General features: G+C 61.8%; 182 protein-coding genes, 4 tRNA genes and 5 pseudogenes (2 of these 191 running past the window's edge). 83 read left to right on the forward strand and 108 right to left on the reverse strand.

Going from position 1 to position 230686, the window contains the following annotated elements; all coding sequences use genetic code 11:
• Window positions 1-7700 carry the 5' portion of a peroxidase family protein gene (locus AC3IT9_RS19505; RefSeq protein ID WP_489270766.1) on the reverse strand. It extends 3001 nt beyond the left edge of the window, so 7700 of the gene's 10701 nt are visible here — the first part of the coding sequence; the start codon lies at window positions 7698-7700; its stop codon lies beyond the left edge, outside the window.
• Between the two features lie 673 nt (window positions 7701-8373).
• Here AC3IT9_RS19505 and AC3IT9_RS19510 point away from each other — a divergent pair.
• From AC3IT9_RS19510 to AC3IT9_RS19530, 5 genes are all read left to right on the forward strand, one after another.
• Window positions 8374-10110: a type I secretion system permease/ATPase gene (locus AC3IT9_RS19510; protein ID WP_489270768.1), complete on the forward strand. Its 1737-nt coding sequence runs from the start codon at window positions 8374-8376 to the stop codon at window positions 10108-10110.
• A 6-nt stretch (window positions 10111-10116) separates the two neighbouring features.
• Complete coding sequence (locus tag AC3IT9_RS19515; protein ID WP_489270770.1) at window positions 10117-11457, forward strand: HlyD family type I secretion periplasmic adaptor subunit; 1341 nt, start codon at window positions 10117-10119, stop codon at window positions 11455-11457.
• A 1-nt stretch (window position 11458) separates the two neighbouring features.
• Window positions 11459-12787 (forward strand): TolC family outer membrane protein, encoded by a 1329-nt coding sequence (locus AC3IT9_RS19520; RefSeq protein WP_150753032.1) that lies wholly within the window; start codon window positions 11459-11461, stop codon window positions 12785-12787.
• A 248-nt stretch (window positions 12788-13035) separates the two neighbouring features.
• The gene (locus tag AC3IT9_RS19525; RefSeq protein ID WP_489270771.1) at window positions 13036-14166 is read left to right on the forward strand and encodes a carbon-nitrogen hydrolase family protein; all 1131 of its coding nucleotides are present in this window, start codon (window positions 13036-13038) and stop codon (window positions 14164-14166) included.
• 3 nt (window positions 14167-14169) lie between these two features.
• The gene (locus tag AC3IT9_RS19530; protein ID WP_489270773.1) at window positions 14170-15210 is read left to right on the forward strand and encodes an AraC family transcriptional regulator; all 1041 of its coding nucleotides are present in this window, start codon (window positions 14170-14172) and stop codon (window positions 15208-15210) included.
• Between the two features lie 3 nt (window positions 15211-15213).
• On the opposite strand, the gene AC3IT9_RS19535 is transcribed toward AC3IT9_RS19530, so the two are convergent.
• The 12 genes from AC3IT9_RS19535 to AC3IT9_RS19590 form a co-directional block, all read right to left on the reverse strand.
• Window positions 15214-15498 carry a hypothetical protein gene (locus AC3IT9_RS19535; protein WP_489270774.1) on the reverse strand — a complete coding sequence of 95 codons (285 nt, stop codon included), beginning with the start codon at window positions 15496-15498 and terminating at the stop codon, window positions 15214-15216.
• Between the two features lie 55 nt (window positions 15499-15553).
• Entirely contained in the window at window positions 15554-16393 is an 840-nt protein-coding gene (locus AC3IT9_RS19540) for a DUF2242 domain-containing protein (protein WP_489270776.1), read from the reverse strand.
• A 207-nt stretch (window positions 16394-16600) separates the two neighbouring features.
• Complete coding sequence (locus tag AC3IT9_RS19545) at window positions 16601-18472, reverse strand: SurA N-terminal domain-containing protein (protein WP_489270777.1); 1872 nt, start codon at window positions 18470-18472, stop codon at window positions 16601-16603.
• A gap of 232 nt (window positions 18473-18704) precedes the next feature.
• Complete coding sequence (locus AC3IT9_RS19550; RefSeq protein ID WP_002552737.1) at window positions 18705-18977, reverse strand: HU family DNA-binding protein; 273 nt, start codon at window positions 18975-18977, stop codon at window positions 18705-18707.
• Window positions 18978-19126: 149 nt separating this feature from the next.
• The gene (lon, locus tag AC3IT9_RS19555; protein ID WP_008048849.1) at window positions 19127-21523 is read right to left on the reverse strand and encodes an endopeptidase La; all 2397 of its coding nucleotides are present in this window, start codon (window positions 21521-21523) and stop codon (window positions 19127-19129) included.
• Window positions 21524-21772: 249 nt separating this feature from the next.
• A complete protein-coding gene (clpX, locus tag AC3IT9_RS19560; RefSeq protein ID WP_008048848.1) occupies window positions 21773-23056 on the reverse strand; it encodes an ATP-dependent Clp protease ATP-binding subunit ClpX in 1284 nt (427 codons plus the stop codon).
• 112 nt (window positions 23057-23168) lie between these two features.
• Window positions 23169-23804, reverse strand: a complete 636-nt coding sequence (gene clpP / locus AC3IT9_RS19565; RefSeq protein WP_150725877.1) for an ATP-dependent Clp endopeptidase proteolytic subunit ClpP — start codon at window positions 23802-23804, stop codon at window positions 23169-23171.
• 93 nt (window positions 23805-23897) lie between these two features.
• Window positions 23898-25208 (reverse strand): trigger factor, encoded by a 1311-nt coding sequence (gene tig, locus AC3IT9_RS19570; RefSeq protein ID WP_057714092.1) that lies wholly within the window; start codon window positions 25206-25208, stop codon window positions 23898-23900.
• A gap of 386 nt (window positions 25209-25594) precedes the next feature.
• Window positions 25595-25670: transfer RNA gene (locus AC3IT9_RS19575), tRNA-His, on the reverse strand.
• Window positions 25671-25748: 78 nt separating this feature from the next.
• Window positions 25749-25833 (reverse strand) — tRNA-Leu (locus AC3IT9_RS19580).
• 56 nt (window positions 25834-25889) lie between these two features.
• Window positions 25890-25965: transfer RNA gene (locus AC3IT9_RS19585), tRNA-His, on the reverse strand.
• A gap of 32 nt (window positions 25966-25997) precedes the next feature.
• Window positions 25998-26074: transfer RNA gene (locus AC3IT9_RS19590), tRNA-Arg, on the reverse strand.
• A gap of 274 nt (window positions 26075-26348) precedes the next feature.
• Here AC3IT9_RS19590 and folD point away from each other — a divergent pair.
• Both folD and pbpG read left to right on the forward strand, forming a co-directional pair.
• Window positions 26349-27203, forward strand: a complete 855-nt coding sequence (folD, locus tag AC3IT9_RS19595; protein WP_008001570.1) for a bifunctional methylenetetrahydrofolate dehydrogenase/methenyltetrahydrofolate cyclohydrolase FolD — start codon at window positions 26349-26351, stop codon at window positions 27201-27203.
• A gap of 235 nt (window positions 27204-27438) precedes the next feature.
• A complete protein-coding gene (gene pbpG, locus AC3IT9_RS19600; protein WP_150725876.1) occupies window positions 27439-28377 on the forward strand; it encodes a D-alanyl-D-alanine endopeptidase in 939 nt (312 codons plus the stop codon).
• A 58-nt stretch (window positions 28378-28435) separates the two neighbouring features.
• On the opposite strand, the gene AC3IT9_RS19605 is transcribed toward pbpG, so the two are convergent.
• The 3 genes from AC3IT9_RS19605 to AC3IT9_RS19615 form a co-directional block, all read right to left on the reverse strand.
• Window positions 28436-28651, reverse strand: coding sequence for a hypothetical protein (locus tag AC3IT9_RS19605; RefSeq protein WP_150753039.1), 216 nt, complete (start codon window positions 28649-28651; stop codon window positions 28436-28438).
• Window positions 28652-28668: 17 nt separating this feature from the next.
• Window positions 28669-28875: a DUF6021 family protein gene (locus AC3IT9_RS19610; protein WP_057714089.1), complete on the reverse strand. Its 207-nt coding sequence runs from the start codon at window positions 28873-28875 to the stop codon at window positions 28669-28671.
• A 95-nt stretch (window positions 28876-28970) separates the two neighbouring features.
• Complete coding sequence (locus AC3IT9_RS19615) at window positions 28971-29705, reverse strand: C39 family peptidase (RefSeq protein WP_150725875.1); 735 nt, start codon at window positions 29703-29705, stop codon at window positions 28971-28973.
• Window positions 29706-29884: 179 nt separating this feature from the next.
• Here AC3IT9_RS19615 and AC3IT9_RS19620 point away from each other — a divergent pair, with 179 nt between their 5' ends.
• Window positions 29885-30052, forward strand: coding sequence for a hypothetical protein (locus AC3IT9_RS19620; protein ID WP_489270780.1), 168 nt, complete (start codon window positions 29885-29887; stop codon window positions 30050-30052).
• A gap of 78 nt (window positions 30053-30130) precedes the next feature.
• On the opposite strand, the gene AC3IT9_RS19625 is transcribed toward AC3IT9_RS19620, so the two are convergent.
• Both AC3IT9_RS19625 and AC3IT9_RS19630 read right to left on the reverse strand, forming a co-directional pair.
• Entirely contained in the window at window positions 30131-30880 is a 750-nt protein-coding gene (locus tag AC3IT9_RS19625; protein ID WP_150725874.1) for a TerC family protein, read from the reverse strand.
• Between the two features lie 29 nt (window positions 30881-30909).
• Window positions 30910-31152 (reverse strand): hypothetical protein, encoded by a 243-nt coding sequence (locus tag AC3IT9_RS19630; protein WP_102672741.1) that lies wholly within the window; start codon window positions 31150-31152, stop codon window positions 30910-30912.
• A 135-nt stretch (window positions 31153-31287) separates the two neighbouring features.
• On the opposite strand from AC3IT9_RS19630, the gene nhaR reads away from it, so the two are divergent.
• Window positions 31288-32187 carry a transcriptional activator NhaR gene (gene nhaR / locus AC3IT9_RS19635; RefSeq protein ID WP_150725873.1) on the forward strand — a complete coding sequence of 300 codons (900 nt, stop codon included), beginning with the start codon at window positions 31288-31290 and terminating at the stop codon, window positions 32185-32187.
• Here nhaR and AC3IT9_RS19640 read toward each other — a convergent pair.
• Window positions 32174-33334 carry an MFS transporter gene (locus AC3IT9_RS19640; protein WP_489270781.1) on the reverse strand — a complete coding sequence of 387 codons (1161 nt, stop codon included), beginning with the start codon at window positions 33332-33334 and terminating at the stop codon, window positions 32174-32176. The two genes, nhaR and AC3IT9_RS19640, sit on opposite strands and share 14 nt — an antisense overlap.
• 317 nt (window positions 33335-33651) lie before the next feature.
• Here AC3IT9_RS19640 and sstT point away from each other — a divergent pair, with 317 nt between their 5' ends.
• On the forward strand, window positions 33652-34884 hold the full coding sequence (gene sstT, locus AC3IT9_RS19645; protein ID WP_095944359.1) for a serine/threonine transporter SstT: 1233 nt from the start codon (window positions 33652-33654) through the stop codon (window positions 34882-34884).
• A 163-nt stretch (window positions 34885-35047) separates the two neighbouring features.
• On the opposite strand, the gene AC3IT9_RS19650 is transcribed toward sstT, so the two are convergent.
• From AC3IT9_RS19650 to AC3IT9_RS19705, 12 genes are all read right to left on the reverse strand, one after another.
• Entirely contained in the window at window positions 35048-35557 is a 510-nt protein-coding gene (locus AC3IT9_RS19650) for a DUF1993 domain-containing protein (protein ID WP_008048828.1), read from the reverse strand.
• 204 nt (window positions 35558-35761) lie between these two features.
• A complete protein-coding gene (locus AC3IT9_RS19655) occupies window positions 35762-36637 on the reverse strand; it encodes an SDR family oxidoreductase (protein WP_150759499.1) in 876 nt (291 codons plus the stop codon).
• A gap of 162 nt (window positions 36638-36799) precedes the next feature.
• Window positions 36800-37948 (reverse strand): acetyl-CoA C-acetyltransferase, encoded by a 1149-nt coding sequence (locus AC3IT9_RS19660; protein ID WP_423503248.1) that lies wholly within the window; start codon window positions 37946-37948, stop codon window positions 36800-36802.
• A 168-nt stretch (window positions 37949-38116) separates the two neighbouring features.
• Entirely contained in the window at window positions 38117-39172 is a 1056-nt protein-coding gene (locus AC3IT9_RS19665; protein WP_423503246.1) for an acyl-CoA dehydrogenase family protein, read from the reverse strand.
• A 10-nt stretch (window positions 39173-39182) separates the two neighbouring features.
• On the reverse strand, window positions 39183-40349 hold the full coding sequence (locus AC3IT9_RS19670; protein ID WP_150759542.1) for an acyl-CoA dehydrogenase family protein: 1167 nt from the start codon (window positions 40347-40349) through the stop codon (window positions 39183-39185).
• Window positions 40350-40359: 10 nt separating this feature from the next.
• Entirely contained in the window at window positions 40360-41115 is a 756-nt protein-coding gene (locus tag AC3IT9_RS19675; protein WP_489270783.1) for an enoyl-CoA hydratase family protein, read from the reverse strand.
• Between the two features lie 11 nt (window positions 41116-41126).
• Window positions 41127-42194 carry an NAD(P)H-dependent flavin oxidoreductase gene (locus AC3IT9_RS19680; RefSeq protein WP_489270784.1) on the reverse strand — a complete coding sequence of 356 codons (1068 nt, stop codon included), beginning with the start codon at window positions 42192-42194 and terminating at the stop codon, window positions 41127-41129.
• 2 nt (window positions 42195-42196) lie between these two features.
• Window positions 42197-43069 (reverse strand): enoyl-CoA hydratase, encoded by an 873-nt coding sequence (locus AC3IT9_RS19685; protein WP_151214479.1) that lies wholly within the window; start codon window positions 43067-43069, stop codon window positions 42197-42199.
• A gap of 23 nt (window positions 43070-43092) precedes the next feature.
• Window positions 43093-43881, reverse strand: coding sequence for a CoA-transferase subunit beta (locus tag AC3IT9_RS19690; RefSeq protein WP_489270785.1), 789 nt, complete (start codon window positions 43879-43881; stop codon window positions 43093-43095).
• An 11-nt stretch (window positions 43882-43892) separates the two neighbouring features.
• Window positions 43893-44774, reverse strand: a complete 882-nt coding sequence (locus tag AC3IT9_RS19695; protein WP_489270786.1) for a CoA transferase subunit A — start codon at window positions 44772-44774, stop codon at window positions 43893-43895.
• An 11-nt stretch (window positions 44775-44785) separates the two neighbouring features.
• Complete coding sequence (locus AC3IT9_RS19700) at window positions 44786-45682, reverse strand: VOC family protein (protein ID WP_489270787.1); 897 nt, start codon at window positions 45680-45682, stop codon at window positions 44786-44788.
• A 247-nt stretch (window positions 45683-45929) separates the two neighbouring features.
• A complete protein-coding gene (locus AC3IT9_RS19705; protein WP_489270789.1) occupies window positions 45930-46289 on the reverse strand; it encodes a DUF6124 family protein in 360 nt (119 codons plus the stop codon).
• A gap of 390 nt (window positions 46290-46679) precedes the next feature.
• Between AC3IT9_RS19705 and AC3IT9_RS19710 the strand changes: the two are divergent.
• Window positions 46680-46764, forward strand: a pseudogene (locus AC3IT9_RS19710) (outer membrane lipoprotein carrier protein LolA); the annotation flags it as partial.
• Between the two features lie 89 nt (window positions 46765-46853).
• Window positions 46854-46964 (forward strand): annotated as a pseudogene (locus tag AC3IT9_RS19715) (outer membrane lipoprotein carrier protein LolA); the annotation flags it as partial.
• Window positions 46965-46972: 8 nt separating this feature from the next.
• Here AC3IT9_RS19715 and AC3IT9_RS19720 read toward each other — a convergent pair.
• Both AC3IT9_RS19720 and AC3IT9_RS19725 read right to left on the reverse strand, forming a co-directional pair.
• Window positions 46973-48094: an LLM class flavin-dependent oxidoreductase gene (locus AC3IT9_RS19720; protein ID WP_046043082.1), complete on the reverse strand. Its 1122-nt coding sequence runs from the start codon at window positions 48092-48094 to the stop codon at window positions 46973-46975.
• Window positions 48095-48217: 123 nt separating this feature from the next.
• On the reverse strand, window positions 48218-49402 hold the full coding sequence (locus tag AC3IT9_RS19725) for an acyl-CoA dehydrogenase family protein (RefSeq protein WP_489270790.1): 1185 nt from the start codon (window positions 49400-49402) through the stop codon (window positions 48218-48220).
• 790 nt (window positions 49403-50192) lie between these two features.
• Between AC3IT9_RS19725 and AC3IT9_RS19730 the strand changes: the two genes are divergently transcribed.
• The 6 genes from AC3IT9_RS19730 to AC3IT9_RS19755 all read left to right on the forward strand — a co-directional run bounded on the left by AC3IT9_RS19730 (window position 50193) and on the right by AC3IT9_RS19755 (window position 56849).
• A complete protein-coding gene (locus AC3IT9_RS19730; protein WP_057714069.1) occupies window positions 50193-50708 on the forward strand; it encodes a flavin reductase family protein in 516 nt (171 codons plus the stop codon).
• A gap of 9 nt (window positions 50709-50717) precedes the next feature.
• Window positions 50718-52397, forward strand: a complete 1680-nt coding sequence (locus AC3IT9_RS19735; RefSeq protein WP_489270791.1) for an FAD-binding protein — start codon at window positions 50718-50720, stop codon at window positions 52395-52397.
• Entirely contained in the window at window positions 52385-53140 is a 756-nt protein-coding gene (locus tag AC3IT9_RS19740) for a glucose 1-dehydrogenase (RefSeq protein WP_489270792.1), read from the forward strand. Before AC3IT9_RS19735 ends, AC3IT9_RS19740 begins: the two co-directional genes overlap by 13 nt.
• Window positions 53141-53153: 13 nt before the next feature.
• On the forward strand, window positions 53154-54236 hold the full coding sequence (locus AC3IT9_RS19745; protein ID WP_489270793.1) for a 2Fe-2S iron-sulfur cluster-binding protein: 1083 nt from the start codon (window positions 53154-53156) through the stop codon (window positions 54234-54236).
• Window positions 54237-54449: 213 nt separating this feature from the next.
• The gene (locus tag AC3IT9_RS19750) at window positions 54450-55196 is read left to right on the forward strand and encodes an SDR family NAD(P)-dependent oxidoreductase (protein WP_489270794.1); all 747 of its coding nucleotides are present in this window, start codon (window positions 54450-54452) and stop codon (window positions 55194-55196) included.
• A 72-nt stretch (window positions 55197-55268) separates the two neighbouring features.
• Complete coding sequence (locus AC3IT9_RS19755; protein ID WP_489270795.1) at window positions 55269-56849, forward strand: FadD3 family acyl-CoA ligase; 1581 nt, start codon at window positions 55269-55271, stop codon at window positions 56847-56849.
• A 1333-nt stretch (window positions 56850-58182) separates the two neighbouring features.
• Here the strand turns inward: AC3IT9_RS19755 and AC3IT9_RS19760 are convergent.
• Both AC3IT9_RS19760 and AC3IT9_RS19765 read right to left on the reverse strand, forming a co-directional pair.
• Entirely contained in the window at window positions 58183-59061 is an 879-nt protein-coding gene (locus tag AC3IT9_RS19760) for an SDR family NAD(P)-dependent oxidoreductase (protein ID WP_489270796.1), read from the reverse strand.
• A complete protein-coding gene (locus tag AC3IT9_RS19765) occupies window positions 59058-60800 on the reverse strand; it encodes an FAD-binding protein (protein ID WP_489270797.1) in 1743 nt (580 codons plus the stop codon). The genes AC3IT9_RS19760 and AC3IT9_RS19765 overlap by 4 nt, the downstream gene beginning before the upstream one ends.
• A gap of 325 nt (window positions 60801-61125) precedes the next feature.
• Here AC3IT9_RS19765 and AC3IT9_RS19770 point away from each other — a divergent pair, with 325 nt between their 5' ends.
• The 3 genes from AC3IT9_RS19770 (at window position 61126) to surE (ending at window position 65103) form a co-directional block, all read left to right on the forward strand.
• The gene (locus AC3IT9_RS19770; RefSeq protein ID WP_489270798.1) at window positions 61126-62643 is read left to right on the forward strand and encodes a DUF1302 domain-containing protein; all 1518 of its coding nucleotides are present in this window, start codon (window positions 61126-61128) and stop codon (window positions 62641-62643) included.
• Between the two features lie 23 nt (window positions 62644-62666).
• Window positions 62667-64046 carry a DUF1329 domain-containing protein gene (locus AC3IT9_RS19775; RefSeq protein WP_150753067.1) on the forward strand — a complete coding sequence of 460 codons (1380 nt, stop codon included), beginning with the start codon at window positions 62667-62669 and terminating at the stop codon, window positions 64044-64046.
• 79 nt (window positions 64047-64125) lie between these two features.
• Window positions 64126-65103 carry a 5'/3'-nucleotidase SurE gene (surE, locus tag AC3IT9_RS19780; RefSeq protein ID WP_353741255.1) on the forward strand — a complete coding sequence of 326 codons (978 nt, stop codon included), beginning with the start codon at window positions 64126-64128 and terminating at the stop codon, window positions 65101-65103.
• Between the two features lie 364 nt (window positions 65104-65467).
• On the opposite strand, the gene AC3IT9_RS19785 is transcribed toward surE, so the two are convergent.
• The 4 genes from AC3IT9_RS19785 to AC3IT9_RS19800 all read right to left on the reverse strand — a co-directional run bounded on the left by AC3IT9_RS19785 (window position 65468) and on the right by AC3IT9_RS19800 (window position 69062).
• Window positions 65468-65926, reverse strand: coding sequence for an REP-associated tyrosine transposase (locus AC3IT9_RS19785; protein ID WP_150753069.1), 459 nt, complete (start codon window positions 65924-65926; stop codon window positions 65468-65470).
• A 271-nt stretch (window positions 65927-66197) separates the two neighbouring features.
• Window positions 66198-67313, reverse strand: coding sequence for a 3,4-dihydroxy-2-butanone-4-phosphate synthase (locus tag AC3IT9_RS19790; RefSeq protein WP_489270799.1), 1116 nt, complete (start codon window positions 67311-67313; stop codon window positions 66198-66200).
• Complete coding sequence (locus AC3IT9_RS19795; RefSeq protein ID WP_150753071.1) at window positions 67310-68236, reverse strand: alpha/beta hydrolase; 927 nt, start codon at window positions 68234-68236, stop codon at window positions 67310-67312. The genes AC3IT9_RS19790 and AC3IT9_RS19795 overlap by 4 nt, the downstream gene beginning before the upstream one ends.
• On the reverse strand, window positions 68223-69062 hold the full coding sequence (locus tag AC3IT9_RS19800; RefSeq protein ID WP_489270800.1) for an SDR family NAD(P)-dependent oxidoreductase: 840 nt from the start codon (window positions 69060-69062) through the stop codon (window positions 68223-68225). Before AC3IT9_RS19800 ends, AC3IT9_RS19795 begins: the two co-directional genes overlap by 14 nt.
• Window positions 69063-69208: 146 nt before the next feature.
• On the opposite strand from AC3IT9_RS19800, the gene AC3IT9_RS19805 reads away from it, so the two are divergent.
• The 4 genes from AC3IT9_RS19805 (at window position 69209) to AC3IT9_RS19820 (ending at window position 72556) form a co-directional block, all read left to right on the forward strand.
• A complete protein-coding gene (locus tag AC3IT9_RS19805) occupies window positions 69209-70252 on the forward strand; it encodes a 3-ketosteroid-9-alpha-monooxygenase, oxygenase component (protein WP_150725842.1) in 1044 nt (347 codons plus the stop codon).
• 136 nt (window positions 70253-70388) lie between these two features.
• Window positions 70389-71519 carry a helix-turn-helix transcriptional regulator gene (locus AC3IT9_RS19810; protein ID WP_353741257.1) on the forward strand — a complete coding sequence of 377 codons (1131 nt, stop codon included), beginning with the start codon at window positions 70389-70391 and terminating at the stop codon, window positions 71517-71519.
• Window positions 71520-71606: 87 nt separating this feature from the next.
• Window positions 71607-72155 (forward strand): ADP compounds hydrolase NudE, encoded by a 549-nt coding sequence (gene nudE / locus AC3IT9_RS19815; protein ID WP_150759523.1) that lies wholly within the window; start codon window positions 71607-71609, stop codon window positions 72153-72155.
• A gap of 233 nt (window positions 72156-72388) precedes the next feature.
• On the forward strand, window positions 72389-72556 hold the full coding sequence (locus AC3IT9_RS19820) for a hypothetical protein (protein WP_185754840.1): 168 nt from the start codon (window positions 72389-72391) through the stop codon (window positions 72554-72556).
• A 62-nt stretch (window positions 72557-72618) separates the two neighbouring features.
• Here AC3IT9_RS19820 and dmpG read toward each other — a convergent pair whose 3' ends face one another.
• Genes dmpG through AC3IT9_RS19840 form a run of 4 tightly spaced genes read right to left on the reverse strand, consistent with a single transcriptional unit; the run spans window position 72619 to window position 76209 of the window.
• Window positions 72619-73653: a 4-hydroxy-2-oxovalerate aldolase gene (gene dmpG, locus AC3IT9_RS19825; protein ID WP_056722414.1), complete on the reverse strand. Its 1035-nt coding sequence runs from the start codon at window positions 73651-73653 to the stop codon at window positions 72619-72621.
• 13 nt (window positions 73654-73666) lie between these two features.
• Window positions 73667-74575, reverse strand: coding sequence for an acetaldehyde dehydrogenase (acetylating) (locus tag AC3IT9_RS19830; protein ID WP_489270801.1), 909 nt, complete (start codon window positions 74573-74575; stop codon window positions 73667-73669).
• Window positions 74576-74593: 18 nt separating this feature from the next.
• The gene (locus AC3IT9_RS19835; RefSeq protein WP_056722418.1) at window positions 74594-75385 is read right to left on the reverse strand and encodes a fumarylacetoacetate hydrolase family protein; all 792 of its coding nucleotides are present in this window, start codon (window positions 75383-75385) and stop codon (window positions 74594-74596) included.
• On the reverse strand, window positions 75382-76209 hold the full coding sequence (locus tag AC3IT9_RS19840) for an alpha/beta fold hydrolase (RefSeq protein ID WP_489270802.1): 828 nt from the start codon (window positions 76207-76209) through the stop codon (window positions 75382-75384). The genes AC3IT9_RS19835 and AC3IT9_RS19840 overlap by 4 nt, the downstream gene beginning before the upstream one ends.
• 157 nt (window positions 76210-76366) lie before the next feature.
• Between AC3IT9_RS19840 and AC3IT9_RS19845 the strand changes: the two genes are divergently transcribed.
• Window positions 76367-77143, forward strand: a complete 777-nt coding sequence (locus AC3IT9_RS19845; protein ID WP_489270803.1) for an SDR family oxidoreductase — start codon at window positions 76367-76369, stop codon at window positions 77141-77143.
• A 13-nt stretch (window positions 77144-77156) separates the two neighbouring features.
• Window positions 77157-77651 (forward strand): SRPBCC family protein, encoded by a 495-nt coding sequence (locus AC3IT9_RS19850; RefSeq protein ID WP_489270804.1) that lies wholly within the window; start codon window positions 77157-77159, stop codon window positions 77649-77651.
• A 209-nt stretch (window positions 77652-77860) separates the two neighbouring features.
• Here AC3IT9_RS19850 and AC3IT9_RS19855 read toward each other — a convergent pair whose 3' ends face one another.
• From AC3IT9_RS19855 to AC3IT9_RS19885, 7 genes are read right to left on the reverse strand one after another with little or no spacing between them, the layout of a single operon-like run.
• A complete protein-coding gene (locus AC3IT9_RS19855) occupies window positions 77861-78295 on the reverse strand; it encodes a nuclear transport factor 2 family protein (RefSeq protein WP_489270805.1) in 435 nt (144 codons plus the stop codon).
• A complete protein-coding gene (locus AC3IT9_RS19860; RefSeq protein ID WP_489270806.1) occupies window positions 78292-78681 on the reverse strand; it encodes a steroid Delta-isomerase in 390 nt (129 codons plus the stop codon). Before AC3IT9_RS19860 ends, AC3IT9_RS19855 begins: the two co-directional genes overlap by 4 nt.
• Window positions 78682-79884, reverse strand: coding sequence for an acetyl-CoA C-acyltransferase (locus AC3IT9_RS19865; RefSeq protein ID WP_489270807.1), 1203 nt, complete (start codon window positions 79882-79884; stop codon window positions 78682-78684).
• A gap of 29 nt (window positions 79885-79913) precedes the next feature.
• Window positions 79914-80372, reverse strand: a complete 459-nt coding sequence (locus AC3IT9_RS19870) for a MaoC family dehydratase (protein ID WP_489270808.1) — start codon at window positions 80370-80372, stop codon at window positions 79914-79916.
• Between the two features lie 2 nt (window positions 80373-80374).
• Entirely contained in the window at window positions 80375-81157 is a 783-nt protein-coding gene (locus tag AC3IT9_RS19875; protein ID WP_489270809.1) for an SDR family oxidoreductase, read from the reverse strand.
• A 13-nt stretch (window positions 81158-81170) separates the two neighbouring features.
• The gene (locus tag AC3IT9_RS19880) at window positions 81171-82364 is read right to left on the reverse strand and encodes an acyl-CoA dehydrogenase family protein (protein ID WP_489270810.1); all 1194 of its coding nucleotides are present in this window, start codon (window positions 82362-82364) and stop codon (window positions 81171-81173) included.
• Window positions 82361-83533 carry an acyl-CoA dehydrogenase family protein gene (locus tag AC3IT9_RS19885; RefSeq protein ID WP_489270812.1) on the reverse strand — a complete coding sequence of 391 codons (1173 nt, stop codon included), beginning with the start codon at window positions 83531-83533 and terminating at the stop codon, window positions 82361-82363. The genes AC3IT9_RS19880 and AC3IT9_RS19885 overlap by 4 nt, the downstream gene beginning before the upstream one ends.
• A gap of 172 nt (window positions 83534-83705) precedes the next feature.
• Between AC3IT9_RS19885 and AC3IT9_RS19890 the strand changes: the two genes are divergently transcribed.
• Window positions 83706-84350 (forward strand): YceH family protein, encoded by a 645-nt coding sequence (locus AC3IT9_RS19890; protein ID WP_150753083.1) that lies wholly within the window; start codon window positions 83706-83708, stop codon window positions 84348-84350.
• Between the two features lie 391 nt (window positions 84351-84741).
• Here the strand turns inward: AC3IT9_RS19890 and AC3IT9_RS19895 are convergent.
• Window positions 84742-84870: pseudogene (locus AC3IT9_RS19895) on the reverse strand (cupin domain-containing protein); the annotation flags it as partial.
• 9 nt (window positions 84871-84879) lie between these two features.
• Window positions 84880-85698: a shikimate 5-dehydrogenase gene (locus tag AC3IT9_RS19900; protein ID WP_489270813.1), complete on the reverse strand. Its 819-nt coding sequence runs from the start codon at window positions 85696-85698 to the stop codon at window positions 84880-84882.
• Window positions 85699-85944: 246 nt separating this feature from the next.
• Between AC3IT9_RS19900 and AC3IT9_RS19905 the strand changes: the two genes are divergently transcribed.
• The 3 genes from AC3IT9_RS19905 (at window position 85945) to AC3IT9_RS19915 (ending at window position 87057) form a co-directional block, all read left to right on the forward strand.
• Window positions 85945-86319: a hypothetical protein gene (locus AC3IT9_RS19905; protein ID WP_150725825.1), complete on the forward strand. Its 375-nt coding sequence runs from the start codon at window positions 85945-85947 to the stop codon at window positions 86317-86319.
• Between the two features lie 236 nt (window positions 86320-86555).
• The gene (locus tag AC3IT9_RS19910) at window positions 86556-86750 is read left to right on the forward strand and encodes a hypothetical protein (protein WP_008052996.1); all 195 of its coding nucleotides are present in this window, start codon (window positions 86556-86558) and stop codon (window positions 86748-86750) included.
• 115 nt (window positions 86751-86865) lie between these two features.
• Entirely contained in the window at window positions 86866-87057 is a 192-nt protein-coding gene (locus AC3IT9_RS19915) for a hypothetical protein (RefSeq protein ID WP_150753085.1), read from the forward strand.
• On the opposite strand, the gene AC3IT9_RS19920 is transcribed toward AC3IT9_RS19915, so the two are convergent.
• Window positions 87054-88115, reverse strand: a complete 1062-nt coding sequence (locus AC3IT9_RS19920) for an AI-2E family transporter (RefSeq protein ID WP_489270814.1) — start codon at window positions 88113-88115, stop codon at window positions 87054-87056. The genes AC3IT9_RS19915 and AC3IT9_RS19920 overlap by 4 nt on opposite strands.
• Window positions 88116-88279: 164 nt before the next feature.
• Between AC3IT9_RS19920 and trhP the strand changes: the two genes are divergently transcribed.
• Window positions 88280-89605, forward strand: a complete 1326-nt coding sequence (gene trhP / locus AC3IT9_RS19925; protein ID WP_150753087.1) for a prephenate-dependent tRNA uridine(34) hydroxylase TrhP — start codon at window positions 88280-88282, stop codon at window positions 89603-89605.
• A 133-nt stretch (window positions 89606-89738) separates the two neighbouring features.
• Here the strand turns inward: trhP and AC3IT9_RS19930 are convergent, their stop codons facing one another.
• Window positions 89739-90602 (reverse strand): LysR substrate-binding domain-containing protein, encoded by an 864-nt coding sequence (locus tag AC3IT9_RS19930; RefSeq protein ID WP_008053002.1) that lies wholly within the window; start codon window positions 90600-90602, stop codon window positions 89739-89741.
• Between the two features lie 96 nt (window positions 90603-90698).
• Between AC3IT9_RS19930 and AC3IT9_RS19935 the strand changes: the two genes are divergently transcribed.
• Window positions 90699-91610 (forward strand): DMT family transporter, encoded by a 912-nt coding sequence (locus tag AC3IT9_RS19935; protein ID WP_489270815.1) that lies wholly within the window; start codon window positions 90699-90701, stop codon window positions 91608-91610.
• Between the two features lie 156 nt (window positions 91611-91766).
• Here AC3IT9_RS19935 and AC3IT9_RS19940 read toward each other — a convergent pair whose 3' ends face one another.
• A complete protein-coding gene (locus AC3IT9_RS19940) occupies window positions 91767-92477 on the reverse strand; it encodes a FadR/GntR family transcriptional regulator (RefSeq protein ID WP_151215164.1) in 711 nt (236 codons plus the stop codon).
• A 279-nt stretch (window positions 92478-92756) separates the two neighbouring features.
• Here AC3IT9_RS19940 and AC3IT9_RS19945 point away from each other — a divergent pair, with 279 nt between their 5' ends.
• From AC3IT9_RS19945 to ampC, 3 genes are all read left to right on the forward strand, one after another.
• A complete protein-coding gene (locus tag AC3IT9_RS19945; RefSeq protein ID WP_150725819.1) occupies window positions 92757-94103 on the forward strand; it encodes an MFS transporter in 1347 nt (448 codons plus the stop codon).
• Between the two features lie 24 nt (window positions 94104-94127).
• A complete protein-coding gene (gudD, locus tag AC3IT9_RS19950) occupies window positions 94128-95471 on the forward strand; it encodes a glucarate dehydratase (protein ID WP_489270817.1) in 1344 nt (447 codons plus the stop codon).
• A gap of 120 nt (window positions 95472-95591) precedes the next feature.
• A complete protein-coding gene (ampC, locus tag AC3IT9_RS19955; RefSeq protein ID WP_150759537.1) occupies window positions 95592-96731 on the forward strand; it encodes a class C beta-lactamase in 1140 nt (379 codons plus the stop codon).
• Between the two features lie 194 nt (window positions 96732-96925).
• Here the strand turns inward: ampC and AC3IT9_RS19960 are convergent, their stop codons facing one another.
• Complete coding sequence (locus AC3IT9_RS19960) at window positions 96926-97477, reverse strand: DUF4174 domain-containing protein (protein ID WP_150753092.1); 552 nt, start codon at window positions 97475-97477, stop codon at window positions 96926-96928.
• Window positions 97478-97648: 171 nt separating this feature from the next.
• Here AC3IT9_RS19960 and AC3IT9_RS19965 point away from each other — a divergent pair, with 171 nt between their 5' ends.
• Window positions 97649-98017 (forward strand): VOC family protein, encoded by a 369-nt coding sequence (locus tag AC3IT9_RS19965; protein WP_150725815.1) that lies wholly within the window; start codon window positions 97649-97651, stop codon window positions 98015-98017.
• Between the two features lie 20 nt (window positions 98018-98037).
• Here AC3IT9_RS19965 and AC3IT9_RS19970 read toward each other — a convergent pair whose 3' ends face one another.
• Both AC3IT9_RS19970 and AC3IT9_RS19975 read right to left on the reverse strand, forming a co-directional pair.
• Entirely contained in the window at window positions 98038-98823 is a 786-nt protein-coding gene (locus AC3IT9_RS19970; protein ID WP_150725814.1) for a sulfite exporter TauE/SafE family protein, read from the reverse strand.
• A gap of 152 nt (window positions 98824-98975) precedes the next feature.
• Window positions 98976-99725, reverse strand: coding sequence for a hypothetical protein (locus AC3IT9_RS19975; protein WP_489270818.1), 750 nt, complete (start codon window positions 99723-99725; stop codon window positions 98976-98978).
• 207 nt (window positions 99726-99932) lie between these two features.
• Here AC3IT9_RS19975 and AC3IT9_RS19980 point away from each other — a divergent pair, with 207 nt between their 5' ends.
• Together AC3IT9_RS19980 and AC3IT9_RS19985 are read left to right on the forward strand one after the other, a co-directional pair.
• On the forward strand, window positions 99933-100754 hold the full coding sequence (locus AC3IT9_RS19980) for an aldo/keto reductase (protein ID WP_489270819.1): 822 nt from the start codon (window positions 99933-99935) through the stop codon (window positions 100752-100754).
• A 29-nt stretch (window positions 100755-100783) separates the two neighbouring features.
• Window positions 100784-101254 carry a DUF1810 domain-containing protein gene (locus AC3IT9_RS19985; RefSeq protein WP_150753094.1) on the forward strand — a complete coding sequence of 157 codons (471 nt, stop codon included), beginning with the start codon at window positions 100784-100786 and terminating at the stop codon, window positions 101252-101254.
• Here the strand turns inward: AC3IT9_RS19985 and AC3IT9_RS19990 are convergent.
• Window positions 101219-103579: a DNA polymerase II gene (locus tag AC3IT9_RS19990; protein WP_489270820.1), complete on the reverse strand. Its 2361-nt coding sequence runs from the start codon at window positions 103577-103579 to the stop codon at window positions 101219-101221. The genes AC3IT9_RS19985 and AC3IT9_RS19990 overlap by 36 nt on opposite strands.
• Window positions 103580-103925: 346 nt before the next feature.
• Between AC3IT9_RS19990 and AC3IT9_RS19995 the strand changes: the two genes are divergently transcribed.
• A complete protein-coding gene (locus AC3IT9_RS19995) occupies window positions 103926-104366 on the forward strand; it encodes a CBS domain-containing protein (protein WP_007987990.1) in 441 nt (146 codons plus the stop codon).
• A gap of 128 nt (window positions 104367-104494) precedes the next feature.
• Here the strand turns inward: AC3IT9_RS19995 and AC3IT9_RS20000 are convergent, their stop codons facing one another.
• A complete protein-coding gene (locus AC3IT9_RS20000; RefSeq protein ID WP_150753096.1) occupies window positions 104495-105118 on the reverse strand; it encodes a glutathione S-transferase family protein in 624 nt (207 codons plus the stop codon).
• Window positions 105119-105379: 261 nt separating this feature from the next.
• On the opposite strand from AC3IT9_RS20000, the gene AC3IT9_RS20005 reads away from it, so the two are divergent.
• Window positions 105380-105703 carry a hypothetical protein gene (locus AC3IT9_RS20005; RefSeq protein WP_489270821.1) on the forward strand — a complete coding sequence of 108 codons (324 nt, stop codon included), beginning with the start codon at window positions 105380-105382 and terminating at the stop codon, window positions 105701-105703.
• Window positions 105704-105779: 76 nt separating this feature from the next.
• Here the strand turns inward: AC3IT9_RS20005 and AC3IT9_RS20010 are convergent, their stop codons facing one another.
• Window positions 105780-106871 carry a DUF1615 domain-containing protein gene (locus tag AC3IT9_RS20010; protein ID WP_150759600.1) on the reverse strand — a complete coding sequence of 364 codons (1092 nt, stop codon included), beginning with the start codon at window positions 106869-106871 and terminating at the stop codon, window positions 105780-105782.
• Between the two features lie 136 nt (window positions 106872-107007).
• Here AC3IT9_RS20010 and AC3IT9_RS20015 point away from each other — a divergent pair, with 136 nt between their 5' ends.
• Entirely contained in the window at window positions 107008-108543 is a 1536-nt protein-coding gene (locus AC3IT9_RS20015) for an FAD-dependent oxidoreductase (RefSeq protein ID WP_489270822.1), read from the forward strand.
• A gap of 123 nt (window positions 108544-108666) precedes the next feature.
• Here AC3IT9_RS20015 and hemB read toward each other — a convergent pair whose 3' ends face one another.
• Together hemB and AC3IT9_RS20025 are read right to left on the reverse strand one after the other, a co-directional pair.
• Window positions 108667-109641 carry a porphobilinogen synthase gene (gene hemB / locus AC3IT9_RS20020; protein ID WP_150759599.1) on the reverse strand — a complete coding sequence of 325 codons (975 nt, stop codon included), beginning with the start codon at window positions 109639-109641 and terminating at the stop codon, window positions 108667-108669.
• Window positions 109642-109883: 242 nt separating this feature from the next.
• Window positions 109884-110594, reverse strand: a complete 711-nt coding sequence (locus AC3IT9_RS20025) for a glutathione S-transferase family protein (protein ID WP_489270823.1) — start codon at window positions 110592-110594, stop codon at window positions 109884-109886.
• Between the two features lie 368 nt (window positions 110595-110962).
• Between AC3IT9_RS20025 and AC3IT9_RS20030 the strand changes: the two genes are divergently transcribed.
• Window positions 110963-111634 carry a histidine phosphatase family protein gene (locus tag AC3IT9_RS20030; protein WP_150753145.1) on the forward strand — a complete coding sequence of 224 codons (672 nt, stop codon included), beginning with the start codon at window positions 110963-110965 and terminating at the stop codon, window positions 111632-111634.
• A 138-nt stretch (window positions 111635-111772) separates the two neighbouring features.
• On the opposite strand, the gene mnmH is transcribed toward AC3IT9_RS20030, so the two are convergent.
• From mnmH to AC3IT9_RS20055, 5 genes and pseudogenes are all read right to left on the reverse strand, one after another.
• A complete protein-coding gene (mnmH, locus tag AC3IT9_RS20035; RefSeq protein WP_489270824.1) occupies window positions 111773-112876 on the reverse strand; it encodes a tRNA 2-selenouridine(34) synthase MnmH in 1104 nt (367 codons plus the stop codon).
• Complete coding sequence (gene selD, locus AC3IT9_RS20040; RefSeq protein ID WP_489270825.1) at window positions 112876-113910, reverse strand: selenide, water dikinase SelD; 1035 nt, start codon at window positions 113908-113910, stop codon at window positions 112876-112878. Before selD ends, mnmH begins: the two co-directional genes overlap by 1 nt.
• Before the next feature lie 192 nt (window positions 113911-114102).
• A complete protein-coding gene (locus AC3IT9_RS20045) occupies window positions 114103-115059 on the reverse strand; it encodes a quinone oxidoreductase family protein (RefSeq protein ID WP_489270826.1) in 957 nt (318 codons plus the stop codon).
• A gap of 27 nt (window positions 115060-115086) precedes the next feature.
• Window positions 115087-115260 (reverse strand): DUF1427 family protein, encoded by a 174-nt coding sequence (locus AC3IT9_RS20050; protein ID WP_150759595.1) that lies wholly within the window; start codon window positions 115258-115260, stop codon window positions 115087-115089.
• Between the two features lie 106 nt (window positions 115261-115366).
• Window positions 115367-116144, reverse strand: a pseudogene (locus AC3IT9_RS20055) (AraC family transcriptional regulator).
• Window positions 116145-116291: 147 nt separating this feature from the next.
• On the opposite strand from AC3IT9_RS20055, the gene AC3IT9_RS20060 reads away from it, so the two are divergent.
• Window positions 116292-116519: a DUF6555 family protein gene (locus AC3IT9_RS20060; RefSeq protein ID WP_150725797.1), complete on the forward strand. Its 228-nt coding sequence runs from the start codon at window positions 116292-116294 to the stop codon at window positions 116517-116519.
• Between the two features lie 33 nt (window positions 116520-116552).
• Window positions 116553-116831 (forward strand): hypothetical protein, encoded by a 279-nt coding sequence (locus AC3IT9_RS20065; protein ID WP_489270827.1) that lies wholly within the window; start codon window positions 116553-116555, stop codon window positions 116829-116831.
• A gap of 32 nt (window positions 116832-116863) precedes the next feature.
• Here AC3IT9_RS20065 and AC3IT9_RS20070 read toward each other — a convergent pair whose 3' ends face one another.
• The 4 genes and pseudogenes from AC3IT9_RS20070 to AC3IT9_RS20085 form a co-directional block, all read right to left on the reverse strand.
• Window positions 116864-117028, reverse strand: a complete 165-nt coding sequence (locus tag AC3IT9_RS20070) for a metallothionein (protein WP_150753151.1) — start codon at window positions 117026-117028, stop codon at window positions 116864-116866.
• A 186-nt stretch (window positions 117029-117214) separates the two neighbouring features.
• The gene (locus tag AC3IT9_RS20075) at window positions 117215-118036 is read right to left on the reverse strand and encodes a methyl-accepting chemotaxis protein (RefSeq protein WP_489273532.1); all 822 of its coding nucleotides are present in this window, start codon (window positions 118034-118036) and stop codon (window positions 117215-117217) included.
• A 36-nt stretch (window positions 118037-118072) separates the two neighbouring features.
• A pseudogene (locus AC3IT9_RS20080) lies at window positions 118073-118897 on the reverse strand (cache domain-containing protein); the annotation flags it as partial.
• Window positions 118898-119093: 196 nt separating this feature from the next.
• On the reverse strand, window positions 119094-120410 hold the full coding sequence (locus AC3IT9_RS20085) for a Na+/H+ antiporter family protein (protein WP_150725793.1): 1317 nt from the start codon (window positions 120408-120410) through the stop codon (window positions 119094-119096).
• 365 nt (window positions 120411-120775) lie between these two features.
• On the opposite strand from AC3IT9_RS20085, the gene AC3IT9_RS20090 reads away from it, so the two are divergent.
• Window positions 120776-122452, forward strand: coding sequence for an MFS transporter (locus tag AC3IT9_RS20090; protein ID WP_150725792.1), 1677 nt, complete (start codon window positions 120776-120778; stop codon window positions 122450-122452).
• A 120-nt stretch (window positions 122453-122572) separates the two neighbouring features.
• On the opposite strand, the gene AC3IT9_RS20095 is transcribed toward AC3IT9_RS20090, so the two are convergent.
• The 3 genes from AC3IT9_RS20095 to AC3IT9_RS20105 are packed head-to-tail and all read right to left on the reverse strand — an operon-like array spanning window position 122573 to window position 124878.
• Window positions 122573-123889: a sensor histidine kinase gene (locus AC3IT9_RS20095; RefSeq protein ID WP_150759591.1), complete on the reverse strand. Its 1317-nt coding sequence runs from the start codon at window positions 123887-123889 to the stop codon at window positions 122573-122575.
• Entirely contained in the window at window positions 123886-124554 is a 669-nt protein-coding gene (locus AC3IT9_RS20100) for a response regulator transcription factor (RefSeq protein WP_150725790.1), read from the reverse strand. The genes AC3IT9_RS20095 and AC3IT9_RS20100 overlap by 4 nt, the downstream gene beginning before the upstream one ends.
• A 3-nt stretch (window positions 124555-124557) precedes the next feature.
• The gene (locus AC3IT9_RS20105; RefSeq protein WP_150725789.1) at window positions 124558-124878 is read right to left on the reverse strand and encodes a PepSY domain-containing protein; all 321 of its coding nucleotides are present in this window, start codon (window positions 124876-124878) and stop codon (window positions 124558-124560) included.
• Between the two features lie 242 nt (window positions 124879-125120).
• Between AC3IT9_RS20105 and AC3IT9_RS20110 the strand changes: the two genes are divergently transcribed.
• The 4 genes from AC3IT9_RS20110 to codA all read left to right on the forward strand — a co-directional run bounded on the left by AC3IT9_RS20110 (window position 125121) and on the right by codA (window position 129098).
• A complete protein-coding gene (locus AC3IT9_RS20110) occupies window positions 125121-126200 on the forward strand; it encodes a patatin-like phospholipase family protein (RefSeq protein ID WP_489270829.1) in 1080 nt (359 codons plus the stop codon).
• Between the two features lie 74 nt (window positions 126201-126274).
• Complete coding sequence (gene queD / locus AC3IT9_RS20115; protein WP_108230296.1) at window positions 126275-126631, forward strand: 6-carboxytetrahydropterin synthase QueD; 357 nt, start codon at window positions 126275-126277, stop codon at window positions 126629-126631.
• A 209-nt stretch (window positions 126632-126840) separates the two neighbouring features.
• Window positions 126841-127671, forward strand: coding sequence for an alpha/beta fold hydrolase (locus tag AC3IT9_RS20120; protein ID WP_489270831.1), 831 nt, complete (start codon window positions 126841-126843; stop codon window positions 127669-127671).
• 182 nt (window positions 127672-127853) lie between these two features.
• Entirely contained in the window at window positions 127854-129098 is a 1245-nt protein-coding gene (gene codA, locus AC3IT9_RS20125) for a cytosine deaminase (protein ID WP_150725785.1), read from the forward strand.
• A gap of 110 nt (window positions 129099-129208) precedes the next feature.
• Here the strand turns inward: codA and AC3IT9_RS20130 are convergent, their stop codons facing one another.
• Window positions 129209-130201, reverse strand: coding sequence for a diaminopimelate epimerase (locus AC3IT9_RS20130; protein WP_489270833.1), 993 nt, complete (start codon window positions 130199-130201; stop codon window positions 129209-129211).
• 165 nt (window positions 130202-130366) lie between these two features.
• Here AC3IT9_RS20130 and AC3IT9_RS20135 point away from each other — a divergent pair, with 165 nt between their 5' ends.
• On the forward strand, window positions 130367-131518 hold the full coding sequence (locus tag AC3IT9_RS20135) for an MFS transporter (protein ID WP_489270834.1): 1152 nt from the start codon (window positions 130367-130369) through the stop codon (window positions 131516-131518).
• Between the two features lie 115 nt (window positions 131519-131633).
• On the opposite strand, the gene AC3IT9_RS20140 is transcribed toward AC3IT9_RS20135, so the two are convergent.
• The 3 genes from AC3IT9_RS20140 to AC3IT9_RS20150 all read right to left on the reverse strand — a co-directional run bounded on the left by AC3IT9_RS20140 (window position 131634) and on the right by AC3IT9_RS20150 (window position 135680).
• Window positions 131634-134057: a TonB-dependent siderophore receptor gene (locus AC3IT9_RS20140; RefSeq protein WP_489270836.1), complete on the reverse strand. Its 2424-nt coding sequence runs from the start codon at window positions 134055-134057 to the stop codon at window positions 131634-131636.
• Between the two features lie 98 nt (window positions 134058-134155).
• Window positions 134156-135139 carry a FecR family protein gene (locus AC3IT9_RS20145; RefSeq protein WP_489270837.1) on the reverse strand — a complete coding sequence of 328 codons (984 nt, stop codon included), beginning with the start codon at window positions 135137-135139 and terminating at the stop codon, window positions 134156-134158.
• A 40-nt stretch (window positions 135140-135179) separates the two neighbouring features.
• Window positions 135180-135680, reverse strand: coding sequence for a sigma-70 family RNA polymerase sigma factor (locus tag AC3IT9_RS20150; protein ID WP_057713991.1), 501 nt, complete (start codon window positions 135678-135680; stop codon window positions 135180-135182).
• A 232-nt stretch (window positions 135681-135912) separates the two neighbouring features.
• Between AC3IT9_RS20150 and tynA the strand changes: the two genes are divergently transcribed.
• Window positions 135913-138201 (forward strand): primary-amine oxidase, encoded by a 2289-nt coding sequence (gene tynA / locus AC3IT9_RS20155; RefSeq protein WP_489270838.1) that lies wholly within the window; start codon window positions 135913-135915, stop codon window positions 138199-138201.
• Window positions 138202-138338: 137 nt separating this feature from the next.
• Here the strand turns inward: tynA and feaR are convergent, their stop codons facing one another.
• The 3 genes from feaR to paaY all read right to left on the reverse strand — a co-directional run bounded on the left by feaR (window position 138339) and on the right by paaY (window position 141032).
• Window positions 138339-139253, reverse strand: coding sequence for a transcriptional regulator FeaR (feaR, locus tag AC3IT9_RS20160; protein WP_489270839.1), 915 nt, complete (start codon window positions 139251-139253; stop codon window positions 138339-138341).
• A gap of 101 nt (window positions 139254-139354) precedes the next feature.
• Window positions 139355-140278, reverse strand: a complete 924-nt coding sequence (gene paaX, locus AC3IT9_RS20165) for a phenylacetic acid degradation operon negative regulatory protein PaaX (protein ID WP_150725778.1) — start codon at window positions 140276-140278, stop codon at window positions 139355-139357.
• A 157-nt stretch (window positions 140279-140435) separates the two neighbouring features.
• Window positions 140436-141032 (reverse strand): phenylacetic acid degradation protein PaaY, encoded by a 597-nt coding sequence (gene paaY / locus AC3IT9_RS20170; RefSeq protein WP_489270840.1) that lies wholly within the window; start codon window positions 141030-141032, stop codon window positions 140436-140438.
• A 349-nt stretch (window positions 141033-141381) separates the two neighbouring features.
• Between paaY and paaF the strand changes: the two genes are divergently transcribed.
• The 15 genes from paaF to paaZ all read left to right on the forward strand — a co-directional run bounded on the left by paaF (window position 141382) and on the right by paaZ (window position 157773).
• Complete coding sequence (gene paaF / locus AC3IT9_RS20175; protein ID WP_489270841.1) at window positions 141382-142155, forward strand: 2,3-dehydroadipyl-CoA hydratase PaaF; 774 nt, start codon at window positions 141382-141384, stop codon at window positions 142153-142155.
• 51 nt (window positions 142156-142206) lie between these two features.
• The gene (paaG, locus tag AC3IT9_RS20180) at window positions 142207-142998 is read left to right on the forward strand and encodes a 2-(1,2-epoxy-1,2-dihydrophenyl)acetyl-CoA isomerase PaaG (protein ID WP_489270842.1); all 792 of its coding nucleotides are present in this window, start codon (window positions 142207-142209) and stop codon (window positions 142996-142998) included.
• A gap of 3 nt (window positions 142999-143001) precedes the next feature.
• Window positions 143002-144519, forward strand: coding sequence for a 3-hydroxyacyl-CoA dehydrogenase PaaH (paaH, locus tag AC3IT9_RS20185; RefSeq protein WP_489270844.1), 1518 nt, complete (start codon window positions 143002-143004; stop codon window positions 144517-144519).
• Window positions 144512-144961, forward strand: a complete 450-nt coding sequence (gene paaI / locus AC3IT9_RS20190; protein WP_489270845.1) for a hydroxyphenylacetyl-CoA thioesterase PaaI — start codon at window positions 144512-144514, stop codon at window positions 144959-144961. Before paaH ends, paaI begins: the two co-directional genes overlap by 8 nt.
• A complete protein-coding gene (pcaF, locus tag AC3IT9_RS20195) occupies window positions 144954-146165 on the forward strand; it encodes a 3-oxoadipyl-CoA thiolase (protein WP_423503113.1) in 1212 nt (403 codons plus the stop codon). The genes paaI and pcaF overlap by 8 nt, the downstream gene beginning before the upstream one ends.
• A gap of 99 nt (window positions 146166-146264) precedes the next feature.
• Window positions 146265-147590 carry a phenylacetate--CoA ligase PaaK gene (gene paaK, locus AC3IT9_RS20200; RefSeq protein WP_150725772.1) on the forward strand — a complete coding sequence of 442 codons (1326 nt, stop codon included), beginning with the start codon at window positions 146265-146267 and terminating at the stop codon, window positions 147588-147590.
• 940 nt (window positions 147591-148530) lie between these two features.
• Complete coding sequence (gene paaA / locus AC3IT9_RS20205) at window positions 148531-149520, forward strand: 1,2-phenylacetyl-CoA epoxidase subunit PaaA (protein WP_489270846.1); 990 nt, start codon at window positions 148531-148533, stop codon at window positions 149518-149520.
• A 28-nt stretch (window positions 149521-149548) separates the two neighbouring features.
• Window positions 149549-149830, forward strand: coding sequence for a 1,2-phenylacetyl-CoA epoxidase subunit PaaB (paaB, locus tag AC3IT9_RS20210; protein ID WP_007943393.1), 282 nt, complete (start codon window positions 149549-149551; stop codon window positions 149828-149830).
• Window positions 149831-149838: 8 nt separating this feature from the next.
• Window positions 149839-150600, forward strand: a complete 762-nt coding sequence (gene paaC, locus AC3IT9_RS20215; RefSeq protein WP_423503107.1) for a 1,2-phenylacetyl-CoA epoxidase subunit PaaC — start codon at window positions 149839-149841, stop codon at window positions 150598-150600.
• Window positions 150587-151120, forward strand: a complete 534-nt coding sequence (paaD, locus tag AC3IT9_RS20220) for a 1,2-phenylacetyl-CoA epoxidase subunit PaaD (protein ID WP_489270847.1) — start codon at window positions 150587-150589, stop codon at window positions 151118-151120. Before paaC ends, paaD begins: the two co-directional genes overlap by 14 nt.
• A 34-nt stretch (window positions 151121-151154) precedes the next feature.
• Window positions 151155-152231, forward strand: a complete 1077-nt coding sequence (gene paaE / locus AC3IT9_RS20225) for a 1,2-phenylacetyl-CoA epoxidase subunit PaaE (RefSeq protein WP_489270848.1) — start codon at window positions 151155-151157, stop codon at window positions 152229-152231.
• Window positions 152232-152417: 186 nt separating this feature from the next.
• Window positions 152418-152726, forward strand: coding sequence for a DUF485 domain-containing protein (locus tag AC3IT9_RS20230; protein ID WP_046042846.1), 309 nt, complete (start codon window positions 152418-152420; stop codon window positions 152724-152726).
• Window positions 152723-154369 (forward strand): cation acetate symporter, encoded by a 1647-nt coding sequence (locus tag AC3IT9_RS20235; protein WP_150753179.1) that lies wholly within the window; start codon window positions 152723-152725, stop codon window positions 154367-154369. The genes AC3IT9_RS20230 and AC3IT9_RS20235 overlap by 4 nt, the downstream gene beginning before the upstream one ends.
• A gap of 22 nt (window positions 154370-154391) precedes the next feature.
• Window positions 154392-155645 (forward strand): OprD family porin, encoded by a 1254-nt coding sequence (locus AC3IT9_RS20240; protein WP_489270849.1) that lies wholly within the window; start codon window positions 154392-154394, stop codon window positions 155643-155645.
• 58 nt (window positions 155646-155703) lie between these two features.
• Complete coding sequence (paaZ, locus tag AC3IT9_RS20245; RefSeq protein WP_489270850.1) at window positions 155704-157773, forward strand: phenylacetic acid degradation bifunctional protein PaaZ; 2070 nt, start codon at window positions 155704-155706, stop codon at window positions 157771-157773.
• 143 nt (window positions 157774-157916) lie between these two features.
• On the opposite strand, the gene AC3IT9_RS20250 is transcribed toward paaZ, so the two are convergent.
• Genes AC3IT9_RS20250 through AC3IT9_RS20260 form a run of 3 tightly spaced genes read right to left on the reverse strand, consistent with a single transcriptional unit; the run spans window position 157917 to window position 161386 of the window.
• Window positions 157917-158825, reverse strand: coding sequence for a helix-turn-helix domain-containing protein (locus AC3IT9_RS20250; protein ID WP_489270851.1), 909 nt, complete (start codon window positions 158823-158825; stop codon window positions 157917-157919).
• Window positions 158822-160240: an aminotransferase gene (locus AC3IT9_RS20255; RefSeq protein WP_489270852.1), complete on the reverse strand. Its 1419-nt coding sequence runs from the start codon at window positions 160238-160240 to the stop codon at window positions 158822-158824. Before AC3IT9_RS20255 ends, AC3IT9_RS20250 begins: the two co-directional genes overlap by 4 nt.
• Before the next feature lie 39 nt (window positions 160241-160279).
• Entirely contained in the window at window positions 160280-161386 is a 1107-nt protein-coding gene (locus AC3IT9_RS20260) for a polyamine ABC transporter substrate-binding protein (RefSeq protein ID WP_489270853.1), read from the reverse strand.
• Between the two features lie 216 nt (window positions 161387-161602).
• On the opposite strand from AC3IT9_RS20260, the gene AC3IT9_RS20265 reads away from it, so the two are divergent.
• From AC3IT9_RS20265 to AC3IT9_RS20280, 4 genes are all read left to right on the forward strand, one after another.
• Window positions 161603-162385, forward strand: a complete 783-nt coding sequence (locus AC3IT9_RS20265) for an enoyl-CoA hydratase-related protein (RefSeq protein WP_489270854.1) — start codon at window positions 161603-161605, stop codon at window positions 162383-162385.
• Entirely contained in the window at window positions 162382-163563 is a 1182-nt protein-coding gene (locus AC3IT9_RS20270) for an acetyl-CoA C-acyltransferase family protein (RefSeq protein WP_057713967.1), read from the forward strand. Before AC3IT9_RS20265 ends, AC3IT9_RS20270 begins: the two co-directional genes overlap by 4 nt.
• A gap of 320 nt (window positions 163564-163883) precedes the next feature.
• Window positions 163884-165005 (forward strand): HlyD family secretion protein, encoded by a 1122-nt coding sequence (locus tag AC3IT9_RS20275; RefSeq protein ID WP_489270855.1) that lies wholly within the window; start codon window positions 163884-163886, stop codon window positions 165003-165005.
• The gene (locus tag AC3IT9_RS20280; RefSeq protein WP_489270856.1) at window positions 165002-166594 is read left to right on the forward strand and encodes a DHA2 family efflux MFS transporter permease subunit; all 1593 of its coding nucleotides are present in this window, start codon (window positions 165002-165004) and stop codon (window positions 166592-166594) included. Before AC3IT9_RS20275 ends, AC3IT9_RS20280 begins: the two co-directional genes overlap by 4 nt.
• A 12-nt stretch (window positions 166595-166606) precedes the next feature.
• On the opposite strand, the gene AC3IT9_RS20285 is transcribed toward AC3IT9_RS20280, so the two are convergent.
• From AC3IT9_RS20285 to AC3IT9_RS20305, 5 genes are all read right to left on the reverse strand, one after another.
• A complete protein-coding gene (locus tag AC3IT9_RS20285) occupies window positions 166607-167047 on the reverse strand; it encodes a carboxymuconolactone decarboxylase family protein (RefSeq protein ID WP_489270857.1) in 441 nt (146 codons plus the stop codon).
• 237 nt (window positions 167048-167284) lie between these two features.
• Window positions 167285-168727 carry a cyclic nucleotide-binding domain-containing protein gene (locus AC3IT9_RS20290; RefSeq protein ID WP_489270858.1) on the reverse strand — a complete coding sequence of 481 codons (1443 nt, stop codon included), beginning with the start codon at window positions 168725-168727 and terminating at the stop codon, window positions 167285-167287.
• A 220-nt stretch (window positions 168728-168947) separates the two neighbouring features.
• Window positions 168948-169574: an isochorismate family cysteine hydrolase YcaC gene (ycaC, locus tag AC3IT9_RS20295; RefSeq protein WP_151214941.1), complete on the reverse strand. Its 627-nt coding sequence runs from the start codon at window positions 169572-169574 to the stop codon at window positions 168948-168950.
• 56 nt (window positions 169575-169630) lie between these two features.
• A complete protein-coding gene (locus AC3IT9_RS20300; RefSeq protein ID WP_008049795.1) occupies window positions 169631-170314 on the reverse strand; it encodes an isochorismatase family protein in 684 nt (227 codons plus the stop codon).
• 93 nt (window positions 170315-170407) lie between these two features.
• The gene (locus tag AC3IT9_RS20305) at window positions 170408-171274 is read right to left on the reverse strand and encodes a pirin family protein (protein WP_489270859.1); all 867 of its coding nucleotides are present in this window, start codon (window positions 171272-171274) and stop codon (window positions 170408-170410) included.
• Window positions 171275-171378: 104 nt separating this feature from the next.
• On the opposite strand from AC3IT9_RS20305, the gene AC3IT9_RS20310 reads away from it, so the two are divergent.
• Together AC3IT9_RS20310 and dkgB are read left to right on the forward strand one after the other, a co-directional pair.
• Window positions 171379-172287, forward strand: coding sequence for a LysR family transcriptional regulator (locus tag AC3IT9_RS20310; RefSeq protein ID WP_150725748.1), 909 nt, complete (start codon window positions 171379-171381; stop codon window positions 172285-172287).
• A gap of 245 nt (window positions 172288-172532) precedes the next feature.
• Entirely contained in the window at window positions 172533-173336 is an 804-nt protein-coding gene (dkgB, locus tag AC3IT9_RS20315) for a 2,5-didehydrogluconate reductase DkgB (RefSeq protein WP_489270861.1), read from the forward strand.
• Window positions 173337-173339: 3 nt separating this feature from the next.
• On the opposite strand, the gene AC3IT9_RS20320 is transcribed toward dkgB, so the two are convergent.
• The 7 genes from AC3IT9_RS20320 to AC3IT9_RS20350 form a co-directional block, all read right to left on the reverse strand.
• A complete protein-coding gene (locus AC3IT9_RS20320) occupies window positions 173340-176567 on the reverse strand; it encodes a transporter substrate-binding domain-containing protein (RefSeq protein WP_489270862.1) in 3228 nt (1075 codons plus the stop codon).
• A complete protein-coding gene (locus tag AC3IT9_RS20325) occupies window positions 176568-177194 on the reverse strand; it encodes a response regulator transcription factor (protein ID WP_150759347.1) in 627 nt (208 codons plus the stop codon). It lies immediately after the preceding gene.
• 107 nt (window positions 177195-177301) lie between these two features.
• Window positions 177302-177703: a chemotaxis protein CheY gene (locus tag AC3IT9_RS20330; RefSeq protein ID WP_489270863.1), complete on the reverse strand. Its 402-nt coding sequence runs from the start codon at window positions 177701-177703 to the stop codon at window positions 177302-177304.
• A 127-nt stretch (window positions 177704-177830) separates the two neighbouring features.
• Window positions 177831-178547, reverse strand: a complete 717-nt coding sequence (locus tag AC3IT9_RS20335; protein ID WP_150725743.1) for an MgtC/SapB family protein — start codon at window positions 178545-178547, stop codon at window positions 177831-177833.
• A 150-nt stretch (window positions 178548-178697) separates the two neighbouring features.
• On the reverse strand, window positions 178698-181412 hold the full coding sequence (mgtA, locus tag AC3IT9_RS20340) for a magnesium-translocating P-type ATPase (protein ID WP_489270864.1): 2715 nt from the start codon (window positions 181410-181412) through the stop codon (window positions 178698-178700).
• 569 nt (window positions 181413-181981) lie between these two features.
• Window positions 181982-183319 (reverse strand): lysine N(6)-hydroxylase/L-ornithine N(5)-oxygenase family protein, encoded by a 1338-nt coding sequence (locus AC3IT9_RS20345; protein WP_489270865.1) that lies wholly within the window; start codon window positions 183317-183319, stop codon window positions 181982-181984.
• A gap of 133 nt (window positions 183320-183452) precedes the next feature.
• A complete protein-coding gene (locus AC3IT9_RS20350) occupies window positions 183453-183935 on the reverse strand; it encodes a sigma-70 family RNA polymerase sigma factor (protein ID WP_150753194.1) in 483 nt (160 codons plus the stop codon).
• A gap of 373 nt (window positions 183936-184308) precedes the next feature.
• Between AC3IT9_RS20350 and AC3IT9_RS20355 the strand changes: the two genes are divergently transcribed.
• From AC3IT9_RS20355 to AC3IT9_RS20365, 3 genes are read left to right on the forward strand one after another with little or no spacing between them, the layout of a single operon-like run.
• On the forward strand, window positions 184309-185481 hold the full coding sequence (locus tag AC3IT9_RS20355) for an efflux RND transporter periplasmic adaptor subunit (RefSeq protein WP_353741311.1): 1173 nt from the start codon (window positions 184309-184311) through the stop codon (window positions 185479-185481).
• Window positions 185482-187455 (forward strand): MacB family efflux pump subunit, encoded by a 1974-nt coding sequence (locus AC3IT9_RS20360; RefSeq protein ID WP_489270866.1) that lies wholly within the window; start codon window positions 185482-185484, stop codon window positions 187453-187455. It abuts the gene before it with no gap.
• Between the two features lie 7 nt (window positions 187456-187462).
• Window positions 187463-188857, forward strand: coding sequence for an efflux transporter outer membrane subunit (locus AC3IT9_RS20365; RefSeq protein WP_489270867.1), 1395 nt, complete (start codon window positions 187463-187465; stop codon window positions 188855-188857).
• A 263-nt stretch (window positions 188858-189120) separates the two neighbouring features.
• Here the strand turns inward: AC3IT9_RS20365 and pvdP are convergent, their stop codons facing one another.
• A complete protein-coding gene (gene pvdP, locus AC3IT9_RS20370; RefSeq protein ID WP_489270868.1) occupies window positions 189121-190740 on the reverse strand; it encodes a pyoverdine maturation tyrosinase PvdP in 1620 nt (539 codons plus the stop codon).
• A 244-nt stretch (window positions 190741-190984) separates the two neighbouring features.
• On the opposite strand from pvdP, the gene pvdM reads away from it, so the two are divergent.
• From pvdM to AC3IT9_RS20400, 6 genes are all read left to right on the forward strand, one after another.
• Window positions 190985-192334, forward strand: coding sequence for a pyoverdine-tailoring dipeptidase-like protein PvdM (gene pvdM, locus AC3IT9_RS20375; RefSeq protein WP_489270869.1), 1350 nt, complete (start codon window positions 190985-190987; stop codon window positions 192332-192334).
• Window positions 192335-192363: 29 nt separating this feature from the next.
• Window positions 192364-193644 carry a pyoverdine-tailoring periplasmic protein PvdN gene (gene pvdN, locus AC3IT9_RS20380; RefSeq protein ID WP_489270870.1) on the forward strand — a complete coding sequence of 427 codons (1281 nt, stop codon included), beginning with the start codon at window positions 192364-192366 and terminating at the stop codon, window positions 193642-193644.
• Between the two features lie 16 nt (window positions 193645-193660).
• Complete coding sequence (gene pvdO, locus AC3IT9_RS20385; protein WP_489270871.1) at window positions 193661-194533, forward strand: dihydropyoverdine dehydrogenase; 873 nt, start codon at window positions 193661-193663, stop codon at window positions 194531-194533.
• 206 nt (window positions 194534-194739) lie between these two features.
• A complete protein-coding gene (locus AC3IT9_RS20390; RefSeq protein ID WP_489270872.1) occupies window positions 194740-196389 on the forward strand; it encodes a cyclic peptide export ABC transporter in 1650 nt (549 codons plus the stop codon).
• Window positions 196390-196515: 126 nt separating this feature from the next.
• Window positions 196516-198933 carry a TonB-dependent siderophore receptor gene (locus tag AC3IT9_RS20395; protein WP_489270873.1) on the forward strand — a complete coding sequence of 806 codons (2418 nt, stop codon included), beginning with the start codon at window positions 196516-196518 and terminating at the stop codon, window positions 198931-198933.
• A gap of 256 nt (window positions 198934-199189) precedes the next feature.
• Window positions 199190-200755: a sensor domain-containing diguanylate cyclase gene (locus AC3IT9_RS20400; RefSeq protein ID WP_489270874.1), complete on the forward strand. Its 1566-nt coding sequence runs from the start codon at window positions 199190-199192 to the stop codon at window positions 200753-200755.
• 19 nt (window positions 200756-200774) lie between these two features.
• Here the strand turns inward: AC3IT9_RS20400 and AC3IT9_RS20405 are convergent, their stop codons facing one another.
• The 4 genes from AC3IT9_RS20405 to relB form a co-directional block, all read right to left on the reverse strand.
• A complete protein-coding gene (locus tag AC3IT9_RS20405) occupies window positions 200775-201281 on the reverse strand; it encodes a PaaI family thioesterase (RefSeq protein WP_489270875.1) in 507 nt (168 codons plus the stop codon).
• A 66-nt stretch (window positions 201282-201347) separates the two neighbouring features.
• A complete protein-coding gene (locus tag AC3IT9_RS20410; protein ID WP_489270876.1) occupies window positions 201348-201884 on the reverse strand; it encodes a glyoxalase superfamily protein in 537 nt (178 codons plus the stop codon).
• 164 nt (window positions 201885-202048) lie between these two features.
• Window positions 202049-202495, reverse strand: coding sequence for a GNAT family N-acetyltransferase (locus AC3IT9_RS20415; protein ID WP_489270877.1), 447 nt, complete (start codon window positions 202493-202495; stop codon window positions 202049-202051).
• A complete protein-coding gene (relB, locus tag AC3IT9_RS20420; RefSeq protein WP_489270878.1) occupies window positions 202467-202667 on the reverse strand; it encodes a type II toxin-antitoxin system RelB family antitoxin in 201 nt (66 codons plus the stop codon). Before relB ends, AC3IT9_RS20415 begins: the two co-directional genes overlap by 29 nt.
• A 546-nt stretch (window positions 202668-203213) precedes the next feature.
• Here relB and AC3IT9_RS20425 point away from each other — a divergent pair.
• Window positions 203214-203561 carry a DUF6124 family protein gene (locus tag AC3IT9_RS20425; RefSeq protein ID WP_489270879.1) on the forward strand — a complete coding sequence of 116 codons (348 nt, stop codon included), beginning with the start codon at window positions 203214-203216 and terminating at the stop codon, window positions 203559-203561.
• A 213-nt stretch (window positions 203562-203774) separates the two neighbouring features.
• On the opposite strand, the gene AC3IT9_RS20430 is transcribed toward AC3IT9_RS20425, so the two are convergent.
• From AC3IT9_RS20430 to AC3IT9_RS20455, 6 genes are all read right to left on the reverse strand, one after another.
• On the reverse strand, window positions 203775-204740 hold the full coding sequence (locus AC3IT9_RS20430; RefSeq protein ID WP_489270880.1) for an alpha/beta hydrolase: 966 nt from the start codon (window positions 204738-204740) through the stop codon (window positions 203775-203777).
• Between the two features lie 92 nt (window positions 204741-204832).
• Entirely contained in the window at window positions 204833-216631 is an 11799-nt protein-coding gene (locus tag AC3IT9_RS20435) for an amino acid adenylation domain-containing protein (RefSeq protein ID WP_489270881.1), read from the reverse strand.
• Complete coding sequence (locus AC3IT9_RS20440; protein ID WP_489270882.1) at window positions 216628-219726, reverse strand: non-ribosomal peptide synthetase; 3099 nt, start codon at window positions 219724-219726, stop codon at window positions 216628-216630. The genes AC3IT9_RS20435 and AC3IT9_RS20440 overlap by 4 nt, the downstream gene beginning before the upstream one ends.
• A gap of 11 nt (window positions 219727-219737) precedes the next feature.
• Entirely contained in the window at window positions 219738-220796 is a 1059-nt protein-coding gene (locus tag AC3IT9_RS20445; RefSeq protein ID WP_489270883.1) for a TauD/TfdA family dioxygenase, read from the reverse strand.
• 52 nt (window positions 220797-220848) lie between these two features.
• The gene (locus AC3IT9_RS20450; RefSeq protein ID WP_489270884.1) at window positions 220849-230085 is read right to left on the reverse strand and encodes an amino acid adenylation domain-containing protein; all 9237 of its coding nucleotides are present in this window, start codon (window positions 230083-230085) and stop codon (window positions 220849-220851) included.
• 243 nt (window positions 230086-230328) lie between these two features.
• On the reverse strand, window positions 230329-230686 hold the 3' end of the coding sequence (locus AC3IT9_RS20455) for a thioesterase II family protein (RefSeq protein ID WP_489270885.1). 377 nt of this gene lie beyond the right edge of the window; only the last 358 of its 735 coding nucleotides appear in the window; the start codon falls outside the window, past its right edge; it ends in the stop codon at window positions 230329-230331.

Below are 230686 nucleotides of genomic sequence, written 5' to 3' on the forward strand. Positions count from 1 at the left end.
CCCTTCTCGATCCAGTCGTCGCCTTCGTTACCCATGTCCTGTTCATTGGCTTTGCTGCCCAGGATGAAGTCGTTGCCCTGGCCACCAATGGCCTCGGAAGCGTCCTCACCGGTAATGATGAAGTCGTTGCCGAACCCGCCAATGATCAGGTTGACGCCATTACCACCGTGCAGCACGTCGTTGCCGTCGCCACCCTGGAGGTTATCGTCGCCGCCAGTGTCGGTGATGATGTCGTCGCCGGCACCACCGCGCAGCTGGTCGTTGCCGTCACCGCCATCGATGCGATCGTTGCCACCATCACCCCAGACCGTGTCATCGCCTTCACTGGAGATGAGGATGTCTGCGTTGTCTGTGCCACCCAGCACGATGTGCTCGGCACCTGTGTACTTGATGTAGTTGGTGTCCAGCCCCACGGTCAGCGGGTTGTCGCGGAACACCACCTGCTCGCCGTTCGGGCCGAGCGGGTCGGCGGTGAGCAAGCCTTCGTTGAATTGCCTGCCCTGGTCCACTTCCAGATAGAACCCCGGATCCGAGAACACCAGGCCCGGCAAGTGAGTGGCCGAGGTGTTGGCCATGATCAGCTTGGCGAACGAGTTGCTTTCAAGCTCGGCATTCATCGTCAGGCCAGCGGTACGTTCCAGGTAGTAGAAGCGATCGCCGTCCTGCAGTTTTTCCAGCTGGTTCTCGAACACGAAGTTGAAGGTCGAGCCGAGCATGCCGCCGAACGGAGTTTTCTGTTCGGCCAGGCCGCCGATCCACAGGTCGATGGCATCGACGCCCGTGACCGTCACACCCCTCAGGTCGTCGACAGTACCCAGCACGCCGTCGGTGCCAGGCAGCGTTACGTTGGCAAAGGCACCGGTGCTGTTGAGGAAGTCCAGGCGGTCAGCCGGCGCACCCACACCACCGAAGACCAGCGCCAGGGCTGCAGCGCGTTTGCCTTCCAGCGTGGTCGCCGCCGTGATCGTGTCATGCGTGCCATAGGCCGCGATGAAGTTGATCAACGACTCCGGATGTTTGAGGTACTGCACCAGATCGACCCAGCTGGTGTACGGCTTGAGTTGGGTATCACCGGTTTGGCTGTAGATGTCGCGGCGGATCGCATTGAGTGAGGGAATCCCCACGTCGCGGCCACGGGCGATGTTGATCGCCGGCAGGTCGAGCGGCAGGCCGAGCAGGTTATTGCGCAGCGCCTCGGTGACGAACTCGTCGATTTCGTTACCGGCTTGCCGGGTCACCCCACGTATGATCGCACTGGTCGCATCCTCGGGCGATACGCCACTGGCGGCGTACGCCAACGGGTTGAGGAACGCCGCGATCAGGCCCAGCTGCTGAGTAGGATCAGCACTGTTCGGATCGCTCACCACGTTGAAGTCGATATCGAAGCGATCGACGGTCTCGGTCAGCATCGAGTGGCCAAACCGGTACACGGTGTGGGCGAACTCGGCGACGATCGAGGCATCGAGGTCGACGTCATAGACCTGGGTCGGTGCGAAGAACAGATCGATGTTGGGCTGGATGGTCCGCGCAAACTCCTCGAACACCAGGTGCTGATACTGCATCTCGGTGCCGAACTTGGCCGCCTGGAACAGACGCTCGCCATTCCACTGCAGCGCATCGAACTCAGCCTGGGTGGTTGGCAACGCACTCACCGGAGTCAGCAGCCACTCGTTGAGGAAGGCTACGTCGCCCGAATCGAGCACGGTGTCCTTGGTCTGCTGGACCAGGCGGTTGTGTTCGGAGTGGAAGATCGCATGCACCGCGGTCAGGCCGATGTTCTCGTTGACCCGGCCGTCGCCGGCGATGTAGTGAGCGTCGAGCAGTTCGTTGTCATAGGTCAGGTTATTGCCGCCCGGGCCAACGGGCTGCGCATTGCCGACAAGGGTGTCGGCATCCGCCTGCAGAACCCCGCCGGTAACGACCGGCACGGCGTTGTGGGCGATGTCGTTGAGGAAGGCATGGCTGGTGCGCACTGCGTTCACGAGGCTTACCGGATTGGCCGGATCGCCTTCGACAAGCGTAGTGACGTCATCGGCGTTGCCGGCAATGCCGTCCGCCCCGTTGTTGACCCGAATGACAACCTGCGGGAAGCCGTTCGGTCCTTTGATGAAGTTGCCATAGGCGTCAGTCGCCAGCAGCGGGCCGCTGTCGATATCGGCGTCGGTAAGATTGATACCGAGCACGTCGCGCGCCTGTGCCTTGACCACTTTCCAGGTCGCCATGCCACCGATTTCGACGTCGTCGGCAGTACCAAACGTGCCATCCGCCCCCAGGTCTCGGTTAGTGATCAACCGGCCTGTCGCTACGGGGCCGCTGGCGGTAAGTTCATACCCGCGCAGGAATACCTGGTGCGACGGATGCGAGCTATAGGTCTGGTTCTGGTCCACGAACGGCGAGGTGGTGTTGGTGTGCTCATGGATGTCGTCCGCCGTGCCAAGAACGCCATCCGCCCCTGGCTGGTTGGTCGCGCGGGTCAGGACCATGAAGTTCGTCGGGCTACCTGGAACAAACAGCGGATCATCCGGCTGAAGCGGAATGAAGACGGTACCCGAACCACCTTTGGTCACCAGGTCCAGGCCATGATCGAAGAACTGCCCGAAGAAGGTCATCCAGGCGTTGAACGGCGCGGACAATCCCGCGTCCGGCGCGGTGTTCTCGATCAGGAACACATCGCGGTCGTCGGCCGTACCGAACTGTCCATCCAGCCCGGGGCTGGCAACAATCTGTACGCCATCCTTGAGCACGTCGTCATTACCCACCAGGCCGAAGTTGAGCACACCGTCCAGGCCCGGGTCGAAAGCCGTGGCATAGGCCGCCGGGTTGTTCGCCGTCTGGTCGACGATCAGGTTACTGATGGTGCGCGGCTGCGAGTCAGTCACAATGCCGTTGTTCTGCGCATACGACGTTCCCCCTTCCGCCGGATTGAAGACCGGATCGGTCACGCGCGGAAAGAGGTTATCGGCGGCACCGAACTCGGTGTTGTTAATGCCGTTGAGGTTCATCAGGTTGTTGTTCGACCCGTCGACCGTACGCAGGCCCAGCGGCGCGCGGATATTCGGGATCAGCGAGAGGATGTCCTGACCGGCCGCATCAGCCTCGGCAATCTTGATCTGGTCAAGAATGAAGTTGAGGTCGGAGCGGACCATGTGCAGGCCCGCGCCACCCGCGGTGGCATCGACTACAGGTACCTGCGCCGTTGGCGTAACCGGTGCACCGGCAACGATGGCAGCCGTCGGCGTGGAGAACAGGATCTCCGTGGTGCCGTGACCGTCCTGATAGATCGCCTTGACCCGCAACGACAACCCGGCGAGATCAGGAGAGACCTTGAACGCGGTACCATCGGCGCTTTGGAACGCCAGGTCGCCAGCCGGCAACAGGATGATGTCCTCGAATACACCAGTGCCTGGATCGGCCTCGAACTGCCAGATGTAGGACACCGAGGAGTTGGTGATCAACCCCTGCGGATTACCCGCCGCGACGTTGTCGTCATCGGTCACCCCGGCCACGCTGACAGTCAGTATATCGCCCACCGTGATGGCGCCGCCGTTGCCATCCGCGACAGTCGGACTGCCATCCGGTTGAGCATTGAGCCCCGCCACCAGCACTTGCTGGTTATCGGCGAACTGCAGGCGTTCGATATTCAGCAGGGTATCGGTGCCGTCGCGACCCACTACGCTATCGGCCACCGTCCAGACATCGTCCGTCACATCGTCCGTGCCACGGTCGTCGACAGTCACCGCATACTCGGCCTCAAGCCCGGAGAAAATGGCAGTGTCGAAGGCGGCCCCGCCAGTCGAGGTGCCGGGCATGATTTCCCGCACGGCCTGGAGCTGACCAGGGTTGATGGTGCGGTCCAGAATGAACGGGATCATATCGACCATGCTGTCGAACGTGGCGATCTCGGGGCCGACATGGTTGACGTCAGCCGGGTCATAAACGGCAATTCTGACATTGATCCATTTGTCGCCATCAATCAGGTCATCGCCACCGCGGCCCTCGATCAGGTCGCTGCCATCACCGCCGAGGATGATGTTGCCAGTGGCAAAGCCGGTGACCGGCAGACCGGCATCGGCCAGGAACTGGTCCAGTCCGCGGATCAATGCGACATTGGTCAGCGCACTACCCGTGGTACCACCGTGGTTGATGATAGTGTCCGCATTGACATCATCGCCTCTGAGCACATCGCCGAAACTCGAACCGGACAAGCCTTCGACCTCGGCAAAACGGTCGAGAATCGAGGCTGGCGAGGCACCGACCGGATTGAATATGCCGGCATTCTGGTTTGGTGTATTGCCGTGGGGCTGCGCCAGCGCGGCCATGCTCAGGTCGGCGGTCACGCCGATCCGGTCATTCTTGTAGCTGATCCAGTCGAAACCGGACATGCCTTCCATCTTGTCCTGGGCATCGCTGCCGATAAAGATGTCATCGCCACCCTCGCCGATCATTTCGTCGAAACCGCCACCACCAATAAAGATGTCGTTACCGATCACATCGTCATTGAGCAGCGGCGAGAAGTTATCGCCAGGCGCACCGTCCTGGGTGCCCTTCTCGATCCAGTCGTCACCTTCGCCACCGGTAGGTGGCAGGTTGGTCTTGGCACCGAGTATGAAGTCGTCACCCCGGCCGCCGAAGGTCAGGGAGATGTCTTCCGTGGTGATGATGAAGTCCTGGCCGTCGCCACCCAGGATCAGGTTGCCACCAACCAGCATGCTGCCGGCCACGATCACATCGTTACCGTCATTGCCCTCCAGGCGGTTGTCACCGAACGAGTCGCTGATGATGTCATCGCCCGCGCCGCCCAGTACCGCATCGTTACCGGCACCGCCTTCGAGGAGGTCGTTGCCGCCGTCGCCGTAAAGGGTGTCATCGCCTTCACCGGAAATGATGATGTCATTGCCGGCGGTGCCGCCCATGACGATATGGTCTTCACCGGTGTACTTCAGATAATTGGTGTCCGGCCCCACGGTGTCGGGGTTGTCGCGAATCACCAGCGACACGACTTCGACGCCGTTGATCATGATGCCGCCCGTCGGATCGGCGCGGCCGTCCACGCCAAGACCGGTGAACTGAGCGGTCTGATCCACCTCGAGGGTGAACGTCGGCGTCAGGAACACAGTGTTCGACAGGTGGGTAACATCGGTGTTGAGCATGATCAGCTTGGCAAAGGAGTTGTTTTCCAACTCGGTGCCGAAGTCCAGGCCCGCGGTACGCGCCAGGTAGTAGAAGCGGTCGCCGTTCTGCAACGCCTCCATCTGGGTTTCAAACACGAAGTTGAAGGTCGAGCCGAGCATGCCGCCGAACGGCATCTTCTGTTCGGCGAGGCCACCGACCCAGAAGTCGATGTCGTCGACGCCCGTGACCGTCACACCGGTCAGGTCATCTGCAGTACCCAGCACCCCATCCGCGCCGGCCAGCGTTACGTTGGCATAGGCACCGGTACTGTTGAGGAAGTCCAGGCGGTCAGCCGGCGAACCCACGCCACCCAATACCAGCGCCAGGGCTGCAGCGCGTTTGTCTGCCAGCGTGAGCGCCGCCGTGATCGTGCTATGCGTGCCATAGGCCGCGATGAAGTTGACCAGCGACTCAGGATGCTTGAGGCTGTCCGCCAGGTCAGCCCAGCTGATGTACGGCTTGAGTTGGCTGTCGCCGGTGGATGCGTAGAACTCGCGACGCGCTTCATTCAAGGTGGGGATGCCCGTGTCGCGACCACGTGCCAGGTTCAGGGTCGGCAAATCGAGCGGCAGACCGAGCAGGTTGTTGCGCAACGCTTCGGTGACGAACTCATCGAGTTCGTTGCCGACCTGCCGGGTCACACCGCGAATGATCGCCCCTGCCGCCTGGTCCGCAGTCAACCCGCTGTTGGCGAACGCCAGAGGGTTGAGGAAGGCCGCGATCAGACCCAGTTGCGAGTCCGGGTTGGTCGGGTCAGTGAGCAGCGGATTGAACGCGGGATCGAAGCGATCGACAGTTTCGGTCAACATCGAGTGACCGAAGCGGTACACCACGTGGGCGAACTCGGCGAGAATTGCCGGATTGATTGAAGTGTCATACCCGCTGGGTGCAAGAAATTCGTCGATCTGCGGCTGAATGGTCCGCCCGAACTCTTCGAACACCAGGTGTTGGTATTGCATTTCGGTGCCGAACTTGGCGGCCTGGAACAGGCGTTCGCCGTCCCACACCAACGCCGCAATCTCGGCGGGTGTAGTCGGTATCGCGGCCACGTCGTCCACCAGCCACTCATTGAGGAAGGCCAGGTCGCCGGCGGCAATGAGGGTGTCCTTGGTTTGCTGGACCAGGCGGTTGTGCTCGGAGTGGAACACATGGTGCACGGTGGTCAGGCCAATGTTCTCGTTCGCCCGGCCATCGCCGGCAATGTAGTGGGCGTCGAGCAGTTCGTTGTCATAGGTCAGGTTGTTGCCGACCCCGTCAGTTATCTGCGCATTGCCGACAGCGATGTCGGCATCCGCCTGCAGAACCCCGCCGACGACTACCGGCGCGGCATTGTGGGCGATGTCGTCGAGGAAACCATGCCCGGTGCTCACGGCACTGGCCAGACTGATGGGAGCTGCCCGGTTGCCTTCGACCAGTTGCGTGACGTCATCAGCCGTCCCGGCGATGCCGTCGGCACCGTTACTGATGCGAATCACCACCTGCGGCATGCCGTTCGGCCCGCGGATGAAGTTGCCGTACGCATCGGTTGCCAGCAATGGCACGTTGTGTACATCGGCGTCAGTCAGGTTGATGCCGAGAATGTCGCGGGCCTGGGCCTTGACCACTGCCCAGGTCGCCATGCCGCCATTTTCACCGTCGCCATCATCGGCAGTGCCGAACAGGCCGTCGGCACCGAGGTCGCGGTTGGTAATCAAGCGCCCCGTTGCAACAGGATCGCCTGCCGCGTTGAGCACGTACTCGCGCAGGAACACCTGATGCGACGGGTGAGAGCTGTAGGTCTGGCTCTGGTCGACGAACGGTGAGGTGGTATTGGTCTGGCCATCATCGGCCGTGCCGACTACTCCGTCCGCGCCGGCGGTATGCACTGCGCGTGACAGCACCATGAAGTTGGTCGGGCTGCCCGGGACGAACAACGGATCGTCCGCCTGCAGCGGAATGAACACGACATCGGTAGTGCTCTTGGTGACCAGGTCGAGACCGTGGTCGAAGAACTGGCCGAAGAAAGTCATCCACGAGTTGAAGCTGGCGGTCAGGCCGACATCCGGCGACACGTTGGGAAAGAAGAACACATCCTTGTCATCGGCCGTGCCGAACACGCCATCCAGCCCGGGGCTGGTGACTATCTGTACGCCATCCTTGAGTACGTCGTCATTACCCACCGTGCCGAAGTTGAGCACACCGTCCAGGCCCGGGTCGAACGCTGAGGCATAGGCCGCCGGATTGCTGGCGGTCTGGTCGACGACCAGGTTACTGATAATCCGTGGTTGCGGGTCGATCACCGTACCTGTTCCGGCGTATTCCGCCGATAGAAAGGAAGGGTCAAGCAGGCGCGGAAAGTCAGTGTCTGCCGCGCCAAAATCAGTCTGGCCGGTGACCAGGTTGTTGAAGCTGCCATCGACGGTACGCAGGCCGAACGGCACCTGAGTGTTGGGAAGCAAATCAATGAGGCTGGTACCGTCGGCATTCGCTTCAGCGATGAAGATTTGCTTGAGGATGAACTCCAGGTCCGACTTGGTGAAATTGGCCATTTTGGATTGCCCTCGATCTGTCTGGGTAAAGGCGCGGGACGAGAGAATCCTCCCGCGCCAATTCAAGTGCTGGCTTGCGCAGTTTGTTGGTTGTGTTTTTTAGCGAGAGCTCTGGCGTTACCCGGGACCCGGGATACGCGCCTGGAATTCGCGAAATGAATTGCTCGCCGGGCGATCAGGCAGAGCGGATTCGAGCCCTGGGCGGGCCATGGAATCTGGAAGTGAAGGCGAACGTCCTGGACAGCCCCTTCCCTCTGCAAAAGAACGAAATGATCGACATGATTTTGCTCCTCCCGGGAAAATCACCGCGCCTTGCGTTGCCAAAACGATGGCAGGCTTCAGGCGGGCGGCCCCCCCGATAACTAAGACTAAAGTTCCATAGCAAATCTTTGTCAATATTACGTCGTTAAAACAGACGACTGGTGGCAGGCATCCCAACTAGCTGTTTTTAAAAGACATATAGAAAGTTGAGTGCAGGTATAGAGCGAAATGTTATTTCGGACTGTATCGTCGCCACCTACGCTGCTGCATAAGGGAGTAACGCAGCGATTTCGGAAGACTCGCCATCCATAGAGCGACCAGCCTGCGTGTCCATAAGCTGTTTAAGGAACTACATTTATCGTTAGCTGTTGCGCAAAAAGGGCAACCGGCTTTTCGAAGTGGGAGGACCAACATGTCCAGGCAGTCGAGCATCCGTTCCGAACTGGCCGACGCGCTCTTTCGTCTGCGCCGCAGCTTTTACTTGCTGGCAGGGTTCAGCGGCGTCATAAACGTCATGATGTTGACGCCAGCTATTTATATGCTGCAGGTCTATGATCGAGCCCTGGTCAGTCGCAACGTCACGACGCTGGCGATGTTGACGGTCCTGGTGGTGGGTCTGTTCCTGCTGATGTCCACGCTGGAAATGGTCCGCACCCGCGTACTGATCCGGGTCGGCAACTGCCTCGACATGGACCTCAACCGACGCATTTTCACCGCAGCATTCGAGCGCAACCTGAGCCGCGCCGGAGGTAACCCGGCCCAGGCCCTGCAGGACCTCGCCCAGGTTCGTCAGTTCGTCACCGGCAACTCCCTGTTCGCTTTCTTCGATGCACCGTGGACGCCGATCTACCTTCTGGTCGCCTATCTGATTCACCCAATACTCGGACTGATCACGCTGATCGGCTCGCTGATTCTGGTGGTCCTGGCCTGGCTCACCGAGAAGGCGACGCAGAAGCCATTGGCCGAAGCCAACCAGGCCGCCCTCTCCTCAGCCCAATACGCCAACAACAACTTGCGCAATGCCGAGGTCATCGAGGCCATGGGCATGCTGCCGTCGATCAGCAAGCGCTGGTACCAAAGCCATTTGCGTATTCTGGAAATGCAGACCCTGGCCTCCGACCGCGCCGCCATTATCAGCAGCACCGGGCGCTTCGTGCGGATCACTTTGCAGTCTCTGATCCTCGGCGCCGGCGCACTGCTGGCGATCGAAGGCAAGATCACACCGGGGATGATGATTGCCTGCTCGATCCTCACCGGCCGTGCTCTGGGCCCGGTGGAGCAGGTCATCGCGTCGTGGAAGCAACTGCTCGGCTGCCGTTCGGCCTGGGGGCGGCTCAACGAGATGCTGCAAGACTATCCCCGCAGGCCACCGAGCATGTCGCTGCAGCGGCCATTGGGCATGCTGGCCGTGGAGAATGTATATGCCGGTGCCCCCGGTACCAACAACACGATTCTGCGCGGAGTGAGCTTCAGTCTTGTCCCCGGTGAAAGCCTTGGCATTATCGGTCCATCCGCCTCGGGTAAATCCACCCTCGCGCGCCTGCTGGTCGGCGTCTGGCCGGCGCAGGCAGGCAAGGTGCGCCTGGACGGCGCAGACATATTCAACTGGAACAAGGGCGAACTTGGCCCCTGGCTCGGCTACCTGCCACAGGATGTGGAGCTGTTCGAGGGCACCATCGCCGACAACATTGCGCGCTTTGGCGAGGTAGACAGCGAAGCGGTCATCCGCGCCGCCAAGAGCTCTGGAGTGCACGAGATGATCCTGCGTTTTCCGCAGGGTTATGACACCCGCCTGGGCACCGATGGCAGCCCGCTTTCCGGTGGTCAGAAGCAACGCATCGCTTTGGCCCGCGCGCTGTATGGCGACCCCAATCTGATCGTACTGGATGAGCCGAACGCCAACCTCGACGACGTCGGCGAAAAAGCCCTGGTGGATGCGCTGGCCGAACTCAAGGACCGCGGCGCCACCGTCATTCTGATTTCTCACCGTCCCAACGTTCTCTGTGCCGTCGATAAGGTGCTGATGATGCGCGACGGCGGCGTGCAGATGCTCGGCACGCGCGATGAAGTATTCGCAGCGCTGCGCAAGGCCAGTGTGATCCCTGCAGGCGCGTCAACTCCGCTGGCCTCCGTCAAAGCACGGGAGTGACCGATCATGCAAATGAGCCAACATACCGAAATAATTCCCTCCGATCCCAAGAGCCTGATCGATCTGGATGTCCGTAAACCCGCGCGGTTAGGCATTTGGCTGGTGATCGCCGGCTTCGGCGGCTTTCTCCTGTGGTCCTGGTTGGCGCCGCTGGATGCCGGCGTGGTAGCGACAGGTACGGTCAAGGTCACCAGCAATCGCAAAGCCGTGCAGCATCTGAGCGGCGGTACCGTGGACGCCATTCTCGTTCGCGAAGGCGATCTGGTGACAAAAGGCCAGGAGGTGGTCCGTCTCGACTCGTTGCGTGCCCTTGCCGAACAGGGTGCGGTCAGCGCTCAGTACATCGTCAGCAAGACGGTGGAGAACCGACTGGAAGCGGAACGTGACAACCGCGACGTGGTGAAATTCGACCCTGAACTGCTCAAGCGCTTCAAGGATGACCAGCGCCTGGAAGCCGCCATGGACCTGCAACAGCGCCTGCTCGACACCCGGCGCGCCGGTCTCGCTGGCGAAATCAGCATCCTGCAGGAGAACCTGGCGGCGTCGGCCGTGCAGCTCAAGGGCCTGCAGCAGGTCTATAGCGCCCGCGCCTCGCAGATCAGCTTCCTCAACCAGGAACTGCAAGGCACCCGTGTGCTGGCGGCCGAAGGCTATGTGCCGCGCAACCGCCTGCTTGAGCTGGAACGCAGCAATGCCGACCTCTCTGCCGGCCAGGCCGAGAACCTCAACAACATCGCTCGCGTACGCAGCCAGACCACCGAAATCAAGCTGCGCATCCTGCAGCGCCAGCACGATTACCTGAAGGAAGTCGAATCGCAGTTGACCGACACTGCCAAGGAAAACACCACCCTGGCCGACCGCTTACGCGCGCTGGACTATGAAGTAACCCACACGGTGATCCGCTCGCCGATCGACGGCATGGTCCAGGCCCTGAGCATCGCCACCGTCGGCGGGATCATTCAGCCCGGCTTCAAGATCATGGAAATCGTTCCGGTCAACGAACCGTTGCAGGTCGACGCAATGATTCCCGTGCAGGCCATCGACAAGATGTTCCCCGGCCTGCCTGTGGACATTTCCTTTCCGGCCTTCAACCATGCCCAGACGCCAAACATCCCCGGCCGCGTGATGACCATCTCCGCCGACCGCCTGCTCGACGAGGAAAGCAAGGAGCCGTTCTATCTGGCCCAGGTGGAAGTCACCCCCGATGGCATGAGCCTGCTTGGAACCAATCATATTCGCCCTGGAATGCCCGCCAGCGTCACCATCAAGACAGGCGAACGCAATATGTTGAGCTATCTTCTTAAACCAATGCTCGAACGTGTGGACAGCTCATTCAAGGAACAATGAAATGGACCGTCATTGCCTGCTCTTCTGCCTGATGGGGTTGGCCTTGCCGGCCGACGCCATGGACCTCAAGCAAGCCTGGGATCTGTTGCAGTTCCAGGGCCCTATCTACCAGGCCGCCGTGCATGAGAAAGAGGCCGGCGGGGAAAACCGCGCCATCGGCACGGCCGGCCTGCTACCGCAGATCAACGCCTCGGCCTACGACAACAAGGTCAATGGCACACAACGCCAGAGCGGTATCGAAAGGGATCTCGACTACGACTCCAAGGGTGCAAACGTGCGCCTGCGCCAACCACTGTTCAACAAACAGAAAATGGCCGAGTACCGCCAGGGTCAGCAGCGTGCCGACTACAGCAACGCGGTATTCGATGCCAAGAGCCAGGATGCCGCGGTGCGCCTGGCCGAAAGCTATTTCGATGTGCTCCTGGCCAGCGAAACCATCACCCTGGCCAAGTCCAAGCTGAACGCCTTCGAAGAACAACTCGCCTCGGCGAAACGGCGCATGGAATTGGGGGCCGGCACCGTCACCGACATCGACGAGTCGGCCGCTCGCCGCGACCTCGCCGAAGCCGAGCTGATAGAAGCGCAAGACAACCTGGTCAACGCGCGCCGCAAGCTCGAGGAATACATCGGTGAAACCCCCGAGTCGCTGACCACCTTGCGTCCGAGCTTCGATACACCACCGCTGCTGCCGAGCAATCTGCAGGACTGGCTGGTCAAAGCCCAGACCGATAGCCCGCTGCTCCATGCGCGCCGCTATAGCCGCGACCTCGCCGAAGAAGAAGTGAAGCGCGCCAGGGCCGGCCACTGGCCAACCCTGGATTTCGTTGCGGGCTACACCGCGGGTGAGAGCCAATCACTCTCCGAGCTGAATCAACGCAACCGCTACAGTTCGATCGGACTGGAAGTCAATGTCCCGCTGTTCAGTGGTGGCGGCGTCAGCGCGCTGACACGCCAGGCCAGTTCCAATAGCGATAAGGCCACGGACGAACTCGACGCCGCGCGACAGGAAGTCATCACCGGAACCACCCGAGAGTTTCAAGGCATACTGAGCGGCGCCAAACGCATTCGCGCGCTGGAGAAGGCCGTAGCGTCCAACGAACGCTCACTGGCATCGTCACGCAAGGGTTTCAAGGAGGGCGGCACCAGCACCAACTCGGACGTTCTCAATGCCGAAGAACTGCTCTTCGTTGCGCGCCACGACCTGTTCGATGCCAAGTTGCGCTATTTGATGTCGCGCCTGCGCCTGGCCTCCTCGGTGGGCAGCCTGGGCGACGATGATATCGACCAGATCAACGACTACCTCGGCCCGGAACTGCTGGTCACCAAATAACGTTCACTTGCCAGCCGGTCTAGCCAAATGACGGCTGACCGGTGCTCCCCTTCCATGATCCCCACCCCGTCAATTCATCTCTCGTTTAACCCAGTCATTCATTGCTGCATCTCGGCGCAGAACGGCAACCACCAGCGAAAAAAACCGTCACCGCTGAAATTTGCCCACTAAGCCCTTGATTCCCTTTATGCTCGATCCAGTTCCTAATGAAAAGCCACGCCCGGCTCCAGGCTGTAAACTGTTTCCCCATGCGCAAACTTTTGTACCTGACATTTTCCATGGCGTTGCTCGCCGCCCTCACGACCTACGCGATGTGGGCCGCGGACCGGCCGGTGGGTCATTACCTTTCGGACCTGCGGATCAACCTGGCTGTCGACCAGGGTACGCCTGCGGACCGCGGCAATCTGTTGGGCATCCAGCCCGAACTGTTTCCTACCGATTATCAAAGCCCCGAGCGCTTGCACCGCAAGCTCGCGGCCTATCTGCAGGCAGCCCGGGACCAAGGCTTGTTGAACAGCAAGACCGTCGTCGTATTGCCGGAGCACGTCGGTACCTGGCTGATGGTCAGCGGCGAGAAGGATGAGCTGTATCAGGCCAGCACCCTCAAGGAGGCCATGAACTGGCTGGCGGTGAGCAATCCCCTGAAGTTCGCCAAGGCGTTGATCAACGCCGAGGGCGGCAACCGCCTGGACGATGCCCACCTGCGCATGAAAGCCAAGGCGATGGCCAGGGACTACCAGGCATTGTTCGGAGGGCTGGCCAAAGAATTCCACGTGACGCTGGTGGCGGGCTCTATCGTGCTGCCCGAACCAAGCATCATCGACGGCACTTTGAAAATCGGCCGCGGCGCGCTGTACAACAGCAGCGTGGTGTTCAACAGCGAGGGTTTGCCGATCGGCCAGCCCCAGCGTCAGATACACCCGTTCTTCGCTGAACAGAACGGGATCAAGGCGAACGGCGAGCACTCGCTCAACGTCGTTGATACCCCCGCAGGAAGGTTGGGCGTATTGATTGGCCACGACAGCTGGTACCCGGAAAACTACCTCAAGCTCAACGACCAAAGCGTACAACTGGTTGCGGTACCGGCCTTTGTTGCCGGCCGTGGCACCTGGGATCAACCGTGGCTCGGCTACAGGGGTTCGTTGGCGCCGGCATCGGTCAACTTGAAGCCTGGAGAAGTCAGTGAAGGCCAGGCCTGGCAGCGCCTGACCCTCACGACCCGGATGCCGGCCAGTCAAGCCGTCGCTGGCATGAGTGTGTTCCTGCGGGGTCAGTTCTGGGATCAGGCCAGCGCCGGGCATAGCTTTCTCAGCAGCAACGGCCAGCACTTTGCCGACGGCAACGCCCAGGGTGCGCGTTTGCTGAACCTCTGGTTGTAAGCCATGAAACCGCAGCCGATGCGCCTTGGCGATCTGTCAGTGGGCTTTGTTCATAGCCTGGCCGATGCCGTGCGCAGTCATGGCGTCGATCCACAGCCACTGCTCGATCAATACGGCCTTGATGCCGCGCGCCTGAGCGAAGCCGGTGCCCGGCTGTCGATACCGCGCTACATGCGCCTGGGCCACGGCGCCATTCAACTGACCGGCAACCCGGCCCTTGGCTTGCGCATGGGTCAGCTCAGTCGCCTGAGCCAGGCAGGCCTCGCTGGCATCACCGCGGCGCAGGCACCGACGGTACGAGAAGCCGCGCGCTGCCTGATTCGATTCGAAGCCTTGTATGGCTCCAATTATCGGGGTCAATCAAGCTTTCACGAAGACGCCCAGGGCGCCTGGCTGCGCTTCTATTCGATCAGCCCCTATAACGCCTATAACCGCTTTGTGGTGGATTCGATCATCGCCGGCTGGTTGCAGCAATTATCCAGTGTCAGCCCTGCCCCGCTGCGCGCCGAACGCATCGAGATCGAATTCGAGGAGCCCGGTTACCGCGCGGCCTATGACGTGTTGGGTGACTGTCCGATTCAGTTTGGCACAGAGCGCAATCAACTGCGCTTGAGCCTGGCAAGTCTCGCCCAGCGCAACCCCGAGCATTGCCCGAGTACCTGGCGGCATTTGCTGCAACTGTGTGAGCGGGAACTGGAACAACTGACACGCACCCGCAGCCTGCGTGAACGCATCATCGCGCTGCTGGGACCCTTGCTCAATGGTGGCCGGGAGCCCGACCTGCAAGAGGTGGCGGCACGCCTGAAGCTGCCCACCTGGACCTTGCGCCGCAAGCTCGCCGATGAAGGCACACAATTTCGTGCGATTCTCAACGACACCCGCCGCGACCTGGCCATGACTTACATACGCGACACCGAATTGGCGTTCGGAGAGATTGCCTACCTGCTGGGCTTTGCCTCAGCCGAAGCGTTTCAACGCGCTTTCAAACGCTGGAACGGGCAGACACCCGGCGAATTTCGCCGCAGCCATCGCCAATCCGCCTGATGCCTACAACTCGGTAGCGTCTTCCGCCGGCTCCAGTGGGTCCAGTTCGAATGCCTGGTACTCGAGCAGCTCTTCTTGATAATCGTCCATTTTTGAATCCCCAACCCTTATTGAAAAACGTCTGAATAAATGACCAATCCCTTGAGCATAAAGTGCCCGCGTGAAGGAAAAATGACGCGGACACGACACTCTGTCGCTACTGAATAAAACGTAGCAGCTGGTCAGGAATTTATCATTGGTTTTTTCGCGCAAGGCCGCAGAACAGCGGACCTTGTTGATGAGGGTCAATCTTTGCACCCGCTACGGGATCGTTACTCGTTGGCCGATCCCGTAACGCGATCGATCACTGGCCAGAGACAGGAATCGCCTGAATCGGCTCGCTCGGCGGTGGTATGTCCGTCGGGTTTGTCGGAGGCGTAATGGTTTCTGCCGAAGGTGCCGGTTCTGTGTTCTGAACCGGGGTAATCGGCGCCGCTTCAGGAGGCGGGGCAAGCGGCTCGGAGGCCGCTGGAGCCGCTTCAACGGGTGCAGGTGCCACAGGCTCTACCGCGGGAGCTGCTGCCGGGGCAGGTGCCAGCGGTGCCGGTGCCGCCTTGGCTTCAGGCATGCCCAGGTCCGTTTTCGGCTTTTCGGGGATGTGCGCAGCCTTTTTCGCTTCCGGCGGCAGGAACAGCTCGACCAGTGCGAAAAAACGCTCGTAGAACTTGGCAGACGATACGGTTTCGCTGGCGACCTTGACCATCGAGTCATCGGAGGAGCCGATCGGCATCGACACCGAGCCCAACACACCCACACCGAGACTGGCGGAGTTGTTGGTCTTCTTCAGCGCATAACGATCCTGCAGGGCATTGGCGAATACGGTCGCGTGATGCCCTTCGCTGCCGTCATCGGTACACACCACACTGAAGCTGATCTCCATGTGATTCTCGCCGGTCTGCTGAAAGCTCTTGTGACCGCTGACCAGCTTCGGATCGTTGCTGGTGATGATGTATCCCTGGCTGAGCAAGGCGCGACGGGCGGCTTCACAACTCTGGGTATCGGTGACCGGATAGTTGCGGGAAAAGGTACCGGAGTCGTCGAAATTCTCATGCTCATAGATGGCGGTCTTGTTCGATGAACAACCGGCCGCAGCGGCAAGCACGGCTGCCAACCCGACAACCCGCATGGGAAGTGATTTAAACATTGAACATCCTGAGGAAAACGGTTCGGGGCATATTGTGCAACAGATCGATGCTTAGCGGAGCATCGATCATGTCTTAAAACGGTTACAGGCTGATTGACCCCGGTTTTGTGCAAACGTCACCGCGGCAAATGACGTACGGCAAAACAAAAAAAAAGACCCCGGCCTTCCGGCCGGGGTCTTCTGTGCAGCGCTAAACCTGGTCAGGCATCAGTAACGCTTGATCTCCGCCTGGCTTTCCAGCTGCTTGCGGTAGGCCGCGAAGTCTTGCTGGCCGATGCGCGAAGCGAGGTAGCGACGATACTGCGCTTTCTCTTCTTCGGTCGGCGCCGCAGCTTCGTTCACGCCATTGAGGCGCACGATCATCAGGCTGCCATCAGTCAGCGTCACGCTGGTGAAGGTCGGCTTGTCCTTGGCCGCCGGCTTCGCCATGCGGAACAGCGCTTGCAGCACAGCAGGGTCAACCCCTTCCTGAGCGCGGGTCGCCGCTTCGGTGACTTTCCAGGCCTGGCCGTCGACCGCCTGATCCAGCGGGGTCTTGCCGTCGCGCAGGCTGGCAATCAGGGCGTCAGCCTTGGTCTTGGCATCGGCGCTGGCGTGTTCCTTGGCCAACTGCACACGGATCGCGGCAGAGACGCTTTCCAGCGGCAATTGCGAAGGCTTCAGGTGCTCCTTGGCACGCAACACGACCACGGTTTCCGGATCGAGCTCGATGGCGGTGCTGTTTGCGCCCTCATCCAGGACTTCCGGACTGAACGCAGCCGTGATCACGGCACGGTTGGCCGCAATACCCTCACCGCCTTCACGGCCGAACGGCTTGGACGTGTGGACGGTCAGCTTCAGGTCCTGCGCTGGCTGAGCCAGATCGGAGGCTTCGAACGAGGCGTCTTCCAGTTGCTTGGTCGCCTCGACAAAACGCTGTTCGACCTGCTGGGTCTTCAATTCGCGGGTCAGCTTGTCTTTGAGGCTGGCGAATGTCGGTACTTCAGGCGCTTCCACGCCCAACAGCTTGATCAGGTGGAAGCCGAAATCGGTGCGAACCGGCGCGGAAACCTGGTCCTTGGCCAACGAATACAGGGCTTTCTCGAACGCCGGGTCGTAGACGCCAGGACCGGCATAACCCAGGTCACCGCCGTTGTTCGCCGAACCCGGATCCTGGGAGAACTCCTTGGCCAGAGCCTCGAATTTCTCGCCCTTGGCCAGACGGGCCTGGATCTCTTCGATCTTCGCCTTGGCTTGCGCCTCGGTGGTCTTGTCGTTCACTTCGATCAGAATGTGCGCCGCCTGGCGTTGCTCGGACAGGTTCGCGATTTCTTTCTGATAGGCCGCCTGCAGGTCTTCGTCATTGACGCTGACCTGATCGAAGAAGGAAGCCTTCTTCAGTTCGAGGTAATCGATGACCACCTGATCCGGCGTCATGAATTCCTTGGCGTGCTCGTCGTAGTAGGCCTTGACCTCATCGTCGGTCAGCTTCACCGCTGCCGGGTCGGCCTTGATGTTCAGGGAGGCGAAATCGCGGGTCTGTTTTTCCAGACGGGCAAACGCCAGTACCTGTGCATCGGTCACGAAACCGCTACCGGCCACACCGGCACGCAGCTGACCAATCAGCATTTCCTGAGCCAGCATCTGGCGGAATTGCATGCGGCTATAGCCGAGTTGGCGAATCACCTGGTCGAAACGCTCGGAGCTGAACTTGCCATCCACCTGAAATTCAGGCGTTTGCAGGATGACCTGATCCAGAGCCGCTTCGGAAAAAGCGAATTTCGAACTTTCTGCGCCTTGCAGCAGCAGTTTGCGATCGATCAGACCCTTGAGAGCCGACTCGCGCAGCATTTTTTCATCGAGCAAGGAAGCGTCGAAATCCTTGCCGAGCTGTTGCATGAGCTGACGGCGTTGCATATCGACCGCCTGGCTCAGCTCGTTCTGGCTGATTTCTTCGCCATTGACCTTCGCCGCTTCATTCTTGGTCGTCGTGGCCTGAAAAATGGCGTCGAAACCGGTCAAAGCCATCAGTGCAACGATGACCCCGATAATAGTCTTGGCAATCCAGCCTTGTGAATTGTCCCTGATATTCTGCAGCATGCGTCCCCCAGAAACGGTTGAACTTCAAAATTAGGCAACCGTGGAGCGTGGGTAGAATCCGAATAGAAGAAAGGCGCATCCGAGGATGCGCCTTCTCGTAACTGGCGGAGCGGATCGAGGGCTCGAACTGGCGACCCTCGGTGTCTTGAACCGGCGACCTGCAGTCAGGACTGCCGCTCCGCTGCCAAGTCAGGCATGACCCCGACCCGGATGGGTAAAACCTGAATCGAACTTAGTTGACAGCTTCTTTCAGTGCTTTACCGGCTTTGAAACCTGGTTTTTTGGCTGCTGCGATTTCCAGCGTCTTACCGGTCTGTGGGTTACGACCAATGCGAGCTGGACGATCAGTTACGGAGAAAGTACCGAAACCAACCAGAACAACAGAGTCGCCAGCCTTGAGAGCGCCAGTGACGGATTCGATTACAGCGTCCAGCGCACGGCCAGCAGCAGCTTTCGGGATATCAGCGGATGCAGCGATAGCATCAATCAGTTCCGACTTGTTCACTCTAAGTCCCCTTATATCTATTTGAGTATGATTCTAAGTTTTTTTGGTGAAAGCAAAAACGAGTGCTGAATGGCCTACAGACACTTAAGAGCCGCTTTATAACAAGGGCTCTAAAAAGCTGTCAAGAAAGCCCCCCAGGCAAATACGTACTAATGCGTGCTAATTCTTTCCTTAGAATCTGCGTCGCGTTTCTCATCCTTCGCGACTATCTCCGGAGCCACGTCCGGCAAGGGCTCCGGCGCGTATTGCAACGCAATTTGCAGGACCTCGTCAATCCATTTAACCGGTTTAATCTGTAGATCCTGCTTGATATTGTCCGGAATCTCTTTGAGATCGCGCACATTCTCTTCAGGAATGATCACGGTCTTGATTCCGCCACGATGGGCAGCCAGCAGTTTTTCTTTCAAGCCGCCAATGGCCAGTACCTGGCCACGCAAAGTAATTTCGCCGGTCATGGCGACATCCGCGCGAACCGGAATGCCGGTCAATGCCGATACCAAGGCCGTGCACATGCCCACGCCGGCGCTAGGACCGTCCTTTGGAGTCGCCCCTTCCGGCATATGGATGTGCGTGTCACGCTTCTCATGGAAGTCCAGGGGGATCCCCAGGCTCTTCGCCCGACTGCGGACAACGGTCAGGGCCGCGGTGATCGATTCGACCATCACGTCACCCAGGGAACCGGTCTTGATCAACTGGCCTTTACCCGGCACGACAGCGGCTTCGATGGTCAGCAATTCGCCGCCCACTTGGGTCCACGCCAGCCCGGTCACCTGGCCAATCTGATCCTGCTGCTCGGCCAGGCCGTAGCGGAATTTGCGCACGCCCAGGAAGTGTTCCAGCATGTCTGCGGTAACCTTCACCGAGAAGCGTTTTTCCAGCGCATGCTCCTTGACGGCCTTGCGGCAGACCTTGGCAATCTGGCGCTCCAGCCCGCGCACACCGGCTTCACGGGTGTAATAGCGGATGATGTCGCGGATCGCTTCTGCGTCAAACTCCAGCTCGCCTTTCTTCAGGCCGTTGGCCGTGATCTGCTTCGGCGAAAGGTATTTGACGGCGATGTTGATCTTCTCGTCTTCGGTGTAGCCCGGCAGACGGATCACTTCCATCCGGTCCAGCAACGCCGGCGGGATGTTCATCGAGTTAGAGGTGCAAAGGAACATCACATCGGACAGGTCGTAATCGACTTCCAGATAGTGATCGTTAAAGTTGTGGTTCTGCTCGGGATCGAGCACTTCCAGCAACGCCGATGCCGGATCGCCCCGCATGTCGCTGCCCATTTTGTCGATTTCATCGAGCAGGAACAGCGGGTTGCGAACCCCCACTTTTGTCATTTTTTGAATCAATCTTCCTGGCATCGAACCGATGTAAGTACGGCGATGACCACGAATTTCCGCCTCATCACGCACACCGCCGAGGGCCATGCGCACGAATTTGCGGTTGGTGGCGTGAGCAATCGACTCCGCCAGGGACGTTTTACCCACCCCTGGAGGACCGACCAGGCACAACACCGGACCACGAATTTTTTTCACGCGCTTTTGCACGGCGAGGTATTCGAGGATGCGTTCCTTGACCTCTTCGAGGCCATAGTGATCGGCATCCAGAATGTCTTCTGCACGCGCCAGGTCCAGGCGCACCTTGCTCTGGGCCTTCCACGGCACCTGAACCAGCCAGTCGATGTACGAACGCACCACGGTCGCTTCCGCGGACATCGGCGACATCTGCTTGAGCTTGTTCAGCTCGGCCGTCGCCTTGGCCAGCGCGTCTTTCGGCAGACCGGCGGCATCAATACGCTTTTTCAGCTCCTCGACTTCGTTGTGACCTTCGTCGCTGTCGCCGAGCTCTTTCTGAATGGCCTTCATCTGCTCATTCAGGTAGTACTCGCGCTGACTGCGTTCCATTTGTTTTTTGACGCGGCCGCGAATGCGTTTTTCGACTTGCAGCAGATCGATCTCGGCATCCAGCAACGCCAGGACGTGCTCGACCCGGGCCGACAAATCGATGATTTCGAGGATTTCCTGCTTCTGTTCGATTTTCAGCGCCATGTGCGCGGCCATGGTGTCCACCAGGCGGCCTGGCTCATCGATGCTGTTGAGCGACGACAGGACTTCAGCCGGGACTTTCTTGCCCAACTGCACATATTGCTCGAACTGGGACAGCAGGCTGCGAACGAACACTTCCGACTCGCGCTCTGGTGCTTCAACTTCGTCGATCAGGGAGACTTCGGCACGGCAGTGGCCGTCCACTTCGCTGAAGCGCTCAACGGCGCCCCGCTGCTCGCCTTCGACCAGAACCTTGACCGTTCCATCAGGCAGCTTCAGCAGCTGCAGAACGGTGGCAATCGTACCAACGCGGTACAGGGCCTCTTCACCGGGATCGTCGTCAGCCGGGTTTCTCTGGGCCAGCAGAAGAATCTGCTTGTCACCCGTCATCGCAGCTTCGAGGGCTTCGATGGATTTCTCGCGCCCCACGAACAGCGGGATAACCATGTGCGGATAAACCACGACATCACGCAATGGCAGGAGAGGCAATTCGATGGTTGTCTTCATGATTTCGCCTCTACGGCGGCCGCAAGGCCGTAAACAGATGGAAGTAAGCTTGAAACCAAGATGGGGGCTGCCTTGGAAAAAAACAAGCGGATAAAAGGTCCACTTGAAAGATTGCAGCTTACGAAAGCTGCTGCGATGGGTCGGATACGCCTTCAAGGACCGCCATCGCTGGCAAATCAACGCCTGCAGGCCAGGTCCCAAATAGCAAAGGGGCCCGAAGGCCCCTTCTTTATTCAAGCTGCGTGACGCTTAAGCGTCTGGCGCGGCCTTGGCGGTCGGCTCACTGTTTTCATAGATATACAGTGGCTTGGACTTGCCTTCTATCACGCTTTCATCGATCACTACTTTGCTCACCTCCGATTGCGAGGGGATTTCATACATAGTGTCGAGCAATACACCTTCGAGAATCGAACGCAGGCCACGGGCACCGGTTTTACGCTCCAGGGCACGCTTGGCGACCGATTTCAGAGCGTCGGTGCGGAATTCCAGATCCACGCCTTCCATCTCGAACAGCTTGGCATACTGCTTGGTCAGGGCATTTTTCGGCTCGGTGAGGATCTGCATCAACGCAGCCTCGTCAAGCTCGTCCAGCGTGGCAAGTACCGGCAGACGACCGACGAATTCAGGGATCAGACCAAACTTGACCAGATCGTCAGGCTCGACTTCACGCAGGGATTCACCGACTTTCTTGCCTTCTTCCTTGCTGCGCACTTCTGCGTTGAAACCGATGCCACCCTTGGTGGAACGGTTTTGAATGACCTTCTCAAGACCAGAGAACGCACCACCGCAGATGAACAGGATGTTACGGGTGTCGACCTGCAGGAATTCCTGTTGCGGATGCTTGCGACCACCTTGTGGCGGAACGGAAGCGACCGTGCCTTCGATCAACTTGAGCAGGGCCTGCTGCACGCCTTCACCGGAAACGTCCCGGGTAATCGACGGGTTGTCAGACTTGCGCGAAATCTTGTCGATTTCATCGATGTAGACAATGCCCATCTGGGCTTTTTCCACGTCGTAATCGCATTTCTGCAGCAGCTTCTGAATGATGTTCTCGACATCTTCACCCACGTAACCCGCCTCGGTGAGGGTGGTTGCGTCGGCGATGGTGAACGGAACGTTCAGCAAACGGGCCAGTGTTTCGGCAAGCAGGGTCTTACCCGAGCCTGTCGGGCCGATCAGCAAAATGTTGCTCTTGCCGAGTTCGACGTCGTCATTCTTTTTGTCACGCTGGTTCAGGCGCTTGTAGTGGTTGTACACCGCTACGGCCAGAACCTTTTTCGCACGCTCCTGACCAATCACATACTGATCAAGGATGCCGCTGATTTCTTTAGGCGAAGGCAATTTATGCGCGCTGCTTTCGGCCTGTGCTTCCTGCACCTCCTCGCGGATGATGTCGTTGCACAGGTCGACGCACTCGTCGCAGATAAAGACCGAGGGGCCGGCAATCAACTTGCGTACTTCATGCTGGCTTTTGCCACAGAAGGAGCAATAGAGCAGCTTGCCGTTGTCCTCGCCGTTGCGGGTGTCAGTCATTCGTTCGATCCAAATCCGATAGGCTTGCAACACAAGATGAAGGCTATTGCGGGCTTTTTCAAGCCCGCTGGTGATCGGACCCGCCGACCAACCTTATTTTGAGCTGCTTATTTTAAGCAGGGCGCTGGCTGATCACTTCATCGATCAACCCGTACTCACGCGCGGCTTCTGCACTCATGAAATTGTCGCGGTTGGTATCGCGCTCGATTTCTTCAAGAGTACGCCCGCTATGCAGGGCCATCAGCGTGTTGAGACGCTCGCGAATGAAGAGGATTTCCTTGGCATGGATTTCGATATCCGACGCCTGGCCCTGGAAACCGCCCAGTGGCTGGTGAATCATCACACGCGAGTTCGGCAGGCAGTAGCGCTTGCCTTTTGCACCGGCCGTCAGCAGGAACGCACCCATGCTGCACGCCTGACCGATACAGGTGGTCGCCACGTTGGGCTTGATGAACTGCATGGTGTCGTAGATCGACATGCCCGCCGTCACCGAACCGCCCGGGGAGTTGATATAGAGATGGATGTCCTTGTCCGGGTTTTCCGCTTCAAGGAACAGCAGTTGCGCACAGATCAGGTTGGCCATGTAGTCCTCTACCGGACCAACCAGAAAGATCACCCGCTCCTTGAGGAGACGCGAGTAGATGTCGTAGGCGCGCTCGCCACGAGCGGACTGCTCGACAACCATCGGGACCAGGCCGCCTGCGGCCTGGATATCAGAGTTCTGCTGAATATACGAATTACGGAACATGCTCTGCAGTCACTCCCAAATAGTTATGTCTTGAATACGCATAAGCCAGCTCGAAGGCTGGCTTATGGTGTTTGCTTCTTACCGCAAAAACAATCAGTCGGCTTGTGGAGCTTCTACCGGCTTGACCGCTTCTTCGTAAGAGACCGATTTGTCGGTCACGCTAGCTTTCTGCAGAACAGTATCCACAACTTGCTCTTCCAGCACAACCGAGCGAACTTCGTTCAGTTGCTGGTCGTTCTTGTAGTACCAGGACACAACTTGCTCAGGCTCCTGGTAGGCCGAAGCCATTTCCTGAATCATCTCGCGAACGCGGGTTTCGTCAGGCTTGAGGTCGAATTGCTTGACCACTTCAGCCACGATCAGGCCCAGCACTACACGGCGCTTGGCTTGCTCTTCGAACAGCTCGGCCGGCAGTTGGTCAGGCTTGATGTTGCCACCGAACTGCTGAACAGCCTGCACGCGCAGACGGTCAACTTCGTTGGACAGCAGGGCCTTTGGCACTTCGATCGGGTTGGTGGCCAGCAGACCGTCCATTACCTGATTCTTGACCTTGGATTTGATCGCCTGACGCAGTTCACGCTCCATGTTCTTGCGAACTTCGGCGCGGAAGCCTTCCAGACCGGTCTCCTTGATGCCGAATTGAGCGAAGAATTCTTCGGTCAGTTCTGGCAGCTTTGGCTCGGAAACGGTGTTGACGGTCACGGTGAACTCGGCGGTTTTGCCAGCCAGGTCCAGGTTCTGATAGTCCTCTGGGAAAGTCAGGTTCAGAACGCGCTCTTCACCGGCTTTTGCGCCAACCAGGCCATCTTCGAAACCAGGGATCATGCGGCCGGAACCCAGAACCAGCTGAGTACCCTTGGCGGAACCGCCAGCGAACACTTCACCGTCGACTTTGCCGACGAAATCGATGTTCAGCTGGTCTTCGTTTTGAGCGGCGCGATCGGCCACTTCGAAACGGGTGTTCTGCTTGCGCAGGATGTCCAGCATCTTGTCCAGATCGGCATCAGACACGTCAGCGCTCAGACGCTCGACGGTGATACCTTCGAAACCGGCAACGGTGAACTCAGGGAACACTTCGAATACGGCTACGTATTCCAGGTCCTTGCCCGCTTCCAGGGATTTAGGCTCGATCGAAGGCTGGCCAGCCGGGTTCAGCTTCTGCTCAACCACAGCTTCGTAGAAAGAAGACTGGATCACGTCGCCTACAGCTTCCTGGCGAGCGTCAGCACCGAAACGGCGCTTGATTTCGCTCATTGGCACTTTGCCTGGACGGAAGCCAGCAATCTTGGCCTTTTGGGCGGTCTGCTGCAGACGCTTGTTGACCTGGCTCTCGATGCGCTCAGCCGGCACGGTGACGCTCATGCGGCGCTCAAGAGCAGTAGTATTTTCAACAGAAACTTGCATGGATATTCCTCGTTGCACAGACGTTAGCCGGCCGTTTCCGACCCCAGAATCAAGGGCATGCATTCTAGTGGGTCAAACTCAAGAAGTCACCCTACTGAAAACGGGTAAAAACGCAGCAGGCAATTTATAGGTGCGAATGCACGAATGCACCTCGCCCCGATGGCAAATACAACCAATCACGCCAGGGCTCTGCGCCAACCTTTCCATATATAGAGGAGGACGCCAACCATCTCCCTGACGACCGAGCTCGCAAGCGAGGCCGGCGGACAACACAGCATCATCGAGAAACATAAATACGACGAAACGCCCTGCCCTTGCGACCCAAAACCTGCGGCCGCCGAAACAAAAAAGGCGCCAGACTTTTCAATCTGGCGCCTTTCGAAATATGGGGTGGACGATGGGGATCGAACCCACGACAACGGGAGTCACAATCCCGTGCTCTACCAACTGAGCTACGCCCACCATATTGCCTGTTAAAGAAGCCAAACAAACTTCTTTATCAAGCTCCAGCCAGGCCAAGTGCCTGAGTGAAGCTTTAATTGGTGCGGATGAAGAGACTCGAACTCTTACGCCTCGCGGCGCTGGAACCTAAATCCAGTGTGTCTACCAATTCCACCACATCCGCGGGTGAAGCCTTTAAAGCAAAGGCGCCAGACTGTTAATCTGGCGCCTTTCGAAATATGGGGTGGACGATGGGGATCGAACCCACGACAACGGGAGTCACAATCCCGTGCTCTACCAACTGAGCTACGCCCACCATATCGCGTTACTTGTGCCAAAGCTGCCTAATGGCGCACCCGGCAGGACTCGAACCTGCGACCATCCGCTTAGAAGGCGGATGCTCTATCCAGCTGAGCTACGGGCGCCTTGTTAGCTGTAACCTTGGAGGACTACAAACTAAGTGCTTTCCAGTCTTGCAGAATAGTAATCCCGCTCAACCTTCCTAACCAGTGCTAGGCTGTGCCCGACAAGTGCGACGAATAGTATAGAGCCACCCGAAGGTCGTCAAATCCTTTTTAAAAAAAATTCATTTAATTAAAGGAGTTAGGGGAATTTGCAGACCAAGCGCCTTTGCCCTCACCGCATGACATGCGAGAATGCGTTCTCTTTTTTTCCCCTCTCGATGGTTAATCACGCGCAATGACTGCACAACTTATCGACGGCAAATCGATCGCCGCCAGCCTGCGCCAGCAGATCGCCCAACGTGTCACCGAGCGTCGCCAGCAAGGCCTGCGCACGCCCGGCCTTGCGGTGATCCTGGTCGGCAGCGATCCTGCCTCTCAGGTTTATGTCTCGCACAAGCGTAAAGACTGTGAAGAGGTCGGCTTTCTATCCCAAGCCTATGACCTGCCTTCCGAAACCACTCAAGAAGCGCTGACCGAGCTGATCGATCGCCTGAACGACGATCCTGCAATCGACGGCGTCCTGCTTCAGCTTCCGCTTCCCGAACACCTGGACGCCTCCAGGCTGCTGGAGCGCATTCGTCCGGATAAAGACGTCGACGGTTTCCATCCTTATAACGTCGGTCGCCTGGCCCAGCGTATCCCGCTGCTGCGCCCATGCACCCCCAAAGGCATCATGACCCTGCTGGAAAGCACCGGTGTCGACCTTTACGGGATGAATGCCGTGGTTGTCGGCGCGTCCAATATCGTTGGCCGCCCGATGGCCATGGAATTGTTGCTGGCCGGTTGCACCGTGACGGTCACCCACCGCTTTACCAAGGACCTGGCCGGCCATGTCGGCCGTGCGGACCTGGTCGTCGTCGCAGCCGGCAAGCCGGGCCTGGTCAAGGGCGAATGGATCAAGGAAGGCGCGATCGTGATCGATGTCGGCATCAACCGCCAGGACGACGGCAAGCTGGTCGGTGACGTGATCTACGAAACCGCCCTGCCCCGCGCCGGTTGGATCACTCCGGTACCGGGCGGCGTAGGCCCGATGACCCGTGCCTGCCTGCTGGAAAACACCCTGTACGCCGCTGAAACCCTGCACAGCTGAGTTTCAACGCGCACGCTGTCAGCGTGACAAGGAACCCCGCCCTGGCGGGGTTTTTTTTGCCCACGGAAAACACCGACCGCTCGCCGGAAAATGACTTTTTTTTCATGTTTCTCAGGACTTTCACCTGCTACTTGATCAACCATCGACAGTTATTCAGCCATACTCCAGAATGTCGCGCTTTTTGGGAAATAGCCCGTTACAAAACGGCTTATCAATACATTATGAGTCTGCCAGCGTGAAAATCCGTCTTTCCATCCTGAGCCTATTTTTTGCAGTTACAGGGACTTTCATCACGCCAATCGCCAGCGCTGGCGAAACCACCGCAGCGCCTCGAAATACCTCGCAACTCAAGCTCGCTTCCGGCAGCTCTTTACTGCTGGATATGCAGACCAACAAAGTCATCTATGCCAGCAATCCGGACGTCGTCGTCCCCATCGCGTCCGTCAGCAAGCTGATGACCGGCCTGGTCGTGGTTGAAGCCCGGCAAAACATGGATGAATACATCAACATCAACATCAGCGACACACCGGAAATGAAAGGTGTGTACTCCCGGGTCAAGCTCAAGAGCGAACTGCCGCGCCGGGAGATGCTGCTGATTGCCCTGATGTCATCTGAAAACCGAGCCGCTGCAAGCCTGGCCCACCACTATCCGGGTGGCTATGTCGCGTTCATTGCTGCAATGAACGCCAAGGCCCGGGCCTTGGGCATGACCAATACCCATTTCGTCGAGCCGACAGGTCTCTCGCCGCGCAACGTTTCGACCGCTCGCGATTTGAGCAAACTGTTGATCGCCGCGCACAAGTACCCGCTGCTGACCGAGCTGAGTACAACCAAGGAAAAGACCGTTTCGTTTCGCAAACCCAACTACAGCCTGGGTTTCCGTAACACCGACCATTTGGTCCGCAAGCCGGACTGGGACATCCAGCTGACAAAAACCGGTTTCACCAACGAAGCAGGTCACTGCCTGGTGCTGGTGACCCGAATGAGTAACCGCCCGGTGGCCTTGGTGATCCTTGACGCCTATGGCAAGTACACCCATTTTGCCGATGCCACGCGCATGCGTAATTGGGTAGAGAGCGGAAAGAGCGCGGACGTGCCTTCCGTAGCCTTGCAGTACAAGGCAGACAAGAACCTCAAGCAGCGGCAGAGTGGCGTGGTTGAAGCGTCGAAGTAACCCTGCTGCAAACGCATGAAAAAGCCCCGATCATTCGGGGCTTTTTTTCGCCAGACACTCAGTCGTTGGGCAGCGGCATCTGGTCGTCATCCGGAATACCGTCGCCGGCACTTGGATCTCTCCACCCCTTCGGCTTTTCAGTGGGCACTACCGTTGGCCGCGCCAGGGGATCCCTCAACGGGCTGTCGGGATCCATCACCGGATCGGTGCTTTGCTCGGGGGTTGTGGGGACGGTTTCCGGACGTTTGTCGTCGAAACTGGAATCGGTAGACATACGCACCTCCATCGGACCTAAGGCTTCAGGTCACCCAGTGGATCGTAGGGCTTGGCGGGAGCCTTGGGGTTGTCACCCGGCTTCACATCCCGCGGGGCCTTGGCGGGCCCGATCGGGTCGACCTGAGGATCGGCAAGGTCCGGGGAATCGGGATCGAAACCCAGCTCGTTGCCAGACGAATGTTCAGACGAATGCGGACCGACGGGCGTTGTGGAATGAGCCATGGGCGCCTCCTGATCTCGGCCCGAAATAATGCTCCGGGCCCTTAAAGATCAGAGGCTGGCGATGGGCGAAGGTGCCCGGCGGGTGACCAACGGACTTACTGGCTGGCCAAGGCTTTTTTAGCCTTGGCGGCGGCCTGTTCCTGACCGGCCTGAGCCAGATCGCTGGCGGCCTTGAGCCAACGCTGCTGATCGACATGGGCCGGGATTTGCGTCGGATTCTGGATCAGCACAGCCCAACCACCGGCGTCCTTGAACGCCGACTCGAAGGAGCTGAAGCTCATCAGTTCGCGGCGATTCATCCCGGCCCGCAGCAGGACCGTCTGCTTCTGGCGGTTATAGCCGGCAAGAATGGCGTAACGCGGTTCGGCCCACATGGCCGAGCCTTCGGTAAAGCGCACCATCACCGGATAACCGGCGGCGACTTGCGCCAACAGGGCCGACAGGTTGCTGTCGAGGGGATAAACCACCATCCCGTACTCGCGGGCCAGGTTCTGCATGTTCTGTTGCAACTGGGCTTCGCCCCCCGGCAAATGCAAGGGTTTTTCGAGCAACCCCGGGGTGATCACGATACCCTGCTGAGACAGCATGCTGGCCAGCACCTGCGGCCCGCTTTGATACGCATCGCCCCGGTAGAATCGGCCGCTGAGCTCGACACGCTCCGGCAAACGCTTGATCTCGGGCGCAACGCTCCCGGCACAGCCCGCCAGGCTTGCCACGCAACCGGCGATGAGCATGGCCGACAAAATTCGAGAAAATACCCGCACCATCATCTCTCTCTTGTTCAGGTTCAAACGCCAGGCAATCCCATTCCCGGCTTGGTCGTCGATCATAGGGCGCCGCGTCGCTACGGTATAGCTCTAAACGGTAGTTGCGTGCATTCGATAGAGCGAACTGGTTGGTGACTGCCGACTTTCGGTCAATAGCCTGAAATACAGCAACGGCTAGACTGTTCCCTGAAGGAACGACAGCGAAGCACGTGTGCCCACAGAAGGGCAAAGAGGAGGCACAGATGAGCCTGACCATGATCATTGTGATGTTGATTGGCGGTTGGCTGGCGGTAGCCGCCGCCATGTTGTGGGGCGTGCTGCGCATTACTCGTCGCCACCATCACCCTGTCCAGCCGGCTACTGCGCCGGAAGCGGACAAGACGCCGAACCAACACGCCAACGCCCACTGACCAGACCTTTACCCGAGACCAACAAAAACGGCCGCCTGCACTCCTTCGAGTTCAGGCGGCCGTTTCCTTTAGCGTGGGTCAGGCCTCAGTGGCAGCCCTCTTCTGCCTGGACCGGCGGGACATCATGTTCAACACCTCGATCGCAGCCGAGAATGCCATGGCCGCATAGACGTAGCCTTTCGGTACATGGGCGCCGAAGCCTTCGGCGATCAGCGTCATGCCGATCATGATCAGGAAGCCCAGGGCCAGCATCACCACTGTCGGGTTGTCGTTGATGAACTTGGCCAGCGGATCAGCCGCCAGCAACATCACCAGGACCGACACCACCACCGCGATGACCATGATCGGCAAATGCTCGGTCATGCCGACAGCGGTAATGATGCTGTCGATGGAGAACACCATGTCCAGCATCAGGATCTGACCGATCGCGGCAGCGAAGCCCAGGGTCACGGTCGAGGTCGCCGACTTCGGATCTTCCGGTGCCGGGTCCATGCTGTGATGGATCTCGGTGGTTGCCTTCCACAACAGGAACAGGCCACCGGCAATCAGGATCATGTCTTTCCAGGAAAGCGCGTGGCCGAGAATCTCGATCACCGGATTGGTCAACTGGACGATGAACGCGATGGTGCTCAGCAAACCCAGGCGCAGGATCAACGCCATGCCGATACCGATGCGCCGTGCCCGCTGTCGATTGTGCAAGGGCAGCTTGTTGGTCAGGATCGAGATGAAGATCAGGTTATCGATGCCGAGCACGATCTCCATCACAATCAGGGTGGCAAGGGCGACCCAGGCGGTGGGGCTGGCGGCAAGTTGTAAAAGGTAGTCCATGGGTCAGTCCTGACTCGTTGTAATACGGTTTAGATTTCCTGGGAGGAAGATTCGGTTTTTTCCGAGTCTTTTTCCGATGATTCTTTTTTGCTGATCAACCCGCTGGTGGCGTCACTGAGTGCTTGCTCGGCGGCCTTGTGGGTATCGTCAATCGCCTGTTTGGCGCTTTCGGCAGCCTTGCCCATCAATTGTTGCGCGCTTTTCTCGGCCTGGTCGCAACCGGCCAGTACCAGTAAAGACGTAATCAACAGTGCCGTGGCTTTAAGCTTCATGATGCTTTCCTCGATAGAACGAACGGGACCTAAACGATGGCCCGTTGATAGCGATGCATTCTAGGGAAGTGAATACTTCAGGAAAATTCGTATTTTCAGCGGTTATACTTCGATTTTTACGAAGTGTTAGACGCCATGCTCAACTATCGGCAATTGCATTACTTCTGGGTGGTGGCCAAGACCGGCAGCATCGTGCGCGCCTGCGAGCAACTGAATCTCACGCCACAAACCATCAGTGGGCAGATTTCATTGCTGGAACAGACCTTTGGCATCGAGTTGTTTCGGCGAGTCGGACGGCAACTCGAACTGACCGAGGCCGGCCGCCAGGCCCTGCCCTATGCCGAACAAATGTTCCAGCTCGGTGGCGAACTGGAACTGATGCTGCGGGCACAACCCAATGAACAGCAGATCCTGTTTCGCGTTGGTGTGGCCGACGTGGTGCCCAAGTCCATCGTCTATCGCCTGATCGCACCGACCATGGAGCTGAGCGAACCGCTGCGCATCACCTGTCGCGAAGACAAGCTTGAACGTTTGTTGGCCGACCTGGCGATCCAGCGCCTGGACCTGGTGATCTCCGACAGCCCGATGCCGTCGCACCTGGACATCAAGGGCTACAGTCAGAAACTCGGTGAGTGCGGGATCAGCTTCTTCGCTACCCCTGAGCTGGCGGCCCGTTACGGCCGGGACTTCCCGCGCAACCTGCACGGTGCGCCGCTGCTGATTCCCGGGCCGGAAACCGTGGTGCGCAGCCGTTTGCAACGCTGGTTCGCCGAGCAGCAGATCCAGCCGCAGATTGTCGGTGAGTTCGACGACAGCGCCCTGATGCAGGCCTTCGGCCAATCCGGCAGCGGGATCTTCATCGGCCCGAGCGTGATTGCCGATGAAGTGCAACGCCAATATGGCGTGGAAGTGATTGGCCAGACTGACGCGGTGAGCGAGTCGTTCTATGCCATCTCAGTGGAACGCAAGGTCAAGCACCCCGGCATTGTCGCCATTACCGAAGGTGCCCGACGCGAGTTGTTTACAGCGCTGTAACCTCTTCCCGCGGCTTGAACGTCATCAGGGCGATGGCCAGCAGGATCGACGCCAGAATGAAAGCGGCGGCTGCAAAGCCAAGGCCTTGCAGGCCGACGCTGTTGATCACCCGACCACCGATCATCGCGCCCAAGCCAATACCGAGGTTGGCCCCGGCGATGTTCAGCGACGCGGCGAAGGCCGGCGCTTCGGGCGCCGCTTTCATCAGGCGCACATGGCTGACCAGGAACAACGCCGCCTGGGTCACGCCCCAGATGCCCATCGCCGCCGCCAGACCAAGCGGCGAATGGATGTTCGGCACCAGCGCCACCAGGCCGGCAATCATGAACGCACAGAACATCATCGACGCCATCAGCGGATGACGATCCACCGCCCGGCCGCCCAGGGAGTTGCCGATCAACCCGACCGCGCCGAAGCCCATCAGGCACCAGCCGACCACAGTGCCGTTGAAACCGGCCAGGCGCTCAAGGATGTCCGCCAGATAGGTGTACGCGGTGAACATGCCGCTGAACACAATCACTGACAGCAGCACGTGACCGAGCATCAGCGGGCTGCGCAGGATCTTGAACTGCGACCGGAAGCTCACCTGATGCTGGTGCAGGTTGGTCTTGGGCAGATAGATAAACAGCAGCAACGCCTTGGCAAAGGCGATGACCGCCAGAATCGCGAAGGCACTGCGCCAGCCGAACGCATCGGAAATCAGCGTGCCCACGGGAATGCCGAACACCGTGGCGCAGACGATGCCGAAGCCGATCTTGGCAATGGCGCGACCGGCGTAATCCGGCCCGACGATGTCCACCGCCGTTTCGCTGGCCAAGGCCCAGAACACCGGCAGCCCCAGCGCCGGGATCAAACGGGCAAACGCCATCACCCAGATATTCGGCGCCAGCGCCGCGAGCGTGTTGGCCAGGCCAAACATGATCAGCACCGAGATGAACAGCTTGCGGCGCTCGAAGCGGGCGAAATACGCGGTCAGGAACGGGCCGAACGCGGCGACGGTGAAAGCGAACAGGGTCACCAGCAGGCCGGCCTGCGGGATGCTGACCTCCAGATCCCGGGCGATAGCCGGCAACAGGCCAACGATGACGAATTCCGTGGTCAGCACCGTGAAACCGGCGGCAGACAACAGAAGAATGGGCAACAGCATGCAGAACTCCAGAAAACGACGACACCAGCGATAGCCCGAAGGCCCACTGGCAGACATGAAAATGAGGATGGCGAATCTTAACAGAGTGTTTCCGAACGCGGTTGCACGAACCTGCCTATCTCGTTGAATGCCAGGGTGGCAGTTCGTCACAGGTCTGAAAGATCACTCCTACGCTGTGATAAAGTCCGCGCCCTGTAAAACGTACACCCAGTGTTCGTCGGCCATTTTTGGCGTCGATGTCACGATCCTCTTCGGTTTCCTGCGGGCTGCATGCGCGGTGAAACCTTGCACATATAAAAAATCAGAGATGCCGTTTTATGACTGCTTCATCCCCTTCTCTATTGCACCGCCTTAAACGCTTGAGCCTGGTCACACAGATCGTGATCGGCCTGATCGCCGGCATTGCCCTGGCGCTGATTGCCCCCGACATGGCGAAGTCCACGGCGTTCATCGGCAAAGTGTTTGTCTCGGCGCTGAAAGCCGTCGCGCCGATTCTGGTGTTCGTGCTGGTCATGGCGTCGATTGCCAACCACAAGCACGGCCAGGAAACCCACATCCGGCCGATTCTGTTCCTGTATCTGCTGGGCACTTTCGCCGCGGCCGTGGTGGCGGTGGTTGCCAGCATGACGTTCCCGTCGAACCTGGTGCTGTCGACCCAGGACGTCGCGGTCACAGCGCCAGGCGGGATTGGCGAAGTGTTGCAAAGCCTGTTGCTGAGCGTGGTCGATAATCCGGTCAGTGCCCTGATGAACGCCAACTTCATCGGTATCCTGGCCTGGGCCATCGGCATGGGCATCGCCATTCGCCATGCTGGCAACACCACCCGTGAAGTACTGGGCGACCTGTCCAACGGTGTGACCGTGATCGTGCGAGTGGTGATTCGCTTCGCACCGCTAGGCATCTTCGGCCTGGTGGCCTCGACCCTGGCCACTTCCGGTTTCGGCGCCTTGATCGGTTACGCCCACCTGCTGGCCGTGCTGCTGGGCTGCATGCTGTTCGTGGCGCTGGTGATGAACCCGCTCATCGTGTTCTGGAAACTGCGTCGCAACCCGTACCCGCTGGTGCTCACCTGCCTGCGCGAAAGCGGCATCACGGCGTTCTTCACCCGTAGCTCGGCGGCGAACATTCCGGTCAACCTGGAGTTGAGCAAGCGACTGGGCCTGCACGAAGACACCTACTCGGTATCGATCCCGCTGGGCGCGACCATCAACATGGCCGGCGCAGCGATCACCATCACCGTACTGACCCTGGCGGCCGTGCACACGCTGGGCATCGCCGTGGACATTCCGACCGCGATCCTGTTGAGCGTCGTCGCAGCCATCTGCGCCTGCGGCGCCTCGGGTGTGGCCGGTGGTTCGCTGTTGCTGATTCCACTGGCGTGCAGCCTGTTCGGCATCCCGAGCGAAATCGCCATGCAGGTGGTGGCGGTTGGTTTCATCATTGGTGTGTTGCAGGACTCGGCGGAAACCGCGCTGAACTCCTCCACCGACGTGCTGTTCACCGCGGCGGCTTGCCTGGGTGAAGAGCAGAAAGCCGAACGTCTGGCCTGACACCATCCCCTTGTAGGAGCGAGCCTGCTCGCGATGGACGTCAACGATAACGCGTACCGTCTGGATAAACGCGTAGTACTCAGGTTCATCGCGAGCAAGCTCGCTCCTACAAAAAAGCCCGCCAAGGCGCAAACCTTGGCGGGCTTTTTTGTACCTGGACGGTTTAGAACGCGCCCATGTAGTCGCGCTTGCCCACTTCCACGCCGTTGTGGCGCAGCAGTGCGTAAGTGGTGGTGACGTGGAAGAAGAACTGCGGCAGGCCGTAGGTCAGCAGGTAGGACTGGCCGCTGAAGCGCTTCTCTTTAGGCGTGCCCGGACGGGTGACGATCTCGATGCCTTCCTTGCCGTTGATCTGCTCCGGCGTGAACTCGCCGATGTAGGCCAGAACCTTGGCGATCAGTGCTTGCAGCTCGGCGAAGGTGGTTTCAGTGTCGTCGTACTTCGGCAGCTCGACTTCGGCCAGACGCGAAGAAATGCCTTTGGCGAAATCAACGGCGATCTGCACCTGACGCACCAGCGGGAACATGTCCGGGAACAGGCGCGCTTGCAGGAAGGCGTTAGGGTCGATGTTTTTTTCGGTGGCGTGAGCCTCGGCCTTTTTCAGTACATCACTCAGGGCGTTGAGCATTTGCTGGAAAACAGGCACGGAAGCGTCGTACAGGGAAATGGTCATGGCAGGTCTCGTGTGGTGACGGAGGGAAACGTCGGCCACCTGTAGGAGCGAGCCTGCTCGCGATGGACTCAGGCGCAACGCGTTTATCCAGAATCAACGCGTTATCGTTAACGTCCATCGCGAGCAGGCTCGCTCCCACAGGTGATCGGTTTTGGAACGTGGGCCGATTATAGCCATGCACGCCCCTCCCCGGACCGGACTTTTTTAGCTGCCGTAAACCTTCGCCGCCGGAACGGCCTGAGTCATCAGCTGCGCAATCGCCTCGCCCATCTCGCCGACTGCCCAACGGCCCTGGCGATCCAGTTGCGGACCACGGCGCCAGCCGTCGGCGATCGACAACTTGCCGCCCTCGACTTCGAACATCTGCCCGGTCACCTCGGCGGAAGCCTCGGAGCCCAGCCACACCACCAGCGGTGCGACGTTTTCCGGGGCGAAGTAATCGAAGCCTTCTTCAGGCTTTTTCATGGCGTCGGCGAACACTTGCTCGGTCATCCCGGTGCGCGCGGCCGGCGCCAGGGCGTTGGCGGTGATCCCGTAGCGGCGCAGTTCAGCCGCCTGCACCAGCGTCAGCGAGGCAATACCGCCCTTGGCCGCCGCGTAGTTGGACTGGCCAATGGAACCCTGCAAACCGGCGCCGGAGCTGGTGTTGATAATCCGCGCATCGACCTTGGCACCGCCCTTGGCCTGCTCGCGCCAGTACTTCACGGCGTGGCTGGAAATGCAGAAGTGGCCTTTGAGGTGCACGGCTACCACGGCGTCCCAGTCGGCTTCGCTGAGGCTGGCGAACATGCGGTCGCGGCAGATGCCGGCGTTATTGACCACCACGTTCAGGTCGCCGAAGGTTTCGATGGCCTGGCGCACGATCAGCCCCGCCGAGTCATAGCGGGTGATGTCATCGCTGTTGGCCACGGCACTGCCGCCCTGGCCGAGGATTTCGCCGACCACGGCGAGCGCCGCTTCGCGGTTGATGTCGTTGACCACCACTTTCGCGCCTTCGGCAGCGAAGGCCAGCGCGTAGGCACGGCCCAGGCCACCGCCGGCACCGGTGATGATCACCACGCGGTTTTCACAGATTTTCATGTTCTACATCCTTCAAATTCATCACGGGTCGACACAATCCCCTGTAGGAGCGAGCCTGCTCGCGATGGTCGTTAACGAATACGCGGGGTATCTGGATAACCGCGTCGTTCTTGAGTCCATCGCGAGCAGGCTCGCTCCTACAGGATCGGTGTGCATCCTGGTTTACAAACGTTCGATAATCGTCACATTGGCCTGTCCACCGCCTTCGCACATGGTCTGCATGCCGAAGCGTCCGCCGCTGCGTTCCAGTTCATGGAGCAAGGTGCACATCAAGCGGGTACCGGTGGCGCCCAGCGGATGGCCGAGGGCAATCGCGCCGCCATTGACGTTGGTCTGTTCATGGGGATAACCGGTCTCTTTCAACCAAGCCATGGCCACCGAAGCAAAGGCTTCGTTGATCTCCACCCGGTCGATGTCTTCGAGCTTCATACCGGCACGCTTGAGTGCGTAAGCGGTGGCCGGGATCGGCGCGGTGAGCATCCAGATCGGGTCTTCGGCACGCACGCTCAGGTGGTGGATACGCGCGCGAGGTGTCAGGCCGTAACGCTTGAGCGCCGCCTCCGAAACGATCAGCATCGCGCTGGCCGCGTCACAGGTCTGGCTCGACACCGCGGCGGTCACCCGGTCGCAGCCGAACAGGAATTCCAGCTCGGCCATTTTTTCCAGGCTGGTCTGGCGCGGCGTTTCGTCATGCAGCACGCCGGCCAGTGGCACGATCTCGCGGTTGAAGCGGCCCTGCTCGATGGCCTGCAAGGCACGTCGATGGGACTCAAGCGAATAGGCTTCAAGTTGCGCCCGGGACAGGTCCCACTTTTCGGCGATCATCTGCGCCGAACGGAACTGCGTCGGGGGTTGCGCGCCATAGCGCCGCACCCAGCCTTCGGAACCGCTGAATGGATCGGTGAAGCCCAAGGGCTCGGCGGCAATCATCGCCGAGGAAATCGGGATTTTGGTCATGGTCTGCACGCCACCGGCGATGACTACGTCCTGGGTGCCGCTCATCACCGCCTGGGCGGCGAAGTGCACCGCTTGCTGGGACGAACCGCACTGGCGATCGATGGTGGTGCCCGGCACCGCTTGCGACAGGCCGGCCGCCAGCCAACTGGTGCGGGCGATGTCACCGGCCAGCGGACCGATGGTGTCGACACAGCCGAAGATCACGTCGTCGTAATCCTCGTCGGGAATGGCGTTGCGCTCGACCAGCGCGCGCAACACATGGGCGCCCAGGTCGGCGGCGTGAATCTGGCTCAGACCACCCTTGCGCCGCCCGGTGGGCGTGCGCAGGGCGTCGACGATATAGGCTTCAGGCATGGTGTACCTCGGTGAAGAAATTGAAATCTGGTATTGAGAGTGCCGAAAATCCTGTGGGAGCGAGCCTGCTCGCGAAGGCGGTGTATCAGGCAACATGAATAGTGAATGTGCCGGCCTCTTCGCGAGCAGGCTCGCTCCCACAGGGATGTAGTCACCCTTAATGACTGGTTAGAACGTACTACCCGCTCCCAGCGCGAGCTTGCCGTCAAACAGCGCCGCGCGAATCCGCCCTTTGTGATGGCCGCGATCGCCCCAGACCTTGTCCAGGGCCCAGGCGCGTTTCATGAACAGATGCAAGTCGACTTCCCAGGTGTAACCCATGGCGCCGTGGGCCTGGATGGTGTTCTTCGTCGCGAGCATGGCCGCTTCCGCCGTCGCCAGCTTGGCGTGGGACACCAGCACGTCCTGCCCCGGTTGCTGCTCAGCCACCGCATACGCAGCGCGGTACAGCGGACCTTTGGCGAACTCGATCTGCACCGCAACGTTGGCCATCAAGTGCTTGACCGCCTGGAACGAACCCACCGGCTTGCCGAACTGTTTGCGTTCGAAGGTGTAGTCCACCGCCAGGTCGACCATGCGTTTGGCCAGCCCGAGCAATTGCGCGGCACTGGCGAGGGCGCCACGGTTGAAGGCGGCCGTCCACAGGCGTTGGCCCTGCTCGCCGCTGGCGACGCAAGTGGCAGGGGTAGGCGTCCACTCGACCTGGAACAGTTGACGACTCGGGTCGACCGACTCGTTGCGGGTCAGGCGTACGGCATCACGCTCCAGTGCGTGCACTTCATCGCCATTGGCCAGCAACAGCAGATCAGCGACATGGGCATCGCTGACCAGCGGATTACCTGGCTCGGCCACCGCGAGACGTGCACGGCCCTCGGCCACTCGCGACAGCCATTTTTGTTTAAGTGGCGCATGTTGCTCATCGAGGGCTGCGAGCAATGGCACGCCGACCAGCATGGTGTCCACCAGCGGTTCGGGCAGACCGGCGTAACCGCATTCCTGAGCGATCAGCACGAAGTCCAACTCATTCATGCCCATGCCGTCCTGCGCCTCGGGCACTGTCAGGGCGGTCAGGCCGAGTTCTACCAGTTGCGCCCAGAGTTGCTCACTGCGCCCGCTGTCGCTCTGCCACAGTTCGCGGATGCGTTCCGGGGTGACTTCGTTGATCAGGAAGCTGCGGACGTTGTCCTGAAACAGCAATTGGTCGCGGCTGAAACTAAAGTCCATGGTCTATTCCTCAGGCACGCGGCATGCCGAGCATGCGTTCGGCAATGATGTTGCGCTGGATCTCGTTGGTGCCGGCGTAGATCGGCCCGGCCTGGGCAAACAGGAAACCTTCCAGCCAATGGCCGACGTCACCGGCGGCCGGGGCTTGCGGCAGCAGTTCGCCGCGCAGGCCGAGAATGCTCATGGCGGTGTCGTGCATGCGCTGATCGAGTTCCGACCAGAAGATCTTGTTGGTCGACGACTCCGGCCCGATCTTGCCGCCCTGCACCAGTTGCGAGGCGGTCATGTAGGTGCTCAGGGTGTAGGCCTCGGCATCCAGCCAGGCGCGCATCACCGCCTCGCCAATGGCCGGGTCGCGGTCGGCCTGCTCGCGGTGGGCCAGGTACAGTTGCACCAGACGCTTGGCGGTTTCCTGGAAGCGTGCCGGTGAACGCAGCAACAAACCACGCTCGAAACCGGCGGTGGACATCGCCACGTGCCAACCCATGCCTTCGCCACCGAGGGCGTTCTCCACCGGCACCTTGACGTCGTCGAAGAAAATCTCGGCGAAACCCGGCAAGCCGTTGAGCTGCGGAATCGGCCGCACGGTGATGCCCGGCGTGTCCAGCGGCAGCAGGATGAAGGTCAGGCCGTGATGACGCTGGGACTGCGAGTCGGTACGGAAAATACCGAACGCCCAATCGGCCCACACCGCGCGGGTCGACCAGGTTTTCTGGCCATTGATCACGTAGTGGTCGCCCACCCGCTCTGCCTTGGAACGGATCGCCGCCATGTCGGAACCGGCACCCGGCTCGGACCAGGCCTGGGCCCAGATGTCTTCGCCGGTGGCCATGCGCGGCAGGAATCGCGCCTTCTGCTCTGCGCTGCCGTACTCCATCAGGGTCGGGCCGAGCAGGAAGATGCCGTTCTGGTTGACCCGTGCCGGGGCGCCAGAGCGGTAGTATTCCTCTTCGAAAATCAGCCACTCGATCAGGTCGCAGCCGCGTCCGCCGAGTTCGGTCGGCCAGGTGACCATGCCCCAACGGCCTTCATTGAGCTTGGCTTCCCACGCCCGATGCTGGGCAAAGCCAGGCTCGGTGTCGAACGATTGCAGCGGTTCACTCGGTACATTGGCCGCCAGCCAGGTCCGCGCCTCGGCACGAAAGGCCTGCTGGGCCGGGGTATAGGTCAGGTCCATGGATATGCCTTCAGCCGTTGAATCGGGCATCGCGTTTCTCGACGAACGAGTCGCGTGCTTCCTGAGAGTCCAGTGAGCGGTAGGCTTCGAGGGTGAAGCCCTGCTCCCAGCGGTATTTGTCTTCCAGATTGCCGTCTTCGATGCCGCTCAACGCCTCCTTGGCCAGGCTGATCATGCCGGGGCTCTTGGCGGCGATGGTGCGGGCGATCTGCAACGCGGCTTCGCGCAAGTCTTCGCGCTTGACCACCCGCTCCACCGCGCCCAGGCGGTAGGCCTCGGCGGCGTCGATCGCCTCGCCGGTGAAGTACATGTGGCGGACCTTCTGCACCGGGAACAGGCGCTGCAAATGCGCACCGCCGCCCATGGCCCCGCGATCCACTTCCGGCACGCCGAAGGTGGCGCACTCGGCAGCGACGATGATGTCGGCAGCGCCGCAGATACCAATGCCGCCGCCCAGCACAAAGCCGTGCACAGCAACGATCACCGGTTTCGGGTTGCGGTGGATGGCCTTGAAGCTGTCGTAGTTGCCCTTGTTCACCGCGACGATCAGGTTGCCGTCGGCGGCCAGTTCCTTGATATCGACCCCAGCGCAGAAGCCGCGACCTTCGGCACGGATCACGATCACCCGCACGTCGCTGTTGCGGCCCAGGCCCTCGATCTCGCTGGCGATATCGGCCCAGCCCTGGCAGTTGAAAGCGTTGACCGGTGGTCGGTTGAAGACCAGTTCGGCAATGCCGTTATCGATACTCACGCTAAATGGTTTCATGCCTTTCCCCTTCACGACACACGGCGGCACAGCTCGCCCAGGCGCGCTTCGGCGTCGCGGACGATCTGTTCAATCAATTGGGCGCAGCTGGGCAAGCTGTCGATGGATGCGGCGATCTGCCCGGCGGGCAACACGCCCGAGGCCGGTTGCCCGTCGACCATGGCTTTCTGGATCACCATCGGCGCGTTGGCGGCCATGATGCTTTGCGCGGCGGTCAACTCTCCGCTGCCGCGCATCTTCAGCGCGCTGGTCAGCAGTTGCGTCAGGCTCATGCCCGTATGGCGGCGATACGCCAGGCCACTCTGCAACGCCAGCAACAGGCGCTTGAAGCCGCCGCTGTTTTCCAGCTGGTTAAGCAATTCGTTGCGGATCATCCGTTGCGGCATGCCGTCGATGGCGCGGCTGATGATGATCGCCGCCGGGTCCTTGACCGCCAGGTAACGGGCCAGGGTCGCCTGGGGCACCGGGCTGTCGGCGCACATCAAAAAGCGTGTGCCCATGGCGATGCCTTCGGCGCCGTAGGCCAAGGCCGAAACCAGCCCCTTGCCATCCTTGAATCCGCCGGCCGCCACCACGGGCACCGATACGGCATTGACCACCTGATCCAGCAACATCGAGGTCGGTACGGAACCGGTGTGTCCCCCGCCCTCGCCGCCCTGTACGGTCACCGCATCGGCGCCCATTTCCACGGCTTTCTGCGCATGCTTGAGCGCGCCCACCGTGGGAATGCACACCACGCCGGCATCCTTCAAGCGACTGATCATTTGCTTGCCCGGCGAACGGCTGTAGCTGACCGCCCGGACTTTGTGGCGCAACACCAGCTCGACGATCTCGCCGGCATTGGCCTGGTACATATGGAAATTCACGCCGAACGGCTGATCGGTCAGGCGCCGGGTTTCGATAATCGCCGCTTCCATCTGCTGCGGTTCGATGGTCGCCCCGGCGAGGAAACCAAAGCCACCGGCATTGCCCGTGGCCGCCACCAGTTTCGGGTCGGCGACCCAGCCCATGGCGGTCTGGATGATCGGGTAGCGGCAACCGAGCAGTTCAGTCAAACGGGTATTCAACGAGATCGCCATGTTCACGCCTCGCCCGCTTTGCGCTGGGAACTGGCCATGGCCTTGGCGTCGTAGCCGCCGAGGCGGTCGCCGGACACCAGTTCATTGTGGGCATGGGCGAAGTGATGCAAGCCGAACACCATGTCCATGGTCGCGCGCTTGCCCATCAGGTCTTCGGCGTTGTTCACCGCTTGCTTGCTCAGTTGCAGGCCCAGGCGCGGCATCTGTGCAATGCGCCCGGCGATGTCGAGGGTCTGTTGTTCCAGCTCGTCGCGAGCCACCACCCGATTGAGCATGCCCATCTGATAGGCACGCGGCGCTGGCATGCGCTCGCCGAGGAACAGGAATTCCTTGGCGATGCGCGGATTAAGTTCATGCACGTGGGCGAAATACTCGACCCCGGGAATGCCCATGCGCACCACCGGATCGGCGAAATAAGCGTCCTCGCTGGCAACGATCAGGTCGCAGACCCAGGCCAGCATCAAGCCACCGGCAATGCACGCGCCCTGGACCATGGCGATGGTCGGCTTGGGCATCTCGCGCCAGCGGCGGCACATGCCCAGATAGACTTCCTGCTCCCGGGCATAAAGAAACTCGCCGCCCGGTTTGTTCACATGGTCGTACCACAGGCTGGCGCGGTCGAAGGTCTTGTCGACGTCGCGGCCCGGGGTGCCGATGTCATGCCCGGCGGAGAAATGCTTGCCGGCACCACGCAGCACGATGACCTTCACTTCATCGTCATCGCAGGCCCGGCGAAACGCCGCATCCAGCGCATAAGTCATCTGCGAGTTCTGCGCGTTGTGGAACTCGGGGCGGTTCATGGTGACCAGGGCCACCGCGCCACGCACCTCGTACAGCACCACCTCGGCCTGATTGTTATCGTTATGTTCAGCCATCATTTTTCTCCGCAACGCGTTGCTCAGCGTTGGCCTGGCGGGTTGTCTTTGAGTTGCAGGGCGCGCAGGTTGTGCGGGTCCAGACGCTGGATCAGCTGCAACTGCTCGGCCGTCGGTGCCGCGGTGGTCGGACAGTCGTTCGGCACGTGCAATTCGAAGCCGGTGTTGTCCTGGACTTGCGCCGCCGTCACGCCGGGGTGCAGCGAACGGATGCGCATCTGCCGCTGCGGACCCTGGAAATCCAGGACACAGAGGTCGGTGATGATCAGGCGGATATCGATGTCGTCCAGCGACCAGCCCCGCGCCAGGCGAGCCGGGTTGTAGCCGACCGAGGCGACCATATCGACCTCGCCTTCGACGAACACCCGACGGTTATGGCTCGGTACGCAAAACGAGTTGGCATGGCTGATCGAGTTGCCGGGAAAACCGCGCACGCCGAGCATCTGCGCTTTCGGCTTGGCGTAGTCGCCGATGCAGGAAATGTTGGCCTGGCCGTAACGGTCGATCTGGGTCGGGCCGACCAGCGCGTGGCGCTTGCCGCCCCAGACGTTGTCGAAAATCCGCGAGAAACCCATCCAGCTGTCGCGCTTGGGCTCGTAGCCTTTGCGCGCGCCCAAGGGCACCGGCTCGGCGACCATGTAGGCTTCGGAGTCGGTCATCAACAGTTGCGGGTTGCTGGTCAACATGGCCAGCGAAGCGGCCAGACGCGGAATCACGCCGATACCGGAGGCCAATACTTCGCCGTCTTCGCGCCAGGCTTCGGAGGCCGCGCAGATCATCAACTCAGCGAGGCTGAAATCAGTAGTGCTCATCGAAAGGCTCCTTAGAAAATCGGCAACGGCAGTTCACGGATCGCAGCCAGGCCGCCGACCTTTTCCAGATACTGTTCTTGGGTGCAGTCGACGTAGTCGCGCACGTAGCCCTGCCAGCCATCGGCCGCCTGGACCGTGGCGTTGTAGGCCTTGAAGTGCGCGACGTCGAAACCGTACAGCGGCGCGCACGAAGACGGATGCGCCCCGCCCGGCACGTGGGCCACGGCGGTGGTCAGGTTGCGTTCCCAGAACACTTGATGCGCGTGAGCGCTGTCCTGATGGAAATACTCGCTGTCGACCAGCTCATCGCAGGTCACGTAGCTGTGGGTCGCGGCCCGCACGAACAGGTCGTCCATGTAGTGATCGGGTCCGCTGATCTGGCACACGCCGCGTTTGTCGGCGCGGTCGACGTGCACCAGCGCCGCGTCGAGCTTGAGCGCCGGCATGGCAACCCAATCCTTGTCATCGGCATAGGGCGAGGCGATCAACTTGATCTGGCGGTTGTGGCGCAGCACATCAGTGCCCAGGCCCACGGCGGTCGGAATGAACGGCACATTCATCGCCGCCGCCCGCAGGCCGAGCAGCAGCATGCCTTCGTCGATCTCCATCACTTCCAGCGCCGCTTCCTGGCGCGCCTTGCGGAAATACGGCTCCAGCGGAATGAAATCCAGGGAGACGAAGGCGAACACCAGTTTTTTGATCTTGCCCGCAGCGCAGAGCATGCCGACATCGGCACCGCCGTAGGCAACCACGGTCAGGTCCTTGAGGTCCGAGCGCAGAATCTCGCGCACCAGCGCCATCGGCTTGCGCCGAGGGCCCCAACCACCGATACCGATGGTCATGCCGTCACGCAGTTGGCCGACAATTTCGGCGGTGCTCATTTGCTTGTCCATCGTCTTGTTCCTCATTGGCGACCGACACTGAAGTCGTGGCCCCAGTGGCTGACCACGGTGCTTTCGAACGGCGTGTGGCGGTCCCAGTCGACCACCAGGCCATCGCAGCCGTATTCCAGGTCAAACCCGGACGGGGTCTTGATATAGAAAGAAATCATCTGGTCGTTGGTGTGCTGGCCGAGGGTGGCCGACAGCTTCACGCCGTTGGCGTGGACGCGGTCCAGGGCGCGGCCGACTTCGTCCAGCGCGTTGACCTCGACCATCATGTGCACGCAACCGTGGGGCATCGGGCACTCGAAAATCGCCAGCGAGTGATGGCGGCCGTTGTTGCAGTGCAGGAAGTGAATGCGTTTTTGCGGCTCGGCCGGGTCCGGGGTGAAGCGGACTTTCATCAGGTCCGACAGGCCGAAACCCATCACCTGCTCATAGAAATCGCGGCAGCGCTCGAAGGCCGGCGCCGGCAGCACCACGTGGCCCATGCCGAGGTCGTTGGTGACAAAACCTTTGACGCCGACTGGCGAGACGAAACGGGCGAAATCCTGCAACGGGCCCCAGAAAATTTCGTGGCGGTTGCCATCCGGATCACTGAAGTGCGCCAGTTCCTGGACCTTGCGCAACTCCGCTTCGGCGGCGGTGCCACGGGTCACTTGCACGTCGGCCTGTTGCAACTCGCTGACCGCCTGTTCCAGGGCTGCTCTGCCGGCCACTTCCCAGCCGCAGGCACCGAAGCTGTTCTCGGCATTCTTCTGCACCAGGATGCGGTAGTGACGCTCGTCCATTTTCAGGTACAGGTGCTCGTCGTCATCAGATCCGATGACCATCATGCCCAGCACCTGGCTTGCGTAATGGCGCCATTGCGCCAGGTCGCTGGATAACAGGGTGACGTAACCCAGACCACGGATATCCATGGATGCACTCCTCGTTTTTCTCAGGCGGTGCCGCCCTTCGGCGACTGCCGGGGGAGACTTTATGTAGGGCCTATTCAAACGGGTTCGGGGAGGGGCAACATCGTCCAATGGGACTAGCGGATTTGATGGCTTGTGACGCGAAAAACCTGTGGGAGCGAGCCTGCTCGCGAAGGCGGTGTGTCAGGCAACATGGATGTTGAATGTGCCGGCCTCTTCGCGAGCAGGCTCGCTCCCACAAAGGGCGGCTTTATGCAGGTTGTTCGATTTGATCCAGCACGCGGTTTGCGGTGATCTCCGCCAGCATCACGCTGTTGGAAATGCCCAGCAGCGCATTGCGGTCACCGCCCTCCAGATGATCCACCAGTTGATGCACCATCACATCCACCGAGGCCAGCGTCTCGACCAGATAGACCACCAGGGTTTCGGTCGTGGCCCCGGGGTCGACGGTGAACAAGGTGCTGATGGTTCGAGGGGTGGCTTTGATGTCGGCTGTCGAGGGGAAGTGGTAAGCGAGGGCGCGCTCGGCGGCCTCGTGCAGTTTTTTTGAATCGGGTTCGTACGGGGATGCCGGATCGGTGTTCGGCGGATTTGGTGAAGGTTTGACCATAGTTGATTGCTCCATAATGTGGAGCCGTCACCTACTTGCGACTAAACAAGAGGGGTGGCAGCTGTACGCAGGTTAGTCGACCGGCGGAGCACGAAACCGGCGCACCCGAAGGCGCCCTGCGCACAGCTACCATGAAGTGCAGGGCATGAAATGGCCTGACTGTTTGGGATGCAAATGCGCTTCGTGTCACAACGGGCGACTAAACCCGATCACTGATGAGCAGTGACGCGAATCAAGTTACCGAGGGGGTCCAAGGCGCACAAGCCGGCGGATTCTGGCGTACCTGTAGGCAACGACGCAAGGCGTTGTAGCTTTCATCGAGTAACACTGACAGCCGTTAAACAGGCGCTATCTATAGGCCAAAAACCTGTAGGAGCGAGCCTGCTCGCGATGGTCGTCAACGATAACGCTGGAAACCTGACACCCCGCGGCGCTCTCCGGTTCATCGCGAGCAGGCTCGCTCCTACAAGGGGTATGCGGTGTTCAATCTTATTCGGCAGGCATAAAAAAACGGGCCTTGGGGACCCGTTGGAAAGTTGGCCTGACGTCCGTGCCAGGCCTGAAATGCAATCAACTGTAGGAGCGAGCTTGCTCGCGATGGTCGCCAACGATAACGCTGCAAGTCTGACACCACGCGGCGCTCTTCGGTTTATCGCGAGCAAGCTCGCTCCTACAGGGGGGCATCACGCTTTGCGGAAATGCGGAATCACCTTCTCGCCAATGTTCTTCAAAGTCTCCAGCTGCGCCCACTGCGGCACGGTGCCCATCTGGCAGATGAACAGGATTTCATCGGCGCCGGCATCGATCAGGCGCTGCACGTAGCCAATGCAATCCTCGACGGTGCCGTAGGCGTGGTTCGGGTTCATCATGGCCATGGTCGGGTCGGAGAAGTCGACGCTGACTTCTTCCGAGGCGAAGCGCGACTTGATCACGCTCTGGCCGTTGCCATCGACGAAGGTGTCGTCTTTCCACTTCTCCGGGTCCGGACGCTCGCCACCGCCGTACCAGTAGCCCAGGGATTCCATGAAGTAACGCTGGCCACGGATACCGATGCGGCGCGCCTCTTCGTTGTCGTCCAGCACGATGGCCGGGCACAGCGCGGCGATGTGACGGTTAGGACGGAAGCCCACTTGCTTCTTCTCATCGCGGTTGTCGTAGGCCGTGTGATACACCTCGACCTTCTTGGCGATCTCTTCCGGGCCACCGAAGCCCAACACCAGTGCGCCCATGCCGCGACCGCCGGCATTCTTCAGCGATTCAGTGTTGGTGCACGCCAGGTACATCGGCGGGTGCGGATCCTGGTAAGGCTTTGGATGGATCGGGCGCTTGGGGATCTGCACGAAGTCGCCGTTGTGCTCGATCTCGTCCTGCACGAACATTTTCGGGATCAGGTACATCATCTCGTCGATCTGCGGCTGCAAGGTCGCCAGGTCGTAGCCGAAGGTGCCGGCTTCCTGCTGGGTGCCGCCCTTGCCCACGCCAAAGTGCACACGGCCCTTGGACAACAGGTCGAGGGTGGCGATGCGCTCGGCGACTTTCACCGGATGGTTCATCGCCGGCGGCAAGCAGACCACGCCGTGGCCGATGCCGATGCGCTCGGTTTTACCGGCCACGAACGCCAGCATGGTTTCCGGCGCGGACATGTGCGAGTAGTTGCTCAGCGCGGTGTGTTCCACGCACCAGAAGGTGTCGAAGCCGAGCTTGTCGGCGAGTACGGCCTGTTCGACGGTGTCTTCAAAAATCTTGCGGTCGCCTTCGCGGCTGGAGTCCACCGTCTGGGCTTCGTAAATCAGGGAAAATTTCATGGTTGATCCTTGTGCTTATTTGGATGCGCAGTCGGCGCCAGAGACCTACGCCTTGCGCCCATGCTCGGGTATTGGCAGGGCGCTCGAATCACGCAAACGGACTAGCCCGATTCAGTAAAAAAGTCAGAGGAAAAAGTCGCTGCTGTCCTGACCCATGCTGACCCCACCGAGGTTCCAGGCATACTTGGCCGGGCTGTTGGCGACGTGGGCGCGACCGGTGTGAATGTCGCGGAAGGCACGGTTGATCGGATGGCTGCGGAAGATCGTCGAAGCACCGCTGTTGAACATCAGGTCGCCAACGGCCTTGGCGCACTTGTCGGCCACCAGCGCCGAGTCGTAACGCATCTTCACCCGCTCGGGCATGCTCAATGGCTCACCCTTCTGCGCGCGCTCCAGCATCAGGGCGAAGTTGCGATGCAACGCGGTCTTGCACTCGTCGACGCAGACCATGGCATTAGCCAGCGCCGCTTGCGCGGCCGGGTCCTGGACCATCTTGCGACCGTCATTGACCCCGACCCGGGCGCGGTTGTGCTCGACAAACTGATCCACCGCGCCTTGCAGGGCACCGATAGCGGACGACGAAACCGCACGCACGAAAATCTGCCCGAACGGCAGGCGGAACAAGGGTGCAGTGTTCACCTCGTTGCCCGGACTGTTCTGCATGAAACCGTCCAGGGAGCGATGAGTGCGGTACTCGGGAACGAAAGCGTTTTCCACCAGAATGTCGTGGGAACCGGTGGCTTCCAGGCCCATGACGTTCCAGTTGTCGAGAATCTGGTAGTCGCTGCGCGGCACCAGGAACGTCCGATAATCCGGCGCCCCGCCCGCCTCTGCCGGCGGCACCAGCGCACCGAGGAACGCCCAGTCGCAATGCTTGCTGCCGGAAGAAAAACCCCAGCGACCGCTCAACTTGAAGCCACCGTCGACCCGCTCGACCTTGCCCACCGGCATATAGGAAGAGGAGATCAACACGCTGGAGTCGCTACCCCAGACATCCTGGGCCGCGCGGTCGTCGAACAACGCCAGTTGCCAATTGTGGATCGCCACCACCCCCAGTACCCAGGCCGAGGACATGCAGCCTTCGGCAAGGGTCATCTGTACGTCGAAGAAATCCTTGGGCTCCAGTTCATAGCCTTCCCAACGGGACGGTTGCAGGATGCGAAAGAACCCGGCGTCCTGGAAATCCTTCAGGGTTTCTTCAGGCAACTGGCCTGCTTGCGCGGCATTCAGGGCGCGTTCACGCAGGATCGGCACCAACTCGCGGGCACGTTGGCTCAGACGCTGGCGAATCAGGTCTTGGTTGAGCATTTTTATTGTTCTCCTTTGTTCACCCCATCCGCCGGGGCGCGCGTGCAACGGGGCGGGTGTAGCGCCCCTACACTGGCATTCAAGCAATGCGCAACAGAGTGGACATCCCTCAAACGGACCATATGGTTTTGGGGGAACAGGTATCAGGGGGTGTATCTGAAAGAGATGTGTTGGTTGGCAGGCCGCCATCGCAGGCAAGCCAGCTCCCACAGGGATCGGGGACATCTGCAAAACCAGGTCGGCTGGCAGGCCGCCTTCGCGAGCAAGTCGGATCGCCGCACCGTCGCTCCCACAGAAGAGCAAAAGCAGAGCGGCGTACACAGACGCTTCTCACCACTCAACAGGCCGAGCGTTAGCTCGCCTGCAGCTCTTGATCTTGATCCACCCGCCCCCTCGGGAGGCTGAGCGGAGGTGTTCATCCGGGGATTGGCGCGTAGCGCCGTTCGACGCAGTCGAACTCATTGCATGTAGGTCTCGCGAAGCAGACCGGAGGGCAATGCCCCCGGATGAATACCGGAGTGAAGGAACCCCGAGCCTTGGCGAGGGGCCGGACGCTCGGGGCGAGCGCTTTTTTTGCTTACTTTTTTTGAGGCGCTTGTTAAAAAAAGTGAGTCGCCGTCAGGGCGAAACCATTAGCCGCCGTTACCGCAGAAACGGATATGTACTCAATCAACCCGACAGCCTGGTCGGCCCAGAGGCCGCCAAGGCCTAGTCCCCTCGGACGATGCCCCAGACCAGAGCCAGAGCAAGAATCCATCGCACTCCCCAACCAACAAAAAGGCCCAGTGCGATGAACGACGTCAATCTCAAAGCCGACATGCTCCAGGCCATGCGCCGCCTGGCCAAGTCAGTCACCATTATCAGCACCAGCAACGGCACCGAACGCTTCGCCATGGCCGCCACCGCGGTCGACTCCCTGAGCACCGAGCCGCCATCGCTGCTGATCTGCGTCAACAAGACCGCCTCGCCCCACGCCGCACTGGCAACCGGCGCCGACTTCTGCGTCAACATCCTCGGCGTCGAACAACAAGACCTCGCCAACCTGTGCAGCGGCGCAATAAAAGGCGAAGCACGCTTCGACCGTGGCAACTGGCTGACCAGCCCCGGCGGCATTCCTTACCTGGGTGACGCACAGTCGGCGATCCTCTGCCGCCAGGACGGCCACTTCAGCTACGGCACCCACACCGTGTTCATCGGGCGCATCCTGCAGATCCACACCACAGCCGAAATCACCCCACTGGTCTACCTCGACGGCAGCTACACCACCACCGCCAAACCCGCACCTTCTCTCGCTGCTGCTGGCTGAGGCCCGAACATGGACAGCCTGAACCGGTTGACGGCGTTGCGAGTGAACAGCGCCGACCAGTTGCCATGGGATGACCGCTGCGATTTGCTGATCGTCGGGTTTGGCGGTGCCGGCGCCTGTGCCGCCATCGAAGCCAGCGCTCGTGGCCTGTCGGTGCTCGCACTGGATCGCTTCGAAGGCGGCGGCGCCACGGCACTCAGCGGTGGCGTGGTGTATGCCGGCGGCGGTACGCCGTATCAGCACCAGGCTGGCTATGAAGACACCAGCGAAGCCATGTTCAATTACCTGCGTCAGGAAGTCGGGGAGGCCGTCAGCGGCGAAACCCTAAAGCACTTCTGCGACGGCAGCCGCGAGCAACTGGCCTGGCTGGAGCGACAAGGCGCGGCCTTCGAGGCCAGCGTGCCACCGCATAAAACCTCGTACCCGAGCGACCAGTACTACCTCTATTACTCCGGCAACGAGGCCGTGCCGGCCTATGCCGCCAGCGCCAAGCCGGCGCCCCGTGGCCACCGCACCAAAGGTCCGGGCATGTCCGGTGCCAGCCTGTTCGCCCCGCTCAAGGCCAGCGCCTTGCGTCATGGCGCACGCCTGCGCAGCCAGTGCGAAGTACGGCGACTGGTGCTCGACCTTGACGACAAGGTCATCGGCGTCGAAGCCTGGCAGCTGCCGTCGGGTAGCCGCACCGCCAAACAACATGCGCGTCTGTCACGCTGGGCCGCGGCCATTCATATGTACGCCCCGGCGTTGGCCGACCGCTTGCGCGCCCGTCAGCGTCGCATCGAACAGACCAGCGCCATTCGCCAACTGATTCGCGCCGAACAGGCGGTGCTGCTGAGCAGCGGTGGTTTTATCTTCAATCGCGATCTGGTGCGCCAACACGCGTCGCAGTACCTGGCCGGTTTGCCGCTGGGCGCCACCGGGTGCAATGGCAGCGGCATCGCCTTGGGCCAGAGCGCCGGTGGCAGCGTGGCGCGGATGGACAAGGTCAGCGCCTGGCGCTTCATCAACCCGCCACTGGCCTGGGCTCGCGGGCTGATCGTGAATGCTCGCGGACAGCGATACGCCAACGAAGAAATCTACGGCGCGACCCTCGGCCACGCCATGGTCGAAGAACAGGATGGCCGCGCCATTCTGATTCTCAATCGGGCGCTGGTTCGAGAAGCACTCAGTCAGGTCGGCCCCGGCAAAGTCTGGAATTTCCAACGCCTGCCGGTGCTGCTCAATCTGCTGTTCAACGCCAAGCGCAGCAACAGCCTGGCCGGGTTGGCCAAACGCTGCAACCTGCCGCCCGAACTGCTGCGCCAAAGTGTCGAACGCTACTCCCGAGCAGCACGCGGTGAGGTCGCCGACGAGTTTGGCAAATCCGCCGCAATGCTCACCAACCTCGACCAAGGCCCGTGGTACGCCCTCGACCTGTCCTTCGACAGCAAACTCTTCCCCTGCCCGGTCATCACACTCGGCGGACTGAAGGTCTGCGAGGACAGCGGTCGGGTGCTGGACCACGCCGGCCAGCCAATAAACGGTCTCTACAGCGCCGGCCGCAATGCGGTCGGGGTCGCTTCCAACCTGTATGTCTCCGGCCTGTCCCTGGCCGACTGCATTTATTCCGGTCGCCGGGCTGCCGCCCACGTGGCCGACCAATTCGCACTTCAAACCGCACGATCAGGAGAACAACAATGCAACGTGTAGAAGGCAAAGTCTGCATCATCACCGGCGCCGCCAGCGGCATCGGTCGCGAAGACGCCCTGCTGCTGGCCCGCGAAGGCGGCAAAGTGGTACTGACCGACCTCAACGAAGAAGCCGGTCGCCAGGTGGCTGCAGAAATCGGCGCCAACGCGCTGTTCATCCGCCACGATATCGCCAGCGAAAGCGATTGGCAGCACGTCGTTAAAACCACCGTCGAACACTTCGGCCGCCTCGACGTACTGGTCAACAACGCCGCGATCCTGGCGCTGGGCAGCATCGAAGACACCACCCTGGAGCTGTGGCAGAAGGTGCAGAAGATCAACGGCGAAGGCTACTTCCTCGGCTGCAAATACGCGATCCAGGCCATGAAGGAAACCGGCGGCGGTTCGATCATCAACATGTCGTCGGTCGCGGCCTTGGGCGCGATGCCGATGTTCTGCGCTTACTCGGCGTCCAAAGGCGCGGTGGCGGCGATGACCCGTTCCATTGCCTTGCACTGCAAGCAGCAGGGCTACCGCATCCGCTGCAACAGCGTGCACCCGGATGGCGTGAACACGCCGATGACCCAGGCCCTGGCCGGTGGTCAGCCAATCCCGCAGGAAGCCCTCGACCAGGACCCGATGAACCGCATGGCCGCGCCACGGGACATTGCCAACGTGGTGCTGTTCCTCGCCGCCGACGAGTCGCGCTTCGTCAACGGTGCCGAGATCCGCGTCGACAACGCCCAACTGATCAGCGGGCTCTGAGGCCGAGGTGAACATGGGCACGCAACAACAGAACCTGACCCCGGCCGAACACACGACGGGAAGTGTCTCATTGCAAGTGTGCGCGGTGATCGACGAGACCGCCGATGCGCGCTCGCTGGTGCTGGACGTACCGCCAACCCTGCGTGAGCGCTTTCGCTACAAACCGGGCCAGTTCCTGAGTTTTCGCGTGCCCTTGGCCGGCAAACTGTTGACCCGCTGCTATTCCATGGCCAGCTCGCCCCTCGCGGACGCGCTGCCCAAGGTCACGGTGAAACGGGTCGACGGTGGCCGGGTGTCGAACTGGATGAACGAAGTGCAGGTCGGCGACTGGCTGGAAGTGCTGCCACCGGCCGGGCATTTCTGCCTGGACCCGCAGGCGGACACCGAAAAGCCCCTGGTCCTGTTCGGGGGCGGTTCGGGCATCACCCCGGTGTTTTCCATTCTCAAGTCGGTGCTGCACAGCAGTCGGCGGCCGATCAAGTTGATCTACGCCAACCGCGATGAAGCGTCGGTGATTTTCAAGGACGAGCTGTGCCAGTTGATCAAGGCGCATCCTGATCAACTGCACGTGGTGCACGTCCTCGATTCGGTGCAGGGTTTCCTGACGGACCATCAGGTCCGTCATCTGCTGCGCGGATCGGCTGGCGGCGACTACTTCATCTGCGGGCCTGGACCGTTCATGGACACCGTGGAGCGCACGCTGCTGGCACTGGGCGAAGCGGCCGAGCGGATCCATGTCGAACGTTTCGTCTCACCGCCGGACCCCGACGAACTATTGGCCGAAGAAGCCCTCGCCCGCGAGGCAGCGATGGGTTCGCAGTGCGAAGCGCTGATCGTCGAACTCGATGGCCAGCAACACGAAATTGCCTGCCAGCCGGGCGACACCCTGCTGCAAAGTTGCAAGGCCGCCGGCCTGGATGTGCCGTCGTCCTGTGAAGAAGGTTTCTGCGGCGCGTGCATGTGTGTGGTCAAGGAAGGCGAAATCCAATTGGCGCGCAACGACGTGTTGAGCGCAAAAGAACTCGCGGACGGTTGGACACTGGCCTGCCAAAGCCGACCGACGGGTGCCCGGGTACGCCTGAAATTCCCTGACTAATGTTCATTGTGGGAGCGAGCCTGCTCGCGAAGAGGCCGGCACATTCAGCATGGATGTTGACTGACACATCGCATTCGCGAGCAGGCTCGCTCCCACAATTGAATTGTGCCAGACGGGGGGGCTGTTGCTTAGTCTCATTGGACGATCACTCAGGTCCGGTCTGCGGTTAGACTCGGCCACAGCATTAGCCCACAACAATAAAGAGGTGCAGTTATGGCTCGTTTGCAGAATAAGGTCGCGGTGGTCACCGGCGGCGCTTCGGGGATCGGTCTGGCCTGCGTGCGCCGTTTCGCTGCCGAAGGCGCGCAAGTGATCGGGCTGGACATCGGCAGCGCACCGGCAGACTTTCCCGGCCTGTTCATGACCCTGGACGTGCGCGACGAAGCGCAGGTGCAGCAGGTCATGCAAGAAGTCGCCAGCCGCTTCGGGCGCATCGACGTGCTGGTCAACGCCGCCGGCGTCGCCGACCAGGGCAGCGTGACCCAGACCACCACCGCCGCCTGGCAACGGGTGATGGACATCAACCTGACCGGCAGCATGCTCACCAGCAAATACGCGCTGGAATCGATGGTGTCGCAACGCGGCGGCTCGATCATCAACGTCGGTTCGATCTTCGGCCTGCAAGGCTGCGACGGCAACGTGGCCTACAACGTGTCCAAGGGCGGCATCAACCAGCTGACCCGCTCGATGGCCATCGACTACGGCTACGCCAACATTCGCGTCAACGGCCTGTGCCCGGGCCTGATCGAAACGCCGATGACCAGCATGGTCCGCGAAAATGAGGCGGTCCACGCGTTTTTCGCCTCGCAACACATGCTCAGCCGCTCCGGGCAACCGGAAGAAGTGGCCAACGTCGCGCTGTTCCTGGCGTCCGACGAAGCGTCCTTTGTCAGCGGCCAGATGATCGCCGTGGACGGTGGTTTTTCCGCCGGTCGCCGTTTCGCCCCACCCGCGCAGTAATTCGCAATCCGGCCGGGCGCCCTGCCCGGCCTACTCCCTTTTTCGCAACTGTCTTCTAACCGGGGAGGCCCCATGCCGCCTGTCGCCACCGCACTGACCATCGCTCAACTGTTCGCCAACGCAGCCCAGGCCTACGGCGACCGCCCGGCCATCGAGGACGCGGGCCACGTCATCAGCTACCGACAACTGGACCAACTGCGCCGCCAGGCTGCACGCGCGCTACTGGCCATCGACGTACAGGTCGGGGACCGTGTGGCGATCTGGGCGCCCAACGTGTGGGAATGGATTGTCGCCGCCGGCGCCCTGCAAAGTATTGGCGCCGCCCTGGTGCCGCTCAATACCCGGATGAAGGGCAGCGAGGCCGGCTACATCCTGCGCGAAAGCGGCACCTGCGTACTGTTTGCCATCGGTGAATTCCTCGGCGCGGACTACCCCGGCATGCTGGCGTCGGAAGACCTGCCTGAGCTGCGCCACATCGTCAGCGTGCGCGGTGCCAACTCAGGCACCCTGGCCTGGGAACGGTTTATGGACCTGGGGGTCGACGTGCCGCACCTGGCCCTGCGCACCCGCGAACAGAGCGTTGGCCCGCAGGCCTTGTCCGACGTGCTGTTCACCTCGGGCACCACCGGCAAACCCAAAGGCGTGATGACCAGCCACGGCCAGAACCTGCGAATCGTGCGCGACTGGAGCGATATCGTTGGCTTGCGCGAGAGCGATCGCTACCTGATCGTCAATCCGTTCTTCCACTCCTTCGGCTACAAGGCCGGTTGGCTGGCAGCGCTGATGCGTGGCTGCACCCTCCTGCCGCAACAAGTGTTCGACGTGCAGGCCGTGCTCGAATGCGTGCAACGCGAGCGCATCACCGTGTTGCCAGGGCCGCCGACACTGTATCAATCATTGCTTGCCCATCCGCAACGCAGTGAATTCGACCTGAGCTCCTTGCGCGTGGCGGTGACCGGGGCGGCGGCGATCCCCGTGGAGATGATCCACCGCATGCGCGACGAACTCGGCTTCGCCACCATCGTCACCGCGTATGGCCTGACGGAGGTCTGCGGTTTCGCCACGATCTGCCGCGCCGGCGACTCTGCGGAACTGGTCGCCAATACCAGTGGCCGGGCGATGCCGGGGGTAGAAGTACGTTGTGTCGGCAACAGCGGCCGCAGCCAGCCGGCGAACATTCCCGGTGAAGTGCAGATTCGCGGCTACAACCTGATGCAGGGTTATCTCAACAACCCCGAAGCCAGCCAGGAAATTCTCGACGCCGACGGCTGGCTGCACACCGGCGACATCGGCATGCTCGACGAGCAGGGTTATCTGCGCATCACCGACCGCCTCAAGGACATGTTCATCACCGGCGGCTTCAATGTGTACCCGGCGGAGATCGAACAGTGTTTGCTGACCTATCCGGGCGTGGCCCAGGCAGCGGTGATCGGCATTCCCGATGAGCGCATGGGTGAAGTGGCGATGGCGTTCCTGCTGCCCGCACCAGGTGTGGAAATCGAACAGGCGCGGTTCCTCGCCTGGTGCCGCGAGCAGATGGCCAACTACAAGGTTCCGCGCCGGGTGCAGGTGCTGCAGAAGATGCCGATCAATGCGGCGGGCAAAGTGACCAAGAATGTGTTGCGCGAGTGGGCGCTGCAGCCAGCTGACTAAACGCAATCCCTGTAGGAGCGAGCCTGCTCGCGATAGCGGAGTGTCAGCCAACATCAATGCTGGATGTGCCGGCCTCATCGCGAGCAAGCTCGCTCCCACAATGTTCGAAGGTGTTCACAGATTTCGCGTCCGACACAGTTCAACTGTGGGAGCGGGCTTGCCCGCGATGGCGGAGTGTCAGCCAACATCAATGCTGGATGTGCCGGCCTCATCGCGAGCAAGCTCGCTCCCACAGTGCTCGAGGGTGTTCACAGATTTCGCGTCCGACACAGTTCAACTGTGGGAGCGGGCTTGCCCGCGATGGCGGAGTGTCAGCCAACATCAATGCTGGATGTGCCGGCCTCATCGCGAGCAAGCTCGCTCCCACAGTGCTCGAGGGTGTTCACAGATTTCGCGTCCGACACAGTTCAACTGTGGGAGCGGGCTTGCCCGCGATGGCGGAGTGTCAGCCAACATCAATGCTGGATGTGCCGGCCTCATCGCGAGCAAGCTCGCTCCCACAGTGCTCGAGGGTGTCCTCAGACTTCGCGTCCGACACAGTTCAACTGTGGGAGCGGGCTTGCCCGCGATGGCGGAGTGTCAGCCAACATCAATGCTGGATGTGCCGGCCTCATCGCGAGCAAGCTCGCTCCCACAGTGCTCGAGGGTGTTCACAGATTTCGCGTCCGACACAGTTCAACTGTGGGAGCGGGCTTGCCCGCGATGGCGGAGTGTCAGCCAACATCAATGCTGGATGTGCCGGCCTCATCGCGAGCAAGCTCGCTCCCACAGTGCTCGAGGGTGTTCACAGATTTCGCGTCCGACACAGTTCAACTGTGGGAGCGGGCTTGCCCGCGATGGCGGAGTGTCAGCCAACATCAATGCTGGATGTGCCGGCCTCATCGCGAGCAAGCTCGCTCCCACAGTGCTCGAGGGTGTCCTCAGACTTCGCGTCCGACACAGTTCAACTGTGGGAGCGGGCTTGCCCGCGATGGCGGAGTGTCAGCCAACATCAATGCTGGTTGAGCCGGCCTCATCGCGAGCAAGCTCGCTCCCACAGTGCTCGAGGGTGTTCACAGATTTCGCGTCCGACACAGTTCAACTGTGGGAGCGGGCTTGCCCGCGATGGCGGAGTGTCAGCCAACATCAATGCTGGATGTGCCGGCCTCATCGCGAGCAAGCTCGCTCCCACAGTGCTCGAGGGTGTCCTCAGACTTCGCGTCCGACACAGTTCAACTGTGGGAGCGGGCTTGCCCGCGATGGCGGAGTGTCAGCCAACATCAATGCTGGTTGAGCCGGCCTCATCGCGAGCAAGCTCGCTCCCACAGGTTTTGTGTGTGCCGAGATGACGGAGTCAGACCACCCGCGCCGGATGCTGCTGGCGCGGGTCGCCGAGCATGGCGCGATGGGATGGCGGCTGGCGGCCTTCGGCTTCGCAGATGCCGTAGCCAGGGGCGATTTCGGCGGTGATCAGGGTCTGCCCGGACAACGCCATCAACCGTGGATCATTGAGCAAGGCATGAATCACCCGCCCGTTGAACTGTGGGGTTTCGGCGTGCGCCAGGAACGCCTGGTACTGCTCGCCATGCTGCTCGCCGGCAATCTTCGTGCGTTCGGTCAGTTGCGGGCCGAGCCACAGCGATAACGCCGCCACACCCTGCCCTTCGAAATCGATCGCCATGTCCGCCGCCAGCTTGTCGACCCCGGCCTTTTGCGCGCCGTACGCCGGGCCATGCATGTAGCACCCGGCACCGAATGACGAGGTAAAGCAAATCAGCCCCTGGGCACTTTTCAGCAACAACGGTGCCGCGTAGAAGCTGGCGATGTAAGCCGAGCGCAGACCGACGTCGAGAATGCGCACCAGCTCCAGCGGCTTGGCCCAGAACGGTCCTGGTTCGATCAACTGGTCATGGATGAACGCAGCGTTGTTGACCAGCAAATCCAGATGTCCGCACTCTTCTTCTACGCGGGCAAACAGTGCCTGAACCTGCGCGTCATCGGCGTGGTCACAGACCACCGCGATACCGCGCCCACCAGCGGCGGTGATCGCAGCGGCGGTGTCCTCCAGCGAGCCGCGCAAGGCATGCCCGTACAAATTCGATCCGCCCTGCGTCGGGGCGCGGCCAGTGACGTACACGGTCATGCCGGCCGCCCCAAGGGCCAAGGCGATGCCCTGGCCCACTCCGCGACTGGCGCCGGTAACGACAGCGATCTGTTGACGTGGGTGATTCATTCGACACTCCCGAACAAGGTATTCGCCGAAGCGGTTTCGCTCTGGCGCTTGATGTGATTGGCGGCCAGGTAACCGAAGGTCATGGCCGGGCCGATGGTCGAACCGGCGCCCGGATAGGTGCGGCCCATCATCGAGGCGGCGCTGTTGCCGATGGCGTACAGGCCGTTGATCGGTTCTCCATCTTCGTGCAACACGCGAGCGTGCACGTCGGTCAGCAGGCCACCCTTGGTGCCGATGTCGCCGGCGTCGATGCGCACGGCGTAGAACGGCCCCTTGAGCAACGGCGCCAGGCACGGATTGGGTTGCACGTTCGGGTCGCCGTAGTAGCGGTCGAACAGCGATTCGCCCTTGTGGAAATCCTCGTCGACGCCCTGCACGGCCATGCCGTTAAAGCGCTGCACGGTGCGCACCAGTCCGCCAGCGTCGACGCCGATTTTCGCCGCCAGTTCTTCCAGGCTCGACGCCTTTTGGAAGTAGTCGCGCAGGTGCTCGGGCAATTGCCAATCGCGCTGGGCATAGCCCGGCAGCAAGGCGCCGCACGGGTATTTGCGGCGGAACTCGGCGTCGAACACCATCCAGCACGGCACGCTCGCGGCGCCATCGCGGTTGTTGGCGTACATCGCGTAAACGATATCGGTATAGGGCGCAGCTTCGTTGACGAAACGCTCCCCCGCTGCGTTGACCATCACGCACCCCGGCAAAGTGCGTTCAACGAACAGCGCGCGCTGTTTTTCTTCGCCCTTGACGTAAGTGGTCGGCGCCCACCAGCTGTGCTCCATCAACGCGGTCCGCGCACCAATGACCTGACCGGCGCGGATGCCGTCGCCAGTATTGTTGGGCGGCGTGGCACTCCAGTTCGCCCGGGACGGCTGCGGCAGGTACTGCTCGCGCATCGCCTGGTTACGCTCGAAACCACCGGCGGCGATGATCACCCCGTAGCGTGCCTTGACGTTGAGCAACTGACCATTGCGATTGATCCGCGCCCCGCCGACCCGATCGCCGACCAGCAGCAGCTCTTCGAGCGCACAGTTGAGCCACAGCGACTTGCCGCGATCCTGCAACGAACAGCGCAAGGCTCCGATCAAGGCATTGCCCAGGGTCAGGAAACGGTCGCGACGGGACAAACGCCGCCCCTCGCGATCACGCCAGTAGCGCCACATCACCCGCAGGGTCAGGCGTAACCAGCCGGGGCCACGGCACAGCAACACTTGCGCCTCTTTCATGGTCATCGCCATGCGCCCCATCATCAGGGTGCCGGGGGACGGAGCGCGCATGCGCAAGAATTCTTCGCCGAGTTCGGCGGCATCGAACGGTTGCGGATCCATCGAGCGATAGCCCGGTTTGCCGCCCTCGACTTCCGGGTAGTAATCGGCGTAGCGCGGTTGCGCCTCGAAGCGCACGCGGGTGTGTTGTTCCAGGTACTCGACCATCTCCCGGCCGTGTTCGACATAGGCTTCGATGCGCCCATCGTCGATCTCGCCATGGGTCACGGCGCGGATGTAGGCAATCGCTTCGGCTGCCGAATCACTGCCGCCGATCGCATTGATCCGGTGGTTGTTGGGGATCCAGATGCCGCCACCGGACACCGCCGAGGTGCCGCCGTACTCGCCGCTTTTTTCGATCAGCAGCGCATTCAAGCCCAGGTCGTGGGCGCGCAGCGCAGCGGTCATGCCCCCGGCTCCCGAGCCAATCACCAACACATCACAGCACTCGTCCCATTTGATCCCGGCAGCGTTCATGCGATCACCCTTGTTCAGCGCCCATCAGGCAGAAACCGCCACCGCCGGATCTTCGCCCGGTGCAGTCGGTCTCGGGATTGTTCGCCGCACGCGCCGGGTGTTCATCGTCCGATAAGACTAAGGCCAGGCCTGCGGCCACCCCGTACAAATCGCTTAGTCCGCTTGGACGATGTTGCGCGCAAGTCGTGACTCCATAGTCGCCCACAGCACCAATCACCCCCTGAAATGCAGGTCGGGCAGGTCTGACCTGGGCCATGAGGACGACATGATAAAAACAATAATCGCCCCACCAACACAGCACCCTCGCACACAGCTTGTTCTATTGATGCTGGCTGGCGGACTTAGCGCTCACGTTAACGCCATGAGCTTTCAGCCAAGCGAAGACTTGAGCATCGACTGGGACACCACACTGACGTACAGCCTCGCCTGGCGGACCGAGTCTCGCGATCACAAACTGACCGCCAATGCCAACGGCAACGACGGCGACAACGCGTTCGACAAAGGCAGCCTGATCAACAACCGCAGCGGCTTTCTCACCGAAGCCAACATCAAGTGGCAAGACGACTACGGCGTGTTCGTGCGGGCGACGGGCTTCTACGACAACGTCTACGATCAGGACAACGACAACACCACCGGCACTTCCAACTGCTTCGCCGGCGGTCATTGCAGCAAACCCGACCGTTTCTCCCAGGACACCATCGACCAGCACCGCAATGAACTGCGCATGCTCGATTACTACGCCTATGGCACCTGGGACGTGGGCGGCCATGCCTTCAACGCGCGCTTGGGTAACCAGGTGGTGAGCTGGGGTGAGAGCCTGTTCTACCCAGGTATTTCCGCGGCCCAGAGCCCGGTGGACGCGACCAAGGCGACCACTCCGGGCGTCGAGGTCAAGGAAATCCTGCTGCCGGTCGGCCAACTGTTCACCCAGTTCGCCCTGACCGAAAGCCTGGGTATCCAGGCCTACTACCAATACAAGTGGGAGAAAACCGAGTTGTTCGGCGTGGGTAGCTACTTCTCCACCACCGACTTCATCGATGAGGGCGGCTTCAACGATGCCTCCGGTTTCATAACCCGTCTGAAGGACGACAAACCGAGCGACAGCGGCCAGTACGGTCTGGCCTTCACCTACGCCGCCGAGTCGCTGAAAAACACCGAGTTCGGCATCTACTACTCGCGTTATCACGACAAGACCCCGTCGCTGGACTTCGCATCGACCCTGGGCCGCTATCAGGTGCGCTACTTCGACAACATCGACCTGTTCGGCGCGAGTTTCGCCACGGTGCTGGGCGACGTCAGCTGGGCCGGTGAAGTCAGCTACCGCGACGGTACGCCGGTGATGGTCGACAACGGTTTCTCCAGCCCGGTGCGCGGCAAGACCATACAAGCGCAAACGTCGATGATCTACGTGCTCGGCCCGACCGCCTTCGCCGACAACACCAGCCTGACCGGCGAGCTGGTCTACAACACCGTGGTCAGCAACGACGAGTCGCAGCCGGTGACCCTGGCGCCGGGCTTCGCGCTGCCGGGAACCGACAGCCTGGTCTATGACCGCGATGCCTGGGGCTACACGGTGCAGGCGAACTTTGACTACAACAACGTGTTCAACGGATGGGACATGTCGGTGCCTGTCACCTTCAGCGCCGCCGCCCACGGCGACAGCTCGATGGTCGGCTCGATCAACGCCGGCCAGAACGATAACCGCGCCAGCATCGGCAGTTCGTGGCGCTACCTGGGCAACTTCACCGTCGAGGCCCGCTACAACGCCTACCTCGCCAGTGCCAACAACAGCCCGTTGGCCGACCGCGACAACGTCGCGCTCAACTTCAAGTACCGGTTCTGATTCCCCTGTCGGAGGAGCACAGCATGTCCAGATTCACCCAAACCTTACTGAGCACGGCATTGACCGTCGGTCTGCTCGGCAGCGGCCTGGCCTACGCCAAGGTCAGCCCCGAAGAAGCCGCCCGCCTGGGCCAGGACCTGACCCCGATGGGCGCCGAAAAGGCCGGCAACGCCGACGGCAGCATCCCGGCCTGGACCGGCAAATGGCGCGGTCTGCCACCGGGTCTCACGTTCGGTGGTGCAGGTACGCCGTACCCGGACCCCTATGCGTCTGAAAAACCCTTGTTCACCATCACCGCGCAGAACATGGGCCAGTACTCCGCCAACCTCACCGACGGCCAGAAAGCGTTGTTCAAGCGCTACCCGGACTCTTTCAAGATGCCGGTGTACCCGAGCCATCGCGACTTCCGTGTCGATCAGCTCACCGAAGACGGCATCAAGAAAAACGCCCTGAACGCGGAGCTCTCAAACGACGGCAACGACACCAGCAATGCCTTCGGTGCCTCGCCTTTCCCGATTCCGAAGAACGGCAACGAACTGATCCTCAACCACACCATGTCAGGGCGGTCCTTCACCGAAGAGGCCGTCTACCAACAGGCAGTGATCTATCCCGACAAAAATCGGGTGACGGAGAAGGTCGACTACAAGATCTTTTCGGTGTGGGCCGACCCCAAAAAGACCCTGGACACATCCGGTGGCATCCTCACGCACTTTTTGCTCACCACCCTGGAACCCGTGCGCAAGAAGGGTGAGATCGTCGTCGGTCACGAGTTCATCAATGCCACCGCCGAACCTCGGCAAGCCTGGCAATACTCCCCGGGTCAACGCCGCGTGCGCCGCGCGCCGACCGTCGGCTACGACTCGCCTAGCGGTGCGGGCGGCTTCCGGGTCTATGATGAAGATCGCTTGTTCAACGGCGCCCCGGATCGCTACAACTGGTCCATCGTCGGTAAAAAAGAGATCTACATTCCGTACAACAACTACAAGATCGACCAGCCTGACGTGAACATCGAACAGATCCTGTCCACCACCGGTCACATCAACCCGGATATCATGCGCTACGAGAAACACCGCGTGTGGATCGTGCAGGCCACGCTCAAGCCAAACGCACGGCACCTCTATGCCAAGCGTGTGCTCTACCTGGACGAGGACAGCTGGCAGGCCGCCCTGGCAGACAACTACGACAGCCGTGGGCAACTGTGGCGCACCAACATGCAAACCTCGATCTACGCCTATCACATCGAGCGTTTCCACTCCCGTCTGGGCATCTACCACGACCTGATCGCAGGCTCCTACCTGGTTGACCGCATGCTGGTCGATCAGAAACCGGCCAAGCTCAACGCCACCGCCTTCACCGAAGACGAATTCACCCCTGGCAACCTGCGCAAACTCGGCACCCGCTAAACTCACCGCGCCCCGACCGAATCATTCGGTCGGGGCGTTGTGCTTTGTAAAATCCGCTCCTTCCACGGAAGACTCCGCCATGAACAAACTCCTCACCGGCATCATCGCCATGGCCAGCGTTGGCCTGTCGCTGCAAGCCAACGCCCTGAACATCCTGCTGACCAACGACGATGGCTGCCGCGCACCCGGCATCGATGCGATGTACCGCGCCCTGACCGCCGCCGGGCACAAGGTCACGCTGGTCGGCCCGTTGAACGACAGTAGCGGCATCAGTGCTGCCAGCGTGGTCGTACCCGGCCAGGCCCTGGCGGTGACCGAACTGGCGCCAGGCCGGTTTTGTGTCGGGCCGCCAGAGGGCTACACCCCGCCCGCCGGCAAGACCTCCGCTATCGGCACGCCGGTGGATGCAGTCAACGTCGGCCTCGACGTGATCCTCAAGGATTCGCCGCCAGACCTGGTGGTGTCCGGCAGCAACTTTGGTGAAAACGTCGGCCCGCTGACGCAGATGTCCGGCACCCTCAACGCTGCAGTGCGCGCGATGTTCAAAGGGATTCCGGCGGTAGCGGTGTCCACCGGTATCGACATGGACCTGATCATTCGCGATCAGCAGGCGGGCTACCGCAAGACCCTCGGCGCCATGGACGACACGGCGCGCTTTGCCGTGAAAGTCATCGAACAGGCGAGTCTGGCCGGTACAGAAGCTAAACAGGCCTGCGCCAAGAACAAACATCAGTGTGATTTGAACGTGCTCGGCCTGCCGGGTGTCAGCGGCTTGAACCTCAACTACCCGCCCCTGAAACCCGCTGAAGTCAAAGGCGTGAGCTTTGCGCCGATCGGCAACTGGGATCGCGTGAACTTCACCTCACAACGCGGCGCCGACGGCGTGGTCCACGTCAACCTGGCCCCGCCGTCGACACCGACAGAAGTCCAGCAAAAGGCCGATGCCTATCAACTGTGGCAAGGCTACGCCGTGATCACCGTGATCGACGGCAACATGGCCGCGCCGCAGGCGATGCAGGATCAGGCGAAGGAGATGTTGCGCGGGATCAAGCCTTAAGCCAAAGCAGAACCTGAGGGTGTACGCAACATCTGTGAACAACCGAAATCATTGTGGGAGCGGGCTCGCCCGCGAAGAGGCCGGCACATTCGACATCGATGTCGCCTGACAGACCGCCATCGCGAGCAAGCTCGCTCCCACAGGGTTATCTGGTGTGCGCAACATCTGCGGCTATCCAAAAATCATTGTGGGAGCGAGCTTGCTCGCGATGAGGCCGGCACATTCAATATCAATGTCGCCTGACAGACCGCCATCGCGAGCAAGCTCGCTCCCACAGGGTTAGCGGGTGTACGCAATATCTGCGGCTATCCAAAAATCATTGTGGGAGCGAGCTTGCTCGCGATGGTGGCAACGCGGTTACGGATCAAACCCATATCGCGTCCCACAGCGGGTAATCGCCCAGCTTCTCCACCAATCCAGCACGTAACGGGTTGGCGACGACATATCGAGCAAGCTTTACCAGGTCCTCATCACGCCTCAACGCCCGATCATGATAGCCCTGCTGCCAAAGACTGCCTTTACGTCCGACGGACATGTTCACGGCCCGCGTACTCAATGATTTGGTTTTTTGCATCAGCTGACTGAGTGAGCACTGCTGCAGTTCGATCAACCAATGAAAATGATCGGGCATGACGACCCAGGCTAAAGAGTTCGCCCAGTATTGTTCCTGTGCATATTGAAATTGCTTGACGACCAGCCTGCCCAAACCGAAATCCTTGAAAACCGGTTCTCGATCCAGCGTATTGCTCGTCAGCAGGTAAATCCTGTTGGGTTCAGGATAGCGGCCTGTGCGCAGGCGGTGTGAGGCGGGTAAATCCGGCATTCCTTTGCCCTCTCCATGGTGAATTCAGGAGGAAAGCTAGACCGGTGGATGCTTAAGCGTTGGGTCAGCTTTTGACTGGATGTGACCAATCGATAGCCATCGCGAGCAAGCTCGCTCCCACAATGATTTCGGCTGCTCGCAGATATTGCATACACCCATTAACCCTGTGGGAGCGAGCTTGCTCGCGATGAGGCCGGCCCATTCAACATCAATGTCGCCTGACAGACCGCCATCGCGAGCAAGCTCGCTCCCACAGGGTTTTGTGTTGGCTTTAGATAGCCGGTTGAAACGGCACGAACTCCGTCACTTCCAGATCAAACCCGGACACGGCGGTGTACGGCACTGGCGAACTCATCAGGCGCATTTTACGCACATTCTGGTCGCGCAGGATCTGCGCGCCGATGCCCAGGGTCCGTTGCGGAAAATGTGGCGCCCGATGCTTGCCTCCACTGCGCTGACGCAGTTGTTCGAGCACGCCCTCGGCGGATTCCTTTTGCGCCAGCAGCACCAGCACACCGCTACCGGCCGCCGCGATACAGGCCAGCGAACGGTCCAGGGTCCACTGTTGCGGCCCGCCTTCGCTTTCACAGCCCAGCACATCACGCAACGTCTCGATGCTTTGCACCCGCACCAGCACTGGCTGACTGCTGTCGATCCGGCCCTTGACCAGCGCCAGGTGCAGCGAGCCCTGGTAGGTGTCCTGATAGGTGGTCACCTGGAACTCGCCGTGGCGAGTATGCAACGGATATTCGCCGCCGCGTTCGATCGTGCCTTCATGCAGGATGCGATAGTGGATCAGGTCGGCAATGGTGCCGATCCGCAAGCCATGCCGCTGGGCGAAGTCATGCAACTCGGCGCCACGGGCCAGCTCGCCGTCCTCGTTGAGAATGCCCACCAGGGTTGCCGCCGGTTGCAGCCCCGCCAGTCGCGTCAGATCGCAAGCGGCCTCGACATGACCGGCCCGCTGCATCACGCCACCGGGCAAGGCTTGCACCGGGAAGATATGCCCCGGTTGCACCAGGTCCGCCGGTACGCTGGCCGGGTCGACCGCCACCTGGATCGACCGCGCCCGGTCTGCCGCCGAGATACCCGTGGACACCCCGGTAGCGGCTTCGATCGAGCGGGTAAAACCCACGCCATGTTGCGCTCGGGAGTTGGGCACCATCAGGTCCAGGCCCAGCGCGCGGCAGCGCTGCTCGGTCAGGGCCAGGCAAATCAGCCCGCGCGCCTGCACCGCCATGAAGGTGACGGCCTCGGCCCCGGCCTGTTCGGCAGCCATCAGCAACGAGCCTTCGCCGTTGTGTTCGTCGTCGGTGATCACCACCATCCGACCGGCGCCGATGGCCTCGATCAGTTGCGGCACAGTGTTGAAAGCCAGGCCGCTCATTTGAGCGCCCCGCGCAGGTCGGCCGCCGCATCGGACAAGGACTGTGCCGCGCCTTCAACAAACGGCGCCATGCTGATAAAGCCGTGGATCATGCCGTCACAACGCTGGACGCGCACAGGCACTCCGGCCTCGCGCAAGCACTCGGCCATTGCCTCGCCTTCATCGCGCAATGGGTCGAATTCGGCGGTAATCAGGGTCGTTGGCGGCAACCCCGTCAGGCTCTCGGCGCGCAGTGGCGAGGCCAATGGATCATCCGCCTGCCCGACGTCTTGCAAATATTGTTGCCAGAACCAGCGCATCATCCCGGCGGAAAGCAGATAGCTCTCGGCGAAGTCTTCGAAGGACTGACTGTCGCAACCTGCGTCGGTAACGGGATAGAACAGGCACTGATAACTGATCTTCGGCCCCCGGCGCTGTACCGCCAACTGACTAACCGCCAGCGCCAGATTGCCCCCGGCGCTGTCCCCGGCCACGGCCAGCCGGCTGCCATCGACGCGCAGTTCAACCGCGTGCTCGACCAGCCAGCAGGTGGCCGCATAACAATCGAGAGGTGCCGCCGGGAACGGGTGTTCCGGGGCCAGTCGGTAAGCGACCGACACCACCACCGCCTCAGTCTGGCGGGCCAGCGAGCGGCAGAGATTGTCGTGGGTATCGAGATTGCCCATGACGAATCCGCCGCCATGGAAAAACACCAGCAATGGCAGATCAGGTTGTTCCGATGGCCGGTACAGCCGTGCGTCCAGTTCACCGTCCGCGCCGGCCACCCGCAAGTCGCGCACCTCGCTCATCGGTTCGCCAGGGATGGCCGGCAGCAGGTTGTCGGAGAACTGCCGGTATTGAGCGGCATCGACCTGGCTGAAATCGGGCTCCGGAATGTCGCGAAACTGCTGGAGAACCCCAGCGATCTGCTTATCGAGCGGCATGGGCATCGTCCTCTACGTCGGCCATTTGAAACTGCGGATTGGTCTCGCCCAGAATGCTTTGAACCCGACGCTCAAGGGCCGGCTTGAAACCCTTGTGGGGCAGGATCCAGAAGCGTTTTTGCGCGACGGCGGCGAACACTTGCGCGGCCAGCTCCGCCGGGGTCATGCCCTGGCGAACGGTGCTGTCGAGCAGTTGACTGAAGTCGGATCCGGCGGTGCCCACCACCTGGTTCGATGCCATGATTTCACTGGCCACTGGTCCCGGGCACAGCACCGAAACCGACACCGGCGCACCGAGCATGGCGAGTTCGTAATGCAGGGTTTCCGAGAGCGCGACCACGGCCTGCTTGGTCACGTTGTACGGTGCCATCAGCGGACTGCTGACCAGCCCGGCAAGGGACGCGGTGTTGATCACATGGGCCGCCCGGCCCTGGCTGAGCAACAGCGGCACAAAACTGCGAATGCCGTTGATCACGCCGTTGAGGTTGACGTCGAGCATGCGCTGCCATTGTGCCTCGGTGATTTCCCAGCTGAAGCCGGTTTGCATCACTCCGGCGTTGTTGAACAGCAGGTCGACCCCGCCAAAGTGCTCGACAGCCCGGTCACGCAAGCGCTCGACCTGCGTTACATCACCGACATCGGTGACGCAGGCAATCGCCTGCGCACCACGGGCCTGCAATTCGTCGCACAGGGCTTGCAGGCCCGCTGCATCCCGATCCGCCAGCACCAGGCGCATGCCCAGCGTCGCCGCGTGTTCGGCCAGGCCGCGGCCAATACCACCGGCGGCCCCGGTAATCACCGCTACCGGCCCTTGTTCATTACTCATCGCCAACTCCTGCCATGGGTCCAATGTCGCCAGTAGAGCGGGCCAGCCAAAAGCAGCCATCGTCCATTCAGACGATGCCCGCTTTTACAGGGGCGGCAGAATCCGTTACATGCGCCAAACCCGTGATCCCTTGGGAGAATAATAAGATGAGTACCCTGCACCGCATCGAAGCCAAACTGCTGGAAGACCGCTACGCCCGTGGCTGGCATTGCCTGGGCCTGGCCGCGCAATACCGCGACGGCAAGGCCCACCGCCTGGAGGTGTTCGGCACCCGTCTGGTGGCGTTCCAGGGTGAAGACGGCGATCTGCATATTCTTGATGGCTACTGCCCGCACATGGGCGCCGACCTGAGCACCGGTTGCGTCGAAGGCAACTCGATCCGCTGCCCGTTCCACGCCTGGCGCTGGGGCGCCGACGGCGTGTGCGATGACATCCCCTATGCCAAGCGCATCCCGCCACGGGCCAAAATCAAAAGCTGGCCGATCATGGAAGAAAACCAGCTGCTGTTCGTCTGGAACGACCCCGAAGGCAACCCGCCGCTGCCGGAACAACGCATTCCGCGCATCGACGCCTGCTATAACGACGAATGGGCGGCGTGGGAAGTCGCCGAGCTGCAGATTGGCACCAACTGCCGCGAACTGATCGACAACATCGCCGACATGGCGCACTTCGGTACCGTGCACGGCGCGCCGGTCGAAGAGTTCATCAACATTTTCCAGGGCCACCTGGCCACCCAGATCATGCGCGCCCGCAGTGAGCGCCTGTCCGGCGACAGCGTGCTGACCACCGAAGCCACCTATTTCGGCCCGGCCTATCAGATCACCGAAATGAACGGCGCCATGAACGGCCAGCCGATCCATTCGATCCTGCTCAACTGTCACGTACCGATCGACCTCGATAGCTTCACCCTGCGCTACGGCGTACTGGTGAAGAAGATCCCGGGGCTCAGCGAAGAGCAGAACCAGGCGATGGCCAAGGCCTACGTAGCGCAGGCGCAGGCAGCCTTCTACGAAGACGTGGCCATCTGGCACAGCAAGACCCGCGTCGACAACCCGCTGCTGTGTGACGGCGACGGTCCGGTCTATCAGTTGCGCCGTTGGTACGAGCAGTTCTACACCGACGTCCAGGCGCTGTCGGCGGACGTTGCCGAACACAAGAAGTTTGTCGTGCGCGCCAGCGAACGGGTCTGACGCCAGCGGCTTTTCGCCCGCCCCGGGCCTGATCGGCAGCCGCCTGTCAGGCCCTGAGCCCGAGCGTTGCAAGGAGTCGATACCGGCGCTTATTCTCGGCCACCGCCAACGCTAATAATAAAAACGGTTTTTCCCCATGCAGCAGAGCCTCAGCCTCGATACGTTCAGTGATTTGATCGGCAACCTCTATCAGGGGCCGCTGGAAACCATTCCCTGGGCGACTTTTCTCAATCAGCTCAATGTGCATCTGAACAGCAAGTACGTGACCTTCATCCTGCGTCCGCCCAGCGCCCACGTGGACGGCCTGATGGTCAACACCACCGGCACCTCGACCGAGGCGACCGCGTCGTACAACACACATTTTTTCAGCCTCGACCCGTTCGTCGACCTGCCCAACCGCCAGGTCGTGACCCTCGCCGAGTTCGTCTCCAATGACGACTGGCAGAATTCCGAGTTCTACAAGAACTTCCTTGAACCGGTGGACGTGTTCCACATCCTCGGTGCCGACATCAACACCGTCGACGGCGCCCAGTGCCGCATTCGTATCAGTCGCGGACGTGACGACAAGCCTTTCGGCAATGAAGAAAAGGCCATGCTCACGCATTTCATTGCGCACCTGGAACGTTCGATCAAGATCCACATGCAACTCAACCGCATCGAAGCCGAGCGCAATCTGTACGCCGGCGCGGTGAACCAGATGGCGGTCGGCACGATCATCCTCGACGAGTCCGGCAAGGTCCTGCAGACCAACCAGGTCGCCGACCGGCTGATCCAGGAAAAGGACGGCATCAAACTGGTCAACGATGGCCTGCAGGTCGGTACGGCCCGGGACACCCAGGAGTTCCGCCGACTGGTCAAGCAGTCGCTGCTGTCGCAAAAGAGCGGCAACCCGTCAGTGGTCGAGGCTCTGCGCGTACAGCGGCCGTCCGGCAAAGCGGATCTGGGGATCATCGTGCGCTCAGTGCCGCTGAGCGATTGGAGCGAAGGCAAACAGTGCCCCACGGTGGTGATTTTCATCAGCGACCCCGAGCAGCAGTCCACCGCACCCCAGGATATCGTCCGCGCACTGTTCGACTTCACCCCGGCGGAAACCCAGCTGGCGATGTTGCTGGCCAACGGCTTGACCCTCGACGAAGCGTCGGAAGAGCTGGGCATCAGCCGCAACACCTCCCGGGCACACCTGCGCTCGACCTTCTCCAAGACCGGCGTGACCCGCCAGACCATGCTGGTGCGCCTGATCCTGCGCAGCGTGGCGACACTCGGCTAACCCTCATTGCCGCCCTCGTCCGCTCGGACGATGGCGGCTCCCGTTGTACAGCGCACAGTGTCTTTATCCCAAACAGGGGACTGCCCCATGCGCAACTGCCCAACCATCCTCAAGACTGAACTGCTGGCGCAAAGCGGCCACTTTCAGATCGAAGCCCTGCACCTGCAATTCAGCAACGGCCAGCAGCGGGTCTACGAACGCCTGCGCGGCACCGGTTATCGCTCGGTGATGCTGGTGGCGATGCCCGATCCAGAGCATGTGCTGCTGGTGCGCGAATACGCGGTCGGAGTGGAGAAAACCATTCTTGGCCTGCCCAAGGGTGGCGCCGAGCCCGATGAAGACTATTTGCAGGCGGCGCAGCGCGAGCTGAGCGAAGAAGTCGGAATGCGCGCCGCCCGCCTCACCGAACTGGGCGAGCTGACGCTGGCACCGGGGCATTTGTGCCATCGCTACCGGGTGGTACTGGCCGAACAACTGAGCCCCTGCCAACTGCAAGGCGACGAACCCGAACCCCTGGAATGTCTGCGCGTACCTCTGGCGCAGATCCCCGAACTGGTGGCCCGTGGCGAACTGCACGAAGCCCGGGCGATTGCGGCGCTGTTCATGGCCATGGGCGCCCTTGCCCGACGCGGCTGACATCCCCCCAAAAAACCTGTGGACCACCCAAATCACTGTGGGAGCGAGCTTGCTCGCGATGAGGCCGGGACATCCAACATCTGTATCGCCTGACACTCCGTCATCGCGAGCAAGCTCGCTCCCACAGGTTTTGCGCAGGTTCTAATTCACCGAGTAGTCCATTCGGACGAAGCCATTCGCGAATCGCCGCCATAACCTGTCTCTACAACAATAAAACCGTGTCGAGACTCATCATGCGCAAAACTACTTGTGCTCTATTCATCATCCTCTGTGCGGGTGCTTCCACCAGTCTGTGCCAGCTGTTCAAGAACGAAGCCTACCGACCGACCACGGCCTACTTCAGCTGTTCGAGCACGGCGATCAATTGCTATCCGCCCGTGGTGCGCAATCTGCTGCCTTGAGCACGGTTTCCACCGGCCATAAAAAAACCACCGGTTCGGTGGTTTTTTCGTTGCCGTAAAACTCAGGTAGGCAGTACACCCCTGGCCCGCGACAAAGTCAGCGCCAGGTCTTCAATCATGTCTTCCTGACCACCCACCGTGCCGCGTCGGCCCAGCTCCACCAGCAGCTCGCGAGCAGCAATACCGTACTTCTGCTCAGCCCGCTTGGCGAACAGCAGGAACGAGCTGTAGACCCCGGCATAACCCAAAGTCAGGGCATCGCGGTCGAGGCGGATCGGCTGGTCCATCATCGGCACCACGAGGTCTTCGGCCACGTCCATGATCTTGTACAGATCCACGCCACTGTTGACGCCCATGCGCTCCAGCACCGCGACAAACACTTCCAGCGGTGTATTGCCCGCCCCGGCGCCAAGACCTGCAACCGAACCGTCGATGCGCGCAGCACCGGCCTCGATGGCGGCCAGGGAGTTGGCGATGGCCATGCCCATGTTGTGGTGGCCGTGGAAACCGACTTCGGTCCCGGCGTTCAGGCCGGCACGCAGGGCCCCGATCTTTTGCGTCACTTCATCGGGCAGCATGTAGCCGGCCGAGTCGGTGCAGTAGATGCAATTGGCGCCGTAGCTTTCCATCAGGCGCGCCTGCTCCAGCAGCTTCTCCGGGCTGACCATGTGCGCCATCATCAGGAAGCCGACGGTGTCCAGGCCCATCTTCGCTGACATGCCGATGTGCTGGCCGGACACGTCCGCTTCGGTGCAGTGGGTCGCCACACGAATGGTCGACACGCCGTGTTCATGAGCCATCTTCAGATGGTCGAGGGTACCGATCCCCGGCAATAACAGGGCCGAGACCTTGGCCTGTTTCATCTGCGGAATCACCGCGGAGAAATACTCCTCGTCGCTGTGGGCCGGGAAACCGTAGTTCAGCGAAGCACCGCCCAGGCCATCGCCGTGGGTGATTTCGATCAGCGGCACACCGGCCGCATCGAGGCCGGTGGCCACCGAGACCATTTGTTCGATACTGATCTGGTGCTGTTTGGCGTGCATGCCGTCGCGCAGGCTCATGTCGTGCAGACGGACGCTCTTACCTTGCAAATTCATCGGGATTCTCCACTCAACGGGCAGGCAGTTGCAGGGTGCCCTTGTGGGCTTCTTCGGCGAACATCTCGGCGGTGCGCAATCCGGCGGCGGTCATGATGTCGAGGTTGCCGGCGGACTTGGGCAGGAAATCGCCGAGGCCTTCGACCTCGATGAAAATCGACACTTTGCGTCCGTCGAACACCGGCCCGTTGATCAGCTTGTAGCCCGGCACATAACGCTGAACTTCGCGGACCATCTCCAGTACCGAGGTGCGGATCGCATCCTGGATCGGCTCGTCATCGGTCAGGCAGTGGATGGTGTCGCGCATCATCAACGGCGGCTCGGCCGGGTTGATCACGATGATCGCCTTGCCGCGACGGGCGCCGCCGATCTTCTCCACTGCGCCGGCGGTGGTGCGGGTGAATTCGTCGATGTTCTGCCGCGTGCCCGGGCCTACCGAACCGGAGGACACCGTGGCGACGATTTCGCCGTAGCTCACCGGTTGCACCCGCGACACCGCCGCCACCATCGGGATGGTCGCCTGGCCGCCGCAGGTGACCATGTTGACGTTCATCGCCAGGCTCGACGCGTGCTCCTTGAGGTTGACCGGGGGCACGCAGAACGGGCCGATGGCCGCCGGCGTGAGGTCGATCATGATCACGCCGAGCTCGTTGAGCTTGCGGCTGTTTTCCGCGTGCACGTAAGCCGAGGTGGCGTCGAAGGCGATGCGAATATCATCGTCGAGCACGTGGGGCAGCAAGCCGTCGACACCACCGGCGGTGGTTTTGATGCCCATTTCCCGGGCACGTTTCAGGCCTTCGGATTCAGGGTCGACGCCGACCATCCACACCGGCTCGATCCATTGCGATCGGCACATTTTCATCAGCAGATCGGTGCCGATGTTGCCCGGGCCGATAATGGCCGCTCTGAGTTTTTTGCTCATTGGGTCAAACTCCAAAAGTCAGGCGCAGAAAGACACCCGGGCACTGCCCAGGCCATCAATGGTCAGTTCAAAACGGTCGCCGGCACGGGCCGGTTCCAGCGGCACCAGAGAGCCGGACAGAATGATTTCCCCGGCCTTGAACGGAATGCCGAAGGCACCGAGGGTGTTGGCCAGCCAGGCCACGGCGGTCAGCGGATTGCCCTGCACCGCCGAGCCCAGGCCTTCGCTCAGGGGTTCACCGTTCTTGAACACGCGCATACGCAAGTTGGGCAGGTCCAGCTCGCGGGGGTCGACCTTGCTGTCGCCCAGCACGAATACGCCGCAGGAGGCGTTGTCTGCGACCGTGTCCTGGATGCGGATGCGCCAGTCGTGAATCCGCGAGTCGACGATCTCGAAGCACGGCATCACGTATTCGGTGGCGGCCAGCACGTCGGCTTCGGTGATGCCGGGGCCGACCAGATCATGCTTGAGCTTGAAGGCGATCTCGCCCTCGGCCCGGGGCTGGATCAGCTTGTTGGCGGACAGGGAAATTCGTGCATCGTCATCGAACGACATCTGCCGCGTGATGAAGCCGAAATCCGGCTGATGCACGTTGAGCATCTGCTGGACCGCCGCCGAGGTCACGCCGATTTTTTTGCCGACGATCTGGTCACCGGCCGCCACCCGACGCTCAATGGCATACAGGGAAATGTGATAGGCGTCTTCGATGCTGATCGACGGCCAACGCTCGGTCAGCGGCGCCAGGGTGGAGCCGCTGAGCAGCGCCTGATAAAGCTCTTCGCCGAACTCACGGCGCAATTGCACGCTCATCCGCGGGCCTCCTGAAGAAACGCCAGGCACTGGCTATTGAAAAAGTCACGGTGCTCGACCTGGACCCAATGCCCGCACTCGCTGAGCATCACGAAACGGATTTTGCTGCAGTGTTCAAGCATGGTCTGGGCACCGGAAGACGGGCAGAACTTGTCGTTCATGCCCCAGAAACCGAGGATCGGGCACTGCAACTCGCCCAGGCGCGACGTCATGTTCGGCACCTGCATGGTCGACAGCACGCACACCGGTTGCTGTTGCACCACGGCCACGCGCTCGTTGACCGTTTCGTCGCTGATCAGGCTTTCATCGAACAGTTGCAGGGCCAACAGGCGACGCATGCCCGCCGCATTGTTCAGTTCACCTTTGGCGAAAGCCGCACCCATTTTCTGGATGCCTTCCATCTGCAGGTAATACTGTTCCTTTTCCATCAGGCCACCGGGCGCCATCAGCACCAGACGGCTGACACGCTGCGGTTGGTCGAGGGCCAGTTTGATCGCGATCGCGCCGCCCAGGGAGTTGCCGACCAGTACGCAGCGCTGGATGTCCAGGGCGTCGAGCAGACCGCTCAGGGCTGCGACAAAGAAGTCCAGGGTGTAGAGGGTGTCGGGTTTGTCCGAAGCGCCGTAGCCCGGCAGGTCCGGGACGATCACCCGGTAACCGGCCTCGGCAAACACCGGGTAGTTCTGCTTGAAGTTGCTGTGACCGCTGGCACCCGGCCCGCTGCCATGGATGAAAATCACCGGCTCGCCGTTGCCGGTGTCTTTGTAGTGCAGCTGCAAACCATCCGGCAGCGTAACGAAGTGCCCTTGCGCTGAAGCGCCCATAAGGTGTCCTCCCGGCCTGTTGTTGTAGCGGGATTATTCCGAGGGGCCGGGTCGCCAACATCGTCCGACAGGACTACCTAGTCCCTTTGGACGTTGGCCTGTCGGGGTTGCAGACCTAGCATCGACGGCATTCCCGAGCGACAAAAAGAGAATCCCCATGCTTGATCCGATGGACTTTCGCGGCAAAGTGGTACTGGTCACCGGCGGTGGCAAAGGTGTGGGGCGCGGCATCAGCCAGCGCTTCCTCGACTGCGGCGCCGAGGTGGTGATCTGCGGGCGCGAAGCACCACAGACCTTACCTGCCAGCGCCGGGCGCGAGGCGCTGTTCCTGCCCTGTGATCTGCGGGATGTCGAGCAGTCCGGGCGTTTGATCGCACACATCGTCGAGCGCTTCGGCCGCCTCGATGTACTGGTCAACAACGCCGGTGGCTCACCGAATGCCGACGCGGCCACCGCCTCGCCGCGTTTCAGCGAGGCAATCATCCGTTTGAACCTGATCGCGCCACTGAACCTCTGCCAGCAGGCCAACCAGGTGATGCAAGCCCAGGCCGAGGGCGGTGCGATCATCAACATCTGCAGCGTCAGTGCCACCCGCCCTTCCCCCGGCACCGCCGCTTATGGCGCGGCCAAGGCCGGCCTGCTGAACCTGACCACTTCGCTGGCGGTGGAATGGGCGCCGAAGGTGCGGGTCAACGCAGTGACTGCCGGGCTGATTCTCACCGAGCAGGCGGCCATGCATTATGGTGACGACGCGGGCATTGCCCGGGTGGCGGCGACCATCCCGTTGCAACGCCTGGCGACCCCGGAGGACATTGGCGACACCTGCCTGTACCTGGCTTCGAAGCTGGCCCGTTACGTCAGCGGCGCGGATATCGCAGTGCATGGCGCGGGTGAACGCCCGGCGTTTCTCGGCGCGGCCCAATCCCATTCATAAGAGGACTTTCGACATGCCCGTAGCCAGCCACAGTGTATTGCTGAACCTCACGCCACAAGCCGCCTGGGCCAAACTGCGCGACCTGAGCCTCGCCCCGCACTATGTGCCGGGCCTGACCGGTTGCCAGTTTCATCCCGGTGCAACGGAGGGTGTCGGCGCCAGTCGCCGGGTGTTGCGCAAGGGCGGTCAGTATCTGGATGAAAGCGTGGTGCAGTGGCGCGAAGGCACGGGGTTCGTGCTGCGGTTGCACAAGGGTGGCAATGACTCGCCCTTTCCGTTTCGCGAGGCGAGTTTCAGTTATGCCTTGCAAGCCGAAGGCAATGGGACTCGCATCACCCTGCAAATGCGATACAGCCTGCGCGGCGGCAGGCTGTTTGAAAGGTTGCTGGCCAAGGCCTTCAACAAGGTCGTGCAGCAGATTGCCGAGAACCTCAAGGCTTACTACGAAACCGGCCGAACGCAGAATCCGGATATGGCTGTCAGCATATCCAACATCAATGTTGCCTGACACGCCGCCTTCGCGAGCAGGCTCGCTCCTACAAGGGGGGATTGGGTTGTACGCTAATGGCAGGTTCACCACAAAAAAACTGTGGGAGCGAGCTTGCTCGCGAAGGGGCCGGCACATTCAACATCAATGTTGCCTGACATGCCGCCATCGCGAGCAAGCTCGCTCCCACAGGGGGGATGGGGTTGGGCCACCTCTGGAGTGAGCGGCCCTCAGGAACGCGCCACTTCCGAGTGAGCGCGGAAGCAGGTGCTGACAATCTTCCATTGCCCGGCGATACGCTGGTAACGGTCCTGATAGAAGCCACCCAACTGCCGCGTCGCCCCGCTCTCGCCATCCAGGTTGAAATACCACAGGGCCCAACGGCCCTGGGCCTGATCCTCGTTCAGCACCTCGATTTCCGGGTTGGCGCCGTGATGCAGGTCGATCACCCGCTCATGGCAGGCCAGTTCGCGGTACAGCGCGACAAAACTGTCGCGCTCACGAAAGATCCCCAGCGGCCCGTAATCGATCAGCACTTCACCTTCGGCAAAGCAGTCGGCAATCACCTCGACCTGCTTGAGATCGCAGGCGTTGAGGTAGCGATGCTTGAGCTGGCGGATGTCCTCCAGCGCTTCCAGGCGGGCGATTCGCTGCTCCAGATTCATGCTGCACCTCGCGCAGTTACGTTAACTTCACTCCAGTAGGCTTTCATCGAGCGGATCTTGCCGTCGGCATCGAACTCCATCACGTCGATCACATGCAGCGAGCACGGTTGCCCGCCCCACTCCATGTCGACCCGGAACGGCATCGCGCCGCAACCGTTGAGCGTCGCGCGCACCGGGCCGGTCTGGGTTGCCGAGACCTTCATCGCCCCCAGTCCTTCACGGTAAAAGCGCGCGATGGCGTCGATGCCCTGCAACGGCGCCTGGCCGACCGGGTCTTCAACGGTGGCGTCTTTGGCGTAGAGTGCGAGGATGCCCTCGATGTCGCTGGTATCCACCAGCTCCACATAACGTGCCATGGTCGTCTGGATATGTTGTGCGCTGATCATTCAGACCACCTCGAATAGAGCAGCAGCGCCCATGCCGCCACCGATGCACATGCTCACCACTACATAGCGCAAACCGCGACGCTGGCCTTCGACCAACGCGTGGCCGACCATCCGCGCCCCGGACATGCCGAACGGATGGCCGATGGAGATTGCCCCGCCGTTGACGTTCAGGCGCTCGGCCGGAATACCCAGGGTGTCGCGGCAGTACAGCACCTGACAGGCGAACGCTTCGTTCAACTCCCAGAGGCCGATGTGGTCCATGGTCAGGCCGTGGCGCTTGAGCAGTTTGGGGATGGCGTACACCGGGCCGATGCCCATCTCGTCGGAATTGCAGCCGGCGACAGCCATGCCGCGATAGATCCCCAGCGGTTCCAGGCCACGTTTCTCGGCCATTTTCGCGCTCATCAACACCGAGGCCGACGCACCGTCGGACAACTGCGAGGCATTACCCGCGGTGATGAAACGACCCTTGTCGCTCCACTGACCGCCCGGCCACACCGGCTCCAGCGCCTTCAGGCTCTGGAGGGTGGTGTCGATGCGGTTGCACTCGTCGCGCAGCAAGGTGACGGTTTCATAACGGGTTTCGCCGGTGGCCTTGTCGAACAGTGCCTTGCGGCTGGCCAGCGGCGCCAGTTCCCGGTCGAAGCGCCCGGCGCTCTGGGCCTGTGCGGTACGCAACTGGCTCTGGTAGCTGTATTCGTCCTGCTCGTCGCGGGAGATGCCGTAGCGCGCGGAGACGATCTCGGCGGTTTCGATCATCGGGATATAGGCGTGCGGGTCCAGCTCGATCACCGAACCCGATTGATTGCGATACAGGTTCTTATGTTTGTTCTGCACCAGGGAAATCGACTCCAGGCCACCGGCCACGGCGATGTCGATTTCGTCGCACATGATGCCTTTGGCGGCCATGGCGATACTCATCAGGCCCGAAGAGCACTGGCGCTCGACGGCCATCCCGGCAACCGACGTTGGCAAGCCGCCGGCAATCGCGCACAGGCGGCCCAGGTTATAGGACTGCGTGCCCTGCTGCGCCGCGGCGCCGATGATCACGTCGTCCACTTCACCCGGCTCGATGCCGGCACGACGCACGGCTTCGCGCACCACGTGGCCGCCCAGATGCGGCGCTTCGGTGTCATTGAACGCACCGCGAAAGGCTTTGCCGATCGGAGTGCGGGCGGTCGAAACGATGACGGCTTCTTTCATGCTGGATTCCTCGAAAATGCTGTTGAAGGTCAGGCCGGGTAATAGCGGCTGATGGTGTCGACCACGACGCCTGGACGTTCCTCGCCGTCGATTTCGACGCTGACGCGGATGGTCGCCTGCACGCCGCCTTTCACTTCCTCGACCGCGATCAGTTGCGCACTGCCGCGCACCCGGGAGCCGACGCGCACCACCGAGGGGAAGCGCACCCGCTCACAGCCGTAATTGACGCCCATGGCCAAGCCACGGACTTCGACGATCTGCGGCAGGAACAGATTGACCAGCGACAGGCTCAGGTAACCATGGGCAATGCAGGTGCCAAACGGGCCGCTGGCGGCCTTGAGCGGATCGACGTGAATCCACTGGTGATCGCCGGTGGCGTCGGCAAACAGATTGATTCGGGCCTGATCCAGCAGCAGCCATTCGCTGACGCCGAGCTCCTGGCCCACGGCGTCGAACAAGGCCATCGGCGTGTCGAAAATACGTGGCATGGTCACGCCCTCTGGCTGGACACCGACAACACTTCGCCGGTCATGTAGGAGCTGTAGTCGCTGGCCAGGAACATCATCACGTTGGCCACTTCCCAGACTTCGGCGGCGCGGCCGAACGCTTCGTTGGCGGCCAGTTGATCGAGCACCGCCTGGGGCGCGGATTTGCGCAGGAAATCGTGCAGGGCAATGCTCGGGCTGACCGCGTTGATGCGGATGCCGTAGTCGGCGGCCTCGACCGCTGCGCAGCGGGTCAGCGCCATCACGCCAGCCTTGGCGGCGGCGTAGTGCGCCTGTTCTTTCTGCGCGCGCCAACCCAGCACCGAGGCGTTGTTGACGATCACTCCGGCACGTCGCTCCATCATTTTCGGCAGCATGGCGCGGGTCATGCGCATGGTGCCGGTGAGCGTCACGTCGATGACCCGATTCCACTCTTCGTCGGCCATGTCCACCAGCAAGCGCGAGCCGCCAAGCCCGGCGTTGTTGATTAGCACATCGACGCCTTGCAGTTCACGTTCGGCGCAGGCGACCAGCTGCTGCACCTGGGCTTCGTCGGCGACGTTGCAGACCTGGCCGAACACCTGTTGCAGCCCGGTGGTTTCACGAATCTTCAGCACCGCTTCGGCCAACCGGCCTTCATGGATATCGCTGATCATCAGCGCGCGGCAGCCTTCTTCGGCAGCGCGCACGGCGGCGGAAAAACCGATCCCGGCGCCTGCGGCGGCGGTGATCAGTACCGACTTGCCGCGCAGCAGGCCGCGACCTTCAACATATTGAGGTACAGACATGAACTCTCTCCTTTCAGGCGCGCGGACGCGGCTCTTTGGGCATGCCCAAGGCACGCTCGGCGATGATGTTGCGCTGGATTTCGTTGCTGCCGCCGTAGAGGGTGTCGGCGCGGCTGAACAGGTACAGCGACTGCAAACGGGTCAGTTGGTAAGGTCCGGCTTCGAGCAATTCCGCCTCGGCGCCGAGGACGTCCATCGCCAACTTGCCGAGGCTGGCGTGCCAGGTCGACCAGAACAGCTTGTAGATGGTCGCCTCCTTGCGCAGCGAACCGTCCTGGCTACCCGAGAGCATGCGCAGCGAGTTGTAGCGCATGATCCGCAACCCGCTCCAGGCTTCGGCCAGGCGCTGACGCAGGATCGGATCGCGGTCGGCGCCATTGGACTTGGCGATGGCGATGATTTCGTTGAGCTCGTTCTGGAACTGCATCTGCTGGCCGAGGGTCGACACACCCCGCTCGAAACCCAGCAGCGCCATGGCGATCTTCCAGCCTTCGCCCGGCGCGCCGATGATGTTGGTGGCGTCGGTGCGGGCATCGTCGAAGAACACTTCGTTGAATTCCGAGGTGCCGGTGAGCTGCTCGATCGGTCGTACGGTGATTTCCGTCTGGGCCATCGGCACCAGCAGGAACGACAGACCGCGATGGCCGACGCTGCCCGGTTCGGTTCGGGCGATGACAAAGCACCAGTCCGATTCATGGGCCAGGGACGTCCAGACTTTCTGGCCATTGATAATCCAACTGCCGGTGGTTTCATCCAGCGTTGCGCGGGTCTTGACGTTGGCCAGGTCAGAACCGGCGCCCGGCTCTGAATAGCCCTGGCACCAGAACGACGTACCGCTGACGATCCCCGGCAAAAAACGCTGTTGCTGTTCGACCGTGCCGAACGCGGCAATGGTCGGCCCGGCCAGGCCTTCGCCGATATGACCCATGCGGCCGGGGCCGCCGGCGCGGGCGTATTCTTCGTTGAAGATCACCTGCTGGGTGATCGACAGGCCGCGTCCGCCATGCTCCGGCGCCCAGCCGACGCAGGTCCAGCCGCCTTCGGCGAGTTTGCGCTCCCAGGCTTTGCGCTCTTCGGGAAACATGTGTTCGTCGCCCGGACCGCCGCGAAAACGCAGGGCCTCGAACTCTCCGCAGAGGTTGGCGCTCATCCAGTCGGCCACTTCCCGGCGGAAGCGCTCGTCCTGCTCGCTGAAACTGATTTTCATGGCTGCTCTCCCAGAATCACCGAAGCAATGCGCTCGCGATGCCAGGCCGGTAGCCCGAGGAAACTCTCGCTGGCGCGGGCGCGCTTGAAGTAGAGGTGAGGGTCGTATTCCCAGGTGAAACCGACACCGCCATGCAACTGGATCGATTCGGACGCGCAATGGAAATAGGTCTCGGAGCACTGTGCCTTGGCCAGTGCCGCCGCCAGCGGCAGTTCGGCCGCGACCTGGGGATCACCCTGGGGATCGAGGACTTCCTGGGCCACGCACGCGGCGTAGTAACTGGCCGAGCGGGCGCATTCGACTTGCAGCATCATGTCGGCGGCGCGGTGTTTGAGAGCCTGGAAACTGGCGATCGGGCGACCGAACTGCTGGCGCTCCTGCATGTAGGCCACGCTGAGGTCGAGCACCTGCTGCGCGCCGCCGGTCTGCTCAGCGGCCAGGCCGATGCAGGCCAGTTGCAGGACGCGCTCAAGGTGCGACCAGCCGTTCCCGAACTCACCCAGCAGGCAGTCGGTTTCAAGGTACAGGCCCTTGAGCTGGATCCGCGCCTGGCGCCGGGTCTGGTCCATGGTCGGCAGCATTTGCCGTTCGATGCCTGCGCGTACGGCGTTTACGGCAAACAGGCTGATGCCCTTTTCGCCAGTGGTTCCGGGTTGGCGTGCGGCAATGATCAACAGGTCGGCGCCATGGCCGTCGAGCACATGCTTGAGGGTGCCGTCGAGGACGAACCCGTCGCCTTCGGCCACCACCGTTGCCTGGACATCGTCGGCCGACCAGCCGTTGGCACTGCTGAACGCCAGCGTTGCGGTCACGCTGCCGTCGGCAATCGACGGCAACCAGCGCTGCTTCTGTTCATCATTGGCGGCCAGCAACAGCGCGGGCGTGGCCATGCAGGCGGTGGCGAAAAACGGCGAGCACAGCAAACGCCGGCCCATCTGTTCCAGCAGGATCGTCAGCTCGACAAAGCCGAGGCCCAGGCCACCATAGGTTTCGGGGATATGAATGGCCGGCCAGTACATTTCCTGGCACAGACGCTGCCAGAGGGCTTCGTCGAAACCCCGTTCGCTGACCATTGCCGCACGCACGGCGGCGGAATCCGAGACATCGGCGAGGAAACCCTCGGCCGATGCGCGGATCATTTCCTGTTCGTCGCTGAATGCAAACTCCATCGCGGCGCCTTCTGCTCGTTTGGCGGGGCGCGCGTGGCGCAACACCCCTTTGAGCATGAAGTTTGGCGCCAGCAGGACGCGGCAGAATCGTTAGCCTTGCCTAGTCCGAACGGGCGATGTCAAAGTGCGCTTACGCAAGTGAAAAACATGAATCGGCTAAGGATGCAGAACCATGAGCACTGAGCAAGAGACGACTTTCGACGAGCCGCGGCTCAACAGTACGGAAATCCGCATTCTGGGTTCGCTGATCGAGAAACAGGCCACCAGCCCGGAAACCTATCCCCTGACCCTCAATGCCCTGGTGATTGCCTGCAACCAGAAAACCAGCCGCGAGCCGGTGATGAACCTGACACCGGGCCAGGTCGGCCAGAGCCTGCGCGCCCTCGAAGGACGCGGCTTCGCCAGACTGGTGATGGGCAGCCGCGCCGACCGCTGGGAACACAAGGTCGACAAGGCCCTGGAACTGGTGCCGGCGCAGGTCATCCTGTCCGGGCTGATGTTTCTGCGCGGCCCGCAGACCGTCAATGAACTGCTGACCCGCAGCGGCCGCATGCATGAGTTCGAAGATGCCGAACAGGTTGTGCATCAACTTGAACGCCTGATTGCCCGGGGTTTGGCGGTGCTGATTCCGCGTCAGGCTGGCCAGCGCGAAGACCGATACACCCACGCCCTTGGCGACCCGGCGGATATCGAAGCGATCATGGCGGCACGGCAAAACCCAGCCGAACGGAGCAGCGGCGGGGTTTCGGTTGAACGGATCGAAGAACTGGAAACGCGGATTGCGGCGCTGGAAGAGCGGCTGGCTCGACTTGAATAACCTGGATGATTGCCCGACACAAAACCTGTGGGTCCTAGACTGACTGGCATGTGCGATAGACACAAAACCTGTGGGAGCGAGCCTGCTCGCGATGGCGGACTCTCAGTCACATCATTGCCGGATGGGCCGACGCTATCGCGAGCAAGCTCGCTCCCACAGTGGGTCGTGGACTGGCTTGGCATTGGCGCCCGACACAAAACCTGTGGGAGCTTGCTCGCGATGGCGGACGGTCAGTCACATCATTGCCGGATGGGCCGACCACAGTGGGTTGTGGGCTGGCATGGCATTGGTGCCCGACACAAAACCTGTGGGAGCGAGCTTGCTCGCGATGGCGGACTCTCAGTCACATCATTTCCCAAAATGGGTCGTGGACTGACCTGGCATTGGTTACCGCCCCCAGTTGCTGACCGACTCGGGCCAGGCGCTGTTGATAGCACCCGGCGGTTTCACCGCTCGGCGCAAACGCTTCGGGCAGCGGTTCAAGTTCGACTGAATTCAGATTGAGAATAGGGGGATGCATGGACACCTCCTAGCTGCGGGCAAACGCCACTGCCTTCTGGAATTGCTCGTCTGTCGGCCGTACACCGGTATAGAGCACAAATTGCTCCAGTGCCTGGATCGCAATCACTTCCAGCCCGGTGATGACCCGCTTGCCTTCGGCACGAGCACGCACGATCAGCGGTGTTTCCGAGGGAATCGCCACAACATCGAAGACAGTGTCCGCTTTTTCGATCACGTCCGGTTCAAAGGCCAGTTGATCGGCCTCCGGTCCTCCCGTCATGCCGATCGGGGTGACGTTGACCAGCATTTGCGGGCGACGACTCCCCAACTCTGCCTGCCACTCATACCCCAACGACTGCGCCAGCGCCTGCCCGGCGCGCTCATTGCGGGCTACGATCAGGCCGCTTTCATAGCCGCCATCGCGCAAGGCACTCGCCACGGCCTTGGCCATGCCGCCGCTGCCGCGCAAGGCAAAGGTCGAGTCCTTCGGCACCTGGTGTTTTTCCAGCAACTGGGCCACGGCGATGTAATCGGTGTTGTAGGCCTTGAGATGTCCGTCGGTGTTGACGATGGTGTTGATCGATTGAATGGCGGCGGCAGACGCGTCGAGTTCATCCACCAGGGCAATGCAGGCTTCCTTGAACGGCATCGACACGCCACAGCCACGAATCCGCAGGGCGCGAATGCCGGCAACGGCACCCGTCAGGTCCTGGCTGGCAAAGGCCTTGTAGTAAAAGTTCAGGCCAAGCTGTTCATACAGATGATTGTGAAAACGCAGACCAAAGTTCCCGGGGCGTCCTGAAAGGGACATGCACAACTGGGTGTCTTTGTTGGGGTTCATCTGCATGGGAAAGCTCCTTCAAATGCACTTTTCGGATGGACGGGATTAGCCCTCCATCGGGTTCTGATCGATCATATAAGTGTGTTAACGCGGGCTTACACGGGTCGGTAAGAAAGTCGGTACAGACCTTACACAAAATTTACCTCGCGGCCGTGCTGTTTTTCAGAAAAACGCTGTCTTAGAAGTATCCCCGCGACAATCCTTGGGTCTATTGCAGACACAAGCGCCGGGCTGAAGAACCGAGGAACTATCATGATCCGTAAAGTCCCCACAGTAGCCTTGCTGATCGGCGCCCTCGCTATCGCAGGACAGGCGCAAGCCGGTGGTGGTAATGACGCGGCGGTATTTGGAGCGATCGTCGGTACTGCCATCGTCGGCTCGGCTCTGATCAACGCCAACCGCCCGGTTTATGTTGCGCCGCAACCGGTCTACTACCAGCCCGCGCCGGTTTATTACGCACCACCGCCTCCGGTTTACTACCAGCCGGCCCCGGTCTACGTGCAACAACCGATCTACTACCGCCCGGCCCCGGTTTACTACGGCCCACCCCGTGGTTACTACGGTCCACCCCGTGGTTACTACGGCCCGCCACGCGGCTACTACGGCCCTCGCCACGGCCGCTGGTAACGAACTCATCCAGCCCCGCTGAAACAGCGGGGCTTTTTTATGCCCGTTTGTCGATGCAGGTCTGGATAAATCTCGCCAAGGTCGCTATCGGGACAGTGCCCGCGGCAGAAATGGGCAAGATGGACTCGACCCGATTTCTGCCCTGCGGAAAAAAAACGGTCATATTTTTGTCATGACAGTTCCGCAAGCTAAGTGCTGTCCGTCGAAAACAAGTTGATAACAACAAGGACGACCACATGCCAACGCAAAACCCGCACCGCATCGTCGGTCTGTGCACCTCCAGCAAGGTGTACAACGCACTGACCGAACTCAAGCACCTGGAAGGTCATCGCAGCGCCAAGTTTCTCTCGCTGCTGACACAAAGCCTGGTGCGCAAGGGCCTGCTCAACGAGCAGGAAGTGGTTCATATGCTCGACCAGGTGGTCAGCTGACCGACCAACGGTCGTTTGCCCCCTCTGGCATCAATGACCACTATCGAAAGCGTTGATTACCCCTCAAGGCACCCGGACCTTAAAGTAACTCCACAGATTGATGGAGGTACTTGTCATGTCCAAGGTTCAGATCATGTCCGTTATCGGCAGCGCCGTCCCCGCACCGCTCAGAGAGCTGGGCATGCTCGCCTGCTGGTATCTGGTGCAGGACGGGGTGCAGATCAGCGGCCCGCTCACTTCGCTGCCCGCAGCAAAGGAGCTGTCGCAACGCATCGGCACCGGCCAGTCCGGCAGGCTCAACGCCTAAGGCAGCTGCACCCGCGGTTTGGTTTCAATGAAAATGGCCCAGCTCGACATGAACAGGGCCGCGATCAACGGGCCGATGACAAAGCCGTTCAGCCCGAAAATCGCCAGTCCGCCGAGGGTCGAGATCAGGATCATGTAGTCCGGCATCCTGGTGTCCTTGCCCACCAGCAATGGCCGGAGCAGATTGTCCACCAGCCCGATCACCAAGACCCCGAACAATACCAGCACCACGCCCTTCCAGATCGCCCCGGTGAACAGGAAAAACACCGCCACCGGCACCCAGACTATTCCCGTCCCCACCACCGGCAGCAGCGACAGAAACGCCATCAACACCGCCCAGAGCAACACGTTGTGGATGTCCAGAAACCAGAAAATCAGACCGCCCAGCGCGCCTTGGGTGATCGCCACCAGCAGGTTGCCTTTCACCGTGGCCCGCACCACAAGATTGAACTTGAGCTGCAAACGGCGTTTCTGCTGTTCCTGCAACGGCACCGCCTGGCGTACCTTGCGCGCCAGTTCCGCACCGTCGCGCAGGAAGAAGAACAGCAGGTACAGCATGATGAAGATACTGACGATGAACTCGAACGTGCCCTGGCCGAAACTGAACGCATGAGAGGCCAGCACCTGCCCGCCGGTCATTGCGCTCTTGACGATTTTCTCTCGCAGCCCGCTCAACTCGCCCATGCCGAAGCGATCCAGCAGATACTGGAAATACGGCGGCAGGCTGTGCTTGAACTGCGACACATACCCGGCAATGTCGAGTTCGCCGCTCTCGACACTTTTGTAGAGTGCCGCCCCCTCCTGAACCAGCAAGGCGCTGATGATGATCACCGGCAGAATCGCGATCACCAGGCAAATGCTCAATGTGCACAGCGACGTGAGGTTGCGTTGCCAGCCGAACTTCAGTTGCAGTCGGCTCTGCAGTGGCGCAAAGACGATGCCGAGGATTACCGCCCAGAACACCGCGCCGTAAAACGGCAGCAGGATCCAGATGAAGGCAGCGCTCACCAGCACCAGCAAAACCGTCAGCGTTTTGTCTTGCAGGGTCGTTTCGTTCATGTCCGATCCGTGCCAGCCAGTCAGGACGAAAAACTTTCGCCTTGATGTTTAGTCAGCCACGGGTCGCGCGAGTGCCATCGGTTTGTTGATAAGGCATAGATCCAGGTCAATAAACCCTTGGCACAGGGCATTTACCCTGTGCGGCTTTTGCGACCGACACCGCCATGAACCTCACCGCGCCAGAACTGCTCGCCCCCGCCGGCACCCTGAAAAACATGCGTTACGCCTTCGCCTACGGCGCCGATGCCGTGTACGCCGGCCAGCCGCGCTACAGCTTGCGGGTGCGCAACAACGAATTCGACCACGCCAACCTGGCCCTCGGCATTCGCGAGGCCCAGGCTCAGGGCAAGCGCTTCTATGTGGTGGTGAACATCGCGCCGCACAACGCCAAGCTCAAGACCTTCCTCAAGGACCTTGAACCGGTGATCGCCATGGCCCCGGATGCGCTGATCATGTCCGACCCCGGCCTGATCATGCTGGTGCGCCGGCATTACCCGCAGATGCCGGTCCACCTTTCGGTGCAGGCCAATACGGTGAACTGGGCGAGCGTCGAGTTCTGGCAGCAGCAAGGCTTGAGCCGGATCATCCTGTCCCGGGAGCTGTCCCTGGAGGAAATCGCCGAGATCCGCGAGCAAGTGCCCGCCATGGAACTGGAAGTGTTCGTGCACGGCGCGTTGTGCATGGCCTATTCCGGGCGCTGCCTGCTGTCGGGCTACATGAACAAGCGTGACGCCAATCAGGGCAGTTGCACCAATGCCTGTCGCTGGAAGTATTCAGCGCAACCGGCCACGGAAAACCAGCTCGGCGAGATCGTGCAACAGTATCAACCGGAACCCACACTGGGTATCGGCGCGCCCACCGGACAGGTGTTCCTGTTGCAGGAAGCCAATCGTCCCGGCGAACAGATGCCGGCCTTCGAAGACGAACACGGCACTTACATCATGAACGCCAAGGACCTGCGCGCCGTGCAGCACGTCGAACGCCTGACGCACATGGGCGTGCACTCGCTGAAAATCGAAGGCCGGACCAAATCGCACTTTTATTGCGCGCGCACCACCCAGGTTTATCGCCGGGCCATCGACGACGCGGTGGCGGGCCGGGCCTTCGACCGCGGCCTGATGACCGACCTGGAATCCCTCGCCCAGCGCGGCTACACCGAAGGTTTCCTGCGCCGCCATGTGCATGACGAATACCAGAACTACCAGAACGGCAGCTCGGTGTCGGAGCGCCAGCAGTTTGTCGGTGAGTTGACCGGGCAGCGCAGGGATCGCCTGGCCGAGGTCAAGGTGAAGAACCGCTTCGGCCTGGGCGATCACATGGAGCTGATGACACCCAAGGGCAACTTCCACTTCGATCTGCATCAGTTGCAAAACGCCAAGGGTGAAGCGATCGAGGTTGCGCCGGGGGATGGGCATACGGTGTATTTGCCGATACCGGATGCGGTGGATTTGGAGTTTGGGTTGTTGATGCGGGATGTGGGTGTGAACTGAACTTCAAATACACACCTAACCCTGTGGGAGCGAGCCTGCTCGCGATAGCGGCGTATCAGTCAATATGGTTAGCGACTGACACTCCGTCATCGCGAGCAGGCTCGCTCCCACAGGTTCTCCCACAAGTACTGCGTCAGGCAAATTCTTCGCGAAGCATCGCCACAAACGCCTCACGCGCCGGGTGCACCCCGGCGTTTTCGTGCCAGTAAAACAGATTGTCGACGGCGGTCAGTTCGGGGAATTCAAACCCCGCGCACCCCGCGCCTTTGGCGTATTGATCGAACACACCTTTGGGCACCAGCGCCACGCCGGCCCCGGCGCTGACGCAACCGACAATCGCGCCATAACTGGCCAGGCTGACAATCGGCAGCGCCTGGCCCTGTCGCAACAGCCAATGCTCCAGCGCCGCCCGGTATGGACAGCCCTGGGGCCACATGAACACGGTCTGGTCCTGCAAATCGCTGACGTCCCGCAGCGGCCCGAGGGAGGTCGAGGCGATCAGCAGCAGCTCTTCGCGGTACATCGGCGTGCGCTTGAGGTGCGAACGCTCGACATCCACCGCCACGATGGCGCCGTCGAGCTTGTGGTTGAGTGTGTCGTCGAGCAACTGTCCCCAGGAGCCGGTGGTCAGCTCCAGCGCCACCTGCGGGAAACGCTTGTGGAATTTCGCCAGCAGGCGCGGCAATCGCCCGGTGGCCGACGACTCGATGGCCCCGATGCGCAACGGCCCCGAGGGCTCGGCCGAAGGGTCGACCGCACGCTTGGCCTCGGCAGTGAGGGCAAGAATTTTCGAAGCGTAGGCCAGGAAGGTTTGCCCCGACGGGCTGATGCGCAGCCCTCGCCCCTCACGCAGAAACAGCGCGACACCCAGTTCGGCCTCAAGAGCCTTGATCCGGGCCGTGATGTTCGACGGCACGCAATGCAACAGCTCGGCCGCGCGGGCGATGCTGCCGACATCGGCCACGGTCTTGAACATGCGAATCTGTGCCAGCTCCATACATCACCCACAGTGAACAATTAGCGCAGTATAAGTCAGTTGTGGCGAACGATCCGCTTTCTGATACTCGGTGCATCCGCCCACAGGTGCACGACCATGAAGCCGCTCACACCCTCCCCCGTTTCACCCTGGAAAATCATTCTGGCCATGGCGTTTGTCGTGGCGTGCTGGGGCTATTCCCCGACCGGCATCCATATCGGCCTGCAGGCCTACGACCCGGTGCACCTGGCGCTCCTGCGCTTCCTGCTGGCCTCTGTGTTCATGGCCGCGGTCGCAATGTTCAAGGGCATTCGCCTGCCGAACCTGCGAGATTTACCGCTGATGTTCGGCCTGGGCTTCTTCGCGGTAAGCCTGCACCACGTGGCGATCAACTTCGGACAGCAGGGTGTCAGCGCAGGTGCTTCGAGCGTGTTGGCGCAGACCACGCCGCTGTTCAGCACGTTGATTGCACGCTTCGTGTTCAAGGATCAGGTGAGCCTGTGGCGCTGGGGTTGTGTGCTGCTCGGGTTGTTGGGCGTGGTGATTGTGGTGGCGGGCGATCATGGCCTGGGCAGCATTGACGCCCACGGCCTGCTGATCCTGCTGGCGGCGGTGTCCTGGAGTCTCTACTTTGCCCTGCAAAAGCATCACACCGGGCGTTACGACGGGCTGACGCTGGTGTGTTACACGGTGTGGTCCGGGACGGCGCTGTTGCTGGCTTTCTTGCCCGGCCTGCTGGACCAAGTCGCCCTGGCACCGATGCGCGTACAGTTTGCGGTGATTGCCCTGGGGATATTCCCCAGTGCCCTGGCGTACCTGGCCTGGGCCTATGTGCTGGCGCATGTCGATTTGAGCCGGGCGACGATGACGCTGTATCTGACGCCGCCGACGGCGATGGTCATTGCGTCTTATGCGCTTGGCGAGCGGCCGACGTTGATGATCGTGGTCGGCGGGCTGGTGGTGTTGGTGAGTGTGCTGGCGTTGAATCTGGAGCGGCGGGCTGTCGTTGTTCAAGTTGCTCGGGTCTGATCCATGTATTTTGCTGCCTGGACTGACGCCTTCGCGAGCAAGCCCGCTCCCACAGGGTTTTATGGTTGCCGCAGTTATTGAGCACGACCCAAAACCTGTGGGAGCGAGCTTGCTCGCGAAGAACGATGACTCGGTGTCACTGATAAACGGACAACCTCAGCTGGCCGAAAACCGGTCGCGACTGTTGGTCAGGTGCAGCCACATCGCCGCCCGCGCCGCGTCCGGGTCCTGGCGCTTGATGGCGTTGAGAATCGCCTCGTGCTCCAGGTTGGCCAACTGACCGAGCTTGCTCAAGTCCACCGCGCCACGCTCGGCGGCATTGACCCGGGTACGCGGGATCATGGCACTGCCCAGGTGCTGCATGATTTCGGTGAAGCATACGTTGCCGGTGGCTTCGGCGATCAGCAGATGAAAACGCCGGTCCGCTTCGACACAGCTGTCGTTGTTGGCCAGCAGGCTTTGATAGTCGTCCAGGGCTTCACGCATCTGCGCCAGTTGCATTTCGGTGCGGCGAGTTGCCGCCAGCGCCGCCGCCTGGGTTTCCAGGCCCATGCGCAACTCCAGAATGCTGCGCACCCCCAACGCCGTATCGACATTCAGCCGGAGCCCCTGCTCCGGTGCGCGCTCGATCACGAACGTGCCAATGCCGTGCCGGGTCTCCACCAGCCCCGAGGCCTGCAGCTTCGAGATCGCCTCGCGCACCACCGTACGACTGACTCCGTGCTCCTGAACGATGGTGTTTTCCGACGGCAGCTTGTCACCGGGCAACATCTGGCCGAGCAGGATGCGCTGGGTCAGTTTCTCCACCAGGTCATGGGCCAGGTTGTGGCTGCGCTTGCGGGCGGGTACTTCGAGGTCTTCTTGCATGGGGGTGTCCGGAAATCAGGGCTATCGAATCGTAGCACCGCGCCGGGCGGGAATCCTGAAAAATCTCGTCTAGCTTGTATGACAACACTCAACATTCAGCCCATATTGATTCTTTTCAAGGGCCACCACCTACCACAAATAGAATAAAAACAGCTGCAAATGCGCCACTTCATTGGATAAACGTGGTTGCAAGATCAAAAAACCTAGTTGTATGATGTCTATCAACAACGCAACACCCAGCTTCACCCCGCATAAAAATAACGAGTGGGAGAAAACGCAGTGAATACATCCATCTCCGGGATGCACGACGACGCCAATTCAGCGCTGAAGTCCGCCATCGCCAAAGTCAAACGTCACGTCTTGCCGCTGTTCGTCATCATGTTCATCGTCAATTACATTGATCGCGTGAACATCGGTTTCGTCCGCGCCCACATGGAACACGACCTGGGTATAGGCGCGGCCGCCTATGGCCTGGGTGCCGGTCTGTTCTTCATCGGTTATGCACTGTTCGAGGTGCCCTCCAACATCCTTCTGCAGAAAGTCGGCGCACGCATCTGGCTGACGCGGATCATGCTGACCTGGGGCCTGGTCGCCGCGGGCATGGCGTTCATCCAGAACGAAACACACTTCTACATCCTGCGTTTTCTACTGGGCGTGGCCGAAGCCGGGTTCTTTCCCGGGGTGATCTACTACTTCACCCGCTGGTTGCCGGGTGTGGAGCGCGGCAAGGCGATTGCGATTTTCCTCAGCGGCTCGGCGATTGCCTCGCTGATCTCCGGCCCGCTGTCCGGGCTACTCCTGCAAATCAGCGGCCTGGGCATGCATGGCTGGCAGTGGATGTACTTCATCGAGGGCATGTTTTCGGTGGGGTTGTGCGTGTTCGTCTGGTTCTGGCTGGACTCCAGGCCCCACGACGCCAAATGGCTGACCCGCGAAGAGCAGGATGCACTGGTCAAGGCCATCGACGACGAACAACTGGCCCGGGAGGCCGCCACGCCGATCAAGCCGTCGCTGGGCAAGTTGCTCAAGGATCGCCAGATCATCCTGTTCTGCCTGATCTACTTCTTTATCCAGTTGACCATCTACGCCGCGACCTTCTGGCTGCCGAGCATCATCAAGAAGATGGGCGACCTGAGCGATGTCCAGGTCGGGCTGTTCAACTCGATTCCGTGGTTGCTGTCGATTGTCGGCATGTATGCCTTCGCGTCCCTGTCGGGCAAATGGAAACACCAGCAAGCCTGGGTCGCCACCGCCCTGCTGATCGCCGCGGCCGGGATGTTCATGTCCACCACTGGCGGACCGATCTTCGCCTTCGTCGCAATCTGCTTTGCCGCACTGGGCTTCAAATCGGCCTCGTCGCTGTTCTGGCCGATTCCCCAGGCCTACCTGGATGCGCGAATCGCGGCTGGCGTCATCGCGCTGATCAACTCGGTGGGCAACCTCGGCGGCTTCGTTGCGCCGACCACTTTCGGCTTGCTGGAAGAACGCACCGGTTCCATTCAGGGCGGGCTGTACGGCCTGGCCGCGACCTCGATCATCGCCGCCATCATCGTGTTTGCCGCCCGCAACACACCGAAATCCGCACCTGCCGTGGCGCCGGGCAAACCTGCACCCAACCACGCCTGACATCTGCTTTTTAAGGATTGAAAAATGAACGCACAAGACACCACAAAAGCCCCGGTCATCACCAGCATGCAGATTGTTCCGGTGGCCGGCCACGATGGCATGCTGCTCAACCTGAGCGGTGCCCACGGCCCGTTCTTCACCCGCAACATCGTGATCCTGAAGGACAACGCCGGCCACACCGGCGTCGGCGAAGTGCCGGGGGGCGAGCGCATTCGCCAGACCCTCGAAGACGCGCGCAGCCTGGTGGTCGGCAGCCCGATTGGCACATATCAGAAAATCCTCAATCAGGTGCGCCAGACCTTCGCCGACCGCGATGCCGGTGGCCGCGGTTTGCAGACCTTCGACCTGCGCATCACCATTCACGCCGTCACCGGCCTGGAAGCCGCATTGCTCGACTTGCTCGGCCAGCACCTGGATGTGCCGGTGGCCGCCCTGCTCGGTGAAGGCCAGCAGCGCGATGAAGTGAAGATGCTTGGCTATCTGTTTTATGTCGGTGATCGCAACGAGACCGACCTCGCCTACCGCAGCGAACCGGACGCCGACAACGACTGGTTCCGCGTGCGGCACGAGAAAGCCATGAGCGCCGACGCGGTGGTGCGCCTGGCCGAGGCGGCCCACGGGCGTTATGGCTTCAAGGACTTCAAGCTCAAGGGCGGCGTGCTCAGCGGCGACGCCGAAATCGAAGCGGTCACGGCTCTGGCCGAACGCTTCCCCGATGCGCGCATCACCCTCGACCCGAATGGTGCCTGGTCACTGAAAGAAGCCATCCGCCTGTGCCGCGATCAGCACCGCGTGCTGGCCTATGCCGAAGACCCGTGCGGAGCGGAAAACGGTTACTCGGGACGTGAAGTCATGGCCGAGTTCCGCCGGGCCACGGGCCTGAAGACCGCGACCAACATGATCGCCACCGACTGGCGGGAGATGGGCCACGCGATCCAGTTGCAGTCGGTCGACATTCCCCTGGCCGACCCGCACTTCTGGACCATGCAGGGCTCGGTGCGCGTGGCGCAGATGTGCCACGAATGGGGCCTGACCTGGGGTTCGCACTCCAACAACCACTTCGACATCTCCCTGGCGATGTTCACCCATGTCGCGGCGGCCGCGCCGGGCGAGATCACCGCCATCGACACCCACTGGATCTGGCAGGACGGCCAGCGCCTGACCAAGGCCCCACTGCAAATCGTCGATGGCTGCGTGCAGGTGCCACAGAAACCGGGGCTGGGGGTTGAGCTGGACATGGATCAGGTCGCCAAAGCTCATGAACTCTACAAAGGCATGGGCCTTGGGGCCCGGGATGACAGCGTGGCGATGCAGTTTTTGATTCCCGGCTGGAAGTTCGATAACAAGCGGCCTTGTCTGGTGCGTTGAATCGACGGATGCGCACCCTGTAACAATAAACCCGACCCGCCTGTGGGCGGTCGGTTTTAAAAAACAGGGTTTCCTCCCCTAGAATGGCGCGCAACTAAATCAACGACGGACGAAACCAACATGGACAGGCTGAAAACCATCGTCGCTTGCATAGCGATATTCGCCGCGGGCCAGTGCGCGGCACAGGATCAAATCGAGACAGTGGTAAACGCAGCTGTACAACCGGTGATGCAAGCCGAGGGTATTCACGGAATGGCCGTGGCAGTCACCGTTAACGGCCAAGCGCATTACTTCAACTATGGCGTCGCCTCGAAAGAAACCGGCAGCCCCGTTACGCAAGACACCCTGTTCGAAATCGGCTCCGTCAGTAAAACCTTCACCGCCACCCTCGCCGCCTACGCCCAGGCCACGGGCAAGCTGTCGCTGTCGGACATGGCCAGTCATGTCCTGCCGGCCTTGCGCGGCAGTGCGTTCGACCACATCAGCGTGCTGCAACTGGGCACTTACAGCGCCGGTGGCTTGCCGCTGCAATTCCCTGCTGAATCTGATTCGGCCGACAAGATGCTCGGCTACTACAAACAATGGAAACCGCTCTACGCCCCCGGCAGCCACCGACTGTATTCGAACCCCAGCCTCGGCCTGTTCGGCTACCTCGCCGCCCAAAGCATGGGCCAGCCGTTTGATGAGCTGATGGAGAAAACCCTGCTGCCGAAACTGGGCCTCAAGCACACCTATGTGCATGTGCCGCAGGATCAGATGGCGCTGTACGCTCAGGGCTACAACAAGGACGGCAAACCGGTGCGGGTCACTCCAGGTGCGCTGGATTCCGAGGCGTATGGGGTGAAAACCAGCGCTGCAGACTTGCTGGGTTATGTTGGCGCGAACATGAAACCGGCGTCTCTGGAGAAGCCATTGCAGCAAGCCATCGCCTTGACTCATAGCGGTTACTACACCGTTGGCGATATGACTCAGGGTCTGGGTTGGGAGATGTATCGATACCCGATCACACTGGATCGCTTGCTGGAGGGCAACTCCACGCCAATGGCCATGCAAGCCCATGAGGTCCAGTGGTTGAATCCGCCGCAGGCGCAGCCGCAGAACGTGCTGGTCAACAAAACAGGCTCAACGGGTGGTTTTGGTGCTTACGTGGCATACGTGCCATCGAAGGACATCGGCATTGTGATTCTGGCCAACAAGAATTATCCCAATGCGGAGCGGGTGAAGATCGCTCATCAGGTTTTAAGTGCCCTTACCCGATAAGCCTTGTTTGCTTTCCCAGAGAAAAAGGCGACCTCTAGAGGTTAGTACTGATCAGTCAACACACGAAACCTGTGGGAGCGAGCTTGCTCGCGATGGCGTCGTAACAATCAATATAAATGTTGAATATCAGGCCCCCATCGCGAGCAAGCTCGCTCCCACAGGTTAATTGCTCACCACCAGAATTCAGTGTCGTTTCAATCATCCGGCATTTCGGGCGGTTTGGCGGGTTTCGCCGGTTTGCTGTTTTTCCCGGGCTTGGCGCCTTTGGCAGCCGGCTCGGCTTCAGCGACAGGAGCAGCCACAGTCGCGGTAAATTCTTTCTCGGCCGCCGGCAACTGATCGACAGCGCTGAAAATCTCGTCCAGCTTGATGGCGTCCGATTGTTCAAGTTTCTTTTCGCCGTCCTTGCCGACCAGAATCACCTTGGTCTTGGCGCCGGCACCCAGCTTGAGCGAGCGGATCAGCGCCGCCGTGTCTTGTGGCCCGAGGTCCTTGCCGTCGCGCTGGCCCATCAGGTTGAGTACGGTGTAGAGCACCATGTTGCGGTCGGTGAAACCCTTGCGATTGGCCGGCTCATCCAGGGACTTTTTCAGGCTGACCCAGATCGGATCAACCGTGCTCGGAGCGATGACGATCAGTGGCCGGGCCCTGCCCTTGTCCATGTCCAGCGGTGAGTCGCCATCAGCGGCGAACGAGGTGCCGGCAATCGCCAGCAAAGTAGCCAGGGTCAGTGACCTGATGAGCATGCGCATCTCCTTTTGATATCCACGCTCTAATGATTGCGCATCGCGGCGATCGACGTACCGCAAATATTGCTCGCCTTGCCCCAAGCTTAGGTCAGGGCGGTCATTGCGCAACAGGCTGGGCTAATCTGAAGACTCATGACAACCCGCCTGATCCGTCGTGAGGACTGGCCCATGAGCACTCAGTTGAACCACACCATCGTCTGGTGCCGGGACAAGCAGGTTTCGGCGAATTTCCTGGCCAGCCTCCTTGGCCTGCCCGCCCCGCAGCCCTTCGGGCCCATGCTGATCGTCAAACTGGATAACGGCGTGTCACTGGATTTCTACGACAACGACCCGCCGATAGCGTCTCAGCACTACGCATTCTTGCTGGGCGACGAGGATTTCGATGCAGCCTTCGCACGCCTGCAAGCCAACGGTCAGCCGTGGTGGGCCGACCCGGGCAAGCAGCGACTGAGGGAGATCAATGATTTCGCGGGAGGACGGCGGGTGTATTTCGATGACCCGGACGGGCATCTGCTGGAAATATTCACCCGCGAATGAAGCTGGCGTGGCGGCTTGAATCAGAACGCCAGTTTATAGCCGATCAGCAACAGCATGGTCGCCAGGCAAGGGCGCAGCAGTTCGTCGGAGATGCGCCCGGTCAGGTGGCTGCCCAGGTAAATCCCCGGCAACGAGCCCACCAGCAAGTAACCCAGGACATGCCAATCCATGTTGCCCATGCTGGCATGGCCAAGGCCTGCGACCAGGGTCAGCGGCACGGCGTGGGCGATTTCAGTCCCCACCAGGCGGCGGGTCGGCAGCATCGGATAGAGAATGAACAGTGCCACGGTGCCCAGTGCGCCAGCGCCGATGGACGTCAGCGCGACCATGGTGCCAAGGACCAGCCCGGTGATGACCGTCATCACGTTCAAGCGCAATCCGCTGGGGTTGTAGTTGCCGCCCGCACGTTTGTGGGCGAAGTCGAGCAGGCGCTTCTTGAACAGGATCGCCAGTGCCGTGGCAAACAACACAAAACCCAGGGCCTGCTTGATGATCGCGTTCATCGCCTCGGGGGCGCTGTGCAGGGTGCTGAGGAACCACAGCGTCAACACCACCGCAGGCACGCTGCCCAAGGTCAGCCAGCCGGTAATCGCCCAGTCGATGTTGTTGTTCTTGCGGTGAACCAGTACGCCGCTGGATTTGGTGATGGCGGCGTACAGCAGATCGGTACCGACCGCCGTCGCCGGGTTGATGCCGAACCCTAGCAGGATCGGCGTCATGAGCGACCCGCCACCCACGCCAGTCATGCCGACGATGAAGCCGACGACCAGCCCGGCAACGACCAACCCGATGTTCACTAAATCCATGAATACGTCCACAAAGATCGCAAGGGAAATCTGGCCCGCAGCATAGCGATATTTCTTATAACCAGTTATATCGATGCGATCTATCTTTATGCCCTGAAGTGTCATGCCACCCTGTGGGAGCGGGCTTGCTCCCACAGGGTTTCGTGCTGGATTCACTGCACCGGCAGGAAATTCAGGAACAGCAGGCTCTGCGCATAGTTCAGGCCGATGCGCCGGTAGCGTTCGTCGAGCATCTGGGTCAGCAGGTCCAGCCGGGCGACGATCTTGCCGAACTCGACGGCAAAGCTCAGGTTGCTGCCCTCCTCCGAGATTTCGTTGGAGAACAGCAAGGGCTGGCCTTCTTTGTTCTGTCGCTGGCTGAGGATCCAGGTGGCGATCTCGATGTTGCGCGCGGCATTGCTGACGAATACCGGATTGATCGTATCGGTCATGTAGAACTCGAGACGATTGCCATGGGCGGTCACCAGCATGCTGCCGATGGCATAGATAAACGCCCCGACCCGATCGCCGAGAAACTCCGGGCTCATGGCAAAACGCAGGGCTGCGAGATCCTTTTTGCCGCCCAGGGTCGGTAATGGCTCCTGCATCTCAATGGCCATGCGCACTTGCTTGCCGGCGGTACGGGCATCGAGGAAACCGGATTTTTTCAGCTCATCGGGGTTACGCAGGTAGAGCTTGCTCATCAGCAGGTAAAGGCTGTCGAGGTTGTCGCGCATGGTCAGGGTAGCCATACGGTCGACGCTGGTCTGCAGGAACTCCTGGGGTTTGCCTTCGCGCATCTGGTTGATGATGTCGCCGCCCTGCTGCTGGCTGCAACCGGTGACGAAGAACATCGACAGACCTGCAAGCAGCAGGCAATGACGACGGATTTTTGTGGTGATCGCGGGTGAAACTCGAGCCATGGGTTCTTGGACTTGGGCATGGGCCGGCGGTGGGGATCGCCGCAGGCTGCCATGGATAGAGCCGGACATGTCGAAAAAGTGCAGTATCGGCACAGAGCAATCGATCACCGGCAGGCTGCAGCTCAAGAGATCACCGCCTGCAGCGGAACCGATGGACTATTCTGCTGCCCACTGAAACAACCATCGGCATTCATAAAGGAGGTTTGCATGCGCACGCTTGAACTGGCTGGCGCCAGGGTCCCGGTCATCGGCCAGGGGACCTGGCAAATGGGCGAAGACCGTTCACGGCATACGGAAGAAGTCGCGGCACTGCGCCTGGGCATCGAACTGGGCATGAGCCTGATCGACACCGCGGAAATGTACGCCGAAGGCGGCGCCGAGGAAGTGGTCCGCGATGCTATCGCCGGCCAGCGTGACAGCGTCTTTCTGGTCAGCAAGGTGTACCCGCACAATGCCAGCCGCCAGGGCATTCCCCAGGCGTGCGAGCGAAGCCTGCGCAGGCTTGGCACCGATTACATCGATCTGTATCTGCTGCATTGGCGCGGCCAGTATCCACTGGAGGAAACCGTCGAAGCCTTCGAACGCCTGCGCGAAGACGGCAAGATAGGACGTTGGGGTGTGTCCAATTTCGACCTCGACGACTTGCTGGAGCTCGACGCCCCGGCCTGTGCCACCAATCAGGTGCTCTACAACCTGGCACAACGGGGCATAGAATTTGATTTATTACCCTGGAGCCAACAGCAACGGCTGCCGATCATGGCGTACTGCCCGATTGGCCAAGGCGGTAAAATGCTCTTCGACGTCACGCTCAAGCAGGTGGCCGCCCGTCACGACGTCGCACCGGCACAGGTGGCACTGGCATGGATACTGCGTCAGGAAGGAGTGATCGCCATCCCCAAAGCGGTCCAACCCGAGCATGTGCGGCTCAATGCCCAGGCCGCAACATTGCAGCTTGAACCCGGGGATCTGGAGGCGCTGGACCAAGTGTTTCGCGCGCCACAACGCAAACAGCCGTTGGCCATGGTCTGAGCCAACGCAGTCTGTCAGAGAGCTTCACCATGAGAAGCACCGACCACCTGGACCCGTTCAATCTGCAACGCTTTCTCCAGGCTCAGGACCCGGTATTCGACCGGGTTCAAAACGAGCTGAGCAACGGACACAAGCGCAGTCACTGGATGTGGTTCATTTTTCCGCAGTTTGCCGGGCTCGGTGACAGCGAGATGTCGCGCCGCTTTGCCATCCGCTCGCGGGAGGAAGCCCTGGCCTACCTTGAGCACCCGTTGCTGGGCGCCCGGCTACGCACCTGCACCCAGGAAGTGCTGAATATCCGGGAGCGCTCGGTGGCCGGGATTTTCGGCCATCCCGACGACCTGAAGTTTCATTCCTCGATGACCCTGTTTGCCCAGGTCACCGACGCCGACAGCCTTTTCCAGCAAGCCCTGAACCAATACTTCCACGGCATCCTGGATGACTGGACCCTGTCGCTGATGGACTCAAAACAGGCCCAGTTGCCCACCAACCAGGGTTGAGAAATCGTCGTCGACAAACGGCAGTATCGCGTCCGCCACCGGTTGCAGCTGCCGGGTGATGTAGTGGTCGTAGTCGATGGGCGCGCTGCGCACTTCCAGCGGTTCAGGGCCGGCGACGGTGATCACGTAGCTGATCCAGCCGCCGTTCTGGTACTGGCGCGGGCGCCCCTGCCGGTCGTTGTACTCGTCGGCCAGGCGCGCCGCGCGCACATGGGGCGGTACGTTGCGCTGATAGTCGTCGAGGGTGCGGCGCAGGCGTTTGCGGTAGATCAGCCGGTCATCGAATTCACCGGCCAGGGTCTTACGCACGTAGTCACGCACATAATCCTGGTAGGGCTTGCGCAGGAAAATCCGCGAATACAGCTCCTGCTGGAATTGCCGGGCCAGCAGCGACCAGTCGGTGCGCACGGTTTCCAGGCCTTTGTAGACCATTTCGTCGCTGCCGTCGTCACGGGTGACCAGCCCGGCATAGCGCTTTTTACTGCCTTCTTCGGCGCCGCGAATGGTTGGCATCAAAAAGCGCTTGTAGTGGGTTTCGAACTGCAATTCGAGAACGCTCTGCAAGCCGTACTCCTGCTGCACGTGCTCGCGCCACCACTGATTGACGTGCGCCACCAGCGCGTGGCCGATCTGCGCCGCCTCCTGCTGGCCATGGGCGCGACGCAGCCAGACGAAGGTCGAGTCGGTGTCGCCGTAAATCACCGCATGGCCCTGGGCCTCGATCAATTGGCGGGTGCGCAGCATGATCTCGTGCCCGCGCAAGGTGATGGATGACGCCAGGCGCGTGTCGAAGAAGCGACAACCGCTGGAGCCGAGTACGCCGTAGAAGGCGTTCATGATGATTTTCAGCGCCTGGGACAGCGGCGCGTTGTGTTCGCGCTTGGCGGTTTCCCGGCCTTCGGCCACCCGGGCGACGATGGATGGCAGGCAATGCCGGGTGCGAGAAAAACGCGCGCCACGAAACCCCGGCACCGACTCGCTGTCGTCCGGGTGCTTGAGCCCTTCAATCAGCCCCACCGGATCGATCAGGAAGGTGCGGATGATCGACGGATAGAGGCTTTTGTAGTCGAGCACCAGCACCGATTCGTAGAGTCCCGGTTGCGAATCCATGACAAAACCGCCGGGGCTGGCTTGCGGTGGCTTGCCACCGAGGTTCGGCGCAACGAAACCCTGACGGTGCATCAGCGGCATGTACAGGTGCGTGAACGCCGCCACGGAACCGCCCATGCGATCGGCTGGCAAACCGGTAACGCTGGCTCGCTCCAGCAGGAAGGTGAGCAGCTCGGTCCTGGCGAAAATCCGCGTGACCAGTTCGCAGTCCTTGAGGTTGTATTTGGCCAGCGCCGGTTTGTCCTCGGCGAACATGCGATTGATTTCGTCCATGCGCTGGTACGGGTTGTCGATGGACTTACCCTCGCCGAGCAAGGTTTGCGCGACGTTTTCCAGGCTGAACGAGGGGAAACTCCAGGTTGCCGAACGCAGGGCCTCGATACCGTCGATGATCAAGCGACCAGCGGCTGAAGCGAAGTAGTGATTGCCGCTGCCGTGTTCACGCCACTGCATTTCCTCGCCGCCACGCCCCAGTTTCAACGGCACCGCCAGACGTCGGGCGTGTTCGTGCAGCACCCGCAAGTCGAACTGCACGACGTTCCAGCCGATAATCGCGTCGGGGTCGAACCGGGCAAACCAGTCGTTGAGTTTTTTCAGCAGCAGGGTCCGCGAATCGCAGTATTCGAGCTGGAAGTCCACCTGGCTGGCGTCGCCATTGGGCGGACCGAGCATGTACACCTGACGCTCGCCGCAGCCTTCCAGGGCGATGGAATACAACTCGCCCTGGGCCGTGGTCTCGATGTCCAGGGACACCAGTTTCAAGCTCGGCCGGTAGTCCGGATCGGGTTTCATCTGCGCGTCGAGCAGCAGGCCCTCGGCATTCGGCGTGCCACTGAAACGCACCGGTGCGGTGATGAAGCGCTCCATCATGTAGCGTTCCGGCGGGCGCACGTCGGCTTCGAACACCTCGACACCGGCCCGGCGCAGCGCGGTTTCCAGGCGCATCAACTGGCCATGTTGCTGGCAGTAAAGCCCGAGGACCGGGCGATGTTCGAAATCCTGCAGGGCCAGGGGCCTGAGCTCGACGTTCTTCTCGTCATGCAAAACACGTTCGGCGGGCTGACGCTGCGCAGCAGGAATGAATGCCACCGACGGTTGATGAGGCAGGCGGATACGCCGGGGACCGCTGTCGGTCGCCAGCCAGAATTCGACTTCCGTACCGGCCGGGGTGTCGCGCCAATGCCGGGTCAGGACGAAGCCCTGCTGTAGATCCACCACTGCAAACCTCAACGTTGATTCAGAAGAGAATTCTACCCGTCATCGACAGCGATAGCCCGTTTGCCGCAGGTATATCAGGCAGACACCGATCCTGTGGGAGCGGCGGTGCGGCGATCCGACTTGCTCGCGAAAGCGGTGGGCCAGTCAACACCAACGCTGAATGTAATGCCGCTATCGCGAGCAAGCTCGCTCCCACAGGTGGTTCGTTGGCCTGAAATGTGAGGTTTACCCAAGAAAAACCGCCAAATGACGTTTTTTGCGTGTTATCTGCCGCATTCGCCCTTGCCCTGAACGCTCGCGTCTACGATTCTTCAAGAACAACGACAACACCCGAGTAACCACCATGAAAACCGTCGCCCAACTGCTCAAGCTCAAAGATCAGAAAAACCAGGAAGTGCACCAGATCAAACCCGACCACATGGTGCTCGAAGCACTGATGAAGATGGCCGAGAAAAACGTCGGCGCCTTGCTGGTGGTGGAGAATGATGAAGTGCTGGGCATCATCAGCGAACGGGACTATGCGCGAAAACTGGTGCTGCATGGCCGCTCTTCGGTGGGCACGCCGGTGCGCGACATCATGGTATCGCCGGTGATTACCGTTGACACCCATCAAACCGTGGAGACCTGCCTGGGCATCATGTCCGATAGACGCCTGCGTCACTTGCCGGTGGTCGAAGGCGGCAAATTGATCGGCCTGCTGTCGATCGGCGACCTGGTCAAGGAAGCGATTGCCGAACAGGCGGAACTGATCAAGCAGTTGGAGCAGTACATTCGCGGGGAATAAATCCGGACACCTTGCTTTCCTCCTGTGGGAGCGAGCCTGCTCGCGATAGCGGATTAACATTCAACAAAGATGTTGGCTGTTAGTCCGCTATCGCGAGCAGGCTCGCTCCCACATTGGATTTTGGGTGTTCAGACTGGCCAATGCCGGGCGAACACCGGTGCCAGTGCCGGGTGGCGGTCGATGCGCTCCAGCCAGGCGAAAAACCCCGGCCGGGCAATGCGCAAATGTTCCCGACTGCCCGCCCATCGCGAGATCACCGCCGCCAGTACATCCAGGGCACCTGGCTTCTCGCTGCCCAGGTACAACTCGCCCGAGAACTGATCGGCAAACACCTCCCAACTCCAGTGCAGGCGCCGGCGGGCGCCCTCCATGAGGTTCTGCCTGGACGACTCATCCGCCTCGGCCAGCCAGCGCTCGGGGTAATCGATGATGCCGATGGCCGCATAGCAATTGCTGACGATGTACGCCATGCCGCGAATGGCCTGGGCCCGCTCGGCCGGGTCTGGCGGCAACAACCCCGATGCGGGAAAGGACAGACCGAGGTGAATCAGGATCGCCGCGCTCTCGGTCAGGACGCCGCCATCGGGTAGCTGCAAGGTCGGAATCTGTTTGAGCGGATTGAGTTTCTCCAGCGCCTGGGCCGCCTCCGCGGATGCCTCGACATCGATGAAGCGATAAGGAATATCACAGAGTTCAAGGGCGGCTTCGATGGCCGCCGCCCCAGAGTTCTGATAACCGTAGAGCTGGTACATAAACGTCTCCTTGCACACCGCGATCTCTGCAGTGCCTCATCAATCGTCCCGGCAGAGGAACGCGCCAGCTATCCAGTGTAGAAGCCGCCACCCGCCACACCACGGCCATCCGACGATCGCCCCATCACGCTCACAAGGGGTGTGTCGTCGGTCCTATCATTGCCGTCGATGTTCACCATCACGTCAATGAAGTTCTCTTAAAAAATCCCCGGCGTAACATCTGCTCCATACCCACTCATAAGCACCCCGGAGCACACCATCATGAAACGCCAAACCCTCCTCAGCATCGCTTTCTCGGTTTTCGCAGTTAACGCTTTCGCCGCAAACTCTGCTCAACCTGTGGTCGCTGAAGGCGGCTCGGATCGTCTGATTGAAAGCCGTGTGGCCGAGGGTGGTTCCGATCGCCTGATCGAGAATCGTGTGGCTGAAGGTGGTTCCGATCGCCTGATCGAGAATCGTGTGGCTGAAGGTGGTTCGGATCGCCTGCTGGAAAACCGCGTTGCCGAAGGCGGTTCCGACAAGTTGCTGCAAAACCGCGTCGCTGAAGGTGGCTCGGACCGTCTGATCGAAAGCCGTGCTGTCTGAATGCAGTGCTTGACCGCAGGACTCAAGGAAAACCCGGCCTCACCCGCCGGGTTTTTTATGCGTTTTTTCGCCGCGATTAATTTACTGCCCGCGCCATGCAGCGCTGGTAACGTTCATCGACCCGTTTGGCGAACCACGCGGTGGTGAGTTTGCGGGTGATTTTCGGGCTTTGCAGCACGATCCCCGGCAACACTTCACGGGGCAACGGCCGGCCCTCGGCCCGTTCGGCCAGTTCGAAAACCCGTCGATAGAGTTTGCTGTCTTCGAACGCCAGGGTTTTCCCCTCTTCCAGTTGGTCGCGGATCGTCGGATTGCGCATGTCCAGTTGCTTGCCGAGGGTACGCACGGCCAGCTCCGTGGTGCCGGGCATGATCGAACCGTAGCGCACCAGGTCGCCATCCAGCGCCAACGGGATACCGGAAGCCCGGCTCACTGCGTTCTGGAACGCGGCGTTACGGCTGGCGTACCAACCCGCGTTGAAGTCCGCAAAGCGGTACAACGGCTGTGGGTAACTCACCGGATACCCGAGCAGATGCGCGATGCCGAAATACATGCCGCCGCGCCGGGTGAACACTTCATGACGAATCGAGCCCTTCACCGGGTACGGATAACCCTTGGCCTGCTGTTCGGCAAAATCGATGCCGACCTGCATCGGCCCGCCGGTATGCACCGGATTGAAGCCGCCGAACAGTTTTTTTCCCATCGGTACCATGTCGATGAAGTCGTCGAAAATGGCGCTCAGTTCCTTTTCACTGCGCGCGGCATTCAGGCGGTTGCTGTAGCTTTTGCCGTTGGGCGAATCGAGCTTTAACGCACTGCTCACCAGCAGGCCGGGAATGTGTGCCTTGGCGGCGCGACGGTCGATCTCGTCGCGGGCGATCTTGCCCAGGCCCGGTACGCCCGGATTGACCTGAAAGGTCGACTCCTGTTCAGTCACCGCCAACACCGAGCACAGATTTTTCGTGGTCGGCGAGATGTCTTGCGCGGTAAACGCCACCTGGATATCCGTGGCCCAACCTTGGGGATCGGCGGCCTTGGCCGGCAGTAAACGTACAATCTCGGCCTTCACTTCGGCCGGGCTGCGCGCCGCCGGTTCCTGGGTCCGTTGGCTGCCGCAACCGGCCAATACCAGCAACACGGCGACGCTTGTGATCAATCTGATTTGCATGTCGTTCCATCTAATCCGTTTGTCGGGGCCAACCATACGACCAATGGCAGGTCAGCGGCTACGTCCGTGGCAGTCCGACGGTTGCCGCCCTCCCCGACTGGACCATACTTGATTCACACAGCGAGGAGGACAGGTCATGCACCGCAGCGACGTGTTGATCATCGGCGCCGGCCCGACCGGGCTGGTCCTGGCGTTGTGGCTGAGCAAACTGGGCGTGCGCGTGCGGATCGTCGACAAAACCTCCGCCCCTGGCACCACGTCCCGGGCACTGGCCGTCCAGGCACGGACGCTGGAGTTGTATCGCCAGCTCGGGCTGGACGACGCCGTGGTGCAACACGGCCATCAAGTAAAGGCCGGCAACTTCTGGGTCAAGGGTGAGCCCGTGGCGCACCTGCCCCTGTCCCAGATCGGTGAGGGCCTGACGCCCTACTCGTTTCTCGAGATCTTCCCGCAGGACGAACACGAACGGCTGCTGATCGAGCGCCTGGAAGCCTTCGGCATTACGGTGGAGCGCAACACTGAACTGGCAGGCTTCGAGCAAACCGCAGACGGCATCACGGCCACGCTGCACCTGCCCGACGGCCAGCAGGAAATCTGCCAGGCCTGTTACCTGGCCGGATGCGACGGTGCCCGGTCGATTGTACGCAAGATCCTGGATACCGGATTTCCCGGCGGGACCTACCAGCAGATTTTCTACGTCGCCGACGTGCAGGCCAGCGGCCCGACATTCAATGGCGAACTGCATGTGGATCTCGACGAGGCGGACTTCCTCGCCGTGTTCCCGTTGGCCAGCAGTGGTCGCGCGCGCTTGATCGGCACAGTACGCGACGAGCGCGCCGAACATGCCGAGACCCTGCGCTTCGAGGACGTCAGCAGTCGGGCCATCGAACATATGAAGGTGAAGATCGAGCAACTGAACTGGTTCTCGACCTACCGCGTGCATCATCGGGTGGCGGATCACTTCCGCAAGGACCGGGCGTTTTTGCTGGGTGATGCCGCACATGTGCACAGCCCGGCGGGCGGTCAGGGCATGAACACCGGGATTGGCGATGCCATCAACCTGGCCTGGAAACTGGCGGCCGTGTTGAGCGGCGGTGCCGAGGCCAGGCTGCTCGATACCTATGAAACCGAGCGCATCGCGTTTGCGCGCAAACTGGTGGCCACCACCGACCGGGTCTTCACTTTCGTCACCGCCGACGGACCGATTGCCGATTTGCTGCGTACGCGCCTGGCCCCGTTCTTGTTACCGAAAATGACCTCGTTCGAAACCTCCCGCCAGTTCCTGTTTCGCACGGTGTCGCAGATCACCCTGAATTATCGTGGAATGCCGTTGAGCACGGGCGTTGCCGGGCATGTGCATGGCGGTGATCGCCTGCCCTGGGCCCATGACGGTGAGGGGGATAATTTCGAGTCGCTCAAGTGCCTGACCTGGCAGGTGCATATCTATGGCGACACCAGCGACGAGATGATCGCCTGGTGCCACGAGCACCACCTGCCACTGCATGTGTTCGACTGGCGACCGGCGTTCGAAGCGGCGGGCCTGGGGCGCAATGGCTTTTATCTGCTGCGGCCCGATACCTATGTGGCGATTGCCGAAACCTGCTCGGACCCGAAAGTGATCGAACGGTATTTCCGTGATCACGGGATCCGGCCGTTTTTTGGCGCGACCTGAAAACACCACATCCCCCTGTGGGAGCGAGCCTGCTCGCGAAAGCGGAGTGTCAGTCAACATGATTCTGTCTGATCAACCGCTATCGCGAGCAAGCCCGCTCCCACAGGGGGTATGCGGTGGTCCTTAGATCCCGGCCAAGGCCAGATCCATCGCAAAGTATGTAAAGATCAGGTCTGCCCCGGCCCGCTTGATCGCCCCCAGGCTCTCGCGCACCACACGGTCTTCATCGATGGCCCCGGCCTGGGCGGCAAACTTGATCATCGCGTACTCACCACTCACCTGATAGGCCGACAGCGGCAGGCGCGAGGCTTCGCGGATGTCGCGGATGATGTCCAGGTACGCACCGGCCGGTTTGACCATCAGCGCATCGGCGCCTTCCTGTTCGTCGAGCAACGATTCGCGCACCGCTTCACGGCGATTCATCGGGTTCATCTGGTAGCTTTTACGGTCGCCCTTGAGCGCACTGCCGCCCGCCTCGCGGAACGGGCCATAGAGCGCCGAGGCGAATTTGGTCGAATAAGCCATGATCGCCGTCTGGGTAAACCCGGCGGCATCGAGCGCCCGGCGAATCGCCTGGACCTGCCCGTCCATCGCCGCCGAGGGGGCGATCACGTCGGCACCGGCACGGGCCGCCGCGACGGCTTGCCTGCCGAGGTTGATCAGGGTCTGGTCGTTGTCGACTTCATGGTTGTGCAGCACGCCGCAATGGCCGTGGTCGGTGTACTCGCAAAAACAGGTGTCGGACATCACGATCATTTCCGGCACCGCGTCCTTGGCGATGCGCGACATGCGCGAGACCAGGCCGTCATCGCGCCAGGTGTCGCTGCCGCTGCTGTCCAGGTGATGAGACACGCCGAAGGTCATCACCGACTTGATCCCGGCACGGGCGTAGCGCTCGATCTCGCCGGCCAGTTTCGACTCGGGAATGCGCATCACGCCCGGCATGCTTTTGATCGGCACGAAGTCGTCGATTTCTTCTTCGACGAAAATTGGCAACACCAGGTCGTTCAGGCTGAACTCGGTCTCCTGGAACAGGCTGCGCAGGCTCGCATTGCGGCGCAGACGGCGTGGGCGTGCTTCGGGGAACTGACTGGACATGGGTATTCCTGGATTTCAGAGGACGAGACGAATGTCGTAGGGAGACAAAGCTTATGCCCTGCGCGGCGCGGGGCACAAACCCTGGGTAATCAACAAACTCTTGCAGGCTGGGCAACAATCCCTGCAACCAACCTATTACCCTGTGGGAGCGGGCTTGCCCGCGATAGCGGTGGGTCAGTCGATATAAATGCTGACTGACACTACGCCATCGCGGGCAAGCCCGCTCCCACAGGGGATGGAGTTCAACCTGAAACGGGACTTGGAATCTGCAGCCCGCGCACCACCGCCGGCCGCGCCAGGAAACGCTCCAGCACCCGCGTGACGTTAGGGAAGTTCTGGATGCCCACCAGATCGCCAGCCTCATAGAAGCCGATCAGGTTGCGCACCCACGGGAAGGTAGCGATGTCGGCGATGGTGTAGCGCTCGCCCATGATCCAGTCGCGCCCTTGCAGCCTGCCGTCGAGCACTTTAAGCAGGCGTCTGCTTTCCTCGACGTAGCGGTCACGGGGGCGCTTGTCTTCGTAGTCCTTGCCGGCGAATTTGTTGAAAAACCCGAGCTGGCCGAACATAGGGCCGATGCCGCCCATCTGGAACATCAGCCACTGGATCGTTTCGTAGCGCGCTGCCGACTCCTGGGCCAGCAGTTGTCCGCTCTTGTCGGCCAGGTAGATCAGGATCGCCCCGGATTCGAACAGTGCCAGCGGCTTGTCGTCCGGACCGTGGGGGTCGAGGATCGCCGGGATCTTGTTGTTGGGATTGAGGGAAAGAAATTCCGGGGACATCTGATCGTTGGTGTCGAAGCCTACCCGGTGAGGTTCATACGGCAGGCCGATCTCTTCGAGCATGATCGAGACCTTGACGCCGTTGGGGGTTGGCAAGGAGTACAGCTGAATCCACTCCGGGTACTGGGCAGGCCATTTGCGGGTGATGGGGAATGCGGACAGATCGGTCATGGGCGGGATCCACGAAGACATTGAGAGCGACGATCATAATGTAGATATCGGCTCAGCGAGCCCTTGACGCCATTAATCTGGCTGATAGGCAAGATCAAAAGAGATCACGACTGTTTCAACGCCATCCGGTGTAGCGTGTCCACAATAGTGCAACATCCTGTCGATAACCTTCGCTGCAAACCCTTGAAGGTTACCGGTACATTGCCGCGCACTCGGCCGGAATCGAACCAAACGGGTTCAGGGGACTCTGAGCACCACCCCTTTGGAAACGGACCGGCTTCAATGACATGGAAAACACCCGACGCAGGACAATCGTGGTGTAAAGGTTTGTCAGCCTTAACCGAATTGCGCTGAAGACACCTTTACTCATGAATCTGTTCAATTTTGCCAAACGCTTTAAACATCGTGCTTACCTTTTATTGCCCGCCCTCTTGGTGGTCAGCGCGTTGTTCCTGTCGCTGGAATCCGGCCTGAGTCGCGCCCACCCAATGGATGGCACCCAGACGCTGGTTTTCCTGCGCCACGGGGAAAAACCCGACGGTGGTCTGGGCCAGCTCAATTGCCAGGGACTGAACCGCGCCATCGACCTGGCCACGCTACTGCCGGAAAAGTTCGGCAAGGCCAACTATGTGTTCGCGGCGAACCCGACCCGTAACGTCGAGGAAGGCGAGTTCGACAATTCCTACAGTTACATCCGCCCCCTGATGACCATCAGCCCCAGTGCCATCAAGCTGGGCCTGCCGGTGAACATCAATTTTTCCGCCAATGACACCAGTGACCTGGCGAATGAACTGATCCACGACAAGTATCACAACGCGGTCATCTACACGGCCTGGTCCCATGGCTACCTGCCGGAGCTGATCAACAAGGTGGCCGGCGACGCCACCGGCAAGAAAATGACCATCACGGATGACTGGGAGTCCAGCGACTACGATTCGCTGTATGTGCTGACCCTGACATGGCACAACGGCAAGGCCAGTTTGCAGAGCCATGTGTACAAGCAAGGTCTGGATAATGGTGCTGAAACTTGCCCGACCTGAGGTTTTGCGTTACTTGATCGGGCCTCTTCGCGAGCAAGCCCGCTCCCACATTGAATCAGCGCTGGTCGCAAAATTTGTGTTCGCTGGAGATCGAATGTGGGAGCGGGCTTGCTCGCGAAGGGGCCGGAAAAAGTACCCTCAACCCTTCTGATTCACTCGCTCGCGCAGATACTCGAGAACCGCCCCCCGCTCCCCGGCAAACTCGATCCGCGCGTCTTTCTTTTCCCGCTGAAACGCGTACATCGGATCGTAATACTCACTCAGCAGCCCTTCGATCCAGCCCCGGTGCAGATCCACCGCGCCACTGCGGGCTTGCTCGGCCAACGCATCCTCCATCAAGACCAGCATGCGCCGATGACGTTCACCGCCCAGGCGTTTCTGCACATTGTTCAGGCTCGCCAGCAAGCGCTCGGAAAACAACGCAAAACCGTCATCGCCATGCACGTCGATGAATTCGGCGCACAGATCCACCACGTAATCGCGCAGGATCCGCTCGACCCGACCTTCCAGGCTGTCTTCCAGCCAGACCATCGGAAATTGCTGCATGCCCTGGTACAACGGCAACGGCAGCGCACAACTGCCCACCGCACGGCTTTCGTCTTCCAGTACGAACTGCTCGATGCCCCGGGCGCGTTTTTTCAGCACGTCGATGGCCAAGCGGTTTTCGAAGTCGATATTCGAGGGTTGGCCCGTTGCGCGCTTGCCGAAACTGGAGCCGCGATGGTTGGCATGGCCTTCAAGGTCCACGGCGTTGCCCAGTTGCGTGAGCACCTCGGTCTTGCCGGTGCCGGTCATGCCGCCCAGCAGGACGAAATCACACTGGGTCACGGCTTGATCGAGGGTGTCCAGCAGGAAGGTGCGCATGGCCTTGTAGCCGCCGCCCACCCGTGGATAGTCGATACCGGCCTCGTCCTTGAGCCATTGCTGGACTATCTGCGAGCGCAGGCCGCCGCGAAAGCAATACAGCAAGCCATCCGGATGCGCCCGGGCAAAATCGGCCCAGGCCTGGATGCGTTCGGCCTTGACCGCGCCCGACACCAGTTGATGCCCCAGCACGATGGCCGCTTGCTGGCCGTGCTGCTTGTAGCAGGTGCCGACCCGCTGGCGTTCATGGTCATTCATCAACGGCAGGTTGATCACACCGGGAAACGCGCCCTTGTTGAACTCGACAGGCGCGCGGGCGTCCATCATTGGCCGGTCGTTGAGGAAGATGTCGCGGTAATCAGTGCAGTCGACGAACATCAAAACACCTCGACTGCGTTGCTCTGTCGCTCGACCAGTTCACCGATCGGTTCCAGGCTCAGGCCCAGTTCGGCGGCCACCGAGAGGAATTGCTCGTTGCCTTCAGGCGTCACGGCAATCAGCAGGCCGCCGCTGGTCTGCGGGTCGCAGAGCACACGTTTGTGCAGCTCCTGAAGGCGTCCGAGCTTGCTGGCGTAGCTGTCGAAATTGCGCAGTGTCCCACCCGGTACGCAGCCCTGTTCCAGGTAATACTCGACCCCCGGCAGGCGCGGTACACGGTCATATTCAATGCGCGCCGTGAGCTGGCTGCCGTCGGCCATTTCCACCAGGTGCCCGAGCAGGCCGAAACCGGTGACATCGGTCATCGCGGTTACGCCGGCGAGCTTGCCGAAACGGCTGCCGGGTTTGTTCAAGGTGCACATCCAGTCCCGGGCCAGGCCGATGTCGGCATGACGCAACTTGCCCTTTTTCTCGGCGGTCGTAAGGATGCCGATCCCCAGGGGTTTGGTGAGATAGAGCAGGCAACCGGCGGTGGCGGTGTCGTTGCGCTTCATGTGGCGCTTTTCCACCAGACCGGTGACGGCCAGGCCAAAGATCGGTTCTGGCGCGTCGATGGAGTGCCCGCCTGCCAGCGGGATGCCCGCCTCGTCACACACCGAACGACCGCCGCGTATCACTTCCCGGGCAACTTCCGGCGCCAGCACGTTCACCGGCCAGCCCAGAATCGCAATCGCCATCAATGGGTCACCGCCCATGGCGTAGATGTCGCTGATGGCATTGGTGGCGGCAATTCGGCCGAAATCGAAGGGATCGTCGACGATCGGCATGAAAAAATCCGTGGTCGAGACCACGCCGCGTTCCTCATCGATCGCATACACCGCCGCGTCATCGCGCGAGGCATTGCCGACCCAAAGCTTCGGGTCGAGGTTCTGCGCCCCGCTGCCGGCCAGGATCACTTCCAGCACCTGGGGGGAAATCTTGCAACCGCAACCGGCGCCGTGGCTGTATTGGGTCAGGCGAATCGGCTCGCTCATTGGGGGTACCTCATTGGGTCAATGGGGCCGATTCTAGCAGAGCGAGGCACGCACAAGGCGTTGCACAGCCACGGACTTTGTGGGAGCGAGCCTGCTCGCGAAAACGGTGTGCCAGTCGCATCATTGCTGGATGTGCCGCCGTCTTCGCGAGCAGGTCGGATCGCCGCACCGTCGCTCCCACATTGATCGCAGTTAAGGCAGCAGAATCACCTTGTCACCGCTGCCTTGATTCACTTCGGCATAACGCTCCAGGCCTTCCGCCAATGGCGACTCGAACAAGCCTTGTGGCAGAGGCAACAAATCCTGATCGAAGAACCGGCCGAACTGGTCGAGCATCGCCGCACACGCCTGCACGCCGTACAGCAGCGAGTTGATTCCCACCACCGAGCCACCCTTGCGATACAACGCCAGGGCCGGCAACTGCACGTGACCGTCCACGGGGGCCGCGATGATCGCGATGCGGCCGAACGCGGCCAGGGCGGGTACCGAGGCCGGCAGCCAGAAACCGGTGGTGTCGAAAATCACGTCGGCACCGCCGGCATAGACCGCGTTGACCTGTGCGCCCAAATCTTCAGGTTTATCCAGTTGCAGGGTTTGATAACCCTGATCCTGCAAGTCCTTGACCTGTTCCCGACGTCGGGCGGCCGCCAGCACCCGGGCACCGCGCACCTTGGCCAAGGCCAGCGCGGCACTGCCGACTGCCCCGCCACCAATGACCAACAATCGGGTTTCGGCCGTCACCAGGCTGCGTTCCAGTGCGTCCCACGCCGTGGTGTACGGCACACCGAGGCTGGCGGCCTGGGCGAAGCTCAAATGCGTGGGTTTGAGCGCCACGCCGTTGGCCGGCAGTTTGACGAATTGCGCGTGGGAACCGTCGGCGAAAAAGCCCAGTTCCTTGCCCGTGCCCCAGACTTCCTGACCGATCAGCGCCTGCGGGCCGGCCACGACAACCCCGGCAAAGTCACGACCGGGAATCCGCGGCAAGGTGGTGTAGGGAAAACGCCCCAGCACGTTCTTCACATCGCTGGGGTTGAGGCCGGCGGCCTTGATCTGGACCAGCACTTCATCGGCGCCGGGCACAGGCGTAGGCACCTCGACGTAGCGCAGGGCCGAGAGATCACCGGTTTTATCGAATTGCAGAGCTTTCATGGGCGTATCCATCGAGTCGAAAAGGGTTCAGGAGATCCAGCCAGCCACCAGCCCCCGCCCCATCGGCCAGAGCTTTTCGCCAGCGAGCATGCCGAGCAGGCCCGCCAGCGCGATGGCCGGGGGTGCGGGGGAACGAAAATCCAGGGCGCCGTAGAGCAGACCGACGCCCAGACCGATGGCCAGTGACACGAGGTAGTTCATGGCAGACTCCAGGGGCAATTGAGGTATGCGCCGAGTCTAGAGGGCGACGCCTGCGAGCATCGGCCAAGTGCTTCTGAATTTCGGCCAAAGCCTGGCCTCGGCGAATTCAGTCCTGGCGTTGCGCCGCCGGAAACTGCGAAGGGGCAACGCCCAGCTCACGGCGAAACATGTCGCTGAAGCTGCTCGGCGAATAGCCCAGCTCCCGGGCAATCGCGCTGACCGGTACGCCCTGGATCAGCTCGGCCACCGCCGTCGCCAGTTGCACCTGACGCCGCCACTCGGCGAAGCCCATGCCCAAAACGTCCTTGAACAACCGCGCCAGGGTCCGCACGCTGGCACCGGCGGTTTCTGCATGCTGCTCGAACGAGATATCCAGCGACGGCGCGGCCATGACCGCCTGACACAAATTCATCAATCGCCGGTCAGAATCGTCCGGCAGCGGGATTTTCAGCAGCGAACGCCTGGCGCCTGAGCTCCAGCAACGCCAAGCCCACCAGCGCGTCGTAATACTCGGGCGGCCCGTCGTTGCCCTGCTCCACCAGACCGACGATCAGTTCGCGCAGCAAGCCGCCGACCTCGATCACCTGAACGCTGTCATCCAGGGTCGCCGCCAAAGTAGGTCGCAGGTAGATATTGCGCATTTGCAGGTCCGAGACCACGCGTATTCCGTGGGGTACCCCCGGCGGCAACCACACCGCCCGCTGCGGCGGCACCACCAGTGCCTCGTGCGGCGTCTCGACCCACATCACCCCGCTCATCGCATACAGCAATTGCCCCCACACATGCTCGTGGGGCTCGATGAACAGCCCACGCGGATAGGTCCGCGCCAGCGGTTGCACCGGCACATCGGTATCACTCAAGTCGGGAGGGGCTGCGAGGGCCATGGTCAATGTTCATTGGGGGTACGGGAAGTTTCCATGGTAACGGGGCGCCGAACTTGTCGCCAGCAACCGCCGTCTACCGACAATCAGAGTGAATTTTCCTGATGGCACGCGATCCTTTTATGTACAACAGGGAGGAATCGGGGCTTTATGAACAGTGCAAAATTATTCGTCATCGAGTACACCCTCCACGGCGCTCAGAAATCATTCATCATCCGCCTGGAAAAATTGGATAACGCAGAAGCCTGGCATTGGGCGAGCTGTGATGCGGGGGTGGGGCGAATCCCCCGATTCGGACGCGAGAAGGTGCAAAAGACCAGCAAGCCGATGGCTGAAAAATTCGGCGTGGAAAACGTCAAGTGGCGGCCGGCGAACTAATATCCGGTAACCATCAGGTTCGGGGGAAGGGATATGAGCACAACACCCGTCTACAGCCCTGCGCAGCTGGACTACGGTCTGGACACGCCGACCGGCCGCACCACCAAAAGCGTCGAGTGCCGGATCGGACTGGAACAGGTCGAAAATGACCCCTTCTGCTTCGCCATACGCGTCCCGGCACCACTGCCGGAAGATCTGGAGCAAGCCAGGACCCTGGTGCTGCGGGTCGAAGGACGGCGCTTGCAGGGCACCGTGCGCCACAGCGAACGCCTGGAAGATGACAGTCTCAGGCTGGAAGTGGAGCCGGACTAGGCTCCACTTTTTATAGCTTGTCGCGAATGCCGTCAGCCATGGGAGCACTTGCAGCCTTTATGAGCGCACTCCTCGCCGTGCTCATGGTGTTTGGCGCAGGCTTCACAGCAGTAATGCTTGCCGTGACGGGCAATCGGATGTTCACCGAGTTTGCAGGTACATTTCGGACAATCGCAGATACTTTCAGGGTCAATCATGGGTCTGACTCCTCTTGTGTGGTCGCCAGTGCTCAAATGCACACCGTAAGTGTAGGAGCTACCGCAGGCTGCGATCTTTTGTGGCGAGGGAGCTTGCTCCCGCTTGAGTGCGTAGCGCTCACAGATTTCTGGGGCCGCTGCGCAGCCCGGCGCGAGCAAGCTCGCTCGCCACAAAAAGTTGTTCTGTCAGATACGGAACTGCCCGACCAGACTGCCCAGGCGCTGACCGAGGTCGGCCAGGCTGCGTGTAGTCTGCGCGCCAAGTTGGGTTTCGTCCGCGACGCTGTCCACCGCCACGGCAATCTGATGCACGCTGCGATTGATCTCTTCGGCCACGGCGGTCTGTTCTTCGGCGGCACTGGCGATCTGCGCGTTCATCGAATTGATGGTCGCGATCAGCTGCGCCATGGCGTCCAGCGAAGCCCCCGCCTCGTTGGCCTGGGCCGAGGTGCCGTCGCCGGCCTCGCTGGAGCTACGCATCGCCTCCACCGCCGACCGGGTGCCGGCCTGCAAGCGGTCGATCATGCCCTGGATTTCCTGGGTGCTGATTTGCGTGCGGCTGGCCAGCGCCCGCACTTCATCGGCCACCACCGCAAAGCCGCGCCCGGCCTCACCGGCGCGGGCGGCTTCGATGGCCGCGTTGAGCGCCAGCAGGTTGGTCTGCTCCGCAATCGAGCGAATCACCCCGAGCACGCTGACAATCGACGACACGTCTTTTTGCAGGCTGTCCAGGGACACGCCGCTGCTGCGGATGTCGTCCACCAGCGCATGGATCTTCTCGATGCTGCCGGCCACCACGCGCTTGGCTGCCTGCCCTTCTTCGTCGGTCTGCTGGGCGGCGACCGCGGCGCTCTGCGCGCTCTTGGCCACTTCCTGGGCTGCCGCCGACATTTGGTTGATCGCCGTGGCCACCTGATCGGTCTCATGGCGCTGACGCTCCATGGCCTGGTCCGAGCGATTGGCCTGGTCGGACACCTGATTCACCAGCCCGGTCAGTTGAGAGGTCATTTCGGCGATCTGCCGTACCAAACCGTGGATCTTGTCGACGAAACGGTTGAACGAGCCGGCCAGTTCACCGAGTTCGTCCTGGCTGGTGATGGTCAGGCGGCGGGTCAGGTCGCCCTCGCCTGCCGCGATGTCGTCGAGGTTGGCTTTCATCAAATGCAGCGGACGCAGAATGGTGTTGGCCAGCAGCATCCCCGCGGCAGCGATCACCAACAGCACCACGACCGCCACGCCGACGATGCTCAGCACCATGCCTTGCATGCGCTCCTGGACCTTGGCTTCGACCACGGCCACTTGTGCTTCGATGCCGTCGAGGTTGACCGAGGTGCCGACCGCCATGTCCCACTTCGGCAGGTATTCGGTGTAACCGAGCTTGGGCACCAGCACCTGGGTATTGCCGGGCAATGTCGAGCTGTATTGCAGGTAGTGCGTACCGTCCCTGGCGACTTTCACCAGGTCGCGGTTGACGTAGACACCGTTCGGGTCGCGGTTGTCCTTGAAGCTCTGGCCCACGCCTTCGGGGCTGTTGGCCTTGAACAGGCGCACGGTGTTGGAGTCGTAGCCGAAGAAGTAGCCGTCCTTGCCATAGGTGATGCTCGACAGCAGCTTGATCACCTGGGCCCGCGCCGCCTCATCGCCGGGGGCAGCGGCGTCGTAGAGCGGTTTGATCGTGGTCATGGCCACGGCCACGTAGCTTTGCAGGGTCGCCTTGGCATCGCCGAGCAGGCGCTCGCGGGTCTGCTCGACTTCCTTGCGCGCCTGATCCTGCAGAATGAACAGCGTGGTCAGGCTGATGACCAGCGCAAACAGCAACACCGGGAGGACGGCAAGGGACAGGACTTTGGCCTTGAGGCTCATGCGCATGACGTTCACTCTTTTGATTTTGTTGGCGTGGTTAAAAGCTTTAACGGCACGCCGAGGCAAAAGTTGAACGCGGTCATTGAGGACACTGGTGATCCCTTGTGGGAGCGAGCCTGCTCGCGAAAGCGGTATGTCAGACACATCGATGCTGGATGTGCCGCCTTCGCGAGCAGGCTCGCTCCCACAGGTGCTCCGGGGGTTACAGCACCATCGCCGCCACCCAGCCAAACGCCAGCAACGGCAGGTTGTAGTGCAGGAAGGTCGGGACCACGGTGTCCCAGATGTGGTGGTGCTGGCCGTCGATGTTCAAGCCGGAAGTCGGGCCCAGGGTCGAGTCCGAAGCCGGCGAACCGGCGTCGCCCAAGGCTCCGGCCGTGCCGACGATGCACACGATCGCCAACGGGCTGAAGCCCAGTTGCACGCACAACGGCACGAAGATCGCCGCCAGGATCGGCACGGTGGAGAATGACGAGCCGATACCCATGGTCACCAGCAACCCCACCAGCAACATCAGCAAGGCGCCAATGCCTTTGCTGTGATCGATGTACGACGCCGACGACTCGACCAGCGTCTGCACCTCACCGGTGGCCTTCATCACTTCGGCAAACCCGGAGGCGGCGATCATGATGAAGCCGATCATCGCCATCATTTTCATGCCTTCGGTGAACAGGTCGTCGGTGTCGCGCCATTTGACGATGCCCGACACCGAGAAAATCAGGAAACCGGCCAGCGCACCGATGATCATCGAATCGAGCAACAACTGAATAATGAATGCCGCCGCGATGGCCACACCGGCCACCATCAGGCTCAGCGGGTTGTATTGCACCGCCACTTGCTCGACCTGTTCGATCTTCGCCAGGTCGTAGACACGCTTCTTGCGGTAGCTGACAAACGCAATCAGCAGGCCCGCCACCATGCCCAGGGCCGGAATGCCCATGGCGTGGGTCACGTTGATGCCGCTGATGTCCACGCCGCTGCGGGCGACGTTGGCCAGCAGGATCTCATTGAGGAAGATGTTGCCGAAGCCCACCGGCAGGAACATGTAGGGCGTGATCAGGCCGAAGGTCATGACGCAGGCAATCAGTCGACGGTCCAGTTGCAGCTTGGTCAACACGTAGAGAAGCGGCGGCACCAGCAACGGAATGAACGCGATATGTATCGGCAAGATGTTCTGCGAGGCGATGGCCACGACCCAGAGCAGGCCGATCAGCAGCCATTTGACCTGGCCACCGCCGCTGGCGTGCTGGCGATCGACCATGGCCAGGGCCTTGTCGGCCAGCGCATGGGCCATGCCGGACTTGGCAATGGCCACGGCGAAAGCACCGAGCAAAGCGTAGGACAAAGCCACCGTCGCCCCGCCGCCGAGGCCGCTGTTAAAAGCCTTGAGCGTCGCCTCGATCCCCAGGCCACCGGTCAAACCACCTACCAGCGCACCGACGATCAGGGCGATCACCACATGCACGCGGGACAGGCTGAGGATCAGCATGATGCCGACCGCGGCAATGACTGCATTCATTTCGTTACCTCGTGACAAACGGAAAGAGTCCATCCGGCAGTCTGCGAAAGCCGCCAGCGGATAAAAGGAATGGGTTTTATTAGAGGGCGCGCACTTTGCCGCAGAGTCAGCGTGGTGTCAAAGCTCGTGGGGCTCTGCGTGTGCAATGGATTGCGCTCCCACATTTGTTTCTGTGCGCTGCTCAATCAAATGATGGCGAGTGGATATCTGCCGGACCTTGATTATGCTTCACGGAACCTTGCAGCGTTTTCTGGCGTCAACCTGAATGCAAGCCCCGTAATCCGATGACATCAGCCCCAGGGCCTGGGTACGGTAAGTGTTGGTGGGAACTCCGGCCTACAACAAGAGCAAGACGGAGAATACTCATGGCAGCAATCGACAATGCAACCACGGGCAGCACGCCCAACCGCGGCCTCACCCGGGAGGAGCGCAAGGTCATTTTCGCCTCGTCCCTGGGCACCGTGTTCGAATGGTATGACTTCTACCTGTACGGCTCCCTCGCGGCGATCATCGCCAAACACTTCTTCGCCGGCGTCAACGAGACGACCTCCTTCATCTTCGCCCTGCTCGCCTTCGCCGCAGGCTTCGCCGTACGGCCCTTCGGCGCCATCGTGTTCGGTCGGCTGGGCGACATGATCGGGCGCAAACACACGTTCCTCATCACCATTGTGATCATGGGTATTTCCACGGCCGTGGTGGGTTTGCTGCCCGGCTATGCGAGCATCGGCGTCGCCGCGCCGATCATTCTGATCAGCCTGCGCCTGCTGCAGGGCCTGGCGCTGGGCGGTGAGTACGGCGGCGCAGCGACCTACGTGGCCGAACATGCACCCAAGGGCAAACGCGGCTTTTTCACCTCGTGGATCCAGACCACAGCAACCCTCGGCCTGTTTCTTTCACTGCTGGTGATCCTCGCCTGCCGCACCGCCCTGGGCACTGAAGCCTTCGAAGCCTGGGGCTGGCGGATTCCATTCCTGCTGTCGATCCTGCTGCTGATTATCTCGGTGTACATCCGCTTGCAGCTCAACGAGTCGCCGGTGTTCGTGAAAATGAAGGCCGAAGGCAAGTCTTCCAAGGCGCCGCTGACTGAATCCTTCGCACGCTGGGAGAACCTGAAGATCGTGATCATGGCCCTGCTCGGCGGCACCGCCGGCCAGGCGGTGGTCTGGTACACCGGGCAGTTCTATGCGCTGTTCTTCCTGTTGCAGACATTGAAGATCGACCCGCAGACCGCCAACCTGCTGATTGCCGGCTCACTGCTGATCGGTACGCCGTTCTTCGTCATTTTCGGCAGCCTGTCCGACCGCATCGGGCGCAAGGGCATCATCATGGCCGGCTGCATTATCGCGGCACTGACTTACTTCCCGATCTTCCATGCGTTGACCCAATACGGTAACCCCGACGTATTCATTGCGCAGGAGAAGAATCCGGTCACGGTAGTCGCCAATCCCGGCCAGTGCTCGTTCCAGTTCGACCCGGTGGGCAAGGCCAAATTCACCAGTTCCTGTGACCTGGCCAAGACCGTGCTGGCCAAAAAGGCCATCCCCTACAAGAACGTGAGCGCCGAGCCGGGCGCCGTTGCGCAGGTGCGCATTGGCGAGAAAGTGATCGAGAGCTTCGAGGGCACCGGCATGCCGGCTGCCGACTTCAAGGCCAAAAACGACGCCTTTACCGCCACCCTCGTCACCGCCCTCAAGGACGCCGGCTACCCCGAGAAGGCCGACCCGGCCAAGACCAACTACCCGATGGTGCTGTTGCTCCTGACCATCCTGGTGATCTATGTGACCATGGTCTACGGGCCGATTGCGGCCTGGCTGGTCGAACTATTCCCGGCACGCATCCGCTACACCTCGATGTCGCTTCCCTATCACATCGGCAATGGCTGGTTCGGTGGCTTCCTGCCGACGGTGGCGTTCGCCATGGTGGCGGCCACGGGGGATATCTACTACGGGCTGTGGTATCCGATTGTCATCGCGGTGATGACGGCCGTTCTCGGCACGTTCTTCCTGCCGGAAACCAAGGATCGGGAGATTCATCACACTTGATCGGCGCCGTCCCTGTGGGAGCGAGCCTGCTCGCGATAGCGGTGTGTCAGCCACAGTTAATGTCGACTGACATGGCCTCATCGCGAGCAGGCTCGCTCCCACAGGGTTCCTGGTGTGACTTCAAGTGTGTCTGGGCAACTCGATGACGACCTTCAACCCGCCCCACTCGCTTTCCAGCAACGACAGTTTGCCGCCCCAGCTATCGACGATGTCACGCACGATACCCAGCCCCAAACCATGCCCATGGGTTTGCTCATCCAGCCGCGTACCTCGGCCAAACACCTGATCGCGACGCTCTTCGGGAATGCCCGGGCCGTCATCTTCCACGCTGAGTTCAAAGCCCTCTGCAGTCTCGGCCACACTCAGGCGAACCTCGGCATCCGCCCATTTACAGGCGTTATCCAGCAGGTTGCCCAACAGCTCCAGCAGGTCTTCACGATCCCAGGGCAACTGCAGGCCGGCCGGTGCGCGATAGCTTAGCGCCAGGTGGTCGCCATGGATCATGTTCAGGGTGGCCAGCAACCCGGGGAGTTCGCCATCGCAATCAAACAGTGCGCCCGGCAACGCATCGCCGGACAACCGCGCACGATTGAGTTCGCGATTGAGCCGTTGCTCGACCTGTTGCAGTTGTTCCTTGAGGGTCTTGCGCAGTTGCGGATGCGCGTCGAGTTGCTCGCTTGAAGCCAGGCTCAACAGCACCGCCAGCGGGGTTTTCAAGGCGTGGCCGAGGTTGCCCAGGGCATTGCGTGAGCGCTTGAGGCTGTCCTCGGTGTGGGCCAGCAAGTGATTGATCTGCGCCACCAGTGGCTCCAGTTCCACTGGCACCTGATCGTCAAGTTGCGAGCGCTGGCCCTGTTGCAACTGCGCGATCTGCTCGCGAGCCTGCTCAAGCGGACGCAAGGCCCGGCGCACTGTAATCCGTTGCAGCAGCAGAATCAGCAGCAGCGCTGTCAAACCGAGGCCAAACCCGAGTTGTTGCATGCGCCGGAAGCTTTCGCGTATCGGCGTGTAATCCTCGGCGACACTGATGGAAATCGGCACGCCCGAACGTCGATAGTCCGTGCGCAACACCAGCAACTGTTGCCCTTCCGGCCCCAGTTGCAGGTTGCCGTGCAGGCCGGGGTGATCGAGCGCCGGCAGTTCCTGATCCCATAAGGAGCGGGAACGCCAGTGGCCGTCGGTGAAATCGATGCGGAAATAATGTCCGGAGAACGGCCGCTGATAAGCCGGTGACAGGCGTCGCTCATCCAGTTGCAAGCCTTGCGGCCCGCGCACCAGTGCCGCCAGCAGGTTCTCGCTGTCATTGCGCAACCCGGCTTCGAGGTAGCGCTGCAACCCCATTTCAAACAGCCACAGGCTGGTTTGCGCCAGCACCAGGCCAACGACCACCATCACGCTGATCAGGCCCAGGCTCAAGCGGCGCTGGATCGATCTCACCGGGCTTGCCCGCCGAACAGGTAGCCCTGGCCGCGACGGGTTTCAATCACACTTTTGCCCAGTTTGCGGCGCAAGTGGTTGACGTGGACTTCCAGCACATTGGAATCGCGCTCGGTTTCACCGTCGTAGAGGTGTTCGGCGAGGTGGCTTTTGGAGAGGATCTGCTCGGGGTGCAGCATGAAATAACGCAACAGGCGAAACTCCGCGGCGGTCAGCTGAATGTCTGCACCGTCGCGGACAACGCACTGGCGACCTTCGTCCAGATGCAGCCCGGCGGCCTTGAGCGTTGGCTGGTTGACCTGGCCATGGGAGCGGCGCAGCAACGCCTGGATGCGCAAAAACAGCTCTTCGGGATGGAATGGCTTGGTCAGATAATCGTCGGCGCCGGCCTTGAGGCCTTCGATGCGTTCGGCCCAGGAATCCCGGGCCGTCAGGATCAGCACCGGCGTCGCCAGACCCGCCGCGCGCCATTGCGCCAGCACCTCAAGCCCCGGCACGCCCGGCAAACCGAGGTCGAGGATGATCAGGTCGTAAGGTTCAGTACTGCCCTGATACACCGCATCGCGACCATCGGCCAACCAGTCCACCGCATAACCCTGGCGGTTGAGGCCGGCCAGCAGTTCGTCGGCCAGGGGCACATGGTCTTCCACCAGCAGCAAACGCATGGATCAGTCTTCCTTGTCTTTGAGTAAACGGCCGGTGGTGGCGTCGATGCCCAGTTCGCGGACCACACCTTCCGGGGTCAGCAACTCGACTTCATAAATGTAGACGTCGTGTTTTTCTTCAAGCTCGGCTTCCAGCAGTTTTGCCCCTGGGTAACGATCCATCGCCTGCAGCAGCAGCTGCTCCAGCGGCAGGATCACACCCTGTTGACGCAGGCGCAGGGCTTCATCCTGATCCAGGTCACGGGCCATCACTGCCGAGCAAAATGCCAGAAGCAGCAGCGCCATCCGGCGTGCGACACATCGATTGAGTAGAAACACCTTCATTACCAATCCTGATGATCCTTGAGTCACTGCCCGCTGACCGGGTCTAATTCCATGCCCAGTGCCAGTGGTGTGAGCTTCTCGAAAGCCACAATGGTACCAGCGATGCGCTATCCCAGCGTTGCGTCGGGGTCCAGGCGAGCCACCCTAACCCGCTGAACTTAATTGAATCTGAATTGCCATCATTGCTGACACCTCAGCCCGCTCCCACATAATCTGCCCGCTGAACAGACTTCGAGACTTTAATGACCGCCATCCACATCAAGTTCCCCTCCCTGACCCTCAAGGCCGGTCCGCGTGCTTTTGCGCGCATCCGGGACAACGGCTTGAACGCCGCCGACGTCGGCACCCTGCCTGGCGCTGCCGGCGGTCCGAAGGCGCTGGGGATTCAGGGTCTGGACCTGGCGCTGTTCGGCGAGTGGCTGCCGGCGGCACCACGAGAGCGCTCGCTGATTGGCGCATCGGTGGGTTCCTGGCGCTTCGCCAGCGCCTGCCTGCCGGACGCCGCCGAGGGCATCCGGCGTCTCGGGCAGCTATACACCGAGCAGAATTTCGCCAAGGGCGTGACCATGGCGCAGATCAGCCAGAGCTCACAGCGCATGCTCAATGACCTGCTCGACGGTCGCGATGCCGCGATCCTCGGCAACCACCAATACCGCCTGAACATCATGGTGGTGAAAAGCCACGGCCTGCTGGCCGACGATCATCGCGGCCGCCTCGGGCTGGGCCTGTCATCGGTCATCGCCGACAACCTGCGCGGCCGGGCGCGCCTGGCACGGCACTTCGAACGCCTGATCATCCACGACCCGCGCCTGGCGCCGCCGGTCAATGCCTTGACTGACTTCCCGTCGCGCTTCGTCGCCCTCAATGCCGGCAATTTGCGCCAGGCCCTGTTGGCATCAGGCTCTATCCCGATGGTGATGGAAGGCGTGCGTGACCTGCCGGGCGCCGGCGCCGGCACCTTCCGCGACGGCGGCCTTTTGGACTATCACCTGGACCTGCCCTACAACGGCAACAACATTGTGCTTTACCCACACTTCACCGACCGGGTGATCCCCGGCTGGTTCGACAAAACCCTGCCGTGGCGCCGCGCCTGCCCGGCTCGCTTGCAGAATGTGCTGTTGCTGGCGCCGTCAAAGGAATACCTGGCGCGCCTGCCCTACCGCAAACTGCCGGACCGTAATGACTTCAAGCGCTTCATGGGCGACGCCCCGAGCCGGCAGAAATACTGGCGCACGACCATGGACGAAAGCCGCCGCCTGGGCGACGAATTCCTCGAACTGGCCGCCAACGGTCGCCTCGGCGAGCGCTTGCTGACCCTTTAGTCAGGACAAACTGGTAAACTCGCCGCCTGCCCGAATCGCTGCGGCGAACGCCACCTGAACAGAGCTGAAAAACTGTGGAAATCTTCAAAGAATTTACCTTCGAATCCGCCCACCGCCTGCCCCACGTACCGGACGGCCACAAGTGCGGCCGCCTGCACGGTCACTCGTTCAAAGTGGCAATCCACCTGAGCGGCGATATCGACCCACACACCGGCTGGATCCGCGACTTCTCGGAAATCAAGGCGATCTTCAAGCCGCTGTACGAGCGCCTGGACCACAACTACCTGAACGACATTCCCGGCCTGGAAAACCCGACCAGCGAAGTGCTGGCCAAGTTTATCTGGCAGGAATTGAAGCCTCTGCTGCCGGAACTCAGCGCGATCCGTATCCACGAGACCTGCACCAGCGGTTGCATCTATCGCGGCGAGTAAGCCAGACATTACAAATAACCTGTGGGAGCGAGCCTGCTCGCGAAAGCGGTGTGTCAGACGACATGTACAGTGACTGACACTCCCTCTTCGCGATTAGGCTCGCTCCCACAGGGGAACAGCGTTTCGTCAGTGACATGAAAAACAGCCTTCATCGGCTGTTTTTTTATGCCTATGCTTTTTGCCTCTTCCCCCGCCAAGAGGACAAGCCCATGACTGACTGGCCGCTGGATCAGGTCTTCGACTTCAACGGACATCAGGTGCGCTACGCCATACGCGGCGACGGCCCGCCGCTGGTGTTCGTGCATGGCACACCCTTTTCTTCTTTCGTGTGGCACCGGATCGCGCCGTATTTCATGGCGACTCACCGCGTCTACTACTTCGATCTGCTGGGCTATGGGCAGTCGACGCAACCCGACGACGATGTCTCGCTCGGTGTGCAAAACCAGTTGTTGGCGCAGTTGCTGGAGCATTGGCGCCTGGATCGCCCCAACGTGGTGGCCCATGACTTTGGCGGCGCCACAGCACTGCGCGCGCACCTGCTCAATGGCAAGGATTACCGCAGCCTGACACTGATTGACCCGGTGGCTCTGACGCCTTGGGGTTCGCCGTTCGTGCAGCATGTGCGCCAGCATGAAGCGGCGTTCAGCGGACTGCCCGATTACATCCAGCGCGCCATCGTGCCGACCTATATTCGCGGGGCGATCAAGCGGGAAATTCCCGATGCCGAACTCGCCCCCTACGTTCAGCCGTGGTTGGGGGAGCCGGGGCAAGCCGCGTTCTACCGGCAGATCGGACAGATGGACGAGCGCTATACCTGCGAGGCCGAGAGCCTCTACCCGACGATTCGCTGCCCGGTGCAGATCCTGTGGGGTGAAGACGACCAGTGGATTCCCATCGAACGCGGACAGGCGCTGCATCGGATGATTCCCGGATCGCAGTTTTATCCGATACCCAACGCCGGTCATCTGGTTCAGGAAGATGCACCTGAAGCCATAGTCGCTGCGCTGCTGCGGTTTTTGCCACTGCAGAAATCTTCCTGAATAAACCCAATCCCCTGTGGGAGCGAGCCTGCTCGCGATGACTCTGGCACATTCAGCACCAAGGTGACTGACACTCCGCCTTCGCGAGCAGGCTCGCTCCCACATTTTGAACTGGCGGGATTCGCCGCTGGCGAGCTAACGTAAGGGTATCGCCTAAACGATTCGCCAAAAGGATCTGCCCGATGCACATCATCAATGCCCGTCTGCGCAACCAGGAAGGCCTGCATGAGTTGTACCTGGAAAACGGCCTGATCAGCAGCATCACCCGCCAGATCGAAGCCCCGACCCTGGGCCCTGACGATCTGGATGCCGGCGGCAAACTGGTGGTGCCGCCCTTTGTCGAGCCGCACATTCACCTCGACGCCACCCTGACCGCCGGCGAGCCGCGCTGGAACATGAGCGGCACGCTGTTCGAAGGCATCGAGTGCTGGGGCGAACGCAAGGCGACCATTACCCAGGAAGACACCAAGGCCCGGGCCAAGAAAACCATCCAGACCCTCGCCGCCCACGGCATCCAGCATGTGCGCACCCACGTCGACGTCACCGACCCGCAACTGACCGCGCTCAAGGCCATGCTCGAAGTGCGCGAGGAAAGCCGGCACCTGGTCGACCTGCAAATCGTCGCGTTCCCCCAGGAAGGCATCGAGTCCTACCGCAATGGTCGCGAATTGATGGAAGAAGCCATCAGCATGGGCGCTGACGTGGTGGGTGGCATTCCGCATTTCGAATACACCCGCGATCAGGGTGTCAGCTCGGTGAAGTTCCTCATGGACCTGGCCGAACGCAGCGGTTGCCTGGTGGACGTGCATTGCGACGAAACCGACGACCCGCATTCACGCTTTCTCGAAGTGCTCGCCGAAGAGGCCCGCAGCCGCGACATGGGTTCGCGGGTCACGGCCAGCCACACCACGGCCATGGGCTCCTACGACAATGCCTACTGCGCCAAGCTGTTTCGCTTGCTCGGACATTCGGGGATCAGCTTTGTCTCCTGCCCCACCGAAAGCATCCACCTGCAAGGTCGCTTCGACAGTTTCCCGAAACGCCGGGGCGTGACCCGGGTCAACGAGTTGCTGGAAGCGGGCATGAACGTGTGCTTCGGCCAGGACTCGATCGTCGATCCGTGGTATCCGCTGGGCAACGGCAACATCCTGCGGGTGCTCGAAGCCGGGTTGCACATCTGCCACATGCTCGGTTATCGCAACCTGCAAAGTGCGCTGGACCTGGTGACGGACAATAGCGCCAAAGCCATGAACCTCGGCGATCGCTACGGCCTTGAGCGCGGGCGGCCGGCGAACCTGCTGATTCTGTCGGCGGAAAGCGATTACGAGGTGATCCGCAGCCAGGGGTTGCCGCTGTACTCGGTGCGCGATGGCAAGGTGTTGATGAAGCGGACGATGCCGGTGGTGGAGTTCAGTGGGCTGAGCTGAGTCTGGTGTTGACGGGCTGGCCTCTTCGCGAGCAAGCCAGCTCCCACAGTGGTTATATGTCGTTCACAAAACCTGTGGGAGCGAGCCTGCTCGCGATGGCGATATCAACTTCAATCAATCATTCGAGCCGTACCAAACAGGCTGACCCGACTCAATTCCCCCAACTCCTCCTCCAGCAAGATCGGCGCCGTGCCACCCGGCATCGTCACCTTCACCTCCCCGGCGCCGACCCAGCCTACCCGCCAGGCCGCACAGGCCACCGCGCTGGCGCTGGTCCCCGACGACGCCGTCGGCCCCTCGCCCCGCTCGAATACCCGCGCGGCGATGTGTCCTTCGGACAAGCGCATTGCCCATTGCAGGTTGATTCCCGCCGGACAAGGTTTGCCTGCACCGACCGGCATGGCGTAGGCGATTCGCGTCAGCCCCTCACCCAGCACCGGCTCACGCATCTGCTCGTTGCTCGGCAGATCCCCGGCGCTTTCCACCAGCGTCACGCAATGGGGATTGCCGACCCGCGCGAACTGGCTGCGCGACCATGCGCTATTGAGTGCCGACAATGGTTCAACGTGGCTGAGTTCACGACCATTGAACATCGCCGTTGCAACTCCGTGAGCACTGACCGCCGACGGCCCGAACCGTGGCTGGCTCAGATCGAGCCAGAAACCCTTCACGCCCTCGACCTCTGCAACTTTCACTGAAGTCTGCCCCGGCGAAGGCGTATCAGCCTTGTCATGGTGAACCCTGAGCAGACAGGCTTCGTTCTGCGGCAACAGCCCTTGATCGCTGAGGGCCTGGGCAAAAATCGTCAGCCCGTTACCACTGCGTTCGGCCAGGGTGCCGTCGGTGTTGACGATCAACAGATCAAAGGGTGGCGACGACTGAAACGGTCCGACCAGCAAACCGTCGCTGCGATGATCCTTGCTGCCGGACGGTCGAGTGCCTGGAGCCCAACTGCAACAAGCCTCGATCGCGGCTATCGCCCAGGCTTCGAGGGTTTGCGCTGCCTGGCTGGCCTGATCGGGCAGGTCGATACCCTGGCGGCGCAATTCTTCGGGCGCTACCACGATGTAAATGTTGCCCCGTGCATCGTACCGCTGCGCCATGGAGCCCTCCGTGTGTGATTGGAATGGCTCAACATATCGCGAAAAACAGCGGCACTGTGCAAGGATGTTGCCCTGTTTGACCGTAAAACTTTCCGGGCACTGATCGAACCCTCACAGGCCGATCACTGTCCGTTGAGGACGCGACGCTTTTTGCCAAGGATTGTTATGACCAGCCTCAATAGCCAAACCACCTTCGTTCCCGGCCGCCTGGAACAGATGTCCACACGCATCGCCTTTTTCATCGCCGGGGTCGGCATCGCCGCGTGGGCGCCGCTGGTGCCTTATGCCAAGGCCCGGGCCGGACTGGATGAAGGCACCCTGGGATTGTTGCTGCTGTGCCTGGGGGTGGGTTCGATCCTGGCGATGCCGTTGGCCGGGATCCTGTCCACACGTTTCGGCTGCCGGCGGGTGACGACCGGCGGGACCCTGCTGATCTGTGCCGCCCTGCCGCTGCTGGCGACGGTGTCGTCGATTCCGGCGCTGATCGCCGCGTTGTTCATGTTCGGCGCGGGGCTCGGCACCGTGGATTCGACGGTCAACCTGCAAGCGGTGATCGTCGAGCGCGCCAGCGGCAAAAACATGATGTCGGGTTTCCATGGCCTGTTCAGCCTGGGCGGGATTGTCGGTGCGGCGGGTGTCAGCGGGTTGCTTGGCCTGGGGATTTCCCCCCTGGGGGCCACGCTGGTGGTGATCGTATTGCTGCTGATCGCGCTGGCCAGGGCCGTGCCGCATCTGTTGCCCTACGGCAGCGAGAGTTCGGGACCGGCGTTTGCGGTGCCCCACGGCATCGTCCTGTTCATCGGTGGCATGTGCTTCATCGTGTTCCTCGCCGAAGGCGCGGCGCTGGACTGGAGCGCGGTGTTCCTGACACAGGAGCGTGGCATCGACACGGCGTATGCGGGGCTCGGTTATGCGGCGTTTGCCTTGACCATGACGGCCGGGCGTTTGACCGGCGACAAAATCGTGCGACGCCTGGGCGCGACGCGGGTGATTGTGTTCGGCGGGCTGACGGCCGCCGCAGGCTTGTTTCTGGCGACGTTCGCGCCAAGTTGGGAGGCAGCGCTGGCGGGTTATGCGCTGCTGGGGGCCGGTTGCTCGAACATTGTGCCGGTGCTGTACACCGCGGTCGGCAAGCAGACGGTCATGCCCGAAAGCATCGCCGTGCCGGCCATTACCACCCTGGGTTATGCAGGCATCCTGGCAGGCCCCGCCGTCATCGGCTTCGTCGCCCATGGCAGCAGCTTGAGCTTTGCCTTTGCCTTGATGGCGCTGTTGCTGGTGGCGGTGGCCGTTGGCGGGAGAGTGTTGAAGGTCTGAAAAGCTTCGCGAGCAGGCTCGCTCCCACATTGGATCTGTGTCGCTCACAAATTTTGTGTGCACAGAAGATCTACTGTGGGAGCGAGCCTGCTCGCGATGGGGTCCACTCGGTCTATCAGAACCCGACACTGGCCTGCACAAAGAACGTGCGCGGTGCACCGACGTACATCCCCGAGTTGTTGTCGCTGGAACGGGTGAAGTACTGCTTGTCGAAGATGTTCTTCACTCCCGCCCCCAGTTTCAGATTCGACACCTGCGGACCGAAGTCATAGCCGGCACGTGCGTTCCAGAGCACGTAACCCGGGATATCACCGAACTGGCCGTCAGCGGTGCCTTCGGTGATGTAGTTGCCGTTGAAGCTGCCATCGGCGTTCACGCCGGTGCCCGGCGAGCGCTGCTTGGACTGGGCGAACGCATCGAGGTTGTAAGTCCAGCGGTTGACGTCGTAACGCAGGCCGGCGGTGGCCACCTGACGAGAGTAGAACGGCAGGTCACGGCCCTTGAAGCCCGGGATCTCACCTTCGTAGGTGGCGCGGGTGTAGGTGAAACCTGCGTTGGCGGTCAGGCCGTCCAACATCGGGTTCAGCGCGGCCATGTCGTAGTGCACCGAGGTTTCGATGCCCTGGTGCTTGGTCGCGCCGAGGTTGGTCCAGCCCACATCGTTGCTGATGTACTGCAGTTCGTCGTCGAAGTCGATGTAGAACAGCGTCACCTCACCGCCCCACACGTCATCGTTGTAGCGCGTACCGATCTCGTAGGTCTTGGCCTTTTCCGGCTCCAGGCCGTTGGCGGGCTCATTACCGATACCGCCCTGCCCCAATTGGAAGTACTGCAGCGCGCCGAACGAGGTTTCGTAGTTGGCGAACAGCTTCCAGGCATCGGACATGTGATACATCACGCTCAGGGCCGGCAGCGGCTCGTTGCTCTCGATGCTGCGTTTTTTCTCCGGCACCCGTTTACCGGCGTTATCGAGCACCGGGCGGTCATGCCAATCGGTGCTGATGTGCTCGAAGCGAATGCCTGGCGTGACCGTCCAGTTGCCGACGTCGATCTTGTTGTCGACGTAGACCGAATTGGCCTCGGTTCCACCGGTGCGGTCCTGATAGACATGACCGTCCGCCCCCGGACGCACGACCGGCTCGTTGTTGACCAGCGCCACACGACTGGCTTCTTCGTGCATGGCTTCCTTGAGGTAGCGATAACCGACGCTGACTTCCTGGGTGGTCGGGCCCACATCAAACACATGGGACACCCGTGGTTCGATACCGTAGGTGTAGTAGCTGCGCGGATAGGAGTTGAGTGTGCTCAGGTCGCGGGAGGCAATGGTGCTGCCACGGAAACTGTCGGTGTAGTAGGTCAGCACTTCGGCCTGGGTGCGATCGTCGATCTGCCGCACCCACTTGAATGACACATCCTTGCGGCGGCCGCTGAAGCTGTCGTGGTCGCGCACCGACTGGAACGGGTCGGCGTCGTACTGCGCCTGGGTCAGGCCGCCGGGCATGTCGGCCTTGGCGTCGTAGTAGTGGAAGTTGAGGCTGAAGTCGTCGACATCGGTCGGCGCCCAATGGGTCTTGAGGATCACGTCGTCGATGTCGTTGCCGTTGTTGCTTTCACGGTAACCGTTGCCGTTCACCCCGGAGTACAACAGCGCTACGCCCATGCCGTTGTCGGCGGTACCGCCCATGAACGCGGTGTCGATGTGCTTCCAGCCACCGTGCTGCGAGGTTTCCAGGGTGGTGCCGATTTCCGCCGAGGCTTTTTCCGGGATCGCGCGGGTCACGAAGTTGATCACGCCGCCAACGTTTTGTGGTCCATAGCGAACGGAGCCGGCACCGCGTACCACGTCGATGCTGTCGAGGTTGCCGGAGGAAATTGGCGCCATGGACAGTTGCGGCTGGCCGTAAGGCGCGAACGCCGCCGGGATGCCGTCGATCAGCACGGTGGAGCGAGGCGACAGGCGCGAAGTCAGTCCGCGCACGCCCACGTTCAGGGAAATGTCGCTGCCACCGGTGCCGTTGGCGTCCTGCACCTGCACGCCAGGAACGCGTTTCAACACGTCGCCAACGTTCATCGCACCCTGCTCGATCATGGCTTCACGGCGTACCACCGTGCGTGCGCCGGGGTGGTTCTGCACCACGGCGGCATCGGCGTCGCCGAGCCAGTCGCCGACCACCTTGATGTCAGTCACGCCCAGTTCCAGTGGGCCGTTGGCCGCCGAAGTCGGCGCCGGCATCAACGTCACCGAACCTTCATCGATCTGGTATTGCAGGCCGCTGCCTTGCAGCAACTGGCGCAGCGCGTCTTCCGGAGAAAGGTTGCCATCCACCGCCGGAGCCTGCTTGCCGGCAACCAGTTCAGGGCTGAAGAACACCTGAAGCGAGGTTTGCTGGCCCAACTGACTCAGGGCTTGTCCCAAAGGTTGCGCCGGGATGCGGATGGCGTCGGCGGCAAAGGCCTGGGGCAACGCAATATTGACCGCCAGCGCGAGGGCCAGCGGCAACCAGGGGAGTTTGTTGTTTTTAGCGGTGGAGTTTTTCACGTCGAACGTAATCCTGTGGATCGCAAGAGTGTGCGTTTGTTAATGCAAACCAGTTGCAGTTGAACAGGAAGACGATGAACTCGAAAAAAACCTGAATTTTATTTTGAAATTATTTCCTGGCTGCCATCGCCAAGGGTGCGCACGGCCACCGGCAGGATGCTCGGCAAGGCCTTGAGCAGCGCGTCGGTGTTGTCGGATTTGAACACGCTGGTCAGGCGCAGATAGCCCACCGCTGCGCTCGCGACCTTGAGCGGTTTCTCCCGATAACGCGAGACCTGCTCGGCGACATCGGCCAGGCTGGCGTTGTTGAACACCAGTTTGCCGCTGCGCCAGGCAGTCATTTCCGCCGGGTTGACGGCATAGGCGGCGACAACTTTGCCCTGGGCATCGACGTGGGTGCCAAGGCCTGCCGTCAGATTGATGAAATCGTTATCGGCGGCATCACGCCCTTGAACCTTGACGGTGCCCTGCTCCACCACCACCCGGGTTTCGCTGGCGCCATGGCGTACATCGAATCGGGTGCCGGTGACCGTGACCTTGCCATTGCCCGCCGCGACCACGAAAGGTCGACTGGTGTCGTGCTCGACGCTGAACATCGCTTCGCCTTCGCTCAGTTCAACGTTTCGTTGATCCTTTTCAAAGCGCACCAGGATCCGGCTGCGGCTGTCCAGATCCACCACCGAGCCGTCCGGCAACGCCACATGGCGGCGCTCATTCAGGGCTGTTGAAAACTCGGCGGTGTAAGGCGCCGGATGATTGAAGTCGCTGAACAGGCCCAGGCCAAGCGCTACCGCGAGCACGCTGGCGGCCACCGCGTAACGCAGCACCGGACGACGCTTTTTCAGGGCTGGCGGGGTTTCACACAGGGCCCGCAAACGCGCCGCCGGCACCAGGTCGGCGGCGCTCCACAAGCCCTGGATCACTTCGAATTCGTTGCGGTGCTGGGCGTGCTGGTCCAGCCAGGTCTGAAACCGGCGACGCACTTCGACATCGACGACAGGCTCCTGCAAACGCACAAACCACTGCGCCGCGTCATCGCGAACCGCTGTTTGCCCGCACGCACAATCACGAGTATCCATCATGGAAGTTCCTGTTTGGCTGGGGAGGAGAAGGCGCGGCCGGTCATGACTGCAACCCGTCCAGGCGATCACGCAGGTGCCGAAGCGTGCGGATCATATACTTTTCCACCATGTTCTTGGACAGCCCCAGGCGTTCGGCGATTTCTGCCTGGGTCAGGCCCTCGATTTTCTGCCAGACAAACACCTTGCGGCAGTTGACCGGCAGCTCGGTGAGCGCCCGTTCGATGGAATCCGCCAACTGGATCGCGTGCATGAAATGCTCCGGGTCGCCGGTCGGCGACTCACTGAGATCTATCGCCTCTGACTCCATGGCGCCCCGCCGGTCCTCACGCCGATAACCATCCACGGCAATGTTGCGCGCGGTCTGGTGCAAATACGCCCGGGGCTGTTGCACCACCGCCGAATCGGACTCAAGCACCCGCACGAAGGTATCGTGGGCCAGGTCCTCGGCCTGCTGCCGATTCCTCAGGCGACGGGTCCAGGTGCCAACCAACTCTTCGTAATGCTCGAAAAAGCCGTGTCTGCGGGGCAGCTTGAGGGTCATTGCGGTGTGCTGTGGAGACGGGCGTGAATAGTAATGCTTCCTATTAACTTGAAGCAATGGTTTGCGGCCCCGTGGACGGGTACTTTGTCTGCTTGCCAATCTGCCATCCGTCAGGAAAGCTCAATTGCGGCACAGAACCAAAGAAATCTGGCAGGCATTCAAATGCAGCCATTGACGGGTTGTAACAAAGTGCAGGAATGCCCGTACCCGGCTTTTCCCCAGGAATTCACCCATGTTCAGCCCCAATGCGTCGCCCAAAAGAACACCGCTTGCCCACCTGGCCCTGGCCATCACCTTGAGCGCCCTCGGCCTGCCTTTCTGGGCGAACACTGCCCAGGCCCACGGCGGTCAAGCCGACATGGTGCCGCTGCAAGCGGGTCTTGAGGAATTTGGCGCCACGGTGAAATGGGACGACTACGCCAATCTGTTCACCATCGCCAAGGACGGGGTCTACCTCAAGGTCAAGCCCGACAGCAAAGTGGCGATGCTCAACGGCAAGCGTATCGAGCTGACGGTGCCGGTGGTGTTCAAGGACCATACGGCGTTCATGCCCAAGGACTTTATCAACCAGGTGTTCCAGTCCGGGCTGGACAAGACCTTCGTCGTCGAGACCCGCCCCAACCCGCTCAATCCCCTGAGCGCAGCCGAAATCACCACGGCCGTAGACATCGTCAAGAAATCGGAAAACTACAAGCCCGGCTTCCGCTTCACCGAAGTCTCGGTCAAGGAGCCGCCGAAGGATCAGGTGTGGAACTTCGTCTTCACCGGGAAAAACGTCGCCCAGCCGCGTGAGGCCTCAATCGTGGTGCTCGACGGCAAGCACGTGATCGAAGCGCTGGTCGATCTCGACAGCAAAGAACTCAAGTCCTGGAAGCCGATCGAAGGCGCCCACGGCATGGTGCTGCTGGACGACTTCGCCACGGTGCAGACGGCTGTGGAAACCAGCCCGGAATACGCCCAGGCCCTGGCCAAGCGCGGCATCAACGACGTGAAGAAGGTCGTGGCCACGCCGTTGACCGTCGGTTACTTCGACGGCAAGGACGGCCTGGCACAGGACAAGCGCCTGCTGAAAATCGTCAGCTACCTCAACACCGGTGACGGCAACTACTGGGCGCACCCGATCGAGGGCCTGGTGGCGATTGTCGACCTGGAACAGAAGAAACTGATCAAGATCGAAGACGAAGCGCTCATTCCGGTGCCGATGAAACCGACGCCTTATGACGGGCGCGGACGCCAGGGCGTGGCGGTCAAACCGCTGGAAATCATCGAGCCCGAGGGCAAGAACTACACCATCAGCGGCAACAGCATTCACTGGCAGAACTGGGACTTCCACGTTCGCCTCGATTCGCGGGTCGGGCCGATCCTGTCCACCGTCACCTACGACGACAAGGGCAAGAAACGCAAGATCATGTACGAAGGCTCGCTGGGCGGCATGATCGTGCCTTACGGCGACCCCGACGTCGGCTGGTACTTCAAGGCCTACCTCGATTCCGGCGACTACGGCATGGGCACCCTGACTTCACCGATTGCCCGTGGCAAAGACGCGCCGCAAAACGCCGTGCTGCTGGACGCGACCATCGCCGACTACACCGGCGCACCGACCGCGATCCCGCGCGCCATGGCGGTGTTCGAGCGCTACGCAGGCCCCGAATACAAACACCAGGAAATGGGCCAGCCCAACCTCAGCACCGAGCGTCGTGAACTGGTGGTGCGCTGGATCAGCACCGTGGGCAACTACGACTACATCTTCGACTGGGTCTTCCAGCAGAACGGCACCATCGGCATCGACGCCGGCGCCACCGGCATCGAAGCGGTCAAGGGCGTGAAATCGAAAACCATGCACGAAGACACCGCCAAGGAAGACACACGCTACGGCACCCTGCTGGACCACAACATCGTCGGCACCACGCACCAGCACATCTACAACTTCCGTCTCGATATGGACGTGGACGGCGAGCAGAATTCGCTGGTGGAAGTGAACCCGGTGGTGCTGCCGAACGACCGTGGCGGCCCGCGCACCAGCACCATGCAGACCGAAACCAAAGTCGTCACAACCGAGCAACAGGCGGCGCAGAAATTCGACCCGTCGACCGTGCGCCTGCTGACCAACTCCAGCAAGGAGAACAAGGTCGGCAACCCGGTTTCCTATCAGCTGATTCCGTACGCCGGCGGCACGCACCCGGTGGCCAAGGGCGCCAACTTCGGCAAGGACGAATGGCTGTACCACCGCCTGAGTTTCATGGACAAGCAACTGTGGGTGACCCAATACAACCCCGAGGAAAAGTACCCGGAAGGCAAGTACCCGAACCGCTCGGACAAAGACTCGGGCCTGGGGCAGTTCACCCAGGACAACCACTCCATCGAGAACACCGACGATGTGGTCTGGCTGACCACCGGCACCACCCACATCGCCCGCGCCGAAGAATGGCCGATCATGCCGACCGAATGGGTGCACGTACTGCTCAAGCCATGGAATTTCTTCGATGAAACGCCGACCTTGAACCTCAACGCACCGAAGTAACCAGGCCGAACGCAAAACCCTGTAGGAGCGAGCCTGCTCGCGATGGTCGTCAACGATAACGCGCCAATTCAATAGAATCGCGGTGTCCTTGAGTTCTTCGCGAGCAGGCTCGCTCCTACAGGGTTGGCCGGAACCGATCAGGCATACCGCTTGCGATACTCCCCCGGCGCAATGCCGAAGCGCGACTTGAACGCGGTGGAGAAGTAGCTCGAATCGGAAAACCCCCACGAGTAACCCAGCACCGACAACTTCTCCTCCTTGCCCGAACGGCGCAGGGATTCGGCGCACAGGTCCAGGCGTCGGTTCTTGATGTAACGCGCCACCACCAATCCCTTCTTGGCAAACATCCGGTACAGGCCCCGGGTGGACATGCCGACTTCCCGCGCCAGCCATTCCGGGCACAGGTCTTCGGAGCGAATGTTGTCGTCGATGCAGGTCAGCGTCTTGCGGAAAATCCGCTCGTGGGAATCGCTGCTGTCGTCGGCCTGGCTGATCGCCGGGCGCAGCAGGCTGACAATCGCCTCCAGGGTCGCTTCGCTTTCCTGGCGGGTCAGGTGCTGCTGACGGGTGGCATCGAGGATCAGCCGGTGCGAGAGCATCGCAATGGGCGAAGTCGCGGCAATCCGGTGACCGCACTTGACCTGATTGAAGCGCAGGGTTTGCTCGACCAGTTGATATGGCAGGATCAGCGACAACTGCCGGGAGTTTTCGCCGTAGGTGAAGTCGCTGGGCCGCGCGGCATCGATCAGCGTGATGTCGCCGGGGGACAGCAAGACCTTGTCGTCGCCCTGGGCCATGCCCGCTGTGCCGTCGAGCTGGAACACCGCAAAATACTTGCCGCCCTCGCCTGCCGCGACTTCCTGGGGCGTACGGTACAAACGCGCCTGGCACGCGTCGACGAAGCTGAGCTTGAGCGCATCGCTCTGGTATTCGCGGATGCGCCCGGAAAATTCGCTGCCCAGGGGTTGTGCGCTGAAGGCGCCACAGATCTGGTTGATCTGGTGGATCCACTGGTCGAACCCATCATGGCGCTGTGCTGTTGTAGAAATCATGTCAGGCCTCACGCAGGCTTATTTTTATTGTCTACGTCAATCCACACGACATCGGATGCTTCGAGTCTCCTGAACCGCACCATTCCCTGAACAATGACGTGCTATTTCAGTCCGCCAAAACGCCGATAGAAGCTTTCACCCACATCCGGCAGCGGGCCGTCGGCCGTTTCCAGTGCGGCGTTCAGCCATTCTTCGGCCTTGGCGAAGATCAAACGGTAAATGTTGCGGCACAACTGGCGGGCGGCGCGGCCTTCCCAATCGCCGGGCAGCAACTCGTCCGGCAGTTGCGGGTCGCGCAGCAGCAGCTTGCGGTACTCGTGAATCAACAGCACCCGCGCCAGGAAGCAGTCGGCCGGTTGCAGGTTTTCCTGCTCGCGCAGGGCTTGCCACAGTGGCCGGAACAGCTGGATGAACTCGCTGTAGTGCGCCGCCAGCTCCTCGATGTTCCAGCTCTCACGCACTTGCAGGCGCAGGGCCTTGGAGGCCAGTACGTCCTGGGCGGTGGTTTCGAAGACGATGGTGTCTTCCTGGACGCCGAGGTCGAGCAGGGTCGCGTTGACGTCAGAACGGTCGCTGCGCGGACAGGCCAGCACCACCGGCGAAATCGCGCCGAAGCCTTGCCACTCAAGTTCCTCGCGCACCTGTTTGCGTTTGTCCTGGGTCAGTTGCGAGAGCATCACCAGGCACCAGGAGCCATCCCAGGCCGGCATCGTGGTGCTGTAGACCCGCTTGAAGGCCTTGTCGAAACGCCGGCGGCCGGTGCCGGTCAGGCTGTAGTAGCTGCGACGACCGACTTTCTCGGCAGTCAGCCAGCCTTCCTTGGTCAGGCGAAAAATCGAGGTGCGGATCAGCCGCTCGTTGATGCCGATGGGTTCGAGCAACTGAATCAGGCTGCCCAGCCAGACGGTGCCGCCATGGGGTTCTATGGCATCCCCGTACAACGTGATGATCAAGGAGCTGGCGCGGATCGGCGTCTGCTCCTGGAAGCGGGTAATCAGATGGTTCAAGGGAGTCAGGGACGACATGGGCGTTCCGTGCGGAAAAAGAAAAGGAATATACCGAAAGCCAACCGGTTAAGCCCAACCCCTTGTAGGAGCCAGCCTGCTGGCGATGGTGTGTCAGTCAACGCCAAGGTAGCTGACCCACCTTCGCCAGCAGGCTGGCTCCTACAAGGGGCCGTGTTCACAAGGCACTGCCTTTGGGCCGCAATCCACTGTCACTGATACGCGGACGATTCGGCTCCGGTTCGCTCAGCGGTTCGCAGACCTGCATCTGCGTAAGGCAACGCTGGGCCAGTTGCTGATATTCCCGGGTGCCGGCCTGTTTCCATGCCACTTCCTGATCGCTGAGGCTGCGCTTGATGCTGGCCGGTGCGCCCATGACCAGCGACTGCTCCGGGCATTCGAAACCGGCCTTGACGAACGCCGCCGCCGAAACGAATGAACGCGGGCCGATCCGGGCGTTGTCCATCACCACCGCATTCATGCCCACCAGCGCATCGGCGCCGATCCGGCAACCGTGCAGTACCGCGCCGTGGCCGATGTGGCCGTTGCGCTCGACCACGGTGTCGCTGTCGGGGAAACCGTGCATCACGCAGGTGTCCTGCAGGTTGGCGCCCTCCTCCAGCACGATCCGCCCGAAGTCCCCGCGCAGGCTGGCCAGCGGGCCAACATAGCAATGGGGGCCGATGATCACGTCACCGATCAATACGGCGGACGGGTGCACATAAGCGCTCGGGTCAACCACCGGAGTCAGGCCATCAAGGCTGTAGCAGGTCATGGAAGCTTCCTTCACAAAGCGATGCAAATAATGACAAACTTTGTATCACATCATTTTTAACAGCACAAAGACTAAAAAACCGTATCACTTGAAATGCACCTTTCCGACGGATGTCCACACGTCCCTAAAATTGCCGTAAAACCCAATGTTTTCTAGGTAAAACCCGCTATCCACCACCCTTAAGCAGGAAGCCTGAAAATCAAAGCCCCCACCAATAAGACACATTAAATCTATTTTCGTATTGCGTTTACGTATCACGTTATAGCTATACTTGGGCAAAACCGGCCCCTGCGGCCGATCCAATAACGAGCCGGCACCACGCCGAGCATGCACCGTGAGAGCATCCGCCATGCCTCTGACCCTTGCCGTCGAATTGATCGAGCCTGGCGTCCGCCTGATTACCCTGCAGCGTCCGCAAGCCCTGAACGCCTTGACCACCGAGTTGCTGGGCGAACTGGCCGCTGAACTGAACATCGCGCAAACCGACCCCGACACCCGAGCCGTGGTCCTTACTGGCAGCCGCAAGGCCTTCGCCGCCGGCGCCGACATCAAGGAAATGGCCGAACGCAACTTGGTCGGCATCCTCGACGACCCGCGCCAGGCTTCGTGGCAAACCATCACCCGCTTCAGCAAACCGCTGATCGCCGCCGTCAACGGCTTCGCCCTCGGCGGTGGCTGCGAACTGGCGATGCACGCCGACATCATCATTGCCGGTGAAGACGCCCGCTTCGGCCAGCCGGAAATCAACCTCGGGATCATGCCCGGCGCCGGTGGCACCCAACGCCTGCTGCGCGCCGTCGGCAAATCCATGGCCATGCAAATGGTGCTGACCGGCGAGCCGATCGACGCCCGCCAGGCCCAGCGCGCCGGCCTGGTCAGCGAAGTCACCCAACCGGAATTCACCGTCGAGCGCGCCCTGCACATCGCCCGCAGCATCGCGACCAAGGCACCGCTGGCGGTGCGCCTGGCCAAAGAGTCGCTGCTCAAGGCCATGGACACCGACCTGGCCAGCGGCCTGCGTTTCGAGCGTCACGCCTTCACCGTGCTGGCCGGCACCCGCGACCGCGACGAGGGCATTGCGGCCTTCCAGGAAAAGCGCAGCCCGACTTTCACCGGGCAATAAAGCGGCCACCGACATCCGAATTCGAACGACTGCCAAGAGAACGCCAAGACCATGAACTTCGAACACATCCTGTTTTCCATCGACGCCGGCGTCGCCCTGCTCAGCCTCAATCGGCCGGAGCAGCTCAACAGCTTCAACACCCAGATGCATGGCGAAGTGAAGGAAGCGCTCAAGCAAGTGCGGCAGAACCCGGACGTGCGCGTGTTGCTGCTGACCGGTGAAGGCCGCGGCTTCTGCGCCGGGCAGGACCTGAGCGACCGCAATGTCGCGCCGGGCAGCGCCGTGCCGGACCTGGGCGAGTCCATCGAGAAGTTCTACAACCCGCTGATCCGCCAGTTGCGCGACCTGCCGCTGCCGGTGATCTGCGCGGTCAATGGTGTGGCGGCCGGGGCTGGCGCCAACATTCCGCTGGCTTGCGATCTGGTACTGGCGGCACGTTCGGCCAGTTTCATCCAGGCGTTCTGCAAAATCGGCCTCCTCCCCGATTCCGGCGGCACCTGGACTCTGCCGCGTCTGGTGGGCATGGCCCGCGCCAAGGCCCTGGCCCTGCTGGGCAACCGCCTGAGCGCCGAACAAGCCGAGCAATGGGGCTTGATCTACCAATGTGTGGACGACGCCGATTTGCGCGACGAAGCCCTGAAACTGGCCCGCCACCTGGCGACCCAGCCGACCTACGGCCTGGCGCTGATCAAGCGCAGCCTCAACGCCAGCCTGAGCAACAGCTTCGACGAGCAGCTTGAGCTGGAAAAAGACCTGCAGCGCCTGGCCGGGCGCAGCGAGGACTACCGCGAAGGCGTCGGCGCCTTCATGGAAAAACGCACCCCAGTTTTCAAGGGGCGCTGAGTCATGACCGCACTGAACACCAACGCACGCATCGCCGTGATCGGCGCCGGGGCCATGGGTGCCGGTATCGCCCAGGTCGCGGCCCAGGCTGGCCATCCGGTATTGCTGCTGGACAACCGCCCTGGCGCAGCCGCCCAAGCGATTGAAGGCATCGACCGGCAGCTGGGCAAACGGGTCGAAAGCGGCAAGCTGTCGGCCGAATCGCGCAGCGCAACCGTCGCCCGCCTGCAAGCGGTGGAAGCCATCGAGACCCTGGTCGACTGCGATCTGATCATCGAAGCCATCGTCGAAAACCTTGAGGTCAAGCGCGCGCTGTTCCGCCAGCTCGAAGGCATCTGCGGCAAGCATTGCATCCTCGCCAGCAACACCTCGTCGCTGTCGATCACCAGCATTGCCGCGCAGCTTGAGCATCCACAACGCCTGCTCGGCCTGCACTTCTTCAACCCGGCGCCGGTGATGGCGCTGGTGGAAGTCGTCTCCGGCCTGGCCAGCGATCCGACACTCGCCGAGTGCCTGTACGACACCGCCAGGGCCTGGGGCAAAAAACCGGTGCACACCCGCTCGACGCCGGGTTTTATCGTCAACCGCGTGGCCCGGTCGTTCTATGCCGAAAGCCTGCGGATGCTTCAGGAAGGCGCGGCAGATTGCCCGACCCTGGATGCGTTGATGCGCGAGGCCGGCGGCTTTGCCATGGGCGCGTTCGAGCTGACCGACCTGATCGGCCATGACGTCAACTACGCCGTGACCTGCTCAGTGTTCGACGCTTATTACCAGGACACGCGCTTCCTGCCGTCACTGATCCAGAAAGAACTGGTGGACGGCGGGCGCCTGGGACGCAAGAGCGGCCAGGGTTTCTACAGCTACGCCCAAGGTGCAGAGCGCCCGTACGCCGCTGAAATCAGCAGCGCTGCGAAGGTCTCGGTTTGTGCTGTGGAAGGCGACCTCGGTATCGCTAAAGGCTTGCTCGCACGCTTGCATGAACAAGGCGTCGAGATCATCCAGCGCGATGGTCAAGGCTTGCTGCGGGTCGGTGATGCCGTGCTGGCCTTGAGCGACGGACGCATGGCCTGTCAGCGGGCTCGCGAAGACGGGCTGCGCAACCTGATCCTGCTGGATCTGGCGTTCGATTACGGAAATGCCAAACGCATCGCCATCAGCCATGCGGCAGGCATTGACCCGCTGGCACTCGAACAGGGTATTGCCCTGCTGCAACGGGCCGACCTCAAGGTCAGCCTGCTCAGCGACAGCCCGGCCCTCGCCGTCCTGCGCACCGTGGCCATGCTCGCCAACGAGGCAGCCGACGCCCTGCTGCAAGGCGTGGCCTCGGCCGTCGACATCGACCTGGCCATGCGCGCCGGGGTCAATTATCCGCAAGGGCCGCTGGCCTGGGCCGATGCCATTGGCCTGGCGCACATTCTTGAAACGCTGGAAAACCTGCAAGCCAGTTATGGCGAAGAACGCTACCGGCCGTCGCTGCTGCTGCGCCGTCGCGTCGCCGAAGGGAGAAACTTCCATGACTAACCATGAAGCCATGACCCTGGCCAGCGACTGCGCACAATCGCTGTTCCAGCGCGACGCCGCCAGCCAGGCCATGGACATGCGCCTGCTGTCGGCCGGCCCCGGCTGCTCCCGGGTCGGCATGACCGTGCGGGCCGATATGGTCCAGGGCCACGGCACGTGCCACGGCGGCTACCTGTTCGCCCTCGCCGACTCGGCGTTCGCCTTTGCCTGCAACAGCTACAACGAAGCCACCGTGGCCATCGGTTGCAGCATCGACTACATCGCCCCGGCACGCCTGGGCGACACGCTGAACGCCAACTGCATCGAGCAGAGCCGTTCCGGTCGCACCGGCAACTACGACGTGCGCATCGAAAACCAACAGGGCCAGTTGATCGCCCTGTTCCACGGCAAATCCTACAAAGTGCGCGGCCCGGTGCTGACGCAGGAGACCCCCAATGAATGACGCCCTGATCATCGACGCAGTTCGGACCCCGATTGGCCGTTACGCCGGTGTCCTGAGCAGCGTGCGCGCCGACGACCTCGGCGCGGTGCCCCTGCGCGAACTGCTGCGCCGTCACCCGCAAGTAGACTGGAACACGGTCGACGACGTGATCTATGGCTGCGCCAACCAGGCCGGCGAAGACAACCGCAACGTCGCACGCATGTCGGCGCTGCTGGCCGGGTTGCCGGTCAGCGTGCCGGGCACCACCCTCAATCGCCTGTGCGGCTCCGGGCTGGATGCCATCGGCACCGCCGCCCGCGCCATTCGCAGCGGCGAAACCGGGCTGATGCTGGTGGGTGGCGTCGAATCCATGTCCCGCGCGCCGCTGGTGATGGGCAAGGCCGAGCAGGCGTTTTCCCGTGCGGCCGAGATTTTCGACACCACCATCGGCTGGCGCTTCGTCAATCCGCTGATGAAAAAGGCCTACGGCATCGACTCCATGCCGGAAACGGCGGAGAACGTCGCCGAACAGTTCAACATCTCCCGGGCCGACCAGGACGCCTTCGCCCTGCGCAGCCAGCAACGCGCCGCGGCCGCCCAGGCCAATGGGCGCCTGGCCAGGGAAATCGTCGCGGTGGAAATTCCCCAGCGCAAAGGCCCGGCCAAAGTGGTCGAGCACGACGAACACCCGCGCGGCGACACCACCCTTGAGCAACTGGCCAAACTCGGCACGCCGTTCCGCGAAGGCGGCAGCATCACCGCCGGCAACGCCTCCGGGGTCAACGACGGTGCCTGCGCACTGCTGCTGGCCAGCCCGGAAGTCGCCAAACGCCACGGCCTGACCGCCCGTGGCCGGGTCGTGGCCATGGCCACCGCCGGCGTTGAACCACGGATCATGGGCATCGGCCCGGTGCCGGCCACCCGCAAGGTGCTGGAGGTGGCCAACCTGAGCCTGGCCGACATGGACGTGATCGAACTCAACGAAGCCTTCGCCGCACAGGGTCTGGCGGTGCTGCGCGAGCTGGGCCTGAGCGACACCGATCCACGGGTCAACCCCAACGGCGGCGCCATCGCCCTGGGCCATCCACTGGGCATGAGCGGCGCACGTTTGGTCACCACCGCCCTGCACGAGCTGGAAGAACGTAACGGCCGCTACGCCCTGTGCACCATGTGCATCGGTGTTGGCCAGGGGATCGCGCTGATCATCGAGCGTCTATCCCACTAAAGAATCGCGATTCCCGGGGAGCCGAGAGGTATCCTTGGGGCATGCACTCAAAGCCCTTGTGCAAAAGGGCTGGAACACAAAAACAATTCGAGTGAACACATGAACATGCCAATAGCCAAAGCCGTGCTGGACCCTGTGCTGGACCCGCTGGAAACCGCCAGCATCGACGAACTGCGCCAGCATCAGCTGGAGCGCCTGCGCTGGAGCCTGAACCACGCCTACAACAACGTGCCGCTGTACCGTCAGCGTTTCGATGCGCTGGGCGTGCACCCCGATGACATCAAGTCCCTCGACGACCTGGCGAAATTCCCTTTCACCACCAAGTCCGACCTGCGGGACAACTACCCCTACGGCATGTTTGCCGTGCCGATGCACGACATCGTGCGCCTGCACGCCTCCAGCGGCACCACCGGCAAACCGACCGTGGTCGGCTACACCCAGAACGACATCGACACCTGGGCCAACGTGGTGGCGCGCTCGATCCGCGCCGCCGGTGGCCACCGTGGCGACAAGGTGCACATTTCCTATGGCTACGGCCTGTTCACCGGCGGCCTCGGCGCGCACTACGGCGCCGAACGCCTGGGCTGCACCGTTATCCCGATGTCCGGTGGCCAGACCGAAAAACAAGTGCAGCTGATCAAGGATTTCCAGCCGGACATCATCATGGTCACGCCGTCCTACATGCTCAACATCGCCGACGAAATCGAGCGCCAGGGCATCGACCCACACAAACTGGCCCTGCGCCTGGGCATCTTCGGCGCCGAACCATGGACAGCCGAACTGCGCAGCGCCATCGAGGCGCGCTTGGGCATTACCGCCCTGGACATCTACGGCCTCTCGGAAATCATGGGCCCGGGCGTGGCCATGGAGTGCGCCGAAACCAAGGACGGCCCGACCATCTGGGAAGACCACTTCTACCCGGAAATCATCGACCCGGTCACCGGTGAAGTGCTGCCGGATGGGCAGATGGGCGAACTGGTGTTCACCTCATTGAGCAAAGAAGCCCTGCCGATGATCCGCTACCGCACCCGCGACCTCACGCGCCTGCTGCCGGGCACCGCGCGGCCGATGCGGCGCATTGACAAGATCACCGGGCGCAGCGATGACATGCTGATCATCCGCGGCGTTAACGTGTTTCCGACGCAGATCGAGGAGCAGGTTCTCAAAGTTAAACAACTTGCCGAGTGCTATGAGATCCATCTGTATCGCAATGGCAACCTGGACAGCGTGGATGTGCATGTCGAACTCAAGGCTGAGCACCAGCACCTGAGCGAAGAACAGCAGAAGGCTGTTTGCGGGGAGTTGAGCAAGCACATCAAGACGTATATCGGGATCAGTTCGCGGATTGTTTTGCAGCCGTTTCATTCGATCAAGCGGTCGGAAGGCAAGGCTTGCCACGTGTTGGATAAACGTCCGAAAGCATGACTGCTGCACCCTTTATGGCCCCGCTTTTTGCGGGGTTTTTTTTTGGGTTTTGGTTTTGAGTTTCGTGTGTATATCCGTTTCTTCGGTAACGGCCGCTAATGGTTCCGCTCTTACAGCGGGTTACTTGGAAAAGCCCCAAGTAACCAAGGGCTCTTGCCCCTGACATTCGGTGCCTCGCCTAGGCTCGGCATGCCCTCGCTCCGGTCCTGCTCCGTGGGCCCGCCGCCATCGGCCATCCATGGCCGGCGGCAGCTAACCCGGCATCCATGCCGGGTTGCCCACTGCGCAGAACCTCCACTCGGCCTCACGAGGGGGCAAGAAGATCAAAAGCCAAAGCCAAAGCGAGGCGGCCTACCGGCCGGCCTGATCGCGGGGTTCGTTCACCTGTGATGCAACTGGTCGGCTGGCAGGCCGCCTTCGCGAGCAGGCTCGCTCCTACAGAAGAACAAAGACAGAGCAGCCCACACCACCGCGTCGCTCTTCACCACTCATCAGGCCGAGCGTTAGCTCGCCTGCAGCTCTTGATCTTGATCCACCCGCCCCCTCGGGAGGCTGAGCGGAGGTGTTCATCCGGGGACTGGCGCGCAGCGCCGTTCGACGCAGTCGAACTCATTGCATGTAGGTCGCGCGAAGCCGACCGGAGGGCAATGCCCCCGGATGAATGCCGGAGCGAAGGAACCCCGAGCCTTAGCGAGGGGCCGTACGTAAGGGGCGAGACCTTTGGTTCCTTTGGGGCGTTTGCCAAAGGGACTCGCCGTAAGGGCGAAACCGCCAGCCGCCGCTACCGAAGAAACGGATATGTACCCCCTCCCAAAGAACCATCACCCCCAAAGCGATACAAAAAACAAATACGACACGTCATTTTGTGTTTGATATTAAATTCTGTATCGCTTATAAAGTTCCCCATGCCCCAGAACAGATTCAAGGCGGGAACTCAAAAATGTACGCACAGCTCGTAGAAACCGGCGTCAAGCGCATCAAAGCCCTCTCGGAAATGTCCGAACAGGAACGCGCCTTCCAGGAAAGAATCGATTCAGAAATCAAGATCGAAGCCAAGAACTGGATGCCAGATGCCTACCGCCAGACCCTGATCCGGCAGATTTCCCAGCACGCCCACTCCGAAATCGTCGGCATGCTGCCCGAAGGCAACTGGGTCACCCGCGCGCCGTCGCTCAAACGCAAACTGCAACTGATGGCCAAGATCCAGGACGAAGCCGGCCACGGCCTGTACCTGTACAGCGCCATGGAAACCCTGGGCGCCGACCGCGATGAAGAAGTCGCCAAGCTGCACAGCGGCAAGGCCAAGTACTCGAGCATCTTCAATTACCCGACCCTGAACTGGGCCGACATGGGCGCTGTGGGCTGGCTGGTGGATGGCGCGGCGATCGTCAACCAGGTGGTGCTGCAGCGCACCTCCTACGGCCCGTATTCCCGGGCGATGATCCGCATCTGCAAGGAAGAGAGCTTCCACCAGCGCCAGGGCTACGAAATCCTCCTGACCATGATGCGCGACGGTAACCAGGCGCAAAAAGACATGGTCCAGGACGCGATCAACCGCCTGTGGTGGCCGTCGCTGATGATGTTTGGCCCGAGCGACGAACACTCGCCGAACAGCGCCCAGTCCATGGCCTGGAAAATCAAGCGCCAGAGCAACGACGAACTGCGCCAGCGCTTCATCGACCAGACCATTCCGCAGCTTGAACTGTTGGGCTGCACCTGCCCCGACCCGGACCTGAAGTGGAACGCCGAACGCGGCCACTACGACTTCGGCGACATCCAGTGGAACGAATTCTACGAAGTGCTCAAGGGCAACGGCCCGTGCAACCAGGAACGTGTCGCCACCCGCCGCAAGGCGATGGAAGACGGCGCCTGGGTTCGTGAAGCCGCCGTCGCCCACACCCGCAAAAAACAAAACAAGAACGCCGCCTGATCCGGCCACCTGATGTGGAGTAACTGAAATGTCCGAGTGGACCCTCTTCGAAGTTTTCGTGCGCAGCAAGCACGGCCTCAACCACAAGCACGTCGGCAGCGTGCATGCCGCCGACACCACCATGGCCATCGAGAATGCGCGCGAGCTCTACACCCGTCGTAGCGAAGGCGTAAGCCTGTGGGTGGTGCCGTCGGCATTGATCACCGCCTCGTCGCCGGATGAAAAAGACCCGCTGTTCGATCCGTCGGACGACAAGGTCTACCGCCACGCCAGCTTCTACGAGCTGCCGGCCGAAGTCGGGCACATGTGAGGTCGACCATGGACAACAAGACTGATCTGATCGAATACCTGCTGCGTCTCGGCGACAGCGCCCTGATCCAGGGCCAGCGCCTGTGCCAATGGTGCGGCAAGGCCCCGGCGCTCGAAGAAGAACTGGCGCTGATGAACGTCGGCCTCGACCTGGTGGGCCAGGCACGCAACTGGCTGGAATACGCCGCCGAACTGCTGGACGACGGCCGCGATGCCGATCACCTGGCGTTCCGTCGCGACGAACGCGCTTATCGCAATCTGCTGCTGGTGGAACAACCCAACGGCGACTTCGCGGTGACCATGCTCAAGCAGTTCCTCTATGACGCCTGGCACCTGCCAATGCTGCAAGGGCTGAGCCAGTCCAGCGACGAACGCATCGCCGGGATCGCCGCCAAGGCGGTGAAGGAAGTGACCTACCACCTGCGCCGCTCCGGCGAGTGGATCGAGCGTATGGGTGACGGCACCGAGGAAAGCCACAAGCGCATGCTCGCGGCCATCCCCGAAGTCTGGCGCTTCACCGTGGAACTGATCGCCGCCGATGACAGCGAACAACAGCTGTGCGAAGCCGGCATCACCCCGGACATCGCCAGCGTAGCCGCCCAATGGCAGGCCAAGGTCGAGCAGATATTCACCAGTGCCACCCTGCCCGTTCCTGCGACGCCGAACTACTTCTACCTGAATGCCCGCAAGGGTTTGCACACCGAACACCTGGGCATCCTGCTGGCCGAAATGCAGTTCCTGCCACGAGCGTACCCCGATGCAACCTGGTGAGCTGATCGCCAGCGACCTCGGCGCCCGGCCGGCTCAACCGACCGACCTGGCCGCCGCGTGGGCGATTCTGGCAGAGGTCATGGACCCGGAAGTGCCGGTGGTCAGCGTGGTGGATCTGGGCATCGTCCGCGACCTGGACTGGCAGGCCGGCCACCTTCACGTGGTGGTCACGCCGACCTACTCCGGCTGCCCGGCCACCGAAGTGATCGAGAGCGATATCCGTGAAGCGCTGGAACTCGCCGGATTCAGAGCGCCGCAATTGGAGCGCAAGTTGACCCCGGCCTGGACCACCGACTGGATCAGTGACAGCGGCCGCGAACGCCTGCGCGCCTACGGCATCGCACCGCCCGAGGGCAGTACCAGCAAGCGCAGCCTGCTCGGCGAGAGCCCGCAGGTTGTGTGCCCGCAATGCGGCAGCGCCCACACCGAGGTCCTCAGCCAGTTCGGCTCCACCGCCTGCAAGGCGCTGTACCGCTGCGTCGATTGCCGGGAACCGTTCGACTATTTCAAGTGCATCTGAGCGGCGAATCGGCCGTCCCAGCTGGAGAACAACAATGAGCAAATTTCACAGCCTGACCATCAAGGACGTGCGCACCGAGACCCGTGACGCGGTGTCCATCGCCTTCGAGATTCCGCAGCACTTGCAGGACAGCTTTCACTTCACCCAGGGCCAGCACCTGGTGATGCGCACCCAACTGGACGGCGAAGAAGTACGCCGCTCCTACTCGATCTGCACCGGGGTCAACGACGGTGAACTGCGCATCGCCGTCAAGCGTGTTACCGGCGGACGCTTCTCGGCGTTTGCCAACGAACAGCTGAAAGCCGGGCACACTCTGGAAGTGATGCCACCGGCCGGGCACTTCTGCGTCGAACTCGACCCGGCGCGCCATGGCAATTACCTGGCCGTGGCGGCCGGCAGCGGCATCACGCCGATCCTGTCGATCATCAAGACCACCTTGCAAACCGAGCCCCACAGCCGCGTAACCCTGCTGTACGGCAACCGCTCCAGCTCCGGTGCGTTGTTCCGCGAACAGCTCGAAGACCTGAAAAACCGCTACCTGCAACGCCTGAACCTGATCTTCGTGTTCAGCCGCGAGCAGCAGGACGTCGACCTGTACAACGGCCGGATCAACGCCGAGAAGTGCGAGCAACTGTTCAGCCGCTGGCTCGACGTCAAGGCCCTCGACGCCGCCTTCATCTGCGGCCCGCAGGAAATGACCGAGACCGTGCGCGACAGCCTCAAGGCCAAGGGTATGCAACCTGAGCGCATCCATTTCGAACTGTTCGCCGCCGTTGGCAGCGAGCAGAAGCGCGCCGCCCGGGAAGCTGCCCGCCAGGTGGATGCGGCGGTCAGCCAGATCACCGTGATCAGCGACGGCCGCGCCCTGGCCTTCGACCTGCCGCGCAATAGCCAGAGCATCCTCGAAGCGGGCAACGAGCAAGGTGCGGAACTGCCCTACTCGTGCAAGGCCGGCGTGTGCTCGACCTGCAAGTGCAAGGTCATCGAGGGCGAAGTGGAAATGGACAGCAACCACGCCCTGGAAGACTACGAAGTGGCCGCCGGGTATGTGCTGTCGTGCCAGGCCTTCCCGATCAGCGACAAGGTGGTGCTGGATTTCGATCAGCTCTGACCCCCCGTTTGCAGGAACAGCCACAAAACCTGTGGGAGCGAGCTTGCTCGCGATGAGGGCATGACAGTCACTGGCTGTGCTGACTGACCTGACGCTATCGCGAGCAAGCTCGCTCCCACAGGAGTCCGGTGATCGACCCGAACACACTGTTTCACCCAAAACAAAAACAACAAAGGAGCGCGCGTCATGACACCCCAGGAAGTAGAACTCATTCGCCAGCACCCGGATTTCATCCAGCTGGTTCGCCGCAAACAGAAGCTGTACTGGTCACTGAGCCTGGCCATGCTGGTGATTTACTACGGCTTCGTGCTGCTGGTGGCTTTCTCCCCTTCTACCCTCGGCCAATCCCTGAGCGGCGGCGTGACCACCGTAGGCATGCTGGTGGGTGTCGTCATCGTCGGGCTGGCCTTTGCGCTGACCGGTTTCTATGTCTATCGCGCCAACAACGTGATCGACCCGCTGAATGAAAAACTCAAGCAGGAGTGCGCCCGATGAGCCGCTTTCTCGCGCTGTTCCTGCTGCCGCTGGCGGCTGTCACTGATGTTGCGATGGCCGCCGACGGCGCGTCCCGACCATTGAACTGGAATGCCATCGGCATGTTCCTGGTGTTCGTGCTGTTCACCCTTGGCGTGACACGCTGGGCAGCTCTTCGCACCCGCTCCACCAGCGACTTTTACACCGCTGGCGGCGGCATGACCGGCTTCCAGAACGGTCTGGCGATTGCCGGCGACATGATCTCGGCCGCCTCGTTCCTCGGCATCTCCGCGATGATGTTCCTCAACGGCTATGACGGCTTGCTCTACGCGCTGGGTGTGTTGGCGGGCTGGCCGATCATCCTGTTCCTGATTGCCGAACGCCTGCGCAACCTGGGCAAATACACCTTTGCCGACGTGGTGTCCTATCGCCTGGAACAGACCCCGGTGCGCCTGACCTCGGCCTTCGGCACCCTGACCGTGGCGCTGATGTACCTGGTGGCGCAGATGGTTGGCGCCGGCAAGCTGATCGAACTGTTGTTCGGCATCGACTACCTCTACGCGGTGATGCTGGTCGGCGTGTTGATGGTGTTCTATGTGACCTTCGGCGGCATGCTCGCCACCACCTGGGTGCAGATCATCAAGGCGGTGATGCTGTTGTTCGGCACCAGCTTCATGGCGTTCATGGTGCTCAAGCACTTCGGCTTCAGCACTGAAGCGATGTTTGCCGGTGCCACCGCCGTGCATGCCAAAGGCAACGCGATCATGGCCCCCGGCGGCTTGCTGTCCAACCCGATCGATGCGATTTCCCTGGGGCTGGGCATGATGTTCGGCACCGCCGGCCTGCCGCACATCCTGATGCGTTTCTTCACCGTCAGCGATGCCAGGGAAGCGCGTAAAAGCGTGTTCTACGCCACCGGTTTCATTGGCTACTTCTACTTGCTGCTGATCATCGTCGGCTTCGGCGCCATCGTCATGGTCGGCACCGATCCGGCGTTCCGTGACGCCAGCGGCGCGATCATCGGCGGCGGCAACATGGTCGCCGTGCACCTGGCCCACGCGGTAGGCGGCAATCTGTTCCTCGGCTTCATCTCGGCGGTCGCCTTCGCCACCATCCTGGCGGTGGTTGCCGGGCTGGCGCTGTCCGGCGCCTCGGCGGTGTCCCACGACCTGTATGCCTGCGTGATGCGCAAGGGCCAGGCGAGCGAGCAACAGGAGATGCGCGTGTCGCGAATCGCCACCCTGTGCATCGGTGTGCTGGCGATCATCCTCGGCCTGCTGTTCGAATCGCAGAACATCGCCTTCCTCTCGGGCCTGGTGCTGGCCATCGCGGCGTCGGTGAATTTCCCGGTGCTGTTCCTCTCGATGTACTGGAAAGGCCTGACCACCCGTGGCGCAGTCCTCGGCAGTCTGTCCGGACTGGTCTCGGCGATTGTGTTGCTGGTGCTGAGCCCGGCGGTGTGGGTCAACGTGATGCATCACGACAAGGCGCTGTTCCCGTACTCCAACCCGGCGCTGTTTTCCATGAGCCTGGCGTTCTTTAGTGCATGGCTGTTTTCCGTCACCGACACCTCGCCCCGTGCAGCCCTTGAGCGTGGCCGTTACCTGGCGCAGTTCATCCGCTCGATGACCGGCATCGGTGCCACCGGCGCCAGCAAACACTAAATATTGGCAGGGAATAAAAATAATGAAGCCCGCACGCAGCACACCTTACGAATCACTGTTTTCGCTGGCCGCCGCATTGAGTCTGCCCATGATCGCGCCGAGCGCCATGGCCGACTTCATCGGCGACAGCAAGGCCCGCATTGATATGCGCAACCACTACATCAACCGCGATTTCCGTCAGGACAACGCGCCGCAATCCAAGGCCGAAGAATGGGCCCAGGGGTTCACCGCGCGCATCGAATCCGGGTTCACCGACGGCACCTTCGGTTTCGGTCTCGACGCACTGGGGGAGCTGGGGCTCAAGCTCGACTCCAGCCCGGACCGTCGTGGCACCGGGCTGCTGCCGTTTGGCCCGCAGAGCCATGAACCGGACGACAATTACAGCGAACTGGGCCTGACCGGCAAAGTGCGGGTCTCCAAGAGCGTGTTGAAACTCGGCACCCTGCAACCCTTGTTGCCAGTGGCAACTTACAACGACACGCGCCTGCTGGGCTCGACCTTTGAAGGCGGCTTGCTGACCAGCCAGGAAATCGACGGCCTGACAGTGAATGCCGGACGCCTGATCAAGGCCAACCTGCGGGATTCCTCCAGCAACGATGACATCGGCTTCGGCGCCGCCACCAGCGATAGCTTCGACTTCGGTGGCGGCAGCTACGCGTTCAGTCCGCAACTGAACCTGAGCTACTACTACGGCAAGCTCGACCAGATCTACCGCCAGCAATTCGCCGGACTGGTGCATACGCAACCGTTGGGCAACGGCTTCAACCTGCGCAGCGATCTGCGTTATTTCGACAGCCGGGGTGACGGTGCGGAAAAGGCCGGGCGTATCGACAACCGCAACTTCAACGGCATGTTCACGGTGTCCCACGGTGCCCACAAGGTCAGTGCCGCCTACCAGCAATTGTCCGGCGACAGCGCCTTTCCGTTCCTCAACGGCGGCGATCCGTACGTGGTCAACCTGGTGACCTTCAACACCTTTACCCGTGCCGAGGAGGATTCCTGGCAGCTGCGTTACGACTATGACTTCGCGGCGCAAGGCATTCCCGGCCTGACCTTCATGACCCGCTACACCGACGGCAGCCATGTCAAGGCCGGCAGCGTCGACAACGGAAGCGAATGGGAGCGCGACACCGATATCAACTACGTCATCCAGAGCGGTGTGTTCAAGAACGTCAGCCTGCGCTGGCGCAACGTGACCTTCCGTTCCGGCAATGGCCTGACTACCGCCCTCGATGAGAACCGATTGATCGTCGGTTACACCCTGGCGCTTTGGTAATTCCGAAAGGGCGCGGTCGCGACCGCGCCACAACCCTTCATAACCAGGAGCAATCGTGATGTCCTCTTCACCTACACTGCATGCCCCTACCCTGCAGAGTTTCATCGCCGGCCGCTGGATCGGCCAACAGGGCGCACAAGTGCTGCGCAGCGCCATCGACGGCCATGAAATCGCCCGCACCCATGAGGAGCGCCCGGACTTCGCCGAGGCCATCGAACACGGCCGTCGCCAGGGCGTCAGCGGCTTGATGGCGCTGGACTTCCAGCAGCGCGCCCAGCGTCTCAAGGCCCTGGCCCTGTACCTGAGCGAGCGCAAGGAACAGCTCTACGCGATTTCCCACCACAGCGGCGCGACCCGTGCCGACAGCTGGATCGATATCGAAGGCGGCAACAGCACGCTGTTCACCTACGCCAGCCTCGGTTCGCGGGAGCTGCCGTCGGGCAACATCGTCCACGAAGGCCCGGCGATGCAACTGAGCAAAATGGGCACCTTCGCCGGTACCCATATTCTGGTGCCCCGTGGCGGTCTGGCGGTGCACATCAATGCGTTCAACTTCCCGATCTGGGGCATGCTGGAAAAGTTCGCCCCGAGCTTCCTCGCCGGCATGCCGTGCATCGTCAAACCGGCCAGCGCCACCAGCTACCTGACCGAAGCCGTGGTGCGCCTGATGGATGAATCCGGCCTGTTGCCGGCGGGCAGTCTGCAACTGATCATCGGCAGCACCGGCGACCTGCTCGACCGCCTGCAAGGCCAGGACATGGTGACCTTCACCGGTTCCGCCGACACCGCGGCCAAGCTGCGGGTCAACCCGAACCTGATCCGCAATTCGGTACCGTTCAACGCTGAAGCCGACTCGCTGAACTGCGCCATTCTCGCCCCGGACGTGACCCCGGACGACGAAGAATTCGAGCTGTTCATCAAGGAAGTCGCCCGGGAAATGACCACCAAGGCCGGGCAGAAATGCACCGCCATCCGCCGCGCCATCGTCCCGGCCAAACACATCGATGCCGTCGCCACCCGCCTGCGTGATCGCCTGGCCAAAGTGGTGGTCGGCGATCCGTCGGTGGAAGGCGTGCGCATGGGCGCACTGGCTTCCCACGACCAGCAGAAAGACGTGGCCGAGCGTCTGGAAAGCCTGTTGCAGAGCAGCGACATGCTGTTCGGCGCCCGCGACGGTTTCGAACCCCGTGGTGAAAATGTCGACAAAGGTGCGTTCTTCGCCCCGACCCTGTTGCAGGCCCGCGACCCGCACGCCGAGGGCGGTGCCCATGACATCGAAGCGTTTGGCCCGGTCAGCACCCTGATGGCCTACGACGATCTGGACGAAGCGCTGGCTCTGGCTGCGCGCGGCAAAGGCAGCCTGGTGGCCAGCCTGGTGACCAAGGATCCGCAAATCGCCGCCAAGGCCATCCCGGTCGCGGCTGCCTGGCACGGCCGTTTGCTGGTGCTGGATCGCCATTGCGCCGGCGAATCCACCGGTCACGGCTCGCCGCTGCCACAACTCAAGCACGGCGGCCCGGGGCGTGCCGGCGGTGGTGAAGAACTCGGCGGCCTGCGCGCGGTGAAGCACTACCTGCAACGCGCGGCGGTGCAAGGTTCGCCGACCATGCTGGCGGCGGTCACCGGCGAATACGTACGCGGCGCCAAGGTCGTCGAAACCGAGGTGCATCCGTTCCGTCGCCACTTCCAGGACCTGCAGATCGGCGAGTCGCTGCTGACTCACCGCCGCACCGTCACCGAAGCGGACCTGGTGAACTTCGGCTGCCTGTCGGGCGACCACTTCTACATGCACTTCGACGACATCGCCGCCAAGGAATCGCAGTTCGGCAAGCGCATCGCCCACGGCTACTTCGTGCTGTCGGCCGCGGCCGGCCTGTTCGTTTCCCCAGGCGTCGGCCCGGTACTGGCCAACTATGGCCTGGACACCTTGCGCTTCATCAACCCGGTAGGCATCGGCGACACCATCCAGGCGCGCCTGACCTGCAAACGCAAGATCGACCAGGGCAAGAAGAGCCCGCAGGGCATCCCGCAAGGGGTGGTGGCGTGGGATGTGGAAGTGACCAACCAGCTCGGCGAACTGGTGGCGAGCTATGACATTCTCACTTTGGTCGTAAAACGCGAAGACTGATCACGAATCTGTGGTCAACCTTTAACCACTGTGGGAGCGGGCTTGCTCGCGAAAGCGGACTGACATTCAACATTGATGTTGACTGACACGCCGCTTTCGCGAGCAAGCCCGCTCCCACAGTTGACCTTCATCGCCCAACAGATTCAGTGCCTGCGCAACCACTCGATAAACAGCGCAAACAACTCCGACTGCGACCCCACCTCCAGTTTCAGGTACAGGTTCTTGCGGTGCATGCGCACGGTTTCCGGTGAGATGTTCATCTGGCTGGCCGTCGATTTCACCGAATGCCCGCGCAACACCATATGCGCCACTTGCCGCTCACGTTCGGTCAGCAAGTCGCTGCCGAAATGTTCGAAAGCCGACTGCACCCGGTGCTTGAGATCATCGCGCATGCCCTGGTCTTTATCGCACTGGATCTCGCCACTGCGCAGCAATCCACGCTGACTGAACTCACTGATGAACTCGCGCACCAATGGTTCTACGGCGCGCAGCAGGTTCAGCTGTTCGGCGCTCAGGCATTCACCGCCGAAACCCTGATAGAGGCTGACGGAAATCTTCGTGTCATTGCCGATATCGACGATGTAGTAGCTGTCTTCCGAACAGCCCGCCTTCAGGTAATAGGATTTGTAGTAGTCACTGTCGAAGAAATTGTCCGGGGCAATTTCCTCCAGGTGATAGAAGCCTTGCGCCAAGCCCTGCTCCACCGCCAGGCAGAACGGGTCGAGTAAATAACCGCCGGCAAAATAGCGCTCCAGGATCGAGACCTGATACTCCTGCGCGATGCCGCGCTGATGCAGCAACTGAGGCGCACGGTCCTTGCGCTCCAGGCTGATCATCATCGACTCGACGGACACCAGCTGCGCCAACGCCGACGCCAGGTGTTGCAGGGCGTCAGGCTCATCGATATGGGCGAATGCCTCGCGCATTCCCCCATGCCATTTGTGCAATGCCCCGAAGGGCACCGCGATCAGCGTATCGTCGTGTGGTTTGCTCATGCCCCGCAGTCTAGCGGCTGGACGCGCCCTTGGTAACAGCCTGACTGACGAAATCATTGGCCCGCGTACTGTCCGCTCGCCTCAAGCTCGGCGGCCACTTGCAGAATGCATTCGCGCAGGGTTTCGACGATTTCATCAACCTGGGCAAACGTCAGGATCAACGGTGGCGACATCACGTTGAGGTGCATGATCGGCCGCACCAGCAAGCCCCGGGCCTGGGCCCGCACGTGGATTTTCTCGCCGATGTTGATCTCGTCGGGAAACAACGCCTTGGTGCGTTTATCGGCGACGAACTCCACGCAGGCCATGAGTTTCTGGCAGCGCACATCCCCCACCAGCGGCAAGTCCCGCAGGGTTGCCAGGCGCTCCTCCAGATAAGCGCCCACCGTGTCGACATGCTCCAGCAGGTTTTCCCGCTCGATGATTTCGATGTTCTTCAGCGCCGCCGTGCAGCACACCGGATGCCCGCTGTAGGTGAAGCCGTGGGTGAAGCAGCGGCCCTTGCCCGGCTCGGCGATGACTTTCCAGATACGGTCGGAAAAGATGCACGCGCCCAGTGGCAGGTAAGCCGAGGTCAGACCCTTGGCAGTGGTGATGATGTCGGGCTGCACATCAAACACATCATAGGAGGCAAAGAACTTGCCCAGGCGGCCGAACGAAGTCACCACTTCGTCGGCGACGAACAGGATGTCGTAGCGCTGGCAGACGTCCCACATGCGCTTGAGGTAACCCCGGGGCGGAATGATCACCCCGCCCGACCCCATGATCGGTTCGGCGAAGAACCCGGCGACCTTGTCCGCGCCAATCGAGAGGATCTTGTCTTCGAATTCCTTGACCAGGAACTCGAGGAACTGCGCTTCGTCCATGCCATCGGGGGCGCGGTACGGGTTGGGGTTGGAAACATGGTGGATCAGCGGGTTGGCGTAATCGAACTCCGGCACCCGGTCGGCGGCCTTGTTGCCGATCGACATGGTCAGGGTGGTCGAGCCGTGATAGGCGTTGAACCGGGCGATGACGTGCTTCTTCTCGGGTTTGCCACGGCAGTTCTGGTAGTACTGGATCAGCCGGTAGGCGGTGTCCACGGCGGTGGAGCCGCCGGTGGTCAGGAACACATGGTCGAGGTCGCCGGGGGCCAGGCTGGCGAGTTTTTCGCAGAGCTGGATGGCGACATTGTTCGACATGTCGGAAAACGGATTGGAATAGGCCAGTTGCCGCACCTGATCGGCGATGGCCTCAGCCATTTCCTCGCGGCCCAAACCGATGTTGGTGCACCACATGCCGCCCACCGCATCGAGAAAGCGGTTGCCCTGGGTGTCGAAAATGTAGGCACCATCGCCAGCGACGATGTTCAGCGAACCTTGTTCGGCGTGTTCGTCGAACACGTGATAGCCGTGCATGTGGTGAGCCTTGTCGGCCTTGACCAGCCGGGACTCGTCCGCTGGGGAAAAAACGCTGCGTGTTGGCGTCGCCATAAATAAACCTCTAACCGAATTGACTAACGTTCGAACCCATCAGATGCCGCTTTTCACGGTGCTCCAGACCCGGGTAATCGCCCGCATGTCCTTGGTGTCCTGGGTCTTCTGCGGAAACAGCCGCTCGCGGGTTTGCGCGTCGGGGTAGATGGCCGGGTTGTCGCGCACAGCGGCGCTCAACAACGGCGTGGCTGCGGCGTTGCTGTTGGCGTAATTGATGAAGTCGCTCACGTCCGCCATCACCTGCGGTTGCATCAGGTATTCGAGAAACTTGTGGGCATTTGCGACGTGGGGCGCGTCGGCGGGGATGTACATGTTGTCGAACCAGATCAGCGAGCCTTCCTTGGGGATGAAGTAGGCCAGGTCGATCTTCTTCTTGGCTTCTGCGGCGCGGGCCATGGCGGTGGCGTAGTCGCCGGACCAGGTCATGGCCATGCACACGTCGCCGTTGGGCAGGCTGGTCAGGTAATTGACCGAATCGAACTTGCGGATGTACGGCCGCACCGACAGCAGCAAGTCCTGGGCGGCCTTCAGATCCTCCGGTGCAGCGCTGCGCGGATCACGTCCCAGGTACTTCAGCGCCATGGGGATGACTTCGGTCGGGGCATCGAGCAGGGTCACGCCGCAATCGGCGAAGCGCGAGACGATCTTCGGATCGAAGATCATCGCCAGCGAGCCGATCGGCGCGTCCCGCATGCGTTCCTTGATCTTGTCGACGTTGTAGGTGACGCCGTTACTGCCCCAGGTATAAGGCGCCGAGTACGTGGTGCCCGGATCATACCCTTGCAGATCCTCCAGGACTTTTGGGTCCAGGTTGGTCCAGCCCGGCAGCTGTTTCTTGTCCAGCGGCTGGAACACCTTGGCCTTGATCAGCGGTGGCGCGAGGGACGCGTTCAACACGATCAGGTCATAACCGGAGTGGCCGGTGAGCAATTTGGCCTGCACCGTTTCGTAGGCATCGAAGGTGTCGTAGACCACCTTGATTCCGGTGGCCTTTTCGAAATCGGCGATGGTTTTTTCACCGATGTAGTCCGCCCAGTTGTACAGCCGCAGCGTATGGCTGTCGTCCACTTGAGCGGCGTAGGCATTCATTGTCAGCGGTACAACAAACAGACTGGAAATCACCTTAAGCAGCGTCTTGCCCATAGCAAATGCACCTTATAGCGAGTTCGGCTCTGGATGAGCGGATGCCCTCACTATTGGTGGATTCGCCGGGCGCGGCCATACCCCGAATGGGTGTGTGTCGCTTTTGGCACACCGGCATGGCAAAAAGCGGCAGTGCAGTTGACCCGTTTTGCCATAGATCCGGAGTTTGTCCGGCGCTTAAAGTGGCAGCCCTGAACCGACCCTGCAGAGCCTGCGATGACCGACCTGATCAAACACGAGCAACGCGACGGCGTGTTGACGCTGACCATCGACCGCCCGGACAAGCTCAATGCGCTGAACAACGCCATGTACACGCAACTGGCCGAGCTGTTGCTGGCCGCCGACGAAGACTCGCAGATCGGCGTGATCATCCTCACCGGTGGCCCGGCGTGCTTCACCAGCGGCAATGACCTGGTGGATTTCCTGCAGAATCCGCCCACTCATCTGGATGCCCCGGCATTCCACCTGATGAAGGTCGTCACGCGCCTGCAAAAACCGCTGATCGCGGCAGTCTGCGGGGCGGCCATCGGCATTGGCACCACGTTGCTGCTGCATTGCGATCAGGTACTGGTCACCCGCAGCGCCAAGCTGCGCATGCCATTCGTCAATATCGGCCTGTGCCCCGAATTCGGCGCCAGCCTGTTGCTGCCACGCCGGCTCGGCCATGCCCGCGCCGCGAGCTTGCTGCTGTTGGGCAACGGCCTGGACGGCAACGAAGCGGTGGCCTGGGGCCTGGCCAACGAAGCCTTCGATAACGGCACACAATGCCTGGCGGCGGCGACAAAAATCGCCCAGCGCTTCCTGGCCATGCCCCAGCAAGCCCTGCGCCAGTCCCGGCAATTGATGAAACAGGCTTCCCTGGCCGAACTGGAAGCCACCCTGCGCGAAGAAAACACGCTGTTCATCCAGCGCCTGAATACCGACGAGGCGAAAACCGCCTTGAACGCCCTGCTCAATCGCAGTACAGATAAGAATCCACCGAAAGGAAACCAGCCATGAACACTCCAGAAATCTACGTCGTCAGCGCCGCCCGTACCGCCATCGGTACGTTCGGCGGTTCGCTCAAGGATGTGCCACTGGCCGACCTCGCGACCACGGCCGTGAAAGCCGCCCTGGAGCGAGCCGCCGTGGACCCGGCGCTCGTTGGCCATCTGGTGATGGGCAACGTGATCCCGACCGAAACCCGCGATGCCTACATCTCCCGCGTCGCGGCGATGAACGCCGGCATTCCGAAGGAAACCCCGGCCTACAACGTCAACCGCCTCTGCGGTTCGGGCCTGCAAGCCATCATCAACGCCGCCCAGACCCTGATGCTCGGCGATGCCGACATCGTCGTCGGTGCCGGTGCCGAATCCATGAGCCGCGGCCCGTACCTGATGCCGGCCGCCCGTTGGGGCTCGCGCATGGGCAACGCCCAGGTCATCGACTACATGCTCGGCATCCTGCATGACCCGTTCCACGGCATCCACATGGGCATCACCGCCGAGAACGTCGCCGCGCGCAACGGCATCACCCGCGAAATGCAGGACGCCCTGGCTTTCGAAGACCAGCAACGCGCCGCCCACGCGATTGCCAACGGCTACTTCAGCGAGCAGATCGCGACCGTGGAAATCCAGGATCGCAAAGGCGTAAAACTGTTCAGCGTCGACGAACATCCGCGCGCCACGTCCCTGGAACAACTGGCTGCGATGAAGCCTGCGTTCAAGAAGGACGGCTCGGTCACCGCCGGCAACGCCTCGGGCCTCAACGACGGCGCCGCCGCACTGGTCATGGCCAGCGGCAACGCAGTGCAGGCCAACAACCTGAAACCACTCGCGCGCCTGGTCAGCTACGCCCACGCCGGCGTCGAGCCGGAATTTATGGGCCTGGGCCCGATCCCGGCCACCCGCCTGGCACTCAAGCGCGCCGGCCTGACCGTCGCCGACCTGGACGTGATCGAAGCCAACATCGCCTTCGCCGCCCAGGCCTGCGCCGTCAGCCAGGAACTGGACCTCGACCCGGCCAAGGTCAACCCGAACGGTTCGGGCATTGCCCTGGGCCACCCGGTGGGCGCAACCGGCGCAATCATCGCCACCAAGGCCATCCACGAACTGCACCGCACCGGCGGCCGTTACGCGCTGGTGACCATGTGCATCGGTGGTGGCCAGGGGATTGCGGCGATTTTTGAACGCGTCTAAGCAATAGCTGTAACAAAGGCCGGTGATCGCGCAGATCACCGGCCTTTTTCATTCCAGCAGACCAGTAGCGATTCCCTGTGGGAGCGAGCTTGCTCCGGGCGGCGTTCCGACGATGGCGGCCGTTCAGTCGGCAAAGATGTTGCCTGACACACCGCTATCGCGAGCAGGCTCGCTCCCACTGTCGTTATTCTTCGAATTCAACATCTGATCCCCTCTCATTTATCACCTGACGACCGGCAGCAAAAACCATTTGCCACAAAATATTACATACGTCATATTACGATCATCATAATTGACCGCCGCCCCACAGGTATCCCTCCATGACCAGCATGCCCACCGTTGAACCCGACCTGGCTGCCCCGGTGACTGCCGCCAAACCTCCCCTGCTCAAACGCCTGCTGTTGCCAACCGTGGGCATCGCAGCGTTGGTACTGGCCGGGGTGTACGGCGCGCATTGGTGGACTGCCGGACGTTTCATCGAGGAAACTGACGACGCCTACATCGGCGGTGATGTGACGGTGATCGGGCCGAAAGTGGCGGGTTATATCGACGAAGTGCTGGTGGCCGATAACCAGAAGGTCAAGGCCGGCGACGTGCTGATCCGTCTCGATTCGCGCGACTACCGTGCCAACCTGGCCAAGGCCGAAGGCGCAGTGGCCGCCCAGGAGGCCTTGCTCGCCAACCTCGACGCCACCGAACAACTGCAACAGGCCGTCATCGGCCAGGCCCGCGCCGGCATCGACGCCGCTGGTGCCGAAACCGCCCGTTCGCGGGATGACGATGCCCGCTACAAAAAACTGGTGATCACCAACGCCGTCTCGGTGGAAAGCGCCCAGCGAGCCAACACCACGTTCAAGACGGCCCAGGCCCAAAGCAACCGCGCCCAGGCTGAACTGCTGGCCGCGCAACGTCAGTTGAATGTGATCGACACCCAGAAACAACAAGCCCGGGCCGCCTTGATCCAGGCCAAGGCCGAGCGTGACCTGGCGCAATTGAATGTCGGCTACACCGAACTGAAGGCGCCGGTTGACGGTGTGATCGGCAATCGCCGGGCACGGGTCGGCGCCTATGCCCAGGCCGGCTCGCAATTGCTCTCGGTGGTGCCGACCCGCGGTCTGTGGGTCGATGCCAACTTCAAGGAAGACCAACTGGCGCACATGGTGCCGGGGCAACGGGTGGTGATCCGTGCCGACGTGCTGTCGGGGCAGGAATTCCATGGTCACCTGGACAGCCTCGCCCCCGCCAGCGGTTCGCAATTCAGTGTGTTGCCGCCGGAAAACGCCACTGGCAACTTCACCAAGATCGTGCAGCGGGTGCCAGTGCGGATTCACCTCGACCCGGCCGACAGTGTGCTCGGCCACTTGCGTCCGGGGTTGTCGGTCACTGCTGAAGTGGACACGCGCAAGGAGCCTGAAGCACCAACCGTGGCCAGCGCGCCATGAACCGCGCCCTCGCCGCCCCGGCACAACCGTTCAATGCCGCGAACATGGCGACGGCGACCAAGGTCTTCGCCTTCGCCAGCATGTGCATCGGCATGTTCATTGCTCTGCTGGATATCCAGATTGTCTCGGCTTCGTTGCGTGACATCGGCGGCGGGCTCTCCGCCGGCACCGATGAAACCGCGTGGGTGCAAACCAGTTACCTGATCGCCGAAATCATCGTGATCCCGCTGTCGGGCTGGCTGTCCCGGGTGTTTTCGACGCGCTGGCTGTTTTGTGCGTCGGCGGTGGGTTTCACCCTGACCAGCCTGCTGTGCGGCGTGGCCTGGAACATCCAGAGCATGATTGCCTTCCGCGCCCTGCAAGGGTTTCTGGGCGGCTCGATGATCCCGCTGGTGTTCACCACGGCCTTCGTGTTCTTTACTGGCAAGCAACGGGTAATCGCCGCCGCGACCATCGGTGCGGTAGCGTCCCTGGCACCGACCCTGGGACCGGTGATCGGTGGCTGGATCACCGACATTTCGTCCTGGCACTGGCTGTTCTACATCAACCTGGTCCCCGGCATCTTTGTCGCCGTGGCCGTGCCGATGCTGGTGAAAATCGACCAGCCGGAACTGTCGCTGCTCAAAGGCGCGGATTACTTGAGCATGGTGTTTCTGGCGCTGTTCCTCGGCTGCCTGGAGTACACCCTCGAAGAAGGCCCGCGCTGGAACTGGTTCAGCGACCGCACGATCCTGACCACCGCGTGGATCAGCGGCCTGGCCGGCCTGGCGTTCATCGGCCGGACCTTGCACGCGGCCAATCCGATTGTCGATCTGCGCGCCTTGAAGGACCGCAATTTTGCCCTCGGCTGTTTCTTCTCGTTCGTCACCGGCATCGGCCTGTTCGCCACCATTTACCTGACGCCGCTGTTCCTCGGCCGGGTGCGTGGCTACGGAGCGCTGGACATTGGTCTGGCGGTTTTCTCCACCGGGGTGTTCCAGATCATGGCGATTCCGCTGTATGCCTTTCTGGCCAACCGCATCGACCTGCGCTGGATCATGATGACCGGCCTCGGGCTGTTCGCCTTGTCGATGTGGGATTTCAGCCCGATCACCCATGACTGGGGGGCCAAGGAATTGATGCTGCCACAAGCCTTGCGCGGGATTGCCCAGCAATTGGCGGTGCCGCCAACTGTGACCTTGACCCTCGGCGGCCTGGCGCCGGCACGGCTCAAGCATGCGTCGGGGTTGTTCAATCTGATGCGCAACCTGGGCGGGGCTATCGGCATTGCCGCCTGCGCGACCATCCTCAACGACCGCACCAACCTGCATTTCACCCGGCTGGCGGAGAACCTCAACAGCACCAACGAGGCGCTCAACCAATGGCTGTCCCAAGTCGGTAACAACTTCGCCGCTCTCGGTCAGGGCGGTGACGCCGGGGTCACCGCCAGCCTGCATCAGCTATGGTTGCTGACCTACCGCGAAGCCCAGACGCAAACCTATGGCGACGCGTTCCTGATGATCATGGTCTGCTTCATTATCGCCACGGCGATGGTGCCCCTGATGCGCAAGGTGCAACCACCGGCCGCGCCGAGTGCCGATGCTCATTGATGCTTGTGCGGGTCAGGCCTGGGGCATTTTGCGGAAGCCGATGGCCAGGCGGTTCCAGGCGTTGATGGTGGTGATGGCGACGGTCAGGTCGACCAGTTCCTTGGCATCGAACTGTGCGGCAGCCAGTTCATAGTCTTCGTCCGGGGCATGGGTCTGGCTGATCAGGGTCTGGGATTCGGTCCAGGCCAGTGCGGCGCGTTCACGCTCGGTGAAGAACGGCGTTTCGCGCCAGGCCGACAGTGTCGCCAGGCGACGCTCGGACTCACCGCCCTTGCGGGCATCGGCGCTGTGCATGTCCAGGCAGAAGGCGCAGCCGTTGATTTGCGAGGTGCGCAGCTTGACCAGTTCGATCAGGTTTTTTTCCAGCGGCAGCTTCGACACCGCCGTTTCCAGGGCGATCATCGCTTTGAGGGCATCAGGGGAAGCGGTGTAGAAATCGATACGGGGTTTCATGGCGTGCTCCAGGGCAAGTGAGTGTGTGACTACGTTAGTCCTGCGACCTGGTTACTCAAATAGCCAATCTTCCAGAAGTCGAGGAGGCCATTGGCGCGGGTGTGATGGGTTTCGCTCTTCACTTTTGGTGAGTTCACTGCCGTCATCGCGAGCAAGCTCGCTCCCACATTTGACCGCATTTCCCTGTGGGAGCGAGCCGGCTCCGGGCGGCGATCCGACGAACCGCGCAGCGGCCATTCACACGCGATTGCGCAACCACTGCAAAAAGCCCTTTTTCGCCACCGCCACCGGCAGGTCCTGAGTCAGGGTTTTCGCTTTGAGCAGCCGGTAATCGAGCAAGGTTTTCATTGCATCGCTGATGTCGTGACGGGCATCCAGGCATGGCTTGAGGTAGGACTTTTCGATGCGGTACAGGCCACAGAAAGTCTTGGCGGTGAACTGCGCAGGCACCGAGCTGCCGTCCAGGATCCCGGCTTCGCCTATCACTTCCCCCGGCCCCATGCGCCCGGATTCAAAAGGTTCGCCGTGCCGGGTCAGCGTCACCGTGACCACCCCGGACTCGATGATGAACAGGTGATCACTGACCTCCCCCGCCTCCAGGATCGTTTCCCCGGCGCGGAACGATTGCAAGGTCATGTTCTGGCTGAAAGTGTCTTTCTCTTCCTGGCGCAGGGTGGAGAAAATCGGCGAGCTGTCGAGCAATGCCCGGGCCCGCGACAGGTTGCCTGGCGGATTGGGTTCCACGCTCGACAGCAGGTTGACGCCGGACGCCTGCAAGTGCCGGTAGGCCAGGTCGAACAGTTGATTGCGCACTGAACGCTTCTGGTCCATCTGCGCGACAAATCCGCTGATTTCATAGACCACGCCGGTGTTGCTGGCACTTTTCATGCCGACGCTCGGCGACGGAGTGTCCAGCAGAAAGCGGCAACCCTGCATGGCCCGTTCCAGGGCTTCGATCACCGTGTTCGGCCGCGCGTGCGGGCTCACTTCCAATGAAACGGAGATGCCGAACATATCGCTCGGCCGACTGAAATTGATGATCTTGGCCTTGGCGGCCAGGGAGTTGGGAATCACCGCCATGCACCCCTGGGCGGTCTGCAGGCGCGTGGCACGCCAGTCGATGTCGGTGACCCGGCCTTCCATGCCATCGATGGAGATGTAGTCATCCAGTTGGTAGGGTTTGGTGGTGTTCAGGACGATCCCGGAAAACACGTCGCTGAGGGTACTTTGCAAGGCCAGGCCGACGATGATCGCCAACGCGCCGGACGTCGCCAGCACGCCCTTGACCGGCAGATCGAGTACATAGGCCAGGGCGGCAATGACCGCGATCAGGAAAATCACCGCACCGAGCAAATCCTGAAGCAACCGCCCGGTATGCCCGACCCGTTGCATCATCACCGCGCCGATCAGCACGGTCAGGGTCCGCGCACCGAACAACCACCAGCCGATCTGCAAGCCGGTGGCCGCCAGATGCAACGGTACGTTATCAGGCCAGGGCGGCGGCTCCATCGGGTTCAGGCCTTCGTTGAACAACAGGAGGCTGAACAACGAAAAAATCACCACCCGCACCAACAGCCGCCAGGCGCTGCCAAAGGCACTGAGCAAGTACCACAACCCAATATCGATCAGGATCAGCGCCATCGCGCAAATCAACGGGTGTTCGGTGAGCAATGACAGCATCAAGCAACTCCAGCCAGGGCCAATAACGCGAAGATCGCATGGACTGGCCATAGTGTAGGAGCAATTGATTTGGCGGGATGAACACCCTCCCAAAAACACCACAAAACCAATGTGGGAGCGAGCCTGCTCGCGAAGGCGGCCTGACAGTCACTGCAACAGTGTCTGTTTTACCGTCATCGCGAGCAGGCTCGCTCCCACAGGGGAAAGCGTGTTGGCTGGATTACTTGCTGTTGGCCAGCGTGCTGTAGCTGGTCATCAGGTTGCGGTAATCCGGAATATGGTTGGAGAACAGCGTGCCCAACCCTTCGATGTCGTTGCGCCAGTCGCGGTGCAGTTCACAGGCCAGGCCGAACCAGGTCATCAGTTGCGCGCCCTGAGCGGTCATACGGTTCCACGCCGATTCGCGGGTCAGTTCGTTGAAGGTGCCGGACGCGTCGGTGACCACGAACACCTCAAAGCCTTCGGCCAGTGCCGAAAGCGCCGGGAACGCCACGCACACTTCAGTTACCACACCGGCGATGATCAGTTGTTTCTTGCCGGTGGCCTTGATCGCCATGACGAAATCTTCGTTGTCCCAGGCGTTGATCTGGCCCGGGCGAGCGATGTACGGCGCGTCCGGAAACAGTGCCTTGAGCTCGGGCACCAGCGGTCCGTTGGGACCGGTTTCGAAACTGGTGGTGAGGATGGTCGGCAGCTTGAAGTACTTGGCCAGGTCGGCCAGGGCCAGCACATTGTTCTTGAATCGATCCGGGTCGATGTCGCGCACCAGTGACAGCAGGCCCGCCTGGTGATCAACCATCAGAACCGCGGCGTTGTCCTTGTCCAGACGCTTGTAGGAAGTAGTCATTGCAGTAGTCCTCGCATGTTATCGATGCCGAATGGAAATCGGCGTGGGGTCACCGGTCAGCGCTGGGAGTCCAGCGCCTCGTGTTCGTTCGCCACTTGCTGAGCCTTGAGGTAACTCTCGATCAGCAATTGATAATGCGGCATGGCCTGGGCGTAGACAGCGGCCCACTGCTCGGCATCCGGACGGTTCCACGAGCCTTGCAGCTCAGAGAGCGTAGCCATGATGTCGATCGGCACCACCCCGGCCTGGGCCAGACGGGCAACGGTCAGATCAGTGGCCAGTTTCGAGTGGTTGCCGGAGGCGTCGACCACCGCAAACACCTTGTAGCCTTCATGCACGGCGGCGATGGACGGGAACGCCAGGCACACGCTGGTCAAGGTGCCGGCGATCACCAGGGTTTTCTTGCCGGTGGCTTTGACCGCCGCGTGAAACTCCGGGTTGTCCCAGGCATTGATTTCACCTTTGCGCGCCACGTATTGCGCATGGGGTGCGGCCTCGTGGATTTCCGGGATCAACGGCCCGTTAGGCCCCTGGGGAACGGAAGCGGTGGTGATCACCGGCATCTTCAGCAGGGTCGCGGCCTTGGCCAGGGCAATGGCGTTGGCGCGCAGCTGGGGCACGTCCATGTCCTTGACGATCTGGAACAGTCCGCTCTGGTGATCGATCAACAGCATCGCGCTGTCGTTGGGGTCGATGGTCGGTTTCTGGCCGTTGAAGTTGGCCGCGTAGACAGTGTTCATGAGCGTTTCCTCTTTCTTTTGGGCAACAGCCATCCCTGGCCTGAAAACCGGCCTACTCATCCTGTGTAGAGTCGGGTGTTAAAGCGCTGCGAATTAAGCGTGCATCCGGCCGAACTGGCCGGACTGGAAGTCGGCGAAGGCCTGGTGGATTTCTTGCTCGGTGTTCATCACGAACGGCCCGTGACCGACGATCGGCTCGTCGATCGGTTCGCCGCTGAGCAACAGCACCACCGCGTCTTCGCTGGCTTCGAGGGTCAACTGATCGCCCTTGCGGTCGAACAGGGCCAGTTGCCCCTGGTGCACCGATTCCAGGCCGTTGACCTGAACCGTGCCGCGCAGCACCACCAGTGCGGTGTTGCGCCCTTCATGCAGATCCAGGGTGAGCAACTTGCCGGCATTCAAACGAATGTCCCACACGTCGACCGGGGTGAAGGTGCGCGCCGCGCCCTTGTGGCCGTCGAACTCACCGGCGATCAGGCGCAGGCTGCCGGCGTTGTCCTTCAAGGCGATGGCCGGAATGTCACGGTCGAGAATCGTCTGGTAGCCGGGGTCGGCCATTTTGTCCCTGGCCGGCAGGTTGACCCACAGTTGCACCATCTCCAGGGTGCCGCCGCTCTTGGCGAATCCTTCGGAGTGAAACTCTTCATGCAGGATCCCCGAGGCAGCGGTCATCCATTGCACATCGCCAGGGCCGATCTTGCCGCCACTGCCGGTGGAGTCCCGGTGCTCCAGCTCGCCCTTGTAAACGATAGTCACGGTTTCGAAACCGCGATGAGGATGCTGACCAACGCCACGTCGCTCGGTGGTCGGGGTGAATTCAGCGGGGCCGGCGTGATCCAGCAACAGGAACGGGCTGATGTGTTTGCCCAGGTTGTCGTAGGAAAACAGCGTGCGAACCGGAAAACCGTCGCCAACCCAATGGGTCCGTGGACTGGTGTAGATACCGATGATGTTTTTCATGGTGTCTCCTGATGAGGTGAGTGAAGCCATGGACAAAGCTTAAAACCGTGACCTTTGCTGCGCTAGACTGCAAAAATCAGCTATAGCGTTCTATTTGGAGAACGATGGTGGAAGACCTCAACACCCTCTACTACTTCACCCAGGTGGTGGAACATCACGGTTTCGCCGCGGCCGGGCGCGCACTGGACATGCCCAAGTCCAAGCTCAGCCGACGCATCGCCGAGCTTGAAGAACGCCTTGGCGTGCGCCTGCTGCACCGCACCAGCCGGCATTGTTCATTGACGGAAATCGGCCAGGCCTATTACCAGCGCTGCCTGGCCATGCGGGTGGAAGCGGAAAGCGCCGCCGAACTGATCGAGCGCAACCGCTCCGAGCCCCAGGGCCTGGTGCGTGTCAGTTGCCCGACGGCGCTGCTCAATTCCTGGGTCGGGCCGATGCTGACCCGCTACATGCTCAAGTACCCGTTGGTGGAGTTGTTCATCGAGAGCACCAACCGTCGGGTCGACCTGATCCACGAAGGCTTCGACATTGCCCTGCGGGTACGTTTTCCGCCGCTGGAAAACACCGACATGGTGATGAAGGTGCTGGGCAACAGCACCCAGAGCGTGGTCGGCAGCCCGGCCTTTTTATCGCGCCTGTCGACACCGGCCTCCCCGGCCGACCTCAGCGGCTTGCCGAGCCTGCACTGGGGCGCGGCGCAGCGCGAATATCAGTGGGAACTGTTCGGGGCCGACGGCAGCACCGCGATGATCCGGCATGCGCCGCGCATGGTCACCGATGACCTGTTGGCGTTGCGCCATGCGGCGGTCGCCGGGATCGGCATCGTGCACCTGCCCAGTGTGGTGGTGCGCGATGAAATCGCTGCGGGGCAACTGGTGGAACTGGTGCCGGGCTGGGTACCGAAGAGCGGTGTCATCCATGCGATCTTTCCCTCGCGTCGGGGGTTGCTGCCTTCGGTGCGCACGTTGATCGATTTTCTTGGGGAAGAATTCAGTCGTAGTGATATTGCTTAGGGTCGGGGTAAGGCTTTGGACCGAGTGATGGCTATCGCGAGCAGGCTCGCTCCCACAGAGGGAATGCATTCCAAATGTGGGAGCGAGCCTGCTCGCGATGAGGCTGGGACAAACACCATCAATGCCGCAATCTGCCGATGATTCATGACTTTCGGTAAACATTGCTTTGCCGATCCAGCGGTTTTTCTCACGGATGCAGGCGCGGATACTGCCGCCCATTCCCACTGCAACCTCTGGAGTCATTGATGTCTATTCCCGCCTTCGGCCTGGGTACCTTTCGCTTGCAAGGCCAGGTGGTCATCGATTCGGTGAGCACCGCCCTGGCGCTCGGCTACCGGGTGATCGATACCGCACAAATCTACGAGAACGAGGCCGACGTCGGCGAAGCCATCGCTGCCAGCGGCATCGCCCGTGACGAACTGTTCATCACCAGCAAGATCTGGGTCGCCAACCTGGCCGGTGATCGCCTGATCGACAGTCTGAAAGAAAGCCTGCGCAAACTGCGGACCGATTACCTGGACCTGACCCTGATCCACTGGCCGTCGCCGGACGATCAAGTGCCGGTCGCAGAATTCATGGGCGCCCTGCTTGAAGCCAAGCGACTGGGCCTGACCCGGCAGATTGGCGTGTCCAACTTCACCATCGACCTGATGCAGCAAGCGATTGCGGCCATCGGTGCCGAGCACATCGCCACCCACCAGATCGAACTGCACCCGTACCTGCAAAACCGCAACGTCGTCGCCTATGCACAAAGCCAGGGCATAGGAATCACGTCGTACATGACCCTGGCTTACGGAGAAGTCCTCAAGGACCCACTCATCCAGCAGATCGCCGAACGCCTGCACGCGACTGCGGCGCAGGTCACCCTGGCCTGGGCCATGCAATCGGGTTACGCGGTGATCCCGTCTTCCACGCGCCGGGCCAACCTCGAAAGCAACTTGAAGGCTCGCGAGCTGACCTTGGGCGAGGCCGACATGGCCTTGATCGCAACACTGGATCGCGGCCACCGGTTGACCAGCCCCAAAGGCATCGCGCCGAACTGGGATTGAGCCTCAATCCTGCCCCAGACGCTGGTCCAGGCGGGCCATGGCTTGCTGCAACTGGTCGACGGCGTCGTCGATCAGTGCCGCGCGGCCGTCATTGCACGCCTGCTCCAGTTGTTCGCAACACTCGACCAGGGCAAGCGCTCGCACCATCAGCGCCCCGCCCTTGATCCGGTGTGCCAGCGTCTGCAGGCCCAGGCGATTGCCGCCGGCGTGCAAGGCCAGCAAATGCACGCGGTCCTCGCGGTTGGTCAGCGCCAGATCGTGCATCAGTTGATCGATCAGCTCACGGTCCGAATCCACATAGCGCTCCAGCCCGCTCAAATCGAATTCGGCGAAGCCATGGTCGTCGATTGCCGCTGGGGGTGCGCTGGAAAACCGCTGGGCCAGCCACGCCTGCAAATCCACCAGGCGAATGGGTTTGAACAGGCAATCGTCCATGCCCGCGGCCTGACACCGGGCTTTCTCCTCGGCCTGCGCATTGGCGGTAAAGCCCAGAATCAGCGTCGGCGACAGCCCCTGCACCCGCTCTTGCTCACGTATCGCGCCCGCCAATTCATAACCACTGAGCACCGGCATGTTGCAGTCGGTAATGACCAGGTCGAACCCGTGCCCGCGCCACTGTTCAAGCCCCTGTGCCCCGTCCTCAGCCAGCACCACGCGATGGCCCAGGTAGCTTAGCTGCCGCGAGAGCAACAGGCGATTGGCCGGATAATCGTCGACCACCAGAATCGACAACGCCCGAGTGGTGAGCTGCGCCGGATCCTGGGGCGTCCCCTCCACGGGTAACGCTTGCAGGGCGGGCAGCACCAGGTTGATGTCCACCCGCGTCCCGCGCCCAGGCTCACTGTCGAGTTGCAACTGGCCGCCCATCGTTTCGCACAGGGTACGACTGATCACCAGGCCCAGGCCGGAACCTTGCCGGGCTGTCTGCTGACTGTTTCCCGCCTGCACGAACGGGCTGAACAGGCGTTGCTGGTCGAATGCGCTGATGCCGATGCCGCTGTCTTCGATTTGTACGCTGACGGCGAGGTGCGCCGGGGCTTGAGGACGCACTCGCAGCATCAGGCTCACCTGGCCTTCCCGGGTGAACTTGATCGCATTGCTCAGCAGATTGGACAGCACCTGTTTGAAGCGCGTGGGATCGAGCATCACGTCGCGGTCGCTGTGCTCGTCGAGCTCGACCCGCCACTGCAGATTCTTCTGTATCGCCAACCCTTCGAAAACCCGGCAGACCGACGTCACCAGCGCGTGCAGATTGACCCGCTCCGGCGCCAGCAACAAATGCCCGGATTCGATCCGGGCGACATCCAGAATGTCGCCGATCAAATCCAGCAACTGCTGCCCGGCGTTGGACGCCACCTCGATGGCGGCGCGGTCGGTCTCCCCTTCATCAGCCCGTTTCAGCGCCAGTTCGAGCATGCCGATCAACGCGTTCATCGGTGTGCGGATTTCATGGCTCATGGTGGCCAGGAACGTGGTCTTGGCCCGGTTGGCGTCGTCCGCTGCGTCCTTGGCTTCCTGCAATTGCCCGAGCAATTGCTGACGCTGGCGAATCTGCCGCCGCTGCCAGACGATCCCGGCCAACGCGAGCAACAGCAAGACACCCGCCACCGCAAACGCCTGCACGATCGCCTGCCGGTGTCGCAGCCAGTAACTCTGCTCGACCATCGCGTCATAGCGCCAGGGCTGGGTCAGCTCGTCAATTTCTTCGGGAGGGATGCTCAACAGCGCCTTGTCCAGGATCGAATGCAGTTCGGTGGCCTCGCGACTGGTCGCCAGGGTGCTTCGTGCCGGGTCGGTGCCCACGGTGCTGGTCACTTGCAGGCGATCGCGATACTGCCGGGAAATCAGGTAACGGGCGCTGATCAAGGAGTTGATGCCGCCCTGGGCCTTGCCCTGGGCGACCATTTCCATGGCGTCCGTCGACAGTGGCGCATCCACCCGCTGGATCAGCGGGTAATGCTGGCGAATGTACTCGCCGGCAATGTTGCCCTGGGTCAGCGCCAGGGTTCTCCCCGCCATGTCATCCAGCGTCCTGGGGCTGTCCGTGTCCACGTGGGTCACCAGTACCGAAGGGCTGCTCAGGAACGACCGGGTGAACAGCAGTTGATCTTCACGCTGGGAACTGAGGCCGATTCCGGCCAGCACATCGATCTGCCCGCTGGTGATGCCGGTCATCATCTCGGCCACCGACTTCATGCCGCGGATGTCAAATTGCAACCCGGTGCGCAAACTGATTTTCGTCAGCACATCGATGCCAATACCGCGAAACTTGCCTTCGCTGTCGATAAATGAAATCGGCGGGATATTTTCGTTGATCGCGACCCTCACCCGCGGGTGGCGTTCGAGCCAGTGCTGTTCGGCCACGCTCAATTGCAATGACTGGGTGCCGGGGATAGACACCCCGTTTGCCCCCCAACGACGCAGGATGTTCATTTGTTTATTGGTGGTGACGACTGCCAGCGCCTTGTTGACGACACGTAATAGCGCAACGTTGTCGCGGGCCATCGCAAAGGCAAAACGCCCGGACTCCATGGGCGAGAAGTCCGTCAGTTGCACGTTGTTCAGGTAATTCTTGCTGATCAGATAATGGGCATTGATCGCATCGCCCAGATAGACATCGGCCTGGCCGAACGCCACGGCGCCCATCGCCGCCAGTGTCGAGGGAAACAGCTGGACCTGCGCTTTGGAATAGAACTGTTGCACGCTGTATTCGGGCAAGTAGTGATACAGCATCACCAGCCGCTTGCCCGCCAGTGTCGGGTCGAGCACCGGAGGGAAATCGGTACGCGTGACCAGCACCGGTTGATCGACCGCGTAGGCGCTGGACATCTGTAACAGCGGATCTTCGGCTTCAAATCGATTGGCCGTTCCCAGCAGGTCTGCCTGCCCTTCCTTGATGGCCTGCACCGCGGCGGCCCGCGACGGATAACGTTGAACCTCGATGACGACGTTCAACAATTGTTCGAGCAACCCGGCGTAATCGGCTGTCACGCCTTCGAACACCCTGCCCGCCGTGTTGAACTCGAAAGGAGGATAGTCCGGCGCCGAGACCGCCAGCACCAATCGGCTTTTTTTCTCTAGCCAGTGCAATTCGGTTTCCGTCCACCTGACGCTCAGGCCTTCGGCGCTCGAGCGTCCCAACAGGGTCAACGACTGTTGCGCACAGACCGTCGATGCCCAGAGAAGAAGGCCAATCAGCACCCCGCCTGCCAGTCGTCGGAGAGCGTTCATTCAGATCAAATGATTGCGCAGAGCGAAATCCCTCAAGTGCACCGACGAGCTCACGTTGAGCTTGAGGGTGAGTCGGGTCTTGTAGGTACTGACGGTCTTGTAGCTCAGGTGCATGATCTCGGCGATTTCCAGGTTTTTCGAACCCCGGGCCAGGTACTGCAGAATGGTCAACTCACGATTGGAGAGCCTGTCGATCAACTGCTTTTCACTGCGTTGCAACTCCCCCATCGACACGGAACTCGAAGGGATCTGGGCGAAATAGGTATAGCCGGCCATCACGGAGTTCACCGCCGCCTTCAAGTCATCCAGGTCCTTGCTCTTGGAAACATAGGCAACAGCCCCTGCACGCATGCAGCGGTCCTGATAGAACTGGGCCTCCAGCGAGGTGAACACCACCACGCGACATCGCGTGTTTTCGGCCTTGATACGGTCCATCACCTCAAGCCCCGCCACACCGGGAAGACCCAGATCAAGCAGCACGACATCCGGTTGATGCTCCCGGATCAACGACAAGACCTCATCGCCTCGGGAGGCCTCGTAAATCTGCTTGAACCCTTCGCCCTTGAGTACGAGTTTGATCATGGAGCGAACCACCGGATGATCTTCCACAATCAGTGCTGACTTCATGACAACTCCCGTGCAAAAAACACGATCGGGCAAAAAATGCCCTCCAGGCACCGCAGCGGTTAGGCACAACGCTGCGCATAGACTTTTGCATGGAAGGCTGGAAAGAACTACCTGACAGAAATGACAGTTCCGACGAACGGTAGCCAGCGATCGACGGCGCTCATCAACTGCGTAATGGACGCCAGGTCCGGCAGAGCGGCCTGGCTGACCTGGACGTTGCCCGCGACTGGCGGCAACGGCGCCTGCTGCTCATTAAAGATGAAGACGTGATGAACCTGCGGGTTGTCGGTAAAGAAATTCAACAGGTCCAGCGCTCCGCTGGCCATCGCCCCATTGACGAGCACCAGATCCAGAGGCTCGCAACCGTACTCCACCAGTGGAAGGAGCTCGTCGAGGCTCTGCACCGGAGCCACCCGAAAATAGCCAAGCTGGTTGAGCAGCCGCTCGATCCGCAGGCGGTTGAAGTGCTGCGCATCGGCGATCAGGATGCGCAGGGATTTGTTCGGCAAGGTGACCTCCAAAAGGATGTCGGTTTCAAGAGGTCGCAAAGCCTACGGAAGACCGCCCTAGGTTTATGTAGGAATATTCCCAAATAAATGCCGGTTTGTCTGACTCTTGCCAGGGAAACCCTGGCCTTTACTCCGTGGTACTCGGACTCCAGAACGCCTGCACCACCAGGGTCGACATCGAAATCCGTGCCACCAGCGCATCCAGTTCATCACCATCGACCGAGGTGGTCGCCAGGGTGGCTTCGATTTCAATTTCATCCGTGCCGAAGGCATGCACATCGACATCGCTGGCCGGATAGTTGCTGCGTTCCAGCTCGGCTTCGAGCAAGGCCAGCACGGTTTTCTGCTGGGTGCGCCGGGCGATGACATAGACGATGTTGGTGACTTCCGCCGAAATCACATCCAGCGGCTGACGGTTGATGTTGTTGACGATCGGCCGCAGCAGCGTGTTTGCCGCCAGCACAAACAAGGTGCCAAGCAGCGCCTCGGCCAGCAGGTCGGCACCGGCGCAGGCACCGACCGCCGCCGAGGTCCAGAGCGTGGCAGCCGTATTGAGGCCGCGCACATTGCCCTCTTCGCGCATGATCACCCCGGCACCGAGAAAGCCGATGCCGGAAACCACGTAGGCTACGACCCGCACGGCGCCTTCGGCACCGGCGAGCCGGTTGGCCATGTCGACGAAAATCGCCGCGCCCACCGCCACCAGCACATTGGTGCGCAGGCCCGCGGTGCGCTGCCGGTACTGGCGCTCGAAACCGATCAGGCCACCGAGGATGAAGGCCGCGCTGAGGCTGACCAGGGTGTCGAGCAGGGAGGTCAGGTTGAGGTTGTTAAGTGCTTGCATGATGAATTCCTTGAAAAACATACGCCCCCCTGTGGGAGCGAGCCTGCTCGCGATGACGGCGGCACATTCGACATTTATGGGACTGACCCACCGCTATCGCGAGCAGGCTCGCTCCCACAAGGGCTGCGTTGATTTGCCAGCCTCGCGGCTTTATTGCCAGCCAAACCGGCGAATGTAGAACCCCTTCACCGCCTGGGTCAGCGCCATGTACGCCAGCAGGATCACCGGCAGGAACACGAAGTACAGCGACGGCAACGCCTGCAATTTGAAGTAATGCGCCAGCGGTCCCATTGGCAGGAAAATCCCCACGGCCATGATCAGCCCGGTCATCACCAGCAACGGCATGGCCGCGCGGCTTTGCAGGAACGGGATCTTCGGCGTGCGGATCATGTGCACGATCAGGGTCTGGGTCAGCAGCCCGACCACGAACCAGCCGGACTGGAACAGGGTCTGGTGATCCGGGGTGTTGGCATCGAACACGTACCACATCAAGGCGAACGTGGTGATGTCGAAGATCGAGCTGATCGGTCCGAAAAACAGCATGAAGCGCCCGACATCCGCCGGCTGCCAGCGCTGCGGCTGCTTGAGCATTTCCTCATCGACGTTATCGAACGGGATGGCGATCTGCGAAATGTCATAGAGCAGGTTCTGCACCAGCAGGTGCATCGGCAGCATCGGCAGGAACGGGATGAACGCACTGGCCACCAGCACCGAGAACACGTTGCCGAAGTTCGAACTGGCGGTCATCTTGATGTACTTGAGCATGTTGGCGAAGGTCCGGCGCCCTTCCAGCACGCCCTCCTCCAGCACCATCAGGCTCTTTTCCAGCAGGATGATGTCGGCCGCTTCCTTGGCGATGTCCACGGCGCTGTCCACGGAAATACCGATGTCGGCGGTGCGCAGGGCCGGGGCGTCGTTGATGCCGTCGCCCATGAAACCGACCACATGGCCGTTGCCCTTGAGCAGACGGACGATGCGTTCCTTGTGGGTCGGCGTCAGCCTGGCGAAGACGTTGGTGGTTTCCACCGCTTTCGCCAGCTCGGCATCGCTCATGCGTTCAATGTCGTTGCCCATCAGCAGGCCTTGCTGCTCCAGGCCGACTTCGCGGCAGATTTTCGCCGTCACCAGTTCGTTGTCGCCGGTCAGCACTTTCACCGCCACGCCATGGGCGGCCAGGGCCTTGAGGGCGGGTGCGGTGCTTTCTTTCGGCGGATCGAGAAACGCCACGTAACCGATCAGCGTCAGTGCCTGTTCATCGGCCAGGCTGTAGGTGTCGCGGCCTTCGACCATTGGCCGCGCGGCTACCGCAACCACCCGCAGGCCTTCGGCGTTGAACGTGGCCGTGACCTGACGGATTCGCGCCAGCAGTTCTTCGGTCAAGGCTTCATCGACTTCGCCATGACGCACCCGCGAGCACACCGCCAGCACTTCTTCCACCGCACCCTTGCAGATCAGCAGGTGCGGTTGATCACGCTCGGCGACCACCACCGACATGCGCCGGCGGGTGAAGTCGAACGGAATCTCGTCGACCTTGCGAAACGCTGTGCCGACTTTCAGCTCACGGTGGATCTCGACATGTTCGAGCACCGCCACATCCAGCAGGTTTTTCAGGCCGGTCTGGTAGTAGCTGTTGAGGTAGGCCATTTCCAGCACGTCATCCGAGTCGTTGCCCCAGACGTCGACGTTGCGCGCCAGGAAGATCTTGTCCTGGGTCAGGGTGCCGGTCTTGTCGGTGCACAGCACGTCCATGGCGCCGAAGTTCTGGATGGCGTCCAGGCGTTTGACGATGACTTTCTTGCGTGACAGGAACACCGCGCCCTTGGCCAGGGTCGAGGTCACGATCATCGGCAGCATTTCCGGGGTCAGGCCCACGGCAATCGACAGCGCGAACAGCAGCGCTTCGGTCCAGTCGCCCTTGGTGAAACCGTTGATGAACAACACCAGCGGCGCCATCACGAACATGAAGCGGATCAGCAGCCAGCTGACTTTGTTGACCCCGGTCTGGAACGAAGTCGGCGCCCGGTCGGTTGCACCCACGCGCTGGGCCAGGGCACCGAAATAGGTGCTGTTGCCGGTGGTGAGGATCACCGCCATGGCCGTGCCGGACACCACGTTGGTGCCCATGAACAGGATGTTGTCCAGGTCCAGCGGGTTGAGCGTGTCGCGGTCCTGCTGGCGGGGAAATTTTTCCACCGGCATCGATTCACCGGTCATGGCCGCCTGGCTGACGAACAGGTCCTTGGCGCTGAGCACCCGGCAATCGGCGGGAATCATGTCACCGGCCGACAGCACGATCAGGTCGCCCGGCACCAGCTGCTTGATCGGCAACTCGATACGCTGCGCGCCGCGGTCCTCAAGGTCACGGCGCATCACTGTGGCGGTGTTGCTGACCATGGCCGTGAGGGCATCGGCAGCCTGGTTGGATTTGGTTTCCTGCCAGAAGCGCAGCAAGGTCGAGAGCACCACCATGGAGAAAATCACGATGGCGGCTTTCATGTCTTCGGTCAGCCAGGAGATGACCGCCAGCAACGTCAGCAGCAGGTTGAACGGATTCTTGTAGCAGTGCCACAGGTGGGTCCACCACGGCAGCGGCTGTTCGTGCTCGACTTCATTGAGGCCGAATTGCTCGCGCAGGGCATCGGCTTCGAACTCGCTCAAGCCGTCGGTGTGACTGCCCAGGGTGTTGAGCAATTGACCGGTGTCGCTGCCGGCAGCGGCCACCAGGGTTTGCGCCAGGGTGGGCGGGACTTCACGGCTGACCGTGGTGTCGGTGAAGGTTTCCAGCAACGCCAGGCGGCGGAAGTGCCGGGCGATGTGGCGGTTACGCAGGAAACCTGCGAAGAATTCCTTGAGGGTAAGTTTCATGGCTGGTGCCCCTTTGGTCAGCCGGGAAACCGTCGAGCAGGCAGGTCCACGCCGCTGCCGCCGGAACAACCGGCAAAGCAAGGCCTGGCGCGCCGGTCACGAATGACAGGCGTGTCGATAGAGCGGCGGCCACGACAAAAAGTCGAAACCACGCACTGTTCAGCGTCGATGAGAGGGACGTCGGGACATGGCCGGGACCGGCCATGATCGGGATGCCGCTGCTCGCTTGTCGGCGAGACAACGGCACAGGAGACTGCGCGTTATCTTGCCGAGAAAATGCCGGTTACCGAGACCGGCCGACAACTGTCACTCGAACAAGTACCCACTGTGGGTCTCCGTAATGGATGAAAACGCGCGAAGCTTACGCCTCGAAGTTTGGAGAGTAAACCCGTTACAAAAGCTTGCCGGGGGAATCGCGGGGATCTTCAGGAAGGGTTCAGGAATCAACATTTGCGGTGTTCTTTCTGGCCCCTTCGCGAGCAGGCTCGCTCCCACAATGGACCTGTGTTCACAGGACTACTGTGGGAGCGGGCTTGCTCGCGAAGGCGGCCTGTCAGTCGCCGCAGAACTCAGCTCGCCGTCGCCAACAACAAATCCACCACCGACCGCCCATGCCCGCGATGCTTACCGTGCTCATACAAAGAGCCGGCAATCTCATCGGCACGAATCGGCAGGATCGACAGCAAGGTGTCGCTCAGCCCATGGCTGGCCTGGCAAAAGCCCTGCATGTAGAGGCCGGCCTTGCAGCGTTCATCGGTGATCAGTTTATAGTTGCGATCGACCTCGAAATCGCCCAGGTACTCTTCCAGCGGTGCCAGCAGCTTGCGGTGCATCTGCCGCTCGTAGCCGGTGGCCAGCACCACGGCGTCGTAGTGACGCACCGAGATTTCGCCGGTGGCATTGTTGCGCAACACCAGTTCGATACCCCGTTCGTTGGCCGTGGCTTTTTCGATTGTGGTCAGGGTGTGGAACGCATGACGGGCGATACCCGAGACTTTCTGCCGGTAGAAGATGCCGTAGATGCGCTCGATCAAATCGATGTCCACCACCGAATAGTTGGTGTTGTGGTACTCGTTCACCAGTCGCTCGCGCTCGCTGTCGGGCTGCTGGAACACCAGGTCGGTGAACTCCGGCGAGAACACTTCGTTGACGAAGGGGCTGTCGTCGGCCGGCTTGAGTGCCGAGCCGCGCAGGATCATGTCCACCTGCACCGACGGGAAGCTGTCGTTCAAATCGATGAAGGCTTCGGCTGCGCTCTGCCCGCCACCGATGATCGCAATGCTCATCGGCCGGTTGTCCACGCACGGCTGCTTGGCCATCTGCGCCAGGTACTGGGAGTGATGGAACACCCGGCCGTCATCCTTGAGCGCCTTGAACTCTTCGGGAATGCGTGGCGTGCCACCGGCGCTGACCACCACCGAACGGGTGGTGCGCACATGTTGATGCCCGGTCGAATCGCGGGAAATCACCCGCAACGCCTCGACCTGATGGTTGTGCAGCACCGGCTCGATGGTCAGCACTTCTTCGCCGTAGCGGCTTTGCGCGGTGAACTGCCCGGCGACCCAGCGCAGGTAGTCGTTGTACTCCATGCGGCACGGATAGAAGGTGCCCAGGTTGATGAAGTCCACCAGGCGCCCGTGGGCCTTGAGGTAATTGACGAACGAGTAAGGGCTGGTCGGATTGCGCAGAGTCACCAGGTCCTTGAGAAAGGAAATCTGCAACTCGCTCTGGGTCACCAGGGTGTTGCCGTGCCAGCGGTAGTCGGCCTGCTTGTCGAGAAACAGCACATCCAGGTTGCCCTGGCTCGCCCCGCGCTCTTGCAGCGCGATGGCCAGTGCCAGGTTCGACGGGCCGAAACCGACGCCGATCAGGTCGTGAACGAGGGGCGAAGCAATTGCCTGTGTCATTTCCAGTGTCCTCTGGATGTTCCCCTCAAAGGCGGGGCATTGAACCTAAGTGACCTGACCCGCCAAGGGCCGCACAACAGGTCGTCTGTTGAGTAGGAACGAGGACCGTGAAAAAAAATTTAACCGCGCAGGATCACTGGGCGTCCCACTGTCGCATGCGTATACGGCAATGCTTCATGGCATTGACTATGTGCTTCTCGACCATTGCCCGGGAAATGCCCAGTTGCTCGGCAATCTGCGGATGGGACAGGCCTTCGATCTTGCGCAGCAGAAAACTCTCGCGGCACAGCCTCGGCAACTCCGCCAAGGCCCGCTGGAGCATGTCCAGGCGCTGGCCATGATCAAGCACGTTTTGCGGCGAAGGAGTGAAATAGCGCTCCTCATTATCGAGTACGTCCAGAGGTTCGGCCTGTCGCAGGGTGTTGCGTCGATGGTCGTCGATAACCAGGTTGAGGGCGGTGCGATAAAGGAATGCCCGGGGCTGCTCGATCGGCGTATCACTGGAGCGCTCCAGGACCCGCAGATAAGCGTCATGCACCACATCTTCGGCCACCTGACGGTTGCCCAGCCTGGCGTTCAGGAAACACACCAGTTCGCGATAGTAGTTTTCCAACATGACTCCCGTCCGCACGGGGGTGCGGTTTCTGTCCTTGAGCCGGTTCGGCGACCGCTGAATCACACAGTGGCACGATAGTGGCAGTTCGAGACGCGTAATTTATAGTAATTCTCATATAGATTTAAAGTACTGCTTCAACTTGCCCGATAAATTGTCTCGATCCCTGTAGGAGCGAGCCTGCTCGCGATGGTCGTGAACGATGATGCGCACTTTCTGATTTAACGCGTCGTCCTCGCGGCCATCGCGAGCAGGCTCGCTCCTACAGGGGTTTGTGTTGTCGGCTAAATTCTCTGCTCCGTTCAACGTCTACAGGACAGCTTCCCGTCTCTGCGCCGCTCAACGACGGGCCGATATCCTTTGGCCGGAACCCCGAATGAAACGCTCCCGACAGACCCGACGCGCCCTGCTTGCAGCACTTTGTCTGATCCCCGTGGTTGCCGTTGCCGCCTGGCAGTTCATCCCGCCGGGCCGCGACGGGTTCGCCACCGTCCAGGTCAGCCGCGCCGACATTGAAAGCAGCGTCACGGCCTTGGGCACCCTGCAACCGCGGCGCTATGTCGACGTCGGCGCCCAGGCGTCCGGGCAGATCCACAAGATCCACGTGGAGGTCGGCGATGTGGTCAAGGAAGGCCAGTTGCTGGTGGAAATCGACCCGTCCACGCAACAGGCCAAACTCGATGCCGGGCGTTTCTCCGTCGAAAATCTCAAGGCGCAGCTGCAGGAACAGCGGGCGCAGCACGACCTGGCCCGGCAGAAATACCAGCGTCAACAGAACCTTGCCGCCGGCGGCGCCACCCGTGAAGAAGACGTGCAGACCGCCCAGGCCGAACTGCGCGCCACCCAGGCACGGGTCGACATGTTCCAGGCGCAGATCCGCCAGGCCGAAGCCAGCCTGCGCAGCGACCAGGCGGAGCTCGGCTACACGCGGATTTATGCGCCGATGGCCGGCACCGTGGTCGCGCTGGATGCTCGCGAAGGCCAGACCCTCAATGCCCAGCAGCAAACGCCGCTGATCCTGCGCATCGCCAAGCTGTCGCCGATGACCGTGTGGGCCGAGGTCTCGGAGGCCGACATCGGCCACGTCAAACCCGGCATGCACGCCTGGTTCACCACCCTGAGCGGTGGCAGCCGGCGCTGGACCAGCACCGTGCGGCAAATCCTCCCCGTCCCGCCCAAGCCACTGGACCAGACCAGCCAGGGCGGCGGCAGCCCCGCCAGCGCCAGCAAAAGCGGGAGTGCCCGCGTGGTGCTGTACACCGTGTTGCTGGACGTCGACAACGCCGACAACGCCTTGATGGCGGAAATGACCACCCAGGTATTTTTCGTCGCCAATCAGGCGCAGAACGTACTCACCGCACCCATCGCCGCCCTGCAGGCCGGCACGCAGACAGACCGGCAGACCGCGCAAGTGGTCGCCAGCAATGGCAGCATCGAGCAGCGCAATGTGCGCACCGGCATCAGCGACCGCCTGCGGGTGCAGATCCTCGACGGCCTGCAAGAAGGCGATCACCTGCTGATCGGCCCGGTCGACGGGAGTGGCGGCTGAATGCACACGCCCCTGATCGACCTTTCGGACATCCGCAAAGCCTACGGCGGTGGCGACGCGCCTGAAGTCCACGTGCTGCGTGGCATCGACCTGTCGATCCATGCAGGGGAGTTCGTGGCGATCGTCGGCGCTTCCGGCTCCGGCAAATCGACGCTGATGAACATCCTCGGCTGCCTCGACCGCCCGACCTCGGGCGAATACCGCTTCGCCGGGGAAAACGTCGCGGCGCTGGACAGTGACGAACTGGCCTGGCTGCGGCGTGAAGCCTTCGGGTTTGTGTTCCAGGGCTACCACCTGATTCCATCCGGTTCGGCCCAGGAAAACGTCGAGATGCCGGCGATCTACGCAGGCTTACCCGCCGCCGAACGCCACGCCCGCGCCGCCGCCCTGCTCGACCGCCTCGGCCTGGCTTCGCGCACCGGCAACCGCCCCCATCAACTCTCCGGCGGGCAGCAGCAACGGGTGTCGATTGCCCGCGCCCTGATGAACGGCGGCCACATCATCCTTGCCGACGAACCCACCGGCGCCCTCGACAGCCACAGCGGCGCCGAGGTCATGACCCTGCTCGACGAACTGGCGAGCCAGGGCCACGTGGTGATCCTCATCACCCACGACCGCGAAGTGGCGGCCAGGGCCAAACGCATCATCGAAATTCGCGACGGCGAGATCATCAGCGACAGCGCCCGGGACAATCCCGCCGCGCAAAACCCGGCCAATCCCGGCGCCCTGCAAGCCGTCGACTTGCGCAGGCGCCTGAGCGAAGGCGCCGAAGCCACCGGTGCCTGGAAAGGCGAACTGGTCGATGCCGTGCACGCGGCGTGGCGAGTGATGTGGATCAACAAGTTCCGCACCGCACTGACCCTGCTCGGGATCATCATAGGCGTGGCCTCGGTGGTGGTGATGCTGGCGGTGGGCGAAGGCAGCAAGCGCCAGGTGATGGCGCAAATGGGTGCGTTCGGTTCCAACATCATCTACCTCAGCGGCTCGGCGCCCAACCCGCGCACACCCATGGGCATCGTCACCCTCGATGAGGTCGCCGCGATTGCCAGCTTGCCCCAGGTGATGCGGATCATGCCGGTCAACGGCCAGGAGGCCGGGGTGCGCTTTGGCAACCTCGATCACTTGAGCTACGTCGGTGGCAACGACACCAACTTCCCGGCCATTTTCAATTGGCCGGTGGTCGAAGGCAGCTACTTCACCCACGCCGATGAACAGAACGCCGCGGCGGTCGCGGTGATCGGGCACAAGGTGCGGACCAAACTGCTCAAGGACGTGGCCAACCCGATCGGCCAGTACATCCTGATCGAAAACGTACCCTTCCAGGTGGTCGGCGTGCTCGCGGAAAAAGGCGCCAGCTCCGGCGACTCCGACAGCGACGACCGCATCGCCATCCCCTACTCCGCCGCCAGCGTTCGGCTGTTCGGCACCCACAATCCCGAGTACATCGCCATCGCCGCCGCCGATGCGCGCAAGGTCAAGGAAACCGAAAAAGCCATCGAGCAACTGATGCTGCGCCTGCACGACGGCAAGCACGATTTCGAACTGACCAACAACGCGGCGATGATCCAGGCCGAGGCGCGCACGCAAAACACCCTGTCGCTGATGCTCGGCTCGATTGCGGCGATTTCGCTGCTGGTGGGCGGGATCGGCGTGATGAACATCATGCTCATGACCGTGCGCGAGCGGACTCGCGAGATCGGTATCCGCATGGCCACCGGTGCCCGCCAGCGCGACATCCTGCGCCAGTTCCTCACCGAAGCGGTGATGCTCTCGGTGGTGGGCGGCCTCACCGGGATCGCCCTGGCACTGATCGTCGGTGGCGTGCTGATTTTCAGCGAAGTCGCTGTCGCGTTCTCCCTGATAGCGGTGCTGGGCGCCTTCGGCTGCGCCCTGGTCACCGGTGTCGTTTTCGGCTACATGCCGGCCCGCAAGGCTGCCCGACTCGACCCGGTCACAGCCCTTACCAGTGAATGATCGATTGATGAAGCCGCCACTCAGTGTGTTAACCCTGTGCCTGTTGCTCAGTGCCTGCGGCGCCCCGGCCCAGCGCCCCGACAGCGGCATCCAGCCGCCGGCCGCCTGGCAATCGCCGCACACCGCCGGCGCTGTCTATGACAACCAGCAATGGTGGAATCGCTTCGGCAGCCCGCAACTGGGGCGCCTGATCGAACAGGCGCGACTGGGCAGCTACGACCTGGCCGCAGCCATCGCCAGAGTGCGCCAGGCCCAGGCCGACACGGTGATTGCCGGCGGCTCGCAACTGCCCGAGGTCAAGGCCGGGGTCAACGCCAATCGCCAGAAACTGCTGCGGGGCAGCGGCTACAGTCAGCTCGATGCCGACAGCGATAACGACGCCGTCGACTACTTCACGGCGAACCTGGTTGCCAGCTACGAAATCGATTTCTGGGGTGGCCAACGGGCCAGCCGCGACAGCGCACAATTCAGTCTTCAAGCCAGCGAGTTCGATCAGGCCACGGTGGAATTGACGTTGCTCAGCGGTGTGGCCAACGGCTACGCGCAAGCCTTGTCGTTGCAGGAGCAGAGCCGCATCGCCGAATTGAATCTGGCCAATGCCCAAAGCGTGTTGAAACTGGTGCAGACCCGTTTCGATTCGGGTTCGGCCACGGCCCTGGAACTGGCACAGCAAAAAAGCCTGGTGGCGGCGCAGCAACGCCAGCTGCCGCTGGTGCAGCAACAGGCCGAGGATGCACGGATCAGCCTCGCCGCCCTGCTCGGCCGCCCGGTCCAGGCGCTGTCGTTGGGTCAGGAACGCTTCGATCAACTGACCTGGCCTGCGATTGACGCCGGGGTACCCAGCCAGTTGCTCAGCCGCCGCCCGGACATTGCCCGGGCCGAGGCGCAACTGGCAGCGGCCCAGGCCGACGTCACCGTCGCCCGGGCCGCGATGCTGCCGACCGTGACCCTCACCGCCGAAATCGGCTCCGGCGCCGACCGGGCCGACGATATCCTGCGCAGCCCCTTCTACAACCTCACCGCCGGGCTGCTCGCGCCGGTGTTCAACAACGGCCGCCTCGGCGCCCAGCGCGACAAGGCCACGGCGCGTCAGGAAGAACTGCTGGAGACCTATCGCGGGGCGATCATCAACGGCTTCGCCGACGTCGAAAAAGCCCTCAACAGCATTCGCGGGCTGGATGAACAGCGCGGGTGGCAGAGTGAAGAACTGAGCCAGGCGCAGACCGCCTTCAACATCGCGCAAAGCCGCTACCAGGCCGGGGCCGAGGATTTGCTGACGGTGCTGGAAACCCAGCGCACGCTGTATGCGGCGCAGGATTTGAACGTGCAGCTGCGGTTGTCGCGGATGCAGGCCAGTATTGCGCTGTACAAGGCGCTTGGGGGTGGGTGGCAGGTCTTATAGTTGCGGAGCCTGTCAGGACGCCTTCGCGGGCAAGCCCGCTCCCACAGTGGTTTTTGTTGTTCGCAGATTTCGCGTACACCCACTGAACCTGTGGGAGCGGGCTTGCTCGCGAAGAGGCCGGCACATCCAACATCAATATTGCCTGACAGTCAGCCATCGCGGGCAAGCCCGCTCCCACAGTGGTTTTTGTTGTTCGCAGATTTCGCGTACACCCACTAACCCTGTGGGAGCGAGCTTGCTCGCGATTGAACGATAACGCGGTATCAAGCCTGGCTCTGCTTAGCCTTCAGATTGCGCGCATACCACGGCCGCTGCGGCACTTTGCGGAACAGCCCCGCCAGTTTTTTCTCGTCCTCGCCAAAGGTAATGCGCAGCGCCAGCTTCATGGTTTCCGGGTCCATCTCCACTGACTTGCCCGCCTGCAACCCCGGCGTGGTGCTGCAGCCGTGGGTGGTCGGGCCGAGCCAGGGGTCATCGATCTCGACCCAGCGTCCCGGCGCGAACCATTGCACGTCGTTGACCTGCAGCCGACTGACCTGCCCCGGATGAAAACGCTCGTGGGCGCAGAACCAGTCTTCCAGGCGATCATCGATCCAGCCGTGGAAATGCCAGAACACCGGGCTCACATGGGAAGAAAACGGGTCGCCGAGAAAATCGTTTTCCGCTGCAAACCAGCGTGCGGAAAAGTCCGCCGGATCCCGGGCGAACGGCACCGGCTGACCGTTGGACGGATCTCGCGGCACCGACGCCCAGCGCATGTGCAGCCAGTCGTGCAGGCCCAGCTCGACCTCCGAGCCGAACTGGCCGAGGGTCAGCGTCGACAGGTAACGCGGGTCGCGGTAGCGGGATTCCCAGACCTGGAAATTGCTGTGGTACGTCTCGCCGGTCTTGATGTCACTGACCCATTGCGTGTACTCGTCATCGCCCTCGGCCAGCCAGGTCGGCGGCAGCGCAGTGCCGTCGTGATTGTCGAAGTAACGCGCAAAGCCGAGCCGGTCCCGCGCCAGCTCCGGTTGCGGCAACGGGAAGTGCGTCCAGGACGGCAGGTCCTGCATCGAGCGCGCGGTGCCGAGCATGTGCCGGTGCATGAAGAAAAAGTCCACGCCCGAGCCGTTGCGATCCTTGCGCTCGCCACGGGCATCGCGCTCCTGATCCCGAGGGCCAGGCTGCCAGCCGAGCCCGCGCAAGGCGCCGCGCTGGTCTTCGGACAGCTTGTGCCACTTGTCCCGTGAGGCATGCCAGAGCTGGTGGAACAATCGGTGCTCCGGTGATACCAGCCAGGCGAGCAGGGTCGGATTGAGGCCGGCGCGCTCGCGGGCTTCAGGGAATACCCGTTTGACGGCAATGAATCGATTGTCCTGGGCCGTCAGCATCAGTGGCCGATTCAGATCCAGCACCCGCCCACTGAGGCTGCCACTGCCGGCGTTACCGAATCCTGCCCAGACCTCGTCCAGGGTCATGTCGAATTCGTAATCGCAACAGCCGCTGGCGCCCAGCAGTCGCCAACCCAGCTGCTTCGGGTTGACCCCGGACAGATCGCCGAGCACCCGGTAACGGGGCTCTTCGGTGGAGCGCAAGCGCTCGGCGGTGTCGAGATAACCACTGAAGCCGCGCCCCTTGTGGCCGATGTCGAGGAACACCTCCAGGCCTTCGAGCGGCAAGCCTTCGATGCCGGCGTCACGACCTTCGAAACGAATCTGCCAGACCCCGCGCAAGGTATCCGCCAAGCGTTGGCCGGCAACATCCGCCACCTCGAACGAGGCTTCGCCGGGGGTGATCGTCGGGTCCGGCCTGGTCAGTTCGCGATGCCCGTAATACACCGCAGGCACGGCGGCACCGGTCAGCGCCAGACCCGCGAGGAACCATCGTCGAGAAATCGTCATTGCCCTACCTGTGTCAGCCATGGAGCAGGCTTTATCCAAGCTAGAACGTTTGTTGCCCGAACAAATTTAAAAAGCATCGCGAGCAGGGCTCACTCCTACAGGAGACCGCATTCCCATGTAGGAGCGAGCCCTGCTCGCGATGAGGCCATCAGCCGCGCTAAATTTTCCGGCCAGCCACTCGTTCCCCCCAGATAGCAAAGGCCCCCGCGCCTGATCCTCGACGGCGAACCTGACTGAGACGGCAATGACAAAACCACGTTCGAAAAAGGCTCTTTTCATCGGCCTGCCGCTGGCCCTGGCGATCAGCGCGGGGGCAGGCTTCGCGGTCTGGGACTATTGGTTCAGGGACAACCCCGGCTACCCGGTCAAGGTGATGAAACAGGCCGATCAGTTGCAGGAACGCATCCTCTCGTTCGACAGCCACATCACCGTGCCCATGGACTTCGGCACCGCCGGTAACGAAGTCGACAAGGACGGCGAAGGCCAGTTCGACCTGGTCAAGACCGGGCGCGGGCGCCTGTCCGGGGCGGCGCTGACGATTTTCGGCTGGCCGGAAATCTGGAACGGCCCCAACGCGCCCCATCGCCCTACCGCCGGCTTCGTCGACGAGGCCCGCCATGAGCAGGAAACCCGCTACAAGATCATCAGCGCCATGGTCCGCGACTTCCCCAATCAAGTGGCCATCGCCTACACCCCCGACGACTTCCGCCGCCTGCACGGCGAAGGCAAGTTCGCGGTGTTCATCAGCATGCTCAACGCCTACCCGCTGGGCAATGACCTCAACGCCCTGGACAAGTGGGCAGCGCGCGGCATGCGCATGTTCGGCTTCAGCTACGTGGGCAACAACGCCTGGGCCGACTCGTCGCGGCCGCTGCCGTTCTTCAACGATTCGCGGGATGCCCTGGGCGGGCTGTCGGACATCGGCAAGCAAGCGGTGCATCGCCTCAACGACCTGGGCGTGATCATCGATGTGTCGCAGATGTCGACCAAGGCCCTGGAGCAGGTCGCGCAACTGAGCCGCGCGCCGATGGTCGCCTCCCACTCGGCACCGCGCGCCCTGGTGGACATCCCGCGCAACCTCAGCGACACGGAAATGCAACTGATCAAGCACAGCGGCGGCGTGGTGCAGATCGTCGGCTTCCCGACCTACATCCGCCCGCTCAGCCAGGCCACCCAGGACAAGCTCAACGCCCTGCGCGCCCGCTTCGACCTGCAACCGCTGCAAGGCCTGGAGATGGCCCTGATGCCCGGCGACCCGGTGATCACCGTCTGGCCCGAACAGCGCTTCGGCGAGTACGCCAGCCAGCTCTATTCGATCCTCGACGAAGAACCCAAGGCCACCCTCAAGGATTACGGCGATGCAATCGACTACACAGTGAAAAAAATCGGAATCGACCACGTCGGCATCAGTTCCGACTTCAACGACGGCGGCGGCCTGGACGGCTGGAAAGACGTCAGCGAGGCCCGCAACGTGACCGCCGAACTGATCAGCCGCGGCTACAGCGACGCCGACATCGCCAAGCTCTGGGGCGGCAACTTCCTGCGGGTCTGGGACCAGGTGCAGAAGTCCTCCCGGCCTGTCGTTCAAAACTGATTTCTCCTTTGCCAAAGCGAACCGAATCCATGACCAACCGTCGTTCATTCCTCAAGCAGGCCGGCATCCTCGCGGCCGGCATCCCCTTGGCCTCCGCCGTGAGCCTGCCGACACGGGCCGCCAGCCCCGCGCCACTGCCCAAGGACAAATGGGACCAATTGCGCCAGCTCTTCACCCAGGACCCGAACTACCTGCACTTCGCCAACTTCCTGGTGACCTCGCACCCGCTGCCTGTACGTGAAGCCATCGAGATGCACCGCGCCAATCTCGATCGCAACCCGGGCCTGGCCATGGACTGGCATCGCGGCGAAACCGAACGCCGCGAAGAAGAGGTGCGGGTGTGGGCCGGCCGTTACCTGAAGGCCAAGCCGTCGCAGATCGCCCTGACCGGCAGCACCACCGAAGGCCTGGCGATGATCTACGCCGGCATCCACGTGCGCCCGGACCAGGAGATCCTCACCAGCGAACACGAGCACTACGCCGCCAACAGCGTGTTCGAATACCGCACCCAGAAGGACGGCACCCAGGTTCGCAAGATCAAATTGTTCGAAGACCCGCACAAGGTCTCGACCGCCGAAGTGCTGGCCGCGATTGAACACAACATCCGCCCCGAAACCCGCGTGCTGGGCATGACCTGGGTGCATTCCGGCAGCGGCGTGAAACTGCCCATCGGCGAGATCGGCAAACTGGTGGAAGAAAAAAACCGTGGCCGCGCCGACAAGGACCGCATCCTCTACGTGATCGATGGCGTACACGGCTTCGGCGTGGAAAACGTCGACTTCCCGGACATGCACTGCGATTTCTTCATTGCCGGCACCCACAAATGGATGTTCGGTCCGCGGGGCACCGGGATCATCTGTGCCCGTTCCGACGAACTCAAGGACGTGACCCCGACCATCCCGACCTTCTCCGAAGCGACCCAGTTCTCCACGGTGATGACCTACGGCGGCTACCACTCGTTCGAACACCGCTGGGCGCTGACCGAAGCCTTCAAATTGCATCTGGAGCTGGGCAAGGCCGAGGTCGCGACACGCATCCACGACATCAACAGCTACCTGAAAAAACGCTTGCAGGCACACCCGTCGGTGGAACTGGTCACACCGTTGTCGCCGGAGTATTCCGCCGGATTCACCTTCTTCCGCATCAAGAACCGAGACTGCGAGGAAGTCGCCAATTACCTGATGGACCAGCGTGTGGTGTGCGATGCCGTGGACCGTGATGTCGGGCCGATCATTCGAGTGTCGCCGGGGCTGCTCAATACTGAAGCGCATATCGACCGCCTGATGGAACTGCTGGCCAAACAGGTCTGACTGAGCGAGAGACATTATGAAAAGCACCCTGAAAAAACTCGGCGCCCTGACGCTGTTGGCCGTGCTCGGCAGCGCCTTGCCCTCCCTCGCCCAGGCCTACACCGCGCCATTGCCCGGCAAGGTCTTCAAGGATTGCCGTAACTGCCCGGAAATGGTCGTGTTGCCCGCCGGCACCTTCACCATGGGCACCCCGGACGACGAGGTCGGCCGCGAGCCTGATGAAGGCCCGATGCATGAGGTGACATTCGACAAACCCTTCGCCATGAGCCGCTACCAGATCACTGCCGGCGAATGGGACCAGTACCTCAAGGAAACCGGAATCACCCTGCCCGATGGCGACACCCGCCCCGGCCGGGCATGCACCAATGGCAAACCGAGTTACCCCCAGGACCCGCGTCAGCCGGCGGTGTGCATGAACTTCGCCGAAGTCAGCGCCTACGTCGCCTGGCTGTCGATGAAAACCGGCAAGCATTACCACATCGTCAGCGAGGCCCAGCGCGAGTACGCAGCCCGCGCAGGGTCAACGGGAGCGTTCCCCTTCCCGTTCGACCCCGGCACCGAATACAGCATCGCCACCCACGCCAACACCTACGGCCCCACCGATGGCTACAGTTACTCCTCACCGGTCGGCAGCTATCCGGCGAATGCCTTCGGCATGTACGACATGCATGGCAACGTCTACGAGTGGATCGCCGACTGCTACCACCCGGACTACGTCGGCGCGCCCACCGACGGCAGCGCCTGGATCGAACCGAACTGCGACACCCTGCGCATTCGTGGCAACGACTGGGGCGAAGCGCCGGTGTTTTCCCGCTCGGGTAACCGCAATGACATCGACCCGCAAACCCGTGGCGACTGGATCGGTTTCCGTGTCGTGCGCACTCTCTAACCCCTCCCCCAACCCTTGTGGGAGCGGCGGTGCGGCGATCCGACTTGCTCGCGAAGGCGTCGTGTCAGCCAACATCAACTTTTCTGATCCACCGCTTTCGCGAGCAAGCCCGCTCCCACAGGTTTTGTGTCGCCCACCGTTTAAATAAAGCCCTCCATCAGACGTTCTACTGGGTATCTGCCTTTCGACCCAAGGAACTGCCTGCCATGACCCAGCCTACCCGAGGCGCCATCGGCGAATTACTGGCCCTGTTGAAACCGTTTCGACTGATCGTTGCCGCGTCCATTGTCCTGGGCATGGTGGGTGGCCTGAGCGTGACGGTGTTGCTGGCCACCATCAACAACGCGCTGCACTCGGCGGATGGCCTGACCCAAGGCGTGGTCGCGCTGTTCGGCGGTCTGTGCCTGCTGGCCCTGGGCAGCTCGATCTGCTCGGACATCGGCACCAACTACGTCGGCCAGCACATCATCGCCAGTCTGCGCAAAACGCTGGGGGAGAAAGTCCTTTCGGCGCCCATCGAGCAGATCGAGCGCTACCGCAGCCACCGCTTGATCCCGGTGCTGACCCACGACGTCGACACCATCAGCGACTTTGCCTTCGCCTTCGCGCCGCTGGCGATTTCCCTGACCGTGACCCTCGGCTGCATGGGTTACCTGGCGATGTTGTCGTGGCCGATGTTCCTGATGATGGTGCTGGCGATTGCCATCGGCACCGGCATCCAGTTCTACGCCCAGGGCAAGGGCATCCAGGGTTTCATGGCCGCCCGCGACGCCGAGGACGACTTGCAAAAGCACTACAACGCCATTGCCGGCGGCGCCAAGGAGTTGCGCATCCACCGCCCGCGCCGCCAGCGCATGTTCGAATCGGGCATCCAGGGCACCGCCGATTTCATCTGTAACACCCAGGTGCGCTCGATCAACACCTTCGTGATCGCCAAGACCCTGGGCTCGATGCTGTTCTTCGTGGTCATCGGCCTGGCGCTGGCCCTGCAATCGTTCTGGCCCAGTGCCGACCAGGCGGTGATGAGCGGCTTCGTGCTGGTGCTGCTGTACATGAAAGGCCCGATCGAGCATCTGGTCAGCACCTTGCCGATCGTCAGCCGGGCGCGCATTGCCTTCCGCCGCATCGCCGAACTGTCCAGCCAGTTTTCCTCCCCCGAGCCGCACCTGCTGCTCAACGACAATGGCACCCCGCCGATCGTGGTCAACCGCCTGCAACTGGACAACGTCAGCTACGCCTTCCCCGCCGCACCGGGCAGCGATGCCTTTCGCCTGGGCCCGGTGAACCTGACCATCGAGCAAGGCGACATCATTTTCATCGTCGGCGAAAACGGCTGCGGCAAGACCACCCTGATCAAATTGCTGCTGGGCCTCTACGCGCCGCAACAGGGTTCGATCCTGCTCAACGGCCAAGGCATCGATGCGCACAATCGCGACGACTACCGCCAATTGTTCACCACGATTTTTGCCGACTACTACCTGTTCGATGACGTGGTCCAGGGCGACCAGCACATCCCTGAAGATGCCAACAAATACCTGCAACGGCTGGAGATCGCGCACAAGGTCAGCGTCAGGGACGGCAGCTTCACCACCACCGACCTGTCCACCGGCCAGCGCAAGCGCCTGGCGCTGGTCAATGCCTGGCTGGAAGAGCGCCCGGTGCTGGTGTTCGACGAATGGGCCGCCGACCAGGACCCGACCTTCCGCCGCATCTTCTACACCGAGCTGCTGCCGGACCTCAAACGCCTGGGCAAAACCATCATCGTGATCTCCCACGACGACCGCTATTTCGACATGGCCGATCAACTGGTGCGCATGGAGTCGGGGCGGGTCGTTACCGAGCGCGCAACCGCCTGAGCGCCGTTGCCGCACGCAGATCATTGTTTTTTGAAGAATGTTTTCCGGTTTAGCCAAAGTGGTCCGTCTAATAATAATTATCATTAACTAAAACACTGCACACACCATTCTGGAGCGATTCGAGCAATGCAAAGCCTTACTCTGTCCCGCGCACCCTTGGCGTTAGCCATCGAACGGCAAAAGAAATTCCGAACGGTCGTGCCGGGCGCGCTGCTGACCCTGTTGCTGCTGGGTACGTCCCAGGTCGAGGCAGCCCCGGTGAACGTCAATGTACCGGCTCAGTCGCTGGCCAGCGCATTGCGCCAACTGGGCCAGCAGACCAACCTGCAGATTCTCTACAGCCAGGACATGGTCAACGGCATCAAGTCCACGGCGGTGTCCGGCAACATGGAACCGGAACAGGCACTGAAAACCTTGCTGCTGGGGAGCGGCATCAATTTTCAGTTGAATGGCAACACCGTGTCGCTGTTGCCAGCGGCCGGTGACTCCAGTGCATTGCAACTGGGTGCGACGTCCATCACCGGCGTGGCGCTGGGGCCGACCACCGAAGGCACGCACTCCTACACCAGCGATGAAGTGACCATCGGCAAAGGCAACATCAAGGTCAAGGACATCCCGCAGTCGGTGTCCGTCGTCACGCGCCAGCGCATGGACGACCAGAACCTGAACAGCCTGCAGGACGCCATGCGTCAGGTCACCGGCGTGACCATCAAGACCTACAACTCCGGCTCCAGCCTCAACGACGTCTACATGCGTGGCTTCCTCGTCGACCAGGTGCAGGTCGACGGCGTCTCGCAGCCCACCGGCCAGGGCGACATGGCCACCAGTTTCGACCTGGCGATGTATGACCGCATCGAAGTACTGCGCGGTCCGTCGGGCCTGTACCAGGGCGCTGGCGAACCCGGCGGTACGATCAACGTGGTGCGCAAGCGCGCCCTGAGCAAGTTCGCCCTCGGTGGCGAACTGGCCGCAGGCTCCTACGATCGCTACCGTTCTTCGGTGGACGTCACCGGCCCGTTGAACGACCAGGGCACTGTGCGCGGTCGTTTCATCACCGCCTACGAGAACAACCAGTCCTTCGTCGACTACGCGCAGAACGAACGCCCGATGGTCTACGGTCGCCTGGAGTTCGACCTCGACCCGGCCACCACCCTGTCGATCGGCGGCGCTTACCAGAAGAACAACTCCACCCCGGCCTTCGGTCTGCCGGCCTACGCCGACGGCTCATTGCTCGACGTACCGCGCTCGACCTTCGTCGATGCCAAGTGGAACACCCTCAACGAAAAAGTCTGGGAATCCTTCGCTGAACTCGACCACGAACTGGACAACGGCGGTCAGTTCAAGACCACCCTGACCTACCGCGACGCCGAAACCCCGGAGCGTAACTTCACCTGGGCCGACGGCGCGGTCGACCCGGCCACCGGTGACAGCTGGGCCGTGGCGTACGACTACTACACCCATATCAAGACCATCGGTGTCGATAGCTTCGTCACCACGCCGTTCGAGTTCGCCGATCGCCGACACGAGTTCACCGTGGGCGCCGAATACCAGCACCTGGACAAGGACTTCACCTACGGCGGCGGCGAGTACTTCCCGATCAACGTGTTCGATCCGGGCAGCATCGACATTCCCCGCAACGACTATGCGCACGTCAACGGCAACTGGTCCAAGTCCGATCAGTACGGCGTTTACACCCGCGCCAAGTTCAACGTCACCGACTGGCTCGATGTCATCGGCGGCAGCCGCGTAACCTGGTACGAAAGCGACGCGAAGAACGCCAACGCCTTCTTCAACAACTTCGGCGAAGCCCACACCAGCATCAACCGCAAGGTCGTGCCGTACGGCGCCATCATCGGCAAGATCACCCCTGAACTGTCGACCTACTTCAGCTACACCGGCGTGTTCAAACCGCAGAGTGAAATCGGCACGGACGGCCAGCCGGTCGGCCCGCGCGAAGGCAAGCAGTACGAGATCGGCCTCAAGCGCGAATTCTACGACGGACGCCTGAACGCCAGCGTTGCGGCCTTCCGCATCTACGATGAAAACCGCGCCGAGTACGACAACACCTCCGGTGCCTACATGACCGAAGGCAAGGCACGCAGCCAGGGTTGGGAAACCGAGTTGAGCGGCAACCTGACCGACAACTGGAGCATCGTCACCGGTTACGCCTACACCTCCACCAAGTTCCTGGACGGCGATCAGGCCAACAAAGGCAAGACCTTCAGCACCATCACGCCCAAGCACAACTACAACCTGTGGACCAAGTACGAGTTCACCGACGGTGCGCTCAAGGACTTCAGCGTCGCCGGTGGCGTGCGTGTGGTCAGCGACACCTACTACCAGCGTGACGTGAAGTTCCAGCAAGGCGGCTATGCCGTTACCTCGGCGCAGGTCGGCTACAAGTTCAACGAACACCTGTCGTCGACACTCACCGCCAACAACCTGTTCGACCGCAAGTACTACGACCGCGTCGATGCCTCCTGGGGCACCAACTTCTACGGCGACCCGCGCACCCTGACCCTGAGCCTGCGCGCGCAGTACTGATTGCCGGCTGCACCCCACCGGGCCGCTTGCGGCCCGGTTGTGTTTTCTGCTGGCGACATGTGACAACGCGACAGTCTGTGCCTAACCTGCAAGACAGCCTTTGTGCGTCAGAGGGGTGGCGTCAGGTCGTGGCCAGGATAGTGGCAACGGCTGACCTCGAAGAGTGTCACCCCACCACTACACACCTGTTCATGGATCGAAAATTGCGCCCCCCGCTGATCACCCTGACCATGCCATCCTCGAACCGGGTGGCGTTATGAAGCGATCCCGCCACTGGCCCATCGACCTGCGAGGGTTGATTCTTTTCTTCGTGCTGGTATCGGTCCTGGCGACGCTGTGCAACAGCCTCTACGTCGCTTACCAGGTGCAGCGTCAGTCCCTGATCAATACGACGCTCGAGGCCAACGCAGCCTACGCAGCCAAGGTTGCTTCCAGCATCGGTGAGTTTCTGCACTCGGCGCACAGCCGTTTGAACTACAGCGCCAATACGCTTGGCCGACACTGGAACGATCCCCAGGTGCTGCGCGAAGAAGCCATTCGCCTGCAAGCCCAGGATTCCGACTTCAACTCCATTGCCATTGTGGATGCCGATGCCAGGGTGCTCCAGGCGTACCCGGATACCTTGCAGATCGTGCGCACCAACGTGTCCTCGGAGGGCATCCAGCAGGTACTCAAGGAACGTCGCCCATCGGTCAGCGCGGCTTACGTTTCCACGGCGGGCAATCTGGTGGTGTTCATTTCACAACCGGTTTTCAACCCGTCGGGGGAGTTCCTCGGTGTCGTCGGCGGCTCCGTTTACCTGCTTAAGCAAAGCGCATTTCATACGGTCATCAGCCGTCATTTTCATCATGAAGGGACCTTTGCCTTCGTCGCCGACGGCAATCGGCGGCTGCTGTATCACCCGGACCCGAAGCGGATCGGTGAGGTCCTGGACTGGAGCCTGACAGTGGATGCGGCCTTGCGCGGCGAAAGTGACTCCCTCGAAGGCCCGAACTACAAAGGCACTCCCATGCTTGCCGGTTTTGCCCAGGTGCCGGACGCCAACTGGGCGGTTGTCGTGCAACGACCCAGGGACCGCAGCCTCGCCCCGCTTGGGCAACTCATGCGCAATATGGTGCTGGGCATGATTCCCGCCGGCCTGTTGGGTCTCGGCCTGATTTTGCTGGGTACGTCATTGATCGCCCGCCCGTTGCGTCAGTTGTCGGCGGCCGCCAACCACTTGGCCGCACCGCAAACGGCGGAACAATTGCAGCAAGTCCATGCCTGGTACCGCGATGCGTCAGCCATTCGCCAGGCGATGCTGAGCGGTGTGCAGCTACTCCAGCAAAAGCTCGGCCAGCTCAGCCATGAAGCGCAAAGCGATCCCCTGACCGGCCTGGCCAATCGAAGGGCCATGGGCGGCGTTCTGGATTTGTTGGCAAAAAACGGGCAAGCCTATTCGGTGCTGGCGCTGGATATCGATCACTTCAAAAGGGTCAACGACACCTTCGGACATGACGCCGGTGATGTGGCACTCAAAGAGGTCGCCGACATCATCAAACAGAACTCGCGGGCCGACGACCTCGCCTGCCGCTCCGGTGGCGAAGAGTTTGCGCTGATCCTTCCGGATACGCCGCTGGATACCGCCAGGGCCATTGCCGAACGGATACGCGAGCACATCGCGCAGACCGAGGTGCCGCAGGTTGGAAAGCTCACCATGTCCATCGGCGTGGCTTGCCAGGGCGCGAGCGCCCTGACGCCTGAAAGCGTACTGAAACAGGCCGATGAGCGTCTCTACCTGGCCAAGCAGAGCGGGCGCAACCGGGTGATGGCATCGGTATGAAGCCCTGGAAACCCCGGTTTCAGGAATCAACCTTGCGCTCGTGCGCGTCGGCCCTGAGTTGCTCGGTATCGACACGGACAAAAGTGGAATCCCCGACAGCGGTCAGGACATCCCCGGCGAAGACCTCGCAGATGACCCGACTTTTGCGCCCGACCTCGCCCTCGACTCTAGCGCGCAGTGTCAGGGGGACACCCATCGGGGTGGGCTTGATGTACTTGATGCCCAGGTTACCGGTGACGCAGGTGATGTGGGGCAAGCTGCCCACCTCGCGTTGCTCTGCCCGGTAGTGATAAGCCATCGCCGCCCAGTTGGAGTGGCAATCGACCAGCATCGCGATCAAACCACCGTAAACCAGACCCGGCCAGCCGCAGTACTTGTCATCCGGCACGTGCTGCGCCATGACATGCACCCCGTCTTCATGCCAGAAGCTCTTGATGTGCAGCCCGTGCGGGTTCTGGCTGCCGCAGCCATAACAAACGCCTTCGGGCGCGGCGAGGTCTTGAAGCGAAGTGTCCTGCGTGGTCATACCGTGTCCATCCTTAATACCGGGTGGTTGAAAGCGGACCGGGTCACCCCGGCCCGCAGCGCCTGATCAATATTGGCAGAAGCGAATCCGGTTGCCGAACGGATCGTAGACTTGCAGCTCTTTGCCCCAGCCCTGCTGGACAATATCAGGGCGTCCATACCCGTAGCGCTTGCCCTGCAACTCGTCCCTGAGCAGTTCGATGTTTTGCATGGGCACGAACACCGTCGAGCCCGGGCTGGCATCACCGTGATGCTCGGAAAGGTGCAGTTGCAGGCCGTCGCGACTGATGCCCAGGTACAGCGGCAGATCAGCCTCGAAGCGGTGCTCGAACTCGACGCTGAACCCGAGGAAATCCAGATAGAACTCGCGCGCCTTGGCTTCGTCGAAACTGCGCAAAATCGGGATGGGTCTATCAAAGGTAATGCTTGGCGCTGGCGGGGTATTGGCCTGGGCAAGCATCGCCGACGCGGTGTTCCAGTCCTTGTAGCCCAGTTGCTGCGCGACCAGTTCCAGCGCGGTGGAATGGGTCACCACTTGATTGCGTTCCTCCAGCGAGGCGCGCAACTGTTTGGCCATTTGCTTGGCTTGCTCGATTGAAAACATGGCTGCTCCTGTAGCCGAGATGCCTTGGTGCTCGCATTGCCAAACCTCGACCGTCAAGAGAGGCGATTGGGTTCGTATGAGGAGGAGATGCTTTCACCTTTCCCAGCGGGAGCTAGCGGCGGGCAGCATCGGGCCGAAACCGATAATACATAGCCGCTGCCGAGTTATGAAGTGGGCTTCACATGTGTCGCAAAATCATCCTGTATCGACTGGAACCCGCAGCGAAGGTAAAAGGCAGCGCCCTCGGGTGTGTCCGTGGACAGTCGCACAACGCGAAAATGCCCGGACGCCAAATCCAGAAGCTGCTGCACCAGCGCTTTTCCCACGTTCTGGCCCCTTGATGCACGTGCGACGTACACCCGCCGTAATCTCCCTACGCCCGCTTCGGAAAATGGATCGAATGAAAGACCTCCAACGGCTATCAGCCGCCCGTTGCGAAACACCCCCAAAAAGCACTCACCCTGCTGATCGAATCGATTGGCGCCGCTTTCCCATTCCGCAATCAACCGGGTGAGGAACCTGAAGCCTTCTGCAACGGCCTGCGCTTCCAGCTCGCGGATTTGCGGTGCGAGCCCAGAGATTTTACATATCACCAATTCGTCCATTGACATTGCGTTTTGACTCGATGAGGGCTCGAATATCTTCCATCATCCGATCATGTGGGACATTCGGGCGCGGGTCGTCTACCGAAGCTTGCACCTTGGCGCGGAACCAACGGTCCTGGTTGGCGACCTGCTCTTCGGTCTCAAGCCCTGAAACGTTGGGGGAAAAGTCGGCGCTCATAATGGCCTCCAGAGCCGCTGTCGTCATTGGCAAAGATGAATGTCATTGGCTTAACCGAGCATTGCATCGCGTCAGATCGTAAGTGCTGTACTTCCGAGGGCCAACCGCAAACTTTCGTAGGATTCTTCCTGCCGATTCCGACGATATCAACGCTCTCTGACAAGGCCTGGCAGCAGGTTGAAAACCACTCGATTGCGCCTGTTTAAGCGGACTACAGGTTACTTCGTGAAAGCCACAACGCCTTGCGCCGTTGCCTACAGGTACGCCAGAATCCGCCGGCTTGTGCGCCTTGGGGGGTGTCGGTAACTTGGTTCGGGTCACTGATTGTCAGTGATCGGGTTTAGTAGCCCGCCTCAATTTCTTAAATCGGTTGCACAAGTGTCCGTCAGTCAGGCGTCTGCCTGTATTTGATGGTGGCTGTGCGCATGGCACCTTCGGGTGCGCCGGGTTTGGGAGATTGACCGGTCTACTAACTTGCGCACAGCCGCCACCCATTTCGTTTAGTAGCGAGGCAGGTTGCGGCTTTACTAAAAGGAATATCTCCCTATGTTCAAAGTCACTCCAAATCCGCCGGACTCCGAGCCGGCCTCCCCGTACGAAAGCCCCGACTCAAAACAATTCCACGAAGCCGCCGAACGCGCCTTCGATCCGGGCCCCAACATCATGGCCACCCCGCGCACACCCGGTACCATGTTCATCGTCAACCCCGAACTCAGTACCGAAACCCTGCTGGTGCATGCCTGTGAATCCCTGGCGTCGGCCAATGTCATGGCCAACGATCTGGTGGATCATCTGGAGGGGACGAGCCGCCATGCGCTGCTGGGGATTGCGCAGGTGATCATGCTGGGGGAACTGGCGGTGAATCGGGCGTTGGATCGGCTTGATCCGCCTTAGTAGCCACCGCACTTGTATTGAAGGCAGTGACCTGTGGCGAGGGAGCTTGCTCCCGCTGGGCTGCGAAGCGGCCCCAAAATCGGCTATCGCGGTGACTCAGACATACCGCGTTGGTCGGGTTCACGGCTGCTGCGCAGCCGAGCGGGAGCAAGCTCCCTCGCCACAAAAAGCCCTTTCGCCACAGATTAAGCAGTGCCCACAATAGTGTGTAGGTCAGGCCAGGCTCTCGCTAATCTGCGCCGCCAGTTGCACCAGCATCCCCGGCACTTCCTGGACCATCTCGCCCATGCGCGCAAAGTCGTGGGTCATGCCGGCTTTTACCTCCAGCACCAAAGGTTGCCCCGCCGCGCGCAGTTTCTCGGCCCAGGCGTGGCCTTCATCGAGCAACGGATCGTACTCGGCCAGCCACAGCACCGTCGGCGTCAGCCGTTGCTCGCACTCGGCGTACAGCGGCGAAAAACGCCAGTCGGCACGATCCGCTTCACTGCGTTGGTATTGCTGGTAGAACCACTCCAGCGTGGTGGCTTCCAGCAGGTAGCCTTCGGCGAATCGCTCAAGGGACGGGCGCTTTTTTACCGCGTCGATCACCGGGTACAGCAACACTTGCAGGCGCGGCACAAGCGGCCAGCCCAATGGGTCCCGGGCAATGGCGATACACAGCGACGCCACCAGGCTGCCGCCGACGCTGTCCCCCGCCAGCGCAATGCGCCTCGCGTCCAGCCCCAACGCCTTGGCTCCGGTAATAGCGAGCCAACGGGTGATGTCTTCGGCATCGTTGTAAGCGGTGGGGAAACGGTGTTCCGGCGCCAGGCGATAATCCGCCGACAACACGGCAAACTCCCCCGCCAGCGCCAGACGCCGGCACAGGGTGTCGTGGGAATCGAGGCTGCCCACCACGTAGCCGCCGCCATGGAAGTACAACAACACCGGGCGCGGTTCGCTGCCCGGTTGCGGTTTGGTGTACAGCCGCGCGTTAAGCAAATGCCCGTCCCGCGCCGCAATGCTCACCGCCGTCACCGTCAACGTGCCCGTCGGGGCCGCATCGAGCAATTGCGAAGTCTGTTCGAACTGCTGCCGCGCTTCGCCGGGGCTCAGCTCATGCATCGGTTGGCTTTTGCCGCTGAGGCGGCCGAACTCGGCCAATTCCAGAAAACCTTCGATGTCCGGGTGCAGTGCCATGGGCGGTAGTCTCCAAAAATAAAAAGCTCGCCCAATAAACGAACCGTGAGGACCGTTCATTAGGGCGAGCCTGTTTTTGTCGCGGGCAAGCCCTAGAACTGCGGCACCACCTCCCGACCCAGCGCCGCCACCACGGCGTCCAGGCACTCATCCTGCTGCAGGATATCGAAGTGGCCGGCCGTCACCGTTTGCACCTTGCGCAGCCGTGGTTGCTGGCGCTCCAGGGTCGCGCGTTCGGCCGTCGGGTTACCATCGGCCCACCAGCAATGCAGTTCGGCCTGAGGAATCGGCAAGGTTTCGACCTGCCGCGACAGCGCCTTCAAGCGTGTGCTGACCATGAACGTCTGGGCCAACTCGTCGGCACCAAGCAGTGCATAACCGCTGGCCTGATCGCTTTCGCTGTCGATCACCGCGCGAATGATCCGCGCCACGGCGTCGTGGTCCCCTGCTCTCTCGGCACTCAGTGCCCGGGCGATCACCTCGCCATCCATGCCCAAGGTTGCGCCGAGGAACTCGGCCAGATCCGCGCGCCACTCATCCGGGCTGGCGACGGCATTGGCCTGGGTCGGCACAAAGCTGTCCACCAGACCGATGAATGCCACACGCTGGCCCTGCTGTTCGAACAGGTCACTCACCATCAACGCCAACGCCCCGCCCAGTGACCAGCCCAACACGTGGTACGGGCCCTGGGGTTGCCGGGCGCGGATCGCCTCGACGTAGTCGGCGGCCATCTGCGCAAGCGAGGTGTCGTGCCACTGCCGGTCCAGCAGCATCCGGCATTGCACGCCGTACACCGTGCGCTCGCCCTCCAGGCGCCGGGCCAGTGGCTCGTAGTCGAACACCGTGCCGAAACCGGCGTGCAGGCAGAACAGCGGCGGTTGATCATTCATCACCTGATTGAGCAGCAACAGCGGTTGCGGACTCTGTCGCAGCGGCTGTTCATCGACACCGGACAACCCGGCAATCGTCGGTTTGGCCATCATGTCCCGCAGCTTGAGCTGGAAGCCAGGCTCATTCAGGGCGCGGACTTTCGAGATCACCTTGAGGGTGCGCAGCGAATCACCGCCCAACTCGAAGAAGTTGTCGGTGATGCCGACCTTCTCGATACCCAATACCTGCTGCCAGATTTCCGCCAGCGCCCATTCCAGCGGCGTTCGCGGGGCCACGTAGTCGCGACCGGTGAAGGCCGGGGCCGGCAAGGCCTTGCGGTCGAGCTTGCCGTTGGGGGTCAGCGGGAAGCGCGGCAACACCACGACCTGCGTCGGCACCATGTAGTCGGGCAGGCTCTCGCGCAATGCCGCCTGGCAACGCGGGCCGAGGCCATCGTCTTGCGCCGCCACCACGTAGCCCACCAGTTGCGGCCCCTGGCCGTTGTCCCGCACTACCACCAGCGCATCGTTGACCCCGGCCTGCTCGCGCAAGCGGGCTTCGATTTCGCCGAGTTCGATGCGGAAGCCGCGCACCTTGACCTGATGGTCGATACGCCCGACGTAATCGAACACGCCATCCTCGCGCCGGCGCACCAGGTCGCCGGTGCGGTACAGGCGCCCGCCCTTGCTGCTGAACGGGTCGGCGACGAAGCGTTCGGCAGACTGCCACGGATGGCGATGGTAGCCGCGCGCGACACCCCGTCCGCCGATGTACAGTTCGCCGACCATGCCTACCGGCAACGGGTTGAGGTCCATGTCCAGCACGTGCAGGCTGCGGGCGCCGACGCGTTGGCCAATCGGCGCATACATCGCCTGGCAGTGGCCGTCGGCGGCGATTTTCCACAGCAGCGGCGTGACCACGGTTTCCGTCGGGCCGTAGCCGTTGACCAGGAATTGCGGCTTGAGTGTGTACTTGACCCGTTCGAAGGTGGCGTCCGGCACCGCATCGCCACCGAAGCAATAGATGCGCACCGGCGGTGGATCGCCACCTTGCAATTCGGCGTGCTCGGCCAGTTGCAGCAGGTACGCCGGCGGGAAGCAGGCGACGTTGATGCGCTGGCGGTGCAGCACCGCCAGGGTCTGCTCGGCGGTCCACAGGGTGTTGTCGCGGATCACCAGGGTCGAGCCGCTGATCAGCGCGGTGATCCAGCGTTCATGGGCACCGTCGAAGGCGAACGACATGAAATGCAGCTCGCGATTGTCCGGGTCCATCTCGTACAGCACGGCGATGGCTTGCACGTGCATGCTCAGCGGCCCGTGGGCCACGGCGACGCTTTTCGGCTTGCCGGTGGAGCCCGAGGTGTAGATCAGGTAGGCCAGTTGCTCGGCGTGCACGGAACACGAAGGCAGCGTCACATCGACATCAAGGTTCAGGCGATCTACGGCGACCATCGCCGTGCCCGGATTGAGTTGCGCGCTATCGCGCAGCCGCTCCTGGGTCAGCAGCAGGCGCATGTCGCTGTCGGCCATCATGTAGCGCAGGCGTTCCTGCGGGTATTGCGGGTCCAGCGGCACGTAGGCGGCGCCGCACTTCATCACCGCCAGCAGCGACACCACCAGCTCCAGCGAGCGCTCCATGAACACGCCGATCACGTCTTCGGCCTGCACGCCCTGTTCCAGCAGATGCACCGCCAGGGCATCGGAGCGACGGTCCAGTTCGGCGTAGCTCAAGTGCTCGGCATCGCGCTCGGCATAACTGAGCACCAGCGCCGTGTGTTCCGGTTGCAGTCGCGCTCGCTGACGAATCAGTTCATGCACCGGCGTCTCGTCCCCCTCGGCCACCACCGGCAGCTCGCCGTCCAGCGCCCGGCCTTCGTCCAGGGTCAGCAGGCCCAGCTCACCGACGGCGCGCCCGGCGTCGTCGCACAGGCGCTGCATCAGGCTTTCCATGTGGCTGCGCAGGGCTTCGACGGTCGTCAGATCGAACTGATCGCGCTGGTGCATGTACTCGATGCGCAGCCCCTCGTCGAGGCTGACCATCAGGTCCATGGCGAAGCTGGTCAGGCCGAAATCGGAGACGTCTTCGAAACGCAGGGAGTCGCCGTTCCACTCGCGCAGGGTGCGGTCCACTGGCTGGTTTTCGAACACGATGATGCTGTCGAACAACGACTGCCCGCCCTGCCCGGCCCAGCGCTGGATATCGCTGAGCGGGGTTTGCTGGAAGTCGCGGATGTCGAGGTTGTAGGCCTGGATCTCCCGCAGCCAGTCGCCGACGCTGGTTTCGGTCGGCACGCTGTTGACCACCGGCAAGGTGTTGATGAACAGCCCGAGCATGTTCTCCGAGCCGTTGAGGGTTTCCGGGCGCCCGGACACCGTGGCGCCGAAGGTCACCGTGCGCTGGCCGGTGTAGCGCTGCAACAGCAGCAGCCACGCGGCTTGCACCAGGGTGTTGAGGGTCACTTGCTGTTGCTGGGCAAAGGCCTGCAAACCTGCGGTCTGCCCTGCACTCAGGTGCGTGTAGATCGCGTGATAACCCGCTTGCGGCGCCTTGACCGGCAGTGCGCGGGCCAGGTGGGTGGCGCCTTCGAGATTATTGAGTTTGTCTTTCCAGAACGCTTCGCTGGCCTCGGCGACTTGCTGGCCGAGCCAGTCGATGTAGTCGCGATAGGCCGCCACCGGCTCGTGCTCCTCACCGCTGTAATGGCGCAGCACTTCACCGATCAGGCGCGACACACTCCAGCCATCCATGAGGATGTGGTGATAGGTCCAGATCAGGCGATAGCGGTCGTCTTCCAGGCGCACCAGCAACAGGCGCAACAGCGGCGCACGGTTCAGCGAGAAACCGCGTTCGCGCTCCTCCAGGGCCAGTTGGCGGACGCGTTCAGGCTGATCATCCAGCCCGCGCCAATCCAGTTCGGTCAGCAGCGAAGGCGCATCGCGCAACATCACTTGCAGCGGTTCTTTGTCGCCCTCCCAGAGGAATGCGGTGCGCAGAATCCCGTGACGTCGGGCGGCATCGGCCCAAGCGTCACGGAAGCGCGCGCCATCAACCCCGCGCACGCCCACTTCGATCTGGTTGACGTACAGCCCCGAGTCGCCGTCCTGTACCGAGTGGAACAGCATGCCCTGCTGCATCGGCGACAGCGGATAAACATCCTCGACTTCGTCTGCCGTCAATTCCAGCGCCTGATATTGCGCTTCACTCAGTTCGATCTTCGCTACCGGTTCAACTACAGTCGGCACGGCTTGATCCGCCGTGAGCGGTTGAGCGACCGTCGCCAGTTCGGCAATGGTCGGGTAGCTGAACACGTCCTTGGGGGAAATGCTCAACCCGGCCTTGCGCGCGCGGCTGACGGCCTGGATCGAGACGATGGAATCGCCGCCCAGTTCGAAAAAGTTGTCCTGCATACCGATCTGCGGCACTTCGAACAACGCTTGCCACACTGCTTGCAGCGTTGTTTCCACGGCATTGCGCGGCGCGATGTATTCACGCACTTGCTGATCCGGTTGCGGCAATGCGCGGCGGTCGAGCTTGCCGTTGGGCGTCACCGGCAACTGATCGAGCATCAGCACGTGGCTTGGCTGCATGTGCTCGGGCAGTGCGTTGCGCAGGTGTTGCTTGAGTGGATCGAGGGCGGCATCACCTGTGACGTAAGCCACCAGTTGTTTGGACTTGCCAATGTCGAGGGCGATCACCACGGCCTCGCGCACCGAAGGATACTCCAGCAGGCAGGCTTCGATTTCCCCCAGCTCGATGCGCAAGCCACGGATCTTCACTTGATGGTCGATGCGCCCGACGTATTCGATCACGCCGTCCTCGCGGTAACGCGCCAGGTCGCCGGTGCGGTACAGGCGCTCGCCCTGCTCACCGAAGGGGCTGGCGACAAAGCGCTCGGCGGTCAGGTCCGCACGGTTGTGATAACCGCGGGCCAAGCCGATGCCGCCCAGGTACAGCTCACCGACGCAACCCTGCACTTGCGGTTGCAGGCTGTCGTCGAGGATGTAGGTCACCAGGTTGGCAATCGGATAACCGATCGGCACGCTGAAGCCGCCGTCGTCGACACAGGTCCAGTGGGTCACGTCGATGGCCGCTTCGGTCGGGCCGTACAGGTTGTACAGGCCGACGTTGGGCAGCACGCGGAACAGGCTGTGCTGCAAGTCCGTCGACAAGGCTTCGCCGCTGCACAGGATCTGCCGCAGGCTGGCGCAACGCTCGAAGCCTTCGCCCTGGACAAACGCCTGCAACATCGACGGCACGAAATGCAGGGTGCTGACCTGGTACTGCTCGATCAGGCTGACCAGTTGCGCCGGATCGCGATGGGCACCCGGCTCGGCCACGGCCAGGCGTGCACCGGTCATCAATGGCCAGAAGAACTCCCAGACCGACACGTCGAAACTGAACGGGGTTTTCTGCAAGACGGTGTCGCGTCCGTCCAGTGGGTACGCGCCCTGCATCCATGCCAGACGGTTGTACAAGGCATCGTGACGGTTGGCCGCGCCCTTGGGTTTGCCCGTGGAGCCGGAGGTGTAGATCATGTAGGCCAGCGATTGCAGCTCGACCACGCAGGGCAGGTTTTCTTCGCTCAGGCCTTCGAGCAACGGCGCCATGTCGTCCAGGCAGATCGCGGTGGTGGCGGCTGGAATCGGCAACTGCTGCAGCAAATGCCGCTGGGTCAGCAGCAGGTGTACGCCGCTGTCTTCGAACATATGGTCCAGGCGTTCGCGCGGGTAGTCCGGGTCCAGCGGCACGTAGGCGCCACCGGCCTTCATGATCGCCAGCAGGCCGATCACCAGTTCCAGCGAACGCTCGGCGGCAATGCCAACCAGTACTTCGGCGCCGACGCCCTGGCTGCGCAAGTAGTGTGCCAGCCGGTTGGCCTGTTGGTTGAGTTCGCGATAGCTGAGGGTCTGGCTGGCAAACACCAGGGCCGGGGCCTCCGGGGTTTGCAGCACCAGGGCTTCGAAGCACTGGTAGACCGGGCGCACGTCCGGCCAGGCCTGCGCGGTGCGGTTGAAGCCTTCGACCTGCTGCGCCGTTTGTACAGCATCGAGCAGGCTCAAGCGCCCCAATGGCTGCTGCGGCGCACGGACCATGGCATCGAGCAACGCCAGCAGACGTGTGCTCAAGCCTTCGATGGCCTCGGCGCTGAACAGCGCCGTGTCGTAGTTGAAACGCAGGTCCAGGCATTCACCCAGCTCGGCGGCGATGGCCAAGGGGAAGCTGGTCTGGTCGTGGTTACTGATACCGGAGAACTTCAGCGCGCTGGCGTTACCCTGCTCCAGCGCTTGCGCCACCGGATAGTTTTCGAATACCAGCAGTGTGTCGAACAGCGCCTCGCCAGAATGACCGGCCCAGCGCTGCACATCTGCCAGCGGCGTGTATTCGACTTCGCGCAACCTGAGGTTGAGTGCCTGGACTTCATCGATCCATTGGCTGACGGTGCGCTCGGGGTGCGGCGTGGCGATCACCGGCAAGGTGTTGATGAACAACCCGATCTGCTGCTCGATGCCTTGCAACTCGCTCGGACGCCCCGACACCGTGGCGCCGAACGCCACAGTCTGCTGCCCGGTGTAGCGCTGCAACAGCAACAGCCACGCCGCTTGCAGCAGGGTGTTGGGCGTGACGCGGGCCTGACGGGCGAACCCGCTCAGGCGCTCGGTGGCCGCGCGGTCCAGGCTCAGGTGCAGGGCGCGATGAGCATCGCCCTGCACCGCCACCGGCAAGGCGCCGGCCAGTCGCGTCGGCTCGGTGAACGACTGCAATTGCTCCAGCCAGAACGCTTCGCACGCGGCGCGATCACGGGTGCCCAGCCAGGTCATGTAATCGCGATATCCGCCAACGACTGGCGCCGGTATGACATCGGAGTAGCGTTGCAGCACTTCGCCGAACAACTGCGAGGTACTCCAGCCGTCCAGCAGGATGTGGTGGTTAGTGAAGATCAGGTGATGAGTGTCGCTGGTGGTCTGCACCAGGGTCAGGCGCAGCAATGGCGCCACCGTCAGGTCGAAACCGCGCAAACGGTCGTCCTCCGCCAGGCGATCCAGCGCTTCGGTCACCTTGGTTTGATCGCGCCAGTCGAGCACGGTCAACGGCAGCGTGGCGTCGGCCAGGATCACTTGCAGCGGTCGCGAGCCGTTGCTTTCGCTGAAGAACGCCGCGCGCAGCACTTCATGGCGCTGCAGCGTCTGTTGCCAGGCATCGCGGAACGCCTCGACGTCGAGACCCTGCACATCCACGCGCATCTGCGGCACGTAGGCCCCGGCATCCGGGGCGAACAGGCTGTGGAACAACATGCCTTGCTGCATCGGCGACAGCGGCAGGATGTCTTCGATCCGGCTGGCCGCCAGCGGCAAGGCATCCAGCTGCGCCTGATCGACGCGCACCAGCGGCACGTCGCTCGGGGTCAACCCGCCGACACCGCTGAGGCAATGTTCGATCAGCTGTTGCAGTTCCAAGGCGTAGGCATCGGCCAGACGCTGCACGGTCTGCGGTTTGAACACTTCGCCGCTGAAGGTCCAGCTCAGGCGCAGTTGCCCGGCGTAGACCTGGCCGTTGATGCTCAGGCCACGGTCCAGTTCGGCCGATGCGCCCTGCTCGGCGCCACCGTTTTCCCGGGCCGGGCGCCACGGCGCCTGTTCGTCGAAGCTGGCGTCGAACTGGCCCATGTAGTTGAAGGTGACGTGTGGTGACGGCAGATCCTCAAGGCCGGCGTCGGCCAGATAGCGCAGGATGCCAAAGCCGATGCCTTTGTCAGGCACGGCGCGCAGCTGTTCCTTGACCGCTTTGATGCTGCCGGCCAGATCAGTGGCCGGGGTGAGTTTCACCGGGAAAATCGAGGTGAACCAACCCAAGGTGCGGGTCAGGTCGATGTCGTCGAACAGGTCTTCGCGGCCGTGGCCTTCCAGTTTCACCAGTGTTGAAGTTTGACCGGTCCATTGGCCCAACACCCGCGCCAGCGCCGTCAGCAACAGGTCGTTGACCTGGGTGCGGTACGCCGCCGGAGCGTCTTGCAGCAGTTGCCGGGTCAAGGTGCTGTCGAGCAGCGTTTCCACGCTCACGGCATGCTCGCTGGCCAGGCTGCCTTGGGGATTGTCGGCGGGCAGTTCAACTTGCACGTCGCTGTACTGGTCTTGCCAATAAGTGGCCTGGCTGGCCAATCCGGCACTTTGCGCATGGGATTGCAGGCGGGCGGCCCAGGCCTGATAGGCACTGGTTTTCGATGGCAGACGCAAGGGTTGAGCCTGCTGCGCCTGTTGATAAGCAGTTTGCAAATCTTCCAGCAACAATCGCCAGGACACGCCGTCCACCACCAGGTGATGCACCACCAGCAGCAGGCGTTGGCCTGCTGCGCCCATGTCCACCAGCAAGGCGCGCAACAGCGGGCCGTCCTGCAGGTTCAGGCTGGCTTGCGCGGCGTTGCACAGTTCGAGCAATTCATCGGCATTGACGGCCTGGCGCTGCCACAGCACCTCGGCGCTGTTCCACTGCTCGGCCTGGGCCTGTTGCCAGAAGCCGTCGACCTGACGCAACCGCAGACGCAACGCGTCGTGATGCTCCACCAGCGCGGCCAAAGCCTGTTGCAGGCTGGCGCTGTCCAGCGGCTCGCGAAGTTCCAGCAGCAGCGACTGGTTCCAGTGATGACGGGCCTCGATGTCTTGTTCGAAGAACCAGTGCTGGATCGGCGTCAGCAGCACCTCGCCGCGCACCGGCCCCTGGTCGATGAGCAACCCGGCGCTGCGCACCGCTACCTTCGCCAGGCTCTGCACGGTCTGGTGCTGGAACAGATCCCGCGGGGTGATGCGAATCCCGGCCTGACGCGCGCGGCTGACCACCTGGATCGAGATGATCGAGTCGCCGCCCAGTTCGAAGAAGTTATCGTCGATGCCTACGCGCTCGAGCTTGAGCACGTCTTGCCAGATCGCCGCCAGCTCGGTTTGCAGCGCATCCATCGGTGCCGTGTACGCCTGCTGCGCCAGCGCGGCGTCGGGCTTGGGCAATGCAGCCCGATCGAGTTTGCCGTTGCCAGTCAGCGGCCATTGGTCGAGTTTGATCAGGTGCGCCGGCACCATGTAATCCGGCAAACCGGCCTGCAGATGTTCGCGCAGGGACTGGCGCAAGTCACTGTCGTCGCCGGTCGCGGTGAACCACGCCACCAGTTGCGGGCTGCCATTGACCTCGGGTGCCAGCACCAGCGCTTGTTCGATGGCCGGATGGCTTTGCAGGCGATCCTGGATTTCCCCCAGTTCGATGCGGAAGCCACGGATCTTCACTTGATGGTCGATACGCCCGGCGTACTCGATGCTGCCATCGGCGCAATACCGCGCCAGATCGCCGGTGCGATACAGACGCGCGCCCGATTCGGCGGCGAACAGGTCCGGGACAAACCGCGTGGCGGTCAGGTCGGCACGCTGGTGATAGCCGCGAGCAAGGCCGGCACCGCCGACGTACAACTCACCCACGCAACCCTTGGCCACCGGGTTCAGGCGCGGGTCGAGCACGTACCAGCGCAGATCGCCGATCGGCTCGCCCAGCGGTGAGCTGTTGGCGCCGTCGAGGTCGGCGCGGGACAGCGGTCGATAGGTTACGTGCACCGTGGTTTCGGTGATGCCGTACATGTTGATCAACAACGGCTGCCGGTCGTCGAAGGCGTCGTACCACGGACGCAGGCTGGCCACGTCTAGCGCCTCGCCGCCGAACACCACGTAACGCAGGGCCATGCCTTGCGCGTTGGCGCAGGCGAACGGCATCAACTGGCGGAAGGCCGATGGCGTCTGGTTGAGCACGGTGACGCGCTCGTCGCTGAGCAAGCGGGCGAAGTCTTCCGGGGAGCGGCTGACCGCGTGTGGCACCACCACCAGTTTGCCGCCGTAGAACAACGCGCCAAAGATTTCCCACACGGAAAAGTCGAAGGCATAGGAGTGGAACAGGCTCCACACATCCTGCTCATTGAAACCGAACCAGTGCTCGGTGGCGCTGAACAACCGCGTCAGGTTGCTGTGGGGCAGCAGCGTGCCTTTCGGTTTGCCGGTGGAACCGGAGGTGTAGATGACGTAGGCCAGGTTTTCTGGAGCGGTCAGGTTCGGCAGGTTGTCGGCACTGGCCTCGGACAGCCAGTCGCTGGCGTGATCGAGGCAGATCACTTCAATGTCTTCGTTCAATGGCAAGCGCGGCATCAGCGCGGAATCGGTCAGCAACAGGCGCGTGCCACTGTCGGCGAGCATGTAGGCCAGGCGATCCTGCGGGTATTGCGGGTCCAGCGGCACGTAGGCGCCGCCGGCCTTGAGGATCGCCAGCAGGCTGACGACCATCTCCAGCGAACGCTCCAGGGCGATGCCCACCAACACATCCGGGCCGACGCCGCGCTCGCGCAGGCGACGGGCGATGCGGTTGGCGCGGCGGTTCAGTTCGGCGTAAGTGAGGGTGACGCCATCGCAGGTCACGGCGATGTTGTTCGGGTGCGCGGCGGCCTGGGCCTCGATCAGTTGATGGGCGCACAACAGGTTCGCCTGATCGCTGTTCAACACCGCACTGCGATTCCAGTCGAGCAAGGTCGCCTGCTGTTCGGAGGCGTCGAGCATGCACAGGTCCGCCAGGGCAACCGTGCTGTCAGTGCAAATCGCCTGCAACAGGTTCAGCCAGTGCCGGCCGAGGCGCTCGATGGTCGAGGCGTCGAACAGTTCGGTGGCGTAGACGAACGACGCGTGGATGCCCTCGTCGCCCTCGACGGTGTCGAGCATCAGGTCGAACTTGGTGGTTTTCTCATCCCAGATCAGCGGTTCGACGCTCAGCCCCGGCAGGTCCCAGCGTTGCGGGCCGCCACTGTCGCGCTGGTGGTTGAACATCACCTGGAACAGCGGCGTGTGGCTCAGGCTGCGCTCCACACCCAGGCCATCGACCAGTTGCTCGAACGGCAGGTCCTGATGGGCCTGGGCGCCGAGTGCCGCGGCCTTGATCTCGGCCAGCAATTGCCCAAACGGCTGGTCGGCCCGTGGCTGGCTGCGCAGCACCTGGGTGTTGACGAAGAAGCCCAGCAGGTTTTCCACGTCCTGGCGGGTACGGTTGGCAATCGGCACGCCGACACGGATGTCCTGTTCGCCGCTGTAGCGGTGCAACAGCGTCTGCAACGCCGCCATCAGTAGCATGAACAAGGTGCAGCCTTCGCGGCGGGCGAGCTCACGCAACTGCGCGGTCAATGCGACGGAGATTTCCAGTTCGACGCTGGCGCCCTGCTGGCTCGGGATCGCCGGGCGACGACGGTCGGTCGGCAGGTTCAGTGGCGGGTGTTCGCGGCCCAACTGCTCGCGCCAATAGTCGAGTTGGCGTTCGGCCTCGCCGGCCTCCAGCCACAGGCGCTGCCAGCGGGCGAAGTCGGCGTATTGAATGTCCAGTTCCGGCAGCTGCGGAGCCTGCCCGGCACTCAGTTGCGCATAGAGTTGGGTGAACTCCTGCAACAGAATCGGCAGTGAGCCGCCGTCGGTGACGATGTGGTGGAAGGTCAGCACCAGCACATGTTGCTGCGCATCGAGGCGGATCAAGCGGCAACGCATCAACGGGCCGTGTTGCAGGTCGAACGGCTGCTCGGCGTTCAGGGCGATCTGCCGTTGCAGTTCGACCTCGTCACCAGCGCTGACTTCAACCAGCGGCGCATCCATCTTCGAGTGAATCTTTTGCAGCACTTGCTGCTCATCGAAAAAGAAGGTGGTGCGCAGCACTTCATGACGCTGCACCAGCGCGCTCAGGGTTTGCGCCAGCGCCTCAGGGTTGAGCTCGCCGCTCAGGCGGAAGGCACCGGTCAGGTTGTAGGCCGTGGCCTGGGGCTGCATCTGCCAGAGGAACCACAAGCGCTGCTGCGCGTAGGACGCTGGCAACGTGTCGACGCCGCGGTCCCGGGGCGGGATCGGCAGCAGTTCCAGGGTCAGCCCCTGGGCATGCATCTTCTGTTGCAACGCACGCCGGGCGTCCGCACTCAAGCCGCAGAAACGCTGGGCCAGGGTCATCATTCTGTCCGGTGCAGCACTCATCGCGCGTGTTCCTCATCCACTTCGTCGAACAACGCTTCAAGGGCGTCTACATCGTTTTCTTTGTGTTCACTGTGCTGGCGGAACTGCTCGATCTGCGCCGCCAGTCGTTCCAGGGTGTCACCGTCGAAAAACAGCTTGAGTGGGATCGCCAGGTTCAGTTCTTCCTGAATCCGCGCACGAATGCGCGTGGCCAGCAGCGAGTGCCCGCCGAGTTCGAAGAAGTTGTCGTGCACGCCAACGCGTTCGACGTGCAGCGCTTCGGCCCAGATCGCCGCCAGGCTTTTTTCCAAGTCGTTGCGCGGCGCCACGAAGACGCTGCGGCGCACATCGAGATCGAGCAAGGCCTGGCGATTGAGTTTACCGTTGGGCATCAGCGGGAAACGCTCCAGCACCTGCAAGCGCGCCGGTTGCATATGCTCGGGCAGCGCTTCGGCCAGATGGCTGCGCAACTCGTTGAGGCGGATGTCGGCGGTGTCGGCCGGGGACACCACGAAGCCCAGCAGTTGCGGACCGGTCGGGGTTTCCCGGGCAATCACGACGGCGTCTTCGATGCCCGGCGCGCTGCGCATGACCATCTCGATTTCACCCAATTCAATGCGGAAGCCGCGGATTTTCAGTTGATGGTCGACCCGGCCCAGATACTCCAGCACGCCATCGGCGCGATAACGCGCCAGGTCGCCGGTGCGGTACAGGCGCTGGCCCGCCACCTTCGCGAACAGGTCGGGGACAAAACGCTCGGCCGTCAGCGTGGCCCGTTGCAGATAACCCCGGGCAATGCCGGCACCGCCGACATACAACTCGCCTTCGACGCCCACGGCCACCGGTTGCAGGTCCGGGCCGAGCACGTGGATGCGCATGCCGGTAATCGGCTGGCCGATCGGGATGCTGTCATCGTCCTGGTCAAGCGGCAGTTCCCAGGCCGAACACCATACGGTGCCTTCGGTCGGGCCGTATTCGTTGACCAGCGCCACCCCCGGCAATGCCTCGCGATGTCGCTGTACCAGTGCGTTGCCGCAGGCTTCGCCGGCGACGATCACACAGGCCAGCGCCTGGTGGTCGAGGTGTTCGAGAATCTGCGCGTGGTACGACGGCAGGGTCAGGTAGTGGGAAATCTCTTCGCGCTGGATCAACTCGGCCAGTCGGGCCGGATCCTTGTAGCTGTCTTCATCCGGCAGGCACAGGGTCGCGCCCTGTCCCAGCGCCCAGAAAACCCCGGCCACCGAGCTGTCGAAAGAGAACGACGAGAGCATCAGGAATGCCCGCAGCGGCTGACGATAAAAGGCACTGCGCGCCAGGGTCGAGGCCACGGCGTTGGCATGGCTGATCATCACGCCCTTGGGCTTGCCGGTGGAACCGGAGGTGTAGATGACATAGGCCAGATTGGCGCTGTCGCCCTGTGGTTCAGGCCGGGTTGGCGCGGCGGACCAGACTTCGGCCCCCGGCATCAGGGAAATTGTCCGCTCACTGCGTAATGCATCCGGCAGTGCCTGACAGGCCAGCACATGACGCGCGCCGGTATCGGCGAGCATGAACGCCAGACGTTCGATCGGGTAGTTCGGGTCCAGCGGCAAGTACGCAGCGCCGGCCTTTAGCGTGCCCAACAACGCAATGACCATTTCCAGCGAGCGCTGGCCGTAGACTGCCACGATCTGGTCCGGTGCCACGCCTTGGGTGCGCAGGGTATTGGCCACCTGGTTGGAGCGCGCATCCAGTTCGGCATAGGTCAGGCGCTGGCCGTTGACGCTCACGGCGATGCGTTGCGGATGCAGGCTCGCCTGTTCGCTGAACAGTTCTTGCAGGAAGCGGCACGGCAATGCCTGCTCGCTGGCGTTCGGGTTGAAGTCTTCGATCAATCGGGTCAATTGTGCGTCGTTGACCAGACTCGCCTGAGCCAGGGTCAGCTCGGGCGCCCCCAGCAATTGGTGGCTGAACTCGACAAACTGATCCAGCCATTCGGCCAGCATCGACTCGGGCAGTGCACCGTCTAAACAAGACAACTGCAACTGATCGCCCTGCACCCGCAGGCGCAGGACTTCGGGGTTGCCGTCGTCCACCTCGATAGCGCTTTCAATGGCGGCCTGATAGACGAAGCCGTAACGCAGCGGCGCGGTGCCTTCGGCACTCAATTCGAATTCATTGAGGCAATCGAGCCACGACAGCGACTGTTCGACGCTGGCGGCAAACGCCACCAATGCTTGCGCCAGGGTCTGCTGACCGCGGTGCTCGAAGGCCACCGGCAAACGCCGGGCGAAGCGTCCGAGGGTGGCGATGGTTTGCTCGTTGCGACCTTCCACCTGACAGCCCATCAGTAGCTTTTCCTGGTTGCCGATACGCGCAACGAATGCGGTCCACAGCAACAGCGCCAATTGCTCGGCCTCAACGCCAGCTCCGGCAGCGGCTCGTTGCACGCCAGCCAACCATGGGGCGTCAATCAACGTTGCCTGATGACGAACCAACGTGACATCGACGGTTTTTTCGAACGGCAAGCGATGGGCCACGGCGACCTGCTGTTGCAGATTGCGCCAGAACGCCGCGCCCTGGTGGCCGATGTCTTCTTCGCGCAGTTCTTCCTGCCATGCGCTGTAGTCCAGGTATTGCAGCGCGTCCTCGTCGTCGCCCAGGTTTTCACCGCGCAACAGGCTGCCCAGTTCACTCGCCAGCACCCGCAGCGATGCCTCGTCGAAGCTGCATGCCGGGGCCAGCAGGGTGATGAACTGCTGCCCTGCTCCGTCTTCAACCTGCGCCACCACCAGCGCCTGACTCGAATCTTCAACCATGACTTCACGGCTGCGGCTCAAGGCCTCGGCCACCGAAGGCTGGTTGCCCAGCAGTGTGAGCGGCAAGCCATCGCACAGGCTTTGCACCGGCCACTTCATGCCCGGCAGGCGGCGGTACAGCGTGCGCAGGATTTCATGGCGCTGACCCAGGGTTTCCAGTGCCCCGCGCAACGCCCGGGCGTCCACTGGCCGGGCGACCGGCAACGTCAGCGCGGCGGACAGCGGCCGTGCGCCCAACTCCTGGGCACGCAAATAAAAGGCCTGCTGGGCCGAAGTCTGGAATACGTCTACCGAAGGTTCGAGGGCGGTGGTGTTCATGTCGGGTGTCCTTATTCCTGATCCAGGTCGGCGCTTTTCTGCGCGATGGCCATGGCCGTGAGGATTTTTCTGTAGCCGGTGAATTCGTTGCGCGCATGCACGCTGAGGATGTTGTCGAGCAGCACCACGTCGCCCTTCTCCCAGGCGAACTCGACCATCACCTCGCGGTAGATGCCTTGCAGGTGGCGAATCACATCGTCGGGAATCGGCGAGCCATCGCCGAAGAAGGTGTTTTGCGGCAGGTCCTGCGGGCCGAATTCACGCAGCAGGTTGTCGCGGATGCTGTCCGGCAGGGTCAGTGCGTTGAAGAAGGTGCCGTGGTTGAACCAGATGCGATCGCCGGTCAGTGGATGGCGCACGATGGCCGGGCCGTTCTGCCGGGTGCGCAGGCGGTTGCCCGGCTTCCATTCGGCCTGGATGCCAATTTTCGCGCAGTAGGCCTCGACTTCTGCGCGGTCCTCGCTCTGGAACACGGTCTGCCACGGCAGGCCCATGCCGTCGCCGTAGTTGCGCACGTACTGAATGCGTTTGCGCTGGAATTCCTCGCGCACTGCCGGGTCGATCCGCGCCAGAATCTGGCGGGTATCGCCGAATGGCGTTTCACCGCCGGTGGTCGACGGCGTGTCGCAGTAGAAATACAGGTGACGCGGGAACACCGGCGAATACGAGTGTTCGTTGTGCGGGAAGATTTTCTCCGGCGCCGGGTAGTCGGTGGAGCTGTAGATCTTGAACTGACCGCTGATCTGGGTCCGTGGCGAAGCGCGGAACAGGTACTCCAGGGCACCGCCGGAAATCCCGTCGACGCAGCGGTTGAACTCGCCGATATCGGCCACCTGGAAGCCACGGAACAGGATCACCGCGTGTTCCAGCAGCTTGCTTTCGATCAGCGCGCGATTCTGGGCCGCCCATTCCACCAGGCTCACGCCGGACACGGCCGGACGGCACACCAGCGGCATGCTGAGGCCTTCGAACATCGGCGCAAAACTCACCAGCCGCGTCGGATCGGTGGATAGGCTTTTGCGGGCACTACGGCCCATCCTGGGCATGGACTTGGTCGTTGAAACGGTCATAAACCCCTCCAGAAAATATTGACGGCGGCGCTCAGAGGCGCCGCCGACTGAATCAGTCCGCCGCGGATTGCGCGGTCGGCGCGCTACGGTTCGCCGAGCGACGCTTGATCGCCATGGCGCCGCCGAGCAAGGCCTTGCGTTGCTCGTTCAAGCGCGCATCGGCACGGCGCTGCACATCGGCCGCCAAGTCCAGCAACTCACCGACCTGCATCCCGTCAGCGCGTATCAGCGCTACGAGCACCACCCGGATCTGCTCGAATACGGATTCCAGCGTGCTCGGCAGGTACTGGCCCACCGGCGTTTCGAAACTCAAATGAATGTGCTCGGCATCGTTGTAGAACGCGGCGACCATGCCGATCTCGGCGGCCTGACGCCCGGACGGGAAGTCCTCGACCTGCAGGCCCTCCATCGACGGCAAGCGACCGACGCCTTCCTGGTAGATCAGCTTGATGTCGAACAGCGGCGAACGGCCGGCCCGGCGTGGCAGGCGCAAGGCTTCCACCAGGCGCTCGAACGGCAGGTCCTGATGGTCCGAAGCCTCCAGCACCGCCCGGCGACAGGCCTGCAGCAACTGCGCCGCCGACTGTTCGGTATCGACCTCCACTTGCAGTACTAATTGGTTAACGAAGAAGCCGACCATTTCTTCAAGCTCGGCTTGATTTCGGTTGGCGATATCGGTGCCGATGCGCACCCGACTGACCTCGGTACGCTGGCGCAGGACCAGGGTGAATCCGGCTAGCAGCAGCATGAACAGCGACAGATCGCGCTGTTGGGCAAAGTCGCGCAACTGCTGGCTGAGTTCGCCGCTGAAAGTGAAATGGGCGCTGGCGCCTTCCTGTGCAGTGCGCCGGTCACCATCGGCGGGCAACTCCAGCACCGCTTGTGGCTCGGCAAGGCGCTGCTTCCAGTAGTCGAGCTGGCGCTGCAACTCGCCGCCCTGTTCCAGCCACTGGCGCTGCCATTTGGCGAAGTCGGCGTACTGCACGCTGTGCGCCGGCAGTTGCGGGGTCTGGCCACGGTTGAGGGTTGGATAGAGCGTGACGAATTCATTGATCAGCACGCGGAACGACCAGTCATCGGCGACGATGTGATGCACCGTCAGCAACAGCACATGCTGGTCATCCGCGACCCGCAGCACCCGCACCCGCAGCAAGGGGCCGTGGCGCAGGTCGAATGGCCGCGCGACTTCCTCGCGGGCCAGTTGCTGCGCGTCGTCGTCAGGCGCCGGCCGATGCCGCAGGTCGCTGGCTTCGAAGCTCAAGGGCAATTGCCCGTGGACCCGCTGCCAGGTCTGGCCGTCTTCTTCGTAAAAGGTGGTGCGTAATACCGCATGACGCTGCACCAGGGTTTCGAAGGTCCGGCGCAGGGCGTCGAGGTTCAGTTCGCCGCGCAAGCGCAAGGCACCCGGCATGTTGTACATCGAACTGTCCGGCTCCAGGTTCCACAGAAACCACAAGCGCTGCTGGGCGAAGGATAACGGCTGGCGTTCGCCTGAGGTGTCCGCCACCAGCGCCGGGCGTTCACAGCTGTGTTGCAGCGCCTGCACCTGAGCGGCGAAATCCTCGAGGCGCGGATGCTCGAACAGGCTGCGCAGGTTCACCGACAGGCCCAGGCGCTGGCGGATCTGCGAGACGATTTGTGTCGCCAGCAACGAATGCCCGCCCAGTTCGAAGAAGCTGTTTTCGCGGTCGACGCGACTGACCTGCAACACCTGTTGCCAGATCTGCGCCAGTTCGATTTCCAGCGCACCTTGGGGTGCGCTGCCGAGTTCGGCCTCCCAGACCTCCGGGGCCGGCAACGCGGCACGGTCGAGTTTGCCGTTGCGGTTGAGCGGCAACGCCGCGAGCAACACCAGTTGCGCCGGCAGCATGTAGTCCGGCAGGCGTTCGCCCAGAGCGCGACGCACGGTGTCGGTGAGTTGACGCGCATCAGCGTCCAGCAGTTCATCCGAAGTCGGCACCACGTAGCCGATCAATTGCTTGCCGCCAACGCCTTCATGCACCAGCACCGCGGCTTCGCTGATCATCGGCAGGCCTTGCAGGTGCGCTTCCAGCTCACCCAGTTCGACCCGGAAGCCGCGAATTTTCACCTGGTGATCGATCCGCCCCAGGTATTCCAGCGCACCGTCTTCGCGATAACGCGCCAGGTCGCCGCTGCGGTACAGGCGTGCACCCGGTGTGGCGGAAAACGGATCGGCGATGAAGCGTTCGGCGCTCAAGCCCGGTCGCCGGTGATAACGCTGGGCAAGACCGGCGTCGCCGCCGATGCACAACTCGCCGACGCAACCGGTCGGCAGCAGGTGCCCTTCGCTGTCCAGCACATACAGTGCGCGCCCCGGCAGTGCTTTGCCGATGGGCACACCAATCTGATTGCGGGTATCGGCCAGCGTGCACTCATGGGTACTGGACACCACCGTGGCTTCGGTCGGCCCGTAGGTGTTGAGCAGTCGCACATCGCCCAAACCGGCGGCGTGCCACAGCTTCAGGCCTTCCAGCGACATGGCTTCGCCGCCGACGTGGACCTGGCGCAAACGCCCCTTGTCCCGCTGCGATTGCGCGGCCCACTCCTGAGCCAGCAGGAACCAGTACGCCGCCGGTAAATCCGCCAGGGTCACGCCCTGTTCGATGATCTGGCGATAGAGGGTGTCGGTGTCCCACAGCTCATCGCCGCGCATCACCAGCGCCGCACCCACGCACAGTGGCGGGTAGCACTGTTCGACAAAGCCGTCGAAGCTGAACGTGGCGAATTGCAGCACGCGGTCTTGCGGGGTGAGTTGTGAGTAGTCCGCTGCGATCACGCAAAACTCGCGCAGTGCGGCGTGGGCCAGGCACACGCCTTTCGGCCGTCCGGTGGAGCCGGAGGTGTAGATCAGGTAGGCGAGGTCTTCGGCGCTGGCGAGGTTGACCAGGTTGTCGGTGGAATACCCGGTGCCTGCGTCTGGCTCCAGCGCCAGGCGTGGCAACCCTTGCGGTAGCGTCACATCGACCAGCAACCCCGGTTGCGCCAGCAGCAGGTCCATGCCGCTGTCTTCGATCATGTAGGCCAGGCGCTCGGCCGGGTAATCCGGGTCGAGCGGCACATAACCGGCGCCGGCCTTGAGGATCGCCATCAGGCTGACGATCATCTGCGCATTGCGCCGCACCGACAGCCCCACCCGCTGCCCCGGCGCCACACCCTGGGCGCGCAGGCGATGGGCGAGCTGGTTGGCTTGCGCATTGAGCTGGGCATAGGTCAGGCGCTCTTCGCCGACCATCACCGCCAGCGCATCGGGAGTGCGTGCCGCTTGTTGCTCGAAACGCTGATGGGCCAGCAACGGACTGTCCAGTTGCGGTGCCGGTGGATGCGAGCCGCGTGTTACCTGGGCTTGGGCCTGAGCGTCCAGCAGGCTGACGGCACCGAGCGCCTGTTGTGGCTGGGCAACAAATTGCGCCAGCACCTGCAACAGGCTGGCGCCCAACTGGCTGATCTGAGCAGCACTGAACCGGGTGCGGTCGAAACTGAAATCCAGTCGCAACGTGGCGCCGACTTCGATGCCCAGGGTCAGCGGGTAACTGGTGATTTCGTGATTGTGCAGCGCGCCAAAGGTCAGGCCCGCCGGCGCTCCTTGCTTGAGGGCTTCGGCCACCGGGAAGTTCTCGAACACCAGCAGGCTGTCGAACAGCGCCCCCTGTTGCCCGGCCCAGCCCTGAATATCGTACAGCGGCACGTGTTCGAACTCGCGCAGGCTCAGGTTCAAGGCTTGCAGGTCGTTGAGCCACTGGCCCACCGACTGCCCGGCCTGCGGCGCGGCGATGATCGGCAAGGTGTTGATGAACAGCCCCAACTGCTGCTCGATGCCCGGCAACGGCGCGGAACGCCCGGCAATGGTTGCGCCGAAGGCCACGCAGGATTGGCCGGTGTAGCGCTGCAACAGCAGGCCCCAAGCGCCTTGCAGCAAGGTGTTGAGGGTGATTTTCTGCTGTCGGGCGAAATCGCTCAGGCGCTGTAGCGCGGCACTTTCAAGGCTCAATTGATGTTCGCCCATGCCGTGCCCATCGGCGGGCGCAGGCAAGGCTTGCGCCAACAGCGTCGGTGTTTCCAGCGGCGCCAGCGCCTGCTTCCAGAATTGCTCGGCTGCCAGCAGCGGCTGCTGCTGAATCCAGCCGAGGTAGTCTCGGTATTGCCCCAACGGCCTGGCCAAGGTCTGGCCGGCATAGTGCTGGATCACTTCGCCGAGCAACTGGGCGTTGCTCCAGCCGTCCATGAGGATGTGGTGGCTGGTATGGATCAGGTGCCAGTCTTCACTGCCCCGACGCACCAGCAGCAGGCGGAACAACGGCGCGGCGCTGAGTTCGAAGCCACGGCTGCGCTCCTCGACGGCCAGTGCATCGAGGTCGATGTCGGCCGTTTCGATCACTTGCAGTTGCAGGTCGATCTGGCGATGAATCACCTGATGCGCGCACTCGAGCCCCAGCCAGTGGAAGCTGCTGCGCAGGATGTCATGACGGTTGATCGCCGCCTGCCAGGCCCGGCCGAATGCCGCCAGTTCCAGGCCCTGAATGTCCAGGCGCAATTGATTGATGTAGGCCTCGGCCTGGGGTTCGTACAGGGTGTGGAACAGCATGCCCTGTTGCATCGGTGTCAGCGGGTAAACGTCCTCGATGGCCGGCGCCGCAACAGGCAAGGCATCGAGTTGTGCCTGGGTGACGCGCGCCAGCGGGAAGTCCGACGGCGTGACCTGGCCCGCCGTTGTCGTGCAGCAATGTTCGATCAGCGTCTTGAGTTCTTCGGTGTAGGCATCGGCCAGTCGTTGCACGGTGGACTCGGCAAACATGTCACGGCTAAAGCCCCATTGCAGCGAGAGCTGCCCGCCATAGACCTGGCCCTCCACGGTCAGCCAGTTGGCCAACGGCGCATCCTCGCCCTGGGCCTGGCCACCGCTTTCCGGGGCCGGGACGAACAGCGCGGCGTCGTCGAACTGACGGTCGAACTGCCCCAGGTAGTTAAAGGTGATCCGTGGCACCGGCAGGTCTTGCAGGGCCTGGCGCTGCGCCGGTTCACCGAGGTAGCGCAGCACGCCGTAGCCCAGGCCTTTGCCGGGAATGGCGCGCAGTTGCTCCTTGATCGACTTGATCGAATTCGCCGCCCCGGCTTCGGGTTGCAGGCGCAACGGAAACAGGCTGGTGAACCAGCCGACGGTACGGCTCAGGTCGATGTCGTCGGACAGGTCTTCGCGGCCGTGGCCTTCCAGCTGGATCAGCGTCGAGCCCTGCCCGCTCCAGCGGCAGATGACCCGCGCCAGCGCCGTGAGCAACAGATCATTGACCTGGGTGCGATAGGCCGCCGGGGCCTGTTGCAGCAACAGGCGGGTCAGTTCGGCATCCAGTTTCGACTCGATCTTGTGCCCGTGGCGCTGCTGCAAACTGCCCTGGGGGTTGTCACACGGCAGGTCCCGGGCATCCGCCAGTTGCGCCTGCCAGTACGGCATTTGCCCAGGCACGGTGCCAGCATGCTGTTGCAGGTGCGCGGCCCAGGTCTGGTAGGCGCTGGTTTTCTCGGGCAGCGCCACTTGCCGGTAAGCCAGTTGCAAATCTTCGAGCAACACCCGCCACGACACCCCGTCCACGGCCAGGTGATGGACCACCAGCAGCAGGCGCTGGCTGCCATCGTCGAGGCTGACCAGCAAGGCACGCAGCAGCGGACCGTTTGCCAGATCGAGGCTACGTTGCGCTTCATCGCACAGGGCGGTCACGGCTTCGGCTGAAGACGCATTGCGCAACCACAGCCCCGCGGACTCGACCGGCGCTGCGTGGTGCTGCTGCCAGCCGTAGGTCCCCTCGATGAAGCGCAGGCGCAAGGCGTCGTGGTGGTTGATGACGGTAACCAACGCCCGCTCCAACGCCTCAGGACTCAACGCTTCCCGGGGTGTCAGCAGCAGCGACTGGTTCCAATGCCGGCGCTGGGCGATGGCCTGTTCGAAGAAGTAATGCTGCGCCGGGGTCAGGATCACCTCGCCACTGACCGGGCCTTGGTCGATGGTGCTGCGGCTGTCGAACGCCGCGACCAGTGCCAGGCTGCGCACGGTCTGGTACTGGAACAGGTCACGCGGGCTGAGGCGAATGCCCGCCTGACGGGCACGACTGACCACCTGGATGGAAATGATCGAGTCGCCGCCGAGCTCGAAGAAATTGTCTTCGAGGCCCACGAGGTCCGCGCCCAATACGTCCTGCCAGATCTGCGCCAGCGCGGTCTGCAGCGCATCCTGCGGCGCGACGAATGCCTGTTGCGGCACGGCGTCGGGTGGCGGCAAGGCCTTGCGGTCGAGCTTGCCGTTGGCGGTCACCGGCAAGGCGTCCAGCGGCATCAGGTAGGTGGGCACCATGTATTCCGGCAGGCTGTCGAGCAGCCAGGCCTTGAGGGTTTGCGGCCACTGCGAGTCGGCATCGGGATTTTCCAGCACCAGATACGCCACCAGATGCTTGCCGTCCTGCACCAGTACCACGGCCTCGCGCACCAGCGCATGCTGCATCAGGCGGGTTTCGATTTCCCCCAGCTCGATGCGCAGGCCACGCAATTTGACTTGATGGTCGAGGCGCCCGAGGTATTCGATCACCCCATCGGCACGCTGGCGCACGCGGTCGCCGGTGCGGTACAAGCGCGCGCCGTCATGGAAGGGGCACGGCACGAAACGCTCGGCGCTGAGCGCCGGACGCCGGTGATAACTGCGCGCCAGCCCGGCACCGCCAAGGTACAACTCCCCGGCCACGCCAGCCGGAACCGGCAGCAATTGCGCATCCAGCACATGGGTGCGCAGGTTGGCGATGGGCCGGCCGATGGGCACGCTGTCGGCGCCTTCGTCGATACAGGTCCAGTGGGTGACGTCGATGGCCGCCTCGGTCGGGCCGTACAGGTTGTACAACCCTGCGCCCGGCAGCTTTTTGAACACCTGCAATTGGGCATCCAGCGGCAAGGCTTCACCGCTGCAGACGATGCGCTTGAGGCTGGTGCAAGCCTCGACACCCGGTTCGTGGATGAACGCCTGGAGCATCGACGGCACAAAGTGCAGCGTGCTGATGCCGTAGTCATCGATCAGGCGGATCAACTGCGCCGGTTCACGATGCGCCCCCGGCGGCGCCACCACCAGCCGCGCACCGGTCATCAGCGGCCAGAAGAACTCCCACACCGACACATCGAAACTGAACGGGGTTTTCTGCAACACCGAGTCGCTGCCATCCAGCCCGTAAGCCTGCTGCATCCAGCACAAGCGGTTGACCAGCGCCGCGTGACTGTTGCCGGCGCCTTTGGGCTTGCCGGTGGAGCCAGAGGTGTAGATCACATAGGCCAGGTTCAACGGATGCACTTCAACCGGCGGGCAGGTCTCGCTGTAGCCGTCGAGCCAATCCTGCTCCTGATCCAGGGCGATGACCTTGACGCCATCGGTGGGCAGTGCGCCGATCAAGCTGCTTTGGCTGAGCAGCAAGCCAATCGCGCTGTCTTCGATCATGTAGGCCAGGCGTTCGGCCGGGTACTCCGGATCCAGCGGTACGTAGGCACCACCGGCCTTGTGAATCGCCAACAGGGCGATGACCATTTCCAGCGAACGCTCGACGCAAATCCCCACCAGCACATCCGGGCCAACACCCTGCTCGCGCAAGCAGTGCGCCAGTTGATTGCTGCGGGCATCGAGTTGCCCGTAGCTGAGCCGGCGATCGCCAAACACCAGCGCCGGCGCGTCGGGGGTGCGTCGGGCCTGGGCCTGGATCAACTGATGCATGCACTGCTCGACCGGATAGGTCTCGGCGGTGCGGTTCCAGTCCCGCACCAGCACTTGCTGTTCATCCACCGTCAGCATCGGCAACTCGCCGATTTCTTGCGTCGAGTCGTCGACAATCGCCTGCAACAGGCGCGTCCAGTGCCCGGCCATGCGCGCAATGGTATCGGCCTCGAACAGGTCGCTGGCGTAGGTCAGCGCGACGTGCAGCTTGCCGCCCTTCTCCCAGGTGTCGAGGGTCAGGTCGAACTGGGTGGTGCGGCTTTGCCAGTCGATGCTGCCCAGCTCCAGGCCGGAGGCGGTGTTGACCGAAGCCATGTCGGCCACGTGTGGCTGGTGGTTGTACATCACCTGGAACAGCGGCGTGTGACTGAGGCTGCGTTCCAGTTTCAGCGCCTCGACCAGGCGCTCGAACGGCAGGTCCTGATGGGCCTGGGCGCCGAGGGCGGTTTCCTTGATGGCGCGCAGCAGGTCGTCGACCCGGGTCTGGCCGTCCAGTTGCGTGCGCAGTACCTGGGTGTTGACGAAGAAGCCGATCAGGCCTTCGATTTCCGCGCGGTTGCGGTTGGCGATGGGCGCGCCGACGCGGATGTCGGTTTGCCCGGTGTAGCGATGCAGCAGCGCATTGAAGGCACCGAGCAACAGCATGAACAGGGTGATGTTGTGCTTCTGCGCGGTGCCGCGCAGTTGCTCGGCCAGTTGCGCCTCCACCGCGAATTCATAGCGAGTACCGCGATAACTCGGCATCGCCGGGCGCGAATGATCCAGCGGCAATTCCAGCACCGGGTGTTCGTCACCCAATTGCGCCTGCCAGTACGCCAGTTGCCGCGCCTGCTCGCCCGCCTCCAGCCAGCGGCGCTGCCACAGGGCGTAGTCGCTGTACTGGATCGGCAACGCTGCCAGCTGCGGCTGTGCGCCCGCATCGAAGGCGTCGTAGCAGCGGATGAATTCGTCGATCAGCACGTTCATCGACCAGCCGTCGGACACTATGTGGTGCAGGGTCAACAGCAGGACATGTTCCTGCTCGGCGAGCTTGAGCAAGGTCACCCGCAGCAGCGGACCGGTCGACAGATCGAACGGCAGTACCGATTGCTGTTCGGCGGTTTCAGCCACTGCACCTTCGCGCTCATTGGCAGGCAATGCGCTGAAATCCACCTGTTCGATCCGCAGCGGCGCAGCGGCCGGCACTTGCTGCAAGCTGTCATCGGCCTGACGGGCGAACACCGTGCGCAGGGTTTCATGCCGCGCCACCAGGCTGGCGAACGCCTGTTCCAGCGCCGACAGGTTCAGGCGCCCGGTCAGCCGCACCGCGCCCGGCAGGTTGTAGGCGCCGCTGTGGGGATCCAGTTGCCAGAGAAACCACATGCGTTGCTGGGCGTACGACAGCGCTTGGCGATCCTCGGCCTCGATGCCGGCCGGAATCGGGAAACGGGCGAAATCCACGCCCTCCTTGTGCAAGGCCGCAAGGAACATCTGGCGCTTTTCCAGGGGCAACCCGATAAACCGGCGAGCAAGTTTCAAGGAGTCTTCAGCATTCATCTATCGGCATCCGCATCAGTAGGCAGCAGGCGCAAGGGCGCGTCGTCCCTATAAAACGAATGCAGGCGGGAAAAATTAGCGGATCAGGCGGGAGGTGAAATGCGCAATACAGAACAATGAAAAACCTGTGGGAGCGAGCCTGCTCGCGATAGCAGTGTGTCAGGCACCATTATTGTCGGCTGACACGACGCCATCGCGAGCAAGCTCGCTCCCACAGGGGGCGGGTGAAATTTGGGAGTGGTGTTAAACCACGGCAGCCATGGAATGCCGCCGATGATGCACCTCAAGCTGATCCTTGATCACCCGCAGTACCTTCGCTTCCTGCTCATGGATGAAGAAGTGCCCGCCCGCCAGCATGTCCACCGAAAAACTGCCACGGGTTTCCTGGCTCCAGCCGATCAACTGTTCAGCGGTGGCGCGGTCGGTCTTGCCGCCGAGCACGTGCACCGGGCACTTGAGCAACGGCCGCTGCACCGGTTCGAAACGTCCGCACAGCAGGAAGTCCGCACGCAGCACCGGCAGGGTCAGGCTCATCAACTCTTCGTTGGCCAGGATCTCTTCGCTGGTGCCGTTGAGGGTGCGCAGTTGCTCGATCAGTTCG

The organism is Pseudomonas sp. KH_046_1, assembly GCF_057839025.1.

What these genes read in the sequence shown, in the direction of transcription:
- AC3IT9_RS19510 (WP_489270768.1), top strand. Translation starts at nt 8,374, where the DNA reads ATGTCCAGGCAGTCGAGCATCCGTTCCGAACTGGCCGACGCGCTCTTT.
- AC3IT9_RS19515 (WP_489270770.1), top strand. Translation starts at nt 10,117, where the DNA reads ATGCAAATGAGCCAACATACCGAAATAATTCCCTCCGATCCCAAGAGC.
- AC3IT9_RS19520 (WP_150753032.1), top strand. Translation starts at nt 11,459, where the DNA reads ATGGACCGTCATTGCCTGCTCTTCTGCCTGATGGGGTTGGCCTTGCCG.
- AC3IT9_RS19525 (WP_489270771.1), top strand. Translation starts at nt 13,036, where the DNA reads ATGCGCAAACTTTTGTACCTGACATTTTCCATGGCGTTGCTCGCCGCC.
- AC3IT9_RS19530 (WP_489270773.1), top strand. Translation starts at nt 14,170, where the DNA reads ATGAAACCGCAGCCGATGCGCCTTGGCGATCTGTCAGTGGGCTTTGTT.
- AC3IT9_RS19540 (WP_489270776.1), bottom strand. Translation starts at nt 16,393, where the DNA reads ATGTTTAAATCACTTCCCATGCGGGTTGTCGGGTTGGCAGCCGTGCTT.
- AC3IT9_RS19545 (WP_489270777.1), bottom strand. Translation starts at nt 18,472, where the DNA reads ATGCTGCAGAATATCAGGGACAATTCACAAGGCTGGATTGCCAAGACT.
- lon (WP_008048849.1), bottom strand. Translation starts at nt 21,523, where the DNA reads ATGAAGACAACCATCGAATTGCCTCTCCTGCCATTGCGTGATGTCGTG.
- clpX (WP_008048848.1), bottom strand. Translation starts at nt 23,056, where the DNA reads ATGACTGACACCCGCAACGGCGAGGACAACGGCAAGCTGCTCTATTGC.
- clpP (WP_150725877.1), bottom strand. Translation starts at nt 23,804, where the DNA reads ATGTTCCGTAATTCGTATATTCAGCAGAACTCTGATATCCAGGCCGCA.
- tig (WP_057714092.1), bottom strand. Translation starts at nt 25,208, where the DNA reads ATGCAAGTTTCTGTTGAAAATACTACTGCTCTTGAGCGCCGCATGAGC.
- folD (WP_008001570.1), top strand. Translation starts at nt 26,349, where the DNA reads ATGACTGCACAACTTATCGACGGCAAATCGATCGCCGCCAGCCTGCGC.
- AC3IT9_RS19605 (WP_150753039.1), bottom strand. Translation starts at nt 28,651, where the DNA reads ATGTCTACCGATTCCAGTTTCGACGACAAACGTCCGGAAACCGTCCCC.
- AC3IT9_RS19610 (WP_057714089.1), bottom strand. Translation starts at nt 28,875, where the DNA reads ATGGCTCATTCCACAACGCCCGTCGGTCCGCATTCGTCTGAACATTCG.
- AC3IT9_RS19615 (WP_150725875.1), bottom strand. Translation starts at nt 29,705, where the DNA reads ATGATCGACGACCAAGCCGGGAATGGGATTGCCTGGCGTTTGAACCTG.
- AC3IT9_RS19620 (WP_489270780.1), top strand. Translation starts at nt 29,885, where the DNA reads ATGAGCCTGACCATGATCATTGTGATGTTGATTGGCGGTTGGCTGGCG.
- AC3IT9_RS19625 (WP_150725874.1), bottom strand. Translation starts at nt 30,880, where the DNA reads ATGGACTACCTTTTACAACTTGCCGCCAGCCCCACCGCCTGGGTCGCC.
- AC3IT9_RS19630 (WP_102672741.1), bottom strand. Translation starts at nt 31,152, where the DNA reads ATGAAGCTTAAAGCCACGGCACTGTTGATTACGTCTTTACTGGTACTG.
- nhaR (WP_150725873.1), top strand. Translation starts at nt 31,288, where the DNA reads ATGCTCAACTATCGGCAATTGCATTACTTCTGGGTGGTGGCCAAGACC.
- AC3IT9_RS19640 (WP_489270781.1), bottom strand. Translation starts at nt 33,334, where the DNA reads ATGCTGTTGCCCATTCTTCTGTTGTCTGCCGCCGGTTTCACGGTGCTG.
- sstT (WP_095944359.1), top strand. Translation starts at nt 33,652, where the DNA reads ATGACTGCTTCATCCCCTTCTCTATTGCACCGCCTTAAACGCTTGAGC.
- AC3IT9_RS19650 (WP_008048828.1), bottom strand. Translation starts at nt 35,557, where the DNA reads ATGACCATTTCCCTGTACGACGCTTCCGTGCCTGTTTTCCAGCAAATG.
- AC3IT9_RS19655 (WP_150759499.1), bottom strand. Translation starts at nt 36,637, where the DNA reads ATGAAAATCTGTGAAAACCGCGTGGTGATCATCACCGGTGCCGGCGGT.
- AC3IT9_RS19660 (WP_423503248.1), bottom strand. Translation starts at nt 37,948, where the DNA reads ATGCCTGAAGCCTATATCGTCGACGCCCTGCGCACGCCCACCGGGCGG.
- AC3IT9_RS19665 (WP_423503246.1), bottom strand. Translation starts at nt 39,172, where the DNA reads ATGGACTTTAGTTTCAGCCGCGACCAATTGCTGTTTCAGGACAACGTC.
- AC3IT9_RS19670 (WP_150759542.1), bottom strand. Translation starts at nt 40,349, where the DNA reads ATGGACCTGACCTATACCCCGGCCCAGCAGGCCTTTCGTGCCGAGGCG.
- AC3IT9_RS19675 (WP_489270783.1), bottom strand. Translation starts at nt 41,115, where the DNA reads ATGAAACCATTTAGCGTGAGTATCGATAACGGCATTGCCGAACTGGTC.
- AC3IT9_RS19680 (WP_489270784.1), bottom strand. Translation starts at nt 42,194, where the DNA reads ATGGCGATCTCGTTGAATACCCGTTTGACTGAACTGCTCGGTTGCCGC.
- AC3IT9_RS19685 (WP_151214479.1), bottom strand. Translation starts at nt 43,069, where the DNA reads ATGGCTGAACATAACGATAACAATCAGGCCGAGGTGGTGCTGTACGAG.
- AC3IT9_RS19690 (WP_489270785.1), bottom strand. Translation starts at nt 43,881, where the DNA reads ATGAGCACTACTGATTTCAGCCTCGCTGAGTTGATGATCTGCGCGGCC.
- AC3IT9_RS19695 (WP_489270786.1), bottom strand. Translation starts at nt 44,774, where the DNA reads ATGGACAAGCAAATGAGCACCGCCGAAATTGTCGGCCAACTGCGTGAC.
- AC3IT9_RS19700 (WP_489270787.1), bottom strand. Translation starts at nt 45,682, where the DNA reads ATGGATATCCGTGGTCTGGGTTACGTCACCCTGTTATCCAGCGACCTG.
- AC3IT9_RS19705 (WP_489270789.1), bottom strand. Translation starts at nt 46,289, where the DNA reads ATGGTCAAACCTTCACCAAATCCGCCGAACACCGATCCGGCATCCCCG.
- AC3IT9_RS19720 (WP_046043082.1), bottom strand. Translation starts at nt 48,094, where the DNA reads ATGAAATTTTCCCTGATTTACGAAGCCCAGACGGTGGACTCCAGCCGC.
- AC3IT9_RS19725 (WP_489270790.1), bottom strand. Translation starts at nt 49,402, where the DNA reads ATGCTCAACCAAGACCTGATTCGCCAGCGTCTGAGCCAACGTGCCCGC.
- AC3IT9_RS19730 (WP_057714069.1), top strand. Translation starts at nt 50,193, where the DNA reads ATGAACGACGTCAATCTCAAAGCCGACATGCTCCAGGCCATGCGCCGC.
- AC3IT9_RS19735 (WP_489270791.1), top strand. Translation starts at nt 50,718, where the DNA reads ATGGACAGCCTGAACCGGTTGACGGCGTTGCGAGTGAACAGCGCCGAC.
- AC3IT9_RS19740 (WP_489270792.1), top strand. Translation starts at nt 52,385, where the DNA reads ATGCAACGTGTAGAAGGCAAAGTCTGCATCATCACCGGCGCCGCCAGC.
- AC3IT9_RS19745 (WP_489270793.1), top strand. Translation starts at nt 53,154, where the DNA reads ATGGGCACGCAACAACAGAACCTGACCCCGGCCGAACACACGACGGGA.
- AC3IT9_RS19750 (WP_489270794.1), top strand. Translation starts at nt 54,450, where the DNA reads ATGGCTCGTTTGCAGAATAAGGTCGCGGTGGTCACCGGCGGCGCTTCG.
- AC3IT9_RS19755 (WP_489270795.1), top strand. Translation starts at nt 55,269, where the DNA reads ATGCCGCCTGTCGCCACCGCACTGACCATCGCTCAACTGTTCGCCAAC.
- AC3IT9_RS19760 (WP_489270796.1), bottom strand. Translation starts at nt 59,061, where the DNA reads ATGAATCACCCACGTCAACAGATCGCTGTCGTTACCGGCGCCAGTCGC.
- AC3IT9_RS19765 (WP_489270797.1), bottom strand. Translation starts at nt 60,800, where the DNA reads ATGAACGCTGCCGGGATCAAATGGGACGAGTGCTGTGATGTGTTGGTG.
- AC3IT9_RS19770 (WP_489270798.1), top strand. Translation starts at nt 61,126, where the DNA reads ATGCTGGCTGGCGGACTTAGCGCTCACGTTAACGCCATGAGCTTTCAG.
- AC3IT9_RS19775 (WP_150753067.1), top strand. Translation starts at nt 62,667, where the DNA reads ATGTCCAGATTCACCCAAACCTTACTGAGCACGGCATTGACCGTCGGT.
- surE (WP_353741255.1), top strand. Translation starts at nt 64,126, where the DNA reads ATGAACAAACTCCTCACCGGCATCATCGCCATGGCCAGCGTTGGCCTG.
- AC3IT9_RS19785 (WP_150753069.1), bottom strand. Translation starts at nt 65,926, where the DNA reads ATGCCGGATTTACCCGCCTCACACCGCCTGCGCACAGGCCGCTATCCT.
- AC3IT9_RS19790 (WP_489270799.1), bottom strand. Translation starts at nt 67,313, where the DNA reads ATGAGCGGCCTGGCTTTCAACACTGTGCCGCAACTGATCGAGGCCATC.
- AC3IT9_RS19795 (WP_150753071.1), bottom strand. Translation starts at nt 68,236, where the DNA reads ATGCCGCTCGATAAGCAGATCGCTGGGGTTCTCCAGCAGTTTCGCGAC.
- AC3IT9_RS19800 (WP_489270800.1), bottom strand. Translation starts at nt 69,062, where the DNA reads ATGAGTAATGAACAAGGGCCGGTAGCGGTGATTACCGGGGCCGCCGGT.
- AC3IT9_RS19805 (WP_150725842.1), top strand. Translation starts at nt 69,209, where the DNA reads ATGAGTACCCTGCACCGCATCGAAGCCAAACTGCTGGAAGACCGCTAC.
- AC3IT9_RS19810 (WP_353741257.1), top strand. Translation starts at nt 70,389, where the DNA reads ATGCAGCAGAGCCTCAGCCTCGATACGTTCAGTGATTTGATCGGCAAC.
- nudE (WP_150759523.1), top strand. Translation starts at nt 71,607, where the DNA reads ATGCGCAACTGCCCAACCATCCTCAAGACTGAACTGCTGGCGCAAAGC.
- AC3IT9_RS19820 (WP_185754840.1), top strand. Translation starts at nt 72,389, where the DNA reads ATGCGCAAAACTACTTGTGCTCTATTCATCATCCTCTGTGCGGGTGCT.
- dmpG (WP_056722414.1), bottom strand. Translation starts at nt 73,653, where the DNA reads ATGAATTTGCAAGGTAAGAGCGTCCGTCTGCACGACATGAGCCTGCGC.
- AC3IT9_RS19830 (WP_489270801.1), bottom strand. Translation starts at nt 74,575, where the DNA reads ATGAGCAAAAAACTCAGAGCGGCCATTATCGGCCCGGGCAACATCGGC.
- AC3IT9_RS19835 (WP_056722418.1), bottom strand. Translation starts at nt 75,385, where the DNA reads ATGAGCGTGCAATTGCGCCGTGAGTTCGGCGAAGAGCTTTATCAGGCG.
- AC3IT9_RS19840 (WP_489270802.1), bottom strand. Translation starts at nt 76,209, where the DNA reads ATGGGCGCTTCAGCGCAAGGGCACTTCGTTACGCTGCCGGATGGTTTG.
- AC3IT9_RS19845 (WP_489270803.1), top strand. Translation starts at nt 76,367, where the DNA reads ATGCTTGATCCGATGGACTTTCGCGGCAAAGTGGTACTGGTCACCGGC.
- AC3IT9_RS19850 (WP_489270804.1), top strand. Translation starts at nt 77,157, where the DNA reads ATGCCCGTAGCCAGCCACAGTGTATTGCTGAACCTCACGCCACAAGCC.
- AC3IT9_RS19855 (WP_489270805.1), bottom strand. Translation starts at nt 78,295, where the DNA reads ATGAATCTGGAGCAGCGAATCGCCCGCCTGGAAGCGCTGGAGGACATC.
- AC3IT9_RS19860 (WP_489270806.1), bottom strand. Translation starts at nt 78,681, where the DNA reads ATGATCAGCGCACAACATATCCAGACGACCATGGCACGTTATGTGGAG.
- AC3IT9_RS19865 (WP_489270807.1), bottom strand. Translation starts at nt 79,884, where the DNA reads ATGAAAGAAGCCGTCATCGTTTCGACCGCCCGCACTCCGATCGGCAAA.
- AC3IT9_RS19870 (WP_489270808.1), bottom strand. Translation starts at nt 80,372, where the DNA reads ATGCCACGTATTTTCGACACGCCGATGGCCTTGTTCGACGCCGTGGGC.
- AC3IT9_RS19875 (WP_489270809.1), bottom strand. Translation starts at nt 81,157, where the DNA reads ATGTCTGTACCTCAATATGTTGAAGGTCGCGGCCTGCTGCGCGGCAAG.
- AC3IT9_RS19880 (WP_489270810.1), bottom strand. Translation starts at nt 82,364, where the DNA reads ATGAAAATCAGTTTCAGCGAGCAGGACGAGCGCTTCCGCCGGGAAGTG.
- AC3IT9_RS19885 (WP_489270812.1), bottom strand. Translation starts at nt 83,533, where the DNA reads ATGGAGTTTGCATTCAGCGACGAACAGGAAATGATCCGCGCATCGGCC.
- AC3IT9_RS19890 (WP_150753083.1), top strand. Translation starts at nt 83,706, where the DNA reads ATGAGCACTGAGCAAGAGACGACTTTCGACGAGCCGCGGCTCAACAGT.
- AC3IT9_RS19900 (WP_489270813.1), bottom strand. Translation starts at nt 85,698, where the DNA reads ATGCAGATGAACCCCAACAAAGACACCCAGTTGTGCATGTCCCTTTCA.
- AC3IT9_RS19905 (WP_150725825.1), top strand. Translation starts at nt 85,945, where the DNA reads ATGATCCGTAAAGTCCCCACAGTAGCCTTGCTGATCGGCGCCCTCGCT.
- AC3IT9_RS19910 (WP_008052996.1), top strand. Translation starts at nt 86,556, where the DNA reads ATGCCAACGCAAAACCCGCACCGCATCGTCGGTCTGTGCACCTCCAGC.
- AC3IT9_RS19915 (WP_150753085.1), top strand. Translation starts at nt 86,866, where the DNA reads ATGTCCAAGGTTCAGATCATGTCCGTTATCGGCAGCGCCGTCCCCGCA.
- AC3IT9_RS19920 (WP_489270814.1), bottom strand. Translation starts at nt 88,115, where the DNA reads ATGAACGAAACGACCCTGCAAGACAAAACGCTGACGGTTTTGCTGGTG.
- trhP (WP_150753087.1), top strand. Translation starts at nt 88,280, where the DNA reads ATGAACCTCACCGCGCCAGAACTGCTCGCCCCCGCCGGCACCCTGAAA.
- AC3IT9_RS19930 (WP_008053002.1), bottom strand. Translation starts at nt 90,602, where the DNA reads ATGGAGCTGGCACAGATTCGCATGTTCAAGACCGTGGCCGATGTCGGC.
- AC3IT9_RS19935 (WP_489270815.1), top strand. Translation starts at nt 90,699, where the DNA reads ATGAAGCCGCTCACACCCTCCCCCGTTTCACCCTGGAAAATCATTCTG.
- AC3IT9_RS19940 (WP_151215164.1), bottom strand. Translation starts at nt 92,477, where the DNA reads ATGCAAGAAGACCTCGAAGTACCCGCCCGCAAGCGCAGCCACAACCTG.
- gudD (WP_489270817.1), top strand. Translation starts at nt 94,128, where the DNA reads ATGAACGCACAAGACACCACAAAAGCCCCGGTCATCACCAGCATGCAG.
- ampC (WP_150759537.1), top strand. Translation starts at nt 95,592, where the DNA reads ATGGACAGGCTGAAAACCATCGTCGCTTGCATAGCGATATTCGCCGCG.
- AC3IT9_RS19960 (WP_150753092.1), bottom strand. Translation starts at nt 97,477, where the DNA reads ATGCTCATCAGGTCACTGACCCTGGCTACTTTGCTGGCGATTGCCGGC.
- AC3IT9_RS19965 (WP_150725815.1), top strand. Translation starts at nt 97,649, where the DNA reads ATGAGCACTCAGTTGAACCACACCATCGTCTGGTGCCGGGACAAGCAG.
- AC3IT9_RS19970 (WP_150725814.1), bottom strand. Translation starts at nt 98,823, where the DNA reads ATGGATTTAGTGAACATCGGGTTGGTCGTTGCCGGGCTGGTCGTCGGC.
- AC3IT9_RS19975 (WP_489270818.1), bottom strand. Translation starts at nt 99,725, where the DNA reads ATGGCTCGAGTTTCACCCGCGATCACCACAAAAATCCGTCGTCATTGC.
- AC3IT9_RS19980 (WP_489270819.1), top strand. Translation starts at nt 99,933, where the DNA reads ATGCGCACGCTTGAACTGGCTGGCGCCAGGGTCCCGGTCATCGGCCAG.
- AC3IT9_RS19985 (WP_150753094.1), top strand. Translation starts at nt 100,784, where the DNA reads ATGAGAAGCACCGACCACCTGGACCCGTTCAATCTGCAACGCTTTCTC.
- AC3IT9_RS19995 (WP_007987990.1), top strand. Translation starts at nt 103,926, where the DNA reads ATGAAAACCGTCGCCCAACTGCTCAAGCTCAAAGATCAGAAAAACCAG.
- AC3IT9_RS20000 (WP_150753096.1), bottom strand. Translation starts at nt 105,118, where the DNA reads ATGTACCAGCTCTACGGTTATCAGAACTCTGGGGCGGCGGCCATCGAA.
- AC3IT9_RS20005 (WP_489270821.1), top strand. Translation starts at nt 105,380, where the DNA reads ATGAAACGCCAAACCCTCCTCAGCATCGCTTTCTCGGTTTTCGCAGTT.
- AC3IT9_RS20010 (WP_150759600.1), bottom strand. Translation starts at nt 106,871, where the DNA reads ATGCAAATCAGATTGATCACAAGCGTCGCCGTGTTGCTGGTATTGGCC.
- AC3IT9_RS20015 (WP_489270822.1), top strand. Translation starts at nt 107,008, where the DNA reads ATGCACCGCAGCGACGTGTTGATCATCGGCGCCGGCCCGACCGGGCTG.
- hemB (WP_150759599.1), bottom strand. Translation starts at nt 109,641, where the DNA reads ATGTCCAGTCAGTTCCCCGAAGCACGCCCACGCCGTCTGCGCCGCAAT.
- AC3IT9_RS20025 (WP_489270823.1), bottom strand. Translation starts at nt 110,594, where the DNA reads ATGACCGATCTGTCCGCATTCCCCATCACCCGCAAATGGCCTGCCCAG.
- AC3IT9_RS20030 (WP_150753145.1), top strand. Translation starts at nt 110,963, where the DNA reads ATGAATCTGTTCAATTTTGCCAAACGCTTTAAACATCGTGCTTACCTT.
- mnmH (WP_489270824.1), bottom strand. Translation starts at nt 112,876, where the DNA reads ATGTTCGTCGACTGCACTGATTACCGCGACATCTTCCTCAACGACCGG.
- selD (WP_489270825.1), bottom strand. Translation starts at nt 113,910, where the DNA reads ATGAGCGAGCCGATTCGCCTGACCCAATACAGCCACGGCGCCGGTTGC.
- AC3IT9_RS20045 (WP_489270826.1), bottom strand. Translation starts at nt 115,059, where the DNA reads ATGAAAGCTCTGCAATTCGATAAAACCGGTGATCTCTCGGCCCTGCGC.
- AC3IT9_RS20050 (WP_150759595.1), bottom strand. Translation starts at nt 115,260, where the DNA reads ATGAACTACCTCGTGTCACTGGCCATCGGTCTGGGCGTCGGTCTGCTC.
- AC3IT9_RS20060 (WP_150725797.1), top strand. Translation starts at nt 116,292, where the DNA reads ATGAACAGTGCAAAATTATTCGTCATCGAGTACACCCTCCACGGCGCT.
- AC3IT9_RS20065 (WP_489270827.1), top strand. Translation starts at nt 116,553, where the DNA reads ATGAGCACAACACCCGTCTACAGCCCTGCGCAGCTGGACTACGGTCTG.
- AC3IT9_RS20070 (WP_150753151.1), bottom strand. Translation starts at nt 117,028, where the DNA reads ATGATTGACCCTGAAAGTATCTGCGATTGTCCGAAATGTACCTGCAAA.
- AC3IT9_RS20075 (WP_489273532.1), bottom strand. Translation starts at nt 118,036, where the DNA reads ATGACCTCTCAACTGACCGGGCTGGTGAATCAGGTGTCCGACCAGGCC.
- AC3IT9_RS20085 (WP_150725793.1), bottom strand. Translation starts at nt 120,410, where the DNA reads ATGAATGCAGTCATTGCCGCGGTCGGCATCATGCTGATCCTCAGCCTG.
- AC3IT9_RS20090 (WP_150725792.1), top strand. Translation starts at nt 120,776, where the DNA reads ATGGCAGCAATCGACAATGCAACCACGGGCAGCACGCCCAACCGCGGC.
- AC3IT9_RS20100 (WP_150725790.1), bottom strand. Translation starts at nt 124,554, where the DNA reads ATGCGTTTGCTGCTGGTGGAAGACCATGTGCCCCTGGCCGACGAACTG.
- AC3IT9_RS20105 (WP_150725789.1), bottom strand. Translation starts at nt 124,878, where the DNA reads ATGAAGGTGTTTCTACTCAATCGATGTGTCGCACGCCGGATGGCGCTG.
- AC3IT9_RS20110 (WP_489270829.1), top strand. Translation starts at nt 125,121, where the DNA reads ATGACCGCCATCCACATCAAGTTCCCCTCCCTGACCCTCAAGGCCGGT.
- AC3IT9_RS20120 (WP_489270831.1), top strand. Translation starts at nt 126,841, where the DNA reads ATGACTGACTGGCCGCTGGATCAGGTCTTCGACTTCAACGGACATCAG.
- codA (WP_150725785.1), top strand. Translation starts at nt 127,854, where the DNA reads ATGCACATCATCAATGCCCGTCTGCGCAACCAGGAAGGCCTGCATGAG.
- AC3IT9_RS20130 (WP_489270833.1), bottom strand. Translation starts at nt 130,201, where the DNA reads ATGGCGCAGCGGTACGATGCACGGGGCAACATTTACATCGTGGTAGCG.
- AC3IT9_RS20135 (WP_489270834.1), top strand. Translation starts at nt 130,367, where the DNA reads ATGACCAGCCTCAATAGCCAAACCACCTTCGTTCCCGGCCGCCTGGAA.
- AC3IT9_RS20145 (WP_489270837.1), bottom strand. Translation starts at nt 135,139, where the DNA reads ATGATGGATACTCGTGATTGTGCGTGCGGGCAAACAGCGGTTCGCGAT.
- AC3IT9_RS20150 (WP_057713991.1), bottom strand. Translation starts at nt 135,680, where the DNA reads ATGACCCTCAAGCTGCCCCGCAGACACGGCTTTTTCGAGCATTACGAA.
- tynA (WP_489270838.1), top strand. Translation starts at nt 135,913, where the DNA reads ATGTTCAGCCCCAATGCGTCGCCCAAAAGAACACCGCTTGCCCACCTG.
- feaR (WP_489270839.1), bottom strand. Translation starts at nt 139,253, where the DNA reads ATGATTTCTACAACAGCACAGCGCCATGATGGGTTCGACCAGTGGATC.
- paaX (WP_150725778.1), bottom strand. Translation starts at nt 140,278, where the DNA reads ATGTCGTCCCTGACTCCCTTGAACCATCTGATTACCCGCTTCCAGGAG.
- paaY (WP_489270840.1), bottom strand. Translation starts at nt 141,032, where the DNA reads ATGACCTGCTACAGCCTTGATGGCCTGACTCCGGTGGTTGACCCGAGC.
- paaF (WP_489270841.1), top strand. Translation starts at nt 141,382, where the DNA reads ATGCCTCTGACCCTTGCCGTCGAATTGATCGAGCCTGGCGTCCGCCTG.
- paaG (WP_489270842.1), top strand. Translation starts at nt 142,207, where the DNA reads ATGAACTTCGAACACATCCTGTTTTCCATCGACGCCGGCGTCGCCCTG.
- paaH (WP_489270844.1), top strand. Translation starts at nt 143,002, where the DNA reads ATGACCGCACTGAACACCAACGCACGCATCGCCGTGATCGGCGCCGGG.
- paaI (WP_489270845.1), top strand. Translation starts at nt 144,512, where the DNA reads ATGACTAACCATGAAGCCATGACCCTGGCCAGCGACTGCGCACAATCG.
- pcaF (WP_423503113.1), top strand. Translation starts at nt 144,954, where the DNA reads ATGAATGACGCCCTGATCATCGACGCAGTTCGGACCCCGATTGGCCGT.
- paaK (WP_150725772.1), top strand. Translation starts at nt 146,265, where the DNA reads ATGAACATGCCAATAGCCAAAGCCGTGCTGGACCCTGTGCTGGACCCG.
- paaA (WP_489270846.1), top strand. Translation starts at nt 148,531, where the DNA reads ATGTACGCACAGCTCGTAGAAACCGGCGTCAAGCGCATCAAAGCCCTC.
- paaB (WP_007943393.1), top strand. Translation starts at nt 149,549, where the DNA reads ATGTCCGAGTGGACCCTCTTCGAAGTTTTCGTGCGCAGCAAGCACGGC.
- paaC (WP_423503107.1), top strand. Translation starts at nt 149,839, where the DNA reads ATGGACAACAAGACTGATCTGATCGAATACCTGCTGCGTCTCGGCGAC.
- paaD (WP_489270847.1), top strand. Translation starts at nt 150,587, where the DNA reads ATGCAACCTGGTGAGCTGATCGCCAGCGACCTCGGCGCCCGGCCGGCT.
- paaE (WP_489270848.1), top strand. Translation starts at nt 151,155, where the DNA reads ATGAGCAAATTTCACAGCCTGACCATCAAGGACGTGCGCACCGAGACC.
- AC3IT9_RS20230 (WP_046042846.1), top strand. Translation starts at nt 152,418, where the DNA reads ATGACACCCCAGGAAGTAGAACTCATTCGCCAGCACCCGGATTTCATC.
- AC3IT9_RS20235 (WP_150753179.1), top strand. Translation starts at nt 152,723, where the DNA reads ATGAGCCGCTTTCTCGCGCTGTTCCTGCTGCCGCTGGCGGCTGTCACT.
- AC3IT9_RS20240 (WP_489270849.1), top strand. Translation starts at nt 154,392, where the DNA reads ATGAAGCCCGCACGCAGCACACCTTACGAATCACTGTTTTCGCTGGCC.
- paaZ (WP_489270850.1), top strand. Translation starts at nt 155,704, where the DNA reads ATGTCCTCTTCACCTACACTGCATGCCCCTACCCTGCAGAGTTTCATC.
- AC3IT9_RS20250 (WP_489270851.1), bottom strand. Translation starts at nt 158,825, where the DNA reads ATGATTTCGTCAGTCAGGCTGTTACCAAGGGCGCGTCCAGCCGCTAGA.
- AC3IT9_RS20255 (WP_489270852.1), bottom strand. Translation starts at nt 160,240, where the DNA reads ATGGCGACGCCAACACGCAGCGTTTTTTCCCCAGCGGACGAGTCCCGG.
- AC3IT9_RS20260 (WP_489270853.1), bottom strand. Translation starts at nt 161,386, where the DNA reads ATGGGCAAGACGCTGCTTAAGGTGATTTCCAGTCTGTTTGTTGTACCG.
- AC3IT9_RS20265 (WP_489270854.1), top strand. Translation starts at nt 161,603, where the DNA reads ATGACCGACCTGATCAAACACGAGCAACGCGACGGCGTGTTGACGCTG.
- AC3IT9_RS20270 (WP_057713967.1), top strand. Translation starts at nt 162,382, where the DNA reads ATGAACACTCCAGAAATCTACGTCGTCAGCGCCGCCCGTACCGCCATC.
- AC3IT9_RS20275 (WP_489270855.1), top strand. Translation starts at nt 163,884, where the DNA reads ATGACCAGCATGCCCACCGTTGAACCCGACCTGGCTGCCCCGGTGACT.
- AC3IT9_RS20280 (WP_489270856.1), top strand. Translation starts at nt 165,002, where the DNA reads ATGAACCGCGCCCTCGCCGCCCCGGCACAACCGTTCAATGCCGCGAAC.
- AC3IT9_RS20285 (WP_489270857.1), bottom strand. Translation starts at nt 167,047, where the DNA reads ATGAAACCCCGTATCGATTTCTACACCGCTTCCCCTGATGCCCTCAAA.
- AC3IT9_RS20290 (WP_489270858.1), bottom strand. Translation starts at nt 168,727, where the DNA reads ATGCTGTCATTGCTCACCGAACACCCGTTGATTTGCGCGATGGCGCTG.
- ycaC (WP_151214941.1), bottom strand. Translation starts at nt 169,574, where the DNA reads ATGACTACTTCCTACAAGCGTCTGGACAAGGACAACGCCGCGGTTCTG.
- AC3IT9_RS20300 (WP_008049795.1), bottom strand. Translation starts at nt 170,314, where the DNA reads ATGAACACTGTCTACGCGGCCAACTTCAACGGCCAGAAACCGACCATC.
- AC3IT9_RS20305 (WP_489270859.1), bottom strand. Translation starts at nt 171,274, where the DNA reads ATGAAAAACATCATCGGTATCTACACCAGTCCACGGACCCATTGGGTT.
- AC3IT9_RS20310 (WP_150725748.1), top strand. Translation starts at nt 171,379, where the DNA reads ATGGTGGAAGACCTCAACACCCTCTACTACTTCACCCAGGTGGTGGAA.
- dkgB (WP_489270861.1), top strand. Translation starts at nt 172,533, where the DNA reads ATGTCTATTCCCGCCTTCGGCCTGGGTACCTTTCGCTTGCAAGGCCAG.
- AC3IT9_RS20320 (WP_489270862.1), bottom strand. Translation starts at nt 176,567, where the DNA reads ATGAACGCTCTCCGACGACTGGCAGGCGGGGTGCTGATTGGCCTTCTT.
- AC3IT9_RS20325 (WP_150759347.1), bottom strand. Translation starts at nt 177,194, where the DNA reads ATGAAGTCAGCACTGATTGTGGAAGATCATCCGGTGGTTCGCTCCATG.
- AC3IT9_RS20335 (WP_150725743.1), bottom strand. Translation starts at nt 178,547, where the DNA reads ATGCAAGCACTTAACAACCTCAACCTGACCTCCCTGCTCGACACCCTG.
- mgtA (WP_489270864.1), bottom strand. Translation starts at nt 181,412, where the DNA reads ATGAAACTTACCCTCAAGGAATTCTTCGCAGGTTTCCTGCGTAACCGC.
- AC3IT9_RS20345 (WP_489270865.1), bottom strand. Translation starts at nt 183,319, where the DNA reads ATGACACAGGCAATTGCTTCGCCCCTCGTTCACGACCTGATCGGCGTC.
- AC3IT9_RS20350 (WP_150753194.1), bottom strand. Translation starts at nt 183,935, where the DNA reads ATGTTGGAAAACTACTATCGCGAACTGGTGTGTTTCCTGAACGCCAGG.
- AC3IT9_RS20355 (WP_353741311.1), top strand. Translation starts at nt 184,309, where the DNA reads ATGAAACGCTCCCGACAGACCCGACGCGCCCTGCTTGCAGCACTTTGT.
- AC3IT9_RS20360 (WP_489270866.1), top strand. Translation starts at nt 185,482, where the DNA reads ATGCACACGCCCCTGATCGACCTTTCGGACATCCGCAAAGCCTACGGC.
- AC3IT9_RS20365 (WP_489270867.1), top strand. Translation starts at nt 187,463, where the DNA reads ATGAAGCCGCCACTCAGTGTGTTAACCCTGTGCCTGTTGCTCAGTGCC.
- pvdP (WP_489270868.1), bottom strand. Translation starts at nt 190,740, where the DNA reads ATGACGATTTCTCGACGATGGTTCCTCGCGGGTCTGGCGCTGACCGGT.
- pvdM (WP_489270869.1), top strand. Translation starts at nt 190,985, where the DNA reads ATGACAAAACCACGTTCGAAAAAGGCTCTTTTCATCGGCCTGCCGCTG.
- pvdN (WP_489270870.1), top strand. Translation starts at nt 192,364, where the DNA reads ATGACCAACCGTCGTTCATTCCTCAAGCAGGCCGGCATCCTCGCGGCC.
- pvdO (WP_489270871.1), top strand. Translation starts at nt 193,661, where the DNA reads ATGAAAAGCACCCTGAAAAAACTCGGCGCCCTGACGCTGTTGGCCGTG.
- AC3IT9_RS20390 (WP_489270872.1), top strand. Translation starts at nt 194,740, where the DNA reads ATGACCCAGCCTACCCGAGGCGCCATCGGCGAATTACTGGCCCTGTTG.
- AC3IT9_RS20395 (WP_489270873.1), top strand. Translation starts at nt 196,516, where the DNA reads ATGCAAAGCCTTACTCTGTCCCGCGCACCCTTGGCGTTAGCCATCGAA.
- AC3IT9_RS20400 (WP_489270874.1), top strand. Translation starts at nt 199,190, where the DNA reads ATGAAGCGATCCCGCCACTGGCCCATCGACCTGCGAGGGTTGATTCTT.
- AC3IT9_RS20405 (WP_489270875.1), bottom strand. Translation starts at nt 201,281, where the DNA reads ATGACCACGCAGGACACTTCGCTTCAAGACCTCGCCGCGCCCGAAGGC.
- AC3IT9_RS20410 (WP_489270876.1), bottom strand. Translation starts at nt 201,884, where the DNA reads ATGTTTTCAATCGAGCAAGCCAAGCAAATGGCCAAACAGTTGCGCGCC.
- AC3IT9_RS20415 (WP_489270877.1), bottom strand. Translation starts at nt 202,495, where the DNA reads ATGTCAATGGACGAATTGGTGATATGTAAAATCTCTGGGCTCGCACCG.
- relB (WP_489270878.1), bottom strand. Translation starts at nt 202,667, where the DNA reads ATGAGCGCCGACTTTTCCCCCAACGTTTCAGGGCTTGAGACCGAAGAG.
- AC3IT9_RS20425 (WP_489270879.1), top strand. Translation starts at nt 203,214, where the DNA reads ATGTTCAAAGTCACTCCAAATCCGCCGGACTCCGAGCCGGCCTCCCCG.
- AC3IT9_RS20430 (WP_489270880.1), bottom strand. Translation starts at nt 204,740, where the DNA reads ATGGCACTGCACCCGGACATCGAAGGTTTTCTGGAATTGGCCGAGTTC.
- AC3IT9_RS20435 (WP_489270881.1), bottom strand. Translation starts at nt 216,631, where the DNA reads ATGAGTGCTGCACCGGACAGAATGATGACCCTGGCCCAGCGTTTCTGC.
- AC3IT9_RS20440 (WP_489270882.1), bottom strand. Translation starts at nt 219,726, where the DNA reads ATGAACACCACCGCCCTCGAACCTTCGGTAGACGTATTCCAGACTTCG.
- AC3IT9_RS20445 (WP_489270883.1), bottom strand. Translation starts at nt 220,796, where the DNA reads ATGACCGTTTCAACGACCAAGTCCATGCCCAGGATGGGCCGTAGTGCC.
- AC3IT9_RS20450 (WP_489270884.1), bottom strand. Translation starts at nt 230,085, where the DNA reads ATGAATGCTGAAGACTCCTTGAAACTTGCTCGCCGGTTTATCGGGTTG.